The 230,686-nt window shown below is 71.7% G+C and carries 197 protein-coding genes and 3 pseudogenes (2 of these 200 only partly in view); 118 read left to right on the top strand and 82 right to left on the bottom strand.

Going from position 1 to position 230,686, the window contains the following annotated elements:
* The 16 genes from ACIBK5_RS03540 to ACIBK5_RS03465 all read left to right on the top strand — a co-directional run.
* Positions 1–540 carry the 3' portion of a Pvc16 family protein gene (locus ACIBK5_RS03540; protein ID WP_399015691.1) on the top strand. 342 nt of this gene lie to the left of the window's left edge, so only the last 540 of its 882 coding nucleotides appear in the window; the start codon falls outside the window, past its left edge; it ends in the stop codon at positions 538–540.
* A 32-nt stretch (positions 541–572) separates the two neighbouring features.
* On the top strand, positions 573–2,783 hold the full coding sequence (locus ACIBK5_RS03535; protein ID WP_399015689.1) for an ATP-binding protein: 2,211 nt from the start codon (positions 573–575) through the stop codon (positions 2,781–2,783).
* A 29-nt stretch (positions 2,784–2,812) separates the two neighbouring features.
* Positions 2,813–3,091: a hypothetical protein gene (locus tag ACIBK5_RS03530; protein WP_399015688.1), complete on the top strand. Its 279-nt coding sequence runs from the start codon at positions 2,813–2,815 to the stop codon at positions 3,089–3,091.
* On the top strand, positions 3,088–10,074 hold the full coding sequence (locus ACIBK5_RS03525) for a DUF4157 domain-containing protein (RefSeq protein WP_399015685.1): 6,987 nt from the start codon (positions 3,088–3,090) through the stop codon (positions 10,072–10,074). The genes ACIBK5_RS03530 and ACIBK5_RS03525 overlap by 4 nt, the downstream gene beginning before the upstream one ends.
* A gap of 13 nt (positions 10,075–10,087) precedes the next feature.
* Positions 10,088–10,786: a hypothetical protein gene (locus tag ACIBK5_RS03520; protein WP_399015683.1), complete on the top strand. Its 699-nt coding sequence runs from the start codon at positions 10,088–10,090 to the stop codon at positions 10,784–10,786.
* 16 nt (positions 10,787–10,802) lie between these two features.
* Entirely contained in the window at positions 10,803–11,504 is a 702-nt protein-coding gene (locus tag ACIBK5_RS03515) for a hypothetical protein (protein WP_382487751.1), read from the top strand.
* A gap of 8 nt (positions 11,505–11,512) precedes the next feature.
* Complete coding sequence (locus tag ACIBK5_RS03510; protein WP_399015680.1) at positions 11,513–11,887, top strand: hypothetical protein; 375 nt, start codon at positions 11,513–11,515, stop codon at positions 11,885–11,887.
* A complete protein-coding gene (locus ACIBK5_RS03505) occupies positions 11,880–13,019 on the top strand; it encodes a hypothetical protein (RefSeq protein WP_399015679.1) in 1,140 nt (379 codons plus the stop codon). Before ACIBK5_RS03510 ends, ACIBK5_RS03505 begins: the two co-directional genes overlap by 8 nt.
* Before the next feature lie 42 nt (positions 13,020–13,061).
* Positions 13,062–13,598, top strand: coding sequence for a phage baseplate assembly protein V (locus ACIBK5_RS03500; protein WP_193483451.1), 537 nt, complete (start codon positions 13,062–13,064; stop codon positions 13,596–13,598).
* Positions 13,599–13,617: 19 nt separating this feature from the next.
* Positions 13,618–13,962, top strand: a complete 345-nt coding sequence (locus tag ACIBK5_RS03495) for a hypothetical protein (RefSeq protein ID WP_184595013.1) — start codon at positions 13,618–13,620, stop codon at positions 13,960–13,962.
* Between the two features lie 14 nt (positions 13,963–13,976).
* Entirely contained in the window at positions 13,977–14,387 is a 411-nt protein-coding gene (locus tag ACIBK5_RS03490) for a GPW/gp25 family protein (RefSeq protein ID WP_399016235.1), read from the top strand.
* Complete coding sequence (locus tag ACIBK5_RS03485; protein WP_399015676.1) at positions 14,384–17,494, top strand: putative baseplate assembly protein; 3,111 nt, start codon at positions 14,384–14,386, stop codon at positions 17,492–17,494. The genes ACIBK5_RS03490 and ACIBK5_RS03485 overlap by 4 nt, the downstream gene beginning before the upstream one ends.
* Positions 17,491–21,303 carry a putative baseplate assembly protein gene (locus ACIBK5_RS03480; protein ID WP_399015674.1) on the top strand — a complete coding sequence of 1,271 codons (3,813 nt, stop codon included), beginning with the start codon at positions 17,491–17,493 and terminating at the stop codon, positions 21,301–21,303. Before ACIBK5_RS03485 ends, ACIBK5_RS03480 begins: the two co-directional genes overlap by 4 nt.
* The gene (locus tag ACIBK5_RS03475) at positions 21,303–23,450 is read left to right on the top strand and encodes a hypothetical protein (RefSeq protein ID WP_399015672.1); all 2,148 of its coding nucleotides are present in this window, start codon (positions 21,303–21,305) and stop codon (positions 23,448–23,450) included. The genes ACIBK5_RS03480 and ACIBK5_RS03475 overlap by 1 nt, the downstream gene beginning before the upstream one ends.
* A gap of 77 nt (positions 23,451–23,527) precedes the next feature.
* Entirely contained in the window at positions 23,528–25,078 is a 1,551-nt protein-coding gene (locus tag ACIBK5_RS03470) for a DUF6519 domain-containing protein (protein WP_399015670.1), read from the top strand.
* Positions 25,078–25,974: a peptidoglycan-binding protein gene (locus ACIBK5_RS03465; RefSeq protein WP_399015668.1), complete on the top strand. Its 897-nt coding sequence runs from the start codon at positions 25,078–25,080 to the stop codon at positions 25,972–25,974. The genes ACIBK5_RS03470 and ACIBK5_RS03465 overlap by 1 nt, the downstream gene beginning before the upstream one ends.
* 36 nt (positions 25,975–26,010) lie before the next feature.
* On the opposite strand, the gene ACIBK5_RS03460 is transcribed toward ACIBK5_RS03465, so the two are convergent.
* From ACIBK5_RS03460 to ACIBK5_RS03435, 6 genes are all read right to left on the bottom strand, one after another.
* Positions 26,011–27,261 carry a glucarate dehydratase family protein gene (locus ACIBK5_RS03460; protein ID WP_399015666.1) on the bottom strand — a complete coding sequence of 417 codons (1,251 nt, stop codon included), beginning with the start codon at positions 27,259–27,261 and terminating at the stop codon, positions 26,011–26,013.
* Positions 27,258–28,166 carry a 5-dehydro-4-deoxyglucarate dehydratase gene (locus ACIBK5_RS03455; RefSeq protein WP_399015664.1) on the bottom strand — a complete coding sequence of 303 codons (909 nt, stop codon included), beginning with the start codon at positions 28,164–28,166 and terminating at the stop codon, positions 27,258–27,260. The genes ACIBK5_RS03460 and ACIBK5_RS03455 overlap by 4 nt, the downstream gene beginning before the upstream one ends.
* A gap of 29 nt (positions 28,167–28,195) precedes the next feature.
* Positions 28,196–29,140, bottom strand: coding sequence for a carbohydrate ABC transporter permease (locus tag ACIBK5_RS03450; protein WP_399015662.1), 945 nt, complete (start codon positions 29,138–29,140; stop codon positions 28,196–28,198).
* A complete protein-coding gene (locus tag ACIBK5_RS03445) occupies positions 29,137–30,048 on the bottom strand; it encodes a carbohydrate ABC transporter permease (protein WP_399015660.1) in 912 nt (303 codons plus the stop codon). The genes ACIBK5_RS03450 and ACIBK5_RS03445 overlap by 4 nt, the downstream gene beginning before the upstream one ends.
* A complete protein-coding gene (locus ACIBK5_RS03440; RefSeq protein WP_399015658.1) occupies positions 30,045–31,373 on the bottom strand; it encodes a sugar ABC transporter substrate-binding protein in 1,329 nt (442 codons plus the stop codon). Before ACIBK5_RS03440 ends, ACIBK5_RS03445 begins: the two co-directional genes overlap by 4 nt.
* 182 nt (positions 31,374–31,555) lie before the next feature.
* Positions 31,556–31,939, bottom strand: coding sequence for a DUF5997 family protein (locus tag ACIBK5_RS03435; RefSeq protein WP_399015656.1), 384 nt, complete (start codon positions 31,937–31,939; stop codon positions 31,556–31,558).
* 58 nt (positions 31,940–31,997) lie between these two features.
* Here ACIBK5_RS03435 and ACIBK5_RS03430 point away from each other — a divergent pair, with 58 nt between their 5' ends.
* Complete coding sequence (locus tag ACIBK5_RS03430; protein ID WP_399015654.1) at positions 31,998–32,771, top strand: LysR family transcriptional regulator substrate-binding protein; 774 nt, start codon at positions 31,998–32,000, stop codon at positions 32,769–32,771.
* A gap of 39 nt (positions 32,772–32,810) precedes the next feature.
* Here the strand turns inward: ACIBK5_RS03430 and ACIBK5_RS03425 are convergent, their stop codons facing one another.
* The 4 genes from ACIBK5_RS03425 to ACIBK5_RS03410 all read right to left on the bottom strand — a co-directional run bounded on the left by ACIBK5_RS03425 (position 32,811) and on the right by ACIBK5_RS03410 (position 37,885).
* Complete coding sequence (locus ACIBK5_RS03425; RefSeq protein ID WP_399015651.1) at positions 32,811–33,575, bottom strand: DUF4142 domain-containing protein; 765 nt, start codon at positions 33,573–33,575, stop codon at positions 32,811–32,813.
* Positions 33,576–33,727: 152 nt separating this feature from the next.
* Positions 33,728–36,541, bottom strand: a complete 2,814-nt coding sequence (locus tag ACIBK5_RS03420) for a beta-L-arabinofuranosidase domain-containing protein (RefSeq protein WP_399015649.1) — start codon at positions 36,539–36,541, stop codon at positions 33,728–33,730.
* A 127-nt stretch (positions 36,542–36,668) separates the two neighbouring features.
* Positions 36,669–37,364 carry an HAD family hydrolase gene (locus ACIBK5_RS03415; RefSeq protein WP_399015648.1) on the bottom strand — a complete coding sequence of 232 codons (696 nt, stop codon included), beginning with the start codon at positions 37,362–37,364 and terminating at the stop codon, positions 36,669–36,671.
* Between the two features lie 44 nt (positions 37,365–37,408).
* A complete protein-coding gene (locus tag ACIBK5_RS03410) occupies positions 37,409–37,885 on the bottom strand; it encodes an Lrp/AsnC family transcriptional regulator (protein ID WP_399015646.1) in 477 nt (158 codons plus the stop codon).
* Positions 37,886–38,081: 196 nt separating this feature from the next.
* Here ACIBK5_RS03410 and ACIBK5_RS03405 point away from each other — a divergent pair.
* The 3 genes and pseudogenes from ACIBK5_RS03405 to ACIBK5_RS03395 all read left to right on the top strand — a co-directional run.
* Positions 38,082–38,261: pseudogene (locus ACIBK5_RS03405) on the top strand (FUSC family protein); the annotation flags it as partial.
* Between the two features lie 287 nt (positions 38,262–38,548).
* Positions 38,549–38,926: a MarR family transcriptional regulator gene (locus ACIBK5_RS03400; protein ID WP_399015644.1), complete on the top strand. Its 378-nt coding sequence runs from the start codon at positions 38,549–38,551 to the stop codon at positions 38,924–38,926.
* Positions 38,927–39,263: 337 nt separating this feature from the next.
* Positions 39,264–40,289, top strand: a complete 1,026-nt coding sequence (locus ACIBK5_RS03395; RefSeq protein ID WP_399015643.1) for a 6-phosphofructokinase — start codon at positions 39,264–39,266, stop codon at positions 40,287–40,289.
* Positions 40,290–40,338: 49 nt separating this feature from the next.
* On the opposite strand, the gene ACIBK5_RS03390 is transcribed toward ACIBK5_RS03395, so the two are convergent.
* Positions 40,339–41,229, bottom strand: coding sequence for a universal stress protein (locus ACIBK5_RS03390; RefSeq protein ID WP_399015641.1), 891 nt, complete (start codon positions 41,227–41,229; stop codon positions 40,339–40,341).
* A 395-nt stretch (positions 41,230–41,624) separates the two neighbouring features.
* Positions 41,625–41,828: a hypothetical protein gene (locus ACIBK5_RS03385; RefSeq protein ID WP_399015639.1), complete on the bottom strand. Its 204-nt coding sequence runs from the start codon at positions 41,826–41,828 to the stop codon at positions 41,625–41,627.
* 281 nt (positions 41,829–42,109) lie between these two features.
* Here ACIBK5_RS03385 and ACIBK5_RS03380 point away from each other — a divergent pair, with 281 nt between their 5' ends.
* The 6 genes from ACIBK5_RS03380 (at position 42,110) to ACIBK5_RS03355 (ending at position 47,966) form a co-directional block, all read left to right on the top strand.
* On the top strand, positions 42,110–43,726 hold the full coding sequence (locus tag ACIBK5_RS03380) for a PP2C family protein-serine/threonine phosphatase (RefSeq protein WP_399015637.1): 1,617 nt from the start codon (positions 42,110–42,112) through the stop codon (positions 43,724–43,726).
* Complete coding sequence (locus ACIBK5_RS03375; protein ID WP_399015634.1) at positions 43,723–44,832, top strand: B12-binding domain-containing protein; 1,110 nt, start codon at positions 43,723–43,725, stop codon at positions 44,830–44,832. The genes ACIBK5_RS03380 and ACIBK5_RS03375 overlap by 4 nt, the downstream gene beginning before the upstream one ends.
* The gene (locus ACIBK5_RS03370; protein ID WP_399015632.1) at positions 44,714–45,232 is read left to right on the top strand and encodes an STAS domain-containing protein; all 519 of its coding nucleotides are present in this window, start codon (positions 44,714–44,716) and stop codon (positions 45,230–45,232) included. Before ACIBK5_RS03375 ends, ACIBK5_RS03370 begins: the two co-directional genes overlap by 119 nt.
* A 121-nt stretch (positions 45,233–45,353) precedes the next feature.
* Positions 45,354–46,196 (top strand): RNA polymerase sigma factor SigF, encoded by an 843-nt coding sequence (locus ACIBK5_RS03365; protein WP_399015630.1) that lies wholly within the window; start codon positions 45,354–45,356, stop codon positions 46,194–46,196.
* 106 nt (positions 46,197–46,302) lie between these two features.
* Positions 46,303–46,716, top strand: coding sequence for an ATP-binding protein (locus ACIBK5_RS03360; RefSeq protein ID WP_399015628.1), 414 nt, complete (start codon positions 46,303–46,305; stop codon positions 46,714–46,716).
* Positions 46,717–46,769: 53 nt separating this feature from the next.
* Complete coding sequence (locus ACIBK5_RS03355) at positions 46,770–47,966, top strand: phosphatidylserine/phosphatidylglycerophosphate/cardiolipin synthase family protein (RefSeq protein ID WP_399016232.1); 1,197 nt, start codon at positions 46,770–46,772, stop codon at positions 47,964–47,966.
* 50 nt (positions 47,967–48,016) lie between these two features.
* Here ACIBK5_RS03355 and ACIBK5_RS03350 read toward each other — a convergent pair whose 3' ends face one another.
* A complete protein-coding gene (locus ACIBK5_RS03350) occupies positions 48,017–48,430 on the bottom strand; it encodes a hypothetical protein (protein WP_399015625.1) in 414 nt (137 codons plus the stop codon).
* A gap of 552 nt (positions 48,431–48,982) precedes the next feature.
* Between ACIBK5_RS03350 and ACIBK5_RS03345 the strand changes: the two genes are divergently transcribed.
* From ACIBK5_RS03345 to ACIBK5_RS03335, 3 genes and pseudogenes are all read left to right on the top strand, one after another.
* Positions 48,983–50,482 (top strand): FUSC family protein, encoded by a 1,500-nt coding sequence (locus ACIBK5_RS03345; protein WP_399016231.1) that lies wholly within the window; start codon positions 48,983–48,985, stop codon positions 50,480–50,482.
* 148 nt (positions 50,483–50,630) lie between these two features.
* Positions 50,631–51,200, top strand: a pseudogene (locus ACIBK5_RS03340) (FUSC family protein); the annotation flags it as partial.
* A gap of 96 nt (positions 51,201–51,296) precedes the next feature.
* Complete coding sequence (locus ACIBK5_RS03335) at positions 51,297–52,325, top strand: lactonase family protein (protein WP_399015623.1); 1,029 nt, start codon at positions 51,297–51,299, stop codon at positions 52,323–52,325.
* Positions 52,326–52,430: 105 nt separating this feature from the next.
* Here ACIBK5_RS03335 and ACIBK5_RS03330 read toward each other — a convergent pair whose 3' ends face one another.
* Positions 52,431–53,354 carry a sirohydrochlorin chelatase gene (locus ACIBK5_RS03330; protein ID WP_189724164.1) on the bottom strand — a complete coding sequence of 308 codons (924 nt, stop codon included), beginning with the start codon at positions 53,352–53,354 and terminating at the stop codon, positions 52,431–52,433.
* 125 nt (positions 53,355–53,479) lie between these two features.
* Positions 53,480–54,481, bottom strand: a complete 1,002-nt coding sequence (locus ACIBK5_RS03325) for an N-acetylglucosamine kinase (RefSeq protein ID WP_399015620.1) — start codon at positions 54,479–54,481, stop codon at positions 53,480–53,482.
* A gap of 108 nt (positions 54,482–54,589) precedes the next feature.
* Here ACIBK5_RS03325 and ACIBK5_RS03320 point away from each other — a divergent pair, with 108 nt between their 5' ends.
* The 3 genes from ACIBK5_RS03320 to ACIBK5_RS03310 all read left to right on the top strand — a co-directional run bounded on the left by ACIBK5_RS03320 (position 54,590) and on the right by ACIBK5_RS03310 (position 56,873).
* Positions 54,590–55,267 (top strand): uracil-DNA glycosylase, encoded by a 678-nt coding sequence (locus tag ACIBK5_RS03320; RefSeq protein WP_399015618.1) that lies wholly within the window; start codon positions 54,590–54,592, stop codon positions 55,265–55,267.
* A 131-nt stretch (positions 55,268–55,398) separates the two neighbouring features.
* Entirely contained in the window at positions 55,399–56,151 is a 753-nt protein-coding gene (locus tag ACIBK5_RS03315; protein ID WP_399015616.1) for a LamG domain-containing protein, read from the top strand.
* 242 nt (positions 56,152–56,393) lie between these two features.
* Complete coding sequence (locus ACIBK5_RS03310) at positions 56,394–56,873, top strand: sigma-70 family RNA polymerase sigma factor (protein ID WP_399015615.1); 480 nt, start codon at positions 56,394–56,396, stop codon at positions 56,871–56,873.
* Here the strand turns inward: ACIBK5_RS03310 and ACIBK5_RS03305 are convergent.
* Complete coding sequence (locus ACIBK5_RS03305; RefSeq protein ID WP_399015613.1) at positions 56,855–57,820, bottom strand: hypothetical protein; 966 nt, start codon at positions 57,818–57,820, stop codon at positions 56,855–56,857. The genes ACIBK5_RS03310 and ACIBK5_RS03305 overlap by 19 nt on opposite strands.
* Positions 57,821–58,084: 264 nt before the next feature.
* Between ACIBK5_RS03305 and ACIBK5_RS03300 the strand changes: the two genes are divergently transcribed.
* On the top strand, positions 58,085–62,476 hold the full coding sequence (locus tag ACIBK5_RS03300) for an FtsK/SpoIIIE domain-containing protein (protein WP_399016229.1): 4,392 nt from the start codon (positions 58,085–58,087) through the stop codon (positions 62,474–62,476).
* Positions 62,477–62,634: 158 nt separating this feature from the next.
* On the opposite strand, the gene ACIBK5_RS03295 is transcribed toward ACIBK5_RS03300, so the two are convergent.
* The 8 genes from ACIBK5_RS03295 to ACIBK5_RS03260 form a co-directional block, all read right to left on the bottom strand.
* A complete protein-coding gene (locus tag ACIBK5_RS03295) occupies positions 62,635–63,657 on the bottom strand; it encodes a hypothetical protein (protein ID WP_399015611.1) in 1,023 nt (340 codons plus the stop codon).
* 55 nt (positions 63,658–63,712) lie between these two features.
* Entirely contained in the window at positions 63,713–68,221 is a 4,509-nt protein-coding gene (locus ACIBK5_RS03290) for a DUF6531 domain-containing protein (protein WP_399015609.1), read from the bottom strand.
* Positions 68,222–68,231: 10 nt separating this feature from the next.
* The gene (locus ACIBK5_RS03285) at positions 68,232–68,954 is read right to left on the bottom strand and encodes a hypothetical protein (RefSeq protein ID WP_399015607.1); all 723 of its coding nucleotides are present in this window, start codon (positions 68,952–68,954) and stop codon (positions 68,232–68,234) included.
* Positions 68,955–69,003: 49 nt separating this feature from the next.
* Entirely contained in the window at positions 69,004–69,318 is a 315-nt protein-coding gene (locus ACIBK5_RS03280) for a hypothetical protein (protein ID WP_399015604.1), read from the bottom strand.
* Between the two features lie 76 nt (positions 69,319–69,394).
* On the bottom strand, positions 69,395–69,694 hold the full coding sequence (locus ACIBK5_RS03275) for a WXG100 family type VII secretion target (protein ID WP_399015602.1): 300 nt from the start codon (positions 69,692–69,694) through the stop codon (positions 69,395–69,397).
* A gap of 81 nt (positions 69,695–69,775) precedes the next feature.
* Entirely contained in the window at positions 69,776–70,261 is a 486-nt protein-coding gene (locus ACIBK5_RS03270) for a YybH family protein (RefSeq protein ID WP_399015601.1), read from the bottom strand.
* 42 nt (positions 70,262–70,303) lie between these two features.
* Positions 70,304–71,749, bottom strand: coding sequence for an MFS transporter (locus tag ACIBK5_RS03265; protein ID WP_399015599.1), 1,446 nt, complete (start codon positions 71,747–71,749; stop codon positions 70,304–70,306).
* Positions 71,746–72,927 (bottom strand): FAD-dependent monooxygenase, encoded by a 1,182-nt coding sequence (locus ACIBK5_RS03260; RefSeq protein WP_399015596.1) that lies wholly within the window; start codon positions 72,925–72,927, stop codon positions 71,746–71,748. The genes ACIBK5_RS03265 and ACIBK5_RS03260 overlap by 4 nt, the downstream gene beginning before the upstream one ends.
* 152 nt (positions 72,928–73,079) lie before the next feature.
* On the opposite strand from ACIBK5_RS03260, the gene ACIBK5_RS03255 reads away from it, so the two are divergent.
* On the top strand, positions 73,080–73,685 hold the full coding sequence (locus ACIBK5_RS03255; protein WP_399015594.1) for a TetR/AcrR family transcriptional regulator: 606 nt from the start codon (positions 73,080–73,082) through the stop codon (positions 73,683–73,685).
* 54 nt (positions 73,686–73,739) lie between these two features.
* Here ACIBK5_RS03255 and ACIBK5_RS03250 read toward each other — a convergent pair whose 3' ends face one another.
* Entirely contained in the window at positions 73,740–74,897 is a 1,158-nt protein-coding gene (locus ACIBK5_RS03250; protein WP_399015592.1) for a WD40/YVTN/BNR-like repeat-containing protein, read from the bottom strand.
* A gap of 212 nt (positions 74,898–75,109) precedes the next feature.
* On the opposite strand from ACIBK5_RS03250, the gene ACIBK5_RS03245 reads away from it, so the two are divergent.
* Positions 75,110–75,694 carry a hypothetical protein gene (locus tag ACIBK5_RS03245; RefSeq protein ID WP_399015590.1) on the top strand — a complete coding sequence of 195 codons (585 nt, stop codon included), beginning with the start codon at positions 75,110–75,112 and terminating at the stop codon, positions 75,692–75,694.
* Positions 75,695–75,723: 29 nt separating this feature from the next.
* Here ACIBK5_RS03245 and ACIBK5_RS03240 read toward each other — a convergent pair whose 3' ends face one another.
* Both ACIBK5_RS03240 and ACIBK5_RS03235 read right to left on the bottom strand, forming a co-directional pair.
* A complete protein-coding gene (locus ACIBK5_RS03240) occupies positions 75,724–77,751 on the bottom strand; it encodes a HEAT repeat domain-containing protein (RefSeq protein WP_399015588.1) in 2,028 nt (675 codons plus the stop codon).
* A gap of 153 nt (positions 77,752–77,904) precedes the next feature.
* On the bottom strand, positions 77,905–79,581 hold the full coding sequence (locus ACIBK5_RS03235) for an acyl-CoA dehydrogenase family protein (RefSeq protein WP_399015586.1): 1,677 nt from the start codon (positions 79,579–79,581) through the stop codon (positions 77,905–77,907).
* Positions 79,582–79,655: 74 nt separating this feature from the next.
* Between ACIBK5_RS03235 and ACIBK5_RS03230 the strand changes: the two genes are divergently transcribed.
* Entirely contained in the window at positions 79,656–80,414 is a 759-nt protein-coding gene (locus tag ACIBK5_RS03230) for a PaaX family transcriptional regulator C-terminal domain-containing protein (protein WP_399015584.1), read from the top strand.
* Positions 80,415–80,518: 104 nt separating this feature from the next.
* On the opposite strand, the gene ACIBK5_RS03225 is transcribed toward ACIBK5_RS03230, so the two are convergent.
* Both ACIBK5_RS03225 and ACIBK5_RS03220 read right to left on the bottom strand, forming a co-directional pair.
* Positions 80,519–81,307 (bottom strand): pectate lyase, encoded by a 789-nt coding sequence (locus ACIBK5_RS03225; protein ID WP_399015582.1) that lies wholly within the window; start codon positions 81,305–81,307, stop codon positions 80,519–80,521.
* A gap of 64 nt (positions 81,308–81,371) precedes the next feature.
* The gene (locus ACIBK5_RS03220) at positions 81,372–82,349 is read right to left on the bottom strand and encodes a polysaccharide lyase family 1 protein (RefSeq protein ID WP_399015580.1); all 978 of its coding nucleotides are present in this window, start codon (positions 82,347–82,349) and stop codon (positions 81,372–81,374) included.
* A gap of 308 nt (positions 82,350–82,657) precedes the next feature.
* Between ACIBK5_RS03220 and ACIBK5_RS03215 the strand changes: the two genes are divergently transcribed.
* Together ACIBK5_RS03215 and ACIBK5_RS03210 are read left to right on the top strand one after the other, a co-directional pair.
* Positions 82,658–83,740, top strand: a complete 1,083-nt coding sequence (locus ACIBK5_RS03215; protein WP_399015578.1) for a non-reducing end alpha-L-arabinofuranosidase family hydrolase — start codon at positions 82,658–82,660, stop codon at positions 83,738–83,740.
* 130 nt (positions 83,741–83,870) lie between these two features.
* Positions 83,871–85,133, top strand: coding sequence for a PHB depolymerase family esterase (locus ACIBK5_RS03210; RefSeq protein ID WP_399016226.1), 1,263 nt, complete (start codon positions 83,871–83,873; stop codon positions 85,131–85,133).
* A gap of 101 nt (positions 85,134–85,234) precedes the next feature.
* Here the strand turns inward: ACIBK5_RS03210 and ACIBK5_RS03205 are convergent, their stop codons facing one another.
* The gene (locus tag ACIBK5_RS03205; RefSeq protein WP_399016224.1) at positions 85,235–86,314 is read right to left on the bottom strand and encodes an NADH:flavin oxidoreductase/NADH oxidase; all 1,080 of its coding nucleotides are present in this window, start codon (positions 86,312–86,314) and stop codon (positions 85,235–85,237) included.
* Between the two features lie 117 nt (positions 86,315–86,431).
* Between ACIBK5_RS03205 and ACIBK5_RS03200 the strand changes: the two genes are divergently transcribed.
* Positions 86,432–86,782 (top strand): ArsR/SmtB family transcription factor, encoded by a 351-nt coding sequence (locus tag ACIBK5_RS03200; RefSeq protein ID WP_399015576.1) that lies wholly within the window; start codon positions 86,432–86,434, stop codon positions 86,780–86,782.
* On the opposite strand, the gene ACIBK5_RS03195 is transcribed toward ACIBK5_RS03200, so the two are convergent.
* Positions 86,779–88,122 carry an FAD-dependent oxidoreductase gene (locus ACIBK5_RS03195; protein ID WP_399015574.1) on the bottom strand — a complete coding sequence of 448 codons (1,344 nt, stop codon included), beginning with the start codon at positions 88,120–88,122 and terminating at the stop codon, positions 86,779–86,781. The genes ACIBK5_RS03200 and ACIBK5_RS03195 overlap by 4 nt on opposite strands.
* Positions 88,123–88,332: 210 nt before the next feature.
* On the opposite strand from ACIBK5_RS03195, the gene ACIBK5_RS03190 reads away from it, so the two are divergent.
* Positions 88,333–88,797, top strand: a complete 465-nt coding sequence (locus tag ACIBK5_RS03190; RefSeq protein WP_399015572.1) for a DUF6214 family protein — start codon at positions 88,333–88,335, stop codon at positions 88,795–88,797.
* 53 nt (positions 88,798–88,850) lie between these two features.
* Here the strand turns inward: ACIBK5_RS03190 and ACIBK5_RS03185 are convergent, their stop codons facing one another.
* A complete protein-coding gene (locus tag ACIBK5_RS03185; protein WP_399015570.1) occupies positions 88,851–89,504 on the bottom strand; it encodes a DUF305 domain-containing protein in 654 nt (217 codons plus the stop codon).
* 190 nt (positions 89,505–89,694) lie between these two features.
* Between ACIBK5_RS03185 and ACIBK5_RS03180 the strand changes: the two genes are divergently transcribed.
* Positions 89,695–91,197: an LVIVD repeat-containing protein gene (locus ACIBK5_RS03180; protein ID WP_399015568.1), complete on the top strand. Its 1,503-nt coding sequence runs from the start codon at positions 89,695–89,697 to the stop codon at positions 91,195–91,197.
* Here the strand turns inward: ACIBK5_RS03180 and ACIBK5_RS03175 are convergent.
* The 5 genes from ACIBK5_RS03175 to ACIBK5_RS03155 form a co-directional block, all read right to left on the bottom strand.
* On the bottom strand, positions 91,185–91,871 hold the full coding sequence (locus tag ACIBK5_RS03175) for a TetR/AcrR family transcriptional regulator (protein WP_399015566.1): 687 nt from the start codon (positions 91,869–91,871) through the stop codon (positions 91,185–91,187). The genes ACIBK5_RS03180 and ACIBK5_RS03175 overlap by 13 nt on opposite strands.
* A 175-nt stretch (positions 91,872–92,046) precedes the next feature.
* Positions 92,047–92,736, bottom strand: coding sequence for an HAD family hydrolase (locus tag ACIBK5_RS03170; RefSeq protein ID WP_399015564.1), 690 nt, complete (start codon positions 92,734–92,736; stop codon positions 92,047–92,049).
* Between the two features lie 9 nt (positions 92,737–92,745).
* Positions 92,746–93,447: a phosphatase PAP2 family protein gene (locus ACIBK5_RS03165; RefSeq protein WP_399015562.1), complete on the bottom strand. Its 702-nt coding sequence runs from the start codon at positions 93,445–93,447 to the stop codon at positions 92,746–92,748.
* Between the two features lie 114 nt (positions 93,448–93,561).
* Positions 93,562–94,497: a M56 family metallopeptidase gene (locus ACIBK5_RS03160; RefSeq protein WP_399015559.1), complete on the bottom strand. Its 936-nt coding sequence runs from the start codon at positions 94,495–94,497 to the stop codon at positions 93,562–93,564.
* A 71-nt stretch (positions 94,498–94,568) separates the two neighbouring features.
* Positions 94,569–95,102, bottom strand: a complete 534-nt coding sequence (locus ACIBK5_RS03155) for a DUF5134 domain-containing protein (protein WP_399015557.1) — start codon at positions 95,100–95,102, stop codon at positions 94,569–94,571.
* A 161-nt stretch (positions 95,103–95,263) separates the two neighbouring features.
* On the opposite strand from ACIBK5_RS03155, the gene ACIBK5_RS03150 reads away from it, so the two are divergent.
* The 3 genes from ACIBK5_RS03150 (at position 95,264) to ACIBK5_RS03140 (ending at position 98,813) form a co-directional block, all read left to right on the top strand.
* On the top strand, positions 95,264–96,928 hold the full coding sequence (locus ACIBK5_RS03150; protein ID WP_399015555.1) for an FUSC family protein: 1,665 nt from the start codon (positions 95,264–95,266) through the stop codon (positions 96,926–96,928).
* Between the two features lie 275 nt (positions 96,929–97,203).
* Positions 97,204–97,779 (top strand): MarR family winged helix-turn-helix transcriptional regulator, encoded by a 576-nt coding sequence (locus tag ACIBK5_RS03145; RefSeq protein ID WP_399016222.1) that lies wholly within the window; start codon positions 97,204–97,206, stop codon positions 97,777–97,779.
* A gap of 119 nt (positions 97,780–97,898) precedes the next feature.
* A complete protein-coding gene (locus ACIBK5_RS03140) occupies positions 97,899–98,813 on the top strand; it encodes an N-acetyltransferase (protein ID WP_399015553.1) in 915 nt (304 codons plus the stop codon).
* A gap of 2 nt (positions 98,814–98,815) precedes the next feature.
* On the opposite strand, the gene ACIBK5_RS03135 is transcribed toward ACIBK5_RS03140, so the two are convergent.
* Positions 98,816–99,208, bottom strand: coding sequence for a VOC family protein (locus ACIBK5_RS03135; protein WP_399015551.1), 393 nt, complete (start codon positions 99,206–99,208; stop codon positions 98,816–98,818).
* Between the two features lie 71 nt (positions 99,209–99,279).
* Here ACIBK5_RS03135 and ACIBK5_RS03130 point away from each other — a divergent pair, with 71 nt between their 5' ends.
* On the top strand, positions 99,280–99,828 hold the full coding sequence (locus tag ACIBK5_RS03130; RefSeq protein WP_399015549.1) for a GNAT family N-acetyltransferase: 549 nt from the start codon (positions 99,280–99,282) through the stop codon (positions 99,826–99,828).
* Here ACIBK5_RS03130 and ACIBK5_RS03125 read toward each other — a convergent pair.
* A complete protein-coding gene (locus ACIBK5_RS03125; RefSeq protein WP_399015547.1) occupies positions 99,825–100,508 on the bottom strand; it encodes a glycerophosphodiester phosphodiesterase in 684 nt (227 codons plus the stop codon). The two genes, ACIBK5_RS03130 and ACIBK5_RS03125, sit on opposite strands and share 4 nt — an antisense overlap.
* A gap of 250 nt (positions 100,509–100,758) precedes the next feature.
* Here ACIBK5_RS03125 and ACIBK5_RS03120 point away from each other — a divergent pair, with 250 nt between their 5' ends.
* Genes ACIBK5_RS03120 through ACIBK5_RS03110 form a run of 3 tightly spaced genes read left to right on the top strand, consistent with a single transcriptional unit; the run spans position 100,759 to position 104,023 of the window.
* Complete coding sequence (locus tag ACIBK5_RS03120; protein WP_399015545.1) at positions 100,759–102,156, top strand: DUF6421 family protein; 1,398 nt, start codon at positions 100,759–100,761, stop codon at positions 102,154–102,156.
* A gap of 50 nt (positions 102,157–102,206) precedes the next feature.
* Positions 102,207–102,956, top strand: coding sequence for an SDR family NAD(P)-dependent oxidoreductase (locus ACIBK5_RS03115; protein ID WP_215123231.1), 750 nt, complete (start codon positions 102,207–102,209; stop codon positions 102,954–102,956).
* Positions 102,953–104,023: a threonine aldolase family protein gene (locus ACIBK5_RS03110; RefSeq protein WP_399015542.1), complete on the top strand. Its 1,071-nt coding sequence runs from the start codon at positions 102,953–102,955 to the stop codon at positions 104,021–104,023. The genes ACIBK5_RS03115 and ACIBK5_RS03110 overlap by 4 nt, the downstream gene beginning before the upstream one ends.
* 10 nt (positions 104,024–104,033) lie before the next feature.
* Here the strand turns inward: ACIBK5_RS03110 and ACIBK5_RS03105 are convergent, their stop codons facing one another.
* Positions 104,034–105,416, bottom strand: a complete 1,383-nt coding sequence (locus ACIBK5_RS03105) for a hypothetical protein (RefSeq protein WP_399015540.1) — start codon at positions 105,414–105,416, stop codon at positions 104,034–104,036.
* Positions 105,417–105,536: 120 nt separating this feature from the next.
* Between ACIBK5_RS03105 and ACIBK5_RS03100 the strand changes: the two are divergent.
* A pseudogene (locus tag ACIBK5_RS03100) lies at positions 105,537–105,672 on the top strand (transglutaminase); the annotation flags it as partial.
* A gap of 43 nt (positions 105,673–105,715) precedes the next feature.
* On the opposite strand, the gene ACIBK5_RS03095 reads toward ACIBK5_RS03100, so the two are convergent.
* Both ACIBK5_RS03095 and ACIBK5_RS03090 read right to left on the bottom strand, forming a co-directional pair.
* Positions 105,716–106,444 (bottom strand): lysophospholipid acyltransferase family protein, encoded by a 729-nt coding sequence (locus ACIBK5_RS03095; RefSeq protein WP_399015537.1) that lies wholly within the window; start codon positions 106,442–106,444, stop codon positions 105,716–105,718.
* 185 nt (positions 106,445–106,629) lie between these two features.
* Complete coding sequence (locus ACIBK5_RS03090; RefSeq protein ID WP_399015535.1) at positions 106,630–107,046, bottom strand: DUF4395 domain-containing protein; 417 nt, start codon at positions 107,044–107,046, stop codon at positions 106,630–106,632.
* Between the two features lie 78 nt (positions 107,047–107,124).
* Here ACIBK5_RS03090 and ACIBK5_RS03085 point away from each other — a divergent pair, with 78 nt between their 5' ends.
* The 4 genes from ACIBK5_RS03085 to ACIBK5_RS03070 all read left to right on the top strand — a co-directional run bounded on the left by ACIBK5_RS03085 (position 107,125) and on the right by ACIBK5_RS03070 (position 110,151).
* A complete protein-coding gene (locus ACIBK5_RS03085) occupies positions 107,125–107,538 on the top strand; it encodes a TlpA family protein disulfide reductase (protein ID WP_399016220.1) in 414 nt (137 codons plus the stop codon).
* A gap of 95 nt (positions 107,539–107,633) precedes the next feature.
* A complete protein-coding gene (locus tag ACIBK5_RS03080; RefSeq protein WP_399015533.1) occupies positions 107,634–108,125 on the top strand; it encodes a flavin reductase family protein in 492 nt (163 codons plus the stop codon).
* A gap of 219 nt (positions 108,126–108,344) precedes the next feature.
* Positions 108,345–109,133, top strand: a complete 789-nt coding sequence (locus tag ACIBK5_RS03075) for an electron transfer flavoprotein subunit beta/FixA family protein (protein ID WP_184595137.1) — start codon at positions 108,345–108,347, stop codon at positions 109,131–109,133.
* Between the two features lie 55 nt (positions 109,134–109,188).
* Positions 109,189–110,151, top strand: a complete 963-nt coding sequence (locus ACIBK5_RS03070; RefSeq protein ID WP_184595139.1) for an electron transfer flavoprotein subunit alpha/FixB family protein — start codon at positions 109,189–109,191, stop codon at positions 110,149–110,151.
* 55 nt (positions 110,152–110,206) lie between these two features.
* On the opposite strand, the gene ACIBK5_RS03065 is transcribed toward ACIBK5_RS03070, so the two are convergent.
* Positions 110,207–111,112: an endonuclease/exonuclease/phosphatase family protein gene (locus ACIBK5_RS03065; protein WP_399015529.1), complete on the bottom strand. Its 906-nt coding sequence runs from the start codon at positions 111,110–111,112 to the stop codon at positions 110,207–110,209.
* A 192-nt stretch (positions 111,113–111,304) separates the two neighbouring features.
* Here ACIBK5_RS03065 and ACIBK5_RS03060 point away from each other — a divergent pair, with 192 nt between their 5' ends.
* Positions 111,305–112,606, top strand: a complete 1,302-nt coding sequence (locus ACIBK5_RS03060) for a DUF6986 family protein (RefSeq protein ID WP_399015527.1) — start codon at positions 111,305–111,307, stop codon at positions 112,604–112,606.
* A 157-nt stretch (positions 112,607–112,763) separates the two neighbouring features.
* Positions 112,764–114,656 (top strand): serine/threonine-protein kinase, encoded by a 1,893-nt coding sequence (locus ACIBK5_RS03055; RefSeq protein WP_399015525.1) that lies wholly within the window; start codon positions 112,764–112,766, stop codon positions 114,654–114,656.
* On the opposite strand, the gene ACIBK5_RS03050 is transcribed toward ACIBK5_RS03055, so the two are convergent.
* Entirely contained in the window at positions 114,602–115,420 is an 819-nt protein-coding gene (locus ACIBK5_RS03050; RefSeq protein WP_399015524.1) for a hypothetical protein, read from the bottom strand. The two genes, ACIBK5_RS03055 and ACIBK5_RS03050, sit on opposite strands and share 55 nt — an antisense overlap.
* Positions 115,421–115,428: 8 nt before the next feature.
* Entirely contained in the window at positions 115,429–116,493 is a 1,065-nt protein-coding gene (locus tag ACIBK5_RS03045; RefSeq protein ID WP_399015522.1) for a LacI family DNA-binding transcriptional regulator, read from the bottom strand.
* A 172-nt stretch (positions 116,494–116,665) separates the two neighbouring features.
* On the opposite strand from ACIBK5_RS03045, the gene ACIBK5_RS03040 reads away from it, so the two are divergent.
* The 13 genes from ACIBK5_RS03040 (at position 116,666) to ACIBK5_RS02980 (ending at position 129,853) form a co-directional block, all read left to right on the top strand.
* On the top strand, positions 116,666–117,619 hold the full coding sequence (locus ACIBK5_RS03040; RefSeq protein WP_399015520.1) for an ROK family protein: 954 nt from the start codon (positions 116,666–116,668) through the stop codon (positions 117,617–117,619).
* A gap of 105 nt (positions 117,620–117,724) precedes the next feature.
* Positions 117,725–118,189, top strand: a complete 465-nt coding sequence (locus ACIBK5_RS03035) for a hypothetical protein (RefSeq protein WP_399015517.1) — start codon at positions 117,725–117,727, stop codon at positions 118,187–118,189.
* A 45-nt stretch (positions 118,190–118,234) separates the two neighbouring features.
* Positions 118,235–118,708, top strand: a complete 474-nt coding sequence (locus tag ACIBK5_RS03030; RefSeq protein WP_399015515.1) for a helix-turn-helix transcriptional regulator — start codon at positions 118,235–118,237, stop codon at positions 118,706–118,708.
* 10 nt (positions 118,709–118,718) lie between these two features.
* Positions 118,719–119,132 carry a VOC family protein gene (locus ACIBK5_RS03025; RefSeq protein ID WP_215123247.1) on the top strand — a complete coding sequence of 138 codons (414 nt, stop codon included), beginning with the start codon at positions 118,719–118,721 and terminating at the stop codon, positions 119,130–119,132.
* A gap of 89 nt (positions 119,133–119,221) precedes the next feature.
* Positions 119,222–121,615: an ATP-binding cassette domain-containing protein gene (locus ACIBK5_RS03020; protein ID WP_399015512.1), complete on the top strand. Its 2,394-nt coding sequence runs from the start codon at positions 119,222–119,224 to the stop codon at positions 121,613–121,615.
* Positions 121,616–121,685: 70 nt separating this feature from the next.
* Positions 121,686–121,910, top strand: coding sequence for a hypothetical protein (locus ACIBK5_RS03015; RefSeq protein ID WP_399015510.1), 225 nt, complete (start codon positions 121,686–121,688; stop codon positions 121,908–121,910).
* A 66-nt stretch (positions 121,911–121,976) separates the two neighbouring features.
* Positions 121,977–122,219, top strand: a complete 243-nt coding sequence (locus tag ACIBK5_RS03010) for a hypothetical protein (RefSeq protein WP_399015509.1) — start codon at positions 121,977–121,979, stop codon at positions 122,217–122,219.
* A gap of 147 nt (positions 122,220–122,366) precedes the next feature.
* Positions 122,367–123,410 carry an NUDIX domain-containing protein gene (locus tag ACIBK5_RS03005; protein ID WP_399015507.1) on the top strand — a complete coding sequence of 348 codons (1,044 nt, stop codon included), beginning with the start codon at positions 122,367–122,369 and terminating at the stop codon, positions 123,408–123,410.
* Positions 123,411–123,714: 304 nt separating this feature from the next.
* Complete coding sequence (locus ACIBK5_RS03000; RefSeq protein WP_399015505.1) at positions 123,715–124,746, top strand: ABC transporter permease; 1,032 nt, start codon at positions 123,715–123,717, stop codon at positions 124,744–124,746.
* A 76-nt stretch (positions 124,747–124,822) separates the two neighbouring features.
* Entirely contained in the window at positions 124,823–126,499 is a 1,677-nt protein-coding gene (locus tag ACIBK5_RS02995; RefSeq protein ID WP_399015503.1) for an ABC transporter substrate-binding protein, read from the top strand.
* A 78-nt stretch (positions 126,500–126,577) separates the two neighbouring features.
* A complete protein-coding gene (locus ACIBK5_RS02990) occupies positions 126,578–127,570 on the top strand; it encodes an ABC transporter permease (RefSeq protein WP_399015501.1) in 993 nt (330 codons plus the stop codon).
* 28 nt (positions 127,571–127,598) lie between these two features.
* Positions 127,599–128,723 (top strand): ABC transporter ATP-binding protein, encoded by a 1,125-nt coding sequence (locus ACIBK5_RS02985; RefSeq protein ID WP_399015498.1) that lies wholly within the window; start codon positions 127,599–127,601, stop codon positions 128,721–128,723.
* 26 nt (positions 128,724–128,749) lie between these two features.
* Positions 128,750–129,853 carry an ABC transporter ATP-binding protein gene (locus ACIBK5_RS02980; protein ID WP_399015496.1) on the top strand — a complete coding sequence of 368 codons (1,104 nt, stop codon included), beginning with the start codon at positions 128,750–128,752 and terminating at the stop codon, positions 129,851–129,853.
* A gap of 16 nt (positions 129,854–129,869) precedes the next feature.
* Here the strand turns inward: ACIBK5_RS02980 and ACIBK5_RS02975 are convergent, their stop codons facing one another.
* On the bottom strand, positions 129,870–131,225 hold the full coding sequence (locus tag ACIBK5_RS02975) for a dipeptidase (protein WP_399015494.1): 1,356 nt from the start codon (positions 131,223–131,225) through the stop codon (positions 129,870–129,872).
* A gap of 133 nt (positions 131,226–131,358) precedes the next feature.
* On the opposite strand from ACIBK5_RS02975, the gene ACIBK5_RS02970 reads away from it, so the two are divergent.
* On the top strand, positions 131,359–132,600 hold the full coding sequence (locus ACIBK5_RS02970; RefSeq protein ID WP_399015492.1) for a geranylgeranyl reductase family protein: 1,242 nt from the start codon (positions 131,359–131,361) through the stop codon (positions 132,598–132,600).
* On the opposite strand, the gene ACIBK5_RS02965 is transcribed toward ACIBK5_RS02970, so the two are convergent.
* Positions 132,584–133,033, bottom strand: coding sequence for a nitroreductase family deazaflavin-dependent oxidoreductase (locus tag ACIBK5_RS02965; protein WP_399015491.1), 450 nt, complete (start codon positions 133,031–133,033; stop codon positions 132,584–132,586). The genes ACIBK5_RS02970 and ACIBK5_RS02965 overlap by 17 nt on opposite strands.
* 182 nt (positions 133,034–133,215) lie before the next feature.
* Here ACIBK5_RS02965 and ACIBK5_RS02960 point away from each other — a divergent pair, with 182 nt between their 5' ends.
* From ACIBK5_RS02960 to ACIBK5_RS02950, 3 genes are all read left to right on the top strand, one after another.
* The gene (locus ACIBK5_RS02960) at positions 133,216–133,929 is read left to right on the top strand and encodes a TetR/AcrR family transcriptional regulator (RefSeq protein WP_399015489.1); all 714 of its coding nucleotides are present in this window, start codon (positions 133,216–133,218) and stop codon (positions 133,927–133,929) included.
* A 185-nt stretch (positions 133,930–134,114) separates the two neighbouring features.
* A complete protein-coding gene (locus ACIBK5_RS02955) occupies positions 134,115–135,338 on the top strand; it encodes a sensor histidine kinase (protein ID WP_399015488.1) in 1,224 nt (407 codons plus the stop codon).
* A gap of 31 nt (positions 135,339–135,369) precedes the next feature.
* Positions 135,370–136,035 carry a response regulator gene (locus ACIBK5_RS02950; protein WP_399015486.1) on the top strand — a complete coding sequence of 222 codons (666 nt, stop codon included), beginning with the start codon at positions 135,370–135,372 and terminating at the stop codon, positions 136,033–136,035.
* On the opposite strand, the gene ACIBK5_RS02945 is transcribed toward ACIBK5_RS02950, so the two are convergent.
* The 3 genes from ACIBK5_RS02945 to ACIBK5_RS02935 all read right to left on the bottom strand — a co-directional run bounded on the left by ACIBK5_RS02945 (position 135,996) and on the right by ACIBK5_RS02935 (position 139,489).
* Complete coding sequence (locus ACIBK5_RS02945) at positions 135,996–136,280, bottom strand: DUF6332 family protein (protein WP_399015485.1); 285 nt, start codon at positions 136,278–136,280, stop codon at positions 135,996–135,998. The two genes, ACIBK5_RS02950 and ACIBK5_RS02945, sit on opposite strands and share 40 nt — an antisense overlap.
* A 150-nt stretch (positions 136,281–136,430) precedes the next feature.
* On the bottom strand, positions 136,431–138,785 hold the full coding sequence (locus ACIBK5_RS02940; RefSeq protein WP_399015483.1) for an ABC transporter permease: 2,355 nt from the start codon (positions 138,783–138,785) through the stop codon (positions 136,431–136,433).
* Positions 138,782–139,489 (bottom strand): ABC transporter ATP-binding protein, encoded by a 708-nt coding sequence (locus ACIBK5_RS02935; protein ID WP_399015481.1) that lies wholly within the window; start codon positions 139,487–139,489, stop codon positions 138,782–138,784. Before ACIBK5_RS02935 ends, ACIBK5_RS02940 begins: the two co-directional genes overlap by 4 nt.
* 157 nt (positions 139,490–139,646) lie before the next feature.
* Here ACIBK5_RS02935 and ACIBK5_RS02930 point away from each other — a divergent pair, with 157 nt between their 5' ends.
* Positions 139,647–141,011, top strand: coding sequence for a sensor histidine kinase (locus tag ACIBK5_RS02930; RefSeq protein WP_399015478.1), 1,365 nt, complete (start codon positions 139,647–139,649; stop codon positions 141,009–141,011).
* Positions 141,008–141,754: a response regulator gene (locus ACIBK5_RS02925; protein ID WP_399015476.1), complete on the top strand. Its 747-nt coding sequence runs from the start codon at positions 141,008–141,010 to the stop codon at positions 141,752–141,754. The genes ACIBK5_RS02930 and ACIBK5_RS02925 overlap by 4 nt, the downstream gene beginning before the upstream one ends.
* A 67-nt stretch (positions 141,755–141,821) precedes the next feature.
* Here the strand turns inward: ACIBK5_RS02925 and ACIBK5_RS02920 are convergent, their stop codons facing one another.
* Positions 141,822–143,303, bottom strand: coding sequence for an MFS transporter (locus ACIBK5_RS02920; RefSeq protein ID WP_399015474.1), 1,482 nt, complete (start codon positions 143,301–143,303; stop codon positions 141,822–141,824).
* An 86-nt stretch (positions 143,304–143,389) separates the two neighbouring features.
* On the opposite strand from ACIBK5_RS02920, the gene ACIBK5_RS02915 reads away from it, so the two are divergent.
* The gene (locus ACIBK5_RS02915; protein ID WP_399015473.1) at positions 143,390–143,785 is read left to right on the top strand and encodes a MarR family winged helix-turn-helix transcriptional regulator; all 396 of its coding nucleotides are present in this window, start codon (positions 143,390–143,392) and stop codon (positions 143,783–143,785) included.
* Positions 143,786–143,854: 69 nt separating this feature from the next.
* Here the strand turns inward: ACIBK5_RS02915 and ACIBK5_RS02910 are convergent, their stop codons facing one another.
* Positions 143,855–144,583, bottom strand: coding sequence for a maleylpyruvate isomerase family mycothiol-dependent enzyme (locus ACIBK5_RS02910; RefSeq protein WP_399015470.1), 729 nt, complete (start codon positions 144,581–144,583; stop codon positions 143,855–143,857).
* 75 nt (positions 144,584–144,658) lie between these two features.
* A complete protein-coding gene (locus ACIBK5_RS02905; RefSeq protein ID WP_399015468.1) occupies positions 144,659–145,840 on the bottom strand; it encodes an MFS transporter in 1,182 nt (393 codons plus the stop codon).
* Positions 145,841–145,973: 133 nt separating this feature from the next.
* On the opposite strand from ACIBK5_RS02905, the gene ACIBK5_RS02900 reads away from it, so the two are divergent.
* Complete coding sequence (locus ACIBK5_RS02900) at positions 145,974–147,452, top strand: glutamate--cysteine ligase (RefSeq protein ID WP_399015466.1); 1,479 nt, start codon at positions 145,974–145,976, stop codon at positions 147,450–147,452.
* Positions 147,453–147,471: 19 nt separating this feature from the next.
* Here the strand turns inward: ACIBK5_RS02900 and ACIBK5_RS02895 are convergent, their stop codons facing one another.
* From ACIBK5_RS02895 to ACIBK5_RS02885, 3 genes are read right to left on the bottom strand one after another with little or no spacing between them, the layout of a single operon-like run.
* Positions 147,472–148,593, bottom strand: coding sequence for a Gfo/Idh/MocA family protein (locus ACIBK5_RS02895; RefSeq protein WP_399015464.1), 1,122 nt, complete (start codon positions 148,591–148,593; stop codon positions 147,472–147,474).
* The gene (locus ACIBK5_RS02890; RefSeq protein WP_399015463.1) at positions 148,563–149,273 is read right to left on the bottom strand and encodes a ThuA domain-containing protein; all 711 of its coding nucleotides are present in this window, start codon (positions 149,271–149,273) and stop codon (positions 148,563–148,565) included. The genes ACIBK5_RS02895 and ACIBK5_RS02890 overlap by 31 nt, the downstream gene beginning before the upstream one ends.
* Positions 149,274–149,324: 51 nt before the next feature.
* Positions 149,325–150,185: a class I SAM-dependent methyltransferase gene (locus ACIBK5_RS02885; RefSeq protein ID WP_399015461.1), complete on the bottom strand. Its 861-nt coding sequence runs from the start codon at positions 150,183–150,185 to the stop codon at positions 149,325–149,327.
* 90 nt (positions 150,186–150,275) lie between these two features.
* Here ACIBK5_RS02885 and ACIBK5_RS02880 point away from each other — a divergent pair, with 90 nt between their 5' ends.
* A complete protein-coding gene (locus ACIBK5_RS02880) occupies positions 150,276–150,707 on the top strand; it encodes a helix-turn-helix domain-containing protein (protein WP_399015459.1) in 432 nt (143 codons plus the stop codon).
* A gap of 84 nt (positions 150,708–150,791) precedes the next feature.
* Here ACIBK5_RS02880 and ACIBK5_RS02875 read toward each other — a convergent pair whose 3' ends face one another.
* The 3 genes from ACIBK5_RS02875 to ACIBK5_RS02865 all read right to left on the bottom strand — a co-directional run bounded on the left by ACIBK5_RS02875 (position 150,792) and on the right by ACIBK5_RS02865 (position 153,986).
* Positions 150,792–151,601: a DeoR/GlpR family DNA-binding transcription regulator gene (locus ACIBK5_RS02875; RefSeq protein ID WP_399015457.1), complete on the bottom strand. Its 810-nt coding sequence runs from the start codon at positions 151,599–151,601 to the stop codon at positions 150,792–150,794.
* Positions 151,602–151,668: 67 nt separating this feature from the next.
* The gene (pdxA, locus tag ACIBK5_RS02870) at positions 151,669–152,724 is read right to left on the bottom strand and encodes a 4-hydroxythreonine-4-phosphate dehydrogenase PdxA (protein WP_399015455.1); all 1,056 of its coding nucleotides are present in this window, start codon (positions 152,722–152,724) and stop codon (positions 151,669–151,671) included.
* Entirely contained in the window at positions 152,721–153,986 is a 1,266-nt protein-coding gene (locus ACIBK5_RS02865; protein ID WP_399015453.1) for a four-carbon acid sugar kinase family protein, read from the bottom strand. The genes pdxA and ACIBK5_RS02865 overlap by 4 nt, the downstream gene beginning before the upstream one ends.
* A gap of 219 nt (positions 153,987–154,205) precedes the next feature.
* Between ACIBK5_RS02865 and ACIBK5_RS02860 the strand changes: the two genes are divergently transcribed.
* The 10 genes from ACIBK5_RS02860 to ACIBK5_RS02815 all read left to right on the top strand — a co-directional run bounded on the left by ACIBK5_RS02860 (position 154,206) and on the right by ACIBK5_RS02815 (position 164,378).
* On the top strand, positions 154,206–155,819 hold the full coding sequence (locus ACIBK5_RS02860; protein ID WP_399015452.1) for an ABC transporter substrate-binding protein: 1,614 nt from the start codon (positions 154,206–154,208) through the stop codon (positions 155,817–155,819).
* Positions 155,820–155,822: 3 nt separating this feature from the next.
* Positions 155,823–156,752 carry an ABC transporter permease gene (locus ACIBK5_RS02855; RefSeq protein WP_399015450.1) on the top strand — a complete coding sequence of 310 codons (930 nt, stop codon included), beginning with the start codon at positions 155,823–155,825 and terminating at the stop codon, positions 156,750–156,752.
* 2 nt (positions 156,753–156,754) lie between these two features.
* Positions 156,755–157,669, top strand: coding sequence for an ABC transporter permease (locus tag ACIBK5_RS02850; protein WP_399015448.1), 915 nt, complete (start codon positions 156,755–156,757; stop codon positions 157,667–157,669).
* Entirely contained in the window at positions 157,666–158,505 is an 840-nt protein-coding gene (locus ACIBK5_RS02845; RefSeq protein WP_399015446.1) for an ABC transporter ATP-binding protein, read from the top strand. Before ACIBK5_RS02850 ends, ACIBK5_RS02845 begins: the two co-directional genes overlap by 4 nt.
* Complete coding sequence (locus ACIBK5_RS02840; protein WP_399015444.1) at positions 158,502–159,314, top strand: ATP-binding cassette domain-containing protein; 813 nt, start codon at positions 158,502–158,504, stop codon at positions 159,312–159,314. The genes ACIBK5_RS02845 and ACIBK5_RS02840 overlap by 4 nt, the downstream gene beginning before the upstream one ends.
* On the top strand, positions 159,311–160,291 hold the full coding sequence (locus ACIBK5_RS02835; RefSeq protein WP_399015442.1) for an aldo/keto reductase: 981 nt from the start codon (positions 159,311–159,313) through the stop codon (positions 160,289–160,291). Before ACIBK5_RS02840 ends, ACIBK5_RS02835 begins: the two co-directional genes overlap by 4 nt.
* Positions 160,292–160,325: 34 nt before the next feature.
* Complete coding sequence (locus ACIBK5_RS02830) at positions 160,326–161,117, top strand: HpcH/HpaI aldolase/citrate lyase family protein (protein WP_399015441.1); 792 nt, start codon at positions 160,326–160,328, stop codon at positions 161,115–161,117.
* Positions 161,114–162,298 carry an exo-alpha-sialidase gene (locus tag ACIBK5_RS02825; RefSeq protein ID WP_399015439.1) on the top strand — a complete coding sequence of 395 codons (1,185 nt, stop codon included), beginning with the start codon at positions 161,114–161,116 and terminating at the stop codon, positions 162,296–162,298. Before ACIBK5_RS02830 ends, ACIBK5_RS02825 begins: the two co-directional genes overlap by 4 nt.
* A 150-nt stretch (positions 162,299–162,448) precedes the next feature.
* A complete protein-coding gene (locus ACIBK5_RS02820) occupies positions 162,449–163,216 on the top strand; it encodes a carbonic anhydrase (RefSeq protein ID WP_399015437.1) in 768 nt (255 codons plus the stop codon).
* A 136-nt stretch (positions 163,217–163,352) separates the two neighbouring features.
* The gene (locus tag ACIBK5_RS02815) at positions 163,353–164,378 is read left to right on the top strand and encodes a LacI family DNA-binding transcriptional regulator (RefSeq protein WP_399015435.1); all 1,026 of its coding nucleotides are present in this window, start codon (positions 163,353–163,355) and stop codon (positions 164,376–164,378) included.
* A gap of 109 nt (positions 164,379–164,487) precedes the next feature.
* Here ACIBK5_RS02815 and ACIBK5_RS02810 read toward each other — a convergent pair whose 3' ends face one another.
* Entirely contained in the window at positions 164,488–168,447 is a 3,960-nt protein-coding gene (locus ACIBK5_RS02810; protein ID WP_399016218.1) for a glycosyl hydrolase, read from the bottom strand.
* A gap of 208 nt (positions 168,448–168,655) precedes the next feature.
* Between ACIBK5_RS02810 and ACIBK5_RS02805 the strand changes: the two genes are divergently transcribed.
* From ACIBK5_RS02805 to ACIBK5_RS02795, 3 genes are all read left to right on the top strand, one after another.
* Complete coding sequence (locus ACIBK5_RS02805; RefSeq protein ID WP_399015434.1) at positions 168,656–169,912, top strand: MFS transporter; 1,257 nt, start codon at positions 168,656–168,658, stop codon at positions 169,910–169,912.
* Positions 169,913–169,940: 28 nt separating this feature from the next.
* Positions 169,941–171,404 carry an arabinose isomerase gene (locus ACIBK5_RS02800; RefSeq protein ID WP_399015432.1) on the top strand — a complete coding sequence of 488 codons (1,464 nt, stop codon included), beginning with the start codon at positions 169,941–169,943 and terminating at the stop codon, positions 171,402–171,404.
* A 245-nt stretch (positions 171,405–171,649) separates the two neighbouring features.
* Positions 171,650–172,909 (top strand): cation:proton antiporter, encoded by a 1,260-nt coding sequence (locus ACIBK5_RS02795; RefSeq protein ID WP_399015430.1) that lies wholly within the window; start codon positions 171,650–171,652, stop codon positions 172,907–172,909.
* A 25-nt stretch (positions 172,910–172,934) separates the two neighbouring features.
* Here ACIBK5_RS02795 and ACIBK5_RS02790 read toward each other — a convergent pair whose 3' ends face one another.
* On the bottom strand, positions 172,935–173,591 hold the full coding sequence (locus ACIBK5_RS02790; protein ID WP_399015428.1) for a response regulator: 657 nt from the start codon (positions 173,589–173,591) through the stop codon (positions 172,935–172,937).
* Positions 173,588–174,553 carry a HAMP domain-containing sensor histidine kinase gene (locus ACIBK5_RS02785; RefSeq protein ID WP_399015426.1) on the bottom strand — a complete coding sequence of 322 codons (966 nt, stop codon included), beginning with the start codon at positions 174,551–174,553 and terminating at the stop codon, positions 173,588–173,590. Before ACIBK5_RS02785 ends, ACIBK5_RS02790 begins: the two co-directional genes overlap by 4 nt.
* A gap of 342 nt (positions 174,554–174,895) precedes the next feature.
* On the opposite strand from ACIBK5_RS02785, the gene ACIBK5_RS02780 reads away from it, so the two are divergent.
* The 4 genes from ACIBK5_RS02780 to htpG all read left to right on the top strand — a co-directional run bounded on the left by ACIBK5_RS02780 (position 174,896) and on the right by htpG (position 178,765).
* Positions 174,896–175,183 (top strand): DUF3040 domain-containing protein, encoded by a 288-nt coding sequence (locus ACIBK5_RS02780; RefSeq protein ID WP_399015424.1) that lies wholly within the window; start codon positions 174,896–174,898, stop codon positions 175,181–175,183.
* A gap of 230 nt (positions 175,184–175,413) precedes the next feature.
* Positions 175,414–175,947, top strand: a complete 534-nt coding sequence (locus ACIBK5_RS02775; protein ID WP_399015422.1) for a hypothetical protein — start codon at positions 175,414–175,416, stop codon at positions 175,945–175,947.
* Between the two features lie 134 nt (positions 175,948–176,081).
* Entirely contained in the window at positions 176,082–176,780 is a 699-nt protein-coding gene (locus ACIBK5_RS02770) for a class F sortase (protein ID WP_399015420.1), read from the top strand.
* 86 nt (positions 176,781–176,866) lie between these two features.
* Complete coding sequence (htpG, locus tag ACIBK5_RS02765; protein WP_399015418.1) at positions 176,867–178,765, top strand: molecular chaperone HtpG; 1,899 nt, start codon at positions 176,867–176,869, stop codon at positions 178,763–178,765.
* 116 nt (positions 178,766–178,881) lie between these two features.
* Here htpG and ACIBK5_RS02760 read toward each other — a convergent pair whose 3' ends face one another.
* The 3 genes from ACIBK5_RS02760 to ACIBK5_RS02750 all read right to left on the bottom strand — a co-directional run bounded on the left by ACIBK5_RS02760 (position 178,882) and on the right by ACIBK5_RS02750 (position 180,451).
* Positions 178,882–179,133, bottom strand: a complete 252-nt coding sequence (locus ACIBK5_RS02760; RefSeq protein ID WP_399015416.1) for a twin-arginine translocase TatA/TatE family subunit — start codon at positions 179,131–179,133, stop codon at positions 178,882–178,884.
* On the bottom strand, positions 179,121–179,795 hold the full coding sequence (locus ACIBK5_RS02755; RefSeq protein WP_399015414.1) for a hypothetical protein: 675 nt from the start codon (positions 179,793–179,795) through the stop codon (positions 179,121–179,123). Before ACIBK5_RS02755 ends, ACIBK5_RS02760 begins: the two co-directional genes overlap by 13 nt.
* Positions 179,796–179,875: 80 nt before the next feature.
* Positions 179,876–180,451 (bottom strand): TerD family protein, encoded by a 576-nt coding sequence (locus ACIBK5_RS02750; protein ID WP_399015412.1) that lies wholly within the window; start codon positions 180,449–180,451, stop codon positions 179,876–179,878.
* Between the two features lie 148 nt (positions 180,452–180,599).
* Here ACIBK5_RS02750 and ACIBK5_RS02745 point away from each other — a divergent pair, with 148 nt between their 5' ends.
* Entirely contained in the window at positions 180,600–180,986 is a 387-nt protein-coding gene (locus tag ACIBK5_RS02745; RefSeq protein ID WP_399015411.1) for a BlaI/MecI/CopY family transcriptional regulator, read from the top strand.
* Positions 180,987–180,992: 6 nt separating this feature from the next.
* Positions 180,993–181,976 (top strand): M56 family metallopeptidase, encoded by a 984-nt coding sequence (locus ACIBK5_RS02740; protein WP_399015408.1) that lies wholly within the window; start codon positions 180,993–180,995, stop codon positions 181,974–181,976.
* A gap of 410 nt (positions 181,977–182,386) precedes the next feature.
* Here the strand turns inward: ACIBK5_RS02740 and ACIBK5_RS02735 are convergent, their stop codons facing one another.
* The 6 genes from ACIBK5_RS02735 to ACIBK5_RS02710 all read right to left on the bottom strand — a co-directional run bounded on the left by ACIBK5_RS02735 (position 182,387) and on the right by ACIBK5_RS02710 (position 190,303).
* Positions 182,387–183,373 (bottom strand): sporulation protein, encoded by a 987-nt coding sequence (locus tag ACIBK5_RS02735; protein ID WP_399015405.1) that lies wholly within the window; start codon positions 183,371–183,373, stop codon positions 182,387–182,389.
* Between the two features lie 190 nt (positions 183,374–183,563).
* Positions 183,564–186,029 carry a cellulosome protein gene (locus tag ACIBK5_RS02730; RefSeq protein WP_399015403.1) on the bottom strand — a complete coding sequence of 822 codons (2,466 nt, stop codon included), beginning with the start codon at positions 186,027–186,029 and terminating at the stop codon, positions 183,564–183,566.
* Positions 186,030–186,117: 88 nt separating this feature from the next.
* Positions 186,118–186,942 carry a carbohydrate ABC transporter permease gene (locus ACIBK5_RS02725; RefSeq protein WP_399015401.1) on the bottom strand — a complete coding sequence of 275 codons (825 nt, stop codon included), beginning with the start codon at positions 186,940–186,942 and terminating at the stop codon, positions 186,118–186,120.
* On the bottom strand, positions 186,939–187,859 hold the full coding sequence (locus ACIBK5_RS02720; RefSeq protein WP_399015399.1) for a carbohydrate ABC transporter permease: 921 nt from the start codon (positions 187,857–187,859) through the stop codon (positions 186,939–186,941). The genes ACIBK5_RS02725 and ACIBK5_RS02720 overlap by 4 nt, the downstream gene beginning before the upstream one ends.
* A 2-nt stretch (positions 187,860–187,861) precedes the next feature.
* The gene (locus ACIBK5_RS02715; RefSeq protein ID WP_399015397.1) at positions 187,862–189,193 is read right to left on the bottom strand and encodes an ABC transporter substrate-binding protein; all 1,332 of its coding nucleotides are present in this window, start codon (positions 189,191–189,193) and stop codon (positions 187,862–187,864) included.
* A 72-nt stretch (positions 189,194–189,265) separates the two neighbouring features.
* Complete coding sequence (locus ACIBK5_RS02710) at positions 189,266–190,303, bottom strand: LacI family DNA-binding transcriptional regulator (protein WP_399015395.1); 1,038 nt, start codon at positions 190,301–190,303, stop codon at positions 189,266–189,268.
* A gap of 133 nt (positions 190,304–190,436) precedes the next feature.
* Between ACIBK5_RS02710 and ACIBK5_RS02705 the strand changes: the two genes are divergently transcribed.
* Together ACIBK5_RS02705 and ACIBK5_RS02700 are read left to right on the top strand one after the other, a co-directional pair.
* Entirely contained in the window at positions 190,437–192,542 is a 2,106-nt protein-coding gene (locus tag ACIBK5_RS02705; protein ID WP_399016217.1) for an alpha-galactosidase, read from the top strand.
* Between the two features lie 139 nt (positions 192,543–192,681).
* Complete coding sequence (locus ACIBK5_RS02700) at positions 192,682–193,089, top strand: hypothetical protein (protein ID WP_399015393.1); 408 nt, start codon at positions 192,682–192,684, stop codon at positions 193,087–193,089.
* 51 nt (positions 193,090–193,140) lie between these two features.
* Here ACIBK5_RS02700 and ACIBK5_RS02695 read toward each other — a convergent pair whose 3' ends face one another.
* The 3 genes from ACIBK5_RS02695 to ACIBK5_RS02685 form a co-directional block, all read right to left on the bottom strand.
* Positions 193,141–194,304: an acyltransferase family protein gene (locus tag ACIBK5_RS02695; RefSeq protein WP_399015392.1), complete on the bottom strand. Its 1,164-nt coding sequence runs from the start codon at positions 194,302–194,304 to the stop codon at positions 193,141–193,143.
* 216 nt (positions 194,305–194,520) lie between these two features.
* Complete coding sequence (locus tag ACIBK5_RS02690) at positions 194,521–196,152, bottom strand: cellulase family glycosylhydrolase (RefSeq protein ID WP_399015390.1); 1,632 nt, start codon at positions 196,150–196,152, stop codon at positions 194,521–194,523.
* Between the two features lie 55 nt (positions 196,153–196,207).
* A complete protein-coding gene (locus ACIBK5_RS02685) occupies positions 196,208–197,317 on the bottom strand; it encodes a GDSL-type esterase/lipase family protein (RefSeq protein ID WP_399015388.1) in 1,110 nt (369 codons plus the stop codon).
* A gap of 256 nt (positions 197,318–197,573) precedes the next feature.
* On the opposite strand from ACIBK5_RS02685, the gene efeU reads away from it, so the two are divergent.
* The 7 genes from efeU (at position 197,574) to ACIBK5_RS02650 (ending at position 207,613) form a co-directional block, all read left to right on the top strand.
* Positions 197,574–199,601: an iron uptake transporter permease EfeU gene (gene efeU / locus ACIBK5_RS02680; protein ID WP_399015387.1), complete on the top strand. Its 2,028-nt coding sequence runs from the start codon at positions 197,574–197,576 to the stop codon at positions 199,599–199,601.
* A 50-nt stretch (positions 199,602–199,651) separates the two neighbouring features.
* Entirely contained in the window at positions 199,652–200,926 is a 1,275-nt protein-coding gene (efeB, locus tag ACIBK5_RS02675; RefSeq protein ID WP_399015385.1) for an iron uptake transporter deferrochelatase/peroxidase subunit, read from the top strand.
* 214 nt (positions 200,927–201,140) lie between these two features.
* On the top strand, positions 201,141–201,995 hold the full coding sequence (locus tag ACIBK5_RS02670) for an ABC transporter permease (protein WP_399016214.1): 855 nt from the start codon (positions 201,141–201,143) through the stop codon (positions 201,993–201,995).
* Positions 201,992–202,879 carry a carbohydrate ABC transporter permease gene (locus ACIBK5_RS02665; protein ID WP_399015383.1) on the top strand — a complete coding sequence of 296 codons (888 nt, stop codon included), beginning with the start codon at positions 201,992–201,994 and terminating at the stop codon, positions 202,877–202,879. The genes ACIBK5_RS02670 and ACIBK5_RS02665 overlap by 4 nt, the downstream gene beginning before the upstream one ends.
* A 43-nt stretch (positions 202,880–202,922) precedes the next feature.
* Positions 202,923–204,572 carry an extracellular solute-binding protein gene (locus ACIBK5_RS02660; RefSeq protein ID WP_399015381.1) on the top strand — a complete coding sequence of 550 codons (1,650 nt, stop codon included), beginning with the start codon at positions 202,923–202,925 and terminating at the stop codon, positions 204,570–204,572.
* A gap of 31 nt (positions 204,573–204,603) precedes the next feature.
* Complete coding sequence (locus ACIBK5_RS02655) at positions 204,604–205,671, top strand: LacI family DNA-binding transcriptional regulator (RefSeq protein WP_399015379.1); 1,068 nt, start codon at positions 204,604–204,606, stop codon at positions 205,669–205,671.
* A gap of 22 nt (positions 205,672–205,693) precedes the next feature.
* Positions 205,694–207,613 (top strand): DUF2264 domain-containing protein, encoded by a 1,920-nt coding sequence (locus ACIBK5_RS02650; protein WP_399015377.1) that lies wholly within the window; start codon positions 205,694–205,696, stop codon positions 207,611–207,613.
* 56 nt (positions 207,614–207,669) lie between these two features.
* On the opposite strand, the gene ACIBK5_RS02645 is transcribed toward ACIBK5_RS02650, so the two are convergent.
* Genes ACIBK5_RS02645 through ACIBK5_RS02635 form a run of 3 tightly spaced genes read right to left on the bottom strand, consistent with a single transcriptional unit; the run spans position 207,670 to position 210,684 of the window.
* Positions 207,670–209,163: a tripartite tricarboxylate transporter permease gene (locus ACIBK5_RS02645; protein WP_399015376.1), complete on the bottom strand. Its 1,494-nt coding sequence runs from the start codon at positions 209,161–209,163 to the stop codon at positions 207,670–207,672.
* Between the two features lies 1 nt (position 209,164).
* Positions 209,165–209,704 (bottom strand): tripartite tricarboxylate transporter TctB family protein, encoded by a 540-nt coding sequence (locus tag ACIBK5_RS02640; protein ID WP_382488029.1) that lies wholly within the window; start codon positions 209,702–209,704, stop codon positions 209,165–209,167.
* On the bottom strand, positions 209,701–210,684 hold the full coding sequence (locus ACIBK5_RS02635; RefSeq protein WP_399016213.1) for a Bug family tripartite tricarboxylate transporter substrate binding protein: 984 nt from the start codon (positions 210,682–210,684) through the stop codon (positions 209,701–209,703). The genes ACIBK5_RS02640 and ACIBK5_RS02635 overlap by 4 nt, the downstream gene beginning before the upstream one ends.
* Positions 210,685–210,933: 249 nt before the next feature.
* Between ACIBK5_RS02635 and ACIBK5_RS02630 the strand changes: the two genes are divergently transcribed.
* Positions 210,934–211,683 carry a response regulator gene (locus tag ACIBK5_RS02630; RefSeq protein WP_399015374.1) on the top strand — a complete coding sequence of 250 codons (750 nt, stop codon included), beginning with the start codon at positions 210,934–210,936 and terminating at the stop codon, positions 211,681–211,683.
* A 163-nt stretch (positions 211,684–211,846) separates the two neighbouring features.
* Here the strand turns inward: ACIBK5_RS02630 and ACIBK5_RS02625 are convergent, their stop codons facing one another.
* Positions 211,847–213,448, bottom strand: coding sequence for an alpha/beta hydrolase (locus tag ACIBK5_RS02625; protein ID WP_399016210.1), 1,602 nt, complete (start codon positions 213,446–213,448; stop codon positions 211,847–211,849).
* 296 nt (positions 213,449–213,744) lie between these two features.
* Here ACIBK5_RS02625 and ACIBK5_RS02620 point away from each other — a divergent pair, with 296 nt between their 5' ends.
* The 8 genes from ACIBK5_RS02620 to ACIBK5_RS02585 all read left to right on the top strand — a co-directional run bounded on the left by ACIBK5_RS02620 (position 213,745) and on the right by ACIBK5_RS02585 (position 220,867).
* Positions 213,745–214,869 (top strand): Gfo/Idh/MocA family protein, encoded by a 1,125-nt coding sequence (locus tag ACIBK5_RS02620; RefSeq protein WP_399015372.1) that lies wholly within the window; start codon positions 213,745–213,747, stop codon positions 214,867–214,869.
* Positions 214,866–215,792: a PmoA family protein gene (locus ACIBK5_RS02615; protein ID WP_399015371.1), complete on the top strand. Its 927-nt coding sequence runs from the start codon at positions 214,866–214,868 to the stop codon at positions 215,790–215,792. The genes ACIBK5_RS02620 and ACIBK5_RS02615 overlap by 4 nt, the downstream gene beginning before the upstream one ends.
* Positions 215,786–216,547 carry a cupin gene (locus ACIBK5_RS02610; RefSeq protein ID WP_399015369.1) on the top strand — a complete coding sequence of 254 codons (762 nt, stop codon included), beginning with the start codon at positions 215,786–215,788 and terminating at the stop codon, positions 216,545–216,547. Before ACIBK5_RS02615 ends, ACIBK5_RS02610 begins: the two co-directional genes overlap by 7 nt.
* Positions 216,548–216,623: 76 nt before the next feature.
* Complete coding sequence (locus ACIBK5_RS02605) at positions 216,624–217,907, top strand: ABC transporter substrate-binding protein (protein WP_399015367.1); 1,284 nt, start codon at positions 216,624–216,626, stop codon at positions 217,905–217,907.
* Entirely contained in the window at positions 217,904–218,842 is a 939-nt protein-coding gene (locus ACIBK5_RS02600) for a carbohydrate ABC transporter permease (protein WP_399015365.1), read from the top strand. Before ACIBK5_RS02605 ends, ACIBK5_RS02600 begins: the two co-directional genes overlap by 4 nt.
* Positions 218,839–219,699 carry a carbohydrate ABC transporter permease gene (locus tag ACIBK5_RS02595; protein ID WP_184595305.1) on the top strand — a complete coding sequence of 287 codons (861 nt, stop codon included), beginning with the start codon at positions 218,839–218,841 and terminating at the stop codon, positions 219,697–219,699. Before ACIBK5_RS02600 ends, ACIBK5_RS02595 begins: the two co-directional genes overlap by 4 nt.
* Positions 219,700–219,704: 5 nt before the next feature.
* Complete coding sequence (locus tag ACIBK5_RS02590) at positions 219,705–220,298, top strand: hypothetical protein (RefSeq protein ID WP_399015364.1); 594 nt, start codon at positions 219,705–219,707, stop codon at positions 220,296–220,298.
* 116 nt (positions 220,299–220,414) lie between these two features.
* Complete coding sequence (locus tag ACIBK5_RS02585) at positions 220,415–220,867, top strand: phospholipase (protein WP_399015363.1); 453 nt, start codon at positions 220,415–220,417, stop codon at positions 220,865–220,867.
* A gap of 136 nt (positions 220,868–221,003) precedes the next feature.
* On the opposite strand, the gene ACIBK5_RS02580 is transcribed toward ACIBK5_RS02585, so the two are convergent.
* Positions 221,004–221,702 (bottom strand): phosphatase PAP2 family protein, encoded by a 699-nt coding sequence (locus ACIBK5_RS02580; protein WP_399015361.1) that lies wholly within the window; start codon positions 221,700–221,702, stop codon positions 221,004–221,006.
* Positions 221,703–221,895: 193 nt separating this feature from the next.
* Between ACIBK5_RS02580 and ACIBK5_RS02575 the strand changes: the two genes are divergently transcribed.
* Positions 221,896–222,552, top strand: a complete 657-nt coding sequence (locus ACIBK5_RS02575) for a class I SAM-dependent methyltransferase (RefSeq protein ID WP_399015359.1) — start codon at positions 221,896–221,898, stop codon at positions 222,550–222,552.
* Between the two features lie 9 nt (positions 222,553–222,561).
* On the opposite strand, the gene ACIBK5_RS02570 is transcribed toward ACIBK5_RS02575, so the two are convergent.
* Positions 222,562–224,799 carry a heavy metal translocating P-type ATPase gene (locus ACIBK5_RS02570; RefSeq protein ID WP_399015357.1) on the bottom strand — a complete coding sequence of 746 codons (2,238 nt, stop codon included), beginning with the start codon at positions 224,797–224,799 and terminating at the stop codon, positions 222,562–222,564.
* Between the two features lie 192 nt (positions 224,800–224,991).
* Between ACIBK5_RS02570 and ACIBK5_RS02565 the strand changes: the two genes are divergently transcribed.
* Entirely contained in the window at positions 224,992–225,954 is a 963-nt protein-coding gene (locus tag ACIBK5_RS02565; RefSeq protein WP_399015355.1) for a hypothetical protein, read from the top strand.
* Positions 225,955–226,144: 190 nt separating this feature from the next.
* Here ACIBK5_RS02565 and ACIBK5_RS02560 read toward each other — a convergent pair whose 3' ends face one another.
* Both ACIBK5_RS02560 and ACIBK5_RS02555 read right to left on the bottom strand, forming a co-directional pair.
* Entirely contained in the window at positions 226,145–227,962 is a 1,818-nt protein-coding gene (locus ACIBK5_RS02560) for a glycoside hydrolase family 15 protein (protein ID WP_399015353.1), read from the bottom strand.
* Between the two features lie 68 nt (positions 227,963–228,030).
* Complete coding sequence (locus tag ACIBK5_RS02555; protein ID WP_399015351.1) at positions 228,031–228,810, bottom strand: DeoR/GlpR family DNA-binding transcription regulator; 780 nt, start codon at positions 228,808–228,810, stop codon at positions 228,031–228,033.
* A gap of 117 nt (positions 228,811–228,927) precedes the next feature.
* On the opposite strand from ACIBK5_RS02555, the gene ACIBK5_RS02550 reads away from it, so the two are divergent.
* Together ACIBK5_RS02550 and ACIBK5_RS02545 are read left to right on the top strand one after the other, a co-directional pair.
* A complete protein-coding gene (locus tag ACIBK5_RS02550; RefSeq protein ID WP_399015349.1) occupies positions 228,928–229,809 on the top strand; it encodes an SIS domain-containing protein in 882 nt (293 codons plus the stop codon).
* Between the two features lie 36 nt (positions 229,810–229,845).
* Positions 229,846–230,686, top strand: the 5' portion of a protein-coding gene (locus ACIBK5_RS02545) for a ketose-bisphosphate aldolase (RefSeq protein ID WP_399015347.1). Its footprint extends 20 nt past the window's final position; the window shows 841 of its 861 coding nt (coding positions 1–841); its start codon is at positions 229,846–229,848; its stop codon lies off the right edge, out of view.

The raw sequence follows: 230,686 nt of genomic DNA, 5'->3' as shown, positions 1-230,686 counted from the left end.
GTACTGCCCGGGGACATCATCGAACTCGCCGGTCAGCGGCCGCACTTGAGCGGGAGTGACCTGGCCGGGGCGGTACAGCGGGTGCGGTTCACGCCCACGGTGATGGACGTCGACGAGACGTCCAAGCTGTGGGGGATGCTCCACCAGACGCCGTACACGCTGTCGGTCGTCTACCAGGCGGCCCTGGTCCTCATCGACGGGCGCGAGACGCCGGTGCCGGCGAAGCCGGTGGAACGGCCGGAGGTGCGGGTGCTGCCGTTCGGGGCGCCGGGGGCGCCGGTGCCGACGGTGCCGTCTGGGGGCGCTTCGCCGGAGCCGGCGGCCGAGGGACCGCCCTCGCAGGGTGCCGCGGAGCCGTCCGACGTACCTGTGAAGGCCGTCGCCAAGACAGCGGCGAAGACCCCCGCGAAGGCGACCCGGGGACGTAAGCCGGTGCCGCCCGCCAGGGCCGTGAGGAAGACGGCCGCCAAGTCCGCGAAGTCCCCGCAGACCCGGCAGGTGGCGGAGAACACGGACGGCGACGAGGACACGGAGAACTGAGGCACATGGGAGCGGCGGGGGCAGGTGAGGACATGGGAGCGCACGGCACGGCCGGGGCGGGGTCGACGGCTGCCGCCGCGCCGGGCGTCGGCCCGACGCTGACGGCCGAGATCCGGCGTGTCCTGGCCCGCGTCGACGCTCATGCGGCACGAGCGGCGGGGGAGACACTCGGGGCCACGGCCGCGCGTCGCGCTGCGCAGGACGGTGCGGGTGCGGGGCGCGTTGTGGACGGACGTGCTGCCGGGACGGCCGCGCGGCAGGTGTCGCGGGAGCACGCGGATGCGGAGCGCGTCGCGGATGAATGCCGCGGCAGCGGCGCCGCGCAGGGCGTCTCGCGGGATCCCGACGGCAGCGGTGCCGCCCCCGACCGTGTCGGTACGCCTGCGGAGGGGCCCGACGCCACGCAGACCCCCGTGCCCGGGGCCGTCGTCGACGGTCCCGGTACCGCCCCCCTCGACGCCCTGGTCGCCTGCTTCGGGCTCACCGTGTTCGAGCGTGACCTCGTGCTGCTCGCCGCCGCGCAGGAGCTGGAGCCGACGACCGGCGCCCGGTGTGCCGCCGCGAGTGGGGATCCGGAGCGGGCGTACCCGACGTTCTCGCTCGCCCTGGCCGCCCTGGACGAACCGCACTGGAGCGCGCTGCCGCCCGTGTCGCCGCTGCGTCGCTGGCGGATCGTGGAGCCGGACGACGCGTCACGGCTGACGACCTCCCGGCTCCGGCTCGACGAACGCATCCTGCACTTCCTGCTCGGCTCGCCCTACCTGGACGCCCGGCTGCACGGCCGGCTGCGTCGCACGCCGGTGCCCGACCGGCTGCCACCGTCGTACGACCTCGCCGCCAGCGGGGTCGCGGCCGGCTGGACGGACGGCGCCCGCCCCGACGCGCCGCTGCTCGTCGAACTGGTCGGCGGCGACCTGCGCAGCCGTGCCGACATCGCCGCCGCGGCCGCCGCGCGCGCCGGACTCGGGCTGTACGCGCTGAGCGCCGAGGACATCCCCGTCGACCCCGCCGAACGCGACCTGTTCGCCCGGCTGTGGCAGCGCGAGGCGATCCTGCTGCCCGCCGCGCTGCTCCTGGAGTTCGGCGAGCCGGACCGGGACCAGCAGGCGGCCACGGAGGCGTTCCTTGCCGGGGCGGCCGTACCGGTCGTGGTGTCGAGCGCCGACCCGCGCCGCACGGACCGCCCGCACGGCACCCGGGTCAGCGTGCCGCGACTGGACGACGAAGAGCAACTGGCTCTGTGGACCGACGCGTTCAGCGAGGTGACCGACCTGGAGGAGCACGAACTCCGGTCTCTGATCGCCCAGTTCCAGCTGCCGCCGCACGTCGTGCGGTCCGCCGCCGCCACCGTGCGCCGCGAACTGCCCCACGAGGACGAGCTCGACGCCGCCGGCCTGGCCTGGCGGGCCGGTATGGACGAGGCCCGGGTCGGCATGGACGAACTCGGCCGCCGTATCGAACCGCAGGCCGGCTGGAACGACCTCGTGCTGCACGAGCGGCAGACCGCCGTGCTGCGGGAGATCGTCGCGCATGTGCGTCAGCGTGCCGTCGTCCACCAGGAGTGGGGCTTCGCGGCCACCCTGCGCCGCGGCCTGGGCGTCACCGCGCTCTTCGCCGGCGGCTCCGGCACCGGGAAGACCCTGGCCGCCGAGGTGATGGCCAAGGAACTCGGCCTCGACCTGTTCGTCATCGACATCTCGCAGGTCGTCAGCAAGTACATCGGCGAGACCGAGAAGAACCTCCGCCGCGTCTTCGACGCCGCCGAACGCGGGGGCGCGCTCCTGCTCTTCGACGAGGCCGACGCCCTGTTCGGCAAGCGCAGCGAGGTCAAGGACAGCCACGACCGGTACGCCAACCTCGAGGTCAGCTACCTGCTGATGCGGATGGAGGCGTACCGCGGCCTCGCCATCCTCACCACCAACATGAAGAAGGCCCTGGACAACGCCTTCCTGCGGCGCATCCGCTTCGTCGTCGACTTCCCCTTCCCGGCCGAGCACGAACGCGCCGAGATCTGGCGCCGCGTGCTGCCGTCACAGGCCCCGGTGAAGGACATCGACCCGCGGTTGCTCGCGCAGCTGACCGTGGCGGGCGGCTCGATCCGCAACATCGCCCTGTCCGGCGCGTTCCTCGCCGCCGAGGAGGGCGAGGCGCTCCAGATGCGGCACATGCTCGCGGGAGCCCGCACCGAATACCTCAAGCTGGAACGCTCCTTGACGCCGACGGAGGTCCGCGGATGGGTGTGACGCAGACAGGTGCAACCGGTGGGACGCGGGTGGGCGCGACACCGGCGCCGCGCGAGATCCGTGTGGAGATAGGCGAGCTCGTCCTCGGCGGCTTCCGTGCGGACCCCGACCGGGTCTCGGCCGCCTTCGAGGACGAGCTGACCCGGCTGGTCCGCGAACGCGGCGTGCCCGCCGACGCTCCTTGGACGGCCGACGTCCTCTCCGGCCTGCCCCCGCTGCCCGCCGGCCTGTCCGCCCGCCGCCTCGGGCAGGAACTGGCCCGCGCGGTGCACGAAGGCCTGTGCGGCCGCGGGGAGGTGACCTCATGAGCAACTCCCCGACCCAGGACAGCCGTTCCGAGCAGTCCGCCGAACAGCGCCGCCGCAAGCGCAAGGAGCGTGCGGCCACGTCCCGCGCCCCCGAGCCGAAGAACATCGTCAGCGGCGCGGGTCAGCCGCTCGACCCGGGCGTACGACGGGAACTGGAGGAGCGCCTCGGGCACGACCTGAGCCGCGTACGCCTGCACACCGGCCGGGACGCCGGGCAGCTCACGGACCTGCTCGGCGCGGACGCGGTCGCCGTCGGCCAGGACATCTTCTTCGGCGAGGGGGCGTACCGGCCGGGCACGGACGAGGGCCGCCGGCTGCTCGCCCACGAGCTGCTGCACACCGTCCAGAACCCGCACGGCCTCGGCACCCTGCGCGCAGGCCGCGACCTGGGCGCGGTGAGCCTGCCGCAGCAGTCCATCGAACGGGAGGCCGAGTCGGCCGCGCAGGAGCTGGTCCGGGGCACGGAACCCGGGCCGGACGGGGCCGCGGACCTCGACCAGGCCCAGGCCACCCCCGGCTGGCTCCGCTACGCGACCGTCGACGCCGACCGCCGCCGCACGGAGCAACTGGACCCCGCGACCCTCGTCGACCGCCTCGCGAACGGCCTGCTGCGTTCCCTGCGCGGCGACCCGGAGGACCGGTCGGGCCGCGTCCGGATCCAGCTGGCCCGCATGGCGCCCGAGGTGCAGGACAGCGTCCTGGACCGACTGGAACTGCGGCTGCCCGTGCCCGTCGTCGACCGGCTGCTGGAGGGCGTGGAGGAGACGGAGCGGTCGGGCCCGCTGCCGATGGAGGCCGCCGCGGCTCCGCTGGCCGTACCCGGTGCGGCGGAGGAGATCGAGGAGGAGCGCGCTCGCGAGGACTCCGAAACCGATGCCGCCCCCGGCCGGGAGGTACGGCCGAACGAGCCCGGCAAGCCCGGTGGGGAAGCGCAGGACGGCCGGCCCGCGCCCGGTGGCGACCGGGAAGAGGACGCCGGGAACCAGGACGGCGGAGGATCCGCCTCCGGCGACGCCGACCAGGAGAACGCCCAGGAGCCCGCCCAGGGCGGCGCCGGCTCGGCCGCGCGCCGGCAGGAGGGCGCCGAGGACGAGCAGGAGCGCGCCCAGGACCAGCAGGAGGAGAAGGACGCCTCCGGCCGGGACGCCGAGAAGGACGCCGACGACGAACGCAAGGACGCCTCGGACACCGAACGCGACCAGCAGGACCAGGACAAGCAGGACGAGCGCGACGCCGAGGAGGACCGGGGCGGCCCCGAGGAAGAGGCCGCCCAGGAGCCCGAGAAGCAGGCCGGCGAGCAGGAGCGGCGGGAGGACGAGGGCGCGTCCGAGGCGACCCGCCGCCAGGCCCCCGCCCCCGGCACCGTCGACCGCAGCGGCGCCGAGCCCGGGGAGAAGTCCCGGACCGGCGGGGACACCGGAACGGCCCGTGCCGTGGGCGACCCGGAGAACGAACAGGACGGCGACGACGAGCCGTTGGGCCTGGACGCGGAACCCGCGCAGGACGACACGGAACGGGAGGCGGGCGACGACACGGCAGGGACGGCCGGCGCGCAGCCCGTGCCCGATGCCGACCTGGTCGGATACACGGACGCGGCGAAGAACCCGGGTCTCGCCGAGGAGCGGCGGAAGGGTACGGCCCCGCTGCCCACCCTGCCGTCGGCCTCCGAAGCCCCGGCGCAGGACACGGCAGCGCAGGAGGCCACGCCCGGCGGCACGTCCCGGGACGCCGCGGCGCGCTCCGAGGAGGAGGAAGGCAGCGGCGGCGAGTCCTTCGAGGACCTCCTGAGCGGTACGGCCGACGCGCACCAGACCGACGCGTCCGTAGTCGGCGGTGGGCTCGCTACGGCGGCTCCCGGTGCGGCCTCGACGGCGGACACCGCCGGGACGGACCGGGAGCCGAAGCAGTCGGACGAACGCCGGGAGGACGCCGAGGCCGCACGGCGCGACGAGGAGGCCCGGACCTCGGACGCCGCGGCGACGGGTGCGGCCGCGGGGCCCGGTGAGACCGCCGCGCCGGACCAGCTGGCCAAGTCGGGCGAGGACGCCCGTACGCAGGGTGCCGGTGCACCGTCGAGCACCGGGGCGGAGAAGGACGGCGCGAGCGGGACCGCCCAGAGCGCCCGGAAACCCGAGGCCGGAGCCCCCGACCGCAGCGGTGGGAAGGAGGCGGACGCCGGGGCGGACAAGGGCAAGGACAAGCAGGCCGGCAAGTCCGAGGGCGGGCGCGAAGCGGGCGGGACGAGCGGCCCGCGCGACACCGCCGGGGATCAGGGGGCCACGGCTCCCGCCCCCGACACGTCCCCCGGTGGCCAGGAGAGCTCCGAAGGCAAGGGTCCGGCGACCACTCCCGGCCCCGAGAGCGGGCCGGACAAGGTCTCCACCCCGGGGCCGTCGAGCGCGCCGAAACTGGCACCGGGCAACGGCCCTTCGCCCATGGCGGCGGGGCCGCAACCCAGGACCAACACTCCCAAGGCCGCCGAGTCCGCGGCCCCCACCGGAGCGTCCGGCGGCTCCACGGGTTCACGCGCCCGCCCGGCGGGCGGCAAGCGCCAGGCCGCGCGCCAGGCCGCGAAGACCGCTGCGCGCCGTGGCGGCGGAGGCGGCGGCGGAGGCGGCCGTAGGTCCGCGGCCCCGGTGCCCGTCCGATCCGGCGGCCGCCCTTCCGGGGCCGGCGGGTCAAAGGCGAACCCCAAGGCCAAGAAGGAGACCCCGCCCCCGGACGTCTCCAACGCCACCCCCGAGTCCGGTCTGTCGACGGCCGCGGGGCTCAAGCCGCACCAGGCCCTGGAGACACTCAAGGGCGTCGGCAGCGCGGTCGGCCGCTCGGTCGACAAGGAACGCACCACCCTGCGCAAGGCGCCGCCGAAGACGCAGCGGCCCTCCGGCTCGCCGCGCACGGTCCCCGGCGGCCCGCGGGCGGCGGCCCCGGGCACGTACACGAACGCCAAGGTCGCCCGTACGGACGCGGCTCAGGGCAGGACGCCCGAGATCAAGGGCGAGCAGAAGCCGGAAGGCGACGTCCCGGGCGCGAACGTGCCGGAGCCGAGCTGGTGGGACATCGCCGTCACCATCGGCGCCCAGCTGTTCGGCAAGCTGCTGAAGGAGATCCTCCCGCTCGACGACCTGATCGACTCCATCCTCGGACTGCCGACCGAGGACGAGGGGCTGAAGAACGCCCGCGTGGGCGACGCCCCGAGGCTTCCGCTGGAGAACGACTCGGACCCGCAGCGCACCGACGAGCAGGGCCGCAAGCTCGACGAGCGGAAGAACGAACTGCACCAGTCGGGTCGTGACGACGCGGCCCGACCCATGGGCGAGGACCAGATCTATCCCGATGTGCCCAGGGAGACCCTGACCGGCAAGGTGGCCGGCGGGAAGAAGACGGCGAAGGGCGGCGGCGCGCGGTCGGTGTCGGGCGGCGGTGTGCCGATCGAGTCCGCCTCCGCGGTCGCCGAGCACGACCGGGGTCCGCAGATCCAGGCCGGCTTCTCCCAGGGCCGGGACAAGATGGGGCAGGAGCGCCAGGCCAAGGACAAGAAGGCGGCGGACGACCGCAAGCAGCACGACCAGGACCTCCAGAAGGAGGTCACGGCCAGTGGCAAGAAGCAGTCCGACGCCCGCGACAAGGGCCGTTCCGACATCGCCGACTCACGAGACCGGTGGCGCGGGGAGCAGGACGACAAGGTCTCGGAGATCGACGGCAAGAAGGGCAAGAAGTACGACAAGGTCCGCGACGACATCAAGAAGAAGGAGGAGGACACCGACAAGGACGTCGACAAGCGGACCGAGGACGACAACAAGAAGATCGACGACGAGCAGACGGGCGCCGAGAAGGAGGCGGAGAAGAAGCAGGAGGACGGCAAGGACGACGCCGACAACTGGCTCGAAGAGGCCATCGAGAAGCTCAAGGAGTTCTTCGAGAAGCTCAAGAACGCCATCAAGAGCGTCTTCGAGAAGGCCCGTCAGGTCGTCACCGACCTCATCGACAAGTTCAAGCAGCAGGTCTTCAAGCTCATCGACGACGCCCGCAACTGGGTCATCGACCAGATCAACACCTTCGCCGACGCGCTGATCGCCCTCGGTGACGAGCTCCTCGCCGACTACCCGGCGATGCGCGACAAGTGGCGCAACACCATCGACGGGGCGCGCGACTGGGCCGTACAGAAGGTCAACGAGGCGGCGGACGCGCTGAAGGAGGTCGCCGGGAAGCTCCTCGACGGACTGTGCGGCGCGCTCCTGGCGGGGCTCGACGCGCTGGAGGGTGGGCTGCTGGCGGCGGTCGACATCGCCGAGACGGTCACCGTCGGCGCGCTGGAGTTCGGTGCCGCAGCGGTCGCCGCGCTCGGTGAGTGGGCGGCCATCTTCAACGACATCGTCTCCGACCCGGGCGACTGGATCAGCAAGGCCGGTGCCGCCGCGGAGACGGGCGCCAAGGAACACCTCTTCGAGGAGATCAAGACCGCCGTCAGGGCCTGGTTCAACCAGAAGGTCCAGGAGATCATCGGCATCCCGATGGAGGATTTCCAGGAGCTGATCTCCGGCGGCGTCACCGTCGAGCAGATGGCGCAGATGGCCTGGGACGAGGCGCTGCCCCAACTCCCCGTCATCATCGGCGTGATGGTCGTCGAGAAGGTCGTCGCCAAGCTCATCCCCGGCGCCGGCTGGGTCATGGCCGTCATCGACGCCCTCCAGACGGCGTGGGGAGCCCTCAGCGAGATCCTCGCCGCGTTCGGCCTGTTCATGGACTTCCTGAAGTCGGTCAAGAGCGGCAACGGCGCGCTGCCGTTCGCCAAGGCGGTCGCGGCGGGAGTCGTGGCACTGCTGGAACTGGTCTACGAGTTCCTCATCGAGGGCGTCGGCCGCTTCATGGGCAAGGTGGCCGAACGGCTCGGCGACATGCTGAAGAACCTCCGCACGAAGAAGAACAAGCCGGGCCCGTCCGACGCGCCGTCCCCACCGGACGCCCCCACCAAGCCCAGGGACGACCGCACCCCGTCCCAGGACCGCACGGACGACCGCCCCGCGGACCGCACGGCCGACAGGCCCACCGACCGCCCGTCGGCCCCCCGCAAGCCGTCCCCGGACAGGACCTCCCGCCCCCCGTCGAAGCCCCGCCCCGGCAAGCGCTCCGCCCCGGAGAAGAAGCGCCGCCCGGCCCACACCACCCGCCCGAGGAAGCGCCGCGACGACGAACGCCGCGACGAGGGGCGCGAGGTGAACGCGGCCCGCAAGCGCATGCGGGACGCGGACCGCCGCCTGAAGGACGACGACAGGCCCGACCGCCGCGACACGCCCCGCCGCGGCCCGGCCCGGGACACCATGCGCCCGGACCGCCGCCGCGACGCGAACGACCGCGACCGTGACCGCGACCCCAAGGACCCGCGTGCGGGCGACCGCCGCCCCGACGACCGCCGCCGGGACGACGACCGCAGGAACGACCGCCGACCGTCCGCCGACCGCCGCGACCAGGACCGCCGCCGTGACGACGACCGCCGTCCAGACCGCCGCCGTGACGACGACCGCCGTCCAGACCGCCGCCGTGACGACGACCGCCGCCGCGACACCGACAAGGACCGCCCCCGCCGGCGCCCCCTCCGACGAGCACGCCAGACCATCAAGTCAGCGGTCAACAGAGCCCGCCGCGCGGCCGGCAAGCTCTTCGGCAAGGCCCGCCGCAGGATCGGCAACGGACTCGACGAGCGGTTGCGGAGGCTGCGGGAGCAGTGGCGGCGCCGGGACGATCGTGGCAGGAACAGGCCGCGCGACCGCGGCCGGGACCGGCGGCGGGAGGACGAGAAGCAGCGGGAGGACAACGGCATCACGGACTTCGACCTGCCGAGCGTCCGGTTTCGCACGAGAGACGGCGAGGCCCACACTCTCCTGTTCGACGGGAAGGGCAGGAGCGCCGATCTGGCGGTCCGCAGTGTGCTACAGGCCATGGCGGGCTACTTCGGGGACTGGGACACGGAGATACAGGAGCTGAAGGCAAAGGGCCAGGTCGACCTCGCGAATGCCATGACCGACCTCGTTTCCGCGGCCCGCCGACAGAGTCGCACGGTCGAAACCATGCAGAACGCCCTGCCCAAGCCCCGCAACCGCCACGGTGTCAGCCGCGGCACGCTCGGCGACGTGGCGTTCCAGCGTCAGATCGAGCGGCTTCGGGACGCCATGAAGGTGCTGGCGGACCTGCTGGAGCAGCGGAACTCCGGCGACAAGGAGCCGCCCCTGCCGGACACGATCCTGCCACCGTTCGTCGACGGGCCCATGGCCTTCAACTTCAAGGCCCGGTTCGTCAAGAAGAGCACGCCGCCGGGGACGGAGGCGGACGAGCGACGCGGTGCCCATCCGGTGGGATGGAAGGAACTTGAGCAACTTCCGGGTGGGCGAGCCGAACGAGGTCGGTACTGGGTGCGCATGCACATGCTGCCGACGAAGATCGGTGGTCACGCGTCCACGTCCAATCTCGTCCCCGCGCCGGGCGCCACCAACACCCGGGCCATGGTCCAGATCGAGCATCCTGCGCAGGCCGCAATCGGGCACGACGTCGAACACGGAACGATTCCGGCCGTCCCCGAGAAGATGATCTGGTATCAGGTCTCCATCAACTACCGGGGCCAGTATCCAGGTTTTCCGCGCCGGGTAGGGGTGCGCTGGGGCGGCTACAGGGTGTCCGGTAACCAATGGCAGGAGAGAAGCGCGAGCAAGACATGGGCGGAGAACGTCCCGGCGCCCAACATCACAGCCGGATTCGACATCAAGAAGGCCAAGGCGGCCACGGTCAGAATGGTGACCCGGGTCTCCGATTCCACCGCGCAGACAATTGTCAAGCTGCTCAGCGCTTCGCCCGCGAGCTACAACAGCGTGGACGATCTGGTAGCGGCCCTGTCCGCCGGCGCCTCGGGACTCACCGGGGAGCCTGCTCAGCGGCTACGAAAGGACCTCGCCAAACTAATTGCCGCACGAGTGAAGATCAGATTCTGAGTCGGAGAGAATTGTGGAAACCACACCTGCCGAGCGTGCATGGATCGACGTGTTCGACGAACTACGAGGCTGTCCCGATGTTCTCCTGGACATGGACAACCTCGAGTTCCCCGACGGGGAGGCAGCAGATGCCGATGCTGCCTTCGCTTCGCTCGAAGAGCGGGACGGGGTGGTGCTCGCCCCGTCATTGAAAGACTGCTACCTGCGGTTCTCCGATGTGGCTGCCGGATGGGGAGCCGGCATGACGGAGGAGGACGAAGACCCCTTGTTCGCGGGGGAGTTCGACATCATTCCGCTCGTCAGGGCCATTCGCGATTCCGCGCCGGTCGAGCGTGTGCCCGATCCTTCGTCGAAGCAGCGGGAGTTCCTGTCCGAGCTCCGGGACTTCGACGTCACGAGCCTGACAGGTACGGGCAAGGTGGCCTCGCTACGCATTCGGCACGGCGTTGCGCACAGCCCGGAGATCTGGTTCAGCGACGGTCCACGCGGTATTCACCAGATGGATGTCGATTTGCCTGGCTATCTCGAGGCGCTGAGGATCACCAAGGGAACGTTCGGCTGGCAGCTCCTCTACACCGATGTTCCTCTCGCGCATGACCGATACGAGGTGACGGTGCGTTTCCTGAAGGAAATGCTTCGAGTCTTCCCCGACTTGTTCCCCGCGCATGACTACGAGCCGCTGCGAGCACGTCTCGCAGAGCGTCTGCGCTAGATACGGACAGGAACCCATGACCCGCTACGCCGACATCCCCAAGCCCATCCGCTCCGGCATCGTCGTCGTCAACCCCGACACCGGTACCCCGCAACGCATCATCGTGCTGCAGTTCAACCCGGACACCCTCGAACGCAGCGTGAGCCCCCAGTCGGCGGGTGACAGTGGTGATGCCGGAGGTGGGGGGACCGGCAGTGGGGACCGGAACGAGGCGTTGCGGCTTAAAGGCCCCGCGCAGGAGACCTGGAAGTTCACCGCCGAGATCGACGCGACCGACCAGTTCGAGATCGCGGCGCCCGACGGGATCCACCCTCAACTCGCCACGCTGGAAATGCTCGTACAGCCGACCACCGCGCAACTGCGCGCCGCGAGCAAGCTGTCGCAGAAGGGTGCCATCGAGATCAGCCCGATCGAGATGCCGCTGACGCTGTTCACATGGGGGAGCAAGCGGGTCATGCCCGTGCGGTTGACGGAGTTGTCCGTGAACGAGTCCGCCTTCGACGTGAACCTCAATCCCATCCGCGCCTCCCTCAGCATCGGCATGAAGATCCTCACCGTCAGCGATCTGCCCGCCGGACACCGCGGCGCCGATCTGTACATGGCACACCTCGCGCAGAAGGAGCGGCTGGCCGCGGCGGCAAGGGGCGGCAGCCTCGGCGCGCTGGGGCTCGGCGGCGGCATCGGAGCAGCGGCGAGCGCATCGATCAGGAGGGGCTGAGCCACACCATGGCCGACATCGAACCGTACGAGAGCGCCCTGGACGCCATACCCGGCGCTCATCCCTATCCGCGCACCAGCCGGTACCACGACGCCGAGATCGGGGTGCACCGCCGCCCCGACGGAAGCGAGGTCCGGTACACCAAGCGCCGGTTGCTGCCGCCCCTCGACGACGGCGGCCGGCAGGAGGCTCAGCCTCATGTCGTCGCCGCGGGGGAGCGGCCCGACCTGCTCGCCCAGCGGTACTTCGGCGACCCCGGGCAGTGGTGGCAGATCGCCGACGCCAACCCGGTGCTCGATCCTCGCGAGTTGACCGACGAGGCCGGGCGGATCATCGGTATTCCGGTCGCCGGCGGCTTCCCGCAGGGGGACCGGCGTGTTTGACCTGCCCGTGGGGCAGGGCCCCGTGCACATCACCCTCCTCATGGGGCCCAAGCTCGCCCGCCCCGTGCCCGCCGAGGTCACCGAGGCCCTGCTCTCCGCGCAGATCACCGCCACCGCGGGCGAGCGCAGCGGTTTCCAGCTCGCCTTCGACCTCACCAAGAACGGCATCATCAGCCGCCGGCTGCTGCCCGAGGGGTACTTCGACCCGAAGACCCGGCTCATCGTCACCGTCAACGTGCGGGGCACGGCCGCCGTGCTGTTCGACGGGCTCGTCGTACGGCAGGAGGTCGGTGCCAGCAACCGGCCCGGCCACTCCACCCTCACCGTCACCGGCGAGGACCTCACCCTGCTGATGGACCTGGAGGAGCGCACCGCCCGCTACCCCAACCTGCCGCCCTCCGAGCGGGCCCTCGCCATCCTGCGCCGCTACTCCGACTACGGCATCCGGCCCGACGTCTACACCGAGAAGGTCGCCCAGCCCCCGCACCAGGACCTGCGCGTGCACTACCAGACCGGCACCGACCTCCAGTACGTCACCGAGCTCGCCCGCGCCAACGGCTACACCTTCTATCTGGAGCCCGGCCCCAACCCCGGTCAGTCCTCCGCCCGTTGGGGCCCGGAGGTCCGGCTCGGCATCCGCCAGCACGCCCTCAACGTCAACATGGACGCCCAGTCCACCGTCGACCAGATGACGTTCGCCTACGACGGAACGGCCAGGGAAGAGCCGCAGGCACGCTGGCAGGACCCCGGAACCCGGCAGTCCACCCTGCTGCCGCAACCGCCGATCAGCCCGCTGCGCCCGCCCCTCGGCAGGCGCCCCACCCCGGCCCTCAAGCGCAAGACGCTGTCCGGCACCGCCAAGCAGCAGCGCGAGCAGGCCGAGGCCGAACTGCTCGCCCGCGCGGCCGTCTCCGCCGACGTCGTCTCCGGCTCCGGGTCCCTCGACGTCAACCGGCACGGCTACATCCTCCAGCCGCGCCAGCTCGTCGGCGTACGCGGCGCCGGACGCGCCTACGACGGCGACTACTACGTCAAGTCCGTCACGCACAACCTGCGGCCGGGCTCGTACCAGCAGAACTTCACCCTCTCCAGGGAAGGGCTCGAAGCCCGCGGCGACTACGTCCGGCCCTGACCCACCCCCTCCACCAGACCATCGACCAGGAGCACCTCCACCATGGCGGCACCCAGCAATCGCTACCTCGGCAAATTCCGCGGCCGGGTCGTCGACAACAACGACCCGCTGCGCATCGGCCGCGTCACCGTCGAGGTCCCCGACGTGCTCGGTGACGAGCCGTCCACCTGGGCGCTGCCCTGCCTGCCGTTCACCGGGCCGGAGTCCGGGCAGTTCGTGGTGCCCCCGCCCGGCGCGGGTGTGTGGGTGGAGTTCGAGCAGGGGGACCCCAGCTTCCCGGTGTGGACGGGGTGCTGGTACGGCGCCGCCGAGGAACTGCCGCCCGACGCGCGCCGCGAACTCCAGGCGAACTCGCCCAGCAAGCCGGTCGTCGTGCAGACACCGCAGGCGCACAAGCTCGTCATGAACGACACGCCCGGCGCCGAGCAAGGGATCCTCCTGCAGGCCCAGGGCGGCGCCTATATCCGCATCACCAAGGAAGCCGTGGTCATCGCGACCGGCGCGGGTGCCGAGGTCGTGCTGCGCGGACGTGAAGTGACGATCAACGAGGGCCAGTTGACCGTGCTCTCGAAGCGATAGACGACGGGGGATCCAGCAAGTGACAGGAACGACCAGAAGACTTCTCGACGCCGGCACCGTGCTCGGCTGCCCGCACGGCGGGCGCGTCACCGCGGCCACCCCGCCCTCCGGCGGCGTCCGCGTCGCGGGTGCCGCCGTCGCCACGGCCGCGCATTCCTACGTGGTCACCGGCTGCCCGCACACCGTCGACCGGGTGCCCTCGCCGTGCGTCACGGTCCGCTGGACCGCCGACACCACCGGCATCACGGTCGACGGCGCGCCCGTGCTCCTCGACACCTCCGCGGCCCAGTGCTTCAGCGCGGCCTTCGTCCCGCAGGGGCCTCCCGTCGTCCAGGCCGCGCAGCGAAAGGTCACCGTCCGATGAGTTCGACGAGCCCGATGAATCCCGGCAACGCCACCGCTCCCGTGGGTGCCAGGGGCCCGCGCAGCGATGTGGCGTTCCCCTTCCGCGCCGACCGCCGCGGCCGCACCGCGCACGCCGGTCACGGCGAGCACGTCCACGACCTGATCGAGCAGCTGCTGTTCACCAGCCCCGGCGAGCGCGTGATGCGCCCCGACTTCGGCTGCGGGCTCCTCGACCTGGTGTTCGCGCCCAACAGCCCCGAGCTGATCAGCACGCTCGAACTCTCCGTGCAGGCCGCGCTGCAGCGCTGGCTCGGCGACCTCATCGAGATCACGGCCCTCGACATCGTCAGTGAGGACCACTCCGTCCGCGTGTTCCTGTCGTACGCCGTCCGGGCCACCGGCACCCGGCGCGACGACGTCTTCGAAGGGAGGGCCGCCGCATGACGACCGGCACCACAGCGTCCCGCCGCGCCAAGGTGAGGGCCGCCCAGCTCAATGGCGTCGACACCGTCGAGACCGGCGACGACGGCCTGCTGCTCACCGTCACCTTTCTCGGCAAGGCCCCGCACGGCCTCTGCCCCGAGAACGTCCGCATCGACGGCGGCCGCCGCGTCACCGGCATCACCGCCGTCGACGTCAGCGTCGAACGCGAGGAGGACCCGGAGCTCGACGACCGGCTCTACGTCACCCTCGACCGGGCCGGCGACACCTCCCGCTACCGGCTCTCCCTCGTCGAGACCGACCCGTACGGACGGCCCGGCACCGAGCCGTACCGGGGCTTCGACCAGCGCTACCACAGCGCCACGTTCTCCTTCCGGCCCGACTGCCCCACCCCCTTCGACTGCGAGGACGAGCACCGGCCGGAGACGGACTTCCCCGCCGCCCCCGTCATCGACTACACGGCCCGCGACTACGACACCATCCGCAAGCTGCTCCTGGACCGGCTCGCGCTCACCACCCCCGACTGGGTGGAGCGCAACCCGGCCGACCTGGGCATGACCCTCGTCGAGCTCCTCGCCCACACCGGCGACCAGATCAGCTATCACCAGGACGCGGTCGCCACCGAGGCCTACCTCGACACCGCCCGCCGCCGCGTCTCCGTACGCCGTCACGTCAAGCTCATCGACTACGCGATGCACGACGGCTGCAACGCCCGCGCCTACGTCACCGTCCGGACCGCCGACGACGTCACGCTCGCCCCGGGCACCTTCCGCTTCGCCTCCGTCGACGTGCGCAGCCTCGACCCGCACGACCGCCCCGAACCGGGCACGGTGATCGACGAGGCCGACCTGGGGGACCTCGACGAGCGCGGCTCGGTGGAGGTCTTCGAACCGGTCGTCGCCACCGACCCGCTGGAGCTGCGGGTCGCGCACAACGCGATCCGGCTGTGGACCTGGGGCGGCGAGGTGTGCACCCTGCCGCGGGGCGCCACCGCCGCCACCCTGCGGGACGCCTGGGTGGACCCGGAGACCTGCCGCGAGCGCCGGCTGGCGCTCAGGCCGGGCGACGTGCTCGTCCTGGAGGAGGTGAAGGGCCCGCGCACCGGCACCCCCGGGGACGCCGACCCCGCTCACCGCCAGGCCGTCCGGATCACCTCCGTGACACCCGGCCTCGACCGGATCGAGGACCAGCCGGTCCTGGAGATCACCTGGGCCGCCGAGGACGCGCTGCGCTTCCCGCTCTGCCTCACCACCCGCGGCGGACGCGACTGCCTGCCCGTCGAGGACGTCACCCTCGCCCGCGGCAACGTCGTCCTCGCCGACCACGGACGGACGCTGACCGGCCTGCCCGAGACGGTCACCGTGCCGCCCGTGCCCGCCGTGACCGCCCCCTGCGACCCTCCCGCCTTCGGCTGCCACGACCGTGAGGAGGGCAACGCGCCCGCACGTCTCATCAACGCCCTCACGGACCGGACCGAGTCGGGCCGCGCCCTCGTACCCGACGACGTCCGGGAACTCTTCGACGTCGTCGGCGAGGCCGCGACCAACCGCGCCGGCCTCGGCCTGGAAAGCGCCGGGCAGCGGCACGAACAGGTCGTCCCCGGCACCGCGTACGCCCAGGCCGCCGCCCTGCGCGCCCTGCTCGCCCAGTCCGTCTACCCGGGCATCGCGCCCCGCTTCCGCCCGGTCCTCGACCGTACGCCCGTCACCCAGGCGGTGCCCTTCCCCGACCCCGGCACCGTCGCCGCCGGGCAGGCCGAGCGGATCGCGGCCATCCCGGAACGGGTGCGGCAGCGCCTCGTCGAACTGTGGCGCAGCGCCCGCGACCGGGACGGACTCGGCCAGCAGGAGATCGCCGAACTCGCCGTGATCTACGGCCTGAACGTGCTGGAGCGGTTCGAACTGCACCGCCACCCGGTCCGCGCCCTGCGCGAACTGCTCTACCGCAGCGACCAGTTGCTCGACACCAAGCTGCGCCGCGTCGAGGTCCTCGCCGCCCGGGCCCGGGCCGGAACCGTCCTCGACGGGCACATCGCCTGGGAGATCGCCCACGCCTGGGGCCCGGCCCACGCGGCCGGACTCCACCCCGAGGAGACGGTGCTGCGGGGCTCGGCGACCGCCGCCCTCGCCCAGGACCCGCGCCGGGCGCTGCCCGCCGTACGCCCGCACGACGGGGAGCAGACCTGGGTGCCGCGCCGCGACCTGCTCGACAGCGGTCCCCGCGAGCGGCACTTCGTCGGCGAACTGGAGGACGACGGCCGCCTCGCGCTGCGCTTCGGCGACGGCCGGCACGGCGCGAGGCCCACGCCCGGCTCCCGCCTGGCCCTGCGCTACCGGCTCGGTGGCGGCACCGCGGGCAACGTCGGCGCCGAGGCCATCAACCACCTGGTCGTGCAGGGCGACTGCGAGGCGCCGGCCGCCGTGGTGCGCAATCCGCTGCCCGCCACCGGCGGCATCCAGCCCGAACCCGTCGAGCAGGTACGCCAGCTGGCCCCGCTCGACCTGCGCCGCACCCGGCTGCGCGCGGTCACCGCCGAGGACTACGCCGCCCTCGCCGGCGCCCTGCCGGGCGTGCAGCGGGCGGCGGCCGAGATCCGCTGGACCGGCAGCGTCCAGGAAGCACACATCGCGATCGACGCGCACGGCACCACCGCCCCGTCGCCGGGACTGCTCGACTCGGTCGCCCAGGCCCTGGAGGCATACCGGCGCATCGGCCACGACCTCGTCGTGGGGGCCGCCCGCCTGGTGCCGCTCGACATCGCGCTGAGCGTCTGCGCCAGGCCGGGGCACCAGCACGGGCAGATCCTGGCCGAGCTGTACCGCGTGCTCGGCAGCGGACGGCTGCCCGGCGGACGGCTCGGCTTCTTCCACCCCGACGCGCTGACCTTCGGCGAACCGGTCCGGCTCAGCCGTCTGGTCGCCGTCGCCGCGGCCGTGCCCGGAGTGGAGAGCGTCGAGGTCACCCGGCTGCGCCGACTGTCCGAACAGGACCGAGGAGAGAGGGAGGACGGCGTGCTGCGGCTCGGCCCGCTGGAGATCGCCACCTGCGACAACGACCCGGACCGGCCGGAGAACGGCCTGCTGGCGATATCCCTGGGAGGTGCCCGATGACGGACCCGTACCCGGTCCCCGCGACCGACGACTGCGACTGCGGCGGCGCCTGCCGCGGCGGCCACGACGAGCGCCTCGCGCCGACGCCGCCGCACAATCCGCCCGGCCGCACCGCGCTGGACTACCGCGTCGGCGAGTACGGCTCGTTCCTGGCCGCCCTGCTCGACCGGCTCGCCTCGCCCGCGTACCCGGAGCTGAACCGCCTCACCGTCCGCACCCCGGACGATCCGGCGATCGGCCTGCTCGACGCCACGGCCGTCCTCGGCGACCTGCTCACCTTCCACTCCGAGCGGATCGCCGACGAGGCCTACCTCCGCACGGCCGACGAGCACCGCTCCTTGGTGCTGCTCGGCCGGCTCGTCGGGCACCGCCCGCGTCCCGGTGTCGCCGCCGCCACACATCTGGCGTACACCCTCGAACGCGACCCGCGCGCCGAGGCGCAGAACGTGCTGATCCCGCGCGGCGCGCGCAGTCACAGCGTCCCCGCGAACGCCGACGAGGCGTCGCTGACCTTCGAGACCTCCCGGGACCTGACGGCCCGCTGGGACTTCAACGAGCTGAAGGTCCGCCGCCGCCGTCCCTCGCTGCTCACGCCGCAGGACCTCGAGAAGCGCTCCGAACTCTTCGTCGAGGGCACGGCGCTGTCCCTGCAGACCGGCGACCAGTTGCTGTTCGTCTTCGGGGAGGGCGCGGGTGGTGCGCGCAAGCTGCTGCCGGTTTCGAAGACGCGGGTGGACCGGGACGACGAGATCACGGCGATCTCGCTGCCGAAGTCGGCGCCGCCGACGCTGAGGGAGCTCGTCGACGAGGTGCGGCGCTGGATCGCGCTGCCGGCGCAGCCCGGTGAGCCGGGGGAGGAGCCTCCCACGCCGGAGGTTCCCAACCCGCGGCCGGTCAGCCGGCTGATCGAGGACTTCGAGGACCAGGTCCTCGAACCGCTCCGTAACGACCTGGAGGGGGTCAAGACGCCCGAGCGGCTCGCGGGCCGTCTCGTCGAGCCTCTGGCCCGGCTCGGTGAGGCGCAGGTGCTGGCTGCTCCGTATGAGGGGGTGGCGGAGTGGTTCGAGCGGTTGGAGGCGGTGTTCGCGGAACTCGCTGAGAAGGCAATGGAGTTGGCGCCTGCGCAGACGGATGCGGGTGGTCGGCCGTCTGCGGGGCCGTCGGGGCTGGTCGCGCAGTTCCCCGCGCCCCTGAAGGGCGGCGACTCGCGGGCTGCCGCTTTGAAAGCCCTGGGCGCTGTGCTTCCCGCCCTGCGCGGCACCACGTCCGCCCCCTCGGGCACCATCGGGCGGCAGCTCCCGGGTACCGACACCGCCCGTCTCCTCTCCGTCCTCAACCCCGGCCTCGGCAGCCTCTACCCGGCCTGGCGCACGGCCGCCGCCCCCGGTGCGCCGCAGCTTCTGCGCGAGCTGCTCGCCCTGCGGGTCACCGCTGCTCCCTTCGGTGCCACGGCCCCGCTGAAGCCGGTCCAGGACGATCGCGGCCGGGTCATCCGCACCGCCGACTGGCCGCTGACCGGCGCGGTGCTGGCGACCATGCGGGTCGTGTTCGACACGGCGGGCAAGTCCCCGGTGCGGGCCGAGTTCCAGTACGTCGAGGGCAGCAGCTCCGACCAGCGCGCGGAGAACCTGCCCGTCGCCCAGCCGGTCACCTTCACCCTCGGCCCCGGCCAGGTCGAACTGTCCGTGCGCTCCGGCCAGGACCGCGATCTGAGCTGGCTGAACCGACGGCCCGCCGACTCCCAGGAGCCCGGCGTCACGGCCCGCTTGCTGTCCGCCCTGCCCGAGCGCACCCTGTTCGTGTCCCGGCCCGACGACGAGGGCCTGGTCCACGTCGGAGTCCACAACGGCACCTCCGAACAGATCACCCTCCGGCCCGGCGCCAGTGAGCAGTTCACGCACGGCGACCACGAGGTCAGCCTCAAGTACACGGTGGGCAGTGCCGAGCCGAACGTAGAGGTCGTCATCGCCAGCAAGCCGGAGCCGGTCAACCGCCGCACGCTCCAGCTGGACACCGTGCACGAGGGCATCACCGTCGGCAGCTGGGTGGCGGTCCAGCGGCCCGCCAAGGGGGCCGAGGGCGGGGTGCCAGGCGATCCGAGGCTGGCGTTCGTCACCACCCAGGTGGTGGCCGCGCGTACCGCCGCGTACACCAACTACGGCATCACCGGACGCGGCACCGAACTCACCCTCGCCGACCCCTGGCTGGACGAGTTCGACGTGCTGCTGTCGCACATCCGCGACACCACCGTGCACGCGGCCGGGGAGCCCCTGCGGCTCGCCGACGAGCCCCTCGGCGAGGACGTGCACGGCAACGAGATCGAACTCGCCGAGCTGTACGAGGGGCTGCGGCCCGGCCGCACGCTCATGGTGACGGGCGAACGCAGCGACATCCCGGGCACGGCCGGCGTCAAGGCCACCGAGGTGGTCACGGTCGCCGCCGCCGACCCGGCGGTCGACCCCCGACTGCCAGGCGACCACGTCCACACGCGGCTCACCCTCACCGCGGACCTCGCCCACCGCTACCGCCGCGAGACGGTCCGCGTCCTCGGCAACGTCGTCGAGGCCACCCACGGCGAGAGCCGCGAGGAGGCCATCGGCAGCGGCGACTCGGACCGCGTCAACCAGACCTTCGCGCTCTGGCAGTCCCCGCTGACCTGGCTCGCCGACGACAACCCCCTCGGCGCCACCCCGGTGCTGGAGCTCCGCGTCGACGGCGTGCTGTGGCACGAGGTCGACAGCCTCGCCGGGCGCGGCCCGACCGAGCGGGTCTACATCAGCGGTGCCACGGCCGACGGCCGGACGACCGTGACCTTCGGCGACGGTGTGCACGGCGCCCGGCTGCCCTCAGGGCACGAGAACGTCCGCGCCCGCTACCGCTTCGGCACCGGCCGGGCCGCCAACGTGCCCGCCGACCGCGTCACCCAGCCCCTCACCCGGCCCTTGGGCGTCACCGCGGTCACCAACCCGCGCCCGGCCGGCGGCGGTGCCGACGCCGACGGCCCCGGCCTGACCCGCCGTACGGTCCCGCTGGCCGTCTCGGCGCTGGACCGGCTGGTGTCCGAGTCCGACTACGAGGACTTCGCCCGCTCCCGCGCCGGCATCGGCCGGGCCTCGGCACGCGAACTCTTCGACGGGCGGCGGCGCGTGCTGCACGTGACGGTCGCGGGTACGGACGACGTGCCCATCGCCCCCGACTCGGACACCCTGCGCGCCCTGCGCGGCGCCCTCACCGAGTACGGCGACCCCAACCTCCCGGTCCGCGTGGACGGCCGGGAACTGGTCCTGCTGCTGATCGCCGCGCAGGTGAAGGTGGCTCCCGACCACGCCTGGCACCACGTCGAGCCGCGCCTGCGGCAGGCCCTGCTGAACCGGCTCGGCTTCGAGGGCCGGGAGCTGGGCCGGCCCGCCCGTCTCTCCGAGGTCCTGGCCACCGCGCACACCGTGCCGGGCGTCGACTACGTGGACGTCGACGTCTTCACCGGCGTGCCCGCCTCCGCGACCCCGGAGGAGCTCACCGAGCTGCTCACCCGGCCCGGCCCGCCCAAGGCGTCCGTCCCGGCGCACCCGGCGACGTACGACGAGAAGATCCACACCGTCCGCGCCGAGAACGGCGAGACGCTGTCGGAGATCTGCGCGAAGTACGGCGTCCCGCTCGCCGAACTGCTGCGCCTCAACCCCGACATCACCGACACCAGGCGCCTGCCCGAGGGCCGGTCGGTGTACGTCTTCCGCGGCATCCGCCCGGCCCAGCTCGCGCTGCTGTCGCCCCGGGCCGCGGACACCCTGATTCTGACGGAGGTCAAGTGATGTCCCCGGATCCCCAGTTGGAGACGCCGGCCCCGGTGGTGCCCAGGGAGCCGGACGGGCTCGCCGACCTGCTGCCGCGCTGGCACCGGCTGCGCGACGCCGAGGAGGGCGAGCCGCTGCGCGCGCTGCTCGCCGTGATCGCCGAGCAGGTCGACCGCGTCCGCGACGGCGTCCAGCAGGGCTACGAGGACCTGTTCGTGGAGACGGCGGCCCCCTGGGTGCTGCCGTACCTCGGCGATCTCGTCGGCTACCGCACCCTGCCCGGCTACGAACGCGTCCTCACCACCGGCCTGCACGACGGCGGCCGGGCCGCCCTCGCCGAGGCCGTCGCCCCCCGCCGGGACGTGGCCGCCACGGTCGCGAGCCGCCGCCGCAAGGGCACCCTGCACCTGCTGGAGGAGCTGTCCGAGCAGGTGGCGGCCTGGCCCGCGCGCGCCGTCGAACTGTCCCGTCAGGTGGCCCACACCCAGCCGGTGAAGCTGTACGGCACCGGCACCCACCGGGGCGAGCGCGGCCGGCTGACCGACCTGCGCGACGGCGCCGAACTCGCCCTCGGCGGCGGCCCCTTCGCGAACAGCGCCCGTACGGCCGACGTCCGCCGTGCCGAGTCCAGGCACCGGCAGGGCGGCTGGACCCCGGCCGGCGTCGCACTGTTCGTATGGCGGCTGAAGGCGTACGCGCTGACCCGGACCCCGGCCTACTGCATCGACCGGGCCCGCAACCTCTACACCTTCTCGATCCTCGGCAACGACACCCCGCTGGCCACCAAGCCGTTCCCGGAGCCCTCGCCGACGCACATCGCCACCGTCGACAACGTCCCGGCGTTCATCACGCGACGTCTCCTGCACGACCGGCTGCTCGACTACTACGGCCCCGGCAAGAGCTTCGTCATCCGGCGCGACGGCGAGGACAACCCGGTTCCGCCCTCGGACATCGTGGTCGCCGACCTGTCGGACTGGCGCTACCGTCCCAAGCGCGGCCAGGTCGCCGTCGACCCGGAGCTGGGCCGGATCGCCTTCGGTTCGCGCTCCGCGCCCCGGCAGGGCGTGTGGGTGGACTACCACTACGCGTTCGCGGCCGACATGGGCGGAGGCGAGTACGAGCGCGACCGTGAGCCGCGTCCCGAGGCCGAGTTCTACCGGGTCGGGCCCGGACAGCCGTACCGGCAGATCATGGACGCCTACCGGGCCTGGCAGCACGACCGCCGGGCCGGCCGCACCGGGCCCGACGGCATCATCGAGATCACGCACAGCGGCGCCTATCAGGAGCAGCTGGACTTCGACCTGGACCCGGGCGACCGGCTCGAACTGCGGGCGGCGGAGGGCACACGACCCGTGATCCGTCTGCTCGACTGGTACAGCAACCGCCCCGACGCGCTCAACATCCGTGCGGTGTCCGAGGACTGCGCCCCGCACGAGCGTCCGCGCGTCGTCCTCGACGGGCTGCTGGTCGCCGGACGCGGCATCAACGTGACCGGCGCGATGGGCGCCGTCGTCGTACGGCACAGCACGCTCGTGCCCGGCTGGTCACTGGAGCCCGAGTGCGATCCGCACTCGCCCGAGGAGCCGAGCATCGTCCTCGACCGCACCACCGCCTGCCTCCAGATAGAGCACAGCATCCTCGGCACCATCGAGGTCATCGGCGACGAGGTGGGCGAGGACCCCCTCGACATCCACATCCGGGACAGCGTCCTCGACGCCACCGCCGACGACCGCGAGGCCCTGTCCGCCCCGGACTGCCGCCACGCCCACGCCGTGCTGCACCTGCAGCGCACCACCGTCATCGGCGAGATCCACACGCACGCGGTGCGGATCGCCGAGAACAGCGTCTTCACGGGCCGGCTCCACGTGGCCCGGCGCGGCATCGGCTGCGTGCGCTACTCCCGCGTCCCCGCCGGCTCACGCACCCCGCGCCGCCACCGCTGCCCGGACACCAAGCCGCTCTTCGCGTCCCAGCGCTACGGCACGCCCTGGTACGGGCTGTTGGCGGACTGCTGCCCGGAGGAGATCCGGCGCGGCGCGGACGACGGAGCCGAACTCGGCGCCTTCCACGACCTGTACCGGCCGCAGCGCGAGGACGGCCTGCGGGCCCGGCTCGCCGAGTACACCCCGGCCGGCACCGACGCCGGGATCTTCTTCGTGACGTGAGCCGCACCGCCACCGGCTGAGCCGTACCGCCACCGACTTCGTGAACCCGCACTTCTGAACCAGGGGGGACACCCTTCATGCACGCAGACCTCTCCCGCTCCACGTTCCGGCCGGAGCGGCACTACTCGGCGGTCGTCGCCCAGCAGGGCCGCGTCCAGCTCGACGCTGACCTCAACGAGCAGACCGCGATCCAGCTCCACCAGGCCCGGAGCCTCGCCGCCGACCTGATCGGACCGCACGGCGGGCCGCGCGACGCCGCCGGCTTCCGCATCGAGTACGTCGGCGGCAAGCACGAGATCGACACCCTCGTCGTCCACGGCGGCCGCTACTACGTCGACGGCATCCTGTGCGACGCCGACCGCCCGGCGGCCGGGGTGCCCGTCACCGACGAGGAACACGACGAGTCCCCGTCCGCACCGGAGCCGCCCGCGCAGTGGACCTACTGGGACCAGCCCGACGCCTTCCGCGACCCCGAGAGGCCCGGCGACCGGCTGCCCTCGCCCGCCCAGACGCCGTTCCTGGTCTACCTGAACGTGTGGGAGCGCTCGGTCAACGCGGCCGAGGACCCGGCGCTGCGCGAGGTCGCCCTCGGCGCGGCCATGCCGGACACCGCCGCCCGCCTCAAGGTCGTCTGGCAGGTACTGCCGCTGTCCCTCACCGAGCTGGAGATCGAGGAGACCGACCCGTCCAAGGAGGTCGTCCGGGCCGCCTTCACCCGCTGGGCGCAGCGCCAGTCGGCCCCCTCGGCCCGGCTCGCCGCCCGCAGCGAGCGGCCCGACCACGCCGACGAGGACCCGTGCCTCGTCAAGCCGGACGCCCGCTACCGGGGCCCGGAGAACCAGCTGTACCGGGTGGAGGTCCACGCCGGCGGCGAGGCGAAGGACGCCACCTTCAAGTGGTCCAGGGAGAACGGCTCCGTCGTCTTCCCCGTCGACGAACTCGACGGCACCTGGGTGCAGCTGGCTTCCCTCGGCCACGACGACAAGCTGGACCTGGACGTGGGCGACCACGTGGAGTTCACCGACACCGCCTACGCCTCCCGTCTGGAGCCGCTGCCGCTGCTGCGCGTCGAAGAGCTGGACCTGCCCGGCCGCCGCGTCCGCCTCTCGGCCGAACCGGACCCGGGCGTCGGACGGCTGGCGCATCTCAACCCGTACCTGCGTCGCTGGGACCACCGGGGCGGCCCGAGGCGCAAGGGCCGCAGCACCGACCTGCGCGGCGGGGCGATCCCCGTCACGGAGGGGGAGTGGCTGCCTTTGGAGGACGGCGTCGAGGTGTACTTCGCCAAGGGCGGCGCCTACCGCACCGGCGACCACTGGATCGTGCCCGCCCGCACCGCCACCGGCAGCGTCGAGTGGCCGGTCGACCCGGCCCGTCGGCCGCTGCTCCGCGGACCGGCCGGCATCGCCCGGCACTTCGCCCCGCTGGCCCTGATCAAGGGCGAGGGCAGCGCGGTCGATCTGCGCCTGGCGTTCGGCCCGCTGGCGAGCAGCATGCCGGCCGCCGACGAGGCGACGCTCGCCGCGGAAGAACAGGCCCGCCGCGAGGAGCTGGCCGCCGAGGACCCCTCACAGGGGAGGTCCCACACCACAGCGGAGGCGGAAGCCGCCGTCGAAGGAGACAACTGATGGCCAAGCCGCTCAGCGCGTCGAAGCTGGTGGAGATCCTGCGAGCCGAGGGCGTGACCGTCCACGAGGTCCGCAGCTGGCGCACCCACAACCGCAACAGCAAGGGCCCCTGGGGCCCGGTGAACGGCGTGATGATCCACCACACCGTCACCTCCGGCACCGCCGCCTCCGTCGACATCTGCTACGACGGCTACTCGAGCCTGCCCGGCCCGCTGTGCCACGGCGTCATCGACAAGAAGGGCCATGTGCACCTGGTCGGCAACGGCCGGGCCAACCACGCAGGCCTCGGCGACAGCGACGTCCTGCGCGCCGTGATCAACGAGTCGAAGCTGCCGGGCGACAACGAGGCCGACACCGACGGCAACCGGCACTTCTACGGCTTCGAGTGCATCAACCTCGGCAACGGCAAGGACCCGTGGCCCGAGGCGCAGAAGGAGGCCATCGAGAAGGTGTCGGCGGCGATCTGCCGGCACCACGGCTGGTCCGAGCGCTCCGTCATCGGCCACAAGGAGTGGCAGCCGGGCAAGGTGGACCCGCGCGGCTTCACCATGGACGGCATGCGCAAGCGCATATCCGACCGGCTGAAGGGCGCCGGGGGCGGCACCAAGCCGGACCCGGACCCCAAGCCCGCGCCCAAGCCGTCCTACGAGCCGTTCCCGGGCGCCGCGTTCTTCCACGTCGGGCAGCGCTCCCCGATCATCACGGCGATGGGCCGCCGCCTGGTCGCCGAGGGATGCAGCCGCTACGAGGAGGGGCCGAGCCCCGACTGGTCCGAGGCCGACCGCCGGTCCTACGCGCTCTGGCAGCAGAAGCAGGGCTTCTCCGGGCGGGACGCCGACGGCATCCCCGGCAAGCACACCTGGGACCGGCTGAAGGTGCCCAAGTCCGGGAAGTGAGCGTGTGCGCCCCTCCCCGGGAGGGGCGCACGGGTGTCACCAGCGGGGGAGCAGCCGCTCGTACTCCGGCCGGAACCGCCGCATGTAGCCGGTGTCGTCGCGGCTGCGCATCCCGGAGTCGACGTAACGCCGGTGCAGCTCGTCGAGCTTGTCGTGGTCGAGTTCGACGCCGAGACCCGGGCCGGTGGGCACCTTGACCTCCCCGTCGCGCAGCTCCAGCACGCCCGGCACGATCACGTCGTCCGCCGAGTTCCACGGATAGTGCGTGTCGCAGGAGTGGTCGAGGTTGGGGATGGCCGCGCCGACATGGGTCATCGCGGCGAGGCTGATGCCCAGATGCGAGTTGGAGTGCATCGACAAGGTGAGACCGAACGCCTCGCAGACGGCGGCCAGTTCCCGGGTGCGGCGCAGCCCGCCCCAGTAGTGGTGGTCGGTGAGCAGCACCTGGATCGCGTTCTGCTCGACGGCCGGCTTCAGATGCTCCCAGGCGATCACGCACATGTTGGTCGCGAGCGGCATGGGCGATTCCTTCGCCACCTCCGCCATGCCCTCGATGCCCTTGGCGGGGTCCTCCAGGTACTCCAGGACACCGTCCAGTTCCCGGGCGACGTACTTGGACGTCTCGACCGTCCACGCCACGTTCGGGTCCAGCCGGAGCGGCTGCCCGGGGAAGGCCTCCGCGAGGGCACGCATCGCGGCGATCTCCTCGTCGGGCGGGAAGACGCCGCCCTTGAGCTTGAACGACTTGAAGCCGTAGCGCTCCTGCATCAGCCGGGCCTGCTCGACGATCCCGGCCGGGTCCAGGGCCTCGCCCCAGTCGTCGGTGATGGCCGGGCGGCCGTCGAGGGCGGGGTGCTCGGCCCACTTGTAGAAGAGGTACGCGGCGAACGGCACCGAGTCCCGGACCCTGCCGCCGAGCAGGTCGCTGACCGGACGGCCGAGCAGCTTGCCCTGTGCGTCGAGGCAGGCCACCTCGATCGCCGAGGTGGTCCAGCCGCGCTCGTGGGAGCTGGGCACGGTCGGCGACAGGGCGGCGTCGATCGCGGCGGCCACGGCAGTGGTGTCGAAGACGTCCATGCCGACGACCGTCTTCGCGGCGGTGTGCAGCCGCTCCAGGCGGGCCGTGCCGCCGGGGGACTCGCCGAGTCCCACCGTGCCGTCCTCCAGCACCAGCTGGAGGATGATCCGCAGGGCGAGCGGCTCGTGCACGCCGTTGGAGTTGAGCAGCGGCGGGTCGCCGAAGGCGATCGGGGTGATGATCAGCTCGCGGATGCGCGTGGAGGTCATGCGGCGGCCACCTTCAGTCCGTGGTCGAGGAGTCCGGAGAGCCGGGCGAGGTGTTCCGGCGTCGGATCGAGCAGCGGAGCCCGTACACCGCCGACGTCCAGGCCGCGCAGCGTCACTCCGGCCTTGACGAGTGAAACGGCGTAACCGGGGACCTCGTCGCGCAGGGCGACCAGCGGGCCGTAGAACTCGTCGAGGAGCCGGGAGACCAGGGCACCGTCGCCCTCGGCGAGGGCCCGGTGGAAGGCGAGCGCGATCTCCGGGGCGAAGGCGAACACCGCCGAGGAGTACAGCTCGACGCCGACGTCCTGGTAGGCGGGCGCGGTCATCTCGGCGGTGGGCAGGCCGTTGAAGAACTGGAAGTCCTCCGTGCCCGGCACGGCACGCACCGCGCGGACGATGCGGTGCATCCGCTCGATGTCCCCGATTCCGTCCTTCAGACCAATGACCCCGGGCAGGGCGGCGATCTCGGCTGCCGTCCCCGCGGTGAGCCGGGCGGTGCCTCGCTGGTAGAAGACGACGGGCAGCCGGGTGGCGGCCGTGACCTCCTCGACGTACCGCACGAGGCCCCGCTGCGGGGCGCTGACCAGGTAGGGCGGCAGCAGCAGGATGCCGTCGGCACCGGCCCGTTCGACGCGGGCGGCCTGGTCCCGGGCGACCGGGGTGGGGCCGCCGGCCGCCGCGAGGACCGGCACGCGTCCGGCCGTGGTCTCGACGGCGACCCGGGTGGCCCGCTCGATCTCATCGGCCGACAGCGCGTGGAACTCGCCGGTGCCGCAGGCGACGAACACACCTCCCGCGCCCGCGGCGACCCCCGACTCGATGTGCTGGGCCAGCCGTTCCTCGTCCAGTGAACCGTCCGCCGCGAACGGCGTGACCGGGAAGAACAGCACTCCGTGGAACTTCATGTCTCCCTCATACGTGGGGGGTGGGTTGGTCAGCCCTTCGTGGCCCCGGCGGCGATGCCGGTGACCAGCGAGCGCTGGAGGAGCAGATAGACGATCAGGCTGGGGACGAGGGCGATGACCGCACCGGCCAGCACCACCCCGGAGCCGACCTCGGGGTCGGTGCGCAGGATGGACAGGGCGACGGTGACCGTGTAGTCGGTGGGGTCCTTGGCGGCGATCAGGGGCAGCAGGTACTGGTCCCAGATCATGATGAAGCCGAGCACCCCGGCCACGCCGAGGGCGGGCTTGCACAGCGGCAGGACGACCTGCCACAGCATCCGCAGCTCGCCCACGCCGTCGATACGGGCGGCCTCCTCGATCTCGGTGGGGATGTCCTTCATGAACTCGGTCAGCAGCATCACCGAGAACCCCCAGGCGCCGAGCGGCAGGATCACGCCCCAGACCGTGCCCTTGAGGTCGATGCCGACCACGGGCACATGCCCGAGCACCAGGGACAGCGGGATGGCGATGACCTCCTCGGGGAGCATCATCGTCAGCATGAACAGGGTCAGGATCAGGGCCTGCCCGCGGAAGCGGTGCCGGGCCAGCGCGTACGCGGCCAGCGTGCAGACGACGAGCTGGAGCAACAGTCCGCCGCCTGCTATGACCAGGGAGTTGGCGAAGTAGTCCCAGATGCCGCGCTCGCCCGCCACCCGGAAGTTCAGCAGGGTCGGATGGTGGGGGAGGAACGACAGGGTGGAACCGCTGGCCTTCTCGCTGAAGGAACCCGAGAAGATCGTCAGGAACGGCGCCGCGAAGACGCCCAGGGCGAGCACACAGAGCAGGACGCGCAGCGCCCAGGCGGGGCCCGGCCGGTCGCTCCAGCCGAGGGCGGTGTCGAAGCGGGCGGGGGTGGTGCGCCGCTTCCCGGCGGACTTCCGCGCGGGGGAGGCGCTCACCGGTGTCCGGACGGGGTCGATGGCGGGAGCGCTCATCTCACGTCTCCCCTCTTGCGGAGGTAGTTGACCGTGACGGTGAGCAGCAGCGTCACGCAGAGCAGGACCACGGAGGCGGCGGAGGCACCGCCGATGTCGTTACGGGTGAAGCCGAGGGTGTAGGCGCGGGTCATCCACACGTCGGTGGAGCCGGCGGGGCCGCCGCCGGTGAGGACGTACACCTCGGTGAAGACGCGCAGCCCGCGGATGGCGGCGAGGGTGAGGACGATGCCGAGGGCGGGGCGGATCGCGGGGAGCGTGATGTGGCGCAGCCGCTGCCACAGCGAGACACCGTCCATCGCGGCGGCCTCGTACAACGAGCGGTCCACGCCCGCCAGGCCGGCGAGGATGATCACCATGTTGTACGGGGCGAGCATCCAGATGCCCATGGCCATCGTGGCCCACAGCGCCGTGTCGGGGTTGTCCAGGTAGGGCACCGGCCCGAGGCCCAGCAGCCCGAGACCGCTGTTGATGAGGCCGTCGGAGGTCGGGTAGTACATCAGCCGCCACAGCTCGCCGACCACGGCGGTGGCGGTGACGACGGGCAGGAACACGGCCGTGCGGATGAGCTTCAGCGAACGGGCCTGCCCCTCCAGCAGCAGCGCCAGCGCGAAGCCGGCGACGATGCCGCCGAGCGACATCCCGACGCCGAGGAGCAGGGTGTGGCCGATGGCGTCCTGGAAGCGGTGGTCGGTCAGGACCCGGGTGTAGTTGTCGAGTCCGACCCACTTGTCACCGAGGAAGGGCCGCACGTCGAAGAAGCTCAGCCAGATGCCCTTGCCCATGGGAAGGAACTTGAAGACGAGGGCGAGCAGCAGGCCCGGGGCGAGGAACAGCCAGGGCAGTACGGCCTTCTTGCCGAGGAGCCGGGCTCTGCGCGGCCCGGGTGTCGTCACGGTCGCGGTCATTTCAACAGGTCCTGGTCCTTGAGGTCACCGGCGAGGGTGTCGTTGAGTTCCTTCAGGCCGGAGCGGACGTCGCTGCCGCAGTACGTGAAGATCGCGTTGAGCGCGTCGGCGGTGTCCTGCTTGATCGGGGCGAAGTCGGGGGCGTTGGGGAACTGCACGGAGGCCGTCTCGTACGCCTTCTGCACCACGCTCCAGCGCGGGTCCTCGCGCACCTTCGCCGCGTCCAGCGTGGAGTTGACGGGGATGCGCACGACGGGCTGGTGGTCTCCGGTCATGGCGAGTTCCTGGCCCTCGGGGGAGACGAGGAACGCGGCGAGGGTCTGTTCCTGCTTCGCCTTCCCGGTCTTGGCTCCGAAGTAGACGTTCTCGCCGTCGGCCAGCACGTCGTTGTTCCCGGCCGGGCCGGTGGGCGCGGGCAGGACCTCGTACTTGTCCTTGCCGAGCGCCTTGTCGAACGTGGAGATGTTGTACGGGCCGGTGAGGTACATCCCGGCGTTGCCGTCCTGGAAGTTGGTGGTGTTCGCGGTGACGGAGGTCAGGGCGCTGGGCTGGATGACACCGCTGTCGCCGCAGAAGAGGTTCTTCTTCATCCAGGTGACGCTGCGCAGGGCCGCCGCCGAGTCCATGGCGGGCCGGTAGCCCGTGCCCTCCTTCTCCAGGATCCGCACGCCGCCCTGCCACAGCCAGCTCGAACCCCACCAGGCGACATAGCCGTTCTGGGCACTGCCCGGGACCACCATGCCGTAGGTGTCCTTCCTGCCGTCCCCGTCCGGATCGCGGGTGGCGAAGGCCTTGGCGAGGGCGAGGGTGTCCTGCCAGGTCTTCGGCTGCGGCAGGCCGAGCTTCTCCCGCCAGTCCTTGCGGACGAACAGGGTCATGGCCTGACGGGAGTACGGGATGCCGTAGTGCCGGCCGTCGCGGCCCACGGTGGAGGACCAGGACTTGGCGGTGATCTCGTCATGTCCGGCGATCGATTCCGGGGCGATGGGCTTGAGCAGGCCCTGGGCCTGGTAGCTGCCCATCAGGGCCGTGTCGTTGATCATGACGTCCGGCAGGTCCTTGGTGGACGCGCGGCTCTGCAACTGCTGGTCGAAGTTCATGACCGGCTGGTAGTCGATCTTGATGCCGGTCTTCTTGGTGAAGGCGGCGAACACCCTTTGATAGGTCTGGGCGGACTCCGGATCGCTCCGGGTCCACACCTCCAGCGTGTTCGGATCGCCGGCCCGGGCACTGCCGGAACCGGAGCCGCAGGCGACCGTTCCGAACAGGAGCCCCGAGACGGCGAGCGCGGCGGCCAGGCGGTGACTTCGCAGGCGATCCCGCATGGTGGTTGCTCCGTTCATATTCGTGAACGCGCTTCACGAATCTAAATGATCGGCCAAGCTACGGATCGTCTCCTCGCCATGTCAAGACATGGCCGAAAACTTTGACGACATCCAGGGGTAACAGCGACGGCCCCCACCGGATGATCCGGTGGGGGCCGTCCTGAAAGGGAGGGCGCCGGGTGTCAGGCCTGGCGCTCGGCGTTCTTCTTCTTGATCCGGGCCGTTTCCTTGCGGACCTCCGCCTGGGTGGCGCGCTCCCGCTCCAGCCACTCGGGGCCTTCCTGCTTCAGTGTCTCGATCTGCTCGGTGGTGAGGGGCTCGGTGACACCGGCGCGGGCGAGCCCCGCGATGGAGACCCCGAGCTTCGCCGCGACCACCGGGCGGGGGTGCGGGCCGTTGTGCCGCAGGTCCTGCAGCCACTGCGGCGGGTTCGCCTGGAGCTCGTTCAGCTCGGCGCGCGAGACGACACCCTCCCGGAACTCGGCGGGTGTGGCCTCGAGGTACACACCCAGCTTCTTCGCCGCGGTGGCGGGCTTCATCGTCTGGGTGCTCTGGTGCGACGTCATGGCATCAAGCGTATCGAGCGTGTGCACGACCGCTGACCACGCCCGGTAACCTGGCGAGGTGACAGGCTCGGAAACCTCTCCCTCGTTCCGGCTCGTGTACGTACCCGGGGTGATGCCCGACAAGTGGGTGCGTATCTGGAACGAGCGGCAGCCCGACGTACCGCTGCGGCTGACGCAGCTGGCCGCCGGGGCGGTGGCCGAGCGGCTGCTGGGCGGCGACGCCGACGCGGGCCTCGTCCGGCTGCCCGTGGACCGGACGGTCTTCAGCGCGATCCCCCTCTACACCGAGCAGACGGTCGTCGTGGTGCCCAAGGACCACCTGGTCACGGCTGTCGACGAGGTGTCCCCCGAGGATCTGGCCGACGACATCGTGCTGCATCCCCTCGACGACGTCCTCGCCTGGGAGAGCCTCCCCGGGCGGCCCGCCTTCGAACGTCCCGCCACCACGGCCGACGCCGTCGAACTCGTCGCGGCCGGCATCGGCGTCCTCGTCGTGCCCCTGTCGCTCGCCCGCCTCCACCACCGCAAGGACCTCACACACCGCCCCCTCAAGGACGCCCCCGAGTCGAGCGTGGCACTGGCCTGGCCTCAGGACGCGACGACGGACCAGGTCGAGGACTTCATCGGCATCGTCCGCGGCCGTACGGTCAACAGCACCCGGGGCCGCAAGCAGCCGGACGAGTCCGGGGCCGCCGACCGGGGCGACGCCCGCCGAAAGCCGGTGCCGGGGAAGCAGGCGGCCGGGAGGTCCGCGGGCGCGAAGCGCACCGGCAAGGGCGGGCGTGGCGCCCCCAAGGGCGACAGGCGCGGCAAGCCCCGCCGCCGTTCCTAGGACCGGCGGCGGGAGCCCGGCTCCCGGACCGTTCCTGGCTCAGCCGGCCGACGGAGACGGCTGCGGCGCCCCGTAGGACGGGTTGGGAGCGACCGTCTGCAGATCCTTCAGGTTCTCCGGGACCTCCAGTACACGGACCGGCGCACCCTGCTGCGGCGGCGGGGGCGTCGTCTGCTCCTGGGGCAGCTTGGGCGGGGCGGTGATCTGGAAGCTGACCTGCTCCTGGTTGATCAGACCGGTCTTCTCCAGGACCGTGATGTGGTCGAGCACCGTGTCGTTGGTCGTGTCGGCGAGCTCCCGCACCATGCTGTTGCGGGTGGTCGCCCGGATCTTGGCGATCGTCGGGAAGATGCCCCCGTGCGCGATGCGCATGAGGGTCACGGCCGTGGACTCGAACTCCCTGCCGGTGCTGCCCTCCGCCGTCGCCACGAACTGCTGCTGTTGCGGCGATGGCTCGTTCGGCAGGGTGATGCCCAAGTCCGTGGAGACCTTGCGGCAGCCCGCGTCGAGCCGGCCGTGCCCCACGAGCAGATGCTCCGCGACCTCAATCATCGCCGGCGACTTGCTCCGCTCCATGATCATTTGCCCCAGCGGCTGCTCCCACAGCCCGGCCGCGCGCACCTTTACCACGAAGTCGCGATCCGCCTCGGTCAGCGGACCGTACTGGGTGTTGGCGATGATGCGGTCCTGGCCGGAAGCCGCGTTCTCCACACCCAGCATGCTGGGGTAGGCGAGCGCGGTGAGAGTCAGGATCATCGCACCGCCCACGAACGCGGTTCCTGCCGTGCTGCGCGAGATGCGCATCGTGCCTCCTGGGGTATGAACGGCCCAACACCGAGAAGTACGGACGCCGGACGCGAAACAATCACCCCTGCCGCAAAAAAAGTTCCGGATGTGACGGGGCCCGGTGCCGGAACCGCACAGCACCGGGCCCACCCGAACGCCACCCGGTCCGCTCAGGGTTCGTACGAGGCCGCTCCCGCCGTGCTCACCACCCTGTCCCCGTCGGCCCTGCTCAGCAGCCCGGCCGTCACCCACGCGTCCACCGTGGACCGCACCCGCGCCACCAGCGCCCCCTTGTTCCGGAAGGGCGCCCCGGCCCAGACCTCGTCCAGCAGGGTGGTGCCGTCGGCCTTCGCCGGGTTGGCGACGCCCGAGTCCCGGCCGCCGAAGACGGCCTTCGGCTCCTCGCGCCGGAAGTAGGCGTGCGTCGGATCCTCCGTCCCCTCGGAGAACGGCGCCCACTCGGTCCCGGCCAGCGTGAAGTGGAGCGGCTTGCCCGGCACCGGTGTGAGGGAGGCCGTCAGGTCGCCCGACAGACCGGCGTCGCGGTACAGCCCGGCCTTCAGGAACTCCGTCGCGGAGGAGCGGGCGACCAGGTTGACCGGGCCGTGGAACAGGGTCTGCAGGGACGGGTCGTCGAGGGCCTTCTCCACCCGCGTCCGGAACGGCAGGGTGACCCGGACGGTGTCGCCGGCCCGCCAGGTCCGGGACACGGCGAAGTAGCTTCCCGGCGTCGGAGTGCCCGGCACCGCACTCCCGTTGACGGTTACCCGGAACCCGGCACTCGCCCAGGACGGCACGCGCAGCCGCAGCGAGAAGGAGGCCCGGCCGCCGCCGAAGGTGAGCGTGCTGCCCTGCTCCCGGGGGTAGCCGGTGGTCTGCGTGACCGTCACGCCCTTCTCGGCCCAGGTCAGCGTGGACGGGCTGTACAGGTTGACGTACAGGGCGCTGCCGTCGGACTTCGCGAAGTACACCGAGTCCTGGTACTTCGTGGCGCTCTCCATGCCGGTGCCCTCGCAGCAGGTCGTGCCCTGCTTGGGCGTGTAGTCCCGGACATGACCTGGCGTCAGCCCGATGAAGTACGTGACCAGCGGCTTCTCCGCGTCCGGCTTGTCCTGCTTCGAGCCGAGCACCTGGTTGTACAGGGCGCGCTCGTAGTAGTCCATGTACTTCGGTTCCTGCGCGTGGAAGAACAGGGTGCGGCTCAGCTTGAGCATGTTGTACGCGCAGCAGGTCTCGGCGGTGGCCGCGCCCAGGGTGCCCGCGATCACGTCCCGGGCCTTCCAGAACTCCGCGGTGCTGGTGCCGCCGATGCCGTACATCCGGTGCGGTACGACCATGTCCCAGAAGTTCTCGGCCGAGGTGAGATAGCGCTCCTCACCCGTCTCGTCGTACAGCCGCACGTACCCGGTGAAGATCGGTATGTGCTGGTTGGCGTGCAGCCCGTCGAGGATGTCGGTGTTCGCGGCGCACGCGTCGATCAGCCGGTCCAGGTCGAACAGCTTGGCCAGCGCGAGGTGTTCGGCCCTGCCGGTGATCGTGTGCAGATCGCAGATCGCCTCGACGATGCCGCCGAACTCGCCGCTGGAGAAGATCCCCCACATGCGCTGGAGCGTGGCCTCCGGCAGTTTGGACAGCCGGGAGTACATCCAGTCGCACATGCCGGACGCGAGGTCCAGGGCCCGGTCGTCGTCCGTGGCGGTGTACGCGTCGAGCAGCCCCCTGAGGATCTTGTGCGCGGTGTAGTACGGCGCCCACACCTTCGTGTAGTCGGGAGAGGTCCTCGACTCCAGGTCGATGAACTGCGTCTCCGGGTACGCCGCGAGGAACCCGGGATGGCTGGGCCCGCCCCAGGTCCGGCGCAGGGTGGCGGTCAGGCCGCGTCCGGAGGCGTCCGCGAAGGTCCCGCCGGCCGTCTCGTCGAAGGCGTACGACGCCAGGTCGCCCCGGCCCGTCGAGGCGTCGGCGGCCCTGCGGCTCTGCAACTCGGCGATCTCGGCGGCGGTCAGCGCCCGCGAGAAGACGTCGAACTCCTCGAAGGCGCCCGCGAAGACGGGGTCGGCGGAGTAGTTCGAGCGGCCGAGCCAGTTGTTCTTCAGAGTGCCGAGAGCCGCCGGGGTGAGGCTCATCGCGCTGTTCCGGGCGACGGCGGTGCCGTTGACGTAGAGGGTGCCGGTGCCGCCCGCGATCGTCACCGCCAGATGGCTCCACTGGTTCAGCGGCAGCGGGGCCGTGCCGTCGAGGCCCTGCTCGCCGCCCGCGCCCGACGTGGTGATGGCGAAGCGCGGCACTCCCGCCTGGTTGCGGGCGGCCAGATACAGGTAGCGCGTGGTGTCGTCGCCGAAATCGAAGACGCGGGTCCAGTCGGCGTCGTGCGTGGGCCGCACCCAGACGGAGAGGGTGACGGCCGAGGTCCCGCTCAGCGTGGCGGCCGGCAGATCCACGTACTGGTAGGAGCCCCGTACCTGGTCCGCGGCGGTCCCGAACTTCCCGGCGACGCTCAGTACCGCGGGCTCTCGCCGCAACGCCGCCCGCACCTCGGTCAGCGCCCCGACCATGGTGCCGATCCGGTCGGCGAACACCCGCTCCTTCGTGCTCCGGTACGCCTGCGCCAGCATGGTCAGGAAGTGGCCGGTGTAGTGCCCGCGCAGATTGCCGTTGGCCTCGCCGTCCAGGCCCTCCCAGCCGCCCGGGGCGACCGCGCCGCCCGTGGCGAGACCGGCGTTGGCGCGGAACACCTGGAGCAGCCGGTTCACGTCGTAGCCACGGGCGTGGTCCAGCATCAACCGCCGCTTGTCGGCGAAGACGCCCCGGCCGAGGCTCACGTCCTCAAGACCGAAGGGCCGTACGGTCCAGGCGGCCGGGGTGCCGTCGGCGGCCGCGGGCGCCGCGAGGGCCGGGCCGGTCGCCGCCTCCGAGAGCGCGGGTACGGCGGCGGCGAGGGTCGCCGCCTGGAGAAGGGTTCGTCTGGAGAGAGGCCGTGCCATGTGTGCTCCTCCACGGGTCCAACAGGTCCACGGATGCGACGTATTCGATATGTCGAACATTGTGCGAGTGATCGACCAGACCCTAGGGAGGGGACGGGGGAGCGTCAACGGGTCGGGAGAGGTGAGTTCAGGAAGGGCCTGCCGAGCCGGTCAGCCAGTCGAATGCCGCCTGTGCCGTGAACTCCTCCTGACCGCCCCGCAGGAGCAGTCCGGCGGTGGTGAACTCCGGGGCGTCCGCCTGCGCCGGGACGTACGGGATCGCGATGCACCGCATCCCCGCCGCGTGCGCGGCGGCGGCGCCGGGGGCGGCGTCCTCCAGCACCACGCAGCCGGCCGGGTCCGCCCCGAGCCTGCGGGCCGCCTCCAGGAAGACGTCGGGGGCGGGCTTGCCGTGCGCGACCTCGTCCGCCGAGACGACGGTCCGCAGATGGGCGTCCAGGCCCGTGCCGCTCAGGACCGCCTGGATGGCCTCGGGCGAGGACCCCGAGGCCACGGCCATGGGCACGTCCTCGGCCGCCAGCAGCTCGACGAACCTGCGCATTTCGGGGTAGGCGCGCGTGGAGCTGCGGGCGAGTTCGAGATAACGGCGGTTCTTGACGGTGAACAGGTCCTCCACGGAGGCGCGCAGACCGTACCGCTCCTTCCAGTCCGCGACCGTCTCCTGTGTGCTGATGCCGACGTACCGCTCATGGTCCGCCCAGCTGAAGCCGGGGACGCCGTGCTCGGCGAGGGTCTGCCGGCCCGCCTCGTAGTAGTTCGGCTCGCTGTCCACGAGTGTTCCGTCGAGATCGAAGATGACCGATATGCCGCCGAGATTGCTCATGGTGTCAGCATGTCAAAGACCATGATCCAGGGAGTGCGAGGGTGTCAGGAGCGGACCGCCCGGCCGATCGACTCCACCAGCGGCAGCAGCCGGTGGGAGACGCGCTCCCGCAGGGCGATCTCGGTGCGGGTGCGGACGACCCCGGGCAGGCTGATCAGCTTCTGCACGACGTCCTCCAGATGCGCGTTGTCCCGCGCCACGACCCGGGTCAGCAGATCCCCGCCGCCCGTGATGGAGAACGCCTCGACGATCTCCGGCACCGCCGCCAGCGCGTCGCCCACCTCGTCGAGATGGCCCTGGGTGACCTCGATGTGCACGAACGCGAGCACCGGATGGCCGAGCGCGGCGGGAGAGAGGTCCGGCGCCGTGCCGGTGATCACGCCGTCGCGCTCCAGCCGGTCGAGCCGGGCCTGGAGCGTGCCCCGGGCGACGCCGAGAATCCGGGCGTACTCGCGCACACTCGTGCGCGGCTGCTCCAGCAGCAGCCGCAGGATGCGGGTGTCGAGCTCGTCCACAGGCATGCCGCGCCCTCCTCGTCCGTTGGCTCTGCCGCGGCCGTCTTCGAGCCGGGATGGCTGTACCAATGGCTCAGTCTAGAAGAAGCCAGTTGAGCCAGTGGCGTCCGGGATGCTCCTATGGGGGCGTCGATGGCGCTGCGGACCCCGCGGCGCCTTTTTCATGCTTTCCCATGCCTGCGGGCGAAGGAGGCGGCAAGCGGTGCTGAAGAGGGTGTTCATGGCTCCGGATCCGGGGCGGACGCGGTTGCGGTTCGCCACGCGCGCCGTGCTCGGCATCGCTTTCGCGGTCGCCCTGTGCGGCCTCGCCGGGCACTCCCTCACGGGGGCCGTCACGGGCGGTCTCGCGGCGCTGCTCGCGCTGTTCACCGTCACCGACGCCCCGCGCGAGGACATCCGCAGCCGGGATGCGGGCCACCCGCACCCCTCAACTCCAGGCGGGCCGGTCATCCCTCACCCACACTGACCGGCCCGCCCGGTCGACCTCGACGATCAGCCGGGAGGTCGCACGCAACGGCGGCTGGCAGCCTCAGCAGGCGCACCAGGCGACAGCCCAGCGGGCGCGGCGTGGCACACCCGCGCCCCCGCGCGCGGACGGATCGCAGGGAGACGCCGTAGGGGAGGGAGATCATCGAGCTGGCGGTCAGGTCCGGGCTGCCGAGGATGACGGTGCGCGTGCATGTCGACCTGCTGCTGTCCGAGGACGGCAGGCGCACCGCGGCGGAACTGACCCGCCGACTGCAGGTCAGCCCGGCCTCCGTCTCCGTGGCCGTGAACTTCCTTGTCCAGCACGGGTATGTCCGGCGCCAGCGGGATCCGCAGCGGCGTCGCGACGGCCAGGTGGTCGACGACGACGCCTGGTACCACTCGGTCGTGATCAGTGCGCGACAGACCCTTGAGGCGGCGCAGGCCGCGACGGCAGGGGCCGAGACGCCAGGGCGTGACACGCCCGTGGGGCAGCGGCTGGCCAAAGTGGGGACCTTCCTGGAGCGAGTCACGGAGGACCTGGCGGAGTCAGCCGATCGTTGGCGCCCCCTCCTGGCATGAGGTGCGTCCTCCGGCAACGATGCTCCGCAGACCAAGCGCAACGCCGCTGTTGCGGCCTGCGTGTGTTGCCCGCTTCCTTTACGGCCTGCGGTCGGTCACCGAGGACGCCGTCGAAGATCTCCCGGCACACCCGCACCAGGCCGGGATTCCCCTACGGGCCGCCTACCGATCCGAAGGAAGCCACCAGGCACGAGCCGCCCGTCCCGCTTGCGTCGAGTGGCCACTGGGGACCGAACGGAGGGAGCCTGAGGGGAGGAGATCCGTGTCCCCGCGGCACAGGATCCTCTCGCAGAGAAGGCTGCCGCCAGGTCGGGTGAGCGGTCGATGGGAGGAAGCCATGAGGGTCGGAGTGCTGACGGGAGGCGGTGACTGTCCCGGCCTCAACGCCGTGATCCGCAGCGTCGTCCGCAAAGGCGTCCAGGAATACGCCTTCGACTTCGTCGGTCTGCGAGACGGCTGGCTCGGCGCGCTCCAGGGCAATGTGGTGCCGCTCGACATCTCCAGCGTGCGCGGAATCCTCCCCCGCGGCGGAACGATCCTCGGTTCCTCCCGTACCAATCCGTTCAAGCACGAGGACGGGCTGCGGCGCGTGCAGGACACCCTCGCCGATCACGAGGTGGACGCGCTCGTCGTGATCGGCGGCGAGGACACGCTCGGTGTGGCCACCGAGCTGAGCCGTCAGGGGGTCAACCTGGTCGGGGTACCGAAGACCATCGACAACGATGTTTCCGGAACCGACTACACCTTCGGCTTCGACACCGCCGTCGGCATCGCGACCGAGGCCATCGACCGCCTCCACACCACTGCCGAATCGCACATGCGCACCCTGGTGGTCGAGGTGATGGGGCGGCACTCCGGGTGGATCGCGATCCAAGCCGGCATCGCGGGCGGCGCCAACGTGATCCTCATCCCGGAGCAGCCGTTCGACATCGAGCAGGTCTGTGGGTGGGTGCGGAGCCGGTTCAAGATCAACTATGCGCCGATCGTCGTGGTGGCCGAGGGGGCCGTCCCCCACGAGGGACAGATGATGCTCAAGGATCAGACGCTCGACGAATTCGGTCATGTACGACTGTCCGGCATCGGCGAGTGGCTGGCCCAGGAGATCTCGGCACGCACCGGCACGGACGCCCGCACCACGGTCCTGGGCCACATCCAGCGCGGCGGTACGCCGAGCGCTTTCGACCGATGGCTCGCCACGCGCTTCGGGCTGCACGCTGTTGACGCGGTCAAGGACGGAGACTTCGGCGTGATGGTGGCCCTGCACGGCACGAACATCGTCCGCGTCCCCCTCGCCGATGCCACGGAGAAGACCAAGCGGGTCGATCGGTCGCTGTACGACGAGTTCGAGGTGTTCTTCGGCTGACTGCCCCGGCACCTGCTGCCGGATCGCCATCAGACTTGCTGATCCGCCCTCAGTGATCGTGCGGCACGACCACCACCGGGCAGCGGGTGTGGTGCAGCACTGCGTGGGTGACAGGCCCCAGTCTGCCCTCGACCGCCTGTGGATCGGTACGGCGGCCCACGACGAGCAGCTCCGCGCCGCGTGACGTGTTCAGGAGCGCTTCGGCGGGGTGGAGCAGCATGACGTCGGTACGGACCGTCACCTGCGGATACTTCTCCTGCCACGCGCGCAGGGCGTCGGAGAGCTGCAAGACCTCCTGGTCCTCCCACGTGGCGCGGTCCTCCTCGGTCACCGCCAGTGTCCGGGGAGACACGGCGTCGGCGGGAAAGGCCCATGCCTGGACCACCCGCAGACGTGCTCCCCGTGCCTCGGCTGCCGAGAACGCGAAGTCCGCCACCTCACCGACCGGGCGATGAGCATCGAACCCCGTGACTACCTGGTCGGTGCCGTGTGTCGCGTGCGTCCTTTCTCCGAATGCGCCGGCGTGCCCTTGGGGAACCAATACGACGGGGCAAGGAGCTGCCATCGCCATCCTCAAGGCCACCGAGCCGACCACGAGGCCGTCGAAGCCGCCCGTCCCCCGCGTACCGACGACGAGGAGCCCGGCGGTGCGTGCGGCGGAGAGGAGTGCCGAGGCCGGGGCGTCATCGGCCTGCTCGCCTCGTATCTCGAGGTCCGGGTAACGGTCGCTCAGGTCGGTGACCGTCCGCCGGAGTATCCGCTCACCCATGTGGCGCAGCCTGTCCATGGCCGTGACCGTGACGGCGTTGCCCGGAAGCGGTGGGGAGGCATGGATCAAGCGCAGTGCAACGCCACGCAGCGAGGCCTCTCGCGCCGCCCGGACGGCTGCCACCGAACTGTCTGCGGACCCGTCGACTCCCGCCAGCACAGGGTGACTCATCGCGTCCTCCTTCGCTTGGCGTGCACCTCGGCAGGAACCGCACGGCCCGTGTCGCCACTGTTCCACTGTTCCATGGCAGGACCGTTCCGGCGTCCGCACCGGAGGTGGAGCGCGGGTTCTGCCGCGGGGGCCCGGGGCCCGTCCAACGACACTTCCGAACGACCGACATCCAAGGCTTACCGGGCGTCGACCGGGCAGTGGCAGGGACCGACCGATCGCCCCGGGTGCTGCGCAATGTGCGGTCCCTTTTCGCTACGCGCACAAGATCCCGTTCAGCGCGCGTCCGGCAACAACGGCGACTACCCGGCATTGGACTTCGGCAGGACCGACAAGCTCCTGTACGACAGGCTCACCACCGCTCACCCGATCGACGCCGGCGCTGATCGGCGGGTTCCTCAGCAGGGCCGCCACCCTCGGGGACGGCAGGCCCACTTGCTCGGTGTCCCTCGCAGCATGCCGGTGAAGCCGCCGTGGCCGTGGGTGCCCACGACCAGGCCGAGGGCGTGTACGGATGCCTTGGCAAGGACCTGTACCGGGTGGCCCCGCACGCCCTCGTGGTGCAGTTCCGTGTCCGGATGGGCAGCGGTGCGTCCGGCCACCGCCTCCGACGCAGCCGACGGTACTCCTGGACGGCCGCGTCCCCGTCCGGGAGGCCGTAGGACTCGCTGGTGCGCAGGGGGCGTGGACGGCGTCGGGGAGGGCCTTGAAGGTGTGGTCAGCTCGGGGCGTCGGCAACTGCCGTTGTTTCGGTGAAGAAAGTGTAGACCTGCAAGGAGGCCGTATGGTGGGCGGTTGCAGAGGAGCCCACACGTGAGAGATGTTTGCCTGATGACAACGTTTCGTCGTGTGAGGTGAGGGCCTGAGTACCGGGCCCTCGTTCATGACTTCAGTGGATGGCTCCCGCACTGGCGCCGCGAGCGTGGTGACTGCGGCCGCTGCCCCGTATCCGGTGGTGGTCGTGGATGACGCCGGGCGGGTGGTGGAGCTCAATGACGCGGCTTCTGCTCTCATGCCCGACGCCAGCACCGAGAAGCCTTTGACGTCGCCCGAGTGGCTCGCCGCCGTGCATCGTGCTCCTGGCGCCACGACTGCCAACGGCATGGTGGGCAGTCGCTTCTTCTCCGCGCACCCGTCCGTGCTTCCTGGCGGGGGCACGGCGTGGTGGCTGGTGGAAGAGACCGCATACCGGTCGGTCACGGAAGAGCTGAAGGCCGAACGTGAACGTGCGCGCTTTCTCACCGAAGCCTCAACGGCCTTGCTCGCGTCCCTGAACCTGGACCGGTGCATGGAGATCATCGCGCGTCTGGCCGCCGAACACCTGGCCGATGCCGCACTGGTCATCGCACCCGCCAGGGCCAGGAAACTGCCCGTGGTCGTCTGTGACCACGAGGCCCGCATCACGCGGACCACTGTCCCCGCCCAGGCCGAGACGGTGCCGGGACTGGCCGAGGCGCTGCGCGGCTTCCCCCCGGTGCCCTCGCGCTGGATAGACCCCGCCACGGCGGCCGACTGGCTGATTCCCGAAGGGTTCGGTGAGATCGGTTCGCTGGTGATCACGCCGCTGCCGGGTCACGGAGTCGCGGCCGGCGCCTTGGTGTTGCTGCGCCGGGAGCAGGAGACGCGGTTCAGCGAGTCGGAGGAGGCGTCCGCCGGACTCTTCGCCGCCCGGGCCGGCGCGGCGATGTCGGCGGCTTGGCTCTACGCCGAGCAGAACACCATCACCGACATCCTCATGCGGGAGCTCCTTCCGCCCTCACTGCGTCAGGTCGAGGGCGTGGAGTTCGCCGGCGGCTACCGGGCCAGCGTGGACACCGACCGCATCGGCGGGGACTTCTACGACGTCCACCCGCCGAGCGAGGACTGCCCCGAGACCCTCGCCGTCCTGGGCGACGTGGCAGGCAAGGGCCTGGAAGCCGCCGTGATCACGGGCAAGATCCGCAACACGGTGCAGGCCCTGCTGCCGATGGCCGACGACCACGCCAGGCTGCTGCGGTTGCTGAACAACGCCCTGCGGGGCAGCGGCAGCATCCGCTTCGCCACGCTCGTGCTGGCCTCCACCCGCCGGGAGGACCGTGACGTCGTGCTGCGGGTGACCTCCGCCGGTCACCCCGCACCGCTGATCGTGCGCCGGGACAGCACGGTGGAGGAGGCCGACACCGCCGGCACTCTGATCGGCGCGTTGCCGACGATCAACTCCCGTACTGCCGAGGTACGGCTCGCACCGGGGGAGACGTGCCTGCTCTACACCGACGGCGTCACCGAGGCCAAGGGCGGGCCGCTGGGGGACGCCATGTTCGGGGAGCGGCGCCTCAAGAGGGCCCTCGCGGAGTGTGCCGGCATGCCCGCCGAGGCCGTCGTCGAACGGATCCAGATGCTGGCCGACGCATGGATCGGCGACGGGCGGCACGACGACATCGCCGTCCTTGCCATCACCGCACCCCGGGGCGCGCATCTCAGTGCCGTGGACGGAACAACTCCAGGCAGGTACACCGCATGACGACCACCCCCGCCCCGAACCGCAACGACGAGCCCGTACGGCACCACATCGGCGCCCGGCTCGCCTCCCACCAGCAGGACGAGCGGGCCGAGGCGTGGGCCGACAAGCTCTGGACCAGTGTCCAGGCCGCGGACGAGTACACCGCCCTCGACGTCGTCGGCAATGCCTTGGAGGCCGGGCTGAACGCGGAGACGGTGCTGCTGGAGGTCATCGGTGCCGTCCAGCACAAGGTGGGCATCGAGTGGGCCGCCAACCGCATGAGCGTCGCCGAGGAGCATGCCGCCACCGCCATCAACGACCGCGTCATCGCCGCCCTGTCCGCCGATCGCCCCGCCACGTTCCAGGGTCGGGTGACCATCGCCTGCGTGGACAAGGAGTGGCACGCGCTGCCCGCTCGCCTGCTCGCCGAGACGCTGCGGCTGCGCGGCTGGCAGGTCGGCTACCTCGGCGCCCAGGTGCCCACCGCCCACCTGATCAGCCACATCCACCGCACCGGCGCGGACGCGGTGTGCCTGTCCGCCGCCCTGTCCCCTCGCCTGCCGGTGGCCCACGCCGCGATCACCGCCGTACAGGCCGTCGGCACACCGGTCATGGTCGGCGGCCTCGCTTTCGGCGTTGACGGCCGATACGCCCGTCAACTGGGCGCCGACGCCTGGGCGCCCGAAGCCCGCGCCGCCGCCGACCGGCTCGCCGCCGGCCCCTTGCCCCGGCCCCGGGCACCCCACCAGGCCATCGACGACCTGCCGCACCTGTCCGACCAGGAATACACCCTGGTCACCCAGACCTCCCGCATCCTGGTCCGCGAGACCCTCCGGGGCCTGGAACAGCGCTTCCCCGCCATGAACGACTACGACGACGACCAGCGCGAACGCACCGCCGAAGACCTGGCCCGCATCGTGGAGTTCCTGGCCGCGGCGCTGTACGTGGACGACGAAGACCTCTTCACCCATTTCCTCACCTGGACCGGCGAGATCCTGACCGCCCGCCATGTCCCGGCTCACTCCCTGCTGCCGGCCCTGGACCTGCTGGAGGAGCAACTGCGCGACTTCCCCCGCGCCTGCGGCATCATCGCCGCCGGACGCAACACGCTCGCCTCCCACTGCTGACCCCAAGACGCTGGAAACGCCCGTGCCTCCCTCCCCTCAGACAGAGATCGTCCGGATTCTGCCCGCCACCGGTCCGAATGAGCTGCATGTAGCCCTGGTCGGTGACTTGGACTACGAGGTCGCAGACGATGCTCTCGGCCAGGTGCTACAGACCTTGCGCGCGCATCACGAGGTGCGGCACCTCCGGCTGGACTGCCGAGAGCTCGACATGGTCGACTCCATGGGACTCACGGTCCTGTTGCAGATCCACCGCAACGCCTGCGAGAACGGCGTCCTGTTCCATCTCGACAACACCGGCCCGGTGCTACGACGTCTGCTCCACCTCACCGGCACCTACGAGCACCTGACGACCCCGGCCGTCGGATTCTCCGATGGTGCCGAAGCCGCTTCGGAGAACTGAACAGCACCCCCGCGCAGCGAACTCACACGGCCCCGAGCGTGCGCGGCCGAGAACGGGGTAGACGCCGCTGCGTCGGCCCGGGCCGACGATCGCAGAGGTCGGCCGACTGGGAGAACAGATCATGACGACAACCGTGCACGCTGTCGCTGAGACCACCACGGGCCTGCCGGACATAGCCGACCCCTCGAAGGTCGCGCCTCAGGACGCGCGGGAGTTGTCGAAGCTGTTCTTCGAACAGCTCGCCGTAGTGGAAGAGGGCACGCCCGAGTACCAGTACGCGCGCAGCACACTGATTGAGATGAACATGTCCCTCGTCCGCTACGCGGCCGGCCGGTTCCGCAGCCGCGGTCCGGGCGAGATGGAGGACATCGTCCAGGTCGGCATGATCGGTCTGATCAAGGCCATCGACCGGTTCGAGCTGACCCGTGAGGTCGAGTTCACCTCCTTCGCGGTGCCCTACATCGCCGGAGAGATCAAGCGGTTCTTCCGCGACACCTCCTGGGCCGTGCACGTGCCCCGGCGCCTGCAGGAGGCGCGTGCCCAGCTGACCCGCGCCACCGAGGAACTCCGCAGCAGGCTGGGCCGCACGCCGACCACCAAGGAACTGGCCGAACTGATGTGCCTGCCGGAAGAGGAGGTCCGCGAGGCCCGTCTGGCGTCCAACGGCTACAACTCCGCCTCCCTGGACGCGGCCGTCAATACCGGCCAGGACGGCGAAACGGTCCTGGCAGAATTCATCGGCACCGAGGACACCGCCCTCGAACTGGTCGAGGACTTCCAGACCCTGGCCCCGATGATCGCCGAACTCGACGAACGCGACCGGCAGATCCTTCACTGGCGCTTCGTCGAGGAACTCACCCAGAAGGAGATCGGCGAACGCCTCGGCTGCTCGCAGATGCACGTCTCGCGCCTGATCGCCCGCCTCCTGGCCCGCCTGCGCGACGGCATGCTCACCAGCGCTTGAGCTTCAGCGTGCCCAGTCGTATGCACGGCAGGGGCACGATCCTGGCCGAGGAGGAGATGTGGAGCAGGCGTCAGTGCGGGCAGTGGCCTGGGCACACTCGATCCCGATGAGCAGCGGTCCCAAGGCGGCACGCGACTGGGCGCGCGAGTATCTGGAGACCCTCGCCTGGTCTCGCAGCTCCTCACGGACCATGGACGATGTCCTGCTGGCCATCTCGGAGCTGGTGACCAACGCACATGTGCACGCCCACTCCACCGCCCGGCTCGTGATGACCTGGGACGGCCAGTGCCTGCACACCACCGTGCACGACGATGACGCCGCCCTGCCCACACCGCGCGAACCAACCCGCGACCGCCTCGGCGGCCGGGGCATGTTCCTCGTCAACGCCCTCGCCGACGACTGGGAGGCCCGCCCCTGTCCTTATGGAAAGTCGGTCACCGCCTGCTTCCGCCTGCCACCCACGGCGGAGGACACCCGCGGTCAGCCCGCACGGACGGACCATACGGAGCACGCAGAGTGAGCGGACAACAGGCCGGCGACGGCTGAGGGGCAGGAATGACCAGCACTCAGGACATGACGGAGCCCGCGGATCGCATGGGCCGCGGCAGCACCCCTGATGAGAGAGCGGTGCGGATACGGCGCCGGCTGGAACGCCTCATCGGCATCGCGGCCACCGAGGGCAACGCACTCGTTGCCCTTCGCAACGGTGACGAGATCTTCCCGGCGATGCTCGAGGCCATCCGCTCCGCCCGGCACACGGTGGACATGATGACGTTCGTGTACTGGAAGGGCGCCATCGCTCGCGAGTTCGCGCACGCACTGGCGGATCGGGCCCGGGCCGGGATCCGGGTGCGGCTGCTGCTGGACGGCTTCGGCAGCCGGCTGATCGACAAGGACTTGCTTGCGGAGATGGGCCGGGCGGGCGTGCAGGTGGCCTGGTTCCGCAAGCCGCTGTACCTGTCGCCGCTCAAGCAGAATCACCGCTGTCACCGCAAGGTGCTGGTCGTGGACGAACAGGTGGCGTTCACCGGCGGTGTGGGCATCGCCGAGGAGTGGTGCGGCGACGCCCGCAATCCACAGGAATGGCGGGACACCCACATTCAGGTACGCGGGCCGGCCGTGGACGGCATCGCGGCGGCGTTCGCGCAGAACTGGGCCGAATGCCACGACGAACTCTTCGACAACCGCGACCGGTTTACCAGCCACCGCCCGCAGGGCGAGGCAGTCGTGCAGGTGGTGCGCGGTTCGGCCAGCTTCGGCTGGCAGGACATGCAGACCCTGATCCGAGTGATCATCGAGTCGGCTGAGGAGCGACTCCGGCTGGCCACCGCCTACTTCTCCCCGGACGGCTACTTCATCGAGCTGCTGTGCGCCGCTGCCCGGCGTGGTGTGGAGGTGGAGATCCTGCTGCCCGGACCGCACACCGACAAGCGGGTCTGCCAACTGGCCGGACAACACTTCTACGAGGATCTGCTTGCCTGCGGGGTCAAGATCTACCAGTACCAGCCGACCATGATGCACGCCAAGGTCATCACCGTGGACCGCACGGCAACCCTTGTCGGGTCGACCAACTTCAACCGGCGCTCCCTCGACCACGACGAGGAAGTCATGCTCGCCGTCTTGGACGATGACTTCACCGGTACCATCGATGCTCATTTCGAAGCGGACATCGCTGCCAGTGAACGAATGCGGGCCGGGCGGTGGAGAAGGCGCTCCGTGCTGCAACGGGCCCGCGAAGCTGCTGTCCGGCCCACTCGCCGCTACCTTTGACGCCGAACTCCGCGCGCCGGGCAATCTGGCCCAGGCGCCCGCAGACGTCGTCATCCACTGTTCTCCGTCCAAGGTGTTCGCCTTCTTAGGAGACGACCCCGAAGCTGTCTGGATAGAGGGGCGCGTAGCTCCACACGGAGTCGGATCGACGTGTCGACAGGCAATCCCGTGTTGGAGTAACGAAGTTCCTTTGAGTAACGCACGATGAGATCAAGATCCTGTAGCTGCCGTTGAAGCTCGGAAGCCAGCGCTTCGTCCGGGTCGGGAACCTCGTCTTCTTCGTGTTCGGCCAGGTACTCCAGACGCTGATCAACAGCCTCCACAGCCCGTCGGCTGGTCCAGACGGCGAAATCCTGGCAGCTGAACAGATGGGCATGCGCGGCGTACAAAGCTGCCGCCGCGGCGGGCTCGTCCGCATCGTCTGGTCCGTCCTGACCGTCGTTGTGGCAGAACTCGCTGAGCATGTAGTCGTTCCGCCACCCCAGCGGCGAAAACGCCGCGTTCGCCGGACGACACCGCCTTCAGCCGCTCCTCCACCCGCGCCGAAAGCTCCTGCCACGAGTCGATTTCAGCCCCCAGAGTCGAGATGGCGGCGTTCCCACGAAAGCCACGGTGATCATTGCAGCCCCGGTGACAAGGCCGCAGCGGTACCGTCGCCGGATTGCTTGGGAGCGGCCCGTCCCCCTGCTGACAAGTGCACTGTCCGCAAGCCATCAAAATGGCTGCGAGCTGAGCCGGCCTGGGTAAGGCCTGTTCCATTGGCCTCCCAACGGTCGGAATCGAGGCTGATCAGCTGTGCCATTGGCACACTCATTGGCTCGACAGTTGAGCCAGTGGGCCCCAGGTGGTTATCTATGCCCTATCCATGTACTTGCGGCGCCGCGTAGCGCTGGACGGCGACGAGGCCGGTCCGGACCGCGGTGCCTTCGTCTTGCCTGCCCGTTGTCCGCCACCCCGGACGACCGCGGGTAGGGCGCGTACCACTGCAAGGGGGGCGGCGCACCGCCGTGAAGAGGATGTTCGTGGCTCCGGACCCGGGGCGCTTGAGGCTGCGGAACGCGACCCGCGCGGTCATCGGTGTCGCCGCCGCCGTCGCCGTTTCCGAGCTCTGCGGGCTATCGCTCACCGCATCGATCACCGCAGGACTCGCGGCACTGCTCGCCCTCTTCACGGTCACCGATGCGACCGTCCGTGACCAGCGGATCACCACCGCCCTGCTTCCCATCGCGGGATTCCCCGTGCTGGCGCTTGCCACCGCACTGCACGGAATCACCCCGGCCCGTGACGCCGCGTTCCTGGCCGTCGTCTTCTGTGGGGTCTATGCCCGCCGCTGGGGCCCGCGGGGTCATGCGCTCGGGATCTTCGCCTTCATGAACTTCTTCATCACGCAGTTCCTGCATGCGGTGCCCGCTCAGCTGCCCGAGCTGTACACCGCTGTCGGCCTGGCCCTCTCCACGGCCGGCGCCACGCGCTTCTTGCTCTGGCCCATCGAGCGTCACACCCCACCTGCGGCAGCCCCGCCCGCTCTGCCCGGCCGCGGGTTGGCGCGGCCCACTACCCGGCAAGCCTTCCAGGCCACTGCTGCCTCGACACTCGCGCTTCTGGTCGGACAGTTGCTCTCCGAGGAGCGCTGGTATTGGGCCGTCGGTACTGTCTGGTGGATCTTCGTCAACACGGCTTCTCGCGGCGAAACCCTGGTCCGCGGTTTCCGCCGAGTCTTCGGAACCGTGATCGGCATCGCCATCGGCCTGCTGGTCGCCATCCCGCTGCATGGCGCACCCGCGCCCACTGCCGCCCTGGTTGCCGTCTGTGTCTTCGGCATCTTCTACACCGCCGCCGTCTCTTACTCATGGATGATGCTGGCGGTGACGGTGATGGTCAGCCTGATGTACGGCCTGCTGGGCGTGCTGGACCCCAGCCTGCTCGAGCTCCGTCTCGCGGAGACCGGTGTGGGCGCACTGTGTGCCGCGCTGGCCGTGGCCCTCGTCTTGCCGGTCACCACGCACGCCACGAACGATGCCTGGATCCGGCGGGCACTGCACTGCGTCCACGCTGCCACGGCCGAAGCGACCGCTCGCCTCGCTGGGGATCCGAAGGGCGACCCTGCCCCGCACGCCGCCGAACTGGAACTGCTGCTCGGCCGGGTACGGATGGCACTCGCCCCGTTGATGCACCCTTTGGCCCCCTTCCGCGCTCGGAAAGCCCGTGCCCGCCAGGTCATCGAGCTGCTTGACGACTGTGCACGCGAAGTGCGGGGTCTGGTGTCCATTGCCGCCGATCCTGTCGCGTCGCACGATGCCCGTCTGGCCGCTGCCTGCTGGCGCGTCGAGGGAGCGGTGGCAGCACTCACTGTCAGCGACCTGGGGCGCGGGCGAGTGGCGTCCGCCGGCGGCGAGATGCCTCAGCAGGACGAGACGGAGTCGGCCCTCGTACATCTGCGCGGCTTGGAGAAGGCTCTGTCGGAGCTGGCTATGCCGCTTGGGTCCTCTCCGCGCCCTCCGCTTGTCCCTTCCTGAACGGGAGGAAGGGAGTTGGCCTACGATCCGGCACGAGGTGCCGATAGGTCCGGTGAGTGACATCGATGGATTTGTGTCCTACTCACTCGGCGACGTCGGTGATCGGAATGCCGTGGGTAAGGTGCTACGCGTGACCGCTGGCCGGTGCCCCGGCCTGCTCGCCCTGCGGCTCGCCGAGACCGGCGTCGGGGCGCTCGGCGTCATCCTCCTCCTGCCCGTCACCACGCACAGCGTCACCGACGCCTGGATCCAGCGGGCCCTGCGCTGTGTCCACGCCTGCACGGTCGAGACGGCCCGGCGGCTGGCGGGTGCCGCGGACGCCGACCCGGCCCCGCGGGTGGCCGAGCTGGAGCAGCTGCTCGCCAGGGTGCGGCTCTCGGTCGCCCCGCTGGTGCACCCGCTGAACCCGATGCTCGGCCGCAAGCGGCGGGCCCGGCACGTGCTCGCCCTGCTCGACGACTGTGCCCGTGAGGTCCGCGGTCTGGTCGCCGTCGCCGCCGACCCGGAGGCCTCCCACGACGCCCGCCTGGCCACCGCCTGCCGGCGCGTGGAGATCGCGGTCCAGGCCCTCACCGAGGGCGGCGACGTCCTGGTCCAGCCGGACGGACCGTCCGCGACGGAACCGGTCCTGGCGCACCTGCACGGCCTGGAACGGGCCCTCGCGGAGCTCGCCAGGCCGCTGCGGACGCCGTCGGGCTCCCCGCTGGCCGGCGCCTGAGCGACGGGCCGCCACACCCTCTTGACCCTTTGGTCTAGACCGCGCATGATCGACGCGCGGTCATTCCGGACGGCTCAAGGACGAGAGGGCACAGCGATGGCGGACGGCAGCGGACGGCGGGCGTTCATCGGGTCGTTCACGGCGGCCGGCGGCCCCGGCGTCGTGACGGCGGCCGTCGACCCCGCCAGTGGCGCGCTGACCCTCCTGAGCAGCGTGAACGCCGTACCCGACCCGGCCTACCTCGCCCTCTCGCCCGACGGGGACACGCTGTACGCGGTCAGTGAGACGGCCGCGGGCGCGGTGGCCGCCTACCGCGTGACCGGGGACGAGCCCGAGCCGGCCGGACCACCCGTGCCGGTCGACGCCGGCGGGCCGACCCACCTCGGCCTGTACGCCGGACACGTCCTGACCGCCAACTACGGCTCGGGCAGTGTCACCGCCGTCCCCGTCCGGCCCGACGGCACTCTCGCGCGGTCCGCCTCCGGCGTGCTCCGGCACACCGGCGGGGGCCCGCACACCCCGCGCCAGCACGGGCCGCACGCCCACCAGGTGCAGCCCGACCCGAGCGGGCGCTGGGCCGTCAGCGTCGACCTGGGCACCGACTCGGTGCGGGTGTGCACGCTGGCCGACGGCATTCCGGTCCTGCACCGGGAGAGCGCCCTGCGGCCCGGCTCCGGACCGCGCCACCTGGCCTTCCACCCGGAGGGTTCCTACGCCTACGTCGTCAACGAACTCAGCCCCTCCGTCACCGTCTGCCGCTGGGACGCGGCGGAAGGCGTCCTGACACCGCTGACCGAGACCCCGGTCCTGCCGGGCGCACCGGCGCGCGACGCCTACCCCTCGGGGATCGTCACCTCACCCGACGGCCGCTTCGTCTGGACCGCCACCCGCGGCGAGGACGTCCTGTCCGTGTTCGCCGTCGAGGGGGAGGAACTGCGCCTGGTCGCCACGGTGCCCTGCGGCGGCCACTGGCCACGCGCCCTGACCGCGTCCGACGGCTTCCTGTACGTGGCCAACGAACGCTCCGGCGACGTGACCTGGTTCGCCACCGACCCGCGCACGGGCATCCCGCGACGAGGGGGCTCGATGAGGGTGACGGCGGCGTCCTGCGTGATCATCGGCTGATCGGGGCTTATGGGGGCCTGTGGGGGCTTGCCCCCACAAGGGGCGCGGGGAACTGCGCGACGAGCCACAGCGCACCCGCACCCGGACAGCGTCCCCCAGGTCGCGTCAGCGGACCGGCGTCTGCTGGACCTGCTGCGGCGTGATGCCCAGCGCCGTCGTGTACTTCGCCAGCGCCAGCTTTCCGATCGCCGGGTACGGCCCGAGCGACTCCGCCGCGGAGCACCCCGCCTCCTTGGCCGCCTCCTCGACCAGCCCCGGCTCGATCTCCGGGCCGATCAGATACGGCGCGAGGGCCAGCTGCTGCGAGCCCGAGGAGCGGAGCTGCTCGGCGACGGACGCGATGGAGCCCTCCTGGTCCAGGGCCGCGGCCATCACCGGCACCGCCAGGCGCGCGGCCAGCAGCATGCCGGTGATCCCGGCCGCCTGCACGGCCTCGTCACCGCCCACGGAGGCCAGGACGATGCCGTCGGCGGCGGTCGCCACGGTGAACAGTCGGGCGCGGTCCGCGCGGGCGAGGCCGGCCTCGGAGAGCCGCACGTGCAGCGCCTCGGCGAGCAGCGGGTGCGGGCCGAGGACATCGGTCAGCTCCGCGGCGATGTGGCTCTCCATGACGGCCTGGCGGACGCGGCGCAGCAGCGCGCTGTCCGGGCCGGCGAGCAGCGGCACGACGACGGCGACGGGCCCGTCGGGCTCCCTGACGTCCATGCCGGCGGCACGCGCCTGCTCGAAGCGGGCGGTGCGCTCCTCGGCGGCGTGCGCGAGCACGGCCTGGAGCGTGAAGAACTCCGCGTTGTCCCCGTCGAGGTACCCGATGCGGGCGTCGAGGCCGGGCAGCTCGGAGCGGGCGATGCTCACGACCTCCTCGGCGAGGCTGCGCGTGGCGCTACTGGGCGTGCCCGGCACGGCGAGGACGAGCGCGGGCGCGCCCTCGGGAGCCACCAGCGGCTCGGGGCGGCGGTGCCGTCCCGGCTGGCGGGGTCGCGGCATTCGTACTGGCAGGCCGGACTCGGGTCCAGTGGGGGAACTCATGGCGCCGCATGTTACTGGTTTCCTGGGCTCTCCTGTTCGGGGAGGGTGCAGGTGAGCGGTATACGTCCGGTTTTGTCTGATGAGTTACGTACGGATTGAGTTACGTACGGATCATGCGGGTCGGATTATTCGCCCGAAAGGGTTGTCACGGACAGCATTGTCTCGTCACCCGGCAGCGTGAGGGGACCGGTGCTCAGCTCGGTCGCCAGGCGCACGGAGCCGTGCAGCGGGTCGCCCTCGGCCGGTACCCGCCGTGCGTGGGGGAGCCGCTGCGCCAGTTCCTCGTCCACAGGCCCGAGAAGCGGGTCGCCCAGCCTGAACAGGCCGCCGGTGACGGTGACACGGGGCGCACCGCCGGAAGGGCACACGGCTGCCGCGGAGTCCGCCATGTGCCGCGCGGCCACGCGCAGGATGTCCGCCGCGACGGGGTCCCCCTCGGAGCAGGCGGCCACGTGAGGTGCGAAGGAGGCGAGGACGGCGGGCCGGTCGGGCCGCGGATACAACCGGCCGGGCAGCCCGGCCACGGGCCCGAACACCTCCTCGGCGCTCGCCAGCAACCGGGCAGAGCCGCCCTCGCGTCCGTCATGGGCGCGCAGGGCCGCCTCGAGACCGGCCCGCCCGATCCAGGCACCGCCCCCGCAGTCGCCGAGCAGATGCCCCCAGCCGTCCGCGCGACGCCAGCCGGTCAGGTCGGTGCCGATCGCGATCAGACCCGTACCGCCGGCGATCACGGCCCCGGGGCGGGGCCCGAGGGCACCCGTGTACGCCGTCACGGCGTCGGCGGCCAGCGCGATCCTCCGCACGCCCAGCTCCCGGGCCAGGGCACCCGGCAGTTCGGCGCGCAGCGCGTCACCCAGGGAGGCGAGCCCGGTGGCCCCGATGACCACGGCGGTCAACCGCACCGGCCCGGCCTCCGCGGTCAGCGCGCGGACCAAGGGCATGAGCCGCGCCATGAAGTCCTCGGGGTCGATGCCCCGGTCGCCCGTGCGGACCGGATCCGCCGACTCCCGCCGGGCCAGCGGCCCGCCCTCGGCGGTTCCCACCACCGCCCGCAGCCCGGATCCGCCGGAGTCGACGGCGAGATACGCGGATCCCTCCGACGCCCCGGTCACGGTCACTGGACGCAACGGGCTCCCCTCCTTCTCGGAAGGAAGAGTAGCCCCGAGGGCGGCGCCCGCGCGGGAGGGTTCCGTGCCTGTGCGGGGACCGCCTGTGTGCCAGTAGGGTGACGCGCTGTGGCACCACGACCCTTGCATGAACTTGTCGAAGCGGGCTGGGCGAAGGCCCTGGAACCCGTGGCCGGACGTATCGCCGTGATGGGGGACTTCCTGCGGGCCGAGATTGCGGCCGGGCGGACCTACCTCCCGGCCGGGGCGAATGTCCTGCGGGCCTTCCAGCAGCCCTTCGACGACGTCCGCGTCCTGATCGTGGGTCAGGATCCCTACCCCACGCCGGGGATGGCCATCGGACTGAGCTTCGCCGTGGCGCCCGAGGTGCGTTCGCTGCCGGGCAGCCTGGAGAACATCTTCCGCGAGATGCATACGGACCTGGGGCTGCCCCGGCCTTCCAACGGCGATCTGACGCCGTGGTCGCAGCAAGGGGTGCTGCTCCTCAACAGGGCGCTCACCACCGCCCCTCGCAAGCCCGGCGCGCATCGGGGCAAGGGCTGGGAAGAGGTCACCGAGCAGGCGATCCGGGCCCTGGCGGGTCGCGGCAAGCCACTGGTGTCCATCCTGTGGGGGCGTGACGCGCGCAATCTGCGGCCACTTCTGGGAGACCTCCCGGCGATCGAGTCCGCTCATCCCTCGCCGATGTCGGCGGACCGCGGCTTCTTCGGTTCGCGTCCGTTCAGCCGGGCCAACGATCTGCTGCTGCGGCAGGGGAGCGCGCCGGTGGAGTGGCGCCTGCCGTAGGCCGGGGTGTCCGGGGCGCTTGCACGGGTGTTCACATCGGGCTGTCACACTTTGGTGGTACGTCAAACTACTTCCAGAACGGACAGTTGATCACCAGTGACATTGCTTTACCGCGCGTGCCAGGGAGCATCATGACGCGCAGATGGTCGCTCATCACCACGATCGCCGTACTGACCGTCGCCCTGGCCTTCGTCGTCACCCAGTTGGTGCGCGGGCAGGAACCCGGGGAGTCCAAGGAGCAGCGGGCCACACCGGACACGAGTGCCGAGTCGCTGCGCGGCGCGGGGTGGTGGCCCCTGCACCGGTCCGGCACCGCGAAGGCGGGTGAGCACGACGCCGTCGTCAGCGGCGACGTGGAGTGGACCGACGACGGTCCCGAGGGCGGCGCCCTGCGGCTGGACGGCAACGGATACGTGGACGCCACCTCTCCGGTCGACACCACCGGCGCGGACTACTCGGTCGCCGCACGGGTGCGGCTCACCTCCACGAACGGCTTCCACACCGCCGTCTCCCAGGACGGCCTCGGGATCAGCACGTTCTTTCTCCAGTACTCCGGCCAGGACGAGAACTTCGCGTTCAGCTTCCCCGGTGCCCGCACCGTCGCGGAGAAGACCGAGCGGCCGCAGACCGACCGCTGGTACCACCTCACCGGCACGTACAGCGACAAGGACCACCGGTTGCGGATCTACGTGGACGGCAGACTCGCGGGGAGCAGAGAGGCCTCCAGCAAGGAGAAGCCCACCGGTGACGTGGTGATCGGACGCGGCAAGATCGGGGGTGAGGCCGCCGACCACTGGAACGGCGACATCTCCGACGTGCACGTCTACGACCGGGAACTGACGCCCGGTGAGGTGGACTCGCTTTCCGCCCGCGAGCCGGACTGACACCCGCGAGCCGGACTGACACCCGCGAACCGGACTGACGCGCCCCGGCCGCCGGAACGACGGCGGTACCGGGGCGCGTTCACCGTCGCCGCCCCACAGGCGACAGGAGAGGAATAAGGCCTTTGTCGGCCAGCACTTCGACCGAAACCTCGACCGAAGAAGACCGAACAACCCGTCCCCCCACCGCGGAACTCCGCCCCGAGGAGTTCCTCAGAGCCTTCTACCAGGTTCACGGCCGCGCGTTGCTGCACTTCGCCGCACGGCGACTGCACGGCGACTGGCACCGCGCCGAGGATGTCCTCCAGGAGGTCGCGATCCGCGCCTGGCGGCACGCCGGGGAGATCGACCCGACCACGGACGCGGCGCGGCCGTGGTTGTTCACCGTGCTGCGCAACCTCGTCATCGACGATCTCCGGGCCCGCCAGGCCAGACCGGCGGAGACCGGCGACCCGGACCTGGCCCACCCGACGGTGTCCGACGACGTGGACCGCATGCTCACCTCCCAGGTGCTCTTAGAGGCGTTGTGGGATCTGCGGCCGCCGCAGCGCGAGGTTCTGATGCACGTCCACTACCTGGGGCGCAGCGTCAACCAGACGGCCAGAGTCCTCGGCGTCCCGCCGGGCACGGTCAAGTCGCGGACGTTCTACGCCTCCCGCGCCCTGCGGGAGGCGCTGTACAGCCGAGGGCTGTACGCGGACGGCCGTTACCGCGACGCCGGGTGAGACTCGGCCAGACGCCCCACATGCCGGGTGATCTCCAGGCCGAGCGGGCCGGTGTCGAGCGATCCGCCGTCACCGGCCCGCCAGCGCCACCCGGCGGGCGCGTCACCGAGCACCAGCAGCGCGTCCCCGCGCCGCAGGCCGTCCAACGCGCCCTCCCGCCGCGGGAGCTGTGAGGCGTCCACCACGAACAGGTGCGGCGCCTCGCCCTGGACGGCGACCCGGCTGCTGCCCTCGATCAGCCGGAAGACCTGGGTGACGTCGGGCGATCCGGGCTCCGGCCGTACCGGGCCCGCCGCGGCCGCCACGGCGAACGCCTCCTCCAGGCTGGCCGCGGTGTGCAGACGCGAGGCCTGCGGCACGTCGTCGGCGATGAGCCCTTCGCCGGCCACCGAACCCACCAGGGTGACCTCGGCGAGAGCCCCCACCGGGCCGCAGAGCGCCTCGGTGACGACGGCCCGCGCCAGACCGCGCACCTCCTCGTCGGGGCCCGCCACGGAGACGGGCCCCGACGCCCGGGAGAGGTCGACCAGCACCCGGTCGGTGCCGTCAAGACCCACCGTCACCGTCAGCGCGTAGGGCAGGGCCGGTTCGCCCTCCGGGCCGGGGCGGCGCAGGGCGTCGGTCGAGACCGTCCAGCGCTCGCCGTCCGCCTCGGCGGTCCAGGGCGCGGGGGCGTCCTCCTCCGCGCCGGCCAGCAGCAGCCCGAGTCGCTCCTCGGAGCAGACGACGGCGTACATGTCGGGCAGCGACCGGCCCGAGCGCAGGCACTCGCCCGTCAGCCGGCGCAGGCCCGCGTCGACCACGTCGAGCGCCTCCTGCCCCTCGACGGCGGCCGAGGGGGCGTCGGGCTTCGGCGGGCGGGGCTGCCGCTCGGTGACGACCAGCGCGGCCACCGCTCCGATCAGCGCCAGCCCCAGCACCACGGCCAGGACGTACCACCAGATCATCTTCTGACTCCTTGTCGGGACCCGGCGGCGGAGCCGGGACGGTCGAAAGCGAGGGGAGAGGGGCGGCACCGCGGCGGAGTCGCGGAGCCGAGCACCCCCAGGCGTCTACGGGGCCCACCGGCAGACGGTTCACCACCCCGTGGCCGCACGCCCGTGAACCATCCGCGGGCGGGCGCCGTAGGCCCAGTCAGTGGCGCGAGAGCTGCCGAGCACGGCCCCCGCGCCCCCGCAAACACCCTGGCTGGAGGACGTTTCGTGTCGTTGATGTTGACCGTGGTCGATGGGGAGAGTGATGCGTTCGACGTCCACCTCGACGCCGACCCCGACACGCCCGTGGGCGGTGTCGCGGAGGCGCTCGCCGGGGCGGGAGGCGTCGCCCGGCCCCCGGAAGGCCTCGGCCTGTACGTCGGCGACCGGCTGCTGCCCGCGGACATGCGGCTGCGGGACGCGCCGCTCCACCACGCCGCCGTAGTGGGCCTGGGCCGCCCGGCCGGTGCCTCGCACGCCGAACCGGACGGACTGGCGGAGGTGCGAGCGGTCGGCGGGACCGGCGCGGGCGCGGTGCACCGGCTCGACATCGGCGAGTACCGGATCGGGCTGGCACGCGACGGGGCCGCCCAGGTGCTGCGCACCGTACCGGAGCGCCCGCTCGCCGTACTGACGGTGGGTCCCGGAGGACGCTGCCGCGTGGCGCGCGACGCGTCCGCGCCGGACGGCGGCACCCTGCAACTGGACCGTGAGGACCTCGCCGAGGCCACCGCCTGGCCGGCCGGCGCACAGCTCCTCGCCGGCGGCTGCCTGCTCGAACTGGCCCTGCCGCAGCGGCCGGACGCGGCCGTGGAGCTGTCGGAGGACGGCACCGGCTGGGACTACAGCCGTCCGCCACGGCTGCGGCCGGCCGAGAACGCCACCCGCTTCACCCTGCCCTCCCCGCCCCCGCCGCCCGCCGCCCGGCCGCTCCCGTGGCTCGCCGCGGCCGCCCCGCTGGTGATGGCGGTGGCCGGGGCGCTGGTTCTCGGCCGCTGGACGATGCTGCTGTTCGGGCTGCTCTCCCCGGTCGTGATCGTCGGCAACTACATGATGAGCCGACGCACCGGACGCGAGTCCCACTCCGAGTCGGTCGCCGCCTACGAGGAGAAGAAGGCGCGCATCGAGGGTGACGCGGAGCAGGCCCTGACGGTGGAACGCACCGCCCGGCGCCGCGGCTTCCCGGACCCGGCCGAGGTCGTCCTGACCGCCGTGGGCCCCCGGCACCGCCTGTGGGAACGCCGCACCACCGACGCCGACTTCCTGGAACTGCGCGTCGGGACCGCCGACCTGCCCTCCGATGTGGTGCTCCAGGACCCGACCAAGGACGAGCACCGCCGCCAGGACCCCTGGACCGCGTACGACGTCCCGGTGACCGTCGCGCTGCGTGAGCACGACGTCCTGGGCATCGCCGGCGAGGGCGTGGCCGCGCGCTCCGTGGCACGGTGGGCGGTCGCCCAGGCCGCCGTCCTGCACAGCCCCCGTGACCTCCAGATCCACCTGCTGACGACCGGCGGCCCGGGCCGGGACGGCTGGTCCTGGCTGCGCTGGCTGCCGCATGTGCGGAAGAAGACCGGCGACACACCGGCCAGCATCGGCTACGGCACGGAGACCTGCGCCCGCCGCGTCGCCGAACTGACCGCGCTGATCGCCGAGCGCGCCGGACGGGAGAACCGGCGCGGCAGGTCCGCCGGACCGGACGTGCTCGTCGTCCTCGACGGGGCCCGCAGGCTGCGTTCGCTGCCCGGCGTGGCGCAGATCCTGCGTGACGGACCGTCCGTCGGCGTCCGCGCGGTCTGCCTCGACGCCGAGGAGCGGCTGCTGCCCGAGGAGTGCCACGCCGTCGTCGTCGAGGAGCCCGGCGGCACCGTACGGGTGGGACGCTCCGGGCGGGACACCGTCGGGGGCGTCCGGCCCGACGCGGTGTCCCTGGACTGGTGCCGCTCGCTGGCCCGCGCGATGGGCCCGCTGCGGGACCCGGGCGGGGCCGACGAGGAGGCCGCGGTGCTCCCCGGTTCCGCGCGGCTGCTCGACGTACTCGCCCTCGACCCGCCGCAGGCGGCCGGTGTCCGGGCCCGCTGGAACGCCGGGGGCCGCTCGACCCGGGCGGCCGTCGGCGTCTCCCTGGACGGCCCGTTCCATCTGGACCTGAGGCGCGACGGCCCGCACGGGCTGGTCGCCGGTACCACCGGTTCCGGCAAGTCCGAACTCCTCCAGACGCTGGTCGCCTCGCTCGCGGTGGCGAACCGTCCGGACGCGATGACGTTCGTCCTCGTCGACTACAAGGGCGGCTCCGCGTTCAAGGACTGCGTGGACCTGCCGCACACCGTTGGCATGGTCACCGACCTCGACGCCCACCTCGTCGAGCGGGCCCTGGTGTCGCTGACGGCGGAGCTCACCCGGCGCGAGCACATCCTCGCCGCGGCCGGAGCCAAGGACATCGAAGACTACGTCGAGTTGCTGGAGCGGAACCCGGCGGCCGGTCACGCCCCGATGCCCCGACTGCTCATCGTCATCGACGAGTTCGCCTCGATGGTGCGCGACCTGCCGGACTTCGTGAAGGGCCTGGTCAACATCGCGCAGCGGGGCCGCAGCCTCGGCATCCACCTGATCCTGGCGACGCAGCGCCCCAGCGGTGTCGTCTCCTCGGAGATCCGCGCCAACACCAACCTGCGCATCGCGCTCCGGGTGACGGACTCCGGCGAGAGCCAGGACGTCCTCAACTCCCCCGAGGCCGCCGGGATCTCGCAGGGCACACCCGGCCGCGCCTATGTGCGCTTCGGCCAGAACTCCCTCGTGCCGTTCCAGTCCGGCCGGGTCGGCGGCCGCCGACCCGGCGCCGCGGCGACCTCGCTGCCGGCTCCCTGGGCGGTGACGGTCGGCTGGGAGCGGCTCGGCGAGCCGCTCCCGCCGCGGCCCCGTGGCGCGGTCGCCCCCTCCGAGGTGGAGACCGACCTCACCGGCCTCGTCAAGGCGATCCGCGAAGCGGACCGGGAGATGGGCATCCCCGCGCAGCACAGCCCCTGGCTGCCGCCGCTGCCCGAGAAGCTGGTCACCGGCGAACTGCCACCGCCCCCGCCCTCGGACTACGACCTCGCGCCCGTCGCGTACGGCGTGGTGGACCTGCCCGCCCAACAGGCCCGGCTGCCCCTGGTGCTCGACCCGGCGACACTCGGACACCTGCACGTCGTCGGTTCGCCCCGGCAGGGCCGGTCGCAGACGCTGCGCACACTCGCCGGCATGCTGGCCCTCGCTCACACCCCGGCCCAGCTGCACCTGTACGGCATCGACTGCGGCAACGGCGCACTGCTGGCCATGGAGGGGCTGCCGCACGTCGGCGCCGTCACCCAGCGCACCCAGCCGGACCGGGTGGCCCGGCTGCTCGCCCGGCTCACGGCGGAGCTCGCCCGGCGGCAGGAGATGCTCGCCGCCCGCGGCAGCGCCGACCTGACGGAACTGAGGCGCGCGCTGCCCGAGGACGAACGGCCGCCGCACATCGTGCTGTTCATCGACCGGTGGGAGGTCTTCGACAAGCAGCTCGGCGAGTACGACTCCGGGAACCTGCTGTCCGGGGTGCAGACCCTGCTCCGGGACGGCGCGAGCGCCGGCGTCCACCTGGTGATGACCGGCGACCGGGCGCTGTTCTCCAGCCGGGTCGGCAACTCCACCGAGGACAAGCTCGTACTGAAGCTGAACGACAAGTCCGAATACGGCATGATCGGCGTGACCCAGCGGAAGGTGCCCGACGAGATCCCGCCGGGCCGGGCACTGCGCGCCGCGGACAAGGCGGAGGTGCAGATCGCGCTCCTCACGGACGACCCCGGCGGCCAGGCGCAGGCCGCGGCGCTCCAGCGGATCGCCGAGCAGTGCCGTGAACGGTCGGCTCACCTGCCCGCCGCCACCCGGCCGTTCCGCGTCGACACCCTGCCGGACCGGCTCACCTGGGAGGAGGCGGCCGGGTACGCGCCACAGCCGTGGCCGCACCCGCGGTGGGCGTTGGCCGGTGTCGGCGGCGACGAACTGACCGCCTCCGGACCGGACTTCTCGGTGACGCCGACCTTCCTGGTGGCGGGCCCGGCCCGGTCCGGGCGCAGCACCGTCCTCGCGACGCTGGCCCTGTCGCTGCTCACCTCCGGGACCCCGGTCGTGATCGGGGCCCCCGCCCGGTCGCCGCTGCGCGACCTGGCAGGACGGCCCGGCGTGCTCGCGGTGTTCGACGAGTCCGACATCGATCCCACGGCCCTGGAGGAGGCGCTGGCCTCCTCGTCCGACGGGGCCGTGGTGCTCCTCGACGACGCCGACCTGCTGCTGAAGACGAAGGCCGAGCCGGTCCTCACGGAGATCTCCAAGTCCGGTACGGAGACCGGCCGGGGGCTGGTCGTCGCCGGGCAGACCGACCGGCTCTCCTCCGGCTTCTCCGGCTGGCACACCGAGGCCCGCCGGAACCGGTGCGGGCTGCTGCTGAAGCCGCAGAACATGAGCGACGGCGAACTGATCGGCGTCAAGGTGCCCCGCAGCCGGCTGGGCGCGGCCCGTCCGGGCCGGGCGATCCTGCACCTGGGCGACGGGGTGCTGCGGACCGTGCAGGTGCCGGAGACGGTGATCGCGGAGCCGGGCACACCTGCCTGACCCCGCCGGACACGCCGTCCGGACACGCCGTCCGGACACAACAGAGGGCTCCCGCCGGTCAGTTCGGCGGGAGCCCTCTCGCATGCGGGGCGGGGCGATGAGCCAGGTCCGGGGGCGGTCGGCCCCCATAGAGCCCGGCCCGAACGGGGCGGCGTTTGCTACGGCGCGATGCGCCAGCGGTGCACGTCGTCTCCGTTCGTGGTGATCCACGTTCCGTCACCGAGGGCTTTCGGATCCCGGCCGATCGGAAACGGGTACCGAACCCGGTGACGAACGGTCAGGCCTGCCACATCGAGCAGGAAATGCTCGGTTTCTTCAGACCACCATTCTTCGCCCACCGCGACAATGACGCGGGAGTCATCGACAAATCCGGAGTCACCCATGATGTACGACTCCTTCTCGGCCCTCAAATCCTCCGAGTTCACCTCGGATTCGATGTGTGGAGTCCCGTCGGGGACAGCACGCCGCACCTGCAACCAGGTGCCACCGACATCCTGCACCAGAACTCTGTCATGCTGTGTGGCCGTCACACGCTCCATGCCCGATGCGAGCTCCATGAGCCGCAGACGGTCATCGACAATATCCACCTTCCAGGAATGCGCGTCGTCCTGGCCCTGCCCTGCGGACAGGAAAAAGGTCGAGGTCTGCCGGAAGGGAGCATCCAGAGCGTAGAAGGCGGAGAATGTGGGGAGAGGCGTCTCGTCGATCACGTTCCCGGTTTCGGATTCGAGAAGAACGCAGCGTTCACCAGGATATTTTCCTGTGTCGTCGGGAGTTCCGGGAACGACGGCGAGCAGGTGTCGCCCGTCCGGAGTCTCCGCACAGACTCCGCTGCAGATTCCTCCGTCGGCCCAGGGAGAGTGCCGGAAGCTCCATACGACCGCACCACCACGGGAGTGATACGACACCGAGTCATGCCGGGACGCCGCGACGCCACTCCCGGCAGGGGTCATGTAATGGCACTCGGCAAGGTCCGTCAGCGGGACAGAGAGGGTGTCGTCGGAAGAGAGCGGCGGCTGGGCGGACGGACGTACCGTCCTGACCACCACCAGGTCCCTGGAGCGTGTCACCAGCCGCAACGTCCCGTTCCGGAACTGCCGCCCCTCAAAACCTCCCCAGGCTTCGGTGGCTCCTTCGACGGTCTCCTGGCCGATGAGCTGGGGGGTCATATCTTCGGGCATGTGTGCTTCCCGTTTCTCATGGGGCTCTGCGAGCGCTGTTGCCCGCCCGCGTTGATCAACTTGGAAATTGGAAATGCCGGATCTGCGTTCCGTGGTCTCCGGGGTTCAGTGGCCCTCTCACGATACCTCCGTAGGACCTGATGAGAGGTTCGCAGAACTCGTCGCACACGCTGCGCATCGCGGCGCCGTGCGTGGGCACCCGCCCCGCCCTGTCGATGAGGAATCCCAGGAGGTTCTCCTCCGCGTGGCCACCGAAATGCAATCTGGGAGAAAAGTACTGATCGTTGGGCAGCCACTTGGCCCCCCGGGCTTCGACGAGCTTCCGCTGTGCTGGAGTCAATTTCGCCTTGCTCGTGCCGGCCACCCAGATGTCTCCGGTTTTGTCATGGATCGCGGCGACCGTCTGACCTGCTTGGCCTCGCTTTTCCAGCACCTTGGACACGTCGGACGCGAGATCCTCCAGCTCTTGGCACGACGGTGCGAGCCCGAGGTCGTCGAACCATGTATGGGGATTGTGCGGATAGGTGCGGGGGTTGGGGGCGGCGTCGAGGCCGAGCGGGTCCGGCGTCGTGTAGCGGGCGGTCTCGGGGTCGTAGTGCCGGAAGTAGTTGTAGTGCAGACCCGTTTCGGGATCCTCGTACTGCCCCGGGAAACGCAGCGGCGTGTGGGCGATCGCGTCCCGGTTGCGTGTGGTGACGCCCCACAGCGTGGCACGGGAGCGCCAGGCGATGCCGCCCTGCTCGTCGACGAGTTCGGTGGGGGTGCCGACGAGGTCGGTGACGATGGCGAAGAAGCGGGAGTCGAACTCGTCCTGGCTCCTCGGCTTGCGCTCCAGCTGCGTGAGAGGGCGGTGGCCGTCGTGGTCCCAGGTGAGGGTGACGCCGGTGGTGCTGTCCGTCTGCTCGGCGAGGCGCGTCTCGTCCCAGGTGAAATACACCGCTTCGGCGGCCGTGACCCCGTCCTCGGCCATGCGGTACTTGGCGGTGCGGCGCCCCACCGGGTCGTACGTGTAGTGCCAGCGCGTGCCATCGGGGGTGACGCATGCGACGAGGTGGTCCTCGGCGTCCCACTCGTAGCGCCAGGTGTCGGGCTTCTTCGACAGACGGCGCTTCTGCCGCAGCACCATGCGGCCCGCGTCGTCGTACTCGTACCGGACCGCGCCGGCGGAGAGCAGACGGGTGTCGCTGTAGGTACGCGGGCCCCGGGCGTCGGTGCGGGGCGCCTTGTCGGGCCAGTTGGCCTCGGTCTGGTTGCCCGCCTGGTCGTAGGCGTAGGACTCGGTCCAGCCTTCGGCCGTGACCGTCAACGGGCGCCCCACCCGGTCCAGTTCCAGCCGTTGGCCTGCCCCCGTCGCCTCGTCGGTGATGGAGGTGACGTAGTTGTCCGCCCGATACGCGTAGGTGCGGGCCCGGACGTTCCCGGCCGGAGTGACCACGTCCTGTGCGACGGGACGGCCGGCCAGGTCCCAGGCCGTGGTCATGGCGACCGGGGAAGCGGTAGTGCCCAGGGCGCGTGTCAGCTCATGCCCGAGGAGATCGTGAGTGAACTCCATGCGGTGACCGTCGGTCGTCAGGGCGCTGCGGTTACCGGCGTCGTCGTAGGCGAGTTCGGTGTACGCGCCGGTGGGCGTGGTGCGTGAGGTGCGGCGGCCCATGACGTCGTACGTGTAGTGGGTGGTGCGGCCGTCCACCGTTTGCGACAGCAGGTTCCCCATGATGTCCCGCTCGAAAGCGAGCGTGGAGGTGGGGGACACCGCGCGAAGGAGAGCGCCCGCCGCGTCATAGGTGTAGTCGGTCCGCACCCCGGCCGCGTCCTTGGACGTCAGCTGACCGAGTGCGTTGTAGGTGTGGGTGATCTCCTGGCCGAGTGGGGTCGTGCGGGAGGTGATACGGCCCGACGCGTCATAGGCGTAACGGATTTCGCGGTTGTCGAAGTCGGCCTCCTGGATGAGATTGCCGACGCGGTCGTAGGTGTAGTCCCAGTTCAGGCCCTGCGCGTTGGTGACCCGGGTGAGTCGGAGCTGGCCGTCGTAGACGAAGGTGGACCGGGCGCCGTCGGGCTCGGTACGCGCCGCGAGCCTGTCGAAATGCGTGTACTCGAAACGGGTGGTGCCGCCTGCGGGATCGGTGCGCGTGAGGCAGTTGCCCTCGCCGTCCCAGGTGAGGTGTTCGGTGCGGCCGTCAGGTGTGGTGCGCTGCGATACGCGGCCTTCGACGGTCCATACCGTGCGGGTGACCGCACCCAGTGGGTCGGTGAGGGTGGTGGGGCGGCCGAACGCGTCGCGTTCGAGCACGGCGGTTCCACCGGAGGCATCGGTGACGGAGAGGGGCAGACCGGCGGCGTCGTTGGCATACGTGGCCGCTGCGCCCGACGCGTCTGTTGCGGTCGCGATGGCACCGGCGCGGTCGTGGGTGAACCGAATGGTGCCCCCGTTCGGGGCGGTCATGGCCGTGGTGTTGCCCAGCTCGTCGTACTCGCTGTGCCACGTCGTCCCGTCGTGGCCGGTCGAGGAGAGAGGGAGGTTCAGCTGGTTGTACGTCGCCGTGGCCCGGCTGCCGCCCGGGAGCTCGACGGCCGTGGGGTTGTGGGCCCTGTCGTACTCGTACCGGGTCGTGTTGCCGAGCGGGTCGGTGCGGGCGAGGAGGTTGTCGTAGCGGTCCCACTCGGAGGTCGTGGTGTTGCCGAGGGGGTCGGTCTCGGCGGTGACCTGGTACAGGTCGTTGAGCTGGTAGACGGTCGTGGCGCCGCAGGCGTCGGTGTAGTGCGTCCGGTGCCGGTCGGGGTCGTAGCTCCAGTGTGAGGAGAGGTAGCCCTCGGGGCCGATGGTCTGTGTGACGCGGTTGTCGTCGTCGTAGACGTAGCGGTACGTGGAGTCGTTCCGGTCCGTCCAGGAGGTGATGCGGGACCGCTCGTCGTAGCCGAACACCAGCGGCTTGCCCGACGAGTTCGCCACGTGCGTGAGGTTCCCGGCCGCGTCATGGCTGTAGGACATGACCTCGACCGGGCCCTCGGGGGTGCTCACCGTCAGACGGGTCAGGAGCCCGGCGAGGCAGTGCACGTCGACCCGGTAGCCGCCGGAGTGCACCAGCCTCGTGGGGGTGCCGTCCTCGAGACGGGAGACGGTGACCTCGTTGCCGTTGCGGTCGTGCCACCCGGTCAGCCAGTACCAGTCGTTCTCGTCGTCAGCGGGCCGGTCCGCGAAGGCGCGGACGACGCCCGTGTGAGGATCGGTGATGCGGTAGGTGACCTCCCCCGCGGCGCCGGTCGGAGCAGCGGTCAGCGGGAGGCGGGGGCCTTCTTCGGGCCACGCCCGCTCATCCGACCCGGCGGCGGGAAGCTTCGGGTAGGTCAGGATCGAGCCGTCCTCTCGGGCCCACAACACCCTTCCCCGGTCGTCCACTTCGAGGCGCTCGTCCAGCGTGGAGGCCCAGGACGGGCCGAAGAACTGGCCGTAGCGGTACGTGGAGAGATGCGTGCGGGTGAGGGCCAGCGGCAGAACGCCGGGCAGCTCCAGATCGGTCTGCGTCAGCAGCATTTCGCCGCTGGCCACATCGACCGGGTCGCCCCTGCAGGTACGGCTGTTCGCGCCCCGGCCGTTGAGGCGGGTGCCGCCCTGCGGATTCCTCATCGAGCCGGGCTTGACCCCCTTGAGGGCCGAACCGATCCCTCCGACGCCCTTGAGGAGCGCGGCCCCGCCCGCGACCATGCCCACGACGCCGAGCACGATCTCGGCTATGTTCCACTCGCCCGTCTCGGCCATGATGGACATGTTGATCCCCAACGACGCCGCACCGGCCACGATGCTGCCGATCGTCAGGGCGATTCCCAGCCCTTGCAGGCCAGGTATCAACAGGGCCAGCACGCCCAGCACCGCGCTGATGATGCCGAACGCCGTACTCAGCGCCTTCTTGATCTTGTCCCACAGGCTGTAGCCGGCGACCGACTCGTCCTTCGCGTCGTCCAGCTTCTGGGCCGCGACGGAGGCGTCCTCCTCGCGCACCTGCCGTGCGTCCTCGGCGAGCATGCGGGCGGCGTCGAGGTCCGCTTGCGCGTCATCGGCTTGCATCTGCGCCGTGGACTGCTTGCTGTGGGCCTCGTCGAGCGCCCGCCGCGTACTCGCCCGCGCCTCCGCGTCGTCCGGAGGATGTTCGGCCCCGTCCAGCCGGCCGATGTCGGCGCCGGCCGCGAGCACCACCTCGGTGGCCGAGGCCAGCCGCTCCTTGGCCTCCCGCCCCTTTTCCAGCGCGTGATCGGCATTCCGCTGCTGATCAAGCAGCGAACGGACATATGTGTCCAGCGCGCCGGCCGCCTGGTCGTACGAGCTGTGCAGCTTGCGCACCTGTTCGGCCAGGTCGCCCAGCTTGTCCCGGAGCTTCTCCATGCTCTTGCCCTCGCCCACCTGCTGGTTCTCCAGCCCGGAGACGAGGGGGAGGGCATCGCCCGCGTTGTCCGCCACGGAGCGATAGCTTCTCGCGAGCTCTCCGAGGACCTCCGCATCACCCGGAGTCGGGTCGTCCGAGAACCCGAAGACCGATTCCCACTCGGACACCGCCGGACGCGCCATGGCCGCGACCTCACTTTCCCTTGTCTGCTTCGCCCATGGGGCTTCCACCGGCCGCTTCCGCCGCGGGAGCTGCTCCGGCCGGGCCGTCCGGGTCCTCGAAGCGGAACGACTCCGCGATCGCGTCGAAGACCTCGTAGAACTGGTCCGCCAGATCCACGTTGGGGGTGGAGCTGGCGAGCACCAGGTAGTCCCGGCTGTTCGGTACCGGGATGAGGGTGTGCCGCATCGCGGTGGGGACCGGTGTCCCCCTGTGGTCCACGTCCTCGATCCTGGTGATCCGCCCGGCCGCTCCGACCTGGGGCAGTTCCAGCAACTCCACCTCGCCGGGGGGCAGTCCGGTGCCTTCCGCCTGGGTGCCGAGCTGCATGCCGGCCGCGACGACGAGGTCTGCCAGATCCTCCGACTGACCCTCGGGAACGGAGATACGGAGCACGGCCGTCGTGGCGCTGAGCACCAGGGGTCCGCTGCCCGCCTTGAGGATCCTGAGCATCCCCGACGCCCGCAGCGCGCCCCGCGCGTGCGCCTCGCGGGCGGTGCGCCGGGTACTGCGGATCAGCTCCTCCACCTGCTCGCGGGAGAGCCGCGGTGCCTTCTTCACCTGGGACTCGATACGGCGGCGGATCGACGCGTCCCGGGTGCTCGGGTCGAGGTCGAGATGCCACCAGGAGTCGGGGAACCTCAGCGTGTAGCCCGCAGGCGCGCCCTCGGGCTGCTCCGTGACCGGATGCGTCATGACGCCCTTCCCTTCCGCACGACGTCTCCTGTCACGCGTCGTTCTTCTGTCACGCGTCCTTCTTCGATTCGTCCAGCGAGTCGGCGCTGTCCTCGTCCGTCTTCGTGAAGTTCTCGGAGATCGCGTCCGCGTTCTCGGAGAACTTCTTCACGTTGTCGTGAACCCGTTCGTGACCCGCCACCCACGCCTTGTCGAACCCGTCGAGAGCCTCAGCGAGCCGGCTGTCGCCGACGAAGCTCTCGAAGTCCTCCCGGTCGCCCGTGGCGTGGAAGAGGGTCGCGCTGTTGCCGATCAGATCCCCGATGTTCTGGAGCTCCCTGGCCGTGTCCTTCAGGTCCTGCACGGGAACGCTGATGCGACCCATCGGCTCCTCCTCTCCTGCTACGGCCGTCCGGCCCCGCCCTCACAGGGGAGGGCGGGGCCGGACGGTGCCGGGCACGTCAGCCGAGGGAGCCGGACGTCTGGTCGTCGGTGTCGACGAACGCGTCGGCGACCTGCTTGATGAACTCGCTGACGCCCTGCAGCCCTTCGATCGCCTCCTGGGTGCCGTTCTTGTACTCCTCCCAGTAGGGACGGAACTTGGTCTCGGAGCCCGGCGTCGCGTAGGCGGCCTCGACCATCTCCTCCATCTTGGTGTTGGCCTCGTGGAGGCTCTGCTGCATGTGCTCTTTCTGGTTCTGCAGCCAGGTCGAGGCCTCCTGCATCTCTTCCGGGCTGATCTGGATGTTGCCGCCGGCCATGCCGATTCCCTCCGTCGCTCCGTATCGCCGCGGCCGTCGGGCCGCACACACCGGGCTCTACGGGGCACCTGCCGGGGTGGTTCACGCCTGTTGCGAAACGGAGGTGCGGCCCGCGCCGGGCAGCGTGCCGTCGAGGGTCCCCGCTGGGAGGACCTTGCTCGAGTTGTGCTCGCGGACGATCCGCCAGCCGTCCGGCGTCCGGCGCCAGACGAGTGAGGTCGTGGTGCGGATGTCCGTGGCGCCGCCGGGCAGGGTGATCCGCGCTACGAACGTCAGGGTGGACGCGGCCAGATCGTGGCCCGCGATGACGTGTGGCCCGTCGTCGACTTCATGATGCGCGGAGACCATCGCGCGAAAGCCGGGCTCCCAGATCGAGCCGTAGCCGGCGGCTGTGGTCGCCACACGCTGATCGGGGTCGAAGTCGTCGTAGAGGCGGACGTCCGGGGAGCCGAAGTCGTAGAACTCGCCGAAGGTGCGCCGGAAGTCGAACGGCGCGTCCCCCTCGTCGCGTTCCCAGCCGAACACCCACCGGACGTGCAGGTCCGCGATCTCTTGTTCAGCGTTCATGGCTCGACGTTAGGGCGGCGGGGGAGGGGCAGGGAGGGTCTGTCACACCCACCCATGCCTGCCCCGCCGGTTGCGTGACAGCATGATCGCGGGCACCGCGGCGAGGACGAAGAGCGCTCCCGCCATCGCTACGTAGAGGTACACGCCGGTCGCCGTGCTCACCGGGGCACCGTCGGCGGAGGCCCCGGGAACGAGGGTCGCCTTGAGCACCTCGCCCCCAAGGATGTTGAAGACGACCGAGCCGAGGGCGAGTACGACCGACACCAGACCGGCGATCGTGCCCTGCCGCTCGGGTGATTCGATGTCTGTCGCCAGGTTGTAGCCGGAGGCGCCGATCGCGCCGGCGGCCATGCCGAGCATGGTGCCGCAGGCGATCGCCACGGGGAGCACTGACACGCCCGCCAGCATCCCGAAGGTCGCCACGGTCCCGACGGCGATGCCGCCGAGGAGGGGCAGCGCGGGACCGAACCGCCCCGCGATCCATCCCGCGCACGTGCCGCCGATCACGATGCCGAGATTGGGCGCGGCGAGCAGCACCGCGATCGCCTCTCCGTCGCCCAGCCCGTACCCGAGCCCCAGCTCGGCGGGCACCTGGGCGATGATGCCCGTCAGTTGCAGCATGCTCCGGAAAGAGCCTGCCGCGAGTACCAGGGCCAGCAGCGTCAGCAGGATCGGGCGGCTGAGGCCCCGGATGTCGATGATGGGTTCGTCGACCCGCAGCGCGAGGAACGCCCAGCCGGCCAACGCCGCGGCACCGGCCGCCGGCAGCGCGAGCATGCCCACGGACAGCCATCCGAGGTCACCCCCGAGGCTGGTGTAGGCGAGCACCGCGCCGAGGCCGCCGCCGAGCAGGAGCGCCCCGCCCACGTCGATCCGGCCGGTGCCGCGGATCGGTGACTCCGGGATGAAGGCACGCACGCAGAGCGCGGCCGCCGCGGCGAGCAGCGCCGCCACGATGAACACGCCCCGGTAGCCGAACACGTCGATGACCGGCTGCATCAGGAACGGCTCGATGATTCCGACGACCGACGAGCCGGACGTCACCAGCCCCACCAGGGCCATCGCCACCCGCGGCGTGCAGATCTGGCGTGCGAGGGCCACCGTGAGGAAGACCGCGGCGAAGGCGGCGCCCTGGAGGAAGCGCCCCACCAGGAAGATCCAGACGTTGGGGGCCACGAGGCAGACCAGCGCTCCCGCGCAGGCGAGGAGCAGCGTGGCGATGAGGATCCGGCGCTTGCCGAAGAGGTCGGCGCTCTTCGCGAGCAGCGGCGACCAGATAGCCCCGGCCAGCATCGCGCTCGCGTTCAGCCACGCGGCCTGGTCGGTGTCGAAATGCTCCAATAACTGGGGCAGGACCATCATGGGCGAGCCGATGACCACGTCGGCCAGGACGTTGGCGAGGGTGAGCACGGCGGCCCAGAGGATGAGCTGCCTGCTCCAGCGTTGCTCCTGGGCGGGCGGGGCGGGCTTTTCCAGTGTGTCTTTCACTCTGCGTTCTCTCCAGCGAGTCGGGGGGTGGTCCGCTGAGGGCCGTCGGGAGTTGTCCGCATCGCTCGCAGCGCCTCGTTGCGGGCGGCGATGGCGGCCCAACTGGTCGGCAGCATGCGGTCGCGACCGCTGTACACACGGTTCTGGGCGAACGTGACATACGGGCGCTGCCGGGCCTCGTACCGTGCGAACGCGGCGGTGTGGTCATCGCCGCTCCGTTCGAGTTCCTCGGCGAGGAAGCGGGCGCCGGTGAGCGCGAGTGAGGTGCCCCGGCCGGACAGGAAGGCCGGGCTGTACCCGGCGTCCCCGACGAGCGCGACCCGGCCGCGGTGCCAGGAGGGCAGATGGATCTGGCTCGCGGAGGTGAAGAAGAAACCAGGATCGGCGAGGGCCGCGTCGAGCAACTCCGGGATCCGCCACGACCGGTGGCCCGCGAAGGCGTCGATGAGGATCTTCTTCTGGGCGTCCAGGTCGCGGTGGTCGTAGTCGATGGGTTCCGAGCGGAACTGGAAGACCGCGACGGCCCTGCCCTTGTACCGGAAGACGCCCGCCATGCGGTTGGGGACGTTGTAGATCGAGTTGGCGCCTTCGGTTGACGCCTCGCCGGGGTGGTCGGCGAGGGCGAAGTAGACACCCAGGTGCCGGAGGTAGTCCTCCTCGGGCCCGAACACCAGCTCGCGTACGACGGAGTGCTGGCCGTCGGCACCGAGCACCAGGTCGTACCGCCCCGTGCGGCCCGATGCGAAACGCACGTCGACACCGCCGCCGTTCTCCCCGTCGCCCTCACCGCCGTCGGTCAGCGTCTCGATCGAGTCGCCGAAGCGGATCGTCGCGGTTTCGGGGAGGGCGTCGGCGAGGATCCGCACGAGGTCCTCGCGGAGGAGCTCGATGTCGTCGTCGGAGTCACTGATCTCCGCCATCGGGATCCGGGCCACCGGTTCGCCCGCGCTGTCGACGAACTGGGTGAGCTCGGACATCCGCACCCGTTGCTTCTGGATCCTGGCGAGCAGTCCCATTCTGTCCACGGCCTCGATCGCGTCACCGCGGATGTCGATGGGTGTGCCCGCGAGCCGGAGGTGGCGCCCGTACTCGACGACGGTGATGTCGTGGCCGCGGGTGCCGAGCTCACGCGCGCAGGCGAGCCCGGCGACACCGGCTCCGGAGACAAGGATGTTCATGTGTGCGCTCCAGGTTTCGCTGAGGTGAGTGTCCGACAGCTAAAGAAACAATCTGTCGCTTTTAGCGAGCGTACTCAGCACCGGCTTGCACCGCAACGCCGCACTTGACGACAATCGGCACCCGAGCAGAGAAACAGGAGGTGAGCGCGGCGATGGCCGACGGGACCGCTGACCGGTCGCCCGCGCGGCGCCCCGGTGGCCGCAACGCGCGCGTGAGAGCGCAGATCCTCGCCGCGACGGTCGAGCTCGTGGCACGCGACGGCATCGCGGGCTTCCGCTACGAGGAGGTCGCCGAGTTCGCCGGCGTGCACAAGACCAGCGTCTACCGCAACTGGCCGGACCGCGAGGAACTGGTGGTCGAAGCCCTGCTGCGCTACGCCGAGGATCTCGCGTCGGTCGCCGACACCGGCGACATCCACCGGGACCTGGTGGACTTCCTGCTGGCCCTCGCCGGTGGCCTGGAAACACCGTTCGGCCGGACCCTCGAACAGGCACTCCAGCCCGCCCGCCAGAGCGCCACCGTCGAGGCGCTCACCAAGATCCTGGACCAGCGCAGGGCCGCCCTGCAGCGGCGCGTGGACACCGCTGTCGACCGGGGCGAACTCCCCCCGGTCGACAGCGCCTTCCTCGGCGAGATGATCTCGGGCCCGGTGCACCTCATCGCCAACCGCGGCATGCGCTCGTTCACCCGCGCGGACGCGGAGCGCATCGTCAGCGTCGTACTCGCCGGCATCCGGGCGACGGCACCCCACGTCTGAGCAACCGCCCTGGCCCCCGGGCGGGTTCAGCTGTGCGCGGCCCTCTGCATCACCTCATCCGACGGTCGCGGCCCGCACACACAGCACGTCCGGCAGATGTGAGGCGAGCTGCTGCCATGTGTCGCCGTCGTCCGCGGACGCGAACACCTCGCCGTTGCGGTTGCCGAAGTAGACACCCGCCGGATCGCCGTCGTCCGCGCACATCGCGTCGCGCAGCACCGTGCCGTAGTGGTCCTCCTGGGGCAGCCCCGCCGAGAGCGGCTCCCAGCTCTTGCCCGCGTCCGCCGTCCGGTAGACGCGGCACCGGTGGTCGGCCGGGACCCGGTCGGCGTCGGCGTTGATCGGGAACACATACGCCGTGTCACCTCGGTGCGGGTGCGCGACCGCCGCGAAACCGAACGTGGACGGCAGGCCCTCGCCGATGTCCGTCCAGTGCGCGCCCGCGTCGTCGCTGCGGTACACACCCCAGTGGTTCTGCAGATACAGCCGGTCCGGGCTCACCGCGTCCCGCGCGACCTTGTGCACGCACTGGCCGAACTCCGGGTTCGGGTCGGGCAGGAACACCGCCGAGACACCCGAGTTGGAAGGCGCCCAGCTGGCGCCGCCGTCCAGTGTGCGGAAGACGCCGGCGGTGGAGACGGCGACCGTCACGGCCTGCGGGTCGCGCGCGTCGGTGAGCACCGTGTGCAGCCCCTCACCGCCGCCGCCCGGCACCCACTTCGACCGGGTGGGGTGCTCCCACAGGGGCCGGACCAGTTCGAACGTCTCCCCGCGGTCCTCCGAGCGGTACAGCGCGGCCGGTTCCGTACCCGCGTACACCACGTCCGGCTCGGCGGCGGCCGGGTGCAGCTGCCACACCCGCTCCAGGGACGCCCCGGTGTCCTTGGGGAACTTGACGGCGGGGTGCGCCGGTTCGGTCCAGGTGCGGCCGAGGTCGTCGGAGTGGAACACGGACGGGCCCCAGTGCGCGCTGTCGCCGCCGGCCAGCAGCCGAGGGGTCGCGCCCCGGGTGTCGACGGCGACCGAGTACACGGCCTGCGCGTTGAAGTAGGGACTCTCGTCGAACTCCCAGGCGCCACCACCCCGCCGGCGCCCGATGAACAAGCCTTTGCGCGTGCCCACGGCGAGCAGTACCTCGGCCATGCCGATCACCTCCGCGGCGTCGTCGTCGACGCCCTCGTCTCTGACACCGGCCAGTCTGCACCCCACCACTGACAGTCACCTCTGGAACGGGCTCCGATGCAGGTCAGGCGGGTGTCGGAGGCCGCCGCGGGGTTCTTCGGAGCGCGTGCCGGGGGGCGCCCGTACGGGCCGGGCGGCGTGGGGGCCGTCACGTCGGAGTAGGTGCAGTGAGCATCCAGGGGCCGTCTTCCGTATGCAGAGGGCGGCGGGATGGTCATGCGCGCATGAGGAGGATGCCTTCGATGGCGTTACGAGGTCCGAAGGTGTGGCTGTGGCGCTGGCGGCGCAATCCGCTCAAGCGCCGCGCCGACAGGGTGGAGGCCTGGGTCGTGCTGGGCGTGTGGACACTGACCGTGTTCGTCGGGGTGCTGGCCGGGACGACGGTCAGCGGGTCCGTCGAGGACGGGCTGGCCCGGGAGCGCGTCGAGTGGCGGCCCCTCGTGGCCCGGCTGGACGAGCGGGCTCCCGGGAGGGCCTCCGAGAACGGTGGCGTGTCCCGTACCGAGCAGGTGTGGGCGAAGGCGACGTGGACCGCTGTCGACGGCTCCGCGCACTCCGGACAGCTCCGGGTCCCGGCGGGCAGCGCCGCCGGGACACCGGTCACGGTGTGGACGGACCCCGAGGGCCGCCAGGTGACCCGCCCGGTCACCGAGTCCCAGGCCCACGTGCGGGCCTTCCTGACCGGCGGCGTGGCGGGCATCGGCGCCGCGGCCCTGCCGCTGGTCGGCGGCCGGGCCCTGCGCCGCCGGCTGGAACGCGGCCGTATGGACCAGTGGGACGCCGAGTGGTCCCGCTTCGGGCCGATGTGGGGACGTACGACGGGGTGAGGCTCGGGGAGGCCGCCCACGGATCTCACCTACCCGTGTCCCACGCCGGCCAGCGCCTCCCGGCACACCCGCAGCAACCCCTCGTCCTCGTGGATGTCGTGGCTGCCGTAGCCGCGGACGTCGGCCCGGTGCCGCCGTGGGGACGCGAGCTCGGTTCGGAGCAGGTCGTGCAGGGGTGCTCCCGCGAGCCCCAGGGTGGCCACACACCCGGCGACCGGCGTGCGGGTGCGCGGATCCTCCGCCCACGCGGAGCGGAGGACGGGAAGGAACTGTTCCGGCTCCCCGGCGATCCGCCACACCGCGCACGCGGCCGTGGCCCGCTCCCGTGCGTCGCCGGAGCCGGCGATCCGCCGCAGCCCGGGCAGGGCCGGGCGGGCCGCCGGTCCCAGTCGTGCGAGTGTGTCCGCGGCTGCCGCGCGGCGACGCCGGTCGCCGCTGACGGTCAACTCGCGGAGCAGCGCGGGCAGCACGGTGTCCGGCTCGCCCGTGATCGACCACAGCGCCTCCGCCGCCGCCACGGCGCGGTCCGTCTCCAGCAGTCCGCGCAGATCCGGTACCGCCTCGTCCGCGGCCCTGCCGAACGCGCCGAGGGCACGGACCGCCGCCCCCGTGAGGGCGTCGCGCGGCCGCGGCCCGTCCGGCATGCCGCGCAAGAGGCGTAACACCGCGGGTATGGACTCGGCGTCGCCCAGGGCCGTGAGCGCCGACAGCAGGGGAGCGGCCCGCTCGTGCGTGTCGGGGCCGTCGGGCGGAACGCGGGCGAGCCGGCGCCGCAGAGCGGGAGCCAGCGGCGAGGCCGCCGGCCCCAGGTGGGGTATCGCGTAGCCCAGGTCGTCCGGCACGACCGGGCCCGCCAGCACCTCGGACAGCACCGGCGTGGCCCGTGGATCCCCCGTCCTGGCGAGGGCCTTGAGCGGACCGCCCAGCGTCGGCCCGCCCCGCTCCCCGTGCCGGAGGCGAAACTCGGGACGGAGGGTCACCAGCGCGTGGAGGTGGTCCGCGGCCGGCCCGGCCAGCTCGAAGAGCTCCACCAGGACGGCGGTCGCCGCGTCATGCAACCGGCCTTCGTCGGCTCCCAGTTGGGCACCGATGAGGGCGACCGGCTCCGCGCCGCCGGTACGCCACTCGCGGAACAGCCCGGCCGACATCCACACGGCGTTGCACCGGTCGAGGGGATCCGGGCTGGTCAACTGCCCGCACAGCAGGGCGACCCGGTCGGTGACCCGGCTGCCGAGCGCGGAGTGCAGCGTCCGCATCAGCTGGGAGCCCTCCTCGTCCGAGGGGCGCAGGCGCCGCAGCCGGTCGGCGAGCGTGTCCGGGCCGGGACGGCCGCTCCCGTGGCCGGTGCGGGTGTGCTCCCCGGATCTGTCCCTGAGCAACCGGACGACGGCCGGTACGAGATTGGCGGGAAGTAGCTCCGGCGCGCATCCCGCCAGCTGGCCGAGCGCGGCGAGCCGCAGCCCCGGGCCGTACGGGGGGCCGCTCAACTCCGCCAGCAGGTCCACCGCCCCGGAGGCGTGCTCCTGGTGCCGCCCGGCGAACAGGCCGAGGCTCGCGGCCAGGGCGAGCAGAACCCGGTCGTCCCGCTCCACGGTGATCCGCTCCCGCAACAGGGCGAGCACCCGGGCCGGTGGACCCAGGAACCGCACGAGCGCGCCCGCGGCCGCCCGGCGAACCCCGGCGTCCGCGTCCCCCGCGAGCCGGACGAAGACATCGGCGCCCGCGTGCAGCGCGGCACGGGCCATCGCGGCGTTCTCCTCCGCGGAGGCACCTTCGTCACCTGCGATGTCACCGATGCTGACGAGGAGTTCCACGACGCCGGCCCGGTCCCGCACCTCCTCGCGGACGGCGAGTGCGAGGAGGAACGGAACACAGGCGAGGGTCGCGTCGTACACGCCTCCCTGGTGGTGCACGGCGCCGTACATCCCGTCGAGCGCGCTCTCCCGCTCGGCCGGGTCGGCGGAGGCCAGTCCCCGGAGCAGTCCGGGCACGTCCTCCGCGCTGCCGTACGCATGCCGCAGCGAGGCCCAGTCGACCTCGTCGATCCCCCTGAACACGTTGTCCTCCCCAGGCGAAGTACCAACTGACGGGGAGTCTGCACCACGGCACTGACAACGAAGCGGAATCGGGAGATGACGGTGCGCGATCTGTGCGCCGGTTGGCTGACGACAGCTCAGTCCCTCGCCGGCAAGCGGTGGTTCGGTCCCCGTTCAGTCCCCTCCGGGCAACGCGCGCTCCAGGATCGCGTCGAGGCCGGCCGTCTCCGGCAGCGTCCCGAACGCCTGCCCCCAGTCGCCCCCGAGCCGGCTCGCGCAGAACGCGTCGGCGACCGCCGGCGGGGCGTACCGGACGAGGAGGGAGGCCTGGAGCGTCAGGGCCATCTGCTCCACGAGCCGGCGGGCCGTCGTCTGCGACGCCTCGGGCAGCCGGTCCTTGAGCCGGGTCACCGCCGCGTCCAGCCGGGCGTCGGCGCCCCGGGCCAGGTCCAGCTCGCCGAACAGCGCCTCGGCGGTGCCCGGTTCGCGGCTGAGCGCCCGCAGCACGTCGAGGGCGTTGACGTTCCCCGAGCCCTCCCAGATCGACAGCAGGGGAGCCTCGCGGTAGTGCCGGGGCATGCCCGAGTCCTCGACGTAGCCGTTGCCGCCGAGGCACTCCAGGGCCTCCGCGGTGAAGGCCGGACCCCGCTTGGTCACCCAGTACTTGCCGACGGCGGTGGCGATCCGGCGGAACGCGGCCTCCGCCCCGTCCACGTCGTCTCCGCGGACCGCCCGGTCGGCCGCCCCGGCCAGCCGCAGGGTGAGCGTGGTGGCGGCCTCGGACTCCAGCGCCAGATCGGCCAGCACATTGCGCATCAGCGGCTGGTCCACCAGCCGGGCGCCGAACGCGCTGCGGTGGCGCGCGTGGTGCCCCGCCTCGACGAGGGACTTGCGCATCAGCGCGGCCGACATCATCACGCAGTCGAGACGTGTGCAGTTGACCATCTCGATGATGGTCTTCACCCCGTGGCCCTCGGGCCCGACCAGCCAGGCCACGGTCCCGTCGAACTCGGGCTCGGAGGAGGCGTTGGAGCGGTTGCCCAGCTTGTCCTTCAGCCGCTGGATGCGGAAGGTGTTGCGGGTGCCGTCGGGCAGTACGCGCGGCACCAGGAAGCAGGACAGGCCGTCCGGGGCCTGCGCCAGCACGAGGAACACGTCGCACATCGGCGCCGAGGTGAACCACTTGTGCCCGCGCAGGGTGTACACCCCGGGCTCGGCCGTGGGCGTGGCCGTCGTGGTGTTCGTCCGGACGTCGGAGCCGCCCTGCTTCTCCGTCATCCCCATGCCCGCCAGCAGGCCCCGCTTCTGAGTGGGCACCCGGAGGCCGGGCTCGTACTCCCGGCTCGTCAGCAGCGGCTCGTAGACCTTCGCCAGCTCCGGCTGCCTGCGCAGCGCGGGTACCGCCGCGTAGGTCATCGATGTCGGACAGCCGTGGCCGGCCTCGGTGTGCCCCCAGACCAGTCCGCCGGCGGACCGGGCGACATGCGCCCCGGGCCTGTCGTCGGCCCAGGGCGACGCGCCCAGCCCCTCCGTGATCGCGGTGCGCATCAGGTGGTGCCAGCTCGGGTGGAACTCGACCTCGTCCACCCGGTTGCCGTACCGGTCGTGCGTGCGCAGCTCCGGCTCGTGACGGTTGGCCAGATCGGCCCACTCCTGGGCCTGGGCGCTGCCGGCCCGCCTGCCGAGCCGGCGCAGTTCCTCCTCGGCCCACCCGGCGCCCTCCCGCCGCAGGCCCTCCAGCAGGGCCTTGTCGTCGGAGGCGTCGTACGGGGTGAGAGGCGGGGCCTGGTTGGTGACGTCGTGCGTGGCGGGTCCGCCGTCCGCATGCTGTTCGTCCAGTGTCGAGACCATAGGCCGAGTGTTGCACTCCGTCTGCGACCGCAGCAATACTGCAACATAGCTGCCGCCGCGTACAGTACGTGACCATGCCGATGAACGTCCCGGCGCGGCCCGGCGCACTCGACCTGCGCCCCCTGTCCGCGCGGTCGGTCGTGCTGAGCCTGCTGCTCGGGACGCATCCCCCCGAACTGCCCGTCAGGGAGCTCGTGCGGCTCGTGGAGGGCTTCGACGTCGGCGGCTCCACGCTGCGGGCGGCGCTCAGCCGGATGGTGGCCGCCGGTGACCTGCGGCGCACGGACATCGGCTACCGCCTCAGCGACCGGCTGCTGGAACGTCAGCGCCGCCAGGACGACGCCGTACACCCTCGAACCCGCGCGTGGGACGGCGACTGGGAGATGGTCGTGATCACCGCGACGGGGCGCGGCCCCGCCGAACGCGCCGACCTGCGGGCCCGGCTGACCGGACTCCGCCTCGCCGAACTCCGTGAGGGGGTCTGGCTCCGGCCCGCCAACCTGGACCGAGCCCTCCCCGGCGATCTGGACCAGGTGTCCCAGTGCTATACGGCCCGCCCCGACCGGCCCCCGCGCGACCTGGCCGCGTCCCTGTGGCCGCTGGTCACCTGGCCTGCCACGGCCCGCGCGCTGCTCGGCCACATCGCCGACGCACACCGCCCGGCCGATCGCCTGGCCGCCTTCGCCGCCGTCGTACGGCACCTGCTGGCCGATCCGGTCCTGCCGCCCGGGATCCTGCCCGCCGACTGGCCCGGCGCCGAACTGCGCGTGGCCTACACCGACTACCAGCAGGAGCTGATCGGGGAGGTCCGCGCCCGCGTGCGGGGCGCATGACGCGGACGGCCGTGCGCGGCGCCCGCCGGGACGCTGCGCACGGCCGCCTTCACCGTGGGGGGGGGGCTGCTTGAGGTACTACCGGTGGCTACTACCGCTATCTACTACCTGTAGGTGACGTCCGAGGTCGAGTACAGGCAGTTCTTGCTGTCGGGTCCCGACCCCACAGCGGTGTTGTTGTTGTACTTCTGGCAGGGGACGACCTTGCGGCCGGAGTCGTTGCGGATCGTGATGCCCCGCAGCGTCGCCGCGTCGTTGCGGTTGACGTTGATGCCGACGATGCGCGCGGTGGAGCCCGTGCCGGTCACGTCGATGTTGCTGAGGTTGACCTTGCGCGTGTACTGCGTGGAGCAGTCGCCGCAGGAGCGGTAGAGCGTCTTGAACTCCTGCACCGCGAAGTTGGAGATGCTCAGCGTGCCGCCGCCGTTGTGCTGGAAGACCTTGTCCGCCGCCTTCTTGGCGCCGCCGCCGATCACCTGGTACGTGGCGCCGTTGCCGCCGCGGAAGGTGGCGGCGTCCTCGCCGACGTCCTCCCACCAGACGTTCTGGAGCGTGCAGCTGCCCTCGCAGTGGATGCCGTCGGCCGCGGGGGCGCCGAGGATGACGTTCTTCAGCACCGCGCCGTTCGCGAGCTTGAAGATCGGGTCCTGGCCCTCCTGCTGTCCGTCACCGGCCAGGTCCCCGGTGCCGTAGTACCGCTTCATCCCGTAGTCCTTGGTGCCGGACACGGAGATGGTGGAGGAGGTGCCCTGGCTGCCGTTGGGGGTCGGCCAGGTGGCCGCGCTCGCAGTGGGTGCATGGGTGGTCATGATCATGCCAACCGAAAGGCCGAGGGTGGCCAGTGCTCCGGTCAGCGCGCGCCTGCGGGCGCGCGGACGTGTCGCAGAAGTCATGTCCCGATTCCTTCTGTCGTCTGAGTGAGTGAGGGGGAGTTGCGGTGTCCGGGCGGACGGGGTGTCAGAGCCTTCCGGCGCCCGCACCCGACGTCACCGAGGTGACGACGGACGAGGCCGGCTCCGCCGAATAGCCGTACGGCGGGCTGGTGAAGCTGCCGACGCGCGAGACCTCGGTCGCGGCTCCACCGAGATCGTTGCCGCGCAGGTTGGCGTATCCGTCGACGTCGCTGCTTCGGTTCGTGGTGACCGCGATCTTCGTCGAGCGGAAGACGTTGTTCTCGACCAGCATCTGGGCGCCCATGCGCGAGTGGCAGGCGGTGTCGGCGCCCTCGACGTAGTTGTTGTAGAAGTGCCCGGTGCCGAAGCGCAGGCTGGGGATGCGCGAGTACACGTTGGCGAAGTGGTTGTGGTGGTACGTCACCCTCAGCTTGCCGGTGTCCTCGCTCGCGTTGTTGTCGCTGTGGCCGACGAGTGAGCCCTTGAAGTGGTTCTTGAAGGTGTTCCAGGACACCGTCACGTTGTCCGCGCCGTGGTTGACGTCCAGCAGGCCGTCGTAGAAGTCCTTGTCGTGGTCGCGGTCGGCCGAGAAGGAGTTGTGGTCGATCCAGACCCTGGTGGATGCCTCGACGGTGATGCCGTCGGCGGGCGCGACCGGCTTGCTGATGTTCAGGTTGCGGACGACGACGTTCGAGACCTTCTTCAGCCGCAGTCCGCCACCGGTGAACCCGGAGGCCGAACCCACGCCCAGAACGGTCGTGTTGGACCCGATGTCGACCTGACCGCTCAGCGAGATCAGGCCGTTGACCCGGACGACCTTGGCCGTGTTGCCGGTGACCGCCGACTTGAAGGCGCTCAGCGTGGAGACGGTGACCGCCGAGGCGCTGCCGCCGCCGGTCGTCCCCGCGCCGAACCCGATCGGCGAGGTCTCGGCGGCCCCGGCCGGCTGGGGAACGGCCAGGACCGCCACGGTCGCCAACGCGGACGCGGCGGCGACGGCGAGGGTGGATCTGTGTACACGTGTACGTGGGGGAGTACGCATGTGGGGTGCGTCCCTTCGTGGTGCCGTCATGGTGCAGGTCGGTCATGTACATGAATGACGTTCGCCATGTTGTTCACCGCGCGCGCTGCGTACGACCGGCCCGGAGGTCGCGGTCACACTGCTGAACGGAACGTAGGGGGCAAGCGCTTTCTAGTCAACGCCTCGCGCAGAACACATTCGGCCGGTCCTGGTCAGGCCGCGGGCGTCGCGGGGATGGCGTGGGAGCGCTTCCATGAAAGCCATGTGCATGTCACCATGCCGACGAACGCTTCCCTTCACGAGAGGGCGGGTCGATGAGGACTCCGCGCATGCGTACGTTCGTCAGTGGACTCGTGTTCATGCTGGTGGCCGTCGGTGCCCTGGCCGCGCCGCCGGGACCGGCGGCCGCCGGCACCTCGCGGCCCGGCCACGAGAGATCGCTGCCCGGCTCGTTCACATGGTCATCGAGCGGCCCGCTGATCAGCCCCAAGCCGGACGCGGCCCACCCGATCCTGTCGGTCAAGGACCCGACGGTCTTCCGCTACCGGGACCGCTGGCACGTCTACTTCACGACCGCCGACACCGCCGGACGCTGGAGCCTCGGACACACGAGCTTCACCGACTGGTCCGAGGCCGCCTCGGCGCCCCAGACGTTCCTGGACGCCAACCCGAACATCGGCAACCGGTACGCGGCAGCGCCCCAGGTGTTCTACTTTGCGCCCCAGCAGACCTGGTACATGGTCTACCAGACCGGCCCACCCTCCTACTCCACGACCAAGGACCCCTCGGACCCGCTCAGCTGGAGCGCGCCGCGCGACTTCTTCGGCAGCGAGCCGCCGATCGTCACCGAGAACAAGGGCGACGGCGCCTGGCTCGACTTCTGGACGACCTGCGACCGGACGGACTGCTACCTGTTCTTCTCCGACGGCAACGGCCACCAGTACCGCTCGCGCACCAGCCTCGCCGCGTTCCCCAACGGCTTCCGGGACACCGCCATCGTGCTGTCCGAGCCCAACCGCTTCGACCTCTTCGAGGGGGGCAACGTCTACCGGCTCGGCGACGGCTCCGGCTACCTCATGCTCGTCGAGGCGCTCGCGACCGGATCCGACTGGCGGCGCTACTTCCGGGCCTGGCGTTCCGACGGACTGGGCGGCGCCTGGACGCCGCTGGCCGACACCGAGGCCAACCCCTTCGCCCGCAACAGCAACGTCACCTTCGAGGCCGGACAGCCGGCCTGGACCAGGGACTTCAGCCACGGCGAGATGATCCGCTCCGGCGTCGACCAGACCCTCACGATCGACCCGTGCCGTCTGCGGTTCCTCTACCAGGGCATGGACCCCGCGTCGAGCGGCGAGTACTACCGGCTGCCCTGGCGGCTCGCCCTGCTGACCCAGACGAACCCCACCTGCTGAACCGCCGTACGACGTCCTGCGAGCCGCGCCTCACAACGGAAGGGACACGGACGTGCCTGCCACCCCCCGCCCCACGACGAGGAGACCGCTGCGGTCGGTCCTCCTCGCACTCGTCGCCGCGCTGCTGCCGATGCTCGCGGCCACGGTGCTCACCGCGCCCTCGGCCGCCGCCCGCGAGCCGGCCGGCGGTTCTGCCCGCGAGGAGGCCGTGCCCGCCGCGGCCCTCACCGAGGTCACGAACTTCGGTACGAACCCCAGCAACCTGCGGATGTACCTGTACGTGCCGGAGAGCGTCAGGCCGAACCCGGCGGTCGTGGTCGCCGTGCACTGGTGCACCGGCTCCGGCCCGGACATGTACAACGGCACCGAGTACGACACGCTGGCCGACCAGTACGGGTTCATCGTGCTCTACCCGTCCGTCACCCGTAGCAGCAAGTGCTTCGACGTCTCCTCGCCCCAGGCGCTGCGCCGCGGCGGCGGCAGCGACCCGGTCGGCATCAAGTCGATGATCGACTGGGTCACCCGCACCTACGACGCCGACACCGGGCGGGTGTTCGCCACCGGCATCTCCTCCGGCGCGATGATGACGAACGTCCTGCTCGGCGACTACCCCGACGTGTTCGCGGCGGGCGCCGCCTTCTCGGGCGTCCCGTTCGCCTGCTTCGCCACCACCAACGGCTCCGAGTGGAACAGCGACTGCTCGGGCGGCACGCTCACCCACACCCCGAAGGAGTGGGGCGACCTGGTCCGGAAGGCCTACCCCGGCTACACCGGCCCCCGCCCGCGGATGCAGATCTGGCACGGCACCCAGGACGACGTCCTGCGCTACCCCAACTTCGGGGAGCAGATCAAGCAGTGGACGAACGTGCACGGCGTGAGCCAGACGCCGACCGCCACGGACACACCCCAGTCCGGCTGGACCCGCAGCCGCTACGGCTCCACGGGTGACCGGGCCCCCGTGGAAGCCATCAGCCTCCAGGGCGTCGGCCACAACCTGTACGCCCATGGCATGGCCTCCCGTGTGCTCACCTTCTTCGGCCTGGACAGCTCGGGCCCGGCGCCACAGCCCCAGCCCGGCGCCTGCAAGGTGACGTCCACGGTCAACGCCTGGAACACCGGCCTGACCGCGTCCGTGACCCTCACCAACACCGGTACGACGACCGTCAACGGCTGGAAACTCGGCTTCGCACTCCCCGCCGGCCAGACCGTCACGGGCGGCTGGGGCGCCACCTACGCGCCGTCGTCCGGGACGGTCACCGCCACCAACGTGTCGTACAACGGCACGATCGCGCCGGGCGCGAGTGTCGGCATCGGCTACCAGGCGAGCCATGGCGGCAACAGTGCCGCTCCGGCCGCGTTCACGCTCAACGGGACGGCGTGCACGGCCGGTTGAGCCACCGGATGCTCCGAGATCCGGGTGCCGGTCAGACCGATCGGCATCCGAGATCTCGGGTGCCGATCAGACCGACCGGCACCCGGTTTCCCGGACGCCGGTCAGACCGACCGGTGGTACTGGTCCGGCACCCGGACCTCACCGCCGAGTTCCCGCGCCGCGTGCCGGGCCCACGAGGGGTTGCGCAGCAGCTCCCGGCCCAGCAGGACCGCGTCGGCCTCGCCGTTGGCCAGGATCTTCTCGGCCTGCTCGACGTCGGTGATCAGTCCCACCGCGGCGACCGGCAGGGGCGTCTCGGCCTTGACCCGGGCGGCGAAGGGCACCTGGTAGCCGGGTCCGGTGGGGATCCGGGCATCGGAGGCGTTGCCACCGCTGGAGACGTCCAGCAGGTCGATGCCGTGGGCCCGCAGGTCGGCGGCGAAGCGGACGGTGTCGTCAGCGGTCCAGCCGCCGTCCTCGAGCCAGTCGGTCGCCGAGATACGGAAGAACAGCGGCTTGTCCGCGGGCCACACCTCCCGTACGGCGTCCACCACTTCGAGGGCGAAGCGGACGCGGTTCTCGTACGAGCCGCCGTACGCGTCGGTGCGGTGGTTGGAGTACGGGGAGAGGAACTCGTTGATCAGGTAGCCGTGGGCGCCGTGGATCTCGGCGATCTCGAAACCGGCGGCGAGGGCGCGCCGCGCCGCGGCCGCGAACTGTCCGACGATGTCCTCGATCTGGTCGGCGGTCAGCTCTGCCGGGGTCGGGTGCCTCTCGTCGAACGCGAGGGGGCTCGGCGCCACGGAGTCCCACCCGTACGCGTCCGGGCCGACCGGGGCGCCGCCCTTCCAGGGCTGGTCCGTCGAGGCCTTGCGACCGGCGTGTGCGAGCTGGATCGCGGGTACCGTGCCCTGCTCGGCGAGGAAACGGGTGATCCGGCGGAACGCCTCCACCTGCGTGTCGTTCCAGATGCCGAGGTCGTAGGGGGAGATGCGGCCCTCCGGGGAGACGGCGGTGGCCTCGACGATGATCAGGCCCGTGCCGCCGGCCGCGCGGGCGGCGTAGTGCGCGAAGTGCCAGTCGTTCGGGACGCCGGCCTCCGGGCCCTCCGGTGCCGCCGAGTACTGGCACATCGGGGGCATCCACACGCGGTTGGGGATCGTCACATCGCGCAGGGTCCAGGGCTCGAAGAGCGCGGTCACGGCGGACTCCATTCGGTACGGGGCGGTGTCGACTCGTACGATAGGCATCGTAGTACGGTGGATGTCAAACTACGATGGTTCTCGTACTATGGAGGTTCCCTAGGAAGTGGAGCCGCCGTGACGTCCCCCGCCGTGAGCAGCCGCGCCCTGCCGCATCCCGAGCGCGACGAGATCCGGCTGGAGGGTGTGCTGCACGCGCTCTCCGATCCGATGCGGTTGCGGATCGTGCGGGAGCTTGCCGCGGAGAGCGGGGAGTTGTCCTGTTCGCGTTTCGATCTGCCGGTGACCAAGTCCACGACCACGCATCACTTCCGAGTGTTGCGGGAGAGTGGGGTGATCCGGCAGGTGTATCGGGGGACGGCGAAGATGAACGGGCTGCGGCGGGATGATCTGGAGGAGTTGTTTCCGGGGCTGCTGGACGCGTTGCTCGATGCGGCGGGGCGGCAGGCCGGGCGGCTGGCCCCTTAAGGAACCCTGCCGTGCGCGGCCTCCATCAGGGACTCCCAGTCCGGAAGCTTGACCACTCCGCGTCCGAGTGACGCTCCCAGCTCCGCCTCCGCTTGTTCGATCGACTGCCAGCCCGTCCATTCGACCGGGTCGAGTCCCGCTGCCCGCAGGGCCGTGAGTGTGTCCTGGGGGACGTCCTTCGCGGCGAGGAGCGGGGCGTCCTCCAGGAGGGATGTCGCTGTCTCCTTCGCGCAGGGGCGGTTCGTGCCGATCACACCCGTCGGGCCGCGCTTGATCCAGCCGGCCACGTACTCGCCCGGCGTGACCACGCCCTCGCGCAGGACCCGTCCGGCCAGGTTCGGCACGGTGCCGGTCTTCGCGTCGAACGGCAGGCCCTCCATCGGCACTCCGAGGTAGCCCACCGAACGCAGCACCAACTGTGCCTCGATGTCCTCGTACCGGCCCGTGCCCGTCAGTCCGCCGTGCCCGTCCAATGTCGTCCGCTCGAACCGCACCGCGCCCACGTGGCCCTGCTCGGAGAGCAGCTCGACCGGGCGGAGGAAGAAGCGGAGGCGGATCCGGTGCGGGGCGCCGGCCGGCGGGGACTCGGCCCAGCCGCGCAGCACCTCCACGTTGCGCCGCTGCGGGGCAGGGAGCGCGGACGGGTCCGTGTACCCCGGGTCCGCCGTCAGCTCCGCCGGGTCCGCGACGACGTCCGTCCCCGGCAGGGTGCCCAGCTCGCGCAGTTCCTTGGTGGTGAAGCGGGCCTGGGACGGGCCGCGCCGGCCCACCATGTGGATCTCGGTCACCCGGCTCGCCGCCAGCGCGGTCAGCGCCGCCTGCGGCATGTCGGTCGGGCTGAGCTCGGCCAGCCCCCGGGCCAGCATCCGGGTGACGTCCACGGCGACGTTCCCCACGCCGATGACCACGGCCGACCGGGCGTCCCGCAGGAATCCGCCGTCCACGGCGTCCGGGTGGGCGCTGTACCAGGACACGAACTGCGTGGCCGACCAGCTCCCCGGCAGGTCCTCCCCGGGAATGCCCAGATGCCGGTCCGTGGCGGCGCCCACGCAGTACACCACCGCGTGGTAGAGCTCCCGCAGCCGGGCGGCCGGCACCCCGCCGGGGCCCACCTGCACACCTCCGAGGAACCGGACCCGGTCGTGCTCCAGGACCGTGCGCAGATTGTTCTGCAGCGACTTGATCTTCTCGTGGTCGGGTGCCACACCGTAGCGGACCAGGCCGTACGGGCACGGCAGCCGGTCCAGGACGTCGACGCGTACCTCGGAGTCCAGCTGGACGAGGCTCTGGGCGGTGTAGCACCCGCTCGGCCCGGAGCCTACGACGGCGACTCGCAGCACGGCGGAACTCCTTACCCGTCAGATCCCGGGGGATCTCAGGAGAGCGCTGATGTCTCCAGCATCGCACCGGCCGGGCTCCGCTGACAGGGTGCAGTGCTCCGACCGGGGCGCGTGTCGGATCTATAGCGAATGTGATCATGCGGTTACGTTCCGTGTGTGCTGGAAGCATCCTTTCTTAATCTTTCTGATCGCTCTCCGGTGGACGGCGCGGTGTCCGTGCGGCCCGCGTGGGAAGTGCGGGAGAACCAGGACGCCACGCGGTGGTTCGACGTCCGGCTCGCCTTCACGGACGGCGCCCACGTCGACGCGCTGGCTGTCGTGGCCGGCGGAAGCGTCGGTGTCGAGGACGTACGCGCCCAGCCGGCGCTGTCCCTCGACGACCTGGCGGTGCTCGCCGACTGGCTCGAGGATTCGCTGGCCGAGGCGTGCGGCGCCGGTGCCGGCCCGGAATCCGAGGGCTGCGCGAGCCCGGGGCGTCGGGCCCGGCCGGTCTGGCCGCGCGGCGCGGAGGGACGGTGGCTGGTGGCACAGGAGTACCGCGCGGCCCAGCAGGGCGGTGCCGACCCGGTCCTCGCCGTGATGTGCGCGACGGGGCACAGCCGCCGCAAGTCGCTGAGGCTGATCGGCCAGGCCCGGGACGCGGGCCTGCTGGCACCTCGCCGCGCACGGCGCTGAGCGCGGCGGGCTGAGCGGGCCGGCCCGGGGCACGGCCGCGCCCCGGAGTCCGCTCAGAGCATGTCCCGCATCCGCGTGATCTCGCTGGTCTGCTGAGCGATCACCTCGTCGGCCATCTCCTCGACGCGGATGTTGTTGCCCTGCCCCTTCACGTCCGTCGCCATGGTGATCGCGCCCTGGTGATGGGTCGTCATCAGGCTCAGGAAGAGATGGTCGAAGGCCTTGCCCTCGGCCGCGCGGAGCTTCTTCAGCTGGGCCTCGGTAGCCATGCCCGGCATCGCGGCGTGCTCGTGCCGCTCGGCCTTCAGCGGTTTTCCGTACGACTTCAGCCAGCCCTTCATGGCCTCGATCTCGGGCTCCTGGCCGGCCGCGACGCGCTCGGCGATCCGCTTCACGTCCTTCGACTCGGCGCGCTTCGGGGCGAGTTCGGTCATCATCAGGGCCTGGGCGTGGTGCTCGATCATCATCCGGGCGTAGGAGACGTCCGCCGCGTTGGGGGAGTCGTTCTCCGGGTTCTGCTCGGCGGCCTCTTCGGCGGACAGGGTGCGGTTCGCCTCGCCCGGCTCACCCGGCGCGATCACGGCGGGCCCGTCGGCGGCGGCCGGCTTCCGGTCCGGACCGGAGTCACAGCCCCCGGCCGCGAGCACGGCCAGGGCGACCAGCCCCGTCGTGACGACGGACGCACGAGACACGCGGCGGAACAGCACAACGACCTCCTGTGACGGGCGGGTTGGGACGCACCTCGTGTTGCGGACGGCGTACTGGCACGCTTCCGCGGGTCATTGATCGCAAAACTTCATTGCGATTCTGTTGCCCTCTATTGGTATGTGCATGGCGAAGACGATACTGCGTGGTGCGTGAACCGTTCCGCAGTGAACGGAACCAGGGAGGAAAACAGTGATCCTGTTGAACGACCGCAGAACACGCCGCAGACGCCTGGGAGTTGCCGCTGCCGCCGCTGGGCTGCTGGCCGCGCTCCTCACAGCGGCACCGGCAGGGGCCACCCCCGACCCGGGGGACGCGCCGCCCGCGCCGAAGAAGGTCTCCAAGAGCGCCCAGGCCGAGGTCCGTGAGGCCATCGAGAAGGGTGAGATACCCGCCCAGGACGAGATCGTCCACTCCGACAACATCCAGCACCTGGCGTTCGTCCCCAAGGACGTGCTCCAGGGCACGAACTCGGACCTCGCCTTCCAGGGCAGGTACGCGTTCGCGGGCAACTACGACGGCTTCCGCATCTTCGACATCAGCAACCCCAAGGCACCGAAGACCGTCGCCCAGGTGCTGTGCCCCGGCTCGCAGAACGACATCTCCGTCTCCGGCGACCTGCTGTTCCTGTCCACCGACTCCTCGCGCAGCGACAGCAGTTGCACCAGCACCACCCAGCCGGCGACCGAGAAGTCCTCGTGGGAGGGCATGAAGGTCTTCGACATCAGCGACAAGCGCAACCCGAGGTACGTCGCAGCCGTCGAGACCGCCTGCGGCTCGCACACCCACACGCTGGTGCCCGAGCGCCGGAACGTCTACGTGTACGTCTCCTCGTACTCGCCGAGCGACGCCTACCCCGACTGCCGGCCGCCGCACGACGGCATCTCGGTCATCAAGGTGCCGCGCAACGCCCCCGAGAAGGCCAAGGTCGTGGGCTTCCCCGTGCTGTTCCCCGGTGAGGGGCCGGACGGCGGCGGCAACCCGGGCGGACCCACCAACCCGGGCGTCTCCAAGACCACCGGCTGCCACGACATCACCGTGCTGCCGTCGAAGGACCTGGCCGCGGGCGCCTGCATGGGCGACGGCATCCTGTTCTCCATCAGGGACCCGGAGCGCCCGAAGGTCATCGACCGCGTCCAGGACAACGTCAACTTCGCGTTCTGGCACTCGGCGACCTTCAACCAGAAGGCGAACAAGATCGTCTACACCGACGAGCTGGGCGGCGGCGGCGCGGCCACGTGCAACGCGGAGATCGGACCGAACCGCGGCGCCGACGGCATCTACGACATCGTCGGCAAGGGCGACAAGCGCAAGCTCGTCTTCCGCAGCTACTTCAAGATCCCGCGCCACCAGGCGGACACCGAGAACTGCGTGGCCCACAACGGCTCGCTGATCCCCGTGAAGGGCAAGGACCTGATGGTCCAGGCCTGGTACCAGGGCGGTGTCTCCGTCTGGGACTTCACCGACTCGGCCAAGCCGAAGGAGATCGCCTACTTCGACCGCGGCCCGCTGACCACGGACACGATCAAGTCGGGCGGCTCGTGGTCGGCGTACTACTACAACGGCTACATCTGGTCGAACGAGTACGCCAGGGGCTTTGACGTCCTGAAGATCGACGACCGGCGCACGGACCCGGCCCGCCGGGTCCACCTGCGCGAACTCAACGCGCAGACGCAGCCGGACTACTTCGACTGACCCTCCCGGCCGTGCCCCGTTGCGGCCCCGGTCGCGAAGAACCGTGACAGATCCCTGTCACCCGTCCCGCCGGAGGCTCCGGTCTCCGGCGGGACACCCAGCTCCCAGTCGAGCCGGTAGCGTTCGAACAACTCGGCCCGCAGCACCGGGACCGGCATCGGCACCCCCGGCACCAGCGCCGCGTACACGGCGCCCATCAGCAGGGCGCGCAGCATCGGGTAGTCGCTGTCGACGTCACGCGACCCGAGCCGGGCGACGGTGTCCCGCAGCAGTTCGGCCAGCCGCCGCTGCTCCGGGCAGGGCACGAAGCCCTCGGCCTGCAGCAGCCCGGCCATGTGCTGGCGCATCAGCACGGGCCGGTCCCCGGCCAGGCCCAGGATCGCGTCGATGGCCCGCGCCATCCGCTCCCGGCCGTCCTCGGTGCGCGGCTCGCGCTCCAGCGCCTCCTCCAGCGTGCGATGCATCAGCCGGTGCACCGCGGACTGTACGAGCTGGCGTTTGCCGGGGAAGTAGTACGAGACCAGCCCGCGCGCCGAACCCGCCCGGTCGGCTATGTCGCCGAGCGTCGTCGCCTCGAACCCGCGCTCGTCGACCAGCTCGACCGCCGCCTGCAGAAGCCGCTCCTTCGAACGTCTCCGCAACTCTTCGTTGACCGAGGCGCTGCGCGGGGACATGCTGTAACTCCTGCGTTGACTGGCTGCCAGCCAACTATACTCGGAGCGTCCGGCCGGGGCCGCGCGGTCCCAGCCGGGGATGCCGTCTGCCTCGGGCGACACGGGGGATCGTCCGAGGCGGGCGAGCAGAAGCCCGGATGGTCGCCTCGGGCAGTTTGTTCCGGCGGTGCGGCTCTCAGCTCACCAGGTCCAGGACCGGCCGCAGCCCGTCCGGCCGGTCGGTCACCGGCAGATGGTCCACGAAGTGCACCCCGCAGCCCAGGGCCGTGGCGCCGCCGTCCGCCCGGCGGTCGTCGCCGACCATGAGTGTCCGGCGCGGATCGGCGCCCAGCGCCTCGCAGGCGGTGGCGAACAGCCGCGGGTCGGGCTTCTGGATGCCGTGCTCGTACGACAGGACGTACACGTCGATGTAGGGATCCAGGCCGTGCGCGCGGAAGACCGGGCGCAGGTCCCAGCCGATGTTGCTGACCACCCCGACCGGGATGCCCCGCTCGCGCAGCGTACGGAGCACCTCGACGGCGTCCGGGTACGGGGCCCACGCGACCGGGTCCATGTGGCGCTCGTACAGCGCGTCGTGCAACGCCGGGTCGGGCAGCGTGACTTGGCGGGAGACGCCGGTGTACGCGGCCCGGTGCAGCTCGGCACTCTGATCCCGGATCTGCCAGGCCTCGGCCAGTTCCTCCGGTACCCGGGCGGGATCGCCACCGCCCGGCAGCGCCCCCGCGGCCTCCAGCGCCCGCGCCGCGGCGGCCATCTCCGCCTCAGCGAGCCGGATCGCGGTCCGGGCCAGGGTGCCGCGCAGCCAGGAGTCGGTGGACTCGACACGGAAGAGGGTCCCGGAGAAGTCGAACAGCACGGCGGTCATGGGGTGATCCTACGAGGGCGCGCCCGGCTCCCGCGGATGTTCACGGATGCCGGCGCGCTGGTGCACCCACACCGCCAGGGCCACCACCGTCGCGCCCAGCAGCCAGCCGCCCACCACATCCGACGGCCAGTGCACGCCCAGCCAGACGCGGGTCAGCCCGACCCCGATCACGGAGACGACGGCCACGGTCAGGGCCGTACGCCACACGGCACGGCTCACACCGTGACGGTGCAGGAGCCACAGCAGGAGGCCGCACACGACCGTGGCGGTCATGGCGTGGCCCGACGGGTAGGCCGAATAGTGGGCCGAGTCGACCGGGTCGGGCCAGACCGGACGGGGACGATCCACAGCCGCCTTGAGACCCTGCTGAAGCAGTGTGCCCAGCGAGACGGTCACCATCAGCCAGACCGCCGTCCAGTGTGCCGCGAGCCGCATGACGAGCCAGACGACGACCGCCGCGCACAGCAGACGCATCGTCCACGGGTCCCACACCCAGTCCGTCAGGACGCGGAACGCCTGGGTGATGCCGTCTTCCTCGACCGCCCAGCGGTGGGTGGTGCCGGAGATGTCCTTGTCCGTGGTGATCAACGGGCTCCATCTGACCGCGACCAGGGTCAGCAGCAGAGCCGAGCACAGGGCCAGGACACCGGCGGAACCGGCGGCGGTGCGGTGCTCGGGACGGGGCGGGGAGTCCACGGACGGGGTGTGCATGATGCGATCCTCGCCGAACCCGGGGCTCCGGATCCAGTGCGGCGGTGATCTTCGGATCAGAAACCACGGACTTCGGCCACATCGAAGGCCCGGCGCCCGTGTCACACGCGTCGGCTATCCCAGCGCCCGCAGTCCCGGTACGAACGCCAGCAGCACCGGCACCACGGGCACCAGCGCGGCCGCCGCCGTCAGCCGCAGACGGTGTGCGGCGGTCAGCCGGTCCGGGGGAGTGAGCAAGCGGTGCACCCGCGCCGGGACATGGGCCTGCGGTGTCGGACAAGGGCCGAACACACCGCGGTGCTCGTTCAGTTCGACCAGGGCCAGGGCCGTGGTCAGACGGCCGAAGCGGCGGGAGGCCGTGTCGTCGGCGGCGAGTTCGACCAGGCGGTGCATCTCGTCGCGGAACGCGGCGAACACCGGCACCTGCGGAAAGCCGCCCGCCAGGGCCGAGGAACAGTTCAGCAGCCAGTCGTGCCGGGCCCGTGCGTGCCCCTGCTCATGGGCGAGCACGGCATCCAGCTGCCGCCCCTTCAGCCGGCGCAACGCGGCCGTGGTGACGACCAGTTGAGGCGGAGTGCCGGGCAGCCACCAGGCGTCGGGCCGCTCGCTCTCCAGGACGACGAGCCGGCCGGACACGGCCACCTCGCCCGGCAGCAGCGGGGCCCGGACCAGCAGATCGGCCCGCCGGCTGCGGCGCCGGGCGCGCGCCCGGCCGACCTCGCGTACCAGCATCGCCGCGCTCCACAGACCCCCGCAGGCCAGCGCCACCGCCGTGGTCGCCGCCCAAGGGCCCGCCGTACCGAGGGCATAGGCCTCGACGGCGGCGCTCGGCGCCGTCGCGAAGACATGCCCGCCGACCGCGTGCCAGGCCGCCGCCGCGCTGAGCGTCATCGACAGCGCACAGCACACGAGCACGGCCGCCACCGCGCACTGCCACACCCACAGCGCCACCACCGGCTCACGATCGGGCCAGTCCGCCCGGGCGAGCAGCCGGGGAGCCACCACGGCGGTCAGGGCGCCGAGCAGCAGCAGTGCCGCGGGGAGCATCATGGGAGGCAGCCTATGAGCGCGGCGCCGCCCAGGGGTACGACTTGAGCCGCCGAAGTGACGCAGGCAACGGATCACAGCGTCAGCAGCATGGTCACCATCGCGATCCCCATGGACAGCCGGCAGGCCCGTGCCAGCTCGGGCCGGGCACCCCACCCGGCGGACCCGCCGCCCGCGGCCCCGCTCCCGGCCACGGCCGGCACCGGCACCAGCCGGACGCCCGTCAGCAGCACATATCCGGCGAAGTACAGCAGCAACACCCCCGTCAGCAGCGGAACTCCCGATCCGCCCCGACCGTGCGCGTGTGCGGGAGAGCCGGCCATGACGACGGACATGTAGACCATCGCCGCGGCTCCCGCCAGATGATGCAGATGGTGCGCCCCCGCCCGCGCCGCCCACAGCGCGTGCACCGCCGCCGCCCCGAACACGGACGCGTACGCGAGCCAGGCCCACGAGGGCGGGGAGAACACCGCCGCCGGAACCGCCATCGTGGCCATTCCGAACCCCATCAGCGCCTCGCCGCCGCTGCGCATCCGCACCAGGCAGTAGGCGCCGGTCACCGCGCAGAGCGCCACCAGCAGCCAGCCGGACGAAGCCGGTCCGTGCACGCGCACCTCCCCGCTCGACAGTCGGTCATTCGATGCCCAGGCGATGCGGCGCGCACGCGAGCGCAAGGGTGTACACGGGGAGCATCCGACGGAGCGCAGCAGGTGAGCGCCTCTGTCCACGGTTATATTTCACGAGTAAAACACCTGCTAACCTTGTGAGGATGAGCAGCGCGAATCCCACACCCACCTCCCCTCCCGCCCGGCGACTCCCGCTGGCGGGCGTGCTGCGCGTCGGCCGGCCCTCCGAGATCTGGTTCAAGCCCGCGCTGAGCGTGGTCGCGGCGATCGCCCCGCCCAACCTCACCCTCCTGGCGCTCGGCCGGCTCGACCTGGCGATGTACACGATGGCCGGGTCCCTGTGCGCGCTGTACGCCCACAACCGCCCCTACGCCGCCCGGGCCGGGACCCTGGTGTGGGTGGTGCTCGGCATGCTCGGCGGGCTCGCCGTCGCCCTGGTCGCCGCCTCGCTCACCGGCAGCGCCGTCGTGCTGGTCACGGTCGGTGCCCTGCTGGCCGCCGCGCAGAAGGTGCTGTGCGACGCCACCCGGGTCGGCCCGCCGGGCAATGTCGTCCTCACGTTCGTCAGCTCCGCCTCGCTGTTCGTGCCGCAGGATCTCGCCCAGGTACCCGGCCATCTGGGTCTGGCCGCGGCGACGGGTGCCTGGGCCTGGCTGGTCTGTATGGCGCCCGCGCTGGTCAGGCCGCACGGCCCGGAGCGCCGCGCCACCGCCGGTGCGCTGAAGGCCGCGGCCGCGTACGCCGACACGGGCGGCACGGGCGAGGGTCACGCAGGGGCCCGTGCCGCGGGCTACGCCGCCGTCCAGGCCGCCTGGCAGTCACTGCTGTCCACGGGCGCACCCTCCCGGACCCGGCGCGCTCTTGAGCGGCTCGTCGTACGGGCCGAGGTCGCCCTCGCGGCGCCGGCGGAGGCGGACGCCGGCCGGCTGCGGGCGTGGGCCCGTGCGCTGCGCGGTACCGGGCCCGTCCCGCAGGCCGGGCTGCCCCGGGCGGCCACCGACGAACTGCTCGGTGTGGACGCGGCCCGCTCCCTCTGGGCGCGGCTCGGCCCGCTGACCCCGCTCGCGGTGCGCACCGCGCTCGGCTGCGCACTCGCCGGCTACGCCTCCCTCGCCCTCGGGATCGGCCGGCCCTACTGGGCCCTGGTCACCGCCGCCTCGCTCTACCAGGCCAACATCGCCCTGACCTGGAGCCGGGCCGTCCAGCGGGTCGTCGGCAACGTCCTCGGCGTGCTCGTCTTCGCGGCCGTCGCACCGCTCGCCCACCTGGACCAGGCGGTCCTCGTGCTGGGCTGCCTCGCGTTCAGCTTCGGCGCCGAGGTGCTGATCAGCCGCAACTACTGGCTCGGCAGCGTCTGCGTGACCCCCATGGCCCTGCTCATCACCGAGTTCGCCGGATTCCAGGAGCCCGGCGAGCTGATGACGGAGCGCGTCGTGGACACGGTCGTCGGCGCCCTGGTCGGCTTCGTCGCCGCCGTGGCCGTCACCAACCGGCGAGCGGGCGACCGTGTCGAGCGGGCCCTTGCCGCCGCCGACCGGGCGCGCGAGGGCGCCGCCCGCCTCCTGGCCGAGCCGGACCCCGGCACCGCCGCCCTGGAGTCGGCCCGCCGCGGCCTCGCCGTCGCCCTGGCCGATCTGCGGGCCACCGCGGACGCCGCGGCCGGCGAATGGTGGCAGCGCGCCCTGCCCCAGGAGCGGGTCGTGCTCGCTGAGCAGTCCGGACACCGTACGCTCGCCGCTACGGCACGACGCCAGGGGCTGCTCCCGGAGCGGGGCACGGGTACGGATACGGAGGACGCACGGCCATGACGGCGACGGAAGGACCATCGCCCACGGGAGACGACTCGGGACCCGGACCGCATCCGGCGTCCGGGACCCCACGGGCGGGGGACGACCTCCCCGAGGGGCGTACGGCCGACCGGGCGCGGTCGACCGGAGGAAACCTGGCCGCCGGGGCCCACGAGGCCGGGGAGCATCCCGCCGACCCGCGGGCAGTCGACGGGGCCCGTGGGGCCGGAGTGGGGTTGGCCGACGAGGCATCCGCGACCGGGGAGCATCCCGCCGACCCACAGGTAGCCGACGGCATCAGTGCGGCCGGAGGCGGGGAGTCGGCCGGCGAGGTCCCCGCGGTCGAAGGCGACCCGGCCGGTGGCCGGCGGGGCGACACCGTTGCCGCTGTCGTGCGGCAGTGGCAGGCCGTGCACCCCGGGCTCGACACCGGGCCGATGGAGGTCATCGGCCGGATCAACCGCTGTGCCGCCCTCCTTCAGCAGGCCGAGGACGCGCCGCTGCGCCGGGCGGGTCTGAGCCGCCCGGAGTTCGATCTGCTGGGCGCGCTGCGCCGCACCGGGCACGAACTGACCCCCGGGGAGCTGGCCCGGGAGACCTTCTCCTCGGGCGCCGCCGTCACCAAACGCCTCAAGCAGCTGACCGAACGCGGCCTGGTGGAACGCCGGATCGACAGCCGCGACCGCCGCGTCGCCCACCTGCGCCTCACCGACGCCGGGCAAGAACTCGTCGACGGCGTCCTGCCCGCCCAGCTCGCCTACGAGACAGCGGCCCTGTCCGGCCTGGACGCCCCCGGTCAGGGCGAACTCGCAGCGCTGCTGGGGGAGTTGCTGAGCCAGCTGGAGGGACGCCTGGGCGCGCTGCGGGGTTGAACCGGGCCTGCCCGGGGGCGTCATCCCCCACTGGCGTGACGCACCGGCCCCGACGTACCCTCACCCCGTACCGCACCGCGTGGCGGCCTCCAGCTCCTTCACCTGCCCGGAGGTACCCCATGCCCGCGCTCGAGGTGCGCCCCTTCCGCCGAGCCGACCGCGACCAGCTCACCGACCTGGTCAACATGCACGTGGCGGCGGTCGTCCCCGGCGTCTCCGTCTCCGTGAACACCGTTCTCGGCGACCTGGAGCGGCAGCCAGGCGAGTTCATCACCGACCCGTGGGTGGCCGAGCGGACCACACTCGTCGCCGAGCAGCGCCGGTGCGTCGTCGCCGCCGCCCATCTGCTCCGCTACCGCGCGGACGGCGAGGTCGGCGAGGCCTATCGGGACAGCGCCGAGATCAACTGGTTCGTCCACCGGCCCACGGCGTCGCACTGGCCGGACGCCGACCGGGCCGCCGACCTGCTGATGCGGGCGTGCCTGGCACAGCTCGCCCGCTGGGACGCCCGCGTCCGGTACGCCGACGGCGCACTGCCCGCCCCGCTCGTCTACGGCCTGCCCCGCAACTGGCCCCACATCCGGGCCGTCTACGAACGCGCCGGATTCCGGCACATCGGCGACACCGAGGTCATCCTGATCGCCCGCGTCGCCGACCTGCCGGCGCACGAACCCCGGCCGGGCGTCACGGTCGAACGCACACTGGGGGAGTGCGGCACCCGTTTCACGGCCCGCGCCGACGGTCGCGCCCTCGGCTTCGTCGAGGTGGACACGGCCCTGGCCCGCCCCGAGCGGCACGCCCGCGCCGCGGGCCTGGCCGACATCGGCAACCTCCACGTCGATCCCGGGCAGTGCGGCACCGGCCTGGAGCACTGGCTTCTGGCCCAGGCCGCAGGCTGGCTCCGCCTGTGCGGCGTCGACCGGCTCGTCGCCTACGAAACGGCCGCCGACAGCGCCGGGCTCGACCTCCTGGCGGGCGCGGGCTTCCACGAACTGACCCGTACCGACCGGGTCTGGGAGCACCGCCCCGGGTGACCTCAGATGCCGGGCCGGTACCGCATCGGGTGGTCCGCCGGGACCTCGACCAGCACGATCGGCGTCCCGTCCGGGTCCGCGATCCACATCTCGACCAGGCCCCACGGCTCCTTCACCGCCGGCCGCACGATCTCGACGCCCTTCGCCCGCAGCTCCTCCTCCGCCGCGGCCACGTCGTCGACCTGGAGCCACAGCCGTACGTCCGGCGCCGGGGGAGTCTCGGACCGGCCCGCGACCTCGAGGAAGCCACCGCCCGTGAAGTAGACCGTGCCGCGCTCGGGACCCGTGCCGAACTCCCGGTACACGGCGAGGCCCAGCTGTTCGCCGTAGAACGCACGGGACCGCTCGGGGTCGGACGGGCGGAGCAGGATCCGGCTGCTGAGTACATGCACCATGCACGAGAGCCTAGTGGCGGCGCTACTCTCGTCCATGCCCCAGCCACGCCCGGAAACGGAGACGCACGCCCATGGACACCGCCGAGAACGCCGCCACCGGACTGACCTTCCGCGATGCCACCGACGCCGATGTGGACGAGCTGGTCGCACTGATCGAGTCGGCGTACCGGGGCGACGACAGCCGGACCGGGTGGACCACCGAGGCGGACATCCTCGAGGGGCAGCGGACCGACCCGGAGGGCGTGCTGGCCGTCATCAAGTCGGACGACGGCCGGTTGCTGACCGTGGAGCGGGAGGGCGGGATCGTCGCGTGCTGCCAGCTCGAGCACCGCGGTGACCACGCCTACTTCGGGATGTTCGCGGTCAGCCCCCGGCTCCAGGGCGAGGGCCTCGGCAAGGTGATCATCGCGGAGGCGGAAGCGCTGGCCCGCGCGACGTGGGGCGTGACGGAGATGCACATGACCGTGATCTCCGTACGCGACGACCTCATCGCCTGGTACGAGCGGCGCGGCTACCGCCGTACGGGTCGGATGACGCCCTTCCCGTACGGCGACGAGCGCTTCGGCATCCCGCAGCGCGAGGACCTGGCCTTCGAGCTGCTGGTCAAGGAGCTCGGCTAGGCCGTGAAACGGCCGGTGCGCTTGATGTCCGGGTGGTCGGTGGTCGCGCCGTCCAGGCCGAACGCCCGGACGAGCCGCAGATGGTCCTGCGTGTTCACGACCCAGCCGATGATCTTCAGGTCCGCCTTGCGCGCACGCTCGACGATCTCCAGGGTGAGCCGCCGGATGTTCAGGCAGACGGTCTCGGCGCCGGCCGCCACGGCACGGTCCACGATGTCGGTGCCGTAGCGGCTGGCGATCAGCGCGGTCCGCACACCCGGCACCAGTGGCTTGATCTCGGCGATCGCCTCGTCGTGGAACGAGGACACCTCCACCCGGCCGGCCAGCCCGCGCCGGTTCATCACCTCGGCCAGCGCCCGCGCCGCCTGCGCGTCCTTGATCTCCGCCTGGAGCGGTGACTGGACGGCCTCCAGGACCTCCTCGAACACCGGCACCCGCTCACCCCGGCCCGCGTCCAGGGCGCGCAGCTCGGCCAGGGTCTTCTCGGCGATGGGCCCGCTGCCGTCGGTCGTGCGGTCCACGTCCGTGTCGTGCATGACGACGAGCGCGCCGTCCTTGCTCAGATGCAGGTCGAGTTCGATGGCGTCGAGGCCGGCCTCCTGGGCGGCGACGAAGGACCGGAGGGTGTTCTCTGGTTCCACACCCATGATTCCGCGGTGACCGATGGTGAGGAAGTTCAAGACGCGACTCTCTTCCGTCGACAGGCGGCACTGGGGGCCTTACGGCCCACCTGGACCGTATCGCCTGTACCCGCCCTCTGCAGAGGCCGAGGGCATGGTCGGCGCACATCCGGGCACAAGCATGGTCGACAGGAAATAGTGCGGTGAAGCACAGGGTGCGGCAGGATAATTTTCGGAAGCTTCCCTTGCTGGGAGGAACCTCGTGTGTATACGGTCGAGGTACGCGAGATTCTCCCGTGGAAGGTGGGACATGACGGAAATTCTTGTGCAGGTGGGTTCGGAGGACCTGGTTCCTCCCGTGGCCAGGGTGGTGGAGCACCCGGCATGGCCCGTGCTCAAGGATGCCGTGGAGCAGATCCGGCCATGGCAGTCCAAGGACGGGTCGATCGACTTCGACGCCCAGGGCGCGCCGGAGCCCGCCGACGCCGAGCTGGCCGTCCGCCGGGCCGCCGACGCGGTACTGGAGCTCTCCCCGCTGCTCCCGCACGACGCCGCCTATCACGAGGCCCTGGTCAAGGACCTGCGCCGGTGGGCCGACGGCGGCTTCGAGGTGCCCGACTTCCTCGACTCCCTGCTGGCCTTCCAGCCCGCCGCGAGCCGCGCTGACGGCCTCCAGCACCTGGTCGTCTTCCCGATGTACACCCAGAACGGCAACCCGGACCGCAACCTCGAAGCGGTCGTCCTGCGCATGGTCTGGCCGGACTGGCTGTCCGAACTGGAGCGCACGCGCTACGACAACCCGCTGTTCTGTGGCATCAAGTTCGAGGACTTCACGGCCGGCTACGACACCAACTCCGCCGTCCTGTTCCCCGAGACCATCGCCGTGCGCGAGGCACCCGAGCGGTTCAGCTGGGGTGGCATCTTCTGCGACCGCGAGGCCGCCCGCTTCCGCCGGGTGACCGACGCGGCCGTCGACATCCTGGGCCTCGAGCTGCCCGAGGACGTCGCCGCGATGGTCCACGACCAGAAGCGTTGCGAGGAGGCGTTCGTCCTGTGGGACATGGTCCACGACCGCACCCACAGCCACGGCGACCTGCCCTTCGACCCGTTCATGATCAAGCAGCGCCAGCCGTTCTGGATGTACGGCCTGGAGGAGCTGCGCTGTGACCTCACCGCCTTCAAGGAGGCCGTGAAGCTGTCGGCCGAGGGCGTCCCGCAGGCCCGTGACGTGCAGGTCGCGGTGCTCCTCGACCGCATGTTCCGCTTCCCGGTCACCGGCGAGCGGGTGCGCAACTACGACGGCCTCGGCGGCCAGCTCCTCTTCGCCTACCTGCACAAGCACGACGTCGTCCGCTGGACCGACAACAAGCTGACCATCGACTGGGAGCGTGCCCCGCAGGTCACGAACCAGCTGTGCGCCGACATCGAGCAGCTCTACCGCGACGGTATCGACCGGCCCAAGCTCGTCCACTGGTTCGCCGGATACGAGCTGGTCTCCACGTACCTCTCCCCGCACCCGGGCTCGAAGTGGGCCAAGGGCCCCGAGGCCCTGGACGTGACGCAGCCGCCCCGGAAACTCGTCGATGACGTGCTTCCGGACGAGTTTCCGCTGAGCATGTTCTATGAGGCACTGTCCAAGAAGCTGAAGAACGTGATCGCCTCCACCAAGGGCATCACGGCGGACGGCGCCGAGCGGATCGCCGCGTGAGCGGCGGAAACCTCCGCGGAACCGGGAACACTGCTCAGGAGGCGAAGAAGATGGCGGGGAACGGAGCTCTCAGCGGTGCGGTGATCGCGGTGGCCGGCGCGGGCGGGCCCGCGGGCCGGGCGGCGCTGCTGCGACTGGCCGAGGCGGGGGCGACCGTCGCCGCCGCCGACAACGATCCCGAGCGGCTCGCGGAGGCCGTGGACGCGGCCCGCTACGCGTCGGGCGGCGCCAGCGTCATCGGTGAGCCCGTCGACCTGCTGGACCTGCAGTCCACCCGTGACTGGGCCGCGCACATCGAGAAGGACTTCGGCCGCGTGGACGGCGTGGTCCACCTCGTGGGCGGCTGGCGCGGCAGCGAGACCTTCATCAAGACCAGTCTCGACGACTGGGACTTCCTGGAGCTGCTGCTGATCCGCACCGTGCAGCACACGTCGCTGGCCTTCTTCGAGGCCCTGCAGCGCAGCGAGCGCGGAAGGTATCTGCTGATCAGCGCCGCCGGAGCCACCAAGCCGACCGCGGGCAACGCCTCGTACGCCGCGGCCAAGGCCGCCGCCGAGGCCTGGACGCTCGCGCTGGCCGACGCCTTCCGCAAGGCCGGGGGCGCCGAGGGCCCGACGTCAGCCGCTGCCATCCTGGTGGTGAAGGCGCTGGTGCACGACGCGATGCGCGCCGAGCGACCCAACGCGAAGTTCGCGGGCTTCACCGACGTCAAGGACCTGGCCGAGGCCGTCGTGGGTGTCTGGGACAAGCCCGCCGCCGAAGTGAACGGAAACCGTCTGTGGCTCACCGAGAAGCCGTGAACCCGCCGAAGACCGACGCGCGCCGCCATCACGACCCGGAAGTCCGCGGTTTCGCCAGCGACAACTACGCCGGCGCCCACCCGGAGGTGCTCGCCGCACTGGCCCTGGCCAACGGCGGGCACCAGGTCGCGTACGGGGAGGACGCGTACACCGAGAACCTGCAGAGCGTCGTCCGCAGCCACTTCGGCGCCACGGCCGAGGCGTTCCCGGTCTTCAACGGCACCGGCGCGAACGTCGTCGCCCTCCAGGCGGTCACCGACCGCTGGGGCGCGGTGATCTGCGCCGAGAGCGCGCACATCAACGTCGACGAGTGCGGCGCCCCCGAACGGGTCGGCGGCCTGAAGCTGCTCACCGTCGCGACGCCCGACGGCAAGCTCACGCCCGAGCTGATCGACCGGCAGGCGTTCGGCTGGGACGACGAGCACCGCGCGATGCCCCAGGTCGTCTCCCTCGCCCAGTCCACCGAACTGGGCACGGTCTACACGCCGGACGAGATACGCGCCATCTGCGAGCACGCCCACGCGCACGGCATGAAGGTGCACGTGGACGGCTCCCGGCTGGCCAACGCCGCCGCCACCCTGAACGTCCCGATGCGGACGTTCACCGACGCCGCCGGCGTCGATCTGCTCTCCCTGGGCGGCACCAAGAACGGGGCCCTGTTCGGCGAGGCCGTCGTGGTCCTGAACCAGGACGCCGTCAGCCACATGAAGCACCTGCGCAAGCTGTCCATGCAGCTCGCCTCCAAGATGCGCTTCGTGTCGGTGCAGCTGGAGGCCCTGCTCGCCCGGGACCTGTGGCTGCGCAACGCCCGCCACTCCAACGAGATGGCCCAGCGCCTCGCCGAGGGCGTACGCGCCGTGCACGGGGTGGAGATCCTCTACCCCGTGCAGGCCAACGCGGTGTTCGCCCGCCTGCCCCACGACGTGAGCGAGCGTCTGCAGAAGCGGTTCCGCTTCTACTTCTGGGACGAGGCCGCGGGCGACGTCCGCTGGATGTGCGCCTTCGACACGACCGAGGAGGACGTGGACACCTTCGTGGCGGCGCTCAAGGAGGAGATGGCCCGCTGACCCGTGCTGTTCACCGGTTGACGACGATCTCCGTCCTGTTGTTGCGCAGGTTCGGGTCGAACTCCCTGATGCTCAGCTCGGGATCGTCGTTGACGGTGACGACCGTGGCGCGTGCCCCGCGCACCACACGGTCGATCCGCAAGGGAATCTCGAAGGTGTACGACGCCTTGTCGTGCAGGTAGATGGGTGTCCGGCAGAAGTAGGTCGTGACGGACCCCTCCTCCGGCTCCTCCGGCTGCGTCCAGCACTCCGCCTCCGGCGGGAGCACGACCGTGGTGCCCTCCGGCGCCCGGAACCTCACCGTGGCCACGGGCGCGCCCACGCCCAGCGACGCCACCCAGGCCGGGCCGCGGTTGTGCACGGTGACACGGGCGGTCACGGTGTCACCGGCGCCACCGCTCACCCTGCTGCCGGTGAGCTTCAGGTCGGCGGTGTTCCGGGCGTCGAGGATGACGGTCCGGTAGTTGTCCTGAGGATCGATGTCGGGATCCGTCGCCCTGGCCCCGGCGGCGGTCACCGGACGCAGGTCGAGCTCGGACCCCGTGCCCCGGGTCCACGTCCACTCGCCGCGCATCTCGGCGAGCGCCTCGTCCGAGTAGGGATGGACGGAGTGGTCGAACCGCTCGTACATCGCCTTGCGCCCGACGCCCAGTCCGGTCCTCAGCGCGTACTCCTGCCCGGGCGCCACCGCCTCGTCCAGCACGCACAGGGCGGACGTGCCGGTCTTGTGCTCCCGGTACTCGCAGTTCGCGTGCCGTTCCTTGAAGCGCAGGCCGTACGAGGCGTTGAGCCAGAGCAGGGTGCGCTCGGCGGTGCGGTTGCCGCTGTTGGACAGCGTCGCCCGCACGCTCGTCTCCGAGCCCGGCCTGAGGTCTCGCTGCCAGTCGGCCTGGCTGAGCCCGAGGTCCGGCCCGTTGCCCACGCCCACCCGGGTCTCGCCCGGGTGGGACGTCGCCTCTCCGGCGGTGGCCGAGTAGCGCACATATCCGGAAGCGCCGGTGTCCGCCCCCGGCAGCGCCCGCAGTTCGAACGTGGCGGCCCGCACGCTGTCCGTACCCGCCGGCATCCCCGGGACGTCACAGATCGCCTCGGCCTCCGACCGGGGCGCACAGTTCGCGGGCCACGACACGCGTGCGAAGGAGGCGACCTCGCTCACGTCGACGGTCAGCTGCCCGGCCGGCAGGCTGCCGTCGGCGATGTCGCGGCTGACCTCCACGGTCAGGGTGCGGGCACGCGCGTCACCGTTCGCGTCCGCACCGGGCAGCACCGTCTCGTACGGTGCGTTGATCCACAGCTGGTTCTCCATGGCGTGCGCGGGCACGGCTCCGACTCCGGCCGCCGCCAGGGCGCAGGAGACGAGCGCGGCGCCGAGCAGGCGATGTGGGTCCTTCATGTCTTCCCCCTAGTCACAGATCTGCGGAGGCCGAGACCGGTGGCGCGGGGGAAGGGTTGTGGCCGGGCGAGTGGTTGCGGCGGTGTTCAGCCGTTCTCAGGCGGCACTGCACAGAGGCGCCACCAGCAGTGGGAAGTGGTGCACGGTCCGGTCGCCGTGCGGTTCAACGGCGCGTGGCACCGGCAGGCCCCCCGGGGGGGGCAACGAGCCGGGTGTGGACGCGCGGTTCTCCCTCGACGCCGAGCGACTCGCCTTCACATGTGCGGGAGACACTCCCTCTCGTGCTGTGAGGCGCCTGGTCAGTGCGCTTCCGCCGCCCGCACCTGCTCCGGCGTCGGTGCGGTGCCGCCGAGGTGGGCCGGCATCCACCAGGTGTCCTCGGGGCCCTTCGGGCGCACGGGGTACGCACGCTGGGCGGCCTCCAGCAGCTCCTGGACGCGCTCGCGCAGCTGACGCGTGATCGCGCCCGCGTACTTGTCGCGGGAGGCCTCGATCGCCTCGCCGACCCGGATCGTGATGGGGATGTGGCTGCGCTTGAAGTTCCGGGGGTGGCCCTTCGTCCACAGCCGCTGCGTGCCCCACACCGCCATCGGGACCAGCGGGACGCCGGCCTCCTGCGCCAGGCGCGCGGCGCCCGACTTGAAGCTCTTCAGCGTGAACGACTGCGAGATCGTCGCCTCCGGAAAAACCCCGACGATCTCACCCGAACGCAGTGAGTCCAGGGCGTGCGCGTAGGCCGCCTCGCCCTGCTTGCGGTCCACCGGGATGTGCTTCATGCCGCGCATCAGCGGGCCGGAGATCCGGTGCCGGAAGACGGACTCCTTCGCCATGAAACGTACGAGGCGTTTCTGCGGCAGGGCCGCCAGGCCGTCGAAGACGAAGTCCAGGTAGCTGATGTGATTGCTCACCAGCACGGCGCCGCCCGAGCGCGGGATGTTCTCCGAACCCTGGAGGTCGATCTTGAGGTCCCACGCCTTGAACAGCGTGCGGGCGAAACCGACGACGGGACGGTAGACGAGCTCTGCCATGGGCGGGTCGGACCCTTCCTGCTCTGCCTGGGAAGGGATTCCCAGCGGAAAGTTACGCAGCCGTAGGTTTACGGCTTGTCGCAGATCGTGCCCGAAGAACGGCCGGGTAGCCAGTCCTCGTGCCCGCCGGAGGAGAGATTCTCGTCACGTCGCCCGTGATCCCACCTCGTGCTTTTACGCCCGTATTACTCCGCGCGTACCGCCACCCGCCGTACGAGCAGGTACAACTCGCAGCCCAGGCAGTACCCGAACGCGGCGTTGAGGAAGGCCGCGGCGAGCGCCGCGCCGGTCGCCGCGAGTCCCAGCCAGTCGGGCCCCAGGGTGTAGCCGACGAGCCCGAGCCCGGCGAAGAGCAGTCCCACCGCCTGGGCGAAACGCGGCGGTTCGGGCGCCTCGAACTCGGTCGGCGGCCCGAGCCGCGGCCGTACGGCCTTGGCGAACAGCAGGCCGTACGGGGACCGGCGCACCCCGCCCGCCGCGCCGAGCAGGAACGCCAGCGTCTGCCAGGCCAGCAGCCAGGCGCTCCCCGTGACCAGAACGACCGCCAGGACGACGGCCGTCACGGCCGCGCCGAAACGCGGCCCTCTCGCATCGATGTCCATAGGAACCAAGCATTCCGCAACGCGGCACCGTTGAGAGCGCGGGAATCTTTGCGGTCTCGTGAACGCTTGAAGCGGATGATGACCGGACTGGTGGTGTGTGTCCTGGTGCTCGCGGCGGCGAGCGCCTTCGGAGTGCTGCAACGGCGGCGGAGCGGGAGAGTGCGAGTGCGCGGGCGGGACGACGGCAAGCGGCTCTTTGCGGCGGAACTGGGCGCGGAACTCGGCGAGCGGGCCACGCTCGTGCAGTTCTCCAGTGCCTTCTGCGCTCCCTGCCGCGCGACCCGGCGGATCCTCGGAGAGGTCGCCGGTGTGGTCCCCGGAGTGGCCCACGTCGAGATCGACGCCGAGGCCCAGCTGGACCTCGTGCGACGGCTGGACATCCTCAAGACCCCGACCGTGCTGGTCCTCGACGCCGACGGCCGGGTGGTGCGGCGGGCCACCGGGCAGCCGCGCAAGGCCGATGTGATCGCCGCGCTGGGGGAGGCGGTGTGAGACGCCGGCGCGCTCGGTGAGTACGTCCAGTGAGTCATCTCCCACATCACGAAACGAACTTGACTGTGCACACCATTTATCGTCAGCCTGACCGCATGCCTTCGGACCTTCTCGCCACGCCCGACCTTCTGCGCTCGGTCTTCCGGCGGCACGCGGCGGGAGTCGCCGTGATCACCGCTCGTGGCGACACCGGTCCGGTGGGCTTCACCGCCACCTCCCTCGCCTCCGTCTCCGCCGAACCGCCCCTGCTGTCCTTCGGTGTCGGCACCGGCTCCTCCAGCTGGCCCGCGATCGCGGCGACCGATCATGTCGGCGTCCACATCCTCGGCGAGCACCAGCAGGACCTGGCCGCCACCTTCGCCCGCAACGGGGCCGACCGCTTCGGCCCGCCCACCGTCTGGCGGGAAGGGCCCGAGGGCGTCCCCCTGCTCGACGGTGTGCTCGCCTGGCTGGTGGCCCGGGTCGTCGCCCGCGTCCCCGCCGGAGACCACCGGCTCGTGCTCGCCGAGGTCCTGCACGGGGACCCCACGGGCACCGGCCGCCCGCTCCTCTACCACCAGGGGCGTTTCCAGAGACTGCCCGACTGAGGGGTGCGCCCCCCGGGCTGCGGGACCGTCGAGTTCCGGTTACGCTGCGTTGCGAAGGTCACAGTTCAAAGCGCTTGCTTAGCGGGAACGAACTAGGTGTACTGACGAGTAATATTTCGCTCGGAGCGTGGGTCGCCCCGACCGGAATCGGCCGCTTGAGGCGCCTATGCTGCCTGCAAGTAGGCAGCCGAGAAATGACGATGCAGTAGGAGAGCCGGCGTGAGCTTGAGGATCGTTGTCACTGTGAAGTACGTGCCCGACGCCACTGGCGACCGGCACTTCGCCGATGACCTGACCGTCGACCGGGACGACGTGGACGGTCTGCTCTCCGAGCTCGACGAGTACGCGGTCGAGCAGGCGCTGCAGATCTCCGAGAACTCCGACGACGACGTGGAGATCACCGTCCTGACAGTGGGCCCCGAGGACGCCAAGGACGCCCTGCGCAAGGCGCTGTCCATGGGCGCCGACAAGGCGATCCACGTCGAGGACGACGACATCCACGGCACCGACGCCATCGGCACCTCCCTGGTCCTGGCCAAGGCCGTCGAGAAGGCCGGCTACGACCTGGTCATCTCCGGTATGGCCTCCACCGACGGCACCATGGGCGTCGTCCCCGCGCTGCTCGCCGAGCGTCTGGGCGTCCCGCAGGTCACCCTGCTGTCCGAGGTGTCGGTCGAGGACGGCACGGTCAAGGGCCGCCGCGACGGCGACGCCGCCACGGAGAGCCTGGAGGCCTCCCTGCCGGCGGTCGTGTCGGTGACCGACCAGTCGGGCGAGGCGCGTTACCCCTCCTTCAAGGGCATCATGGCGGCCAAGAAGAAGCCGGTGGAGTCCTGGGACCTGTCCGACCTGGACCTGGAGGCCGAGGAGGTCGGCCTCGAGGGTGCCTACACCACGGTCGACAACGCGGCCGAGCGCCCGGCCCGTACCGCGGGCACGATCGTCAAGGACGAGGGCGAGGGCGGCAAGCAGCTCGCTGAGTTCCTCGCGGGCCAGAAGTTCATCTGAGCCCGGCATTCGCTGACCGCCCCTCATCTTTCGCAAGCAGGAGAGAAGAAGTCCCATGGCTGAAGTTCTCGTCTACGTCGACCACGTGGACGGCGCCGTCCGCAAGCCCACCCTGGAGCTGCTGACCCTGGCCCGCCGCATCGGCGAGCCGGTCGCCGTCGCGCTGGGCAACGGCGCCGCCGACACCGCCGCCACGCTCGCCGAGCACGGCGCGGTCAAGGTCCTCACCCACGAGGCCGCCGAGTACGCCGACTACCTGGTCGTACCGAAGGTGGACGCCCTGCAGGCCGCGCACGAGGCCGTGTCCCCGGCCGCCGTGCTGGTCCCGTCCTCCGCCGAGGGCAAGGAGATCGCCGCGCGTCTGGCGCTGCGTCTGGGCTCCGGCATCATCACCGACGCCGTCGACCTGGAGGCCGGCGACGAGGGCCCGGTGGCCACCCAGTCGGTGTTCGCCGCCTCGTTCACGACCAAGTCCCGTGTCTCCAAGGGCACCCCGGTCATCACGGTCAAGCCCAACAGCGCGGCCGTGGAGGCCGCCCCGGCCGCCGGCGCGGTCGAGGCGCTGTCGGTGTCCTTCTCCGCCCAGGCCACCGGCACCAAGGTCACCGGCCGCACGCCGCGTGAGTCGACGGGCCGTCCGGACCTGACCGAGGCCGCGATCGTGGTTTCCGGCGGCCGTGGCGTCAACGGCGCGGAGAACTTCGCGATCATCGAGGCGCTCGCCGACTCCCTCGGCGCGGCCGTGGGTGCCTCGCGTGCCGCGGTGGACGCGGGCTGGTACCCGCACACCAACCAGGTCGGCCAGACCGGCAAGAGTGTGTCGCCGCAGCTGTACATCGCCTCCGGCATCTCCGGCGCGATCCAGCACCGCGCCGGTATGCAGACCTCGAAGACCATCGTCGCGATCAACAAGGACGCCGAGGCCCCGATCTTCGACCTCGTCGACTACGGCATCGTCGGTGACCTCTTCGACGTCGTCCCGGCCCTCACCGAGGAGATCAAGACCCGCAAGGGCTGATCGACCGGCTGCAGAAGGCCCCCGTGACCGCGCGAACGGTCACGGGGGCCTTTTCTCATCCCAGGGTCATCGAGGCCTGCACCGGCAGGTGGTCGCTCGGGTACGTCCCGTCCGCGGAGTGGGTGTTCATCCCGGCCCAGTGCGTGGTCACCCCGGGCGTGGTGAGGATCCAGTCGATGCGCCGCCCGCCGGGCCTGAGCGCCCGGTAGCCGTGGTGCGTCCCGTACGCCGGACCCCGCGAGGCCGCCGCGTCCCAGGCGTCCACCAGCCCGATGTCCAGCATGAGGTCGTACACCCGGTTGTCGTGGGCGGCCGCGTTGAAGTCGCCGGTGACGATGACCGGTAACGACCGGTCCCACCCGGCGATCGTCTCGCCGATGAGCCCCGCCGAGCGTTCCCTGGCGTACTGGCTGACGCTGTCCAGATGGGTGTTGAGGACGTAGAACTCCCGTCCCCCGTCGGCGAGATCGGCGAACCGGACCCAGGTCACCATGCGCAGCCAGTCCGCGTCCCAGGTGTTCGAGGCGATGGTGTACGGGGTGTCGGACAGCCAGAAGTGATCGAACTCGATCGGGTCGAGTCTGCGCGTGTCGTAGAAGACCGCCATGAACTCGTCCTTGCTGCCGCCCCCGCGTCCGGTGCCGATCCAGTCGTAGTGCCCGCCGAGATCCTTCTCGATCGCGCGCACTTGCCGGTAGAGCCCTTCCTGGGTGCCGATGAGGTGCGGTCGCTCGCGGCGCAGCAGTTCTCGCATCACCGGCCGGCGCACTTCCCAGCGCGGTGTCCTGTCGACGACGGTCCCGAAGCGCACGTTGAACGTCATGACGTCCAGGGCGCCCGGGTGCTCGCCGGCGGAAGCGGGCTGTGTGGGGCCCGCGGTGGTGAGCAGCGGTCCCGCGATGGCGGCGGCGGCCGCCGCCTTGAGCCCGTGGCGGCGCGTCACTCCGACCTCGTTCGGCACGTGGTCTCCCTCCCCTTGCACGTCAGGATGAAGCTTGCCTTCTGAATACGGAAGATGGGGGCGGGTCGGCGGCGATCAAGGGTGAAGGATGGGTAATCCCACTTCAAGAGGGTGTTGACCTGAGTGAAGATCGACAGTTAGCTTCGGCATACGGATTATTGATTCCGCTGTACGGAAAATGGAGGGTATGGGATGGGGCAGGGCCAGCAGGAGAAGGTGGCGACGAGCCTCGCGGGCGCCGTCAGCGAGGAGATCAGCGCCTCCCTCGCGGCGGTCGACGCCGAACTGGAGCGCCGCTACCCCGGAGACCCCGGCACCCGTCAGCCCGTGCACACCGTCTACGTCCCCGGCGACGTCTTCGCCGCCGACACCGTCCGCTCCTGGGGCGACCGTGCCCTGGCGGCCCTCGACGAGCACGCCCCGGACGCCGCGTCCTTCGCCGCCGTCCTCGGCCTCGCCGAGGAACTGGCCGAGCCCGTCCACGCGCGCGTGCGCGCCAAGCTGGAGCGCGAGCCGATCGAGGACCTGCGCGTCGACTTCGAGGACGGCTACGGCAACCGCCCCGACGCCGAGGAGGACGAGGCCGCCGCCCGCGCCGCCCGCCTGATCGCCGAGGCGTACCAGGACGGCACCGCGGCCCCGTACATGGGCATCCGGATGAAGTGCATGGAGGCGCCCGTACGCGACCGGGGCATCCGCACCCTCGACATCTTCCTCACCGGTCTGATGGAGGCCGGCGGTCTGCCCCGCGGGCTGGTGCTCACCCTGCCCAAGGTGACGTACGCCGAGCAGGTCACCGCCATGGCGCGACTGCTGGACGCCTTCGAGAAGACCCACGGGCTGGAGCCCGGCCGGATCGGCTTCGAGATCCAGATCGAGACCAGCCAGTCCATCCTCGCCGCCGACGGCACCGCCACCGTCGCCCGTATGATCCAGGCCGCCGAGGGCCGCGCCACCGGCCTGCACTACGGCACCTTCGACTACAGCGCCTGCCTCGGCGTCTCCGCCGCCCACCAGGCCAGTGACCACCCCGCCGCCGACCACGCCAAGGCCGTCATGCAGGTCGCGGCGGCCGGCACCGGCGTCCGCGTCTCGGACGGCTCCACCAACGTGCTGCCCGTCGGCCCCACCGAGAAGGTGCACGCCGCCTGGCGCCTGCACTACGGACTCACCCGCCGCGCCCTGGCCCGCGCCTACTACCAGGGCTGGGACATGCACCCCGGCCACATCCCGACCCGGTACGCGGCCGTCTTCGCCTTCTACCGCGAGGGCTACGAGCAGGCCGCGGCCCGTCTCGCCCGCTACGCCAACCGCACCGGCGGCGACGTCATGGACGAGCCCGCCACCGCCAAGGCCCTCAGCGGCTACCTGCTGCGCGGCCTGGACTGCGGCGCCCTCGACATCGGCGAGGTCGCCCGGCTGACCGGCCTGACCCGCGCCGACCTGGAGAGCTTCGCGACGCCCAGGCGGGCCGACCTGACGGCGTCCGCCTGACGGCGTCCGTCTGACGGCGTCGCGGTGACAGGGCCGGCCCGTACCGTCCCTGTCACAGCCGTCATCGTCGGCTGTCGTCGTCACCGCCGCCCCGTACTCTGTACGCCACGTACTGAGGTGTCGGTGGATCCAGTGGGGTCACAGGAACGGGGCAGCGGTGTCAACGGGGGAGTACGGGCAGTCCGAGGGAGCCGGCCGGCTGCTGGCGGGCCGCTATCGCGTCACGGCCCAACTGGGACGCGGCGGTATGGGCGTCGTCTGGAAGGCCGTCGACGAGGTCCTCGGCCGCGAGGTCGCCGTCAAGGAACTGCGCACCTACACCGACGTGGGCGGCCCCGAACTGGCCGCTCTGCGACTGCGGATGCAGCGCGAGGCGCGTGCGGCGGCCCGGGTGCGCCATTCCGGCGTCATCGCCGTGCACGACATCGCGGAGGTCGACGGCCGGCCGCTCATCGTGATGGAACTGGTCGACGGGCCGTCCCTGGACGACGTCCTGCGCGAACGCGGCACGCTGGACCCGCGCGAGGCGGCCGGGATCGGCGCCGCGGTCATGGACGCGCTGTCCGCCGCCCACCGGGCGGGTGTCCTGCACCGAGACGTGAAGCCCGGCAACATCCTGCTCGACCGCTCGGGCCGGGTCGTCCTCACCGACTTCGGCATCGCCACCATGGACGACCCGGGCGACGGCTCGGCCACCCACCTCACCCGCAGCGGCGAACTCGTCGGTTCCCTCGACTATCTGGCCCCCGAGCGGGCTCAGGGCGCCGACCCGGGCCCCGCCTCCGACATCTGGGCCCTGGGCGCCACGTTGTACGCGGCCGTCGAGGGGGCCTCGCCCTTCCGCCGCACGTCCACGTTCTCGACGCTCACGGCGATCGTCACCGAGCCGCTGCCGGAGCCGGTGCGGGCCGGCGCTCTCGGCCCCGTCCTCCAGCAGTTGATGGACAAGCGCCCCGAGGCCCGCCCGGAGGCCGACCGGGCCCGGGAGCTGCTCCGGTCGGTCGCGGACTCGGGCGGTACGGACACGCCGACAGCCCCGCTGCGCGACCCTGCGGCATCGCCCTCGCCTCCGCGCCCGGAGACGGAGCGCAGTGTTCCGGCGGTGCCGCCGGGGTTCGGGCCACCACAGCACGTAGGGCCGGGCGCCGCAGGGCCTGACGAGGCCCCGGGCACACCCGGCTCCGGGACGCCCGCGGCCTTCGGAGCCGCCGGAGCCGCCGGAGCTTCCGGGGCTGCCGGCCCGGAGTCCGGCCCGTTCGGCTCGGGCCCCGGTCCGCACGGCTTCGGGCCGTCCGGCCCGGACAGCCCCGCCCCCGGCGCCTCCGCCCCGACAGGTCCGGTGAACTCCGGCCGCCCGCCCCGCCGTAGGTCCCGTGCCCTGCTGGCCGCCGCGGCCGCCACCGTCGTGCTCGCCGCCGCAGGTGTCACGGCCGCCGTGCTCAGCGACTCCGGCGACAAGGAAACGGGCACCCGGACCGACGCCGCCCGAGCGGATGCCGCGGCCTCCTCCGAGCCCGGTCGCACCGACGACGGCTCGAACGCTCCCCGGCCCACACAGCAGGGCGACGAGAAGGGCAAGGCCCCGTCCAAGAAGCCCGGCGACACCAAGGCCCCCGAACCCAGCGGCGGAGCGGACACCTCGGCCCCCGCCAAGTCCTCAGGCGGCACGACGGGAGGGGCATCGGGCACCTCCGGCGGCGGCGACACCGGAGGCGGTTCCGGCGACGGCGGCACGGGCGGCGGTTCGGCCACCACCCCGGCCCCCGAACCGGCCTGCCACGCCATCGGCGGCGGCAAGTACAACTGCCAGGTCTGGAAGACCGCCGACTCCTACACCGCCTCCGGTACCAAGGTCGGCATCCTCAACGCGGGCACCAACTACTTCTACTGCCAGCAGAACCTGGGCCGCCGCGTGACGGACGGCCGGTGGACCAACGTCTGGTGGGCGAAGACCGACGACGACAGCGGCAACACGGACGTCTGGGTCAGCGACGTCTACGTCAAGGGCGGGGACAACGACGCGCCGGTCCCCGGGCTCCCGGTCTGCTGAGACCCCTCCGGACCGGAGCCGACGTACCGCTCCAGGCCGGAGGCGGTCACCAGCTTCTCCTCGATGAACAGCCGCGTGCCCCGCTCGCACAGCCGCCGGTCACCGCGGGCCCGCGCGCTGAACTCCTCGGGCACGACACCGAAGAGCTCCCTGAACCGCGGCAGGCCGGAGAGCAGCTCGGTGAGCAGCGCCCGCTGGCCCGGGTGGGTGCGCGGCGCGCCGGTGCCGTCGTGCAGGACCCCGTGCCGGTTGACGTACGCGTAGGCGCCGGGCAGCCGGGTGCCGTCCGCGAGGTCGATCCGCACATCGGGCGCGGGCAGCCAGGCGCGGTTGAAGTTGCCGTTAGGGATCGGCGCGCCCTCACTCGCGTCGATCACCGCGAGCTGCTCGTCGTCGAGCCAGAGGACGAACAGTTCCCGCACCGCGCCCGGGGCGCTGACCGGCGAGGCGGACATGTATCCCATGCGGCTCACATGCGCCGAGACACCCGCGTCGACACCCGTCACCCGGGCCCGCACCATCGGGAGGGGGGACATGATCCCGAACTCGGCCATCTTGTGCCGCAGTTGACCCGGGCTGGCGTTGGAGCCGATGGCCAGGACCGGCGTGCGGTCCTCGTGCACGAGCTGCTCCAGCGGCAGGAAGCAGTCCCCGTCGAGGAGCCCGGAGTCGGCCGGCCACGCGCCCGGATACAGCAGCGGATGCTCGCGCGGCGCCTCGGCGAGGCCGAGTGCCCGCAGCGTGCGATCGGTGAGGTGATCCATGGGCCGCCTCAGTCCGCCGGTGGCAGCTCGCCCGAGCCGCGGGTGATCAGCCGGGTGGGCAGCTCGATGCGCTCGGGGGTGATCTGGGTGCCGTCCAGCTGCCGGAAGAGACGTTCCGCCGCGGTGCGGCCGATGTCCGCCGCGTCCTGGGCGACGACCGTGACGCCCGGCTGGAGCAAGTCGGCCAGCTCGATGTCGTCGAAGCCGACCAGGGCGACGCGCCGGGCGTGCTCGGCGAGCACGCGGATCACGGTGACCGTCACCCGGTTGTTGGCCGTGAAGATCGCGGTGACCGGGTCCGGCCCGGACAGCATCTCCCCGGCCGCCCTGCGCACCCGCTCGGGGTCGGTGACGCCGAGGGACATCCAGGAGTCCGCCACCGGTATGCCCGCGTCCTCCATGGCGGCCCGGTAGCCGCGCAGCCGCTCGGCGGCGGTGTGGATGCGGGGCATGTCGCCGATGAAGCCGATCCGGCGGTGCCCGTGCGCGATGAGATGGGCGACGCCGTCGCGGGCGCCGCCGAAGTTGTCCGACAGAACCACGTCGGCGTCGATGTGTCCGGCCGGCCGGTCCACGAACACCGTGGCGACACCCGCCTTGAGCTCCGGCTCCAGATACCGGTGGTCGTCACCGGCCGGGATCACCACAAGACCGTCCACCCGCCGCGCGCACAGGGCCAGCACCAGTTCCTGCTCGCGCTCCGGGTCCTCCGCGCTGGAGCCGTTGATCAGCAGGGCGCCGTGCGCGCGGGCCACCTCCTCGACCGAGCGGCTCAGCGGCCCGTAGAACGGGTCCGCGAGGTCCTCCAGGACCAGGCCGATGCTGGCCGTACGGCCCTTGCGCAGCACCCGCGCGCTGTCGTTGCGGCGGAAACCGAGGGCGTCGATCGCCTCCTGGACCCGCCGCTCCGTCTCCGGGGTGACCCCCGGCTCCCCGTTCACCACCCGGGACACCGTCTTGAGCCCGACTCCGGCGCGTGCCGCGACGTCCTTCATGGTCGGCCGGGTGCCGTAGCGCGTTGCGGATCGGAGGGGGGTCTGGGGCACGGTGCGGTGTCCTGTCCTGTCGTCCACGGGGGTGCGTCGATCCTGGGTTTGTATGAGGATGTGGCGTCGAGCATAGAGCCTGGACAACGTTGTCAGGCTCGGGGGAGACTGTCCACCGCAGTCCCCGGCCCGCGCACCCGTGCGGGACCGGCCCGCTGCTCGGCGTTTTTCTGATGGTTGACGGGGAGATCCGACACTGATGCACACCGACCTCGTGGCCGCGCTCGACATCGGCGGCACCAAGATCGCCGGCGCTCTGGTGGACGGCCACGGCCGGATCCTGGTCCGCGCCCAGCGGCCGACGCCCGCCCGGGAGGACGGCGACACCGTGATGCGGGCCGTGGAGGAGGTGCTCGGCGAGCTCACCGTGTCTCCGCTGTGGGAGCGCGCCACGGCCGTGGGCATCGGCAGCGCCGGGCCCGTGGACGCCTCGGCGGGCACGGTGAGCCCGGTGAACGTGCCGGGCTGGCGCGGCTACCCGCTCGTCGGACGCGTCCGGGCCGCGGCCGGGGACCTGCCCGTCGAGCTGATCGGCGACGGTGTGGCGATCACGGCGGCCGAACACTGGCAGGGCGCCGCCCGCGGCCATGACAACGCGCTGTGCATGGTCGTCTCCACGGGTGTCGGCGGCGGACTGGTGCTCGGCGGGCGGCTGCACCCCGGGCCGACCGGCAACGCCGGCCATGTCGGCCACATCAGCGTGGACCTCGACGGCGATCTGTGCCCGTGCGGCTCGCACGGCTGCGTCGAGCGCATCGCGAGCGGCCCCAACATCGCCCGGCGCGCCCTGGAGAACGGCTGGCGGCCCGGCCCGGACGGGGACACCTCCGCCGCCGCGGTGGCCGCGGCCGCCCGGTCGGGCGACCCGGTCGCCGTCGCCTCCTTCGAGCGTGCCGCCCAGGCCCTGGCCGCCGGGATCGCCGCCACGGCTACCCTCGTGGAGATCGACATCGCGGTGATCGGCGGGGGAGTGGGCAAGGCGGGCGACGTGCTCTTCGCCCCTTTGCGCAAGGCTCTGAGCGCCTACGCGACCCTGTCCTTCGTCCAGCGGCTGACCGTGGCACCGGCCCAGATGGGTACCGACGCCGGCCTGGTGGGCGCCGCTGCGGCGGCACTCGCGAAGCGGACGGAAGCGGCCGCGGCAGGGGTGTGAGACCGGGCAGGAACGTTCAGGCGGTGGGGCCGGGGCGTCTCAGGGGCCCCACCCGCCCCTGACGCGGAGGGAACCGCTCCGGCCCGGTGCGGCATCTGGCCCGGCGTGAGTGCCGGGATGCTGTTCTTCGGGCTGTTCTTCATGGGTGGGTGGGCGGCGGCTCTCGGGGCGCTGGTGTTCGCCGTCGTCACACTGGTGCGGGTCTGGCCGCGGGACTGGATGCGCCGCCGAGGGCACCCCGCGGCACGGCTGCTGCCGGCGCCCGCCTTCCTGCGCTTCGACGTGGCGCTCGCCGTGACGGCCCTCCTGGCCGACCTGTGGCTCGTGTCGGCGGCCATCGTGCTGGGGACGGAGGGCATCTTCACCGAGGACTGGATGGGCTACCCCGGCATGGCCGATTCCACCGGGCGGGGATACCAGGCCGAAGCCGTGAGTGTGCTGCGCTCCATCGCGTGGTGGACCTTCGGGATCGCGGCGCTCGGCCGCTGCTGGATCACGGCGGGTGTGCAGCTGTGCCTCCTGCCGCTCGCGGCCTGGTGGATCGGAACGTTCGACACGTACTTCACCTGACAGGTACCGGCCCGGGATACCGGATCTTCCGCCGAAATCGACCGAATGTCCGTGCGATGTGGCACGATCCGGCATGTGAGCAGCAGATCCACCTCGGCGCAGCGCCTGCGTGACCTCGCGCGCCTTCGCCGGGTCAAGGACCGGATCGACCGGGAGTACGCACAGCCGCTGGACGTGGAGGCACTGGCCCGCGGCGTGCACATGTCGGCCGGGCATCTCAGCCGCGAGTTCCGGCAGGCGTACGGGGAGTCGCCGTACAGCTACCTCATGACGCGGCGCATCGAGCGGGCGATGGCCCTGCTGCGCCGTGGCGACCGCAGTGTCACCGAGGTGTGTTTCGAGGTCGGTTGCTCGTCGCTGGGCACCTTCAGCACCCGCTTCACCGAGCTGGTCGGCATGCCGCCCAGCGCCTACCGGCGCGAGGCGGCGCGCGCGACCGCGGGGATCCCGTCGTGCGTGGCGAAGCAGGTCACCAGACCGGTCAGGAATCGAGAAGCGCCCGCCTCGAGCCGAAACTAGCGTGGTGGCCATGGACCTCAACATTCACGCCAGTTTCCTGCCGCACGACGACCCGGACGCCGCTCTGGCGTTCTACCGCGACACCCTCGGCTTCGAAGTACGCAACGACGTCGGGTACGAGGGCATGCGCTGGATCACGGTCGGCCCCGTGGGCCAGCCCGGCACCAACATCGTCCTGCATCCGCCGGCCGCCGACCCGGGCATCACCGAGGACGAGGGCCGCACCATCGCCGAGATGATGGCCAAGGGCACCTACGCGAGCATCGTCCTGGCCACCACCGATGTCGACGGCGCCTTCGAGCGGCTCCAGGCGGGCGACGCCGAGGTGGTCCAGGAGCCGGTCGACCAGCCGTACGGCGTCCGCGACTGTGCCTTCCGCGACCCCGCGGGCAACATGATCCGCATCCAGCAGCTGAAGCCGTGACGCCGTAGCGGCGCCTCACAGACCACATCCCCCGCACCCCCCCGGTCCGGTGCGGGGGACGGAACGTCCGAGCGACAGATGGAGACACGATGAGCAAGGCCACGACGACGGACAGACGGTCGCCCGGGCCGCACGCTGCCGACAGCCATGACGTGATCCGCGTGCACGGTGCGCGCGAGAACAACCTCAAGGACGTCAGCATCGAGATTCCGAAGCGCAGGCTCACGGTGTTCACGGGCGTCTCCGGCTCGGGCAAGAGTTCGCTGGTGTTCGACACGATCGCCGCGGAGTCGCAGCGGCTGATCAACGAGACCTACAGCGCCTTCCTCCAGGGCTTCATGCCCAACCTGGCCCGGCCCGAGGTGGACGTGCTGGACGGGCTGACCACCGCGATCACCGTCGACCAGCAGCGCATGGGATCCGACCCGCGCTCCACCGTCGGCACCGCCACCGACGCCAACGCGATGCTGCGCATCCTCTTCAGCCGCCTTGGCGCGCCGCACATCGGCCCGCCCGGCGCGTACTCCTTCAACGTCGCCTCCGTCTCGGCGAGCGGCGGGATCACGGTCGACCGGGGCACCGACAAGACCAAGACGCAGAAGGTGACCTTCAGCCGTACCGGCGGCATGTGCACGCACTGCGAGGGCCGGGGCAAGGTCTCCGACATCGACCTCACCCAGCTGTTCGACGACTCCAAGTCGCTCGCCGAGGACCCGTTCACCATCCCCACCTACACCGGGGACGGCTGGGTGGTGCGGGTGATCGCCGAGTCGGGCTTCTTCGACAAGGAGAAGCCGATCCGCAAGTACACCAAGAAGGAGCGGCACGACTTCCTGTACCGCGAGCCGACCAAGGTGAAGATCAACGGCGTCAACCTCACCTACGAGGGGCTGATCCCGAAGATCCAGAAGACCTTCCTCGCCAAGGACCGCGAGTCGATGCAGCCGCACATCCGGGCCTTCGTGGACCGGGCGGTCACCTTCACCGAGTGCCCCGAGTGCGACGGCACCCGGCTCAGCGAACTGGTCCGCTCCTCCAGGATCGGCAAGGTCAACATCGCCGACGCCTGCGCGATGGAGATCCGCGACCTGGCCGAATGGGCCCGCGGGATCGAGGATCCGTCGGTGGCCCCGCTGCTCGCCAAGCTCCGGCACACCCTGGACTCGTTCGTGGAGATCGGGCTCGGCTATCTCTCGCTGGACCGGGCCTCGGGCACCCTCTCCGGCGGCGAGGCGCAGCGCACCAAGATGATCCGGCACCTCGGCTCCTCGCTCACCGATGTCACCTACGTCTTCGACGAGCCGACCATCGGACTGCACCCCCACGACATCCAGCGGATGAACAACCTGCTGCTGCGGCTGCGCGACAAGGGCAACACGGTGCTCGTCGTGGAGCACAAGCCGGAGACGATCGCCATCGCCGACCATGTCGTGGACCTCGGCCCCGGCGCCGGCGCGGCGGGCGGCACCGTCTGCTTCGAGGGCACCCTGGAGGCGCTGCGCAAGAGCGGCACCGTCACCGGCCGCCATCTCGGCGACCGGGCGGCGCTGAAGGAGACGGTCCGCAAGCCCAACGGCACGCTCGCGATCCGCGGCGCGACGGCGAACAACCTCCAGAACGTAGCCGTCGACATCCCGCTCGGCGTGCTCACCGTCGTCACCGGCGTCGCCGGCTCCGGCAAGAGTTCGCTCGTGCACGGTTCGATCCCCGCCGAGGAGGGCGTGGTGTCGGTCGACCAGACCGCGATCCGCGGCTCCCGGCGCAGCAACCCGGCCACGTACACCGGTCTTGCCGACCCGATCCGCAAGGCCTTCGCCAAGGCCAACGGTGTGAAGCCGGCGCTCTTCAGCGCCAATTCCGAGGGCGCCTGCCCCACCTGCAACGGCGCCGGTGTCATCTACACCGACCTGGCGATCATGCAGACCGTCGCCACCCCCTGCGAGGTGTGCGAGGGCAGGCGGTTCGACGCGTCGGTGCTGGAGTACCGCTTCGGTGGCCGCGACATCAGCGAGGTGCTGGCGATGTCGGTGACCGAGGCCGAGAAGTTCTTCGGAGCCGGTGAGGCACGCACCCCGGCGGCCCACCGGATCATCGAACGGATGGCGGACGTCGGACTCGGCTACCTCACCCTCGGCCAGCCGCTCACCACCCTCTCCGGCGGCGAGCGGCAGCGGCTCAAGCTGGCCACCCACATGGGCGACAAGGGCGGTGTCTACGTACTCGACGAGCCGACCACCGGCCTCCACCTCGCCGACGTGGAGCAGCTGCTCGGGCTGCTCGACCGGCTCGTCGACGCCGGCAAGTCGGTCATCGTCATCGAGCACCACCAGGCGGTCATGGCGCACGCCGACTGGATCATCGACCTCGGCCCGGGCGCCGGACACGACGGCGGGCGGATCGTCTTCGAGGGCACCCCGGCCGAACTCGTCGAGGCCCGCTCCACCCTGACCGGGGAGCATCTCGCGGCCTACGTGGGCGCCTGACGGAGTCCCGGGGCCAGCTGAACGGCCCACCCGGCGCGCGCCCGGCGCCGTTCGCGCGCAGCCTGGTGCCATGGCGTCCGTGAAGCCCGTCGTGGTCTACCCGCCTGCCGTGGACGGCGGCCGGCGGGTCCGTGTGGACGACCAGTTCCTCGGGATCGCGTACGGGCTGCTGGACGTCGCCGAGTTTCTGCGCCGGGCGGGGATCGAGGACGCGGACGAGGCGTACGCGGCGACGTCGGGGCTGATCGAATGGCGCGGCGGCGGGCCCGGGACCTGGGACACCGGCCCCGAATGAGGCCGTCGCGTCGCCCGAACGGCCCAGTGGCGTGACCCCGGAGCGGGTCGGACCGTTGAGTCGGTCATGAAGAAGCGCAGCATGCTCGCCATCGCCTCCCTGGCCACCGGCTTCGTCGTCGCGGCGGTCACCCCGTCGCACGCTGTCGGAGAGAAGCTCCCCGGGATCAACGTGGACGAGACCCTCAACACGCTCAACCAGGCTGTCGGCAAGGACGGCCTGTCCGTGGCCGGGAAGGACGGCCTCCAGAAGAAGGGCGCCCAGAAGAAGGCCGCCCCGAAGAAGGGCGTTCAGAAGAAGAAGGGCTGACGAGCCGCTCCGGCCTCGGCCCACGGCGCCGGCGCTCCCCGCGTGAGGGGGGCGCCGGCGCCGTCGTCATGCGCCCTCAACTGGGGCTGGTTTCCGTGGCAGGGTGGAGCGGGCAAGCCTCAGGGGGCCAACAGAAGAGGGGGACCTGTGACCGTCGTCTGGATCAACGGCGCGTTCGGTGCGGGGAAGACCACCACCGCACAGGAACTGATCGAACTGATCCCGAACAGCACGCTCTTCGACCCCGAGGTGATCGGCGGAGCGCTGCGGTATCTGCTGCCGCCCAAGCGCCTCGCCGAGGTCGGCGACTTCCAGGACCTGCCGATCTGGCGACGGCTCGTGATCGACACGGCGGCCGCGATGCTCGCCGAGCTCGGCGGCACCCTGGTGGTCCCGATGACGCTGCTGCGTCAGGAGTACCGCGACGAGATCTTCGGCGGCCTGGCCGCGCGCAGGATTCCGGTCAGCCACATCCTGCTCGCTCCGGCCGAAACGATACTGCGGGAGCGCATCGCGGGCCGTGAGGTTCCGCGGGACCTCCCCGACGGCGAGATACGAATACGGCAGTGGTCCGCCGACCACATCGAGCCGTACCGGGCGGCGCTCGCCTCCTGGCTCACCGCGGACGCGCACCCGGTCGACACCAGCGAGCTCACGCCGTACGAGACCGCCGCCCGCATCGCCGAGGCCGTGCACAACGGCTCCGTGCCCGTCTGCGACATCGTGCAGACGCCCGAGCCCACCGCCGAGACGCTCGCCGCCGGTGTGCTCCTCTTCGACGAGCGGGACCGCGTGCTGCTCGTCGACCCCACCTACAAGGCGGGCTGGGAGTTCCCCGGTGGAGTCGTCGAACCCGGTGAGGCGCCCGCCCGGGCCGGTGTACGGGAGGTCGCCGAGGAGACCGGCATCCACCTCGACGAGGTACCGAGCCTGCTCGTCGTCGACTGGGAGCGCCCCGCGCCCCCTGGCTTCGGCGGCCTGCGGCTCCTCTTCGACGGCGGGCTCCTCGACTCCGCGGAGGCCGGCCGGCTGCTGCTGCCCGGGCCGGAACTGCGCGCCTGGCGGTTCGTCACCGAGGAGGAGGCCGCCGACCTGCTGCCACCGGTGCGCTACGAGCGGCTGCGCTGGGCCCTGAGGGCGCGCGAACGGGGAGCGGCGTTCTACCTGGAAGCCGGGGTGCCCGTCGGCTGAACCGGGTCCGCGCGCGTGCCCTTTACCCGGCGCGGGGGATTCCGAGGGAAAAGCGAGAGGAAACGCGCCCGGAGGCAATGCCAATCACCGCCCAAGGAATCGCCCTCATTCCTTCACGCGGCGGGTAATCACATTCCCCGCTCTCGTCAACACTTCTCCATGACCGCAAACAATCCCTTTTCTGGCCCCTGCTCGGCTTGACCGGCCTCGCACGGCATTGCGAAAGTCCGCAATGTCTCACGGCGGCGCTCACGACCGCCACTCAATTTCCTTGCCTCAGGGGCAGATCCGGGATGTCCGAACGATGACCACGCAACACCAGCCGGTCGACACCGGCGGCGGCACCGCGCTGCCGGCCGAGCCGTCGACGCAGGACAGCAGACCCGGCGGCCCGGTCGTCGCCGGCCGCTCACCGGCCCGGATGGCCTGGCGACGGATCAGGCGGGACAAGGTCACCACGGCCGCCCTGGCGGCCACCGTCCTGTTCATCGTGATCGCCCTGCTCGCGCCGGTCCTCACCGCGCTGACCAGCTGGGGACCGATCACCCCCGACAACAGGGCGATCAACCCGGACACGGGCAACTTCCCCTACGGATCGCTGGGCGGCATCAGCGCCCAGCATCTGCTCGGTGTCGAACCGGGCACGGGTTACGACCTGTTCGCCCGCATCGTCTACGGCCTGCGCACCTCCCTGTACGTGGGCTTCGCCTCGGCCGTGCTGTCCACCGTGGTCGGTGTCGTCGCGGGGCTCGCGGCCGGCTACTTCGGCGGCTGGGTCGACTCCCTGCTGTCCCGGATCATGGACGTGATGCTGGCGTTCCCGCAGCTGCTGTTCATCATCGCGCTCACCCCGGTGATCCAGAACGCCCTGCAGACCAACACCCACGGCGGCACCGACGAGAACCTCCGCCTCCTCGTCCTGGTCCTCAACATCGCCGTCTTCGCCTGGGCGTACACCGCCCGTCTGGTGCGCGGACAGGTACTGTCCCTGCGCGAACGGGAGTTCGTCGACGCCGCACGGCTGATGAGTGCCGGCCGGCGGCACATCCTCTTCCGGCAGCTGTTGCCCAACCTGTGGGCGCCGATCCTGATCTCCTTCGCGCTGGCCGTCCCGCAGAACATCACCACCGAGGCGGCCCTCTCGTACCTGGGCGTCGGCGTCATCCCGCCCAACCCCGACTGGGGAGCGCTGCTCTCGGACGCCTCCCAGTTCTTCCTCCAGGACCCGATGTACCTCTTCGTGCCCGGCGTCCTGCTCTTCCTCCTGGTCCTGGCGCTCAACCTCCTCGGGGACGGCGTCCGGGACGCCCTGGATCCCCGCGCCCGGCGCGGCTGACAAAGCCACCCCCCGAGTATCGGCCCGGCGGTCCCACGAACGGCCGCCGCGCCCGTAGCAAGAAGGAGTTTCCTCAATGACGCGCAGCACGCGCAGATCGCGCACGGTCGCTCTCACGGCCTCCGCCGTGGTGATCGCCCTGGGGGCCACCGCATGCGGAGGTTCCTCCGGCGACAGTGGCAGCGGCGCCCCTGGTAAGGGCGGCACCCTGACCATCCTGAACAAGGCGGACTACGACCACCTCGACCCCCAGCGCGTCTACACGACCGAGGGTCAGAGCATGGACCAGGAGATCGTCCGGACCCTCACCGGCTGGGACGAGACGGGCCCCAAGCCGAAGCTGGTCGGCGACCTGGCCACCGACACCGGAACGCCGAGCAAGGGCGCCACGGTCTGGACCTTCCACCTGCGGCACGGCGTCAAGTACCAGGACGGCACCGAGGTCACCGCGCCGGACGTCAAGTACGGTGTCGAGCGCTTCTTCTCCTCCGACATCAACGGCGGCCCGCCCTACGCCTCCCAGTGGCTCGTCGGCGGCTCCGACTACAAGGGGCCCTACCAGGGCAAGCAGCTCGACTCCGTCCAGACGCCGGACAAGTACACCGTCGTCTTCCATCTGAACCAGCCGGTGGCCGACTTCAACGAGACCACCACCATGACCGGTTGGTCCGCCGTGCCCAAGGCCCACGACACCGGCTCGACCTACGACACCAAGGTCTGGTCCGACGGCCCGTACATGATCAAGTCGTACACCAAGAACAAGGAACTCGTCCTCACCCGGAACAAGAACTGGTCGCAGTCGACCGACCCGATCCGGCAGCAGAACGTCGACGGGATGGACGTCAAGTTCGGCCAGGACGAGTCGGCCATCGACCAGCAGCTCAAGGCCGACGCCGGCACCGCGCAGACATCGATCCAGCAGTGGCCGATCGCGGGCTCGGACCTGGCCCAGATGGCCAACGACCCCTCCCTCAAGAGCCGTTACTACAAGATCCCCGCGCCCGGCATCAACTACCTGGCCATCAACACCACCCGTGTCAAGGACCTCCGGGTCCGCCAGGCGATCGAGTACGCCGTCGACAAGACCACGGTCCGCGGCGCCTTCGGTGGCTCCGCGTACGGCGACTACGCCACCACCATGCTGAGCCCCGGCATCGGCGGCTACCAGAAGTTCAACGACTACAGCGCCAACCCGGCGGGCAACCTCCCCAAGGCCAAGGCCCTGATGAAGCAGGCGGGCGACCCGAAGCCGACCATGTCGATCGCGGTGGAGAACACCCCCACCCAGGAACACTTCGCCGACGCGGTGAAGACCGCGCTGGAGCGCATCGGCATCCACGTCAACATCTCCCCGATCGACGCGTCGAACTACTTCAGCACCATCGACAACACGAAGAACCAGTACGACCTGACCTGGGGCGACTGGATCGCCGACTGGCCGAACGCCTCCACGGTGCTGCCCACCCTCTTCGACGGCCGCCTGATCAAGAAGAACCCCCAGGCCAACCAGGACCTGTCGTACCTGAACGACCCCAAGGTCAACACGCTGATCGACAAGGCAGCCAAGATGACCGACCTCGCTCAGCGCAACGCCGCCTACGGGCAGATGGACCGGCAGATCCTCAAGGACGCCGCCGTGGTCCCGCTGATGTACATGAACTTCACCGAGATGTCCGGCTCCAAGGTCGGCGGAGTCATCCCCGACTCGATCGTGGCCGAGCCGAGCCTGGTCCACGTCTACGTCAAGCACTGACGGACGCTTCCCCTCTGAACCCCGCCGGCGGTTCCGGCCGCCGGCGGGCATCCCACTCACGTCAGGTCCCGGCACCTCATGTTTCGTTACCTCATCAGACGCCTGCTGGCAGCGGCCGTGATCATGCTGGTGATCACCACGATCACCTTCTTCATCTTCTTCGCGCTGCCGTCCGACCCCGCACTCCTGGCCTGCGGGAAGACCTGCTCCCCCTCCCGCCTCGCCGAGATCAAACACTCGCTGGGCCTGGACCAGAGCTTTCTGACGCAGTACTGGGAGTTCCTCAAGGGGCTGTTCGCCGGCCGTGACTTCGGCGACCAGAGCGTCCGCATCCACTGCGGCGCGCCCTGCCTCGGCGTCTCCTTCCAGACCGACACCCCCGTGCTGACGACGCTGCTCCAGGACTTCCCGGCGGACCTCTCCCTCGGACTCGGCGCCGCGGTGGCGTTTCTGGTCCTGGGGGTGGGCCTCGGCACCGTCGCCGCCGTCCGCAGGGGCAGGGCGGCCGACAAGGCGGCGGTCGGACTGGCCCTGTTCGGTGTGTCGGTGCAGATCTACTTCATCGGCCTGCTCCTGCTGTACCTCTTCGTCGACAAGTTCCAGATCCTGCCGACCTCCGGCTACACCCCGATCACCGAGGATCCGGCCGGCTGGTTCCAGGGGCTGATCCTGCCGTGGACCACCCTGGTCATCGTCTACCTCGCGATGTACACCCGGCTCACCCGTTCCTCCATGCTGGAGGTCTTCGCCGAGGACTACATGCGCACCGCCCGCGCCAAGGGACTGACGGCCTCCAGCGTCGTCCTCAAGCACGGGCTGCGGGCCGCCATCACGCCGATCATCACCATCTTCGGCATGGACGTCGGCTCCCTGATCGGCGGCTCCGCGGTCATCACCGAGTCGGTCTTCGGCATCAACGGCATCGGCAAACTCGCCGTCGACTCCGTCCAGAACTCCGACCTGCCGGTCATCCTCGGCACCACCCTCTTCGCCGCGACGTTCGTCGTCATCGCCAACGTCGTCGTCGACCTGGTGTACGGCCTCGTCGACCCGCGCGTACGCCTCGCCTGAGCCCCTTCTTCCGTCCTTAGGAACACCCGTGTCCGTTCAGACCTCACCGCAGCCCGCGGACGTCACGCCCGCCCCCGCACCCTTCCTCGACGTACGCGACCTGAGGGTGCACTTCCCGACCGAGGACGGCCTCGTCAAGTCCGTCGACGGCGTCTCCTTCACCCTGGAGAAGGGCAGGACCCTCGGCATCGTCGGCGAGTCCGGCTCCGGCAAGTCGGTGACCTCGCTGGCCCTGCTCGGACTGCACAAGGGCACCCGCGCCCGGGTCAGTGGCGAGATCTGGCTGGAGGGCAGGGAACTCGTCGCCCTGCCCGAGGCCGAGATGCGCGAACTGCGCGGCCGTACGGTCTCCATGATCTTCCAGGACCCGCTCTCCGCGCTGCACCCCTTCTTCACCGTGGGCGCCCAGATCGCCGAGGCCTACCGCGTGCACCACAAGGTCTCCAAGAAGGAGGCCAGGGAGCGGGCGGTGGAGATGCTGAAGCGCGTCGGCATCCCGCAGCCCGAGCGCCGTGTCAGGGACTATCCGCACCAGTTCTCCGGCGGCATGCGGCAGCGCGCCATGATCGCCATGTCCCTGGTCTGCGACCCCGCCCTGCTCATCGCCGACGAGCCCACCACCGCCCTGGACGTCACCGTCCAGGCGCAGATCCTCGACCTGATCCGCGATCTGCAGGAGGAGTTCGGCTCCGCCGTCGTCATCATCACGCACGACCTCGGCGTGGTCTCCGACATCGCCGACGACATCCTGGTGATGTACGGCGGCCGCCGGATCGAGTACGGCACCACCCGCGAGGTGCTCAAACAGCCTCAGCACCCCTACACCTGGGGCCTGTTGCAGTCGATGCCGCACCTCACCGGCGACGTCGGTGAGCGGCTGAACCCGATCCCCGGCACACCACCGAGCCTGATCAACCTGCCGGACGGCTGCTCCTTCAACCCCCGCTGCGCCTACAAGGGCTGGGTGCCGGAGGGGCGGTGCACCGTGGAACGGCCCGAACTGCGCCTCGTCTCCGGCACAGCGGGGCACCTCGCCGCGTGCCACCTCACCGACGAGGCCAAGCAGGAGATCCGCGGCGGAGCCGGCCCGGACGGCCGCGGCGGAGCCGGACCCGGCGAACGCGGCGCCGCAGCCGCACGGGCCGCACAGTGACGGCGGCGGACGAAAGGGACCATGCCGTGAGCACCACCCAGCCCCTCACCGGGCAGACCACCGACCGCCCCACCGGCGAGCACCTCCTCGAAGTACGCGGTCTGCAGAAGCACTTCCCCCTCCGGCAGGGCATCATCTTCCAGCGGCAGATCGGGGCCGTGCGAGCCGTCGACGGCATCGACTTCGCGGTGGGGCCCGGCGAGTCGCTGGGACTGGTCGGCGAGTCCGGCTGCGGAAAGTCGACCACGGGACGTCTGATCACCCGGCTGCTCGAACCCACCGGCGGCTCCGTCCTGTTCGACGGCGAGGACATCACGCACCAGCCACCCGCCCGGATGCGGGAGGCCCGCCGCAACCTCCAGATGATCTTCCAGGACCCGTACTCGTCGCTGAACCCGCGGCACACCGTCGGCACCATCATCGAGACGCCGATGCGGCTCAACGGCATCAACCCGCCCCAGGGCCACAAGCGGCGTGTCCAGGAACTCCTGGAGACCGTGGGCCTCAACCCCGAGCACTACAACCGCTACCCCAACGAGTTCTCCGGAGGCCAGCGCCAGCGCATCGGCATCGCCCGCGCCCTCGCCCTGCGGCCGAAGCTGATCGTCGCCGACGAACCCGTCTCCGCGCTGGACGTCTCCATCCAGGCGCAGGTCGTCAACCTGCTCCAGGACCTCCAGCGGGAGTTCGGCATCGCCTTCGTCTTCATCGCCCACGACCTCGCCGTCGTACGGCACTTCTCCGAACGGGTCGCCGTGATGTACCTCGGCAAGATCGTCGAGGTCGCCGACCGCGAGTCGCTCTACACCCGGCCCCGGCACCCCTACACCCACGCGCTGCTGTCCGCCGTACCCGAGGCCGACCCGGACGCCACTCAGCGGCGCGAACGCATCCGGCTGGCCGGGGACGTTCCCTCCCCGATCGACCCGCCCTCCGGCTGCCGCTTCCGCACCCGCTGCTGGAAGGCCCAGGACAAGTGCGCAGGGGAGGAACCACCCCTGGTGCGGGCCGCCGACAGCCCCTCCGGCCATCTGACGGCCTGCCACTTTCCCGAGGAGCCTACGGTCGCGCCACGCGCCGAGGACATCGTCCTGGACCCGGCGCGGGCGGAGCCGACGGAGGGGTACTGACCGCAGGGCAGAGCGGTCAGCTCACCGCGTAGGTGCGCAGGAACAGCGCCTCGGCCACCGACAGCCGCTCCAGTTCCTCGGGGGACACGCTCTCGTTCACCGCGTGGATCTGGGCCTCCGGCTCGCTCAGCCCGATGAGCAGGATCTCCGCACGCGGGTAGAGGGAGGCGAGGGTGTTGCACAGCGGGATGGAGCCGCCCTGGCCCGCGTACTGCATCTCCTGGCCCGGGTACGCCACCGCCATCGCCGAGGCCATGGCCTGGTAGGCCGGGCTGGTGGTGTCGGCGCGGAAGGGCTGGCCCTCGCCGATCTGCTCGGTGCTCACCCGCGCGCCCCACGGCGTGTGCGACTCCAGGTGCGCCTGGAGCAGCTTGGTCGCCGTGCCCGCGTCCACGCCCGGCGGCACCCGCAGGCTGATCAGCGCACGGGCGCTCGACTGCACGGACGGGGTGGCGCCGACGACGGGCGGGCAGTCGATGCCGAGGACCGTGACGGCCGGGCGCGACCAGATACGGTCGGCGACCGTGCCGGACCCGATCAGCTCGACGCCGTCCAGCACCTTGGCGTCCTGCCGGAACTGCTCCTCGTCGTACTGCAGTCCCTCCCAGGCCGTGTCCGAGGCGAGCCCCTCGACGGTCGTCGAGCCGTCCTCGGCGCGCAGCGAGTCCAGGACGCGGATCAGGGCGGCGAGCGCGTCGGGCGCGGCACCGCCGAACTGGCCCGAGTGCAGATTGCCCGCGAGCGTGTCGACGCTGACGCGGACGAGGGTCATACCGCGCAGCGTGGAGGTCACCGTCGGCAGGCCGACGCGGAAGTTGCCCGCGTCGCCGATGACGACCGTGTCCGCCTCCAGCAGGTCCGGGTGCTCCTCGGCGTACCGCTCCAGGCCGCCCGTGCCCTGCTCCTCCGAGCCCTCGACGATCACCTTGACGTGGACGGGCACGCCGCCGTTCGCCTTCAGCGCCCGCAGCGCCAGCAGGTGCATGATCACACCGCCCTTGCAGTCGGCGGCGCCACGCCCGTACCAGCGTCCGTCCCGCTCGGTCAGCTCGAACGGCGGAGTGGTCCAGCCGGCCTCGTCCAGCGGCGGCTGCACGTCGTAGTGGGCGTAGAGCAGGACGGTCTTCGCACCCGCCGGGCCGGGGAGGTACCCGTAGACCGACTGCGTCCCGTCGGGGGTGTCGAGCAGGGCCACGTCCTGGAAACCCTCGGCGCCGAGCGCGTCCGCGATCCAGCGGGCGGCGCCCTCGCTCTCGCTCCTCGGGAACTGGTCGAAGTCCGCCACCGACCGGAAGGCCACCAGTTCGGTGAGTTCCGCCCTCGCCCCCGGCATCAGCGAGGCGACGGTCTCGGCGACCGGATTCGGCGACATGGGCACGCTCCTTGTGGGTGCGACGTTGAAGAGTTGGGTGCTGTAGATCCTCCCACAGCGGGCCCTGACCAGGTCCGCCGTAGGATGCGGGAGACAGCAGGGCAGGCGGCTTGATCGGGAGCAGTAGACCATCGTGAGCAGCGAGAACTCTTCGGCGGACGACGTGCGGCAGGTGTGGGACGTCGTCGTGGTGGGGGCGGGACCCGCGGGAGCTTCGGCCGCGTACGCGGCGGCGGTCGCCGGGAGACGTGTGCTGTTGCTGGAGAAGGCGGAGCTGCCGCGGTACAAGACGTGTGGCGGCGGCATCATCGGCCCCTCGCGCGACGCCCTCCCGCCCGGCTTCGAGCTGCCGTTCAAGGACCGGGTGCACGCGGTGACGTTCTCGCACAACGGCCGTTTCACCCGGACCCGCCGGTCCAAGCAGATGCTGTTCGGGCTGATCAACCGGCCCGAGTTCGACCAGCGGCTCGTCGAGCACGCGCAGAAGGCGGGCGCCGAGCTGCGTACGGGCGTCACCGTCCAGCGGGTCGAGCAGCACGGCTCGGAGGTGCCGGACCGGCGCACGGTCGCCGTCGTCCTCCAGGGCGGCGAGGTCCTGCTCGCGCGGTCGGTGGTCGGGGCGGACGGCAGCGCCAGCCGGATAGGAGCGCATGTCGGGGTCAAGGTCGACCAGGTGGATCTCGGCCTGGAGGCGGAGATCCCGGTGCCGGAGACCGTCGCCGAGGACTGGAAGGGGCGGGTGCTCATCGACTGGGGCCCGATCCCCGGCAGTTACGGCTGGGTCTTCCCCAAGGGCGACACGCTGACGGTCGGGGTGATCTCGGCCAGGGGTGAAGGCGCCGCGACGAAGCGGTACTTGGAAGAGTTCATCGGCCGGCTGGGCCTCGCCGGCTTCGAACCGAGCATCTCCTCCGGGCACTTGACCCGCTGCCGGGCCGACGACTCGCCGCTGTCGCGCGGCCGGGTGCTGGTCTGCGGCGACGCCGCGGGGCTGCTGGAGCCGTGGACCCGCGAGGGCATCTCCTTCGCGCTGCGATCCGGCCGGCTCGCGGGGGAGTGGGCGGTGCGGATCGCCGAGGCACACGACGCGGTGGACACGCGCAGGCAGGCCCTCAACTACGCGTTCGCGGTCAAGGCCGGGCTCGGCGTGGAGATGAGCGTCGGCAGGCGGCTGCTGACGGTGTTCGAGCGTCGCCCTGGTCTGTTCCACGCGGCGGTGACGGGTTTCCGCCCCGCCTGGAAGGGGTTCAAGGACATCACGCGGGGCGCGACGTCGCTGGGCGAGATCGTCCGCACCCATCCGATGGCCCAGCGGGCCCTGACCGCGATGGACCGCCGTCCCGCGAAGGGCGGCGAGGTCAGCTCGTCACCGTGATCTCGAAGACCGGGTGGTCCGGGGCGATCCGGCGCAGCTCGTCGTCCGGGGAGTCCGGGCCCACCCCGTTGAAGAAGACCCCGACCTCCGCCTTCCAGCGCTTGAGGTAGGCGCGCAGGATCGGCGTCTTGTCGTCGTCGGCCACCTCGGTCGCGGTGAACGTGTCCACGTGCTTGCCGAGGTGCAGCTCGCCGCCGCCCGAGGCGCGCATGTTGCGCGTCCACTGGACGTGGCCGCGGGGCGCGACCAGGTACTGCCGGCCGTCCAGGGTCATCAGATTGACCGGGGTGGTGCGCCACTGGCCGCTCTTGCGGCCGCGGACGGCGAGGACACGGGAGCCCCAGACGCTGATGCCGCGGCGGGTCATCCAGGCCACGAGGCGGTTGATGACGTTGACGGTGACCCAGCCGGGCTTCTGGACGTGTGTGGACATGGGGTCCCCCTGGTCTCTGGTCGGTGGAGTGGTGCTCGGGCCGCTGCCGGCGGGGAAGCGGTGCTCTCTTTTGTGAGCACTGCTCTCTCGCTGGGTTCAGTCTGCCTGAGGTCGGCACCCCAAAGCAAGAGCGGTGCTCTCGTTTGTGTGCGCTGCTCTCCTTTCATGGCACACTTCCTCGCATGAGCACCGCACACGGCGCCCGGGCCCGGGCCAGGATCGAAGTCACCGCGGCCATCAAGGACGAGGCCCGCAGACAGCTCGCGGCCGAGGGCGCCGCCAGGCTCTCCCTGCGCGCCGTGGCCCGTGAGCTCGGCATGGTCTCCTCCGCGCTGTACCGCTACTTCCCCAGCCGTGACGACCTGCTGACCGCACTCATCATCGACGCGTACGACTCCCTCGGCGAGCGGGCCGAGGCGGCCCATGAGCCGGCGGCCGACCCCTTCCACCGATGGATCGCGGTCTGTGAGGCGGTGCGGGGCTGGGCACTGGACCACCCCCACGAGTACGCGCTGATCTACGGATCGCCCGTGCCCGGCTACACCGCCCCCGACACCACCGTCCCGGCGGCCGCCCGCGTCGGCCTCCTGCTCATCGGCATCGCACGCGACGCCCATCGCGGCTCCGGCCTGTCCGGACCCTCGCTGCCGTCCGAGCTGCGCCCGGAGGCCGAACGGATCGCCGCCGACCTCGCACCCGACCTCCCCCCGGAGGCGGCGACAGCTCTCGTCGCGTCCTGGGCCCAGCTGTACGGCCTGGTCGGCTTCGAGCTGTTCGGCCAGTTCCACCGGGTGGTCGAGGACCGGGCCCCGTTCTTCCGGCATGCGGTGGGGCAACTCGCCCGGGGAGTGGGGCTGGTACCCGGACCTACCGAGGGCGCAGCGCCAGGCCGTTGACGGAGGTGGTGGGCGGGGTGCCCTCGCTCAGAGGCAGCCCGGTCGGGACACCCGTGAGCCGACTCAGCCAGGCGGCGGACGCGGGGGAGCCTGACAGCGGGCGACGGTGTACTTCCCGGGGAGTACGCGTGATCGCCACGCCTGGGTGACGCCGCTGCGGGCGGGCGGCGTCTAGCGTGGCCGGTATGGACGAGCAGCGCGCGCGGGGTGGCCCGCCGCAGTGGTGGCGCCACGGGCCACCGTGGTGGGAGCGGTGGGGGGAGGGGGAGCGTGAGCCCCGGTGGCCCTGGCGGTCCACGGTCGCCGTCACGGTCTTCGTGCTGGTCGGCTCGAACTTCGCCGCCCACGGTCAGGAGGGCGAGCGGGCGGACCTGGACCTCTTCGCACGAGTGCTGCTGCTGGTGGCCGGGGGGCTGCTGCTGTGGCGGAAGCGGTACCCGGTGGCCGTGGTCTTCGGCACGGCGGGCGCCGTCATGCTCTACCTGGGGGCGGGGTATCCGTACGGGCCGGTGCTCTTCACCGTCGCTCTGGCGTGCTTCAGCGCGATCGTCGCCGGGCACCGCTGGGCCGCGTGGGCCGCGATGGGAACCCTCTGGGCCGGGCACGTCCTGGTGGCGCACTGGCTCTATCAGTGGCTGCCGCCGTCGGGGGACTCCGCCGTCTCCTGGGGCGAGGAGATCGTCGTCGCCACCTGGGTGGTGGCGATCGCGGCGGTGTCGGAGCTGTTCCGGGTCCGCCGCGAGCAGTGGGTCCGGGAGCGTGCCGAGCGTGCCGAGGCCGCGCGTCGGCGGGCCGACGAGGAGCGGCTGCGGATCGCGCAGGAACTGCACGACGTCCTCGCGCACAGCATCTCCGTGATCAATGTGCAGGCGGGGGTCGGCCTCGCGCTCCTCGACACCGACCCCGAGCAGGCCCGTACGGCGCTCACCACGATCAAGGACCAGAGCAAGGAGGCGCTCGGCGAGGTACGCCAGGTGCTCGACACCCTGCGCGCTCCCGGTGCCGCGCCCCGCGCACCGGCGCCCGGGCTCGACCGGCTGCCCGAGCTGGTGGAGCAGGCGGCGAGCGCGGGTCTCACGGTCGAGGTGGCAGGAGAGCCGCCGCGCCTGTCGCCCGGCACGGACCTCGCCGCCTTCCGGATCGTCCAGGAAGCCCTGACCAACGTCGTACGGCACTCGGGTTCGCGGCACGCGCGCGTGCACCTCGCGCAGGACGCGGACGCCCTGCGGCTGCGGATCGACGACGACGGGCCCGCGACCGGCGCCGACGCGGGCGGCAGCGGCAACGGGCTGGTCGGTATGCGGGAGCGGGCCGCCGCGCTGGGTGGCACCATCGACGCGGGGCCCCGCCCGGACGGCGGTTTCCGGGTGCTCGCCGTACTTCCGCTGACGGCGTCCGCCGGCAAGTGAGCCGAACCGTTCGACCCATTGAGGAGGACCGGTGATTCGCGTACTGCTCGCCGACGACCAGTCACTGGTCCGGGCAGGGTTCCGGGCGCTGCTCGACGCGCAGCCGGACATCGAGGTGGCCGCGGAGGCCGCCGACGGTGAGGAGGCCGTGCGCCGGATCCGCGAACTGCGGCCCGACGTCGTCCTGATGGACATCCGCATGCCCGCGCTCGACGGCCTCGCGGCGACCCGGCGGATCACCGGGGACGCGGGGCTGAAGGACGTCAAGGTGGTCATGCTCACCACCTTCGAGCTCGACGAGTACGTCTTCGAGGCCATCCGCTCGGGCGCCTCCGGCTTCCTGGTCAAGGACACCGAGCCCGACGAACTCCTGCGCGCGGTACGGGCGGTGGTCGCGGGCGACGCACTGCTCTCGCCCGGGGTGACGCGCCGGCTGATCGCCGAGTTCGCGGCCCGCTCCAAGGAGCCCGCGGCGGCCGGCACCCTGGCCGGACTCACCGAGCGGGAGCGGGAGGTGATGGCCCTGGTCGGCATCGGCCTGTCCAACGAGGAGATCGCCCGCCGTCTGGTCGTCAGCCCGCTCACCGCGAAGACCCACGTCAGCCGCACCATGGTGAAGCTCGGCGCCCGCGACCGGGCCCAACTGGTCGTGCTCGCCTACGAGTCGGGGCTTGTGCGGCCGGGCTGGCTGGGCTGAGCCGACGACCGGAACCGGACCAGCACACTGACGACCCGGGCGAGGAAGAGCACGGGCGCGAGCACCAGCCCGGCGCGTGGCAACAGGGCCTCCCCCGTTGCCGGAAGCTCGAACAGCAGCGCGGGACCGGCCACGGCCCCGAAGACGACCGCCGCCGCGAAGGCCGCGCTGCACAGCGCGTACCCGATCTCGACGGTGACCGCGTCCCGCTCGGCCTGAGTGCGCCGTCCCCCGTGATGCGTCATACGGAGAGTCAGACAGGGGCGCGCGCCCGGCGGGCAAGGCATCCCGCCGGGCGCACCGCTTCTTCGGTCGTGGCAGTGGCGGGCGAGGCTCGGCGGTGGCCGGCCGGCCGGGCGGTGCGGGGTTACGCGGCCGCCCGCCGCTCACGCCTCCTACTCGGTGCGCAGGGCCGTGGCGGTTCGGGCCCCGGCGGCCCAGCCGGCGGGCAGGAGCGCACCCAGTGTGGCGATGAGCAGGCCGCCGAGTGCGAGCGGGAGCAGTTCGGCCCCGCGGTAGACGGCGATGACGGAACCGGGGAGGCGGAGCCCCACGCTGTCGCCCATCGCGGGCAGGACCCAGCCGTGCAGGGCCACGCCGAGCGGCACGCCCAGAGCGCCCGCGACCAGTCCGGTCACCACGACCGAGGTGAGGACCATCGCCACGGTCTGCCGGGGGGTCATACCGAGTGCCTTGTGGACACCGATCTCCCGCACGCGCTCGCGGGTGTCGAGCAGCACACCGTTCAGCACGCCGAGCGCGGCGACGGCCACGAGCATCAGCGTGAGGATCAGGGACAGCGCGTTGAGCGTGGCGACCATCTCGCTGCCGGCGTCGAGCCCGCCGGCCCGGGCGGTGACACCCAGCGGTGCCAGGTCCCTGTTCAGCGCGTCGAGGTAGCCGGTCACGTCGGTGCCCGGGGCGACCGCGATGTGATGGCTCGTCTCCGCCAGGTCGGGATGTGCGGCCGTCAGGGTCGAGGCGTCGGTGAAGAGCTGCATGCCGTCGTTACGTGGGTCGAGGACCTCACCGACGATCCGGACCGTGACGGGCTCGGCCAGGCCGTTCAGGGTGACGGTGTCGCCGACGCCGGTGCCGGTGGCGGCCAGGAACGGGGTCGGGACCACGGCCTCGCCGGGCCTGTCGATCCAGCGGCCCGAGACCATCGTGTAGCCGCCCCAGGAGGCGTCGCCGGTGAAGGCGTTCACGTCGATGGTGCCGGTCAGGCCGGCCACGGTCGCCCGTACCGTCGCGGCGCTGTAGTACTTCCCGGTTCCGGCGACGGCCTTCACGGCCGCGGCGACGGCGGCGGGATCGGCCTCGGGCCGCTTCTCGGTGTCATGGCCGGGGCCTTGGGATCCGAAGTCCGGCAAGGGCGCGGGCACGACGACATCGGCGGCGTCGTGGGCCCTGGCTTTCATCACCTGGCCGAGCGAGGCGCCCATCCCCACGGTGAACGTGACGGCGACGGTCCCGAACAGGATCGCCGCGCCCATGGCCGACGCGCGGGCGGGCCGTGCGAAGGGCCGGGCCAGGCCCAGGGCGACCGGCTGCGGCAACGGCAGCCGTCCGGCCAGGCGGGCCGCCCACCGGCCGCGCCCGGCCGAAGCGGTACGCCCCACGGCGAGTGCGTCGACCGTACGCAGCCGGCCTGCCCGCCAGGCACTCGCCCACGCGGTGGCCGCCACCAGGCCGAGCACCCCGGCGACCACCGCCAGGTCGACCCAGGGGGCGACGACCAGGGACGAGGTGCCGTAGACCTCCTCGGTCTCGGCCAGTACGGGGACGGCGAGCAGATGGCCGGCGAGGACACCGAGGGCCGTGCCGGCGGCGGCCGGGATCAGCGCCTGGCCCACGTAGGCCCGCACGACCTGCGCCGGGGTGAAGCCGACGGCCTTGAGGACGCCGATGCGGCGCGTTCCCGTGCCGACGGCCGAAGCGACGACGTTGCCGACGATGAGCACCGACATGACCAGCCCCAGGGCGCCGAACGCGATGAGGAACGGGACGTAGACGGCCGTGTCGCGCTCGGCGGTCCTCTTGACGGTGAGCCAGGACTGTTCGCCGACGGCCGCTCCCGGCGGCAGGGACCGGGTCACGGCCCTGCCGCCCGCGGTGATCTGCGCGGTACTGCCCGCGTCGGTGAAGCGGTAGAGCATCTGGTAGCCGCCACCGCGGGGCGCGGTGAGCGCCGGCATCTGGGATGGAACCACCCAGGCGTCGGCGGTCCGCGTGACCGAGCGGGCCACACCGACCACCGTCAGCGCCGGACCGCCGGACAGACCGGGGAAGGTGATCTCCATGCCCAGTGCCGGGAGGAGCGAGGAGTCGGCGGAGAGCGCGATCTCGCCGGAGCGCGTGGGCCACCGCCCGTCGAGCAGTGCCACCTCGTCCACGTCCCGCCCGGGATCGTCCCGGCCGACCACGGTCATCGGCCCTCCGGGGCCCGCCCCGTCCGAGCGTGGGGTGACCGTCGCCGTACGGAACGGCCCGGCCGCATCGCTCACCCCTCCGGCGTCCTTGGACTTCGACAACTGCCCGGCGCTCACCTCGCCGGCGTCGAACCGCACGGACAGATGCGCGCCGCGCTGCGCTGCGAAGGCGTCGTCGAAGGGCGCGCCGGACACCACGAGCAGCGTTCCGCCGAGGACCGAGGCGGCCACCGCCATCATCGTGGCGAGCCCGATCACCAGCGTCTGCACCCGGCGTCGTGCCACCCCCGAGCGCACCACCTTGCCGAGGGCGCTCATCGGACGGCCTCCGGGGCGATGGCCCGCGACCGGACGTCTTCGGTGATCCGGCCGTCGGCGATCCGGACCGTACGGTTGGTGCAGGACCGGGCCAGGGCGAGGTCGTGGGTGACGACGACGATGGTCTGGCCCTCGGCGTTGAGGCCGGTGAGCAGTCCGCTGACGTCCTGTCCGGCGGCCGTGTCCAGGGCTCCGGTCGGCTCGTCGGCCAGGAGCAGCGCCGGCCGGTTCATCAACGCCCGGGCCACCGCGACGCGTTGCCGCTCGCCGCCGGACAACCGCCCCGGGTAGGCGCGGGCGTGACGGTCGATCCCCAGCAGTTCGAGGAGCTCCGCCGCCCGGCGGTCTGCCTCGCCACGTGCCATGCCGGCGAGGCGCGCGGGCAGGACGACATTGCCGGTGACCGTCAGATCGTCGAGCAGATTGAAGAACTGGAAGATCATGCCGATCTTCGACCGCCGGTAGAGCGCCGATCCGGCTTCGCCCAGCCGGTCCACCCGCACCCCGTCCACGGTGACGGTCCCCGTATCGGGCCGGTCCAGGCCCGCGATCAGATTGAGCAGCGTGGACTTGCCGCTGCCGGAAGGGCCGAGGATCGCGACGGCCTCGCCGGGCCGCACGGTCAGCGAGGCCTCGTGCAGAGCGGGCGGACCGTCGTCGTATCGGCGGCTCACCTCACGCAGTTCGATCACCGGCACGGTCATGAAGGCTCCTCGGTACGGCAGTCAGGTGCCTGAACGCTAGGAGCGGACCCGGCCCGCACGCGTCGCCCGCACGGACCCATTGCGGTACCGCGTCGGGTTGAGCCCCGGGCATGTCATCCCCGCGATGTAGGCGGGTGATGTATCCGGTGCGGCGGGAATGGCCTCCGGGGCGGACTGCGCGGGGCCGCGCGGCGGCGAGAATGAACCGGTGACGGACGTACGTACGACGCTGGAGCGGCTGCGGGGAGCAGTCCGCCGGACGGTCCGCGACGCCCGGCTTCCGAGCGGTCCACCGCTGCGGCCCACCCGGCGCGCCTGGCAGTTCGACGTGCTGGTGACACTGGCACTCGGCATCGCCACCGTCTACTACGGCATCGACAACGCGAATGTCGTCGTGCTGCGTGAGATCGCACCCGGCGTGGAGATCGTCGTGCCGCGCCCGTCCGGACCCGGCGGCCTGGCCTACATGGTGACTCTCGCGGTCATCGCCTCGGGTGCCCTGCTGCTGCGCCGCCGCTACCCGCTCGCCGTGTTGTGCGTCGTGACGGCCGCGACGCTTGCGACTCCGCAGAGCGTCATGCGGCTGACGTTCTACGCGTATGTCATCGCCGTCTACAGCGCCGCCGTGTACAGCCCGTACCGGGTGGCGACCCTGGCGGCGCTGCCGGTGTCGGTCGTCCTGGTCGGCACCACGGGGAACTCGGTGACACCGATCGTCCCCAACGAATACATCGCCCTGCTGATCCTGATCCCGATGGCCGTGGCCGCCGTCGGCCTGCGTACCTGGAAGCTACGGACCGACGAGGGCCGCACCCGGCTCTCCGCGCTGGAACGCGAACAGGCCGAGGCGCTGCGCCGGGCCGTCGAGCATGAACGGGCCAGGATCGCCCGCGAACTGCACGACGTCGTCACGCACAACGTCAGCGTGATGATCATCCAGGCAGGTGCCGCCCGCAAGATCATGAAAACCTCCCCCGAGCAGGCCGGCGAGGCGCTGCTCGCCGTCGAAGCGGGCGGACGGGCGGCCATGACCGAGCTGCGCCATGTCATGGGCCTGCTCACCATGGCCGACGAGGACGCGGGGACGGACGGAGGCGCGGACCTGGCCGGCACTGTGGCGGAGCTGGCCCCGCAACCCGGCCTGGGCCAGCTGGAGAAGCTGATCGAACGGGTCCGGGACACCGGGCTGCCTGTCGAGCTGACCACGACCGGCCCGCCCCGCCCCCTCCCGCCCGGGCTCGAACTCGCCGCCTACCGTGTGGTCCAAGAAGCCCTGACCAACACCGTGAAGCACGCGTCCGGCGCCACCGCCGCCGTGACCGTCGAATACGGGGCGGAACGGCTCCGGGTGGAAGTCACCGACACGGGTGGACACCCGGGCGCGGGCGCGCCCACCGGAAACGGCCGGGGCCTGATCGGCCTGCGCGAGCGCCTCGCCGTCTACGACGGAACCCTGAACACCGGCCGACGCCTTACCGGCGGCTACCGTGTGGAGGCCCTGATCCCCTTGGAGACACCGTGACCGAGCCGCCTCGTGTGCTCCTCGCCGACGACCAGACCCTGGTCCGTACCGGCTTCCGGTTGATCCTCGGCGCCGACGGCGTCGACGTCGTGGGCGAGGCGGCCAACGGAGCCGAAGCGGTCGAAGCGGTCCCGCGCACGCGTCCCGACGTGGTCCTGATGGACGTCCGGATGCCGGAGATGGACGGCCTGGAGGCCACCCGCCGCATCCTCACCGGCGCATCCGACGACCCCCGCATCATCATCCTGACCACCTTCGACCTCGACCGGTACGTCTACACGGCACTGTCCGCCGGGGCCAGCGGCTTCCTCCTCAAGGACGTCACCCCCGAGCAACTGACCGCGGCCGTCCGCACGGTCCGCACCGGCGACGCCCTCCTCGCGCCCGCCATCACCCGCCGCCTTGTGCAGCGTTTTGCCGGAGGCGAACATTGGCACAGTGCCGGAGGCGAACATCTGCACGGCAGCCACCGCGACAGCGACACCCCTGCCCTCCACCGCGACCTCGCCCCGCTCACCCCGCGCGAACTGGAGGTCCTCGGCCTGCTGGCCCGGGGGCTGAGCAACGCCGAACTCGCCACCCGCCTCCATCTGGCCGAGGCGACCGTCAAGACGCATGTCGCTCGTATCCTCGCCAAACTCGGACTCCGTGACCGTGTCCAGGCCGTCATCGTCGCCTACGAGACGGGGCTGGTCAGCGCCGGCGCACGCGAGGCCGCCGGCCGGCCCACCGAGCAGGGGTAGAGCGAAGCCGGCTCACCGGCCGTCACCGTCACCGACGAGCAGCTGTCCACCGTCCCCTGCGGACGATCTAGTCCCGCACCGCGACGCGCTCCGCCTCCCTGGGCTCGGACTTGGCGACCACGACGGACGGCCGGTCCCGGCGGGTCCGCAGGCCGGTGAGGGTGATCAGGAGGCCGGCGAGGGCGATGAGGGTCACGACCATGAGGCCGGGCCGGTAGCTGTCGAGGACGGCCTGCGGGGTGGCGGCGCCCTTCTCCGGGCTGTTCGCGGTCACCACCGCCGTCACCACCGCGAGGAAGATCGCACCGCCCACCTGGACCGAGGTGTTGAGCAGCCCGGAGACCATGCCCTGCTCGTTCTCGTCCACCCCGTTGGTGGCCTGGACGTTGAAGGACGGGAAGGTCAGCGCGAAGCCCGAGCCGACCAGCAGCATCGTCGGCAGGATCACCGAGGCGTACCCGGGGTTCAGGTCGATGCGCAGGAACAGGACGTAGCCGGCCACCATGAGGGCGAAGCCGAGCACCATTAGCCGGGCCGTGCCGAACCGGTCGATGACGGCGCCCACCTTCGTCGCGGAGAGCGCCACCAGCGCGCCCGCCGGGAGGAACGCCAGCGCCGTGTGCAGTGCCGACCAGCCGAGCAGCTGCTGCATGTACAACGTCACCAAGAACTGGAATCCGATGTAGCTGCCGACGAACGTCAACGCGCCCAGCTGGGCCCGCACCTGCGGCCCCGAGCGCAGCACTCCGAGCCGTATCAGCGGGCTGGGACTGCGCCGTTCGACGGCGACGAAGGCCACGAGCAGTACGGCCACGGCGACGAAGGACAGGACGGTCCGGGCCGCGGCCCAGCCCACCTCGGGCGCTTCGACGACGGTGAAGACGAGCAGCAGCATCGAGGCGGTGCCGAGGACGGCGCCGGGGATGTCATAGCCTCCCTGGCCGCGCTCGCGCTCACTGCGCGGCAGCAGCCTCAGGCCCACGAGCAGCGCGATCAGCGCGATCGGGGCGGGCAGGAGCATGGTGAGCCGCCAACTGGCCTCCGTGAGCAGGCCGGAGAAGACGAGGCCCATCGAGTACCCGGTGGCGCCGCAGGTGGTGTAGATGGCCAGGGCGCGGTTGCGCAGCGGGCCCTCGGGGAACGTCGTGGTGATGATCGACAGGCCGGCGGGGGCCGTGAAGGCCGCGCTCAGGCCCTTGATGAAGCGGCTGGCGATGAGCAGCGGCCCGGAGTCGACGAGACCGCCGAGCAGTGAGGCCAGAGCGAAGACGCCCAGCGCCACCAGGAAGACCTGGCGCCGGCCCAGCAGGTCGGCGGCCCGTCCGCCGAGGAGCAGCAGACCGCCGTAGCCGAGGATGTAGCCGCTGACGATCCATTGCAGTGCCGAGGTCGACAGGCCGAGGTCGGCGCCGATGGACGGCAGCGCGACGCCGACCATGGACACGTCCAGGGCGTCCAGGAACATCGCGGCGCAGAGCACCAGCAGGGTGCCCCAGAGTCGCGGAGTCCAACGTCCGTCGGACGTGGGGGTGGTGAGCGGAGAGATCATGCCCGAGACACTACATGCGCATGCATGGAATGCAAGTGCATTTAATTCAGATGCAATGAACTCGGCTCTCTGTTACGGTGCGGCCCATGGCGGCTAAGCAGGCCGAGCAGGCGCTCGTGGAACAGTGGCGGGACATTCTGGCGCTGCACGCGCGAACACAGTGTGAACTCGACCGTGCTCTGCACGGCCACGGCCTGTGCGCCAGCGACTTCGAGGTGCTCGACGTCCTCGCCGGGTGCCGGACGCCTAAGGGCACTCCGTCCTACCGTGTGCAGGAGATCTCCGAGCGGGTCCATCTGAGCCAGAGCGCGCTGTCGCGGCTGATCGCCCGGCTGGAGAAGGAGGGGCTCGTGGAGCGCTGCATGTGCTCCGAGGACCGGCGGGGCGTGCAGGTCGCGCTCACGCCCAAGGGCCGCGCCCTGCACGGCGAGGTGCTGCCGGTGCAGCGCGCGGTGCTGGCGCGGATGCTGACGGAGGACTGAGCCGCTCTAGGACTGAGCCGCTCTAGGACTGAGCTGCTCTAGGACTGAGCCGCTGGGCGCGCAGGGCCGTCAGACCCCGGACGCCTCCCGCCACAGCGTGGCGAGCGCCTGGTCGCCCGTGACGTTCGGCAGGGGAGCCCGGTTCCACAGGGCCAGGTACAACTGCTCCGCCGGGCCGGACAGTTCGCACTCCGCCTCGTCCGTCGCGCCCCACGTGGTCACGGGCGGTTCCGAGGACAGCCGTACGGTCCACACCGCGTCGGTGTCGTCCGTGCGCACGCGCAGGACGCGCGGCCCGGGGGTGCGCACCCGGCTCCTGGAACGGGCGTGGAAGCCGCGCAGCAGTTCGTCGATGCCGTCGGTCGCGAAGTCCGGGGCGACGGCGGACGGGGCGCCCCCGCGTGCGGACTCGGCGTCGATCCGGTGCACGGCCGTCTCGTGTGCCTGCCGCCGGGTCCAGAAGGCCAGCGGGGACGGCGCGGGCAGGAAGGCCCAGCACTCCACGTCGGGCGAGGCGCCGGCCAGGGTGTCGACGAGGTGGCGGTGGCTGTCGCGGTACCAGGCCACGAGCTCCGCGCCGTCGAGCTGCGGGGCCTCATCCGGCGGACGGCGCTCGGTGAGCCCCTCGGTGACGTACGACGCGGCCCAGCGGTGCACCGCGCCCGTGTGCCGCAGCAGGTCGCGCACCTGCCACTCCGGGCAGGTCGGCACCTTCGCGTCCGTCCCGGCCTCCTCGGCGGCCGCGGCCAGCAGCAGGCCCTCTGACTCCAGTGTGCGCAGGAACTCGGCGGTCTCCATGGCGCCGAGTCTGCCGCATGGAGCGCGCTCCGGGCCCGGGATTTCTCTGGGGCGTCACGGCAGCGGCAGCACCCTTCAGCCTCCGGCCGCCCGCCGTGTCGCCGCCCCCACGAGCGCGCCGACCGCTGCCGCCACCGCCGCGAGCAGCGCCACGCTGGTCAGGGCGGTCGGCAGGGTGAACCAGTCGGCCATGAAACCGATCGCCGGCGGCCCTAGGAGCATGCCGCCGTAGCCGAGGGTGGAGGCCGTGGCGACGCCGCTGGGGCCGGCGAGCGCGCCCGCGCGTTCCACGGCCACCGGGAAGAGGTTCGCGAGGCCGAGGCCCGTGACCGCGTAGCCGAGCAGGGCCGCCCACAGGGAGGGGGCGAGTGAGCCGAGCAGCATTCCGGCCGCCGCGGTGCTGCCGCCCGCGACGACGGTCCGGGTCCGCCCCAGGCGTTCCAGGAGCGTGGTGCCGGTCAGCCGCCCCACCGTCATGGCGAGCGCGAAGCAGGAGTAGCCGGCGGCCGCGGCGCCCGGCGAGGCGTCCAGGTCCTGTTCCAGGTGCAGGGCGCCCCAGTCGGCCAGCGCCCCCTCGCCGTACGCGGTGCACCCCGCGATCACGCCGAAGACGATCACCAGCCCCCGGGTACGGCCGTCCAGTCGGCCCGGGGCGTCCTTCGCGGGGCGTGCCCGCTCCGGCGGCGTCGGCGGCTCGTGCCGCAGGAGCGTCGGTCCCGCCAGGACCGTCACCAGCAGTCCGACGACGGTGAGCAGCAGCAGATGCCGGGTGGGGGAGAGGACCCCCGCGAGCAGCCCGCCCAGACCCGCGCCGATCATGCCGCCCAGGCTGAACGCGGCGTGGAAACTCGGCATGATCGGCCGCCGCAGTGCGGCCACCAGCTCGACGGCCGCGCTGTTGAAGGCGACGTTGATCCCGCCGTACGCGGCGCCGAAGAACAGGAGCACGAGGCCGAGCGCGAGGACCGAGTGGGTCAGCGGGGGCAGGGCCACGCTGAGGGAGAGCAGGACGGCGCAGACGACGGTGACCTGGTGGTTGCCGTAGCGACGGCACAGGCGACCGGTGAGCGTCATGGTGATGACGGCACCGGCCGAGACGCCCAGGAGGGCGAGGCCCAGGGCGCTGGCGGAGGCGTTCGTCTGTTCCTTGATGGCGGGGATGCGCACGACCCAGCCGGCGAAGACGAAGCCGTCGAGGGCGAAGAAGACGGTGAGCGCGACACGGAGTCGGGTCAGGGAGTTGCCGTCGCCCGGCACGGCACTGTGCGTTCGGGGTTTGTTTATTTGCGGCACAAACTCAGGCTAGGTGGGTGCGGGGGCGACGACAAGGTGGGACTCTGGGACGAGAGGCATTCGCCGAGAGGGAAGCCGAGGCGACTCGGGAGGACGCATGGGACGTGACGTGCCGGCCCGGGTGTTCACGCGGGAGGACCGCCGTCGCTACCGGCAGAAGATGCACACCGACCTCGAGGTGCTGGCACGGATGCTCGCCGAGTCGGGCTTCGAGAGCGAGCGCCCCCGGGTCGGGCTGGAGATCGAGCTCAACCTGGTGGACGACGAGGGACTGCCGGCGATGCGGAACACCGACGTGCTCCAGGCGATCGCCGACCCCGCCTGGTCGAGCGAGCTGGGCCGCTTCAACCTGGAGATCAACATCGCGCCCCGGGAGCTCACGACCGGCGGCCCCGGAGACTGGGAGCGGGAGATCCGGGACGCCCTGAACCACGCCGAGGACCGCGCCTCGGCCGTCGGCGCCCACCTGATCATGGTCGGCATACTGCCGACGCTGGGCGAGACGCATGTCAGCGAGGCCGCCCTGTCCGGCGACCCCCGGTACCAACTGCTCAACGAGCAGATCTTCGCGGCGCGCGGAGAAGACCTGCGGATCACGGTCGACGGTGTCGAGCGCCTGGCCACGTACGCCGACACCATCACCCCGGAGGCCGCCTGCACCAGCACCCAGTTCCACCTCCAGGTCGCCCCGAAGGAGTTCCCGCACTACTGGAACGCGGCCCAGGCCATCGCGGGCGTCCAGATCGCCCTCGCGGCGAACTCGCCCTACCTCTTCGGCCGGGAGCTGTGGCGCGAGACCCGTATCCCCCTGTTCGAGCAGGCCACCGACACCCGGCCCGAGGAGATCAAGGCGCAGGGCGTCCGGCCCCGGGTGTGGTTCGGGGAACGCTGGATCACCAGCGTCTTCGACCTCTTCGAGGAGAACGTGCGCTACTTCCCGGCCCTCCTGCCGCTGTGCGACGACGAGGACCCGCAGCGGACCCTCGACGGGGGCGGCGTTCCGGAGCTGGGCGAACTGACCCTGCACAACGGCACCATCTACCGCTGGAACCGCCCCATCTACGCCGTCACCGACAGCGGCCCGCATCTGCGCATCGAGAACCGGGTGCTGCCCGCCGGCCCCACCGTCGCCGACACCATCGCCAACGGCGCCTTCTACTACGGACTGACCCGCGCCCTGGTCGACGAGGACCGGCCGGTGTGGACGCGGATGTCCTTCTCGGTCGCCGAGGAGAACCTGCACACCGCGGCCCGCGACGGCATCGACGCCCGTCTGTACTGGCCGGGGGTGGGCGAAGTGCCGGTCACGGAACTGGTGTTGCGGCGCCTGCTGCCGCTCGCCCACCGGGGCCTGGAACTGGCCGGCATGGACGACGCGTGGCGCGAACCCCTGCTCGGGATCATCGAGCAGCGCTGTGTCACCGCCCGCAACGGCGCCCTCTGGCAGGCCGAGACGGTCCACCATCTGGAGAAGGCCGGCATCTCCGACCGGCGTGAGGCGCTGCGGCAGATGACCAGGACCTATATGGACTACATGCACATGAACGCTCCCGCGCACACCTGGCCCGTGGACTGACCCCCGCGGCATCGCCCGGTCAACCCCGGCCGGGAGCGACCGGGCCCTTCCAGTCCCCGGCGGCCGTCCACGGCACCGGATCGGGCGCCTGCGCCGACGTCGTCAGCTCGATCCGCCGCCCCTCGGCCGACGAACGCAGGAGAGCCGTCATCGTCTCCAGGACGTGCAGGGCGAGTTCGCCGTTCGCACGCGGCTCCCGTTGCCCCTCGGCGGCGATGAAGTCGAGCAGCCCGACGCCGCGTGCGCCGTCCTCGTAGCCCGCCGACACCGGCAGGGTGCGCCACCGGGAGTCGCCGAGCGCGTGCAGCCGGACCTCGCCGTCGAAGCGGTTCGGATCGGGCACCGAGAGGGTCCCCGTCTCGCCGTGGACCTCGATCGGCGCGGCCGTGGTCGCCACACCGTCGAAGCTCGTCGTGATCGTGGTCAGCGCCCCGCCCGCGTGTTCCAGCACCCCGGAGACATGACTGTCCACCTCGACCGGGATCCGCTCGCCCGTGCGCGGCCCGGAACCGATGATCCGCTCGGCACGCAGCCGGCCGGCCGCCCCGATCACGGCACGCACCGGGCCCAGCAGGTGGACCAGGGACGCGAGGTAGTACGGCCCCATGTCCAGCAGGGGGCCGCCGCCCTCGGTGTAGTAGAAGTCGGGGTGGGGATGCCAGCGTTCGTGGCCGGGGGTGACCATCACGGCCGAGGCGAACTGGGGGCGTCCGATGCTCCCCGCCTCGACCGCCGCCCGTGCCGTCTGGACCCCGGTGCCCAGGACGGTGTCAGGCGCGCACCCCACACCGACGCCCGCCTTCGCGGCGGCCTCCACGACGGCGCGGGCCTCGGCGAGGGTGGCCGCGAGCGGCTTCTCCCCGTAGACGTGCTTGCCGTGGCCGATGGCGCCGAGGGCGATCCCGGCGTGTGCGGCCGGGGTGGTGAGGTTCAGCACCGTGTCCACGTCCGGGCTGCCCAGCAACTCCTCGACCGTCAGCGCCTCGACACCGGGCAGTTCCGCGGCGACGGCGGCCGAACGGGAGGTGTCGAGGTCGGCGACCGCGGTGACGCGCACGGCGGGATGCCCGGCGAGCGTGTCGAGGTACGCGCGGGAGATGACACCGAGTCCTACGACGCCGATGCGGTGCGCGTCGCCCACAGCATGCCCCTCTCGATGATGGTGCGGACGTCGGGGTGCTCCAGCACGTCGAGGCTGTGCCCCGGTGTCGTCACCAGGACGCGCCCGGCACCCCACCGGCGGGTCCAGACCGCCGGCGAGGTGACCGGCCGGTGCCAGGGCTGCCACGGCTGGGCGGGATGCGTGGTGGTGGCCAGGACGTCGATGAGGTCGTCGTGGAGCACCCAGTACTGCTCGGTGTCCAGCTCGAAGTCCTCGATGCCCGCCGTGACCGGGTGTTCGCGGCCGGCCTCGGTGAGGTTGATCGTGTGCGGCAGGAAGTTGTCCTCCGCCCCGCCCAGGCGCTCGCACGGTTCCTTGCCCGGATGGGTGGCGAACTGGCCGCCGACCAGGTGGAGATAGTCGGCGGAGGCGCGGAACGAGTCGGCGATGCCGCCGTGCCAGCCGGTGAAACCGGTGCCGGCCACGACCGCCGAACTCAGTCCGGCCACCTGCTCGCGCGTGATCTCCGACATCGTCACGCACTGCACGACGAGGTCGGTGTCCGCCATCTCGGCGGGGTCGGCGTAGACGTCGGTCGATTCCTCGACCCGGACCGCGTATCCGTTGTTCCGGAGGAAGGGCAGGAACAGCTCCGTCGCCTTGACCGGCTCGTGGCCTTCCCATCCGCCTCGGACAACCAGGGCTCTCTTCTGCGTCATCGTGATCTCACTATGCGCGGGGCGCCCGTGCTCCGAAAAGAGGGCCGGGCCTCACGAAAGTTTCGCGGCCGAGGCCCGGGCGCCGACCGTCCAGCAGGCCGCGGTGAAGCGGACTTCCGAGCCGTGCACAAAGGGATCGAAGGCGGCACGGACCGTCTCGACGACCCGCGCGCGCGTCTCCTCGTCCACCTCGGGCAGGAACATGCCGACGGCGCCGAGCCGGGTGAAGTAGCGGACCAGTTCCTTCTCGGGCATCGTGCAGACGATGTCGATCGGCCGGATGTCGATATCGGCCCACCCGCTCTCCGCAAGAATGCGGCCGACCTTGTCCGGGTCCGCGAAGGCGAACTGTCCCGGCTCGTCGGGCCGGCGGACGGGCAGGCCCGGAAGCAGCGGTGAGGCGGCGCGCTGGGCCGTCGTCATGAACGGGTTCTCGGCGGGGTCCCGCCAGACGACCAACCGGAGGGCGGCGTCGTCCCGGGCGGCGCTCCGGAGATTCGCGAAGGCGCGGACGGGGTCGTCGAAGAACATGACGCCGAACCGCGAGACGACGGCGTCGAAGGTGCCGGGCTCGAAGGCGTGCTCCTGCGCGTCGGCGCGGACGAAGGAGGCCGGTACGCCCTCCCGCCCGGCGCGCTCCCGGGCGGTGTCGATCAACGACTCGGAGATGTCGACGCCCAGGCAGTGACCCGCCGGGCCGACCCGTCGTGCGAGGGCCAGCGTGGTGCCGCCCGTCCCGCAACCGACGTCGAGCACGTGTTCCGCGCCCTCGGCGGCCACGGCGTCGACGAGCAGCTCCTCCATGGGCCTGAACATCTCGTCCAGCACCGGCTGGAGATCCACCCAGGCGTTTCCGGCGCGCCCGTTCCAGCGGGCGGTCTGTCCCTCGTCGTTCCTGCGCTCGGCGTCCATGCTCGTCGGCTCTCCTCTGCTTGCCTGCGTCTTGCCTTCGTCGGGGCGGGATGACAGCGTTCTACTTCAAGTCGACTTGAGGTCAAGGGAATGACAGACCTGGACATCGCCGAAGTGGCCCAGCGCGCCGGGGTGCCCGCATCGACGCTGCGGTTCTACGAGGAGAAGGGGCTGATCGCCCCGACCGGCCGGCGGGGGCTGCGCCGGCAGTTCGATCCCGGCGTGCTGGAGCGGCTGGCGCTGATCGCGCTGGGGCGGACGGCCGGGTTCTCGCTCGACGAGATCGCACGCATGTTCGCACCTGACGGACCGCCACGGATCGACCGGCGCATGCTGGCGGACAAGGCGGAGGAACTGGACCGCAGGATCAGCGAACTGGGCGTGCTGCGCGACTCCCTGCGACACGCCGCCGCGTGCCCCGCGCCGAGCCACATGGAGTGCCCCACCTTCCGCGGCCTTCTCGACGCGGCGGCGTCGGGCGGTGTACCGACGCCGAGGAGGCGGACGCCGCCCGGGGGCTAGCCGCCCGTTCGGCCTCTTGCCGGGCCGGGACCGGCAGAGGGCGTCGGACGAGTGGGCCCGCCGCCGGGCGGCGGGCAGGCGGCTCTACGCGGTGTCGCCGTGTGGACCGGCCGCCACCCGCTCCGGCGTCGTCGTCACCGTCGCCACTCCGCGGGCCCGCAGCTCCGCGAGTACGGCCGGGTCGGCGGTGTCGTCCGTGACCAGGGTCCAGCCCTCGCACAGGGCCGTCCAGGCGTGGAAGGGGCGGCGGCCGAGCTTCGCCGCGTGGGCGAGGACGTAGACGTGATCGGCGCGGCGGGCCATCAGCTCCTTGAGGCGGGTCTGGCGCAGGTCCGCCTCGCAGATGCCCAGTTCGGGGGAGATGCCGTCCGTGCCGAGGAAGACCCGGTCGAACGTCAGGCGCTCCAGGGCGGCTTCCGTGAGCGGCCCGACGAAGCCCTGGCTGAGCGGGCGCAGGGTGCCGCCGAGGCACTCGACGTGCACCGTCTCGACATCGGACAGTGCCTGCAGGGCGGTGAGCCCGGTCGTCGCCACGGTGAGGTCCTCGGCCGTGCGCAGCTCGTGGGCGAGCGCCCCGACCGTGGAGCCGGCGTCGAGCAGCAGCGTCTCGCCCGGCCGCACCTGGGCAGCCGCCCAGCGGGCGATGGCCTGCTTGGCCTCGAAGGCCTCGCCCACGCGCTGCCGCAGGGACGCCTCGGGGTGCGCGGCCAGCGCCATGGCCCCGCCGTAGGTGCGGGCCAGACGCCCGTCGGTGGTGAGCTTGGCCAGGTCGCGGCGGATGGTCGAGGCCGTCACGCCGAACAGCTGCGAGAGCTCCTCCACGCTCGCCAGGCCGGTGGTGGTGGCGAGGTGGACGATGCGGTCGCGCCGCGCCTTGGATCCGGTCACAGACATAGGTTCTTCAGGTCCTCAATAGTCCTGGGCCGTCCTGGGTCGCACACGTGCCTGCCGCGAACCGCGGTCAGCGGGCGGCCGGAGCGGTCGACATCTCGGCGGCCTGGCGCAGAGCCTCGACCATGCTACCGGGCTCGGCCCGGCCGGTTCCGGCGATGTCGAAGGCCGTGCCGTGGTCGACGGAGGTGCGGATCACCGGCAGTCCGACGGTGAGGTTGACCCCGGCCTCGATGCCGAGGACCTTGACGGGGCCGTGCCCCTGGTCGTGGTACATCGCGACGATGAGGTCGTAGTCACCGCGCGAGGCCAGGTAGAACGCCGTGTCCGCGGGCAGCGGGCCGCGCGCGTCGATGCCGTCGGCGCGGACCCTCTCCAGTGCCGGGACGATCTTCGTCTCCTCCTCGCCGTAGCCGAACAGGCCGTTCTCCCCCGCGTGCGGATTGATGCCGCAGACACCGATCACCGGGTCGGCGGTCCCGGCGCGCACCATCGCCTCGTGGCCACGGCGCACCGTGCGCTCCACCAGGCCGGGCTCGATGCGGTTCACGGCGTCGATCAGCCCGATGTGGGTGGTGACGTGGATGACCTTCACCCGGGGGGTCGACAGCATCATCGACACCTCCTCGACGTCCGTGAGGTGGGCGAGGAGTTCGGTGTGGCCGGGGTAGAGGTGGCCGGCGGCGTGCAGGGCCCCCTTGTTGAGCGGGGCGGTGCAGATGCCGTCCACCTCGCCGCGCAGGGCGAGTTCGGCGGCGACGCGGACGTAGTGGTAGGCGGCGTCGCCCGCGACGGCGGACAGCTCGCCCCAGGGCAGGTCGGCGGGGAGCAGGCCGAGGTCGATCACGTGGACGCGGCCGGGCCCGAACTCCGCCTGGGCGGGATGTTCGACCGGCACGATCTCGCAGCTGATGCCGAGGATGCCGGCCGCCTGCCGCAGCCGCTCGGCGTCGCCCACGACGACGGGTCGGCAGTCGCGCAGGGTGTCGGGGTGCAGCAGCGCCGGCACGACGACCTCGGGCCCGATGCCCGCGCCGTCGCCCATGGTCACCGCGATGACCGGGAGCGGCCGGGGCTCCGCGGAGGTCTGGCCGGCGGTGGCGGCGGAGGAGGGGGCTGCGTTCACGGGGCTACTCCTGTGGGGTCGGTCGGAACGTGGCGTACGGGTGCGGGGCGCAGGGCCCGGACGATGCGCCGCAGAGAGTCGGCTTCGCCGTAGCTGCCTGGCCGGGTGACGACCGAGCGGCCGTCGGGTGTGCGGGACAGGACCGCGCCGTGGTGGATCTGGCCGACCGGGCGCAGGTCGGTGACGCGCAGGACGTCCAGGACGCGGCGGGCGGTCTCGCCGCCGGTGAGGACCAGGTCGCAGTCGTGCGCGGCGTCGGCGACGGTGTCGGCGAGCGCGGCGACGAGACGGCGTGCGAGGGAGGGGTCGGCCGCTCCTGTGACGCGGACGACCGTGACGGCGGCGACGGGAGGAGGGAGCGGCCGCGGGGAGTGCAGGAGATCGAGGGTGGTGAGGGAGACGTCGTGCGCTCCGTCGGCGAGAAGGTGCGCGACCTGTTCGCGGGCGGACGGCTCGGCCGTGCCCACGACGATCAGCAGCGGCCGGACGACGTCCCCGGGGGCGAGGGCGCTCGCCCCGGTCTCCCCGCTCACCCCGGTCTCCCCGTGCGTGCCCAGCAGCCGTCCCAGGGCGCCCGCGAGTCCGCCGGTGCCCAACAGCCGTACCCCGGGACCCAGTTCGAGGGCCGCCGCGGCGATCGCGTCGAGGTCGGTCTCGGTCTCCGCGTCGCACACCGGATGCCGTCCCTGCGCGAAACACGCACGCAGTGTTTCCCGGAGCGCGCCGGGAGCGCCGCGTACGTCCGTGAGCGGCACGGGAGCTGACGGCAGGTCATCGAGCGCGGCGGCGACCGAGGGCGGGGCGGGCCGCGCCTCGGCGCGCCAGGCGGCCGTCTCGTGCAGCGGCACCCCGTCGAGGTGGACGACCCCGCCCCGGACCGTGCGCCGCGCCGCCGGCAGCGCGGTCGCGATCACCACGCCCCGGCCGTCCCGCGCGTAGGCGGCCGCCTCGGCGGCGAGGTTGCCCCTGAGCAGCGAGTCGACCTTCTTGAAGAGCACCGTTCCGGCCGGCACCGCGTGCGTGGCGTCCCGGACCGCCCGCGCCGCCTCGGCGCCGGGCAGCTGCCGCGAGTCGAGGTCGAGCACCAGGGACTCGCCGGGCACGGACGCCACCGGTGCGGGGACCGGCCCCAGCAGGATCCGGGCGGGCGAGCGCAGCGCCACCGCGGTCTCGGCGGCACCGGACAGATCGTCGGCGAGAGCGAGTACGGGCCGGACGGCGGCCTGGACGGGGCCGCCGGGGCCGGCAGCGGAGAGGGACACGGGTACCTCCTCGGGCGGCCCGGTCGGGCTGCCTCGGGAACCGATGATGACATGAGTTGCGCGAAATGCGCGAGACCCCTTGCGCACTTCGCGCAGTCGTGCCACCTTTTCCGGCGCGACACCTGTTCGTATCCCGCCGGCCGGGCCCCCGACCGGGCCGCGGCGAGAGCCGCACGAACACCACGAGCCGGTCGCCCCCGGAACGCGAGAAGGTCGACGATGACCCCAAGCCCCTATGACGCACCCCCGGACCACAGCCCCCAGCGGGAGCCCCTCGCCCGCCCCGTCCGCCGTCGCACCCTGCTGCGTCTCGGCGCGCTCGGCGGCACGGGTCTCGCCCTCGGTCCTCTCTCCGCCTGCGCCGGACCCACCGGAGCCCCCGGCCCCGGCACCCTCACCCTCGGCCTGAACCGCTCGCTGGTGAGCCTCGACAACAAGCTGAACCAGTTCGACGCCGCCGTCACCGTGCAGCGCGCCGTCCGCCAGGCCCTCACGAGCATCGGACCCGGCATGCGCGTCCAGCCGGTCCTCGCCGACCGGTTCTCCATGACCGGGCCGACCACCTGGAGCGTGCGGCTGCGCGAGGGCGTGCGCTACTCCGACGGCGGCTCCGTCACCGTCGAGGACGTCGCCACCGCCCTGGAGATGTACGGCAAGGTCAACGGATCCTTCCTCCTCGGCCTCTTCCCGGAACTGCCCACCGTCGAGAAGACCGGCGAGCGCACCTTCGAACTGCACACCAGGCGCCCGGTGCCCGTGCTCGACCGCCTCATGGCCAACATCCACATCACCCCGGCCGCCGCCAACCGTCCCGAGGAACTCCAGAGCGGCGTCGGCTCAGGACCGTACAAGGTGATCGAGGCCAACAGCGGAGCGGGTGAATACACCCTCGCCCGCAACCCCCGCTACTGGGGCCGCCCGGCCCACGTCGACACCGTCCGGGTGCGCTTCGTGCCCGAGGAGTCCAGCCGGGTCATCGCCCTGCGCAGCGGCGAGCTGGACGTCGTCGACACCCTCACCCCCGACTCGGCCGAGCAACTCACGGGCCTGCCGGGCGTCACCGTCGAGGAGAGGGCCGGCGCGCGCATCAACCAGCTCTTCTACAACTTCCGCAAGAAGCGGGGCGAGCCCCTCGCCGACCCCCGGGTCCGTCGCGCCCTCACCTACGCCGTCGACGGCGACGCCCTGATCAAGGACGTCCTCACCGACTCCGCCCAGGAGGCCCAGGGCGTCGTCCCGCTCGTCCTGGAGGGCGCGATACGCACCGGCGGGTACACCTACGACCCGAGCAGGGCGAAGGCCCAGCTCAAGGCACTGGGCGCCGAGGGACTGCGGATCCGCATCATCTGGGAGTCGGGCGAGTTCGCCGCCGACAGCTCCGTCATGGAAGCCGTGGCCGACATGTTCCGCGACATCGGCGTCCGCGCCACCCTGCTCCAGTTCGAACCGGGCGGCGACATCCTGAAGTGGCGCCAGGGCCGCGGCGGCGACTGGGACGTCATCGGCAACGGCTTCCCCGGCACCACCGGACAGGCCCTCACCTCCCTCCAGGGCATGTACGGCGGCACCCCCGAGCGGGAACGCACCCGCGACACCTACATGGGCTACGTCATCCCGGACATCCAGCGCCGCCTGGAGGACGCCGCCACCGAGACCGACGCCGCCGCCCGCGACCGCAAGCTGGCCGCCGCGCAGCACGCCGTCTGGAACACCTGGCCCAGCCTCTGGGCCTTCGCCCCCAAGACGCTGCTCGCCCGCCGCGAGCGCGTGCACGACCTGGGCCTGCTCCAGCTCAACTCCTACGATCTGTCCGCCGTACGGCTGGAGGGCTGAGCCGTGGCCACCTACCTCGCCCGCCGCGTCGGCCAGAGCCTGCTGGCCGTCTTCCTCACCCTCACCACGGTCTTCCTGCTGCTGCGCCTGGCCCCCGGCGACCCGGCCGCCGCCTACGCCGCGCCCAGCGCCACGGCCGCCGACCTCGCCCGCATCCGCGCCCAGTTCGGACTCGACGAACCGCTCGTCGTCCAGTACGGGATCTTCCTGCGGGACCTGTGCACCGGGAACCTCGGCACCAGCTACTCCTTCCACTCCTCCGCGTTCCAGGTGGTCATGGACCGGCTGCCGTACACCATCACCCTCGCGGTCTCCGCCATCGCGGTCACCACCGTCGTCGCCGTACCGCTCGGCGTGTGGATGGCCCGACGCGCCGACACCAAGCGGGAGCTGGGCGCCAACGTCCTGACGATCACCGGGCAGTCGATGCCGGACTTCTGGACCGGAGTGATGCTGCTGACCGTCTTCGCGGTGCTGCTCCCGGTGCTGCCCGCCTCCGGCTTCACCTCGTGGAGCGGCCTGATCCTGCCCACGGTGACCGTGGCCGTCCTGCAACTCGCCCTGATCTCACGCCTGGTCCGCCGCGAGATGAGTACCGCGCTCGCCGCCCCCTACACCACGGTCGCCCGCTCCCGCGGCGTCTCCGAACGCACCCTGACCTGGCAGTACGGCCTGCGCAACTCCGCCGTGCCGCTCGTCACCGCGCTCGGCACCCGCTTCGCGGCCCTGCTCAACGGTGTCGTGGTCGTCGAGGTCGTCTTCGGCTGGCCCGGCGTCGGCTCACTCGTCGTCCGGGCCCTGGAGACCCGCGACTACCCGCTCATCCAGGCCACCGTCCTGGTGACGGCCACCCTCGCGATCCTCGTCCAGCTCCTCGTCGACCTCGCCTACCCGCTGTTCGATCCGCGCGTACGACTCGGAAAGGCGGCCTGACCATGGCCGGTGTCATCTCCACCCCGGTCGCCGGCACCGAGCGGCCCAGCGCCGTCACCGCCCGCGACCTCGCCCGGGCCACCGCGACCCGCCAGCGGCGCGGCTCGCGCTTCAAGATCTGGGCCGGGTCCGTCTGCACGGCCCTCGTGGTCCTGCCCGTCGCCCTGGCGAGCCTGCTGCCCCTGCCGGAGGCCAACGCCCAGGACCTCTCCGAGCGCAGGCTGCCGCCGCTCAGCGCGGGGCATCTGCTCGGCACCGACCAGCTCGGCCGCGACCTGCTGTCGCGCATCCTGCACGGCGGCCAGGTCTCCCTGTCGGTCGGCGTCCTCGCGGTCCTGGTGTCCGGGCTGATCGGCATCGTCGCCGGGGCGGCGGCCGGCTTCTTCGGCGGCTGGGTCGACGCGCTCGTCTCCCGCTTCCTGGAGGCCCAGCTCGCGCTGCCCCTGCTGATGATGCTGCTGCTCGTGGTCGCCCTCTTCGGACCGTCCGTCACCGTCATCACCTGCGTGATCGCCGTCGCCCAGTGGCCCGAGGTGGCGCGGCTGACCCGCTCCCTCGTCCTGGTCGAGCGCGAGAAACCGTACGTCGCCGCCGCCCGCGTGCTGGGCCTGCGCGGCTGGCAGATCCTCACCCGGCACGTCGTGCCCAACGTCGTACGGCCGGTGAGCCTCGTCGTGCTGCTCCTGCTCGCCCAGGCGGTGCTGCTGGAGAGCGCGCTGAGCTTCCTCGGCGCCGGACCGCAGCGGCCGTTCGCCACCTGGGGCCGGATCATCTCCGACGGCCAGGCCTACATCACCACCTCGTGGTGGCTGGTCACCCTGCCCGGCCTGGTCATCGCCCTCCTCGTGGTCGGGGTCAACCTGCTGGGCGACGGACTGCGGGACCGCACCCGCCGCCGGAAGGGAGCCGGAGCATGAGCACCGAGACACCCCTGCTGGACGTCCGTGACCTCCAGATCGAACTCATCACCGCGCACGGCGTCGTCCGGGCCGTCGACGGCGTGAGCTTCACCGTCGGCCGCGGCGAGACCGTCACCCTGATCGGTGAGTCCGGATCCGGTAAGTCGACCACCGCGATGGGCGTACTGCGCCTGCTGCCGGAGGGCCTCGCCGTACTGTCGGGCAGCGTCCGCGTCGGCGGCCGGGACGTCGTCGCCGACCCCGGCGCGGCCCGCGCGATACGCGGCCGGACGGTGTCCCTGATCCCGCAGGACCCGATGACAGCCCTCAGCCCCGTCCACACCATCGGCCGGCAGCTCGGCGAGGCGATCCGTCTGCGCCACCCCGAACTGTCCAGGGCCCAGGCCCGCGAGAAGGGCGTCGAACTGCTCGCCCAGGTGCGCATCACACGCCCCGAGACCCGCTGGAAGTCCTACCCCCACCAGTTCTCCGGCGGCATGCTGCAACGCATCCTCATCGCCATCGCCCTGGCCGGGGATCCGGAACTGCTGGTCGCCGACGAGCCCACCTCGGCCCTCGACGCGACCGTGCAGGCCAGCGTCCTGGACCTGCTGATGGAACTCCAGGAACGCACCGGCATCGGCATGCTGATGATCACGCACGACCTGGGCGTGGCCCGGCTGGTCTCCGACCGCATCCACGTCATGAAGGACGGCCGCTTCGTCGAGTCCGGCCCGGCCGAACGCATCGTCGGCGAACCCGCCGAGCCCTACACCCGAGCCCTCCTCGCCGCCGTGCCCCGCCTCGGCGCCTGGGACGAGGACGAGACCTCCGTGCGAGGAGCCACCCCATGACCCTGCTCTCCGTAGAGGACCTGGTCGTCGAGTACCCGACCCCGAGCGGCCCCTTCCGAGCCGTCGACCAGGTCGGGTTCCGGCTCGACAAGGGCGGCTCGCTCGCGGTCGTCGGCGAGTCCGGCTGCGGCAAGTCGACCCTCGCCCGTGCCCTGGTCCGGCTGCTCACGCCACGGTCCGGCCGTATCGTCCTCGACGGCACGGACATCGCCACCCTCCCGGAGCGGAAACTGCGACCGCTGCGGCGCCGCGTCCAGATGGTCTTCCAGGACCCCTACGGCTCCCTCGACCCCCATCTGACCGCCCAGCAGATCGTGGCGGAGCCGCTGCGCCTCGGCGGTGCCTCGGACCGCGGCGAACGGGCCCGCCGTGCCGCCGAACTGCTCGACCAGGTCGGCCTGCCCCCGTCCGCCCTGGAACGCCGCCCGGCCGACTTCTCCGGCGGCCAGCGGCAGCGCATCGGCATCGCCCGCGCCCTCGCCTCCCGGCCCGACCTGCTGGTGTGCGACGAGGCGACCTCCGCGCTCGACGTCTCGGTGCAAGCCCAAGTGCTCGCACTGCTCAGGGAGTTGCAGGAGGAGACCGGCATCGCCTACCTCGTCATCGCGCACAACCTGGGCGTGGTGCGCGAGATGAGCACGGATGTCGTGGTGATGCGGGCCGGCCGTGTGGTCGAGGCCGGGCGGACCGAGACGGTCCTCGCCGCTCCGTCCGACCCCTACACCCGCGCGCTGCGCCGCGCCGCACTCGACCCGACCGCCATTCAAGGCGTGAAACCCCGCCGCGTACTGGAAGGAAGCTCCTCGTGACCACCCGCCTCACCCTGCCGAACACCACCGTCCCGCTCTCGCGGCTGGTGCTCGGCACCATGACCTTCGGCGACACCGTCGACCGCGGGGGAGCGGCCTCCATGCTGGACGCCGCGCTCGACGCGGGCATCACGGGCGTGGACACCGCGAACGGCTACGCGGGCGGCGAGAGCGAGCGGCTGCTCGGGGAGCTGCTCCCGGGCCGCCGGGACCGGATCGTGCTGGCCACCAAGGCGGGCATCCCGCACCCCGACCAGGGTGACCACGCGCCCCTGTCGCCCGCCGGACTGCGCGCCGCGCTCGACGGCAGCCTCAAGCGGCTCGGGACCGACCACGTCGACCTGTTCTACCTGCATCAGCCGGACCGTGCGACACCGGCGGCCGAAACCCTGGCCACCGTCGCCGAGTTCGTCACCGAGGGGAAGATCGGCGCTCTCGGCGTGTCCAACTACGCGGCCTGGCAGATCGCCGAACTCACCCGCACCGCCGACGAGGTGGGAGCCCCGCGCCCGGTCGTCGCCCAGCAGCTGCACAACCTCCTCGCGCGGCGCATCGAGGAGGAGTACGTCGAGTACGCGGTCGTGACGGGCCTCGCCACGATGGTCTACAACCCGCTCGGCGGCGGCCTGCTCACCGGCCGTCACACCTTCGAACAGGCCCCGGACAGCGGCCGTTTCGGTGATTCCAAGCTGGCCGCCATGTACCGGCAGCGCTACTGGAACGAGGACCTGTTCCGCGCCGTCACCGACCTCACCCGTATCGCCTCCGACGCGGGCCTGCCGCTGACCGCCCTGGCCTTGCGCTGGCTGCTGGACCGCCCCTCCACCGACGCACTGCTCCTCGGCGGCTCCAAGACCGAGCACCTGCTCGCCAACATCGCCGCCGCCACTGACGGTCCGCTGCCCGCCGACGTCACCGCGGCGTGTGACGAGGTCGGCGCCCGGCTGCGCGGCCCGATGCCCGCCTACAACCGCTGACCACGCCACGCCCCCACAGTTACGGAGACCTTCCATGGCAACCGGCCGCACCCCAGCCGAGTTCACCGCCGCCCTGCGCGCCCGCGAGCAGCTCATCGGCTACTGGTCCCTGCTCGACTCACCCATCGCCGCCGAACGCCTGGCCCGCCTCGGCTACGACTACCTCGCCTTCGACGCCCAGCACGGACTCTTCGGCTACCAGGGCATGCTCAACAACCTTCTGGCCACCGACACCAGGGGCAGCACCGCCGTCGGCATGGTGCGCGTGGAGGCCAACGACCTCACGTACATCGGCAAGGCCCTGGACGCGGGCGCGACCGCCGTCATCGTCCCGCTGATCGACAACGCCCAGGACGCCGCCGACGCCGTCGCCGCCGTCCGCTACCCACCGCTGGGCCGCCGCTCCTACGGACCCATGCGCTCCCAGCTCCGCATCGGCCCCGACCCCGCCGACACACACGCCCAGACCGCCGTCCTCGCCATGATCGAAACCGCCGACGGCCTCGCCAACGTCGAAGAGATCTGCGCCACCGACGGCCTCGACGGCATCTACGTCGGCCCCTCCGACCTGCGCCTCGCCCTCGGCGGAGCCACCTCCACCGACCCCTCCCTGCAGGAGGAGTTCGAGCAGGCCCTGGCCCGCGTCAGCAAGGCGGCCGAGGCGGCCGGCATCGCCGCGGGCATCCACAACCCCGACGGCGCGAGCGCCGCCCGCCGCCTGGCCCAGGGCTACACCTTCGCCACCGTGGCCTGCGACCTCATCCATCTGCAACAGGCGGCCGCCGGCCACCTGAACGCCGCACGTCAGGCGGGCGAGGCCCGATGACCACCCCCGACGGCACCCTGCGCCCCCACCCCGACCAGCCGGGCCGCGCCGAGACCCACCTGGCCGCTCCCGCCGTGCAGAACCACGCCGCCAACCTCACCGTCCTGCCCGGCGGCGACCTGGGCTGTGTCTGGTTCGGGGGAACCCAGGAAGGCGTCGCCGACATCTCGGTGTGGTTCTCCCGCCTCGCCCAGGGCGCCGACACCTGGTCCCTGCCCGTGCGGCTCTCCGCCGACGACACCCGCTCCGAGCAGAACCCGCTGCTGTTCCCCGCTCCTTCGGGCGAGCTCTGGCTGCTGCACACCGCACAGCGCGCCGGCCACCAGGACACGGCCGAGGTCCGGCTGCGCGTCAGCCATGACGACGGCGCCACCTGGGGCCCGGCCCGCGTCCTGTTCCCGGCCACCGAGCAGGGCGGCGTGTTCGTACGCCAACCGGTCGTCCAAGTCCCCTCCAGCGAACGGCTGTTGCTCCCCGTCTTCCGCTGCGTGGCCACGCCCGGCACCGCCTGGTCGGGGGACCGGGACACCAGCTCCGCCATGATCAGCGACGACGGCGGACGCACCTGGCGCGAACGCCCCGTCCCGGGCAGCACCGGCCTCGTCCACATGAACATCCGCCCGCTGTCCGACGGTTCACTCCTGGCCCTCTTCCGCAGCCGTCGCGCGGACGCCGTGCACAGCAGCGTGTCGTCCGACGGCGGCGAGACCTGGAGCGAACCGCGCGCCCTGGACCTGCCGAACAACAACTCCTCGATCCAGTACACCGTGCTGGCCGACGGCAGGCCTGCCCTGGTCTACAACCACAGCAGCGCGGCCGACGCCGTCGCCCGCAGGGTCTCGCTGTACGACGAGATCGACGACGGGGGAGTGGCGGGGACACCGGCACCTTCGGCAACCGCCCCCGCGGGCGACGCGTTCTGGGGCGCCCCCCGCGCTCCGCTCTCCCTTGCCCTCTCCCCGGACGACGGACGCACCTGGCCGCTGCGCCACGACCTCGAAACCGGCGACGGTCACTGCCTGACCAACAACTCCCGCGACGGCCTCAACCGCGAGCTGTCCTACCCCTCGCTCGCCCAGACGCCGGACGGCACCCTCCACATCGCCTACACCCACCACCGGCGCACCATCAAACACATCCGCCTGGACGGCGACTGGCTGAAGCGGGAGTTCCCGGCCTGATCACCGAGGGTCGGACTCCTGCTGCGTTCCGCGTTTTGGATCAGCCCTTCCCCTGCGCTGCACCGGTGCTGTACGGGCGCTAACCGGCCGCCCGCGACAGTGGCATCACCGGCTCCCACCAGGGGAGCGGCGATCACAGGGGACGGCTACATGGGTACCGCCGGAGCACCACAGCGCAGGGCCATACTCACCGGAGGGCTGGCTGCCACCACCGCGGCTCTGCTCACCGCCTGTTCGTCGAAGACGGACGACACGACCAAGGGGACGGCTGCGGCCGCGAGCGCTTCGCCCTCGCCCGCGGCCGCAGCCCGGCCGGACTCGCCCCGGGCGGCGTTCGCGCGGCTGATGGACGGCAACAAGCGCTGGGTGGACGGCACGCTCCAGCACCCCGACCGCGACCCGAAGCGACGCGAGTTCGTCGCCGAGGAGCAGAAGCCCTACGGCGTGATCCTGTCGTGCATCGACTCCCGGGTCCCGCCGGAGCTGCTCTTCGACACCGGGCTCGGCGACCTCTTCGTGATGCGCACCGGCGGACAGGTCGTGGGACCGGTCGTCGTCGGCTCCGTGGAGTACGGTCCGATGACGTCCGGCACCCCGCTCATCGTGGTCCTCGGCCACCAGCGCTGCGGTGCCGTCAAGGCGGCGTACGAGGCGCTGCGTGACGGCGAGGAACTGCCCGGCAACCTCCAGTCGATCGCCGACGCCCTCGAGCCGGCGTACACGGAGACGGCCAGGGGCAAGCACGCCGACCCGGTCGACGCCATGACCCGCGTCCACATCAAGCAGACCGCCGCCGGCCTGCGTTCCAACAAGGACCTCGCCCCGATGGTGAAGAAGGGCGATCTGGCCGTCGTCAGCGCCTACTACTCGCTCGACACCGGCCGGGTGGACGTCCTCACCGGGGCGCCCTCCGCCTGATCCAGGGCCTGACCGGATCCGATTCGGAGACCACGGAGACCGGGCGGGAAAAACGTTCCACGCCCGGTCACGTTATACTTGCGGCGCTCAAGGAGGCCGCCGTCGTGCCTGGTCGCACGGCCGCAACAGCGAGGGGGTGGACGCCGTTCCGGCACGCCCCGCCCGCATCCAGGACGTCGCGGCCGCCGCCGGCGTCTCGGTGTCCACGGTGTCGAACGTGCTCAACCGGCCCGAGCGGGTCACCGCACGGACCGCCGAGCGCGTCCGCGTCGCGGTCGCCGAACTCGACTACGTCCCCCACCCGGGAGCGGCGGGCCTGCGCACCGGCCACTCCTCCGCCATCGGGCTCGTGCTGCCCGACGTCACCAACTCCTTCTACGCGCGCATCGCACGCGGCGCTGCCGACGCGGCCTACGACCACGGCTACTCCCTCGTCCTCTGCCACAGCGGCGACGCCCCGGAGCGGGAACAGGGCTACTTCAGCATGCTCGCCGAGCAGCGGGCCGTCGGCGTGGTCGTCGTGCCGCTCAGCGCCGACCCGGGGCGTCTTGCCCGGCTGCGCGAGCGGGGCATCCCGCTGGTCCTGGCCGACCGGGCGATGCCCGACCGGGAGGGCTGCTCGGCGTCCGTCGACGACATCGCGGGCGGCCGTATCGCCGTACAGCACCTCCTCGACAGCGGAGCGCGCGACATCCTCGTCGTCAACGGTGAACGCGGCATACGCCAGTGCGCCGACCGCTACCAGGGCGCCCGGCAGGCCGTCCGCAGCCGGCGCGAGGCACGGCTGGACCAGGTCGTCGCCGAGCGGATGACCATCGCCTACGGCACGCAGATCGCGCGTGAGCTCGAGTACCTGCCCGACGGGGTCTTCTGCACCAACGACTTCCTCGCGGCCGGCCTGTGCCGGGGACTGACCGAGCGGGGCGTGCGCATCCCCGAGGACGTGCAGGTGGTCGGCTACGGCGATCTCGACGTCGCGAGCTTCGGGGCGACGACCCTGACGACGGTCCGGCAGCCGGTCGAGGACCTCGGCCGGGCGGCCGTGGAGATGCTGCTCGACGAGATCGAGGCCCGCGCGGACCACCTCCACGAGACCCGCGTCTTCGCCCCCGGCCTCGTCCTGCGCGAATCCACCCGGCCGCCCGCCGGCGATCAGACCTAGGTCCTGTCTTCAAATCCCCCTCGTCGCCCGAAGGGCGGCCCCGCGGCGTCCGGTGCAGCGAGAGTGCGTGCCGGGCGTCGTGGGGCAGAGGGGGATTTGAAGACAGGGTCTAGGAGGGCAGCCGCAGCGTCACCGGCCCCAGCAGCCCCGACGACAACTGGGAGTCGAAAGCCCAGGCGGTCGGTGTGGCCTCCGCGAGATACGGCGCCAGCGTGCCCCGGACCGTCACCTCCACCCGGACGGTCCGCCCGGCGGCACCGCGCAACGGGAAACGGTATGGCGCGCAGAACGCCTCACCGGCGAACTCCCCGTCGACCGACACCTCCACACTGCCCCGGACCCGCCCGAGATCCAGCACGGGATCGGGCCCCGGCGGCACCTGAAGCGCACGCGCGTACGTCACACCGCCGCTCCAGCTCCCCAGCCCCAGCTCACGCCAGCCACCGAGCGGCAGCGGCGCCGGTACGGTCCGCACACGCACCGGCCCTCGCCAGGCCGAGCCGCCCCGCAGTACCGCCGTCGGCTCGGTGACCACCTCGACCGGCGTGGGCGCCGGAAGTGGCTGACGCAGTGTCAGCCGATGTCCGTCCAGTGGCGATTCCGGCCCGTCCCCGACCCGCACGCTCGCGGGAAGCGCCAGCGGCAGCTCGAGCGACACCGTGCCCGCCGGTACGGTGAACCGGAAGCGCTGCGGGGCCGCGTGGACATCGTCCGTGGACCGTGACGGCCAAACGGTGCCGGCGAGCACCGGCCGGCCGGTGAGCCACCCGGTGTCCGGCAGCGGATGCGGCCGTACCACGGCGTGGCAGTGCCGCAGCTCGCCCCGCCTGCGCTCGTCCTCGACGGTCCGCCCCCGCCACGCGCCCGTCCAGGCCTCCCAGCCGGCGCCGCTGACCAGGGCCGTCACCCCGGCCCCCGACCGCACCACCAGGTCGACGAACACCGAGTCCCGGGCGTCGGCACTGCCGGACACGACCTCCAGGGTGTGCTCGCCCGCCCCGAGCGCCGGTTCGTGGCGGAAGAACTGCGGTACGGCGCCCCAGTCGGCCTCGTAGTACTCCACCTTCTCCTGCCGCGCCACGACGTCGCCGTCGAGCAGCACGGTGACCGCCGAGGCGGCACCCACCACGAGCACCGCCCGCGCACCCTCGCCCGGGACCCGCAGCCGCGCGCGGTACGTCACCCCGCCGTCCGGCCGCACACCCTCCGGCGGGCGCATGAACCGTGGACGCGGCCCGAGCCCGCCCGGCGCGGAGAGGCAGAAGAAGCTGCCCAGCGGTGTGCCGTCCTCGGCCGAGATCGTCGAGGGACGGCTCTGGGCGTCGGACAGTTCGTACTCGAGCACGTTGCGGGCGCGGGTCACCGTGATCGGGGCGGACGCCAGGTACCCGTCGCCGTCCGGGTCCAGCGGCTCGCCGTTCCACCACACCCGCTTGCGGGCCTCCGCGCCGACCTGCAGTTCGGCGGGCCCCCGGTGATCGGTCTCCACGATCGTCCGGACCCGGGCGGCCGTCGCCCCGACCGGCACGGGCACGCGGACGAACTCCTCGTTCACCAGCCCCTTGAGGCCGAGCGGCCCGCCCGGGTCCGGGATCCCCCGGCTCGACGAGTACACGGCGACGTCCCAGCCCGCGTCCGGCGGTACGAGGGGCAGCTCGCCCGCCAGGACGCGTTCGGCGCGTTCGGCGTCCAGCGGCTCGGGCACCTGGCCGACGGGCACCGGGGGCAGGACACGGACCCGGTTGCCGTAGGTGGCCCGGATCCGCTCCCACACCGTGCCCTCGCTCCACTCCATGGTCCGGAGCTGCGGCTCGTCCACGGACGTACCCGGGGGCAGTGCCAGATCGCCCCAGGTGTTGTCCAGGGTGGGGACCAGGCGGCCGTGCCAGCCGGCCGAGAGGTCGAGCACCCGGTCGGGCGACTCCCGTTCCGGCGGCGTCGGTGCCGGGCGGCCTTCACGCCACACGACCAGCGCCGCGGGGGCGCCGTCCAGCGGCACCTCGATGGTCGAGACGGTGCCGTCGGCGGAGTCGGAGCGGGCGACGCGCGCGGGACGGCGGGAGCCGGTCGCCGGGTTCCACACCTCGGCCTCGGCGACCGCGGCCCGCACGGTGACGGACGACGCGCCGACGGCGACGCCCGGCGTGGAGGTGCCGGCCCGCAGCGGATGCGCGCCGATCTCCGGGAAGGCCGCCGTGACCAGCGCCACCGCCTCGTCGCCCTGCCTCCTGACGAGCAGCGGCACCTCACCGGTCGCGTACCCTGCCGGGTCGGCCACCGCCACCGCACCGGCCTCCGGGTCGCGCACCCGCTCCAGCCGTGGATGGGCCAGCAGGGCCGCCACCACCGCGTCGTCACCGGACCGGCCCGCGGCCGAACCGGGCGGACGCCCCACGACCACGACCCGCCCACCCGCGTCGAGCAGTTCGGCCAGCCGCCGCGCCGTCTCCTCCTCCAGCACGCTCGCCGAGGGCAGCAGCAACGTGCGGTACGCCAGGTCCCTGATGCGCAGGGCGCCGTCGGTGGCCTTGGCGCGCTGGACCGAGTCGTCGTCGACGACGTCGAAGGAGATCCCGTGCCGGTCCAGGCTGCCGACGCGCGGGGCGAGCCAGTTGTTAGTGCCGCACAGGTCCAGGTAGTGGCGCTGCGTCTCGTCGGCGTCGGCATGGCCGTCGCCCAGCCGGCCGTCGCCGAAGTGCCGGACCGGCGCGTCCAGCGGAATGAGCGCCTGCATGGTCGCGGTCGGGTGCAGGACCGCCACGTCGGCCGCGTAGCTCCCCCAGGACATGATCGAGCAGATCCGGGCAACGGCACGGGAGAACGCCGGGTACTGCTTCCAGTAGGGCTGGCGCCAGTCGGTGGACGGCGGCGCCCACTCGAACCAGCCGCCCGCCGTGCCGAAGTAACTGGCGTGCGGGTTGTACAGATTGGCGCCGCTGCGCAGGAACGGCAGCAGCCAGTGGTAGGTGTCCTCCAGCGTGCCGCCCCAGCCGGAGGAGTGGAACGCCTCGATCCACACCCGTTCGTGGCCGTAGAGGTGAGCCATGGAGGAGTGCACCTTGGCGTCACCGTGGTGGTCGCTGCCGGCGGCGCTGTACCAGCGGTGGGTCCGGAAGTAGTCGGTGTAGATCTGCGTCGACTGCGCCGGGTACCCCGCGCGGGCCGGGTGGCTCTGGTCGCTGCCGAGCAGCAGACCGCGCTCCCGGTGCCAGTCGGCGAGGGGCCGGAACAGGGCCTCCTCGGTGAGCTCCGCGCGGACCGCGTAGTAGTCGGCGCGGATCTCGCCCTCGGGCACGGTGGCGTTCGTCCCGAACAGGGCCGGCAGATGGTCGAGCAGGTCGTAGCCGCGCCGGGCGCGGAACTCGTCGGCGAAGCGGTGGCTCCACGCGTTGGTGCCCGGCAGTTCGTCCTGGAAGCTGCCCGCGATGACGGTCCCCAGGTACTCGGGGACCCGGCGGTCGTACTCGTGGTGGACGGTGTCCATCAACAGGTCCACGGCGTGCGGGTCGAGGTAGTCGAACGCCGTGGGGACGGTGGTGACGAGCCGCACCGCGGTTCCGTCGGCGGCCGCGACACCCACGGGGCCCGGGCCGTCCGTGGCCAGGTCGAGGCGCCGGCCCTGCCGGGTGTACGCGGCCAGCGGGGTCTCGGCAGCACCGACGGTGACCGTGCCCCGGGCGACGGTGACGTCGTGACAGCGCAGCGCGCGGCCGGCCGCCTCGGGATGACGCCGTGTCACACCGCCCTGCACATTGGCGCCGGAGAACCCGATCTGGTCGTAGAACCACAGGCGCGTGCCCAGTTCCGCGGCGATCTCGCAGGCGTCGGTGAAGCGCGCCCACCACTCCTCGCCGAACCACGCCGGATCGTCGGCCCGGGCACCGAACGTCGGGCCGGCCGGGGCCAGGTTGATCACGACGAGGTTGTGGACACCGCCCTGCGCGAACGCCCGCAACTGCCAGGCGAGGCGCTCGCGGGTTACCTTCGCACCCGACCACCACCACAGGGGCGTGGGGCCGAAGTCGCGGGGCGGGTCGTCGAACAGGCGCTGGAGCGCGGGGGAGAGCACGGGCACGGTCCTTCCCCTGAAACGTTTTTAGGCCATCTTCACCGTAAGGGACCTGGCAGGGTGACGCCATAACCGCGCACGGTGGCGACGACTCCGACGCCATGTCAGGCATCTGCGCGCGACATCTTGTTGCAACGTTTTTCTCGCCCTATATTCACTGCGACCAGGCCCCCGGAACCGCGATGTCACCAGACGACGGAGTCGCAGCATGGCCGGTACCCGCCCCATCCCGAAACAGCTCTGGAAGGCCGCCGCCCTGTCGGGCATGGCCTCCTATCTCGATGCCGGGCTGATCGTCAGCATCTCCGTCAACCTGGCCATCTACCGCGACAGTTACGACATGGGCGTGTGGATGGCCGGTGCGATCAGCGCGATCGTCACCGGCTGCATCGCCGTCGGGTCCCTGGTCGGCGGACGGCTCGCCGACCTCTTCGGCCGCCGCCGCGTCTACAACTGGGACATCTTCTGCTTCGCCCTCGGCGCGATCGTCATCACGCTGGCCCCGGACGACATCACGCTGCTGATCGGCGTCCTCGTCGCGGGGCTCGCGGCCGGCGCCGACCTGCCGACGTCCCTGGCCGTGGTCTCGGACGCCGCGCCCTCCTGGGCCCGGGGCAGGCTCGTCGCCTTCACCCAGGTCATGTGGATGCTGGGCATCGCCGTCGCCATCGCCCTCGGCTTCGTCCTGTCCACCTCGGGCATGACCGGGGCCCGGCTCATCACCGGCCAGCTGGCCGTAGCCGCGCTCGTCACCTGGGCCTTCCGCTCCCGGCTGAAGCTGCCCGACGAGCCGTCGGAGACCGAAACGGACGCGGCCCCGCAGGGTGTCTCCCTGAAGAACATCTGGACGCGCGCCGCCCTGCTGCCGATGACCGCGACCTTCGTCTTCTACGTCACCTGGGGCCTCGGGGCCAACACCTTCGGCCAGTTCGGCACCTATCTGCTCGTCACCGTCAGCGACGCCTCACAGAGCCTGGCCACCGGAATCAACCTGGCCGCCATCCCGATCGGGGTGCTGCTGACCTTCGCCTTCGTGCGCTTCGCGGACACCCCCTGGCGTGACCGGCTGTTCCATGTGGCCGCGGTCGTACAGATCCTCGCCTTCGTCATCGCGTCGCTGACCGCGGGCGCGCTCGTCGGCATGCTCGTCTTCTTCGTCCTCTACCAGCTCTCCAACCCCTTCGCCGGGGAGGCGAACTACAAGGTGTGGTCGCAGCTCACGCTGCCCGCCGACACCCGGGGCACCACCCAAGGCCTGACCTACGCCCTGTCGCGGGGAGTCTTCGCGGTCGCCGCGTTCTTCACCCCCGCCCTCGCCGACCACAGCCCGGCCGTCCTGCTCTGGACGATCACCGCCTGTATGACGGTGGCGGCGTTCGCGGGCGTGTTCATCATCCGCGTCCTGGTGCCGCGTTCCTCCCCTGCCGTGCCCGACAGGGCGAGCCTGCGCATCCCCAGCACCTGAGCAGCAGACCCGACAAGGAGCACCGACCATGGCAACGACCGCCGACCGCGGGGCCGTACGGACCACCGCCCTGCACGACCTGCTCCCGCCGGTCACCCGGCGCCGCACCCGGATCGGACTGGTCGCCGGCGGACTGGGCACCTACTGGCCGCAGTTCCCCGGGCTCCTCCCGCAGCTGAAGGAGTCGGCCGCCTATGTCGCCGAGCGGTTCCGGGGAATGGACGCGGAGGTGACCGACGCCGGATTCGTCTCCGACGCGCAGGAGGGCGCCGAGGCCGCCGAACTGCTGCGCCGGGCCGACTGCGATCTGATCGTGCTGTTCCTGACGACGTATCTGACGTCGTCCATGGTGCTGCCGATCGCGCGGCGCTCGCACACGCCCGTCCTGGTCATCGACCTCCAGCCGACCGAGCGGATGAACCACGCGACCTTCGACACGGGGGACTGGCTGGCCTACTGCGCCCAGTGCTCCGTCCCCGAGGTGGGCAACGTCTTCCGGCGCGCCGGGATCCCCTTCCGGTCGGTCTCGGGATGGCTGCGCCAGGAGTCCGCCTGGCGGCGCATCGAGCAGTGGATCCGGGCCGCGCACATCCGCGCGGCGCTCCGGCACGCCCGGCACGGCCTCATGGGGCACGTGTATCCCGGCATGCTCGACGTGCAGACCGATCCGACGCTGCTGGCCACGACGTTCGGCTCGCACGTGGAGGTGCTGGAGTTCGACGACCTGCGGCACCGGGTGGAGCGCGTGAGAGAGGCGGAGACGAAGGAGCGCATGGCGCTCGCCCGGCAGGTCTTCACCCTCGACGACAGCGTGGTGGACGAGGACTTCGCCTGGGGCGCGACCGTGTCGGTCGCACTGGACCGCCTCGTCGAGGACTTCGGGCTCGACACCCTCGCCTACTACCACCGCGGCCTCGACGGCGAACTGCACGAGCGGCTCGGCGCCGGCATGATCCTGGGCGCCTCCCTGCTCACCGCCAGGGGCGTGCCCGCTGCCGGCGAGTACGAACTGCGCACCAGCGTCGCCCAGCTCGCCTCCCAGAGCGTCGGCGCCGGCGGCTCCTTCACCGAGATCCAGGCCCTCGACTTCGAGGACGGCGTCGTGGAGATGGGCCATGACGGACCCGCCCACCTCGCCGTCAGCGCCCGCGACCCCCTCTTGCGCGGACTCGGCGTCTACCACGGCAAACGCGGCTGGGGCGTGAGTGTCGAGTTCGACGTCCGGCACGGGCCCGTCACCCTGCTCGGCCTCGGCCAGGACGCCGATGGCAGCCTGTCCTTCATCACCTCCGAGGGCACCGTCGTCCCCGGACCGCTGCTGGAGATCGGCAACACCACCAGCCGCGTCGACTTCGGCCGCGATCCCGGCGAATGGGTGGACGCCTGGAGCGCCACGGGCGTCGGCCACCACTGGTCTCTCGCGGTCGGCCATCACGCGGCCGACTTCCGGGCCGCGGCGAGCCTGCTGGGCATCGAGCACCGGGGCGTCTGACGGGGAGATGGGTGTCGTCCCCGCCCGGAGATGGGTGCGGGCACCGATGGTGACGCCACCGGTGTGCGTGTGAGGCTGGCAGCGTCGCCGAGGCTTTCGTGCCGGTTGTCATGGCCGTGGCCTCGGTCCCCGCCGAGAGGCGGACGACGCTGCCCGTTCAGAGCCCCCCCTCGAAGGAGGAGCCCCTATCCATCCCCGCAAGGTGAAACGATCCGCCCACCGCGCTCCCACGAAGGCGGTGACCCGTGGGACACGCTGACAGCCTCCTCGCCATGGGCGGTGCCTTCCTGGCCGCCGCCTTCCTCGCCCGCCTCGGCGGCAGGATCGGACTCCCGACGATCCCGCTGTTCATGCTCGCGGGCATCCTGCTCGGCCCGCACACCCCGGGCCTGGTCATCGTCGAGGACGCACACGACTTCGAGATGCTCTCCGCGCTCGGACTGGTGCTGCTGCTGTTCTACCTGGGCCTTGAGTTCCACCTCGACGACCTCAAGAGCGGCGGCCGGCGCCTGCTGACCGCGGGCGGGATCTATCTGCTGCTCAACGTCGGCGCGGGTCTGGCCTTCGGGTTCGCCCTGGGCTGGGGTGTCCGGGAGGCGCTGGTGCTCGCCGGTGTCCTCGGGATCTCCTCGTCCGCCATCGTCACCAAGATCCTCATCGACCTGGGCCGCATCGGCCGCCCGGAGACCCGTCTCATCCTGGGCGTCATCGTGGTCGAGGACATCTTCCTCGCGCTGTACCTCGCAGCGCTCCAGCCGGTCATCAGCGGCGCCCAGGGCGTCGGGGACATGGTCCTCCAGGGCGCCAAGGCCTTCGGCTTCCTGCTGGTCCTGGCCGCCGCGGCCCGCTACGGCACGAAGCTCGCCGGGCGCCTGATCGCGACCCGCGACAGCGAACTGCTCGTCATCACCTTCCTCGGCGCGGCCGTCCTCGTGGCGGGAGTCGCCGAGGTCCTCGGAGTCGCCGACGCCATCGGCGCGTTCATGGTCGGCCTGATCCTGGCCGGCACCCCCTCCGGCCCGCGCATCCGGGAACTGGTGCATCCGCTGCGCGACGCCTTCGCGGCGATCTTCTTCTTCGCCTTCGGTCTCTCCATCGACCCCGGCGACATCCTGTCCGTCGTCGGCCCGGTCGCCGCGGCCGCCGCGCTGACCGTCGTCATGAACATCATCGCCGGACTCCTCGTCGCCCGCGTGTACGGCTACGGGGCCGAGCCCGCCGCCGAGATCGCCACCACCCTGGTGGCCCGCGGGGAGTTCGCGCTGATCCTGGCCGCCATGGCCGCCAGCGCCGGACTCGACAACCGCCTCGCCCCGTTCATCGCCGGATACGTCCTCGTCCTCGCGGTCCTCGGCCCCATCGCCGCCGGCCGCTCCGCCCTGCTCGCCCGCGCGCTCCGGTCCGCCCAGGACCTCCTGCCGGGCCGCACGGCCCCGTCGTACGACATCGAGCCCCCAAGCGACCCCGCAGCGCCCGCTCCCCAGCCCGCCGAGGCCGAGCGCTAGCGGCCTCCGCCTCAGGGCTTCGCTCTCAGGGCTCGATCAGCCCGACACGGATGGCGTAGCGCGTCAGCTCCAGACGGTCCTTCAGGCCGAGCTTCTGGAGCAGATTGGCGCGGTGCCGCTCCACCGTCTTGGGGCTGATGACCAGCAACTCGGCGATCTGCTGCGAGGTGTGGCCCTCGGCGACGAGCTTGAGGATCTCCTCCTCACGGTCGGTTATGGCCCGGGAGGGCGGTGCGCCGCCCTCCCGGACGCGGTCGAGGTAGTCGCGGACGAGAGCGTCCACGGCACCGGGATACAGGAAGGGCTCGCCCCGCATGGTGGCCCGGCACGCCTCGACCAGGTCGCGGTCCGCGACGGACTTGAGCACATAGCCCGAGGCACCGGCACCCAGCGCCTCGAAGAAGAACTGCTCGTTGTCGTACATGGTCAGGATGAGGATCCGCGTCCCGGGGCAGGTCCGGGACAGCTCCCGGGCGGCCTGGAGCCCCGTCAGCCGGGGCATGGCGATGTCGAGAACGGCCAGATCGGGCCGGTGCTCGCGGGCCCGGGCGACGGCCTCGGCACCGTCGTCCGCCTCGGCGACCACGGTGAGGTCGGGTTCGGCGTCCAGGATCAGTCGGACGCCGCGCCGCACCAGGGCGTGGTCGTCGGCGAGCAGGATGCGCGTGGGGGAGTCGGTCATGGCCGTCCGTTCCGGTCGGGATCGCGTACGGGCACGGGGACGGTCAGGCGTACTTCGGTGCCCTTCTCCGGGCCGGGGCCCAGGCTGAGGTCGGCGCCGACGAGCAGGGCACGTTCCCGCATGCCGCGGATGCCGGCCCCCTCCGGCGCGTCACCGGTGCCCCGGCCGTCGTCACGGACGCACAGCTGCACGCCCGTCCCGGTCCGCCGCAGGGCGAGCTCGACGTGCCGCGCCCGCGCGTGCCGGGCGACATTGGTGAGCCCCTCCTGCGCGACCCGGTAGAGGACGAGCTCGGCCTCCGGACCGAGCGGTGGCAGATCCGCGTCCAGACGGTGCCGTACGGACAGACAGGGCCCGCCGAAGTCGGTGACGAGGGACTTCAGCGCACTCGCCAGACCGAGTTCGTCCAGCACACCGGGGCGCAGCCGGCGGGCGATACGACGGATCTCGTCCAGACCGGCCCGGGTGGTCTCCTGCACCTGGCGCAGCTCCTCCAGCAGGTCGGGCGGCGCATGACCGGCGACCCGCTTGAGTTCGAGCAGAACGGCCGTGAGGGTCTGACCGACCTCGTCGTGCAGCTCCTGGGCGATCCGGCGCCGCTCGGCCTCCTGGGCGGACAGGACCCGGGCACTGCTCGTGGCCCGCTCGTCCTCCAGCCGGTCCAGCATGGTGTTGAAGGTAGTGATCAGCTCGGCGACCTCCGCCTGCCCGCCGACCGCGGGACGCCGCCCCGGACGCAGCAGGTCGGTCGTCGTCATGGCCCGCGTCAGACGCTGGAGCGGGGCGAGCCCGACCCGCAGCAGCAGGGCGTTGGCGACGAGCATCGCGGCCAGCCCCACCGTCAGCACCGCGGCCTCGGTGAGCAGCACCGGCGTGGAGACGGTCACGGGCCCCAGCAGCAGCGCGGTCGCCGTGATCAGCACCAGGGCGTTCAGCAGGAAGATCCGCCAGAACAAGGGCACCGCGTACCGCCTCCACCGACCTGTCCGCCTCCGTCATCCCTCCAGCGTGTGCGCTGCCCGGCCCCGCCGCCATCCGTGACACCACCCATCCTCGAGGCGAACACCGGCCTCCCGGCACGGCGTTCGTACAGTGCGGGCACCGGGAAGGATGAGGGTGGGGCCTGATGGCGGCAGCCGCTGGAGGGGGGAGAAGCTGAAGCCCTGGTGAGACCGGCCGCGCCGCGCGTCGGCGGGCTGTCTCCCTCCGCACCGTCACGTGGCCCGACACCCCAGGACCCGCCATGGCCTCGGCCGTGCCGTGCCCTGCCCCGAAGCGCTGCCGGGTTCCGGGAAGGAGAGGCCGTGCCCCAGTCCGGAGACGAACGTCTCGTCGACCTCGAAGCGCGACTCGAGCGGGAGGACCCCAGATTCGCCCGTGCCCTGCGATCCGGCCGCCCGGCCCGGCCCCGGGAGTACCGGCGTACCGGAGCCTGGTGGGCACTGGCACTCGGCGTGGCCGTCCTGGGCTCCGGCATCGCCCTGGCCCAGGGGCTGCTCATCGCGGCCGGGCTGGTCGTGGTCGGCATGTCGGCCCAGCTGGTCGACCCGGACCCGAACCGCCTGGGGCGTCAGGGCCCCTGGCGGCGGTGACGCCACGGTGAGCGGTGTGGCCGTTGCGCCAGGCGTGTGACGGCAGCCGGGCCCCTCCGGAACGGACCGGCCACGGCCCTGGGAATGCCGCCGTCAGAGTGCGGTCGTAACCCGTGTGAACGTCCTGGATGGTGGGACGGCCCGGCATGACTGACGGTGGTTCACGTCGAGGCCGGGTCTCCTGAGCTGGCGTGGCGTCAGCTGCCCGGGCCGCGACGGAAGGACTACCGATGCGCTCTGCCCGCATTCTGCTCGCGACGGCGACCGCCACGGCGGCCCTCGCGATCGCCGCACCCACCGCCTGTGCCGAGGCCATGGGTGACCGGGACCACGACACCACTTCTAGCAGCAAGGAGCACCACAGAGACGGCAAGCACCACGAGCCGCGCGGTGGGGTACACACGGGTGGCGGAGCGCTGGCCGCTGTGAACGCCGACGACGACTGGGACAACCCCAAGCACGACCCGGACACCTACAAGGACGGCGAGCGCGGCGAGGACCCCTGGGGCGACAAGCACGACGACCCCTACGGGGACAAGCGCGACAAGGACTGGAACGACAAGCACGACGAGAACGGCAAGCACGACGAGAACGGCAGGCACGACGAGCACGGCAAGCACGACAAGCCGCGCGGCGGTGTCCACACCGGTGGTGGCGCACTGGCCGGGCCGGCTGTCACCGCCGGCGGTCTCGCCGTGCTCGCGGTGGCCGGTACCGGCGTGTACGCGCTGCGACGCCAGAGGGGCTCGCGGGGCACGGCATGACCGATGCCTGACCACATAGCCGCCGTGGCCGCCGCACGTGCCCCTCGCGTCGCGGCGGCCCGGCTCGTCGTCCCCGCGTGTCGTGCCCGCTGCCCTGCCCGATGCGCTGCCGTGCCCTAATGAGGTGGTCCCCGATGGCAGCCAGTCCCCCTACCCCTGCCGACTCAGGCCCCGAGCCGCAGAAGTCGAAGCGGCGATTCCGCACCGCCGTGACGGCCTTCTGGGCGGTGGCCGCCCTGGTCCTGACCCTGTGCCTGGTCGGTGGCGGCGACGAGTCGTCCGACACCGCGGGCCCGCACGCCCCGCCGGCCGAATCGGCGGCCGCGCCGTCCACGTCCGCGGGGCCCTACCGGCCTGGATCGTCCAAGGCCCGCCCGCGTCTGCCCCGGTCCCGGCCGGTCCGCCTCCTCATTCCCAAGATCGCGGTCGACGCGCCGTTCACCGGCCTCGCCATCGACCGTTCGGGCCAGCTCGCACCCCCGCCGCCCGACGAGACCAACCTCGTCGGCTGGTACGCCAAGGGCCACTCGCCCGGAGAGACCGGCACCGCGATCATCGCCGGGCACGTGGACACCGCGACGTCCCTGGCCGTGTTCGCCCGGCTCGGCGAGCTGCGGAAGGGCGACCGGTTCCATGTGGTGCGAGCCGACCGCCGCCGGGCGACCTTCGTGGTCGACGGAGCGGAGTCCTTCGAGAAGGACGGCTTCCCCAGCGAGCGCGTCTACGGCGACACGGCCGACGCCCAGGTCCGGCTCATCACCTGCGCGGGTGACTACGACCGCAAGGCCCGCGACTACACCGAGAACCTGGTGGTGTTCGCCCACCTCGTCTGACTTCCGGGTCCCCGGCCTGACTTGGTGTTTTACAGTTGCAGCCACGATTTCAGGCGACTGTGGGACCTGTGAGGTATACGCGAACCATGACGACCGAAACGTTTGAGTTCCAGGTAGAGGCCCGTCAGCTGCTCCAGCTGATGATCCACTCGGTCTACTCGAACAAGGATGTCTTCCTGCGGGAACTCGTCTCCAACGCATCCGACGCGCTCGACAAGCTGCGTCTGGAGAAGCTGCGGGACGACTCGCTCGACGCCGACGTGTCGGATCTGCACATCCGGATCGACGTCGACAAGGAGGCCCGCACCCTCACGGTGCGGGACAACGGCATCGGAATGTCGTACGACGAGGTCGGGCGGCTCATCGGCACCATCGCCAACTCGGGCACCGCCACCTTCCTCCAGGAACTGAAGGAGGCCAAGGACGCGGCCGGGGCCGAGGGGCTCATCGGCCAGTTCGGCGTCGGCTTCTACTCCGGCTTCATGGCGGCGGACGAGGTGACGCTGGTGAGCCGGCGGGCCGGGGAGGGCCAGGGGACCCGCTGGACGTCGCGCGGCGAGGCCACGTACACGCTGGAGAAGGTCGACGACGCGCCCCAGGGCACGTCCGTCACGCTCCACCTCAAGCCCGCGGACCCCGAGAACCAGCTCCACGACTACACCTCGCCGTGGCAGATCAAGGACATCGTCAAGCGGTACTCGGACTTCATCACCTGGCCGATCCGGATGGTCCCGGAGGCGGGCGACGGCGACAGCGCGCCCGGGCCCGAGACGCTGAACTCCATGAAGGCCCTGTGGGCGCGCTCGCGCGACGAGGTCTCCGACGACGAGTACCACGAGCTGTACAAGCACATCAGCCACGACTGGCGCGAGCCGCTGGAGACGATCCGCCTCCAGGCCGAGGGCACCTTCGAGTACCAGGCCCTGCTCTTCGTCCCCGCGCACGCCCCGCACGACCTGTTCACACGGGACTTCAAGCGCGGCATCCAGCTCTATGTGAAGCGCGTCTTCATCATGGACGACTGCGAGGAGCTGCTCCCGCCGTACCTGCGCTTCGTCAAGGGCGTCGTCGACGCGGCGGACCTCTCGCTCAACGTCTCCCGCGAGATCCTCCAGCAGGACCGGCACATCCGGATGATGCAGCGCCGGCTGACCAAGAAGGTCCTGTCCACGGTCAAGGACTTCATGACCAAGGACGCCGACCGCTACGCCACGTTCTGGCGCGAGTTCGGCACCGTCCTCAAGGAGGGCCTGGTCACCGACTCCGAGAACCGCGACGCCATCCTCGCCGTCTCCTCCTTCGCCAGCACGCATGCCGACGACGAGCCGACCACGCTGGCGCGGTACGCGGAGCGGATGAAGGACGGCCAGGAGGACATCTACTACCTCACCGGCGAGTCCCGGCAGAGCATCGAGAACTCCCCGCACATGGAGGCGTTCCGCGACAAGGGCATCGAGGTCCTGCTGCTCACCGACGCCGTCGACGAGGTGTGGGTTGACGCCGTCGGCGAGTACGAGGGCAAGCGGCTGCGGTCCGTCGCCAAGGGTGAGATCGACCTGGACGCCCAGGGGGACGAGAAGGCCGACGAGGAGCGGGAGAAGCAGGCCGAGGACTACGCCGGGTTGCTCGGCTGGATGCGGGAGCAGCTGGGCGAGGACATCAAGGAGGTGCGCCTGTCGGCGCGGCTCACCGTCTCTCCCGCCTGTGTCGTCGGGGACGCCCACGATCTGACCCCGGCGCTGGAGAACATGTACCGGGCGATGGGCCAGGAGGTGCCGCGCGCCCAGCGGATCCTCGAGCTCAACCCCGGCCACCAGCTGGTGAAGGGCCTGAACCAGGCGTACAAGGAGCGCGAGGACCGCTCGGGCCTCGTCGAGTCGGCCGAGCTGCTGCACACGCTGGCGGTGCTCGCCGAGGGCGGCCAGCCCAAGGATCCGGCCCGTTTCGTCAAGCTGGTGGCGGACCGCCTGGAGCGCACGCTGTAGGCACGGGACGGATCACGGACGGGGATCCACGGGACGGATCCCGGACGGGGATCCACGGGACGGATCACGGACGGGGATCCACGGGACGGATCCCGGACGGGGATCCACGGGAGGGATCAGGGATGGTCCGGCGCGCCCGTCGCCCGCGCGCCGGGCGGGGGCGTGCCGGTGCCCGGCGGGACGATCTCGCCCTGGACCACCCGCGGCGCGGTGCCCGACCCGGACTCCTCGTCCTTCGCGGCGCGTGCCTCGGCCTTGAGGATGCGCGCCGACTTGCCGGCGGAGCGGGCGAGTTCGGGGAGCTTCTTCGCTCCGATCACGGCTATGACGACGATGAGGATGATCGCGATCTCGCTCAGTCCGAACATGGTGTCCTGTCCTTTCCCGCCCGGGCCGGGCACGGCGCGAGCGTATCGGGCGGGGAGGACGGCGTCATCGCCGCCTCGGGTGGCGGGGCCAGCTGCCCGCGCAGGTGGGGCAGCACGCCGAGGTCGAGCAGCGCCTGCCGCCAGGCCAGCCGGGCGTGCTCCACACGGCCGGCCGTAGGCGCTCCGCGTCGTCCCAGGGCCGTGCGCAACAGCGCGGCCAGGGCGAGGAGGCCGGTCACGGCGGCCACGAGCGCCAGGGTCCAGCCGGCCGCCAGGAGCGATCCGGGCAACGGCCCGGGGGCGTCGGCCACCTGGAGCAGGCCGCCGAGCAGGAGCAGCACCCCGGCGGAGGTGGCCGCGACGAGGGGCGTGAGCACCGCGAGGGCCGGCAGCAGACTGCCGGTGCCGAGCGGGCCCCGCCCTTCGAACCACGCCTCGTGCCGGGCCGCCCTCCGTACGGTGAGATAGGCGCGGTACGGCTCGCCGGCCGCCGCCGCGATGTCGTCGGCGTGGGCCAGTGCGTGGGCGCGCAGACGTGCGGCCGTCCGGCCGGTCGGGTCGGCGCCGAGGGCACCGCGGATGTCCGCGGTGCCCAGCGCCAGGTGCAGTACCGCTTCGAAGTCCGCGCGGTCCTCGGGGCGGAGGCGGGACGATTCGGCCACGTGGTCTCCTGGTCGGTTTGCTGATGCGGCCGCCGGGCCCTGCCGTGCTTCGGCGGGCCCGGCGGTGCGGTCGGTCCGTGTCAGACGCTGACGCCGAAGTCGGAGGCGATACCGGCGAGGCCGGAGGCGTATCCCTGGCCGACGGCACGGAACTTCCATTCCTCGCCGTGCCGGTAGAGCTCGCCGAAGACCATCGCCGTCTCGGTGGAGGCGTCCTCGGACAGGTCGTAGCGGGCGATCTCCTGACCGCCGGCCTGGTTGACGACCCGGATGAACGCGTTGCGGACCTGTCCGAAGCTCTGGCCGCGGTTCTCGGCGTCGTGGATGGACACCGGGAACACGATCTTTTCGATCGCGGCGGGCACGGCGGCGAGGTTCACCTTGACGGTCTCGTCGTCGCCCTCGCCCTCGCCGGTGAGGTTGTCGCCGGTGTGCTCGACCGAGCCGTCCGGGCTCTTCAGGTTGTTGTAGAAGACGAAGTGCTGGTCGGAGGGGACCTTGCCGGAGGCCTCGAGGAGCAGGGCGGAGGCGTCCAGGTCGTAGTCCGTGCCGGTGGTCGTGCGGACGTCCCAGCCCAGGCCGACCAGTACGGCGGTGAGGCCAGGGGCCTCCTTGCTGAGCGAGACGTTGCCGCCCTTGGACAGGGAAACTCCCACGGGGTACTCCTTCTTGACGTGTGCGTTCCGGGTCCCGGAAGCGAACCCAGCTAAAATCTACAACACTGTAGAAGGTAACGGGTGTGGTCCCTCGGATCTATACGATGTGCCCACGGGCAACGCAGGGCGGTGGAAGGGAGGCAGGGCGGTGACGGATCCCCGGCAGCGTCCCCGGCGGGGGCAGGGCGAGCTGGAGGCGCTGGTGCTGGAGGCGCTGCGGGAGGCGGACGGTCCGGCGACGGCCGGGTGGGTTCAGGAACGCCTCGGCGGTGACCTCGCGTACACGACGGTGATCACGATCCTGACCCGGCTGCTGGGCAAGGGCGCGGTCACCCGGGAGCGGGTCGGCCGGTCCTTCGTCTGGACGCCCGCCTCGGACCAGGCGGGCCTGGCCGCGCGGAAGATGCGCAAGGTGCTGGACGCCGAGAGCGACCGCGAGGCCGTGCTGGCCAGTTTCCTCACCGGCCTCGGCCCGGACGACGAACGGCTGCTGCGTGACCTGCTGGATCAGGCCCATGACGAGGGGGAAGACTGAAGCCTCATGGGGGTCTTCGTCTTTATGCCACTGGTGCTGCCGCTCACGGCATGGCCGGTCGCCCGCCTGGCCGAACAGCATCTGCATCCGCGCACCGCGACCCGTCTGCTGACCGCGATGGCGGCGGTGCTGGCGCTGTGCAGCACCGTGTGCCTGGGCCTGGTCATGGTGGTCGGCACCGCCCAGCTCCCCGGCAACCCGCTGCCCGACGGCTGGTCGGACCCCGAGGTGCGGGCGGCGGTGCCGTACGACGAGATCGTCGGCAAGGCCGCGATTCCCGCGCTGTGCGCGGTGGTCGTCGCCTGCGGCCGGACCCTGTGGCGGCACGCCCGGGTGCGCCGCCGCGCCCACCGCGCACTGGCCGGGCTGCCGGACACGGAGGTGGCCGTACTGCCGGACGCCGTGCCGTACGCGTACGCGCTGCCCGGAGGCAGGAGCGGTGGTGCTCCGCGTGGCGGTGCCGGTGGTGCTGCCCGTGGCCGGCGCGCGGGGCGCGTCGTGGTGACCACCGGGTTGCTGGACCAGCTGCGGTCGGCCGAACGCCGGGCCCTGTTCGCCCATGAGCGGGCGCATCTTGCCGCCCGGCACGACCGGCTCCTGCTCGCCGTGCGGCTCGCCGCCCGGGCCAACCCTTTCCTGCGGCCGCTGCGCACGGCCGTGGCCTACACGGCCGAGCGGTGGGCCGACGAGGAGGCGGCCCGGACGATCGGCAGCCGCCGCACGGTGGCGCGGGCGATCGGCACGGCCGCCCTCGTCTCCCGGGGCACCCCGGCGCCCACGCTCGCTGGACTCGCCGCCCCCGGGCCGGTGCCGCGCCGGGTGGCGGCCCTGCTCGGCCCCGCACCCGCCGTCCGCACCTGGCCCTCGGTGTTCACCTCGGTCGGCCTCGCGGCATGGGGCGCGGCCGCGGGAACGGCCGTGTCGGCGATGTCGTCCGCGAACTCCGCCGTCACGATGGTGCTCATCCTGCACGCGGCGACGCCTCTGTGAGGTGCCCTGGTTTCACTTGGGGGCTCGCGCCCTGGCCCCGTCGCCCGGAGCCGGGGCCCGAGGTGTGGCTGGTGCAGCTTCGGTAGTTGGTGCCGAGGTGGCCAAGAGTTGTTGGCCGTTGGCGTGTGCGGGTTGTGTGTGGCTGGTCGCGCAGTTCCCCGCGCCCCCAAGAAGGGCACCTCGCCTGTCCGGTCCGGGGTAGGCGGTTGGGGACCTGAGCCGGACCGGTGCCCGAGGCGCCCGCTGTCCCCCCCCTGGACGGCCCCGAGGACTCCCGCTCCGGGCCAGGCGATGGTCCGGGAAGTCTCTCCGCCGGACCCGCCCCCGGGAGTCGGCAGCCCGGGGTGTCGTGCCCTGCGCGGGCGCCGGGTCGGCCCGACCAGACTGGCCGGCCCGGCCTCGGCCCCGTCTCAGGCCTCCTCTTCCTCCTCGCCCTCGAAGAAGTCACCGACCTCGTCGACGACTTCGCCGGCGACCATGCCGCCGACGACTCCGACGGCGAGTCCGGCCGCACCCGCGGCGACGGCGGTTCCCATGCCCGGGCCGGAGCGGTGGCCGTCGTGGCCATGGCCGGCCGGGCTGAACGCGGCGGGGGAGCCGAAGCCGACGGGGGAGCCGTACGACGCCCGGTGCCCGACGAGCTGCTGGATCCAGCCGTCGACGATCGCGGCCCAGTCCTGCTGCTCGACACCCTCGTGGGAGACGTTGAAGCGGGTGAGCGCGTCGTGGCCGGACGACAGGAAGCCGCCGCGCTTGTCCGCCTCCAGCACGACCTCCATGCCGCCCGGACTCGCCAGGAACGTCAGCTCGATCTCGTTGACCTGCTGCGCGTACCGGGGTGACGGGACGAGCTCGATCTCCTGGTAGAAGGGCAGTTGCTGGCCGGTGCCGCCGATGCGCCCGTACTCGAGGTCGGCCGACTTGAAACCGAACCCGAGCCCGCCCAGGGCCTCGAGCACGGCCTCCTGCACCGGCAGCGGCGTGACGATCAGCTGGTCCAGATCGCCCTTGTCCTTCGCACCCGCCACCGACAGCTCGGTGCGCACGCCGAGGACGACACCCAGGCTCTGCCCGTGCAACTGGGTGGCCGGTGTCTCCCACGGCAGGGTCACGCTGAACGGCACGCCGCGCTGCTCGCCCTCGGCGAGCCGGAAGCCGCCGCCGACGGTGAAGCGGTCGAAGGTGACGGCCCCCTCGCTCTCGCCGCCCTCGTGCTCGGCCTCGACCCGGGCCACCAGCTCAAGGGTGATGCCCTCGATGTCGAAGTCCGCTTTTCCGCCCACGAGTTGAACCTGACCGGTGAGCGTGCCGCCGGGCCGGACGGGAGCCGGGTCGAGGACCGTGTCGACGGTGGGGCCGCCCACGCCGATCGCGCCGAGCAGTCGTTTGAACACCATGGTGGCGTCCACTCCTTCACATGCGTGTACTGACGTTCTGCAAGAATCTCTACAGGCATGTAGAAGCATAGGGGATGGGGCGGGTGAGGGTGAGGTGTGGCGGGCCGCCGGCAGCGGCCCGCCCCGGACACGGCGGTGCCGGTTGCGGAGGAGAACACTCCTCCGCAACCGGCGGGCGTCACCGCACGGCTCAGCCCACGACCCGGCCCAGCTCGATCCGGTCGATGTTCGGCGCCCAGGCGCTCGCGTTGCCGAACGTCACCTTGTTGGCACCCTTCTTCAGATCGACCGGGACGCCGACCGTCCAGTAGTCGTCGAAGCTCCAGGTGTTCTTGAAGGTGACCTTCACCGGTGCCGCGCTTCCGACCGTGATGTCCGCCGTACGGGACATGATGTCGGTGTTGTAGGCGTGGCCGTTGTCCCTGCGGTCGTTGTGCGCGTAGTGGACGACCAGCACATGGCGGCCGGACCGGGGCGCGTCCACCGTGAACTCGGCCGTGCTGGACGCGCTGTTGCCGAGCCATCCGATGTACGAGCCGGCGGACGCGTGCCGGGAGTCGACGAGCTTGGCGCCGCCCGCGAGCGTGGCCGAGGCGCCCTCGTAGGAGAGGGTGCCGGAGGCCGAACCGTCGCCGGAGACGTCCAGGGAGCGCACGGCGGCGTGGCCCGACGCCATCGCGATCCGGTTGTTGCCCGCGACCAGGTAGAGCCGGAGCGGCCGGCCGGGCGCCGCCGTGACCGTCTCCCCGTGCAGCGCGAGCTTCACCGCCGCCGAGGCCCGCGGCGTCACCGTGTAGTAGCCGTCACGCGGGGCGTAGACGTCGAACACCGCCTTGTCACCCGAGCGCAGCACCAGGGCGCCCGTGCCCGTCCCGGCCGAGGACGAGTAGTCGTACGACGGCCTGCCGCTGATGTCCGCCAGGGTGGCCTCGTACGACGCGGAGGCCGCGCCCGTCCGTGTGGTCAGGTCGATCCGGTCGAGGGTGACCTCGGCGTCGCCCTTGGACAGGACCAACTGGTGTGTACCGGCCTTCAGCTGGACGCCGACATCCTTCTTGGCGCGGTACGTCCAGTTCTCGGTGGAGGGGTAGCCGACCGTCACCGGGTCGCCGCCGTCGACGGACAGCTTCTGCGTGGCGGGGCCGCCGGACTGGTTGCCGTACAGGATCGCCAGGTCGTACGTGCCGTCCTTCGGCACCCGCACCGTGAAGGCGATTTTGCTGCCGGGCTGGTTGAGGGAGCCGACGTCCTTGGTGCCGGAGGCCGCGTAGCCGTTGGCGTTCTGCACGGTGCCCTGGGTGTACACCTTGCCGTCGGTGATGGCCGCGTCCTCGGCCTCGTACGAAGCCGACCACGGGACGGACGCGGCGGACGGGGTGCCCGAACCGCCGGGGGTGAGGACGATCCGGTACGCCGACATCTTGTGCGATCCGCGCAGCGGAACGGTCACCGAACCGTCGTCCGCCACCTTCACCTTGGTGCGCGCCAGGACCCGCGGAGCCGCGTGCTGCCCCTCGTAACCGGACCAGGCCGCCTCGGCCACCGTCGCGGTGACCGTACGGCCGAACACCGACCGGGGGACATTGCGCACGACCACGTCCGAGTCGTCGCCGGAGCCGCCGAGCAGCACCTGCGCCTGGCGGCGGGAGGCGTCGAGGGAGGCGAGGCCCTGGAGCGTGTCGATGGAGTTGGGCTGCGGGGGCGTCACCTTCACGGTGTTCCCGGTCATGCCCGCGTACCAGCGGAACAGCCACCAGCCGCCGTTGGGTATGTTCGACCGCACCACATGGCCGCTGAGATTGCCGGCGGCGTCCCAGTAGGCCATGTTGGCGTACACCTTGTTGCGCTCGAACATGGACACCCACTGCACGAGCTGCCCCGGCACGGACAGGTCGCGGCGGTTGGCGTACTCATCGATGTTGATCTTCAGCGGGGCGACGCCCGCCTCGCGCTCCAGCTTGCGGTACTCGTCGTAGTGCGCCTGGAAGTCGCGCAGCGAACCGGAGCCGAGCTCGTGCCAGGTCATCACCTGGGGCAGCACGTTCTCCCGCTTGGCGAAGGCGAGGAAGTCCTTCAACAGGCGTGTGTGGTACGCCGCTTCATTGGGTCCGGCGATCCGCGCGTCCGGGTCGATCGCGCGGATCCGCTGGTACACCGTCTTCCAGTCCTTGAAGAACCGGTCGCGGTTCTTCTCGTACTGGGCCTGGTCCTGGACGTCGAGCTTGTACCAGATCTGGTCGGGCTCGTTGAACGGGATGTAGACGAAGCGCTCGCTGTTCGGGTCGGACGAGACCTCCTTGGCTATCTTGTCGACCTTGGGGAGGTAGTCGTCGATGCCGAGGTCCTCGTACGGCCACTTGGCGTAGATGTCCTGCATCATCACGTTGATCTCGCCGCCGCCGTTGCGGAAGAACGACTTGGAGACGGTGAGCGCGTCGCCGTTGGGGTGCTGGGCGCCGCCCTCCGGCTTCTGCGAGACGCTGGTGATCTTCAAGGGCGCCATCGCGGCGTCGCTGGGCACGCCGTCGTCGCTGAGCCCGTACAGCGAGCCGTTGGCGCCCAGCATCACCGGGCCCTCGGAGCTGCTGAGGTCGACGGTGAGGCGCTGGGGGTCGGCCGCGGCGGCGGGACCGGCCGCGGGGAGGGTGCCTGCCATGGCGGCTGCTCCAAGTAGTGCTGTGATCAGGGCGGTTCTGGTGCGGGATCTGGTGCGGGCGGGGGTGCTCACGCTGCTGGACCTCCAGTCACTTGACGGCTCCACTGGTGATTCCGGACACGATCTTTCGCTGGCCGACGAGGAACACGGCGACCATGGGGAGGCTCATCACCACGACGTACGCGAAGACGAGATGCCAGTTGTTGAGATAGAGCTGGGCGCTGGCGACCTGGTAGAGGTTGAGCGGCAGGGTCGCCCGCTCTCCGCCGCCGAGGACGAAGAACGCGTAGAAGACGTCGCTCCAGGCATAGAGCATCACCATGATCGTCGCGGTGGCGATCACCGGCCGCAGCAGCGGCAGGACGATCCGCCAGAAGATCCGTGACGGTGTCGCCCCGTCCATCCGGGCCGCCTCCTCCAGCTCCATGGGGATGGCGCGGATGAAGCCGGTCATGAAGAAGATCGACGTCGACAGATACATGCCGGTGTAGACGGCGATCATGCCGGGGCGGGTGTTGGCCAGCCCCAGCTGCCGCAGCTCCATCACGATGGTGATGACAGCCGGCGGCAGCAGCAGTCCGCTGATGCACAGCGCGTACGCCGTCGAGACCAGCTTCGACTTGCGGCGGGCGAAGACCCAGGCGGCGCCCGCCCCCAGGATCAGCACCAGCACCACCGAAGGCACCACGACCAGCAGCGAGTTGAGGAAGCCGCGCAGCATCTCGCCCTCGCTGACGGCGTCCGCGTAGTTGCTCGCGGGCTGCCAGTGCCCGGGCAGGTCCAGGTTCGGCTCGATCGCCTCGGCCTGCGGCTTGGCCGAGGTGACGGCGACCAGCCACAGCGGCACACCGACGGCCAGCGCGGCCAGCAGCACGACGAGGGAGGGGCGGCCGTACCGCCACACCGCGGTCACAGCAGCTGCTCCCTTCGCCGGAGCCCCACGACCAGCGGAATCGCCACGGCGACCACCACCAGGAACAGCACGAGGCTCATCGCGGAGGCCTGGGCGTACAGGCCCTGTCCGAAGATCCGGAACATGTAGATGTTGAAGACCTCCGTGGAGGCCGCGGGGCCGCCGCCGGTCGTGGCCTGCACGATGTCGAAGGTGTTCATCGAACCGATCAGCGCCGTGGTGACGTTGAAGGTGACGGCCGGCGCGAGCATCGGCCAGCGCACCGACCAGAAGGTCCGCCAGGGCCCCGCCCCGTCGCACTTCGCGGCCTCCAGCATCTCGCCGGGGATGCCCTTGAGCCCGGCCAGATAGATCAGCATCGACAGGCCCATCCACTTCCAGCCGTGGATGAGGGTGACGATCACCAGCGTCCAGGTCGTGGAACCCAGCCAGGGGATGTCCGTGCCCAGCAGGGAGTTGACCGCCCCGTCCTGGTCGAGCAGCGCCTGGAACACGTAGCCGGTCGCGAGCGCCGAGATCAGCACCGGCAGGAAGAAGACGGCACGGAAGAACCGGTTGAACCGGCTGTCGTCCTCCAGCAGCAGCGCCAGCACGAGCCCGAAGCCGTTCTGGAACAACGCCGCCAGCAGCGCGTACACCAGGGTCGTACGGATCGCACGCAGCAGCGAGCCGTCCTCGGCGATGGTCCTGAAGTTGTCCAGGCCCGTGAAGGCGATGTCCGCGTGGTACGAGGACCAGTTGGTGAACGGGTAGTAGAAGTTGAGCAGGTTCGGCACCAGGAAGAAGCCCGCGAAGACGACGACCGCGGGCAGCGCGAACCACCAGGGGTGGTGCACGGCCGCGCGCGGCAGCCGCCCCACCTTCTTCGGCGCGCCCCCGACCGGCGCGGGCTTGGTACGTACGACCGTGTCCGCCATGGTCAGAACCCGGGGGCGCCCTGGGCCTTGGCCACCTGCGCGAACTGGTCCTGGATTGCCTGCGCGACCTGCTGCGGGCTCTTCTTGCCGAAGATCATGTCGGCCAGGTAGAGGTGGGTGTCCGGGGCGACGATCGCCTTGGCCTGGAAGACGCCGATGGCCTTCGGCAGAGCCGCCACCTGGGCCTTGGACGTCCCGGGCAGTCCGCCGGGGGTGGGCACGGACGGCTGCACGGACGGGATCTTCATCGTCTTGATGTAGTCCGGGTAGTCCGGACCGAGCCAGAAGGCGAGGAACTGCCGGGCCGCGTTCTGCCGCTTGTCGTCACCGGTCTTGAAGGCGACGACGCCGTTGGTCTGGTCGGGGGAGTACAGGCCGGTGGCCGAGGAGTTGGCGACCGGGAACCAGCCGATCTTCTCGTCGATCTCCGCGGTGGAGTACTTGGCCTGCAACTGGCTCTGGAAGGACGTGACGTTGAGGACCATGCCGGCCTCGCCCTTCCACAGCGCGTCGGCCTGCCCGGTGAACGTGCCCGTCCGGTAGTTCTTCTGGGCGAGCCCGGCGTCGAGCAGCTTCTCCTTGTACTTCTTGATGGCGCCGACGACGACCGGGTCGGTCCACTTCTTCTTGCCCGTGTTGAGATCGGCCCACCACTGCTGGTCGAGGTCGGTGAGCTGGAGCTGCATCTGCCACTGGAGCGGCCACTTGTCGCCGCCGGCCTCGTAGAAGCCTGCCGCGTCGGACTTGTCGACGACCTCGCGGCCGAGGGCGAGCAGCTCGTCGTAGGACTTGGGGAAGTCCTTCTCGGCGATGCCCGCCTGCTTGAAGACGTCCTTGTTGTAGTAGACGCCGAGCATGGCGGGGCTGGTGACGATCGCCGCGTACCGCTTGCCGTCGATCATGCCGAGCGACTTCTCGGTCCCGCCGAGCTTCGCCTCCCACGGCTCCCCGACCAGGGTCAGGAGGTTCTGCTTCGGCTGTATGAACGGCAGCGTGGAGATGGACGGCTGCCAGAACATCAGGTCGGGGCGGTCGCCGGAGGCCAGCTTCGTCGGCACGTTCTGCTCGTAGAGGTCCGGGATCGCCTGAGTGTCGACCGTGGCGCCGGTGGCCTTCTCGAAGGCGTCGATGACCTGCTTGGGCGCGTTGACCGTGTTCTGCGCGGTCCACATGGTCAGCTTCACGCCGTCGAGGCGGGCGGTGGGGTCGACCTCCGTCTTCTTCCCGCTCGAACCGGAGTCACCGGAGTCCCCGGCGGTCGGGTCACTGCACGCGGTGGCGGTCAGGCCGGCGGCGCATATCAGTGCCAGGGCGGGGAGAGCTCTTCTCTTCATCTCGTGCCTTTCCGGAGCAGGCGGTGCGGTTCAGGAAGCGGGACTCACAACTGCTGTGCGGACGAGCGGTGTTCAGCGACCGGCGGGCGGCGGCCCCGAGCTCTCCCGCACCACCAGTTCGGGCACGGACACGGGATGCGGTGCGACCTGCGCCGACTCCTCCAGCACCCCGTGCAGCAGGGCGAACGCGGCCCGCCCGAGGCCGGTGAAGTCCAGGCGTACGGTCGTCAGGGACGGTGTGAGGAAGGCGGAGTGCGGGGCGTCGTCGAAACCGGCCACGCTGACCTCGCCCGGCACCGGGCGGCCGGCCTCGTGCAGGGCGCGGAGCACGCCGAGCGCGAGATCGTCGTTGCCGCACAGGATCGCGGTGACGGACGGGTCGCCCGCCAGCTTCAGCCCGGCCGCGTGACCGCCCGCGGGTCCCCAGCTGCTCTGTACGGGGCGGGGTTCCGGGGCGCCGGCTTCCTGCAGCGCCTGCCGCCAGCCGCTGGTGCGGGCGCTGGTACGGCGGGTGCTGGACGGGATGGCGACGTAGTGAACGGTCTCGTGGCCGAGGGAGAGCAGATGACGGGTCGCCTGGTAGGCGGCCTCGCGGTCGTCGGTCCAGACCCAGGGGCGGTCGCCGCCGGGCGGGCTCGCCGGGGTCTCGACCACACCGACGACCGGCAGCGCCGTGGGCACGGCTCCCAGCGCCCGGACACCGGCCGGATCGTAGGCGATCACGATGATCCCGCCGCCAGCGTCCGCCGCGCGCTGCACCTCCGCGGCCACGGCCGCGTCGTCGGCGGACTCCAGGACCCCGATCCCGACCGCGTACGACGCCGCGCGGGCGGCCTCCTCGATGCCCTGGAGGATCGAGGCGTAGCCGTAGTGGGTGGTGTTCGCGGTGAGCACGGTCACGGTGCGGGTGCGGCCGCTGGCCAGGGCGAGGGCGGTCGCGTTGCGGCGGAAGCCCAGTTCGTCGATGGCGGCGAGCACCCGCTCCCGGGTGGACGGCCGGACGCTGGGATGGCCGTTGATCACCCGCGAGACCGTCTGGTAGGAGACCCCCGCCGCGGTCGCGACGTCCCTGATGCTCGCCGGGCGCCTTGTGTGACCGGTCACATTCATGCGAGGATTGTGACCGGTCACACTTGGGTCGTCAAGAGACCGTAACGAGGGATTCACGCGGACCGCCGCTCCCGGAGAGCGGGGCGGGGTCAGGAGGGGGAGCACCTTGACCGGCACGGCGGAAGCGGCGCACATGGCCTCCAACCAGCGGCAGGACGAGTTCACTTGGGGACATGAGGCCCTCCGGGCACGGTTCGCCGTCGCCGCCGACGGGACTCTCCGACTGGTCGGGCTGGCAGCGCCCGACGACGGGACCCCCGCCGCCCCCGACTCAGCGCTCCCGCTCGTGGAGCTCACCGCCCTAGGCCATGGCAGCGGCTGGTCCGGGCCGCGTTTCACGGGCACGGCCTTCGGCGCACGGCTCGCCTACCGGGCCCACCGCACGGGCAGACGCGACGGCTGGGACTGGCTGACCGTCGAACTCCACGATCCGGGCACCGGCCTGACGGCGTTCGCCGAGCTGACGTCACCCACCGGCCTGCCCGTCCTGCGCTCCCGCGTCCGGCTGCGCAACGAGGGCCGGGAGCCCCTGGTCGTCCAGTCCGTCAGCAGCCTGCTGGTCGGCGGCCTGCCCGCCCCGGACGTCCTCGACGTCCACCGGGCCCGCAACGACTGGCTCGCCGAGTGCCGTTGGTACGCCGAGCCGCTGCGCGCCGCCGTGGCCGACATCAACATGGACGTCCACGAGCACGACAGCCGGGCCGCCCTCGCCCTCACCGGGCGCGGCAGCTGGCCCACCGACGGCCATCTGGCCATGGGAGCGCTGACCGAGCGGGACGGCGGCCGGGCCTGGGTGTGGCAGGTGGAGTCCCCGGCCGGCTGGCGCTGGGACGTCGGCCAGCGCGCACACGGCACGTACCTGGCGCTGAACGGCCCCACGGACGCGCAACACCAGTGGCGGGTGCGGCTCGCCCTCGGTGAGGAGTTCACCACCGTGCCCGGGGCCCTCGCACTCGGCTCCGACCTCGACGCCGCGATGGGCGCCCTGACCTCCTACCGCCGGGCGATCCGCCGCCCCCACCCGGACCACACCGCCCTCCCCGTCGTCTTCAACGACTACATGAACACCCTCATGGGCGACCCGACCACGGCCAAACTGCTGCCGCTGATCGACGCCGCCGCGGACGCCGGCGCGGAGTACTTCTGCATCGACTCGGGCTGGTACGACGACGACACCCGCGGCTGGTGGGACAGCGTCGGCGCGTGGCAGCCCTCGCCGCGCCGCTTCCCCGACGGCGGTATCCAGGCGGTCCTGGACCGGATCCGGGAGCGCGGCATGGTGCCCGGGCTGTGGCTGGAGCCGGAGGTCGTCGGGGTGCGCAGCCCGGTCGCGGCCGAGCTGCCGCCCGAGGCGTTCTTCCAGCGCGACGGCCTGCGCCTGACCGAACAGGGCCGCCACCAACTTGACCTGAGGCATCCGGCCGCTCGCGCCCACCTCGACAAGACGGTCGACCGGATCGTCGGCGACTGGGGCGTGGGCTATCTCAAGCTGGACTACAACATCGTGGTCGACCCGGGCACCCAGGCCCCCGGCGACCTCGCACCCGGAGCGGGCCTCCTGGGCCACGCCCACGCGTACCTCGACTGGCTCTCCGCCGTCCTGGACCGCCACCCCGGCCTCGTCGTCGAGAACTGCGCCTCGGGCGGCATGCGCATGGACGGGGCCACCCTGGCCGTCTCCCAGCTCCAGTCCACCAGCGACCAGCAGGACCCGCTGCGCTACGCGCCCATCGCCGCAGCCGCGCCGACCGCGGTCCCGCCCGAGCAGGGCGCCGTCTGGGCCTACCCGCAGCCCGCGTTCGACGACGACCTGATCTCCTGGACCCTGGGCGGGGCCCTGCTCGGCCGCATCCACCTCTCGGGCCATCTGAACCGCATGTCGGAACACCAACTGGCCCTCGTACGGGACGCGGTCACGGTCTACAAGTCGATCCGCGGCGACCTCGCCCGGGCCCTGCCCTTCTGGCCGCTCGGCCTGCCCGGCTGGTCGGACGAGTGGCTCGCCCTGGGCCTCCGGGCCCCCGGCGACCACACGGCCTACATCTCGGTCTGGCGCCGTGGCGGCCCGGCCGAATTCCGCCTCCCCGTCCGGCACCTGACAGGCCGGACCGTCCGGGCGGACGTCCTGCACCCGTCCTCCCCGGACGCGGGCCGAGCCACCTGGGACGGTGACGCACTGACGGTGTCGGTACCGTGCACCCCCGGCGCCCTGCTGATCCGGCTCACGCAGCACGACTAGGGGGTTCGCGGAAGTGAGGGGTGCGCGCCGTGGGTTGTTCAGGGTGAGGGAGCAGGTTCCTGAACAATCAGGCGGGCGCTGGAATCGGTGCAGCGGGGGTCCCCGCCGTACCGTTTCCGACCGACCGAAGGACGATGACGTGAACCGTGACCGAATGGGCCGACCGGCGGACGCCACCCCGGTACCCACCGCCCGTACGCGCCGGCGGGCCGCGACGACTGCCGTGACGCTGACCATCGCGGGCACACTCGGGTTCGGCCTGATGACGCCGGTGGCGTCTGCCGCCAACGGGCCCTGCTACGACGGGCGGTGCAAGACCACCGTGTCGGTGCCCAAGACCATCAAGGTCGACAGCCGCAAGTTCGGGTTCGGGAAGCTGAAGATCACGAGTATCAGCTCCCGAGCCGTGAAGATGTCGGCCGCCGGCGGAAGCCTCACCGGCAGCACCAGCCCGGGCGGCACCGTCAAGTTCAACAACCTGAAGATCTGGGTGAAGTCGGTCTCCGGCAACAAGGCCAAGCTCCAACTGTTCCCTACGCGCTACTGAGCCCGTAGCCGAACCCCGGCGCGGCAGTCCCGCGCCGGGGTGGGCCGCCCGTCACCGGCGTACGGCAGTCCGATCGCGTACGACATTGCGTTCCCGGGCCTCGCCGCCCGCGTCCCGGCGGAACGCCCATGTCATCTCGGGCTCCATCACCCAGCGGAACAGCCGCCGTACCGGCGGGGTGCACAGTGCGGTCACGACGACGGCCGCGACGGCCGTGACGAGGAGCTCGCCCAGGGGCCGGTGGACCCACGCCGGGTCGTACCAGCCCCAGAACTTGGACCCCTGGGCGACGAAGCCGTGCAGCAGATAGCCGTACAGCGTGCCCGCGCCCAGCACCGTGAACCATGCCCGGCGCCCGGGCACCCAGGCGAGGAAGCAGGCCACCAGGACCAGCGAGCAGCCGAAGATCACCAGCGTCATGACGGGCCCGGACCAGGAGGGCGCCGCGAGCTCCTCCGCGCTGTCGCGGTGGTAGAACCAGGCGCCGGTCATCCGTGGCACCGCCCAGTAGGCCACGACGAGGGCAGCGGCGAAGACCGGCACCGCGAGGATGCGCACCTTGCGCCGGCGCACCAGCCGGAAGTGCTCCGGCTTCAGGCACAGGCCAAGGACGAAGTACGGCAGGAACTGCAGGGTGCGTTGCAGGTCGAGGTCGTTGCCGACGGACGGCGAGAGCGTCGCCAGCATCGCGATGACCAGGGCGACCGGCAGCGGCCACCGCACATGCCGCCACACCGGCGTGGTCAGCCGCCAGATGAACAACGCCGCCAGGAACCAGGTGAGGTAGAGCGGATCCAGCAGGCTGACCGGCCGGTCGGGCTCCTGGTCGGTCCACCGGGTGAACAGGGTGTACGCCGTCTCGAAGACGACATACGGAACGGCGAGTCCGGTGACCAGACGCCTGATCCGCCCCGGGCCGGCGTCGAAGGAGCGCGAGAAGTAGCCGGAGATGATGATGAACGCCGGCATGTGGAAGGCGTAGACCACCATGTACAGCGCGCTCGCGGCCCGGCTGCCGTCCCGCAACGGCTCCCAGGAGTGCCCCATGGCCACCAGCACGATCGCCAGATACTTGGCGTTGTCGAAGAAGGCGTCCCGCTGCCCGGACCCCTGCCCGGACCGCTGTGCGGGGGCGGCGGCCTCGGACGCGTCCTTCGGCCCCCGCCCGCCGCCGGCGGGCGCGACGGCGCGCATGCGCAGGGTGTCCTCGCTCATCGCGCCTCCCGCGCACCGTCGGGGGAACCGGAACGAGCGCGGGCGCGTCTTGCCGGAGATACGGCAGTGGGGTGCCGGTGAGACATCCCCGCCGCCTCACCGCTGCGGGGCCGCGTAAACCGCCTTCCCGCGCGATGTCGTATGGATCACAGCCGCGGCGACGGTGCCGCCGCACCGGACGCCGGGAAACGCGCCGGCACCGTCGCACGAGGCGCGTCAGCTCACCGAGCAGGCGGCGCCGTTCAGCGTGAACGCCGTGGGACTGGGGTTCGCGGTCGACCGGGTGGCCGTGAAGCCGAGGGTGACCGAGCCCGCCGCGGGGATCGTCGCGGTGTACGAGGCGGCCGCGACGCCGACCTCGGAGCCGCTCTGCGTCGCCGTGCCGCCCCAGAGGTTGGTGATGCGCTGGCTGTCGGGGAAGGTCCAGCGCAGCGTCCAGCCGTTGATCGCCGACGTGCCGGTGTTGCGCAGGACGATCTCGCCCTGGAAGCCGCCGGGCCAGCTGCTCGTCACGCGGTAGCCGACGCCGCAGGCCGACGGTGTGCCGCCGGGAGTCGTGACCGTCACCGTCGCCGAGCGGGGCGATCTGTTTCCGGCCGCGTCACGGGCGTAGACGGCGAAGGTGTGGGACGTGGCGGGGGACAGGCCGGTGAGCGTGGCGCGGGTGGCCGCCGTGGTGGTGGCGACCGTCTCGGTGGTGCCGTTGACCCGGACGACGTCGTAGCCGGTGACGCCCGTCGCGTCGGTGGCGGCGGCCCAGGACAGGGTGACGGACGAGGAGGTCACCCCGGAGGCGGTCGGGGTGCCGGGAGCCGTCGGGGGAGTGGTGTCACCTCCGCCGGAGGAGTAGATCGCGGCCTCCCTGGCGGTGGCGGCGATCCCGTTCGCGCCGTTGAAGAGCCGCTGCCCCCAGGACGTGAGCTGGTTCGGGTCGAAGTTCGTGACCATGTCCAGGTACTCGACCCCGCCGCCGTTGCCGCTCCAGGACCAGCCGAGGTAGCCGAGGCGGAGCTGCTGGGCGACGGCCAGGATGGTGTCCTCGTCGGGGTTGCCGTCCGAGTGGTCGTGGCCGAACTCGCCCACGACGACGGGCAGTTTCGCGGTGACGAAGCGGTTCAGATAGTCGGTGATCTCGGCGGCGGTGTCGAAGACGCCGTACATGTGGATCGAGAAGACGGTGTTGGCGTCCGGGTCGGCGGCGAACACCGAGGCGGCGTTGTCCCGCATGGTGAACGCCCAGTCCTGGCCCCAGTTGGGCGCGTCCACCATGATCGTGTGGTCGAATCCGGCGGTGCGCAGCTTCTGGATGGCCGCCTTGGTGTCGGCGGTCCAGCTCGCGTAGTTGGTGTTGCCGTACGGCTCGTTGCCGATGTTGACGATGACGTAGTCCTCCTGACCGGTCAGCGCGCTCTGCACGCTGACCCAGTACTCGGCGGCGCGGGCGAGCGTGACGGCTCCACTCTGCTCGCCGTAGCCGGTGGTGTCGTGGACCTCCAGCACGCAGATCAGCCGGTTCTGCTTGCACTGGGAGACCACGTTCGCCACGTCGGCGGTGTCGTTGCGGGTCCAGCGGTCACCGCTGGACAGGACGACGCGGACGGTGTTGGCTCCCTTCGCCTTGATGTGGGAGAGGGAGCTGATCCGGTCCGGATACCAGGTGTGGGCGTGGTTGACGCCGCGCATCACGAAATCGTTCCCGGAGGCTTCCAGGAGGCGGCCGTTCTCGACGCGGAAGCCGGTGGGGGCGGCCTGTGCCGGGGTGCTGAGGGAGAGGAAGGAGAGCAGGAGTCCCAGGAGGGCGGCGGCCACGCCGGCCACTCGGGGGACGGAGGCTGTGCGGGGTCTCATGGCGGCTCCAGTAGGGGGAGTGGAGGGGGAGTCGGGCCCTGGTCCGCGCCGGGTGTCAGGCGGCCGGGGTCTTCGCCGTGCACGTGACGGTCGCCGCCGGGGTCCCGGCCGTTGCCGGGGCGGTGGCGACGAAGCCGAACGTGGCGCTCGCGCCGGGTGCCAGCGCGCCGTTCCACGCCGCGTTCGTGACGGTGGCCGTGCCGTCGGCGGCCGTCGTGTGGGTGCCGTTCCAGACCTGGGTGAGACGCGCGCCGCCCGCCGGTACGACGGTCGCGGTCCAGCCCGAGGTGGCGGAGGCGGAAGTGTTCGTCACCGTCACCTCGCCCTGGTAGCCGCCCTGCCAGGAGGAGACGGCCCTGAAGCGCGCGGTGCAGGCCCCGGGTTCCTCACCGGGATCACCGGGGTCGCCCGGGTCCTGCGGGACGCCGGCGTCGAGGACGGCCGCCAGGGCCGGGTACCAGCGGGCGGCGATCTTGTCGTCGCCGGAGGCGTTGGGGTGCACGCCGTCGTAGGTGTCGCCGGCCGTGCTGAACCCCGTCCACTGGTCGACCACGGTGACGGGGGAGCGGTCGGTGCCGGTCGTCCGGGCCCAGCCGGGGATCCGCGCGTTGAAGTCGACCACGCGTTGCGCACAGGACGCGCAGCTGCTCGGGTTCATCGGGATGAGCTGCGCGACGAGGATCCGCATGTCCGGATCGGAGGCCCGCATCTGCGTCACGAGCTTGGTGTAGGCGGCGAGGATGCGGTCGGGGGCGATACCGCTCCACACGTCGTTCGTGCCGAAGTGCATGACAACGATGTCCGGGCGGGTGGCGGCGAGCCTCCCCGGCAGCAGGTTCTGGTCGGCGACGTTCGTCACCAACTCACCGCCGTGCCCCTCGTTGTCGCCGTCGTGCGCCTGTCCGCACCCCTGTGTGGGGAGGGTGCCGACGAAGTCGATGTCCGTGTATCCGCTGTTCACGAGCCGGTTCCACAACAGTGCCCGCCAGCAGCCGGGCGAGCCGGTGATCGAGTCGCCGAGCGGCATGACGCGGACGGGATCCGCTGCGGGGGCGGCCGTCGCGCCGGGTGCGGCGGTCAGGCCGAGGGGGAGGAGCAGGGTGGCCAGGAGGCCGAGCACCGTGACGATCCGTAAGCGTGGGGACGAGCGGGGGGTTCTGCGCATGGTGGTCCCTTCCCTGAGCGAGGTGGGAGCGCTCCCATGACATCAAGCCATTGTTGTCATTGACGCGTCAAGAGGTCGGGCGGGGCGGGCCATCACCGCCCTGCGTTCAACTGCCGTTCCGCCTTTGCCGGGTCATGAGGCATTGATGACCGAACACCCAGAGAGTCGCGGTCATGATGGTCGGCGTAGATAAGGCATGCCTTGGCTAACTCGCTTGCGTGGCGGGCCGGGCAGAGGGCCGGGAGGGTCGCAGCACATGTGGGACGACGCGTTTCCGAGCTTTCTGATCGGGCTGAGAGAAGGGCTGGAAGCCGGCCTCGTCGTCTCCGTGCTGGTCGCCACCCTCGTGCGGGCGGGCGCCAGGACCCGGCTGCCGCAGGTGTGGACCGGGGTGCTGGCCGCGATCGCGCTCTCGATGAGCTTCGGAGCGGTCCTCACCTTCACCGCCGCCTCCCTCTCCACCACCGCCCAGGAGGCGTTCGGCGGCGCGCTGAGCATCGTGGCCGTCGCCTTCGTCACCGCGATGGTGTTCTGGATGCGCCGCTCGGCACGCGGCCTGGCGGGTGAGATCAAGGAGAAGGTCACCGGCGCACTGACCATGGGTGCCGGCGTCCTGGTCCTCACCTCCTTCCTGGCGGTGGGGCGCGAGGGCCTGGAGACCGCGCTGTTCCTCTGGACCACGGCCCGTGCGGCGGACGAGTCGGCAGGGCCCCTGACCGGCGCGGGCGTCGGGCTCGTGCTGGCGGCGCTGCTCTGCTGGGGGCTCTACCGCCGGGTGCTGTCCATCAACCTCACCCGCTTCTTCACCGTGACCGGCGCCGTCCTCGTCGTGATCGCCGCCGGCGTGCTCGGCTACGGGCTGCGCGACCTCCAGGAGGGCGGGGTGCTGCCCGGAGGCACGGCGTACGCCGTCGACCTGAGCGGCGGCGTCGACGCCGGGTCCTGGTACAGCACCCTGCTCCAGGGCGTGCTCAATCTGACACCGACGATGACCTGGCTCCAGGTGGTGGGGTACGTCGGGTATCTCGGCGTGGTGCTGCCGCTCTTCGTGCGGGGAACCCGGGCCGTAGCCCCACCCGCCTCCCCGGCACCGGACGCGCCCGCACCCGCACCGGCGCCCACTCCCACCCGCCCCGTCTGGCTTCTCCCCGTCGCGGTGGTCGCCGTCCCCGCGTTGCTGGCCGGCCTGGTCGTCGCCGTGGCGCGCCCCAAGCCCTCCGGCGGGGAGACCGTCTCCGTCTCGGAGGCCGACTGCGGGCAAGGGTTCACCGCGCCGCAGCCGGGGCGGCAGACCTTCCGGATGCACAACACCGGGAACCAGACGTCCGAGGTGTACCTCGTCGACCCGGCCACCGGAGCGGTCTACGGCGAGATCGAGGGTCTGGCCCCCGGCACCACCCGGGACCTGGTCGCGACGGTGGCGGGCGGTACGTACGCCTGGCGCTGTGTGCCCATCGACGGCAAGGCCGTCACCTCCACGGCGGTCCGGGTGAGCGGCACCGGAACTGCCGCGGCCGTCGTGCCCGTCTCCGCGCACGACCTCGTCGCACCGCTTCGGGCCTACAAGGCGTACGTGAACCGGGGCCTGGCCGCCCTCGTCACCCAGACGCGCGGACTCCGTGACGACATCCGGGCCGGCCGCCTGGACAGGGCCCGCACCGACTGGCTGACCGCGCACCGCACCTACGCCTCCCTCGGCGCGGCCTACGGCACCTTCGAGGACTTCGACCAGAAGATCGACGGCAGGCCCGACGGTCTGCCGGACGGGGTGCACGACAAGGGCTTCACGGGCTTCCACCGGATCGAGTACGGGCTGTGGCACCACCAGGCGGCCGGTGAACTCAAGGGCCCGGCACGACAACTCGCCGATGACGCCGCCGGGTTGCTGAAGGCCTTCCCGCACCAGGACTTCGACCCCTCCGACCTGCCCCTGCGCGCCCACGAGATCCTGGAGAACACCCTCCAGTTCGAACTGACCGGAGACGCCGACCAGGGCAGCGGCACCGGTCTGGCCACCGCTGACGCCAACCTCGCCGGGACGCGCGAACTGCTCACCGTGCTCCGGCCGTTGCTCGCCACCCGGGCCCCGCACGTGCTCTCCACCGTCGACGCGGACATCGCCCGGCTGCGGAAGCTGCTCGACTCCGAGCACCACGGCTCCGGCTGGACTCCCGTCGAGCGGCTCGCCCCGACCGCCGGAGCCCGGATCGACGGGGCCACGGGACAGCTCCTGGAAGACCTCTCACCGGTGCCGGACCTGCTCGAGATCAGGAAGTCCGCATGAGCACCGGCCCCTCTCACCGCCCCGCGAAAGCCGCCGAAGGGAACGCCCCCATGCCGTCCGCCGACACGCCCCCGCCGGGCTGCCCCGCCCACACCGGCCGCCGTTCCTTCGTGAAGACGGCCCTGGGCGCAGGAGCCGCGGGCGCGGTCCTCGCCGGGGGAGGAGTCGCGTTCGCCGAGAGCGGCGGCGGCACCGCCCGGGCGGCCGAGGGGACGGACGCCGACCCGGTGGCCTTCCACGGAATGCACCAGGCCGGGATCCTCACCCCCGCGCAGCGGGCCGCCGCCTTCGTCTCCTTCGACGTCATCGCCGACACCCGCGCCGAACTGGCCGATCTGTTCAGGACGGTGACGCGACGGGTCCGTTTCCTCACGTCCGGCGGGACCCCGGCCGACCTGGGCGTCGGCGCCCCGCCCTCGGACAACGGCATCCTCGGCCCGGTCGTCCCGGCCGACGCGCTCACCGTCACCGTCGGTGTCGGCGCCTCCCTCTTCGACGAGCGGTACGGACTCGCCGCGGCCAGACCGCGCCGGCTCACCCCCATGCGGACCTTCCCCAACGACAATCTGAACCCCGCCGAGTGCCACGGCGACCTGTCCCTGCAGATCTGTGCGGCCCGCCAGGACACCGTGCTGCACGCGCTGCGCGACATCGCCAAGCACACCCGGGGCGCGATGCGGATCCGCTGGCGCGTCGACGGCTTCCAGAACACGCCCCGCCCCAGCGGCACCCAGCGCAACCTGCTGGGCTTCAAGGACGGCATAGCCAACCCGGACGTCGCGTCCGCCCGCGAGATGGACCGCCTCGTATGGGTCGGGGACGGGCAGGGCGAACCCGGCTGGGCCACCGGGGGCAGTTACCAGGTGATCCGGATCATCCGGATGCTCGTGGAGTTCTGGGACCGGGTGTCGCTGACCGAGCAGGAGCTGATGTTCGGCCGGCGCAAGGACACCGGAGCGCCGCTGGACGGTGCCGAGGAGACCGACAGCCCGAACTACGCCAAGGACCCGCACGGCACGGCCATCCCGCTCGACGCGCACATCCGCCTCGCCAACCCGCGCACCAGGGCGACCGGCGACTCCCGCATCCTGCGCCGGGGTTACAACTACGACCGCGGCGTCGACACCGTCGGCGATCTCGACATGGGGCTGGTCTTCTGCTGCTACCAGCAGGATGTGCGGCGCCAGTTCGAGGCGACGCAGACCCGGCTGATCGACGAACCCCTCGTCGACTACATCTCCCCGACCGGCGGCGGCTACTTCTTCGCCCTGCCCGGCGTGCGCTCGTCCTCCGACTGGTTCGGCCGGGCACTGCTCTCCACCTGATGCCCGGGGTGAACTCCCGGCTGTGTCAGAAGTGTTGACCGCGTCGTGAAAGCGTTTTAATTTCCCTTCATCGGACACACCGAGGCGAGGGGGAGCCGTGGCAACTGCTTTACGGGAACGAGCAGGTGCGAAGGGGGTGAGTCCACCCCGTCGCGGTTCCGGCGGGGTTCAGCGCAAACTTAAACGTTTTCAGAGCCGGACGCTGTTCCTGCTGATGCTGCCCGGTGTCGCCTACTTCCTGCTGTTCCACTACGGCGCACTCGCGGGCAACGTCATCGCGTTCAAGGAGTACGTGCCGTTCGACGGCCTCCTGGGCAGTCCGTGGGTGGGTCCGGGCAACTTCCAGCGCATGTTCGAGGACGCGGCGTTCTGGGACTCGGTCCTCAACACCCTCTGGATCGCCGTCCTCCAGCTGGTCTTCTACTTCCCGGTGCCGCTCGGTCTGGCCCTGCTGCTGCACACCCTCACCTGGAGCTCGGTGCGCCGGTTCGTGCAGTCGGTGGCGTATCTGCCGCACTTCATCTCATGGGTGATCGTCGTCGCCCTGTTCCAGCAGGTGCTCGGGGACACCGGCCTGCTCAACAGCGGCCTGAGCGGCGCCGGTCTGCACACCGTCGACATCATCGGCAACCCGGACGCCTTCCAGCCGCTCGTCGTCGCCCAGGTCATCTGGAAGGACGCCGGCTGGGGCACGATCATCTTCCTCGCCGCGCTCGCCCAGGTCGACGAGCAGCAGTACGAGGCGGCCGCCATCGACGGCGCAGGACCCTGGCGGCGCTTCTGGCACGTCACCCTGCCCGCCATCCGCCCGGTCGTCGTGCTGCTGCTCATCATGCGGCTCGGCGACATCCTCTCCGTCGGCTTCGAGCAGATGCTGCTGCAACGCGACGCGGTCGGACCGGAGACCGCCGAGGTCATCGACACCTTCGTCTACTACCAGGGCATCGTCGGCGGCGACTACGGCTTCGCGGCGGCCGCGGGCCTGTTCAAGGGGCTCGTCGGCGCCCTGCTCGTCTACGCGGCCAACAAGGCCGCCCACCGCCTCGGCGAACAGGGGGTCTACCGGTGAGCGCGTCCGCCCGGCCCGGCTGGATGGAGAAGCCCCGGCCGCTCACCCAGACCGCGAAGGCGCTCGCCCTGGCCACGGTCGTGCTGCTGGTGTGCGTGCCCTTCCTGGTGATCGTGTCGACGTCTCTGGCCTCCACCCAGGAGGTCGTCGACAACGGCGGCTGGGTGCTGTGGCCCAGCGAGCCCACGCTCGACGCCTACCGCGACGTCTTCGACGGCGGCATCGTCACCCACGCCCTCGGTGTGAGTGCCGGGGTGACGGTCGTGGGCACGCTACTCAGCCTCGCCTGCACGGTGACCCTGGCCTACGCGCTGTCCCGCCCGGGTGTCTTCGGCGGCAAGCCCGTCCTGCTGCTGGTGCTGTTCACGTTCCTCTTCCCGCCCGGCATGATCCCGAGCTTCCTGCTCGTCAAGGAACTGGGCCTGCTCGACTCCTACGCCTCGCTCGTGCTGCCCGTCCTGGTCAACGTGTTCAACCTGGTCGTGCTGCGCGGCTTCTTCCAGTCGATCCCCGAGGAGCTGTACGAGGCGGCCCGGCTGGACGGGGCGGGGGACTGGCGGGTGCTGGTGTCGGTGGTGCTGCCGCTGTCCAAGGCAGCTCTCGCCGTCGTCGGCCTGTTCTACGCCGTCGCCTACTGGAACTCCTGGTTCTACGCCTCCCTGTACCTGGAGAGCGACCACTGGCCGCTCCAGCAGGTGCTGCGCACCTATGTGGTGGCCGGGGCCGGGCTCACCGACGCGACGACCGGCGAGGCGACCGTCACCGCTCCGCAGACCGTGCAGATGGCGGTGCTCGTGATCGCCACCGTGCCGATCCTGCTGGTCTACCCGTTCCTGCAGAAGTACTTCACCAAGGGCGTGCTCACCGGCGCCATCAAGAGCTGACCCAAGCAAGAGCTGACACAAGCCGACACGAGGTGATTCACCCATGCCCCGCATGTCCCGACGCACGCTCCTGCGCTCCATGGCCGCCGGCGGCGCTGCCGTCTCCGTCCCCGGTCTGCTGACCGCCTGCTCCTCCGGGTCCGACGGCGGCGACGTCTCCAACGCCGGGAAGAAGCTCGCCCCCTGGCCCGCCCACCGTCCCGCCACCGGCCCGAAGCCCGACCTCGCCGCCACCGAGGAGGGCGTCCAGGCCGGATACACCTCCTACCCCTCCGACCTGGTCAAGTCGGTCTCCCGCACCCCGGGCGACGGCTCCACCGTCCGCGTCATGACCGTCTCGTTCGGCACACCGCCCAAGCCCGCCTCGCAGAACCGCTTCTGGGCGGCCGTCGAGAAGGCCCTCGGCGTGAAGATCGAGTACACGATCATCTCCCAGGCCGACTACCAGAAGAAGATGGCCACGGTCATGGCCGGCGACGCCGACGCCCTGCCCGACATCATCAACATGTTCTCCGGCTTCACCCTGCCCCGCGAGGCACAGTTCGTGCAGCGCCGCGCCCAGGACCTCACGCCGTACCTGTCCGGCGACGCGATCGCCGACTACCCGAACCTCGCCAACATCCCCACCCACGCCTGGCGCGACATGGGCCGCATCGGCGGACAGATCTACGGCATCCCGCTGGAGCGCCCGCTGCCCGGCTCGACCCTGTGGGTCAACCAGGACCTGTTCGCCGACGCGGGCATGAAGGAGGGCTGGACGGCCGAGGACTTCACCGCCGTTGCGCGACGGGGCACCCGCGGGAAGACGTACATGCTGGGCGCCGCCGCCCAGTCAGGGTTCGGCAACGGCTACCACTCCGCAGCCCACAACGCGCCCCAGAGCTGGGCCGTCACCGAGAACGGGACCTTCCTCCCGGCGGCGGCCGACGAACGCTACAAGGCGTCGATCGCCTTCCGGGCACAGCTGCGCGAGAACGGCTCCTACCACCCCGCCGCCACGTCCATCTCACAGATCGACCTGACGACCCTCTACTACAACGGCACCGTCGGTTCCATGCAGGACGGCTTCGGCGCCTATCTGCCCAAGTACCGTGAGTCCCAGGGCAAGATGACCCCGGCAGCCGCCCTCCCGTACAGCGTCGGTGGCGAACCCGGCGGAATCGTCGCAGCCCGCCGCTCCTTCGGCTACACGATCCTGAGGAAGGCGAAGAAGGAGCGCGTCGAACTCCTCCTCCGCATCCTCGACTACCTCGCCGCGCCCTTCGGTAGCGTGGAGTGGGAGCTCACCCACTACGGCGTCGAGGGCGTCCACTTCACCCGCGCCAAGGACGGCTCGCCCGAGTACACCAAGCTCGGCGAGGTGGAGAACAACACCAACCTGCCGCTGAAGTACCTCGCCGAAGGCCCCCAGGTGCTGTTCGTGCCCGGCATGCCCGACGCCGTACGCGCCCTGCACGACTGGCAGCGGAAAGTCGTGCCGCACGCCGTCCGCAACGCCTCGTTCGGGCTTCAGTCCGCGACGCACAATGCCCAGGGCGCCACCCTCCAGACCCTCCTCGACGACACCGCCACCGGGATCATCGCCGGGCGGCTGCCACTGTCCGAGTGGGACGCGACGGTGAAGAAGTGGCGGAGCCGGGGCGGCGACAGAATGGCCGAGGAATACGCGAAGGACTACGCGGCCAACACCTGAACAGCGGTGGGCGGAAGAGGAGACGCGGGGGATGGGGAACGACATGGTGTCCAGGGGGCGGGTCACGATCCGCGAGGTCGCCGAGCGGGCGGGCGTCTCGACGGCCACCGCCTCCCGGGCGCTCAGCGGCAACCACCCGGTGCCCGCCGCGACCCGGGCCCGGGTCCTGCGCGCGGCCCGCGACCTCGACTACGTGGCCAACGCGCACGCCCGCGCCCTGGTCGGCGGCGGCCGCAAGATGGCCGCCGTCGTGGTCCGCCAGGTCACCAGCCCCTTCTACGCCCAGGTCGCCGAGGGCGTGGAGGCGGAGGCCGCCGACCGCGGCTGGCTCTGCGTGGTCGGCGCCACCGGCGGGGACGCCCAGCGCGAGATGGAGTTCGTGCAGCTCATGCGGGAGGAGGGCGCCCGGCTGGTGATCCTGGTCGGCGGGGTCGTCGAGGACGACGCCTACCGCGAACGCGTCGCCCACTACGCCCACGCCCTGGACTCCTCCGGGGCCCGGCTCGTGCTCTGCGGCCGGCCCGCGCCCGACCCCGAGATCCCGGCGCTCGTCGTCGAGTTCGACAACGAGGCCGGGGCCCGCGCCGCCACCGCGCATCTGCTCTCGGCCGGACACCGCCGGATCGTCTTCCTCGGCGGACTGCCCGGCAACACCGCCCTCGACGCCCGTGTCGCCGGCTACCGGGCCGCCCTCGCCGAGCACGGGCTGCCGCCCGAGGCCGCACACGTCGTCGACTGCGGACTCGGCCGAGCCGCCGGCCACCGCGCCATGACCGAACTCCTCAAGCGGACAAGGGAGTTCACCGCCGTCTTCGCCGGGGACGACATGGTCGCCGCCGGTGCCCTGCGGGCGATCGCCGACAGCGGGCTGAGCGTGCCCGGTGACATCTCCGTCGTCGGCTACAACGACATCCCGCTCGCTGAGGACTTCAACCCGCCGCTCACCACCGTCCGCACCCCCGCCGAGGAGCTCGGCCGCGCCGCCGTGCGTATCGCGCTGCGCGACCCCGAGCACGCCGCCGGGGCCCACCATCTGCTCGGCACCCACATCGTCGTCCGCGACAGCGTCGGCGCGCCCCCGCCCGGGCGCGCCCTGTGACCAACGGAGGAACCGCACCCGCATGAGCGCGCCGCATGTGTCGCTCCCCGACCCGACGCACTTCCCCCATCTTCCCCACCTGCCGCCCCCCGACCCGCTGAGCTCGCCCCTCACCGGCTGGACCCGCGCCCACTGGGAGGCGATCGCCGACCGCCTCCTGGACGCACTGCTGCCCTACGCCTCCCCGGGCCTGGCCCAGTACCGGCTCCCCGGGCCGCCCAGCCACTCCGGGCCCTGGTCCGACGGTCTCGAGGGCTTCGCCCGCTCCTTCCTGCTGGCGGCGTTCCGTATCGCCGGCTCGGGAGGGCAGCAGCCGGCACTCATCGACCGGTACGCGGCCGGGCTCGCCTCCGGCACCGACCCGCACAGCCCCGACCGCTGGCCGCCCATCACCGACCGGGGCCAGCCCATGGTCGAGGCCGCGTCACTGGCGATCGCCCTGCACGAGACCCGCCCGTGGATCTGGGACCGGCTCGACGACCGCGTACGGCAGCGGATCGCCGACTGGCTGGGCGGCTTCGTCGGAGCGGTCGTCAACGACTCCAACTGGCGGCTGTTCCAGGTCATCACCGAGGAGTTCCTCGCCTCCGTCGGCGCCCCGCACAGCCGCCGCGAGATCGACGACGGGCTGGCACGCCTGGAGGACTGGTACCGGGGCGACGGCTGGTACACCGACGGCGACGGCCGCAAGTTCGACTACTACAACGCCTGGGCCCTGCACCTGTATCCGGTGCTCTGGGCCCGTATCGCCGGACCGCGCGCCGACCCGGCGCTGGTGGCGGCCCACCGGGCACGCCTGCGGTCGTTCCTCCACGACCACCAGCACTTCTTCGGCGCGGACGGTGCACCGGTCCACCAGGGCCGCTCGCTCACCTACCGATTCGCCACGACCGCGCCCCTGTGGGCGGGCGTTCTCGCCGACGCCACTGAGCTGCCGCCCGGCCGCACCCGCCGCCTCGCCTCCGGGGCGCTGAAGCACTTCGCCGAGCGGGGCGTGCCCGACGAGCAGGGGCTGCTCACGCTCGGCTGGTACGGGCCCTTCCTCCCCGTCACCCAGCGATACTCGGGCCCAGCCTCCCCGTACTGGGCGAGCAAGGCCTTCCTCGGCCTGCTCCTGCCCGCCGACCACCCCGTGTGGACCGCGACCGAGGAACCCGGCCCGGTCGAATCGGCCGATGTGCGCCGCGCGTTACCCGCCCCGGGCTGGCTGCTGCACTCCACCGCGGCCGACGGGATCGTACGGCTCGTCAACCACGGCAGCGACCGACTGCCGCCCCCACCCGCCGAGGCGCAGGACAGCCCCCACTACGCCCGGTTCGCCTACTCCAGTGCCACGGCCCCCGAGACCCCTCCGGCCCCGCACACGGGCCCCGACAACCACATCGCCCTGCTCGCCCCCGACGGCACACCGACCCCGCGCGGCCGTGTCCACCCCCTCGGCGCCGCGGGCGCTCGTGCCGCCTCCTGGCACCGGGCCCTCCTCCCCGGCAGCGGCGAAGGACACCGCATCGAGACGGTCAGCGTGGTGCACGGCCCGTGGGAGGTCCGGGTGCACCGGGTCGACGCGCCCGCCGGCACGCCCGTGCGCGAGGGCGGCTGGGCGGTCGCCGACGACACCGCGCCGCCGGCCGCCCGGACCGGCTCCGGCTGGGCACTGGCCCGGCGTGCGGACGGCCTGACCAGCGCGCTGGCCGCACTGCACGGCTGGAGCGACGACGCGGGGACGGTCGTCGCGGCCGAGGGCCGCAACGCTTACGGGCACCACTCGGCGACGCCGCAGTTGACGCTGCCGTCCCACCCCGGTGGGACGCGGCTCCTGGTGACTCTGGTCGTGCTCGGCACCGATCCGCGCGTACCGGTCACCGGGGCCCTGGCACGGGTCGCCGCCGACGGGTCCGTGGAGATCCGGTTCCCCGACGGCGCTCGGGAGTCGGTGCCCTAGGACAGGCCGAGGGGGCGCGGCTCGGGTGAGCCACGCCCCCACGGGGTCGAGCGGTGTCAGGCCTCCACGCGCCCGCGTGTCACCGCCTTCTTCAGCAGCGGCCAGGCCAGCAGTACCAGGATCACCGCGTACACGGTCACCGCGAACGGCGTGTTGACCAGGCCCGTCACACTGCCGTCACTGATCTGCAGGGCGCGCCGCAGCTGCTGCTCGGCGTTGGGGCCGAGGATGACGCCGATGACGGCAGGGAGCACCGGCAATCCGTAGCGGCGCATGCCGAAGCCGATCAGGCCGATGATCAGCAGGATCACCAGGTCGATCACCTCGCCGCCGACCGCGTACGCGCCGACCGCCGCGAAGAACATGATCCCGGCGTACAGGTACGGGCGCGGGATGCGCAGCAGCTTCGCCCACACCGGCGCCAGCGGCAGGTTGAGGGCCAGGAGCAGCACCATGCCGACGAAGAGGGAGGCGATCAGGCCCCACACCAGGTCGGGTTCGCGCTCGAAGAGCAGCGGGCCGGGCTGGATGCCGTACTGCTGGAAGGCGGCCAGCATCACGGCCGCGACCGCCGTGGTCGGCAGGCCCAGGGTCAGCATCGACACCAGGGTGCCCGCCGCCGAGGCCGACGCCGCCGACTCCGGCCCCGCGACGCCCTCGATCGCGCCCTTGCCCCACTCGTCCTTGTGCTTGGACAGGCGCTTCTCCGTCACGTACGACAGGAAGGTGGGGATCTCGGCGCCGCCCGCCGGGATCGCGCCGAACGGGAAGCCGATGAAGGGGCCGCGCAGCCACGACTTCCAGGTCCGGTTCACATCCCCGCGCCCCAGCCACGGCCGGCCCACCGGGATCGGCTCCGGCGGACTGCGCCGCAGGTGCGCCGCCACCCACAGGGCCTCGCCGATCGCGAAGAGACCGACCGCGACGATCACCACGTCGATACCGTCGGCCAGTTGGAGCGAGCCGAACGTCAGACGCTGCTGGCCGGTCATCTGGTCCAGGCCCACCAGGCCCAGGGTGAGGCCGATGAGCAGCGAGGCGAGGCCGCGGATGCGGGACGAGCCGAGCACCGACGTCACCGCGATGAACGCCAGCACCATGATGGCGAAGTAGTCCGGCGCGCCGATGTCCACGGCCAGTTTCGCGACCGTCGGCGCGAGCGCCACCAGCAGGAGCGTGCCGATCAGGCCGCCCGCGAAGTGCCCTACGGCGGCCGCCGCGAGGGCCTGGGCGCCGCGTCCGGACTTGGCCATGGGGTTGCCCTCCATGGCCGCCACCACCGCCGCGCTCTCACCGGGCGTGTTGAGCAGGATGGAGGTGGTCGAACCGCCGAACATCGCGCCGTAGTAGATGCCGGCGAACATGATGAACGCGCCGGTCGGGTCGAGCCCGTACGTCACCGGCAGCAGCAGCGCGACCGCCATCGCCGGGCCGATGCCCGGCAGGACGCCGATCGCCGTGCCGAGCAGCACACCGATGACGGCCCAGAGGAGGTTGATCGGCGTGAGTGCCGTACCGAAGCCGTCCAGAAGGGAGTTGAAGGCATCCATGTCACAGCACTCCCATCAGCGGACCGCCGGGCAGGGGCACTCCGAGCAGATTGTTGAACACGGTGTAGGTGACGAGGGACAGCCCGGCCGCGATGAGCGGATCGCGGTCGATCCGGCGGCTGCCGAGCGCGAAGGCCGCGCCCCAGAACAGCAGCGCGCCCGCGACGGGGAAGCCGAGCGGCTCGATGAGCACGGCCGCGCCGAGGAACACCCCGGCGAGCAGCAGCACCGTCCGCCAGTCGGCGGGCTCGGACAGGTCGACGTCCTCGCCGGTCTCGGCCTGACCCCGGCCGCCGCGCAGCACGTCCACGGCGAGCAGCGCGGCGATCACCAGCAGCCCGGCGCCGACCACGATCGGCACGGTCTTCGGGCCGACGGGGCCGCGCTGGGCGATGTCGACGTCCATGGTGAGCGCGTCGGTCAGGACGAGCACGCCCAGGGCCAGCAGCAGCGCGCACACGCCGAGTTCGGAGTGCTCGCGCAGCCACGAGCGCCGTTCGCCGCCGGTCTCGGCGGGGGGAATGTCGGTCTGCGTCGTCACAGTCCCAGCTCCTTCAGCACCGAAACCACGCGCTTGTCCTCGGCGTCGAGGAACGCGCCGAACTTGTCACCGGTGAGGAAGGCGTCGTCCCAGCCGTTCTGCTTCATGGACTTGCGCCACTCGTCGGAGCCGTGCAGCTCCTCGACCAGCTTCACGAGCTTGTCGCGCTCCCCGTCGTTCAGGCCGGGCGGGGCGACGATGCCGCGCCAGTTGGTGAAGTTCACGTCGTAACCGGCCTCCGTCAGCGTCGGCGCGTCGAGCCCCTCGACCCGTTTCGGGCCGGTGACCGCGAGGAGGCGCAGCTCGCCCGCCTTGATCTGGTCCAGGTACTCGCCGACACCGGAGACACCGAAGGCGACCTTGTTGCCGAGGATGGAGGCGAGGAGTTCGCCGCCCCCGTCGAAGGGGATGTAGTTGACCTGCTTCGGCGGGATCCCGGCGGCCCGCGCCATCAGCATCGGCGCGAGGTGGTCAGGCCCGCCGGGGGAGGACCCGCCGCCCACCGGGAGCTTGCCCGGGTTCTCCTTCCAGGCGCCGATCAGGTCGTCGATCGTCTTGTACGGGGAGTCCTTGGCGACCACGACGACGTCCTGCTCCTCGGTGAGCCGGGCGATCGGCGTGGTGTCGCCGAGCGTCTTCGGCGCGTCGTTGGAACGGACGGCGCCCACGACCCCGAGGCCCATGGACATCGCGAGCTTGCCGTTGCCCTGCTCGCTCACCAGCCGGCTGAGGCCCACGGTGCCGCCGGCTCCGGGCAGGTTGAACACCTCGATGTTGTGGGTCAGTCCGGCGTCCTCGGCGTTCTTCGCGGCCGTACGGGCCGTGATGTCGTAGCCGCCGCCGGGCGTGTTGGGGACCATGAAACGCAGGCCAGGGATCTGTGTGCCGGTCTCGGTGCCGCTGCCGGTGGTCAGCAGCGGCGGTCCGACGAGCACGAGCACGGCGGCCCCGAGCAGGGCGAGGGGAGTGCGCAGGCGCACGAGTGCCACCACCTGTCGGTACGTCGATGCGGGTAGGTAAAGGCCCTGTGGGGGAGGGTGATGTGGGCCACATGCTGCACCGGACGCCGACGGGCTGTCTCTCTTGCGGAACCAACGGAGGTTTTGGTCTTTGCGGTCGCCGGAACAGCCGTGCGCACCCCGGCCCCGTGGACCGCACCGCGCACATCCCTTTCCCTCACCGCAGGTGGACGCCATGATGGGCGGCCCCGGCACGGAAGGAGCGACCCGATGACCAGCGAGTCCCGCACGTCCGCCACCACCGGCACGATCGACGTCCTCGTGGTCGACGACGACTTCATGGTGGCCAAGGTCCATCGCGCCTTCGTCGAGCGCGTCGACTCCTTCCGCGTCGTCGGCGTCGCCGGTACCGGCGCCCAGGCCGTCACCGCCGCCGACGCGCTGCGCCCCGACCTCGTGCTGCTCGACCTGCACCTGCCGGACATCTTCGGCCTCGACGTCATCCCCCGGCTGCGTTCCGCGGGCCACGACTGCGACGTCATGGTCGTCAGCGCCGCCCGGGAGGCCGAGACGGTCCGCGGCGCCGTCCGGCACGGGGTCGTCGACTACCTCCTCAAACCCTTCGAGTCCGAGGAACTGCGCGCCCGGCTGGAGCGCTACGCCGACCGGCGCGGCCGGCTGCTCGGCACGGTCGTGCGCAGCCAGGCCGACGTCGACCGGGTGCTGGCCGGAGCCGCCGGAGGGGCCTCGACCGTCGCCGCCCTGCCCAAGGGCATGAGCGTGGAGACCGCCGAGCTGGTGGAGCGGGCCCTGCGCGAGACGGACGGCACCCTGTCCGCCAGCGAGTGCGCCGCGATGACCGGCGTCTCCCGCGTCAGCGCCCGCCGCTATCTGGAGCACTTCCACACCGTCGGCCGCGTCGAGGTCTCCCTGCGCTACGGCGTGGCGGGCCGCCCCGAACGCCGCTACCGCTTCCGCGGCCCCACTGAGCTCCGGCCCGGGGGCGAGGTACGCGCCTAGGCCGGGTTCGCGCAGGGGCCGACGGCCCCGACCAGCGCCAGGTCGCCCCCCGGCGGCCCGAGGACCGCTCGAGCAGCGCGGTCCTGGGCCTCGCCGAACGCGCGGCACGTCCGCAGGCCGGTCCAGGGGGCTCGTCGCCGGCGGAACAGCCGCGAACGCCCCGCTACCGCGCGGCGCAGTCGACGTCCTTCGCCGGCAGGCGTCCCGTCGCGAGGTACGCGTTGACCGTGTCGTCGACGCACGGCGCACCGTAGACGCCGTACACCGCGTGCTGATCGGCACCGTTCAGTGTGACCAGGCGCGAGGAGGGCCACATGCCACGCACGGTCCTGGCGCCGTCGTGGTCGGTGCGCGGGTCGCCGGTGGCGTTGACGAGGAGGGCGGGCAGGTCGTCCCGGACCGTGGTGGGACGTTCGCGCGGCCGGTCCCAGAACGCGCACGGGTTGATGTTGTGCGTGACGGGCGCGAACAGCGGGTCGTGAGCCCGGCCGCGCTGTATGTCGCGCCAGTAGACCTCCGGGTCACGAGGCGCGGCGCCGTCGCCGCACAGGATCGCCGTCTGCGCGCTGCCGTAGGGGGAGTCGTTGCCCGTGAGCGTGAACTCGAGCACCCCGGCGAGCCAGGGCGACGGCGTCACCCGCTGCCCCTGTGACGCCCGCAGCATGTCCCGCACGCCCTGCGCGAAGTCACCGTAGGCGGCGTCGTTGTGCTGGGAGAGGCCGTTGAAGACGACCATGGGCATGACGTGCTCGTCCAGCCGGTGGTCGCCGAGCCGCAGCGTTGTGCGGGCCGTTGCCCTCCGGATGCGCTCCACGTTCGCCAGCACCTCGCCCCTTGAACGACCCAGCCCGTAGGTCCCTTCGCGCGCGGCGGCCCAGGACGCCCACCCCTCCAGCGCGTGCCGGTTGGCCCGCTCGACGCCCCGCAGCAGCCTCGGCCCGTACCGGTCCGGGTCGATCACCCCGTCCAGGACGACCCGGTCGGTGCGCCCGGGGAACATCGTGGTGTACACCTCGCCGAGGTAACTGCCGTACGAGTAGCCCAGATAGGAGATCCGCCGCTCACCCAGCGCGGCCCGGACGACGTCCATGTCGCGCGCGGTGTTCCGGGTCGTGGCGTGGGGCAGGACATCGCCCGCGTTGGTGCGGCAGCGCTCGGCGAGGTCCTTCGAGAACGCGGTCACGCGGTCGAAGCCGGCCCGGTCCGCACCCGCGCCGCGTAGCGCCGAGCCGGTCGGCCAGCGGCAGTCCAGCGGTGTGCTGCGGCCGACGAACCGGGGGTCGACGCCCACCACGTCGTACCGTGCGGCGACGTCCTTCATCGCCTTGCGCACCCACGGCGGGTCGCCCAGCGACGGCCCGCCGGGGCCGCCGCCGTTGAGCAGCAGCGGGCCGACGCGGCGGTCGGTGCCGGTGGCGCGGATCCGGGATATCGCGACGCTGATCGTGCGGCCGCCGGGGTCCGAGTAGTCCAGCGGAACCGTCACGTCGGCGCAGCGGGCGCCCGCCTGCCGCAGCTCCTTGCCGGTCGTGTCGTCGGGGCCGAGCACACAGCTCTTCCAGACGAGGCGCTGCTGGTGATAGCGGGCGAGCGGGTCGGGGCTCGCCCCGGCCGGGCGGGCCGTCGCCGTGGCGGGCAGCGCGGTGAGGGCCAGGGCGGCGGCCGTCAGCGCCAGGGCGGTCCTGTTCACAGATCCCGGGGAGCGGGGTAAGCGGAGCACGAAGCTGTCCTCTCTGTCGCGGCTGTCCCCTCGCCGGCACGGCATGGGCATGCCGAAGAGGGGTGCTGTGCGACAGAACGGTAGGGACGGGACGCTTCCCGATCACTCCGGCCGGCCACCGGTTCACGGTGGGGCCAACCCCAGCGGACAGCGGGGGGAATGCCGTTTCTGCGCGGGCGGTGAGAACCGGAATAGACGCCCCAAGCTGGGAGAACGCTCGCGCAGACCTTGTGCAGGTCGTCGCAGGGGGGTTGTCCAGACATGGTCCCGCGCCTAGGGTCACCTACCGAGTGCAAGCGCTTTCCAAGCGTGAGTCCACCGGCCGTTTCGAGGAGCGCCGCATGTCCGTGTCCCCAGGGTCTCCCACCCGCCGCCGCGTGGCCGTCGTCGGCACCGGAGCCATCGTCAGCGGCAGCCACCTGCCCGCGCTGCGGGCCCACTCCGACCGGGTGGAGCTGGTCGCCGCCGTCGACGTGGACCAGGAGCGGCTCGACACCTTCCGCGAGCTGGCCGGCGACCAGGTCGCCGGGTACACCTCGGTGGACGCGATGCTGGACGCCGTACGCCCCGACCTGGTCCTGATCGGGACTCCGCCCTCCCTGCACCGGGAACAGACGGTGGCCGCGCTCAAGGCGGGCGCCTGGGTGCTGTGCGAGAAGCCGCTCACCCTCTCGCTCGCCGAGTACGACGAGATCGCCGCCGCCGAGGAGGCCTCCGGCGCGTACGCGGCGGTCGTCTTCCAGCACCGCTACGGCTCCGGCGCCGTGCACGCCCGCGAGCTGATCACCAGCGGCGAGCTGGGCGCCCCGCTGGTCGCGCACTGCCAGACCACCTGGCACCGGGACGCCGCGTACTACGCGGTGCCGTGGCGCGGCAAGTGGGCCAGCGAGGGCGGCGGCCCCACCATGGGCCATGGCATCCACCAGTACGACCTGCTGCTGCACCTGCTCGGCGAGTGGGAGGAGATCCAGGCCATGGCGGCCCGGCTCGTCCACGACACCGAGAGCGAGGACGTCTCCACCGCGCTGGTGCGCTTCCGCGGCGGCGCCCTGGCGACCGTCGTGAACAGCGTGCTGTCCCCGGACGAGGTCAGCCGCATCCGGGTCGACTGCGCGGACGCCACGATCGAGCTCACCCACCTGTACGGCCACAGCAACGACAGCTGGGCCTACACCCCGGCCCCGCACGTCGCCTCCGACCGCGCCACCGCCTGGCGCAGCCCCGCGAACGACGTGCCGAGTTCGCACACGGCCCAGCTCGGCGCGCTCCTCGACGCCTACGACACCGGCACCCGGCCACCGGGCAGCGGCCAGGACGCGCGCGCCACCCTCGAGTTCGCCGCCGCCCTGTACAAGGCCGCGTTCACCGGCCGCTCGGTGCGTGCGGGAGAGATCGGCCCGGGCGACCCCTTCTACCAGGCCATGCACGGCGAGTACCCCGACTGGGCCCCCAAGGAGCGCGCATGACCATCCGAGTCACCCACACCCACGGCGAGGACATCGCCGTCACGGCGGCAGGCGGCACGGAGATCCTCCGCTACGTCTACCGCCCCGACCCGGACCCCTTCGAGTCCCGCAAGCCGTACGCGCACCCCGTGCGCACTCTCTCCGGCCGCACGGTCACCGGCTACCGCCCGAACGACCACCGCTGGCACAAGGGCCTGCAGATGACCTCGAGCCATCTGTCCGGCCAGAACTTCTGGGGCGGCAACTGCTACGTCCACGGCCAGGGCTATCTGCCCCTGCCCGAGCGCGTCGGCTCGATGCGGCACGACGGCTTCCCGGACTTCACGGTCGAGGACGACCGGCTCGCCTTCACCGAACACCTCACCTGGGTCGAGAACGGCGGCGAGGAGTGGGCCCGCGAGGTACGGGGGCTGACCGTCCACTCGGTGGACGAGGAAGCCGGATCCTGGGCTCTCGACTGGTCGATCCGCCTCACCAACCTCCGTTCCGAGCCCCTGGCCTTCGGCTCCCCGACCACAGCGGGCCGTGAGATGGCCGGCTACACCGGACTGCAGTGGCGCGGCCCGCGCGACTTCACCGGCGGTACGGTCTTCGCCCCCGACACCGACGCCGACGCGGGCAAGCTCATGGGCACCCAGGGCCCCTGGCTCGCCTTCACCACCGAGCACGACGACGTCGACGGCCACTCCACGCTCGTCTTCGCGCACGCGCCCGAGAACCTCGACGAGACGTCCGCGATCCACGAGTCGCACTGGTTCGTCCGCGCCGAGCCCTTCCCGACGGTCGCCTTCTCCTGGGCGTTCTTCGAGGAGTTCGCACTCCCGCCGGGCGAGTCCTTCGCCTACCGCTACCGGCTGGTCGTCGCCGACGGCGCCTGGGACCGCGACCGGGTCGGCACCCATATGGAGAGCCTGCCGTGGTGAGCGACCCGAAGCCCGCCCTGCCGCACCCGCTGCCCGGCGCGATCGGCCTGTCCCATCTGAGCGGCTACGACTGGGAGGCCGCCGACGGTGTCTGCGGCGGCAGCCCGCATCTGCACCTGGTGTGCACCGAGGCGTACGTCGTCACCGGCGGCCGGGGCGCGGTCCAGACGCTGAGCCCCGACGGCTACCGGGACATCCCCCTCGCGGCCGGCTCCCTCGCCTGGTTCACACCGGGCACCGTGCACCGCATGGTGCAGGGCGGCGACCTGCGCATCACCGTGCTGATGCAGAACAGCGGCCTGCCCGAGGCCGGTGACGCCGTGTTCACCTTCCCGCCCGAGGTGCTCGCCGACCCGGAGCGGTACGCCGCCGCCGCGAAGCTGCCGCCCGGCACGGGACCGGAGACGGCGGCGGCCGCCCGGCGTCGCAGGGACCTCGCCGTCGAGGGCTACCTCGTCCTGCGCGAGGCCCTCGAAGCCGGCGACAACGCCCCGTACCTGGAGTTCCAGCGGGCCGCCGCGAGGATCGTGCGCGACAAGGTGCCGACCTGGCGCGAGCTGTGGCGGGCGGGTGCGCTGGCCACCGCCGAACGCACCGGCGCCCAGCTCGACGCGCTGGAAGCGGGGGAGCCCGTCCATCTCGGCGAGGCCACCGCCCACGAGGCCGCGCCCACCCGGCTCGGCGGCTTCGGCATGTGCGGCCGCCGGGACGAGTACAACCTGCCCGGGACGACGCTGCCCTACCAGGGCGAGTAGCCGAGCCAGGGAGCCGGGGGGCGACAGGCCGAGGGGGGCCAACAGGAAGTCCGAGGAAAGGAGAGGTGACCTCGGCATGCCCGGACACAGGACAAAGGGGTTCTGCGCGTCGGCCGCCGCACTGGCACTGTGCGCCGTGCTGGCAGGCTGCGGAGGATCCGGGGAATCGGTCGCCGGCGGCAAGGTCGTGCTGCGCTACACGTGGTGGGGCAACCCCGACCGCGCGGAACGCACCGAGCAGGCCGTCGCGATGTTCGAGAAGCAGCACCCGAACATCGACGTGACGACGTCGTTCTCCGGCTACGACGCCTACAAGCAGAAGCTCGCCACCCAGGCCGCCGGCGGTGACGCGCCGGACGTGATGCAGCTGGACTACCGCCAGATCGACCAGTACGCCTCCGGCGGAGTGCTGCTCGACCTGGCGAAGCAGAGGTCGGTACTGCGTACCTCCGAGATCGACCAGGGCCTCCTCGCCACCGGCCGCGTGGACGACGTCCAGTACGCGATCCCGCAGGGCCGCGGCACCGAGACCGTCGCCTACGACGTCCGGACCTGGAAGAAGTCGGGCGTGCCCCTGCCCGGCGAGAGCTGGACCTGGAGCCAGTGGGCCGACACCATGCGCGCCCTCGCGAAGAAGACCGGCAAACCCGGGGCGACCGACCCCGGGCAGAGCGAGGACGCCTTCGAGGTCTGGCTGCGCGGCCAGGGCAAGGCCCTCTACACGAAGGACGGCGGGCTCGGCTTCACCGCAGGCGACCTGACCCGCTGGTGGACCTTCACGGACAAGCTGCGCCGCGAGGGCGCCGTCTCGCCCGCCGAGCAGACCACCCAGCTCGACGGCTCCGTGGAGAACACCCCGCTGGGACGCGGCGAGTCCGTCACCGACGCCAACTGGGACGCCCCGGCCAGCGGCTTCCTCGCCCTCGTCCCGACCGGAGTCGCGCTCGCCCCCATGCCGTCCGGCGCGGACGGCACCCCCGGCCAGTACTTCAAGCCCTCCATGTTCCTGGGCGTCTCGGCCAACACCGGCCACCCCGAGGAGGCGGCCCAGCTCGTCGACTTCATGATCAACGACAGGGAGGCCGCGAAGATCCTCGGCGCGAGCCGCGGCATCCCGGTCAACGAGTCGATCCAGCAGGAGATCGCCCCGCGCCTGAAGGACTTCGACAAGACCATCGCCGACTTCCAGGCATCCCTCGACGGCAAGCTCAAGGACCCGCCGCAGGCCCCGCCCTCCGGCGACAACGCCTTGCAGACCACCTTCCAGCGCGACTACGACCAGGTGTCCTACGCGCGCATGTCGCCCCGCGAGGCGGCCGAGAACTACGTCACCGAGGCGAAGGCGGAGCTGAGGTCATGACCACCACCGCGATTCCCCCGGAGGCGAAGCGCGCCCCCGCCACCACCCCGAAGCGCCGCCCCAAGCGCGAAAGCCAGGGCCCCGCCTGGGTGTTCCTCTCCCCGTGGGTGCTCGGCGCGACCGTCCTGACGCTGTTGCCGATGGCCGTCTCGCTGTACCTGTCGTTCACCGACTACGACCTGTTCAACCCGCCGAAGTGGGTCGGCCTGCGCAACTACACGCAGATGTTCACCGAGGACCCGCGCTACTGGCGCTCGGTCGTGACGACCCTGACGTACGTCGTCATCGCCGTGCCCCTGCAACTCGCGCTCGCCCTCGTCGTCGCGCTCGCCCTGAAGGGCATGAAGCGAGGCAAGGCCTTCTACCGCTCCGCCTTCTACGCGCCCTCGCTGCTCGGCGCGTCGATGTCCATCGCCCTGGTCTGGCGGGCCGTCTTCAACGACGGTGGCACGGTCGACAACCTGCTCGGCACCGGCGGCTGGGTCAACAAGCCCGGCTTCTCGCTGCTGGCCGTCGCGCTGCTGACGGTGTGGCAGTTCGGCGCGCCGATGGTCATCTTCCTCGCCGGACTCCAGCAGATCCCCGCCGAGCTGTACGAGGCGGCGGCGGTGGACGGGGCGGGCAAGTGGCGGCAGTTCCTGTCGGTCACCGTGCCGATGCTGTCCCCGGTGCTGTTCTTCAACCTGGTTCTGCAGACCATCCAGGCCTTCCAGGTGTTCACGCCCGCCTTCGCGGTCAGCGCGGGCAAGGGCGGGCCGGCCGACTCGACCCTCGTCTACACCATGTACCTCTACGACCGGGGCTTTGTCGCCTCCCACATGGGCTACGCCTCCGCCATGGCCTGGGTGCTCCTCGTCGTGATCGGCGTCGTCACCGCGGTGCTGTTCCGTACCTCGCGCTCCTGGGTCGTCTACGCCTCCGAGGGGGACCGGTGACCTCAACGACCGTTACGCACAGGCCCGTTCGTTGGGGCCGTGTCGCCGTGCACCTCGGCTGCCTGGCCGCGCTGCTGGTCATGCTGTACCCGCTGGCCTGGCTGCTGGCCACCTCGCTCAAGCCCGCCGACGAGGTCATAGCGAGCCTGAACCTGCTGCCCAGCCGCCTGGAGTGGTCGAACTACTCCACCGCCCTGGACGGCGTCAACGACGTCTCCATCTGGCGGCTGCTCGGCAACTCGCTGCTGATCGCCGGCGGCGCGGTCCTCGGCAACGTCATCAGCTGCTCGCTCGCCGCCTACGCCTTCGCACGCCTCAGGTTCCGCTTCCGCGGGCCGCTGTTCGCCTTCATGATCGCCACGATCATGCTGCCGCACCACGCGGTGCTGATCCCGCAGTACATCATCTTCAACCAGCTCGGCCTGGTGAACACCTACTGGCCGCTGATCCTGCCGAAGTTCCTCGCCACCGAGGCGTTCTTCGTCTTCCTCATCGTGCAGTTCATGCGCGGACTGCCGCGCGAGCTGGAGGAGGCGGCCCGCATCGACGGCTGCGGGCCCTTCCGCAGCTTCTTCCAGGTCGTCCTGCCGCTCACCCGGCCGGCCCTGATCACCACCGCCATCTTCACCTTCATCTGGACCTGGAACGACTTCTTCACCCAGCTCATCTACCTCTTCGACCCGGACAAGTTCACGCTGACCCTCGCGCTGCGTTCCTTCGTGGACGCCTCCAGCACCTCCGCGTTCGGCCCGATGTTCGCGTTGTCGGTGATCGCGCTGCTGCCGATCGTGCTGTTCTTCCTCGCCTTCCAGCGATTCCTGGTGGAGGGCATGGCCAGCTCCGGAGTCAAGGGGTGAGCGGGATGCGCACACGTGAGGCCGGCGAGGTGTTCGGGCCGCGCATGTCCCTGTTCGCCGATGTGCTGAGCGTCGGCCTCGCCACGGCGGCGGCCTGTCTGCCGCTGCTGACCGCACCGGCAGCGCTGTCGACGGCGTGCGCCGTACTGCGCGGCGCGGGGGCGGACCGGCCCGTCACGGCCGGGCGGTACTTCGCCCTGCTGCGGCGGCGGCTCCGCGCCGGTGACCTGCTGGCGGGAGGCGTGGCGCTGGCCGGTCTGCTGCTGTTCGCGGCCGATCTGGCGCTGGCCGGGGCGGGGCTGCCCGGGGCGCCGCTGTTCGCGGTGGCCGCCGCCGTCATCGGTGCCTGCGCGGGGGTCGTCGGACTGAGGGCCTGCGGACGCCCCGAGTCGCTCACCGACTGGCGTGCGGCGGTGCGCGGGGCCGCCCGGGACGCCGTGGCGGACGTGGGCGGCAGCGGGCTGGTCCTGCTCGCCGTCGCGACGGCCGTGCTGTGCGCGTGGATGCTGCTGCCCCTGGCCTTCCTGGCCCCGGGGCCGCTGGCCCTCGCGCTCACCGCCGTCGACGTACGCCGGTCGGCTGCCGTTCTCGTTCAATAGCCAAGAATTCAGGGGGCATTGGGGCACGTCAGGTGTGAGCACCCTCAGGAGGTGGCGATGCTCTTGTCATGAACCTGTGGCTCGATGGGCGGGCCGCAGCCTCATGGAGGTGTGGGATGCACCGCAGACTCGCCACCGGTCTTGCCGCCTCAACCCTGTCCCTCGTCACCGTCGTCGGCACCGCGACCCTCGCGAGTGCCGCCCCCGCCGACAAGCCCCAGGTGCTCGCGAGCTGGACGCAGACCAGCGCGTCGAGCTACAACGCCTGGGCCGCCGCCCGCGCGAACCAGACCGCCTGGTCCGCGTACGCCTTCGACTGGTCGACCGACTACTGCTCCTCGTCGCCGGACAACCCGTTCGGCTTCCCCTTCTCGATGTCCTGCGCCCGCCATGACTTCGGCTACCGCAACTACAAGGCCGCAGGCACCTTCAGCGCCGACAAGTCCCGTCTCGACAGCGCCTTCTACGAGGACCTCAAGCGGATCTGCGCCGCCTACACCGGTGGCACGAAGAACGCCTGCGACAGCACGGCGTGGACGTACTACCAGGCGGTGAAGGCCTTCGGCTGAGGGCCTTCGATGCGCCGGGACCGGGCGCGGGGCGGCAAGCCGCACGCCCGGTCGACGGCCTCAACGGCTCAAGGCCTCAACGGCTTACGGCCCTGCTGACGGCCTCAACTGCTGACGGCCTCAACTGCCGACGGCCTCAACGGCCGACGGAGCCGATGCTGATCCGCGGCCACGAACGGGCCGTCGTCAGGAGCGCCTGGGTCCGCGCCGACGGAGTGGCCGCCGCCGCGGCCAGCGCCGCGGCGGCGCTGGCGATGCCGAGGACCGCGCCCGCGGCCACGTCGCCCGGATAGTGCACGCCCGTGTGGATACGGGAGTAGCCGACGGCGCTCGCCAGCGCCCCGAGCGGCACCGCGGCGGGCGGCAGGACCACCCCGACGGCGGTGGCGAACGCGACCGCCGACGCCGTGTGCCCGGACGGGAACGACGCCGACGTGGGCATCCGGACATGCCGGTCCACGGTCACCCGGGCCGCCTCCCGGTCCGGCCGGGCCCGGCGCACCAGGCGCTTGCCGAGCAGGTTGGCGGAGGCCGACGCCACGGCGATCGCCCCGACGCCGACGACCGCGGCCCGGCGCGGGCGCTTCCCGGCCAGTGCCAGGGCGGCGGCGATGCCGAACGAGATCTTGGAGTGGTCGGCCGCGTGGGACAGATGGCGCAGCGTCCGGTCGAGGGTGGGCGTGGGGGTGGCCGCCACGGCCGCGTACAGGGCACCGTCCACCGCCCTGAGATCGCCGAGGACGGCGGCCAGGAGCCGGCCGGGTCGGTTTGCGGGCTTCCCTCCGCCCGGCAGCGGACGGGGGGCGTCCGCGTCTGTGATCGTCGGATCGGTCATGTGCTTCTCCCCGCAGTGGCCTTTCCCCAGCAAGGTACCGGCTCACGCCGGGCGCACGCTCGGCGCCCCCGCGGGCCGGTACCTGCTGAGTGCCCACGCGGCGGACGGCCATCCATGAGCCGAGGGCCGTGACCCGTGAGCCGTGAGTCGGGCCCGGCACGGCCGTCCGGGCGAGTCCTGGTGAACTTGCGGCATGACGTCACCGCTGCACCGGGCCCTGCGCGCACTCGACCGCTTCCACGCCGCCCGCCCCTGGGACCACAACGCCCACTTCCACCGCTGGCTCCTGCGGCAACTCCCCGCGGGTGCGGGAAGCGCCCTGGACGTGGGGTGCGGCAGTGGTGACCTCGCCCGGCTCCTGGCCACCCGGGCCGACCGGGTGCGGGGGATCGACGCCGACCCGGCGATCACGGCCCGGGCCCGGGAGCTGACTCCGGCGACGGCCCCGGTGTCCTACGCGGTGGCCGACGCGCCGACCGGGCTTCCCGATCAGCCGTACGACGTCATCACCTGCGTCGCCGTGCTCCACCACCTGCCGTTCACGGAGACGCTCCAGGCCTTCCGCGACCGTCTGGCCCCCGGCGGCACCCTGGTCGTGGTCGGTGTCTCCCGGGAACAGACCCCCACCGACCACCTTCTCGGCATCACGTCGGTCCCGCTCAACATCGTCATGGCCCTGGTGAAGAACCGGGGCCGCCGGGCAGCACGCCCGGTCTCGATGACCGCCCCCACGCGACCGGCGGACATGACCTTCCCCGAGATCCTCCGCGAGGCCCGTGCGGTCCTGCCCGGTGCCCGTCTGCGCCGCCGCCTGTTCTGGCGCTACACGCTGGTGTGGCGCCACCGCTGACCCTCGTACTCAGCCGACGGCCCGGAAGGTGCGCAGCCGCAGTGAGTTGCCGACGACGAAGACCGAGGAGAAGGCCATGGCCGCGCCGGCGATCATCGGCGTGAGCAGTCCGGCGGCGGCCAGCGGCAGGGCCGCCACGTTGTAGGCGAAGGCCCAGAACAGGTTCGAGCGGATGGTGCCGAGGGTGCGGCGGGAGAGGCGGATGGCGTCCGCCGCGGCCCGCAGGTCGCCCCGCACCAGGGTCAGGTCCCCGGCCTCGATCGCGGCGTCCGTGCCGGTGCCCATGGCCAGTCCGAGATCGGCCTGGGCGAGGGCCGCCGCGTCGTTGACACCGTCGCCGACCATCGCCACCGAACGGCCCTCGGCCTGCAGCCGCTTGACCACGTCGACCTTGTCCTGCGGGAGTACCTCGGCGACGACGTCCTCGGGAGCGATACCGACCTCGCGGGCGACGGACCGGGCCACCGCCTCGTTGTCGCCGGTCAGCAGGATGGGGGTCAGCCCGAGGGCACGCAGCCGTCCGACGGCCTCCGCGCTCGTCTCCTTCACCGCGTCGGCGACCTCCAGCACCGCACGCGCCTCGCCGTCCCAGGCGACCGCGATGGCGGTGCGTCCGGCCTCCTCGGCCGCCGTCCTGGCCTCGGCCAGGCCCTCGGGCAGCTCCATCGCCCAGTCGGCCAGCAGCCTCTCCCGCCCGACGAGCACCGCGTGGCCCTCCACGACGCCCTGTACGCCGAGCCCCGGCACATTGGCGAAGTCCTCCGGCGTGGGCAGCGCGCCGCCCAGCTTCTCCAGCGCCCCGTCGGCGACGGCACGGGCGATCGGATGCTCGGAGGAGTGCTCCAGCGCCCCGGCCAGCCGCAGCACCTCGGCCTCGCCGGTGCCGTCGGCGGTGTGCACGGCGAGCAGGGTCATACGGCCGGTGGTGACGGTGCCGGTCTTGTCGAGGACGACGGTGTCGACCCGGCGCGTGGACTCCAGGACCTCCGGGCCCTTGATGAGGATGCCGAGCTGGGCGCCCCGCCCGGTGCCGACCATCAGCGCGGTCGGCGTGGCCAGACCGAGGGCGCACGGGCAGGCGATGACCAGGACCGCGACCGCGGCCGTGAAGGCCGCCGTCAGACCGACGCCGTTGCCGAGCCAGAAGCCCAGCGTGCCCAGCGCGAGTGCGATCACGACGGGCACGAACACGGCGGAGATCCGGTCCGCGAGCCGCTGCGCCGCGGCCTTGCCGTTCTGCGCGTCCTCCACCAGCCGGGCCATGCGGGCCAGTTGGGTGTCGGAGCCGACCCGTGTGGCGCGCACGACGAGCCGCCCGCCGACGTTGATCGTGGCGCCCGTGACCGGGTCGCCGGTGCCGACCTCCACCGGCACCGACTCGCCGGTGAGCATCGAGGCGTCGACGGCCGAGGAACCCTCGACGACCTTCCCGTCCGTGGCGATCTTCTCGCCGGGCCGGACCAGGAAGCGGTCGCCGACGCGCAACTCCGCGACCGGAAGGGTCTGTTCACGGCCCCCGTCCCGCAGCACGGTGACGTCCTTCGCGCCCAGCTCCAGCAGCGCCCGCAGCGCCGCCCCCGCCTTGCGCTTCGCACGGGCCTCGAAGTACCGCCCGGCCAGGAGGAAGGCCGTCACGCCCGCGGCGGCCTCGAGGTAGATGTTCCCCGCACCGTCCGTGCGCTCGATCGTCAGCTCGAAGGGGTGCGTCATGCCCGGCGTGCCCGCGGTGCCGAAGAACAGCGCCCACAGCGACCACAGGAACGCGGCCGAGGTGCCCACCGAGATCAGCGTGTCCATGGTGGCCGCGCCGTGCCGGGCGTTGGTGAACGCGGCCTTGTGGAAGGGCCAGGCCGCGTAGGTCACGACAGGCGCGGCCAGCGTGAGCGACAGCCACTGCCAGTACTCGAACTGCAGCGCCGGGATCATGGCCATGGCCACGACGGGTACCGCCAGCACCACGGCCGTGACCAGCCGCTCGCGCAGCGGGCGGAGTTCGTCGGTCTCCTCGGGCTCGGTCTGCCGCTCGGGCGGCGCCGGTTCCTGAGCGGTGTACCCCGTGGCCTCGACGGTGGCGATCAGATCCCCGACCGAGACGTCACCGGAGTAGCTGACCTTCGCCTTCTCGGTGGCGTAGTTGACGGTGGCGGTGACCCCGTCCATGCGGTTGAGCCTCTTCTCGACGCGCGCCGCGCAGGAGGCACAGGTCATGCCTCCGATGGCGAGCTCGACCTCGGTGGCGGTGAGCATGAGGCGCCTCCTCTGTGGGCTTCGGCGGAAATACGGGGTAGGGGTATCCGGTGCTGGGCTCCTGTATACCCCTGAGGGGTATAGGATGCAAGCGCGGGAACGGCTTGACTCATTACCCCCCAGGGGTATGGTGAACTGCATGGAGTCCCCGCATTCGAGCGGGAGGCCCGCTTCTTGAAGGAGACGCCGGCCATGAACACCGGACTGAAGATCACCACCTTCGCCGCCGCCCTGGCCGCGACGTTCGGCACGGCCTACGGCGTCGGGCAGGGCATCGACCCCGTCGTCGCCGACCGGCCGCCGAAACACCAGGGCGACGAGCACACCCGGCCCTCACCGGAGCCGAAGGAGGGCGGCCACGCCGGGCAGGAGGTGCCCCCGGCCGGCGGACTCCAGATCTCCGAGGGCGGCTACACCCTCGACCTCGCGACCCCGCGCGTCACCGCCGGACAGCGGGCCGACCTGCGCTTCACCGTGCGGGACGGCAGCGGCCGGGCCGTCACCGCCTACCAGCGCGAACACGAGAAGGAGCTCCACCTCGTCGTGGCCTCACGCGACCTGGTCACCTATCGCCATCTGCACCCCACCCGCGCCGCCGACGGCACCTGGAGCACCCCCGTCGACCTGCCCCGCGCCGGCGGCTACCGCGTCTTCGCCGACTTCACCCCGGCGAAGAAGAACGCCCGCAACCTCACCCTCGGCGCGGACCTCGCCGCCTCCGGCCCGTACCAGCCGGAGAAGCTTCCGTCGGCGATCACCACGGCCGAGACGAACGGCTACGAGGTCGAGCTGGCCGGTGCCCTGCGCCCGGGCAGGGCGAGCGAACTGAAACTGAAGGTCTCCCGCGCCGGCAGGCCCGTCACCGACCTCCAGCCCTACCTCGGCGCCTACGGCCACCTGGTCGCCCTGCGCTCAGGCGACCTCGCCTACCTCCACGTCCACCCGAACGGCGAACCCGGCGACGGCACCACCCGGCCCGGCCCGGCCGTCTCGTTCACGGCCACGGCACCCAGCACCGGCTCCTACCGCCTGTTCCTCGACTTCAAGCACGACGGGAAAGTCCACACGGCGGCGTTCACCGTCCGGACCGGCGGCGAGACGACCGCTGAACCCGGTACCCCCGAGGGGCATACGGACGACGGCCACGGGCACTGAGCCCTGGGGCCTGTCGTTTGGATCAGGTCGCAGACGCGGGGTCTGGCACGCGCATCTGCCGCGTTGTCGTCGGTTGCCGATGCTCCGCATCGACGCCCTCCTCCGCCTTGCAGCTGCACGCACCAGACCCCGCTCACCGGCGCTGACAAGGTGCCGCCGATTCCCTGCGACCTGATCCAAACGACAGGCCCTAGCCGAGCGCCCGGTCCAGGTTGAAGGCCGCGCTGATCAGCGCCAGATGCGTGAACGCCTGCGGGAAGTTGCCCTGCTGCTCCCCGGTGTGACTGATCTCCTCGGCGTACAGGCCGAGATGGTTGGCGTACGTCAGCATCTTCTCGAAGGCCAGGCGCGCCTCGTCGATCCGGCCGGCGTGCACCATGGCCTCGACGTACCAGAACGAGCAGATGGAGAACGTGCCCTCGTCGCCGCGCACACCGTCCGGACTGGAATCCGGGTCGTAGCGGTAGACCAGTGAGTCCGACACCAGCTCCTCGGTGAGGACGTCCAGCGTCGACAGCCACTTGGGATCCGTCGGGGCGATGAACTTCGTCAGCGGCATCATCAGCACGGCCGCGTCCAGCACGTCGCCGTCCTCGTGCTGGACGAAGGCCCGGCGCTCCTCGGACCAGCCCCGGCTCATGATCCGCCGGTAGATCGTGTCGCGGCGCTCCCGCCAGCGCGGCAGATCGGCGGGCAGCCCGCGCCGGGTGGCCATCCGGATGGCCCGCTCGATCGCCACCCAGCACATCAGCCGCGAGTACAGGAAGTTCTTGCGGCCGCCCCGGGTCTCCCAGACCCCCTCGTCGGGCTGGTCCCAGTGCTCGCACACCCAGTCCACCAGCGCGCACACGTCGTCCCACTGGCCGCTGGAGATGGGCTTGGCCCACTTGTCATAGAGGTAGATGGAGTCGATCAGCGCGCCGTAGATGTCGAGCTGGAGCTGGTCGGCCGCCGCGTTGCCGACCCGTACCGGTGCGGAGCCCTCATGGCCTTCCAGATGGTCGAGGGTACGTTCGGGCAGGTCGGCGCGCCCGTCGATGCCGTACATGATCTGCAGCGGGCCGGAGTGCTTGCCGTCGCCCGGGCTGATGTGCCGGGTCACGAAGTCCATGAACGCCTCGGCCTCGCCGGTGAAGCCCAGCCGCAGCAGGGCGTAGACGCAGAACGCCGCGTCGCGCACCCACACATACCGGTAGTCCCAGTTGCGTTCGCCGCCGAGCCGCTCGGGCAGGCTCGTCGTCGGCGCGGCCACGATCGCCCCGGTCGGCGCGTATGTCAGCAGCTTCAGCGTCAGGGCCGAGCGGTGCACCATCTCCCGCCAGCGGCCCCGGTACCGTGACGACGCCAGCCAGCGCCGCCAGTACGCCACCGTCGCCGCGAGCTGCTCCTCCGCCTCCGTGCGCGCACACCGGCGGGGCGACACCTCCCCGCCGACCTTGTCCAGCGCGAACACCGCCGACTCGCCCTCGCCGAGCTTGAAGTCGCCGCAGACGTCCGGCCCGTCGGCCTCCAGCGGCACGGTCGCGGTCAGCGCGAGCGCCATCCCGTCGGCTTCGAAGAGCGCCGTCTCACCGTTCAGCCGGACGGTGTGCGGCAGGCTGCCGTAGTCGAACCGGGGAGCCACGCGCGTACGGAACGGGATCGAGCCGCGTACGCACACCACCCGCCGGATCAGCCGGTGCCGCTCGGCCTCGGCCGGCTCGCCGTCCACCGGCATGAAGTCCTGCACCTCGCCGACGCCGTCCTCGGTGAAGAACCGGGTCATCAGGACGTTCGTGTCCGGGAAGTAGAACTGCTTGGTCCGGGCCGGCACGGTCGCCGCCAGCTCGAAGCGGCCGCCGCGCTCCGCGTCCAGGATCGAGGCGAACACGCTCGGCGCGTCGAAGGCCGGGCAGCAGTACCAGTCGATCGTGCCGTCCGTCCCCACCAGGGCCACGCTGCGCAGGTCGCCGATCAGCCCGTGCTCGGCGATCGGCAGATACCGCCGCCCGTCCGCTGTTCCCCGCATGGCAGCCTCCCTGCCCTGGCGAGCGCCTGGCTATCAGCTTAGGCCCGCAGCCGGGAAGCGGCCGGGTGTCACACCGTGACGACCCGCAGCCCGGCCTCCTCGAAGCGGTGCAGCGTCTCCGCGTCGGCCGCCGTGTCCGTGACCAGCGTGTCCACCGCCTCGGCCGCGCAGATCCGGGCGAACGCCCGCTGGCCCAGTTTGCTGGAGTCGGCGGCCACGACCACACGCTCCGCGCGCTCGCACAGCAGCCGGTTGATCGCGGCCTCGGCCTCGTCGTGTGCCGCCGCCCCGTGCGTGACGTCGAAGGCGACCACGCCGAGCACCGCCACATCGACGGTGATCTGCCCGAGCACCCCGTCGGCGAGCGGCCCGACCAGCTCGTACGACTGCGCGCGGGCCACCCCGCCGGTCAGCACGATCTTGAACTGAGGCCGTACGGCCAGCTCGTTGGCGATGTTCAGCGCGTTCGTCACGACGGTCAGCGCGGGCGACCCGGACGCCAGATCCCCCCGCGCCGCCAGCGCCCGCGCCACCTCGGTGGTGGTCGTACCGCCGGTCAGCCCGACCGCCTCGCCGGGCGCGACCAGATCCGCCACCGCCTTCGCGATGCGCTGCTTCTCCGAGGCGTGCCGGGCCGTCTTGTAGCGCAGCGGCAGCTCGTACGACACTCCGTGCACGACCGCCCCGCCCCGGGTGCGTACGAGCATCTGCTGCTCGGCCAGCCCGTCGAAGTCGCGGCGGATCGTCGCGGCCGACACCCCCAGCTCCCCGGCCGCCTCCTCGACGTCCAGCCGGCCACGCTCCACGAGCAGGTCCAGCAGCGCCTTCCAGCGGGCGTCGCGCGACATCCGCACCTCCACGTCTCGATCTCCGGGCGACCCTAGCGCACCCGATCTCCCTCAATGCTTGATGTTGCTCGAAAGGTGGCGATACCTTGCAGGAACAATCAGAGTGGAGGGTGCGGCATGACGCATGTCGAGGACGAGCTGATCAGCCAGCCCGAGTGCTGGACACGCGCCGCCTCGGAGGCGGCGGGATACGCGCAGGTGCTGCCGGCGGCGGGGGAGCGGGTCGCGATCGTCGGCTGCGGCACCTCGTACTTCATGGCGCAGGCCGCCGCCGCCCTGCGCGAGGACGCCGGCCAGGGCGAGACCGACGCCTTCGCCGCCTCGGAATTCCCCTACGGCAGGGACTACGACCGGGTCGTCGCCCTCACCCGCTCCGGCACCACGACCGAAGTCCTCGACCTGCTCGGCAGGCTGAAGGGCCGCACCCGCACCACCGCGATCACCGCCGACCCGGACACGCCCGTGATGACGGCGGCCGACGAGCTCGCGGTGCTCGACTTCGCGGACGAACGCTCCGTCGTGCAGACCCGGTTCGCGACCACCGCCCTCACCCTGCTCCGCGCCCATCTGGGACTCCACCCCGACACGGCGGTCACCGACGCGCGCACCGCCCTGGCGGAGCCCCTGCCCGAAGGCCTGGTGGAATGCGCCCAGTTCACCTTCCTGGGCCGCGGCTGGACCGTCGGTCTGGCCAACGAGGCCGGGCTGAAGATGCGCGAGGCGTCGCTGTCCTGGGCGGAGGCCTACCCCGCCATGGAGTACCGGCACGGGCCGATCAGCGTCACCACCAGCGGAACCGCCACCTGGATGTTCGGAGACGCGCCGGACGGCCTCGCCGAACAGGTGCGGGGCACGGGCGCGTTGTGGCTCTCCGGAGCCCTGGACCCGCTCGCCGAACTCGTCCGCGCCCAGCGGCTCGCCGTCGCGGTCGCCGCCTCACGCGGCCTCGACCCGGACAGCCCACGCCATCTCACCCGCTCGGTGATCCTCACTCACTGACCTCGGTGATCCTCGTCCACCGACCCTGGAGGCACCGTGCCCCTCACCACCACCGGCGAACTCGTCACCCGCGCCGCCACGGCCCGCTCCGCCGTCGCCTCGTTCAACGTCATCACGCTGGAACACGTCGAGGCCGTCATCGCGGGTGCCGAGTCCGCGCACGCCCCCGTCGTGCTCCAGGTCAGCGAGAACGCGGTCAAGTTCCGCGGCGGGCAGCTGCTCCCGCTGGCCCGCGCGGCCGTCGCCGCGGCCGAACGCGCCGCCGTCCCGGTCGCGTTGCACCTCGACCACGTACAGAGCGACGCCCTGCTGTACCAGGCGGCAGAGGCCGGCTTCAGCTCCGTGATGTACGACGCGGCCCGGCTGCCCTACACCCAGAACCTCGCCACCACCCGGGCGGCCGTCGACTGGGCACACGCCCAAGGGCTCTGGATCGAGGCCGAGCTGGGACAGATCGGCGGCAAGAACGGCAGGCCCCCACTGGACGCGCACGCCCCCGGCGCCCGCACCGACCCCGACGAGGCCCGGGCCTTCGTCGCCGACTCGGGGGTGGACGCCCTGGCCGTCGCCATCGGCAGCGCCCACGCCATGACCACCCGCACCGCGACCCTCGACCACGCCCTCCTCAAACGCCTTTCGGCCGCCCTGGACGTCCCGCTCGTCCTGCACGGCTCCTCCGGCGTCCCGGACGCGGAACTCACCGCGGCCGTCGCGGGCGGCATCGCCAAGGTCAACATCGGCACGGCCCTGAACATCGCGCTGACCGGCGCCATCCGGGACTTCCTGGCCGAGCGCCCCGAGGCCGTCGACCCGCGCGGCTACCTCACGGTGGCGCGGGAGGCGATGACACGGGCGGTGGCGAGAGCCCTGAGGACGC

The sequence above is a fragment of the Streptomyces sp. NPDC050546 genome (assembly GCF_044457425.1).
Classification (GTDB): domain Bacteria; phylum Actinomycetota; class Actinomycetes; order Streptomycetales; family Streptomycetaceae; genus Streptomyces.
This window is presented reverse-complemented; position numbering and strand designations above follow the sequence as displayed.

Coding starts and splice junctions, on each gene's coding strand:
- ACIBK5_RS02600 (WP_399015365.1), top strand. CDS start 217,904: ATGACCACCACCGCGATTCCCCCGGAGGCGAAGCGCGCCCCCGCCACC.
- ACIBK5_RS03515 (WP_382487751.1), top strand. CDS start 10,803: ATGACCCGCTACGCCGACATCCCCAAGCCCATCCGCTCCGGCATCGTC.
- ACIBK5_RS03040 (WP_399015520.1), top strand. CDS start 116,666: ATGCACACCGACCTCGTGGCCGCGCTCGACATCGGCGGCACCAAGATC.
- ACIBK5_RS03245 (WP_399015590.1), top strand. CDS start 75,110: ATGGCGTTACGAGGTCCGAAGGTGTGGCTGTGGCGCTGGCGGCGCAAT.
- ACIBK5_RS02695 (WP_399015392.1), bottom strand. CDS start 194,304: ATGAGCGAGGACACCCTGCGCATGCGCGCCGTCGCGCCCGCCGGCGGC.
- ACIBK5_RS02860 (WP_399015452.1), top strand. CDS start 154,206: ATGACCCCAAGCCCCTATGACGCACCCCCGGACCACAGCCCCCAGCGG.
- ACIBK5_RS03105 (WP_399015540.1), bottom strand. CDS start 105,416: ATGAAGGACCCACATCGCCTGCTCGGCGCCGCGCTCGTCTCCTGCGCC.
- ACIBK5_RS02670 (WP_399016214.1), top strand. CDS start 201,141: ATGCTGCCCGGTGTCGCCTACTTCCTGCTGTTCCACTACGGCGCACTC.
- ACIBK5_RS02930 (WP_399015478.1), top strand. CDS start 139,647: ATGGCCTCCGGGGCGGACTGCGCGGGGCCGCGCGGCGGCGAGAATGAA.
- ACIBK5_RS03170 (WP_399015564.1), bottom strand. CDS start 92,736: ATGACCGCCGTGCTGTTCGACTTCTCCGGGACCCTCTTCCGTGTCGAG.
- ACIBK5_RS03275 (WP_399015602.1), bottom strand. CDS start 69,694: ATGGCCGGCGGCAACATCCAGATCAGCCCGGAAGAGATGCAGGAGGCC.
- ACIBK5_RS03360 (WP_399015628.1), top strand. CDS start 46,303: ATGAGCAGCGGTCCCAAGGCGGCACGCGACTGGGCGCGCGAGTATCTG.
- ACIBK5_RS03095 (WP_399015537.1), bottom strand. CDS start 106,444: ATGGCAGAGCTCGTCTACCGTCCCGTCGTCGGTTTCGCCCGCACGCTG.
- ACIBK5_RS03225 (WP_399015582.1), bottom strand. CDS start 81,307: ATGACTTCTGCGACACGTCCGCGCGCCCGCAGGCGCGCGCTGACCGGA.
- ACIBK5_RS03030 (WP_399015515.1), top strand. CDS start 118,235: ATGTCCGTGCGATGTGGCACGATCCGGCATGTGAGCAGCAGATCCACC.
- ACIBK5_RS02945 (WP_399015485.1), bottom strand. CDS start 136,280: ATGACGCATCACGGGGGACGGCGCACTCAGGCCGAGCGGGACGCGGTC.
- ACIBK5_RS03330 (WP_189724164.1), bottom strand. CDS start 53,354: ATGAGTTCCCCCACTGGACCCGAGTCCGGCCTGCCAGTACGAATGCCG.
- ACIBK5_RS03475 (WP_399015672.1), top strand. CDS start 21,303: ATGTCCCCGGATCCCCAGTTGGAGACGCCGGCCCCGGTGGTGCCCAGG.
- ACIBK5_RS03440 (WP_399015658.1), bottom strand. CDS start 31,373: ATGCGGGATCGCCTGCGAAGTCACCGCCTGGCCGCCGCGCTCGCCGTC.
- htpG (WP_399015418.1), top strand. CDS start 176,867: ATGACGACCGAAACGTTTGAGTTCCAGGTAGAGGCCCGTCAGCTGCTC.
- ACIBK5_RS03410 (WP_399015646.1), bottom strand. CDS start 37,885: ATGCCTGTGGACGAGCTCGACACCCGCATCCTGCGGCTGCTGCTGGAG.
- ACIBK5_RS02880 (WP_399015459.1), top strand. CDS start 150,276: ATGACAGACCTGGACATCGCCGAAGTGGCCCAGCGCGCCGGGGTGCCC.
- ACIBK5_RS03085 (WP_399016220.1), top strand. CDS start 107,125: ATGACCGGACTGGTGGTGTGTGTCCTGGTGCTCGCGGCGGCGAGCGCC.
- ACIBK5_RS02850 (WP_399015448.1), top strand. CDS start 156,755: ATGGCCGGTGTCATCTCCACCCCGGTCGCCGGCACCGAGCGGCCCAGC.
- ACIBK5_RS02705 (WP_399016217.1), top strand. CDS start 190,437: ATGGCCTCCAACCAGCGGCAGGACGAGTTCACTTGGGGACATGAGGCC.
- ACIBK5_RS02875 (WP_399015457.1), bottom strand. CDS start 151,601: ATGTCTGTGACCGGATCCAAGGCGCGGCGCGACCGCATCGTCCACCTC.
- ACIBK5_RS03135 (WP_399015551.1), bottom strand. CDS start 99,208: ATGGTGCATGTACTCAGCAGCCGGATCCTGCTCCGCCCGTCCGACCCC.
- ACIBK5_RS02885 (WP_399015461.1), bottom strand. CDS start 150,185: ATGGACGCCGAGCGCAGGAACGACGAGGGACAGACCGCCCGCTGGAAC.
- ACIBK5_RS03025 (WP_215123247.1), top strand. CDS start 118,719: ATGGACCTCAACATTCACGCCAGTTTCCTGCCGCACGACGACCCGGAC.
- ACIBK5_RS03535 (WP_399015689.1), top strand. CDS start 573: ATGGGAGCGCACGGCACGGCCGGGGCGGGGTCGACGGCTGCCGCCGCG.
- ACIBK5_RS02800 (WP_399015432.1), top strand. CDS start 169,941: ATGGCAACGACCGCCGACCGCGGGGCCGTACGGACCACCGCCCTGCAC.
- ACIBK5_RS03345 (WP_399016231.1), top strand. CDS start 48,983: ATGTTCGTGGCTCCGGACCCGGGGCGCTTGAGGCTGCGGAACGCGACC.
- ACIBK5_RS02720 (WP_399015399.1), bottom strand. CDS start 187,859: ATGGCGGACACGGTCGTACGTACCAAGCCCGCGCCGGTCGGGGGCGCG.
- ACIBK5_RS03445 (WP_399015660.1), bottom strand. CDS start 30,048: ATGACCGCGACCGTGACGACACCCGGGCCGCGCAGAGCCCGGCTCCTC.
- ACIBK5_RS02630 (WP_399015374.1), top strand. CDS start 210,934: ATGACCAGCGAGTCCCGCACGTCCGCCACCACCGGCACGATCGACGTC.
- ACIBK5_RS02585 (WP_399015363.1), top strand. CDS start 220,415: ATGCACCGCAGACTCGCCACCGGTCTTGCCGCCTCAACCCTGTCCCTC.
- ACIBK5_RS03050 (WP_399015524.1), bottom strand. CDS start 115,420: ATGGATCACCTCACCGATCGCACGCTGCGGGCACTCGGCCTCGCCGAG.
- ACIBK5_RS02845 (WP_399015446.1), top strand. CDS start 157,666: ATGAGCACCGAGACACCCCTGCTGGACGTCCGTGACCTCCAGATCGAA.
- ACIBK5_RS03060 (WP_399015527.1), top strand. CDS start 111,305: ATGGGGCAGGGCCAGCAGGAGAAGGTGGCGACGAGCCTCGCGGGCGCC.
- ACIBK5_RS02830 (WP_399015441.1), top strand. CDS start 160,326: ATGGCAACCGGCCGCACCCCAGCCGAGTTCACCGCCGCCCTGCGCGCC.
- ACIBK5_RS03175 (WP_399015566.1), bottom strand. CDS start 91,871: ATGTCCCCGCGCAGCGCCTCGGTCAACGAAGAGTTGCGGAGACGTTCG.
- ACIBK5_RS03115 (WP_215123231.1), top strand. CDS start 102,207: ATGGCGGGGAACGGAGCTCTCAGCGGTGCGGTGATCGCGGTGGCCGGC.
- ACIBK5_RS03525 (WP_399015685.1), top strand. CDS start 3,088: ATGAGCAACTCCCCGACCCAGGACAGCCGTTCCGAGCAGTCCGCCGAA.
- ACIBK5_RS03140 (WP_399015553.1), top strand. CDS start 97,899: ATGCCCGCGCTCGAGGTGCGCCCCTTCCGCCGAGCCGACCGCGACCAG.
- ACIBK5_RS03165 (WP_399015562.1), bottom strand. CDS start 93,447: ATGCACACCCCGTCCGTGGACTCCCCGCCCCGTCCCGAGCACCGCACC.
- ACIBK5_RS02715 (WP_399015397.1), bottom strand. CDS start 189,193: ATGAAGAGAAGAGCTCTCCCCGCCCTGGCACTGATATGCGCCGCCGGC.
- ACIBK5_RS03010 (WP_399015509.1), top strand. CDS start 121,977: ATGAAGAAGCGCAGCATGCTCGCCATCGCCTCCCTGGCCACCGGCTTC.
- ACIBK5_RS03090 (WP_399015535.1), bottom strand. CDS start 107,046: ATGGACATCGATGCGAGAGGGCCGCGTTTCGGCGCGGCCGTGACGGCC.
- ACIBK5_RS03150 (WP_399015555.1), top strand. CDS start 95,264: ATGAGCAGCGCGAATCCCACACCCACCTCCCCTCCCGCCCGGCGACTC.
- ACIBK5_RS03435 (WP_399015656.1), bottom strand. CDS start 31,939: ATGACGTCGCACCAGAGCACCCAGACGATGAAGCCCGCCACCGCGGCG.
- ACIBK5_RS02575 (WP_399015359.1), top strand. CDS start 221,896: ATGACGTCACCGCTGCACCGGGCCCTGCGCGCACTCGACCGCTTCCAC.
- ACIBK5_RS02580 (WP_399015361.1), bottom strand. CDS start 221,702: ATGACCGATCCGACGATCACAGACGCGGACGCCCCCCGTCCGCTGCCG.
- ACIBK5_RS03470 (WP_399015670.1), top strand. CDS start 23,528: ATGCACGCAGACCTCTCCCGCTCCACGTTCCGGCCGGAGCGGCACTAC.
- ACIBK5_RS02690 (WP_399015390.1), bottom strand. CDS start 196,152: ATGAGACCCCGCACAGCCTCCGTCCCCCGAGTGGCCGGCGTGGCCGCC.
- ACIBK5_RS03260 (WP_399015596.1), bottom strand. CDS start 72,927: ATGAACATCCTTGTCTCCGGAGCCGGTGTCGCCGGGCTCGCCTGCGCG.
- ACIBK5_RS02840 (WP_399015444.1), top strand. CDS start 158,502: ATGACCCTGCTCTCCGTAGAGGACCTGGTCGTCGAGTACCCGACCCCG.
- ACIBK5_RS03285 (WP_399015607.1), bottom strand. CDS start 68,954: ATGACGCATCCGGTCACGGAGCAGCCCGAGGGCGCGCCTGCGGGCTAC.
- ACIBK5_RS03395 (WP_399015643.1), top strand. CDS start 39,264: ATGAGGGTCGGAGTGCTGACGGGAGGCGGTGACTGTCCCGGCCTCAAC.
- ACIBK5_RS02620 (WP_399015372.1), top strand. CDS start 213,745: ATGTCCGTGTCCCCAGGGTCTCCCACCCGCCGCCGCGTGGCCGTCGTC.
- ACIBK5_RS03210 (WP_399016226.1), top strand. CDS start 83,871: ATGCTCGCGGCCACGGTGCTCACCGCGCCCTCGGCCGCCGCCCGCGAG.
- ACIBK5_RS03130 (WP_399015549.1), top strand. CDS start 99,280: ATGGACACCGCCGAGAACGCCGCCACCGGACTGACCTTCCGCGATGCC.
- ACIBK5_RS03335 (WP_399015623.1), top strand. CDS start 51,297: ATGGCGGACGGCAGCGGACGGCGGGCGTTCATCGGGTCGTTCACGGCG.
- ACIBK5_RS03455 (WP_399015664.1), bottom strand. CDS start 28,166: ATGAAGTTCCACGGAGTGCTGTTCTTCCCGGTCACGCCGTTCGCGGCG.
- ACIBK5_RS03305 (WP_399015613.1), bottom strand. CDS start 57,820: ATGATCTGGTGGTACGTCCTGGCCGTGGTGCTGGGGCTGGCGCTGATC.
- ACIBK5_RS03255 (WP_399015594.1), top strand. CDS start 73,080: ATGGCCGACGGGACCGCTGACCGGTCGCCCGCGCGGCGCCCCGGTGGC.
- ACIBK5_RS03020 (WP_399015512.1), top strand. CDS start 119,222: ATGAGCAAGGCCACGACGACGGACAGACGGTCGCCCGGGCCGCACGCT.
- ACIBK5_RS03490 (WP_399016235.1), top strand. CDS start 13,977: ATGAATCCCGGCAACGCCACCGCTCCCGTGGGTGCCAGGGGCCCGCGC.
- ACIBK5_RS03465 (WP_399015668.1), top strand. CDS start 25,078: ATGGCCAAGCCGCTCAGCGCGTCGAAGCTGGTGGAGATCCTGCGAGCC.
- ACIBK5_RS03425 (WP_399015651.1), bottom strand. CDS start 33,575: ATGCGCATCTCGCGCAGCACGGCAGGAACCGCGTTCGTGGGCGGTGCG.
- ACIBK5_RS03355 (WP_399016232.1), top strand. CDS start 46,770: ATGACGGAGCCCGCGGATCGCATGGGCCGCGGCAGCACCCCTGATGAG.
- ACIBK5_RS02730 (WP_399015403.1), bottom strand. CDS start 186,029: ATGGCAGGCACCCTCCCCGCGGCCGGTCCCGCCGCCGCGGCCGACCCC.
- ACIBK5_RS02900 (WP_399015466.1), top strand. CDS start 145,974: ATGGGACGTGACGTGCCGGCCCGGGTGTTCACGCGGGAGGACCGCCGT.
- ACIBK5_RS02550 (WP_399015349.1), top strand. CDS start 228,928: ATGACGCATGTCGAGGACGAGCTGATCAGCCAGCCCGAGTGCTGGACA.
- efeU (WP_399015387.1), top strand. CDS start 197,574: ATGTGGGACGACGCGTTTCCGAGCTTTCTGATCGGGCTGAGAGAAGGG.
- ACIBK5_RS02740 (WP_399015408.1), top strand. CDS start 180,993: ATGGGGGTCTTCGTCTTTATGCCACTGGTGCTGCCGCTCACGGCATGG.
- ACIBK5_RS03420 (WP_399015649.1), bottom strand. CDS start 36,541: ATGGCACGGCCTCTCTCCAGACGAACCCTTCTCCAGGCGGCGACCCTC.
- ACIBK5_RS02645 (WP_399015376.1), bottom strand. CDS start 209,163: ATGGATGCCTTCAACTCCCTTCTGGACGGCTTCGGTACGGCACTCACG.
- ACIBK5_RS02760 (WP_399015416.1), bottom strand. CDS start 179,133: ATGTTCGGACTGAGCGAGATCGCGATCATCCTCATCGTCGTCATAGCC.
- ACIBK5_RS03215 (WP_399015578.1), top strand. CDS start 82,658: ATGCGTACGTTCGTCAGTGGACTCGTGTTCATGCTGGTGGCCGTCGGT.
- ACIBK5_RS03315 (WP_399015616.1), top strand. CDS start 55,399: ATGACGCGCAGATGGTCGCTCATCACCACGATCGCCGTACTGACCGTC.
- ACIBK5_RS02770 (WP_399015420.1), top strand. CDS start 176,082: ATGGCAGCCAGTCCCCCTACCCCTGCCGACTCAGGCCCCGAGCCGCAG.
- ACIBK5_RS02940 (WP_399015483.1), bottom strand. CDS start 138,785: ATGAGCGCCCTCGGCAAGGTGGTGCGCTCGGGGGTGGCACGACGCCGG.
- ACIBK5_RS03080 (WP_399015533.1), top strand. CDS start 107,634: ATGCCTTCGGACCTTCTCGCCACGCCCGACCTTCTGCGCTCGGTCTTC.
- ACIBK5_RS02655 (WP_399015379.1), top strand. CDS start 204,604: ATGGGGAACGACATGGTGTCCAGGGGGCGGGTCACGATCCGCGAGGTC.
- ACIBK5_RS02615 (WP_399015371.1), top strand. CDS start 214,866: ATGACCATCCGAGTCACCCACACCCACGGCGAGGACATCGCCGTCACG.
- ACIBK5_RS03295 (WP_399015611.1), bottom strand. CDS start 63,657: ATGCCCGAAGATATGACCCCCCAGCTCATCGGCCAGGAGACCGTCGAA.
- ACIBK5_RS02555 (WP_399015351.1), bottom strand. CDS start 228,810: ATGTCGCGCGACGCCCGCTGGAAGGCGCTGCTGGACCTGCTCGTGGAG.
- ACIBK5_RS03120 (WP_399015545.1), top strand. CDS start 100,759: ATGACGGAAATTCTTGTGCAGGTGGGTTCGGAGGACCTGGTTCCTCCC.
- ACIBK5_RS02735 (WP_399015405.1), bottom strand. CDS start 183,373: ATGGTGTTCAAACGACTGCTCGGCGCGATCGGCGTGGGCGGCCCCACC.
- ACIBK5_RS02990 (WP_399015501.1), top strand. CDS start 126,578: ATGTTTCGTTACCTCATCAGACGCCTGCTGGCAGCGGCCGTGATCATG.
- ACIBK5_RS03235 (WP_399015586.1), bottom strand. CDS start 79,581: ATGGTCTCGACACTGGACGAACAGCATGCGGACGGCGGACCCGCCACG.
- ACIBK5_RS02965 (WP_399015491.1), bottom strand. CDS start 133,033: ATGTCCACACACGTCCAGAAGCCCGGCTGGGTCACCGTCAACGTCATC.
- ACIBK5_RS03390 (WP_399015641.1), bottom strand. CDS start 41,229: ATGAGTCACCCTGTGCTGGCGGGAGTCGACGGGTCCGCAGACAGTTCG.
- ACIBK5_RS03070 (WP_184595139.1), top strand. CDS start 109,189: ATGGCTGAAGTTCTCGTCTACGTCGACCACGTGGACGGCGCCGTCCGC.
- ACIBK5_RS02605 (WP_399015367.1), top strand. CDS start 216,624: ATGCCCGGACACAGGACAAAGGGGTTCTGCGCGTCGGCCGCCGCACTG.
- ACIBK5_RS02570 (WP_399015357.1), bottom strand. CDS start 224,799: ATGCTCACCGCCACCGAGGTCGAGCTCGCCATCGGAGGCATGACCTGT.
- ACIBK5_RS03365 (WP_399015630.1), top strand. CDS start 45,354: ATGACGACAACCGTGCACGCTGTCGCTGAGACCACCACGGGCCTGCCG.
- ACIBK5_RS03160 (WP_399015559.1), bottom strand. CDS start 94,497: ATGATGCTCCCCGCGGCACTGCTGCTGCTCGGCGCCCTGACCGCCGTG.
- ACIBK5_RS03370 (WP_399015632.1), top strand. CDS start 44,714: ATGTCCCGGCTCACTCCCTGCTGCCGGCCCTGGACCTGCTGGAGGAGC.
- ACIBK5_RS03290 (WP_399015609.1), bottom strand. CDS start 68,221: ATGGCGCGTCCGGCGGTGTCCGAGTGGGAATCGGTCTTCGGGTTCTCG.
- ACIBK5_RS03500 (WP_193483451.1), top strand. CDS start 13,062: ATGGCGGCACCCAGCAATCGCTACCTCGGCAAATTCCGCGGCCGGGTC.
- ACIBK5_RS03230 (WP_399015584.1), top strand. CDS start 79,656: ATGCCGATGAACGTCCCGGCGCGGCCCGGCGCACTCGACCTGCGCCCC.
- ACIBK5_RS02710 (WP_399015395.1), bottom strand. CDS start 190,303: ATGAATGTGACCGGTCACACAAGGCGCCCGGCGAGCATCAGGGACGTC.
- ACIBK5_RS02955 (WP_399015488.1), top strand. CDS start 134,115: ATGGACGAGCAGCGCGCGCGGGGTGGCCCGCCGCAGTGGTGGCGCCAC.
- ACIBK5_RS03510 (WP_399015680.1), top strand. CDS start 11,513: ATGGCCGACATCGAACCGTACGAGAGCGCCCTGGACGCCATACCCGGC.
- ACIBK5_RS02920 (WP_399015474.1), bottom strand. CDS start 143,303: ATGATCTCTCCGCTCACCACCCCCACGTCCGACGGACGTTGGACTCCG.
- ACIBK5_RS02660 (WP_399015381.1), top strand. CDS start 202,923: ATGCCCCGCATGTCCCGACGCACGCTCCTGCGCTCCATGGCCGCCGGC.
- ACIBK5_RS03380 (WP_399015637.1), top strand. CDS start 42,110: ATGACTTCAGTGGATGGCTCCCGCACTGGCGCCGCGAGCGTGGTGACT.
- ACIBK5_RS03415 (WP_399015648.1), bottom strand. CDS start 37,364: ATGAGCAATCTCGGCGGCATATCGGTCATCTTCGATCTCGACGGAACA.
- ACIBK5_RS02890 (WP_399015463.1), bottom strand. CDS start 149,273: ATGACGCAGAAGAGAGCCCTGGTTGTCCGAGGCGGATGGGAAGGCCAC.
- ACIBK5_RS02790 (WP_399015428.1), bottom strand. CDS start 173,591: ATGACCGACTCCCCCACGCGCATCCTGCTCGCCGACGACCACGCCCTG.
- ACIBK5_RS02775 (WP_399015422.1), top strand. CDS start 175,414: ATGCGCTCTGCCCGCATTCTGCTCGCGACGGCGACCGCCACGGCGGCC.
- ACIBK5_RS02820 (WP_399015437.1), top strand. CDS start 162,449: ATGGGTACCGCCGGAGCACCACAGCGCAGGGCCATACTCACCGGAGGG.
- ACIBK5_RS03485 (WP_399015676.1), top strand. CDS start 14,384: ATGACGACCGGCACCACAGCGTCCCGCCGCGCCAAGGTGAGGGCCGCC.
- ACIBK5_RS02960 (WP_399015489.1), top strand. CDS start 133,216: ATGAGCACCGCACACGGCGCCCGGGCCCGGGCCAGGATCGAAGTCACC.
- ACIBK5_RS03480 (WP_399015674.1), top strand. CDS start 17,491: ATGACGGACCCGTACCCGGTCCCCGCGACCGACGACTGCGACTGCGGC.
- ACIBK5_RS03460 (WP_399015666.1), bottom strand. CDS start 27,261: ATGACCTCCACGCGCATCCGCGAGCTGATCATCACCCCGATCGCCTTC.
- ACIBK5_RS03280 (WP_399015604.1), bottom strand. CDS start 69,318: ATGGGTCGCATCAGCGTTCCCGTGCAGGACCTGAAGGACACGGCCAGG.
- ACIBK5_RS02560 (WP_399015353.1), bottom strand. CDS start 227,962: ATGCGGGGAACAGCGGACGGGCGGCGGTATCTGCCGATCGCCGAGCAC.
- ACIBK5_RS02590 (WP_399015364.1), top strand. CDS start 219,705: ATGCGCACACGTGAGGCCGGCGAGGTGTTCGGGCCGCGCATGTCCCTG.
- ACIBK5_RS02625 (WP_399016210.1), bottom strand. CDS start 213,448: ATGCCGTGCCGGCGAGGGGACAGCCGCGACAGAGAGGACAGCTTCGTG.
- ACIBK5_RS03220 (WP_399015580.1), bottom strand. CDS start 82,349: ATGCGTACTCCCCCACGTACACGTGTACACAGATCCACCCTCGCCGTC.
- ACIBK5_RS02650 (WP_399015377.1), top strand. CDS start 205,694: ATGAGCGCGCCGCATGTGTCGCTCCCCGACCCGACGCACTTCCCCCAT.
- ACIBK5_RS03300 (WP_399016229.1), top strand. CDS start 58,085: ATGTTGACCGTGGTCGATGGGGAGAGTGATGCGTTCGACGTCCACCTC.
- ACIBK5_RS02805 (WP_399015434.1), top strand. CDS start 168,656: ATGGCCGGTACCCGCCCCATCCCGAAACAGCTCTGGAAGGCCGCCGCC.
- ACIBK5_RS02995 (WP_399015503.1), top strand. CDS start 124,823: ATGACGCGCAGCACGCGCAGATCGCGCACGGTCGCTCTCACGGCCTCC.
- ACIBK5_RS03350 (WP_399015625.1), bottom strand. CDS start 48,430: ATGCTCAGCGAGTTCTGCCACAACGACGGTCAGGACGGACCAGACGAT.
- ACIBK5_RS03375 (WP_399015634.1), top strand. CDS start 43,723: ATGACGACCACCCCCGCCCCGAACCGCAACGACGAGCCCGTACGGCAC.
- ACIBK5_RS02975 (WP_399015494.1), bottom strand. CDS start 131,225: ATGTCGCCGAATCCGGTCGCCGAGACCGTCGCCTCGCTGATGCCGGGG.
- ACIBK5_RS03270 (WP_399015601.1), bottom strand. CDS start 70,261: ATGAACGCTGAACAAGAGATCGCGGACCTGCACGTCCGGTGGGTGTTC.
- ACIBK5_RS03015 (WP_399015510.1), top strand. CDS start 121,686: ATGGCGTCCGTGAAGCCCGTCGTGGTCTACCCGCCTGCCGTGGACGGC.
- ACIBK5_RS02935 (WP_399015481.1), bottom strand. CDS start 139,489: ATGACCGTGCCGGTGATCGAACTGCGTGAGGTGAGCCGCCGATACGAC.
- ACIBK5_RS02910 (WP_399015470.1), bottom strand. CDS start 144,583: ATGGAGACCGCCGAGTTCCTGCGCACACTGGAGTCAGAGGGCCTGCTG.
- ACIBK5_RS02915 (WP_399015473.1), top strand. CDS start 143,390: ATGGCGGCTAAGCAGGCCGAGCAGGCGCTCGTGGAACAGTGGCGGGAC.
- efeB (WP_399015385.1), top strand. CDS start 199,652: ATGCCGTCCGCCGACACGCCCCCGCCGGGCTGCCCCGCCCACACCGGC.
- ACIBK5_RS03450 (WP_399015662.1), bottom strand. CDS start 29,140: ATGAGCGCTCCCGCCATCGACCCCGTCCGGACACCGGTGAGCGCCTCC.
- ACIBK5_RS02685 (WP_399015388.1), bottom strand. CDS start 197,317: ATGCGCAGAACCCCCCGCTCGTCCCCACGCTTACGGATCGTCACGGTG.
- ACIBK5_RS02825 (WP_399015439.1), top strand. CDS start 161,114: ATGACCACCCCCGACGGCACCCTGCGCCCCCACCCCGACCAGCCGGGC.
- ACIBK5_RS03000 (WP_399015505.1), top strand. CDS start 123,715: ATGACCACGCAACACCAGCCGGTCGACACCGGCGGCGGCACCGCGCTG.
- ACIBK5_RS02565 (WP_399015355.1), top strand. CDS start 224,992: ATGAACACCGGACTGAAGATCACCACCTTCGCCGCCGCCCTGGCCGCG.